Source organism: Pseudomonas sp. EA_15y_Pfl1_P101, assembly GCF_963970835.1.
GTDB classification, from domain to species: Bacteria; Pseudomonadota; Gammaproteobacteria; order Pseudomonadales; family Pseudomonadaceae; genus Aquipseudomonas; species Aquipseudomonas tritici.
The window spans coordinates 168,040-397,131 of sequence record NZ_CAXAPA010000003.1 but is presented as its reverse complement, the minus strand read 5'-3'; the positions used below and the strand labels follow the sequence as shown (position 1 = coordinate 397,131).

Genomic DNA, 229,092 nt, shown 5'->3' with positions numbered 1-229,092 from the left:
CACTGGATGCCGAGCGTTACCTGGACGGCCTGCAGAACGCTTCGTTCTGACCCCGTTGAACTAAAAAACCGGCTGTGAGGCCGGTTTTTTATGTCCGCGATTCAACTAACACCCAGGTCATGAAGTGTTAACCCAGTCCTTGTGGGAGCTGGCTTGCCTGCGATAGCGGCGTATCAGTCACCATCGCCATCGCGGGCAAGCCCGGCTCCCCCAGTGAACGGGTTTCTAGATTGAATCAGCGGCGTGTCAGGGGTTGTGCGGTGAACTTCACGCCGGCCAGGCCATGCGCGATCAGTGCGCGGATGTTGCCGTGGTCGCTGCCCTCAGGCGTCGCCACCACCGAACGGTAATGCTCGCCAAAAGCCAGCAGCGCTTCCTGATCGCTCAGACTTTCCAGCAGGGCCAAACCCAGTGTCTTGCACGAACCCTCATTCTGCCCGGCCGCATTTTCTACATGGCCGTTGGTGAAGGCCTGCGGCTGGTAGTCGTAACCAGCAGCAACAAACGCCAAGGTATCGGCAAACACATGTTCGCCACTGTTGAGGCTAACGCGCAGGGTGTTCAAATCAGTCATGGCATATGGCTCCTTATTAACTGTTACATGTAATAATCACTAAAGTATTCAAGCACTTATAGATCGTAACTGTTTTTGTATTTTTTTAGGTCATTGCGAGCCACATGCAGGCTGGGTAATCGCATGGGCTTGACACTTGTAGTCGAACTGACCTGACATTTGAGTTGTACTTGAACAAGATACGTCGTTGCTATGGCAGGCCTAATCCAACCCGGCCTGTGTAAAAAAGCACGTGTAATGGCAAAAATGCCACAACTTTAGGCCGAGTCCGGAGGCTTCAGCACAACCTCAAATGGGCATTTCGAGTGCGCTCAGATCTAAGAGGACTTATTCGTCAAGCCTGTGGAACGCCCCGGAGATGCTCAATAGCGAATAGAGCTGTCCGGGATCATATATAACTTCAGATAAATTTTTTTTCTTTGATATCATAGTGCCCCTATGCATCCAGGGACCGCATGCCGGGGGGGAGCTTATGCCTGCAGTTTTTGTTCACGTGTCCGATATTCATTTCGGTCAAGAAAAAGATGACAAAGTTTACATTCATGCTGACGTGAAGCAGCAACTGATCACAGACGCCAAGGCCGTCGTCTCGAGTATCGCAGGTGGGGTCGCTCACGGCATTTTGGTAACAGGTGACATAGCACAGTCGGGAAAATGGGCTGAATATGAAGAAGCTGGTGTTTGGTTAGATCGGCTAGCCGAGAACATAGGCGTCGAGATCCATCGCGTACAAATGGTACCAGGTAACCATGATCTGGACCGTGAAAAGCTGTCGTATGCAGGAAAGCAGATCCTCGATCACATTCGTGCCGGCGGAGCGAAGGAGTACGAAGAGATCCTAAACAACGCTACGGACCGAGCGGCGCTATTTGTCCGGTTTGAAGACTACGACCGGTTCAGTTTTGGGTACGATTGCCCTCTCAATAACGAGGGGGCATATGCTTCAGAGATGGAGGTCAGCCTCGCCCCAGGGAGAGCGATACGCTTCATTAGGCTCAATTCCTCCCTTCTTTGCCATGGTAAAGAGCGCGATGAACATCCTGAGCTAATGATAGGCGAACGCCAGTTCACCATTCCTCGCACGGATGGCGTGGAAAATATTGTGTTGGTTCATCACCCTCTGAATTGGTACAAGGATCAAGAGCAAGTTCGAAATTACATACGCAGCCGAGCCAGAGTTTTCATTTCTGGCCATGAACACAACCCAAGAGTATCGATTGACAACGTCGAGTCGGGTAGTGACGTTATGATGCTCGCAGCTGGGGCTACCGTTCCCTTCAAGTCCAATGACGTCTACACCTTCACCTACAACATCATCGAGTTCGAATGGGATTCTGAGAACGATGGGCTGTTGGTAACCATGCATCCACGAGCATGGAATGCTCAGCGGACGTGCTTCGAGGCGGATCATAAGCGGCTGGGGGGAGAAAATCCGCAATTCCGGCTTGCCTGCCCATCTTTTCGAAAAGCAGCCCGCCCTGAGACTTCCCTATCGGCGCAATCCTGTGGTAGTCAGCCTGTAGCCGCGAGTGAATATACCGCTGGGCCTATCATCGAGATGATTCCAATGGAACCTTCAGGTGAGGAGCATCAGTCCATGGAGCCGATGGCAGAAGGTTATGAGACTGCTCGCCTCAGATTCTTTCGCGATCTGTTGGAAAGCGAACGATTGCGCATACTCGTTGAATTGGATGCACTCCAAAACAACTTCAATGAACCTATGTCCCAAGGGTTGGAACGAAAATTGTTCGACATGCTTGTACGCAAAGGAAAGCTGAACCGGGTGGAAATGATGATCGACCAATTGATTAGTGAGCGTAAGGACGGGCAAAAGTAATGGATAATATTGCACTACATATGCGAATTTCCGGAGTTTCCGTAAACGATGACGACGTGAACTCCCGGCGTTCAGCGGCGACCAGCCTTGCTACCAGTTGGAAGAAAGTAGATAACGTTTCGAAAATCATTGCCAAGGCGGCGGACGTAGCGAAGGCCCTTGGTGGTGACGGCTATCCTTCTTCAGAGCTCGGTACTGAAGTCCAAGGGGTAATCCAAAAAAAATCATCCTCGTATCTGTTTGATGAACGCCCACTGGATGTTGGTGTGTGTACGGGTATGGCTGTGGTATCCATGCTGAGTGGAAGCCCTAGCAACCATGGGTGGAGCATCCTTGATCTCTACGCTGCTGCGCTGCAGTCAGCATTAGCATATCAACCTGTTCTTGAGGATGTCCGACGCGAAAATCTCCGGCGCGAGGTTCTAACAGTTGCTACAGACTGGTGCAACGCCGCGAGCGAGAAGGCCCGAGAGCGTTCAAAAGTCCCCGATCCAGCTGAAGTGGAAATTGCTATTGAGGAAGGGGGCAAACCGACTCATAACGTTAAAGAGGCGATGGCCAGCACGGTAAACTCACTTCGCCGTAACTCTACGTTGGATCGAGAGGAGCTGGACTTTTTGTGGTGGGCGCAATTAAACCGCAGTCGGTTGCTCAAAAAGCAGCTTTCCAGCATCCCCGAACCGTTACGAATAGTGGCGACTGGGATTGAAGCAGCAACCCTGCTTCGCCGGTTTCCGTGTGAAGTGCATCGTGAGCTCGTTCTTAGAACATTGGATCTAGATCCAGAACTCAATGCTCAGGATCTACTCGAGGTCATCGGTGAGGAGCGTACGACTCTTAGCGAAGCACTCACGGTCACCCAAGTTGAAGCATATCCGACAGTTTTCCCGCTACTTTATGCATTGAGTAACAGTGACGCTTCTGACCCAGGTGCGGCCGTGAAACGACGTGTTTCTGAATGGGGGGAGCGTGCATTATCAGAGGCTGGGCTTGTCAAGATGATTATTCAAGGCGAAGCGAAGCTATGAGTCGATCTTGCGGATTCGAGGGATGCACTGTTGATGAAACGGGCGTATGCGCGCTCGAACGCGATCCAGCTACTTGCAGCAACCGTGCTACTAAGGATTCAGCTGAAACCGCACCTGATAATTTGCAAGATGATGAAAAAGCTGTATCGGCTGACAACGAGCGACTTGGCGCGCCGGTTCTCAACCAGCCAAAGAGTACTGCTGCATTTCCATCCAGCCGTGCACTTGGATTGGAAGATCTAAATGCAATGATGGCTACTAAGTATGTGAATGTGGTCGGTATTCTTGGTGACCCAGAGTCAGGGAAAACAGCTTGTTTGGCCAGCCTCTACTTACTCCTCTCGCACGCAAAGCTAGAAGGTTGGTCATTTGCAGATAGTAAAAGTTTGACTGCTTTCGACGAAATTGCACGCGGTGCACGTGACTGGAATAATGGCACTGCGCCTGAGCAAATGACTGTCCACACGGAATTGGCAGATGATCATGGTCCAGGTTTTTTGCACCTAAGGCTAATAAGGAGCATGGACGGAAGGCGTGTGGATTTCGCGCTCCCTGATATACCTGGTGAATGGACGCAAGCACTCGTCAGCTCGGCCCAAGCTGATAGATTGGAGTTCTTAAAGTCAGCAGAGATCATCTGGATTGTGCTCGATGGTCGATCTCTCGCGGATATCGAGAGGCGTCATGGAGTTATTGCCCGGGTGGGTCAGCTTACTGCCCGATTGAAAACCATGCTGGATGGTCAAGACCTTCGATTGATAATCGTTGTAACTCACCATGATTTACAACCGGTCGATGATAGTGTGGCGAAGCGTCTAAAAACAGAACTTGCACGGCGCGGCGCCGAGGCCAAAATTGTAGGGGTTGCTCCTTTCTCCGACCACCCAGACACTGTTCCGCCGGGATACGGCATAGCCGATCTGATTAACTTGACTGCTGGGCAAAAACTTGAACGCCCAATACTCTGGCGCTCGACTGAACCAGCCGAAGGCGATCGTGCCTACTTGAACTATAGGAGGCAGCGATGAGCAGATCAATCATACTACTTGGCGGTCCCGACTCGGGGAAAACCAATTACATCGCACCTTTATGGCGAGCACTCGATAGCAAGAGTGGTGTCTTGCATGCCGTTAAGCAGCCTGAAGACATCACGTTCGTCCTTGAGATCACAGATCATATATTTGCAGGCGGCTTTGTTCCTCGAACCGAGCACAGTGAGGCTCGTCGGGATTTTGAAGTTGTCGTAGCTGAGACTTCGGGTGGACCAGAAGCCAAGATCGTGATACCCGACATTTCGGGCGAGCTCTGGCGTAATGCTGTTGTGGAAAATGAAATAGATCTGGACTGGATGAAGGAACTCTGTGAAGCAGATGGCGCCTTACTCTTTATACGAGTGGGTTCTGATCAAGATGTTCGTCCCTTGGATTGGGTTACTTCACGACGCATGCTAGAAATGCTCGGTGACGAAGATGAGCAAGGCCTTCCTACCCAAGTGGTTCTGTGCGAACTGATTCGCTTCCTTGAAATTTCTCTTGCCAACCGTGACGATGGTGAGCGCCCAAGGCTGTCAGTGGTGGTCACTGCTTGGGATTTAGTGGATGCAGGTGTGTTTCAAAAAGGCCCCTTGGCCTATCTCGAACGCGAATATCCCCTTTTTGCCGGTAGGCTGATGGACATAGAGAATCTTGATATTCGAGTATTCGGCCTAAGCAGTGTTGGCGGAGACCTGAAAAATGACGCTCAGTTCCGGCAGATTTTCCTGACGGAAGGCCCAGACGGTCTTGGCTGGGTTGCAACGGACGATGGAAATGGTTGGAAGAAGGTTTTTGATATCACGACCCCCATCGCTTGGGCGGTAGGCCTGTCACCCTGTGATTAGTGCCGAAATCCAAATCCATGGTTATCGCAAGGGGCATCAGTTGCTTGCGTCTTCTGTGACGCTGGCCAAGGATGATCAAGCTGTAGTTGATCGCATGTCTGACATAGCTGGTCCTTTGCGTCCAAAGGAACAATTTGCGCCCTACCTTTCGGCATACCCGCTACCGAGCGGCAAGTACTATGTCGTTGCTAGAACTTGGCAAGACCTTACTGTACCCAGGGCAGGCTGTGTTATAACCAAAAGCATATTCATCGACGCGCAGACTTGGGCTTCAAGTCCGCTGATCATTCAAGTGCTAGAGCTTCTCAATGCGATCGAATTGCCGGGCGCAATAGATGCCGTAACTACCAAACTAAATGAATCACTTAACGTAGGAGGGGGGGCATCTTTTGGACTCAATGCGAAAGAGCTGTTAGAGGCGCTTTTTCTGGAGGATACCAAGCCGATAGTGGTATTTGATGCACCTAATCCCGAACTAACCTCCATGCGTTTAATCGCCGCTCTTTGGCCTGAAATTCGACGGCGATTCGCGCTATCAACGTTCGCCTTATCGCCGAGGAAGATAGGTGGGCGAGATATGGATCTCGTCTTCGCTCCGCTAAATGCTAAGTCTAAATTTTCAGATTGGCCCGGACGTCGTGTGGACGGGCGTTCACTTCAACCCGAACGGCACAAATGGACTAGTACTATCTTCAAGCGTGTTTTTGAAGAATCTGTACCAAAGCTCCTTTCGGAACAAGACATTCAGTTGTTAGGCAGCCATGCGGGGGATAGCTCATCAGCATTACGGATTACTTTGCTTTGGAATGAACTGCTTGAGAAGCTACTGCAGACACCGACTGCGGTTTTGGGGCTATTGGACATTGCCAACTCTGGAATGGTGAGTAACGCAGCAGCAATAAAACTTATTGAGCCTCACTTGACTGAGGCTGCGCTCCGCGCGAGGACGATTCCTTCAGACGATGCTTGGGATTTTACTGGCGCCATCGCACGAAAGATGCAGGGCCATGATATGCCTGCTAGCCAGAGTGCGATTAGACTGCTCGCGACCCATCTCGCGGAGCATGCACCCGACGGCGCGGTCAAACTCTTACAGCAAATAGACCCTAAGAAAGCACTCAGTGATTTAACCCCAAGTATTGTTTTAGGTCTAGAGAAAGGGGCAACGCCTTTAGTTGAGCAAGCACTTATTGCGGCGCCGGCAGATGTTATAGCTCGAATTTTATTGCAAAACAGTATGCTCAATCGCCGAATAGCAGCGAATGATGAGTTGATTAAAAAATTAGGAATGGCATTTGCAGGGCTAGATCAGAAACTTGCTCGGGCGGCAGGTAGGGCGCTCCTTCCTCATTTGGTTGAGGATCGTCACCTTCCAGTCGCGATACCTATATTCAAAGGTTTGGATGAGCAAGAGTTTATTGCAGCGTTACGGCAGTTGGGGGAGGCCAATGGTTACGAGGCGGAAAAACTAAGCTCAGTGCTTGTCGATTGTGCAAGCAATATTTGCGATCTTTCAGTAATTCGAGATGTATTAATTAATGTTGAGCCATCCATATCGCGAGACAAGCTGCTGGAGCTCATAGTTCGCCCAACTCGCGAAGACCTGACATGGTTGTTAACTGAGAAGCGTCTGTCGCAAACTGCGTCTAATAAGCTGATCAAAGCTGTATTGGGGCGCGCCAGTGCTCGTGACTTGGCAATACTAGTATCTGCACATGCCATCGCCAATAAAGTGATTGAGCTCCTCCCCAAAAATGCTTTAGAAAAATTGCTCAAAATAATATCGAGCGGTGGCCTTCCGATAAACACTCTTGTCAGAATTATCGGATCGATCTTTTCAATACTTGATTATGAACAAAAATCCTCTCTGGCCGAAGCTACGCTTGAAAAACTTCTCCAAAGTCGATTTGACGGTAACGAAGCTGAGACGCTGCGTATGCTTTTTGGCGAGATTGGAAATAAGATTGATGCGAAGTATTTAATTAGAACTGGTTTGGCTAGAGAATTAAATTTTGAAATAGCTAGTCGCAATTTAATCGCATTTGAAAATGCTCCGCTCGCTGTCCGTCAACAGATAGTTAAAGCCGCGAGAGATATAGCTTATGCGCTAATTGGACGGCATAATATCAATTTGACTGAAGCGGCATGTAATGCTTGTGCGAAACTAATGATGGATGCAGATAAAGTTTTAGGAAAGGAATTTGTTAATGTCTCCGGCGAACTAATGCCCACTTTGCTCCACTGTCGATATGAGCCGGTTTCTTCGATTGTTGCGGTGCTTTTTCCAATTGTTTATCGAGAGTTTGCAAAGGCCGATGATGTGCCCGATCTATTAAAGTTTGTACCTTTTGTAGATTGGGATCGTTGTAAAAGCGCACGTAATGAACTTGTAGACGTATTTATTTCATCTTCTTGGGCTCCTGTTGACTTGGCTATTACTGCATGTCGCTGCAGTGAGGTCGAAAGAATACTCAATCGAGTAGCCAAATCGAAAGACGGAGAAAACTACATAAAGAAAATTGAAAGTGATCTTGAGCGCCTAGATGATGAACAACGTCGATCAGTCAGATATACGATTTCTCAAATCAAACACAAAAGGTAATCGTTTATCATGCCGGCTACGCCAAGAAATCGCGTCCATTTACCATCTTGGGTTCTCCTCAAAAATTTTACACCAGTTACGGGTGTTATGTTGGCAAGCGTACTAATTCATGCATAATGAAAATTTCGAGGCATGCCAAGTAGTATCTGCTAGGCATTGAACTGCTCCAGTTTCTCGGTCCGCAACAACAATTTTAAGAACACAGTCCATCTCATGAGCCGATACCGATCACTCTAGGGGCGTTCTGCTTAGCTTTTAAAATTCGATTTTCGTTTGTCAGCACTTCGTTAAGAGAAGTAAGGCGGGCAACCTTGCTGCGCAGTTCCTCGATTTCCTGACGGAGTGCACGGCTCTTCTCTCGCTCTGCACACAGATCCTGGTGCTTAACGTCGCGCTGAGCGCGGCTAGAACGGCCTTGAACTTCACGGATGGTCTCGGCGATGTTCGGATAATGGTTATGGATCAGCGCCGCCGAAACGCCCGCCTCACGTGCTACCGCCGCGATGGTAACTTTCTTTTCATCTGTTTTTGCCCGACCACGTTCAATACGGTGGAGCGCGAGCATTAGCTCCTTTTCTCGGGCGTCGGCGGGCTTACGTTTAATTGTCACGCTACATCGCTCTCTGGGTCATAGCCAAGCCGCATGAATACATCGCGACACCGTTCTAGATCACGCAGAACTCGCACACGACCACTCTCGCCAATATCGTTGCACGTTAGCAATTCCTTGAGGTTGCTGTAGAGCTGGCGGTAGATGCCAAGATGGCCGCGCCCGATCACTGCATTGTTGCAGTCGCCGCAGCGCGTCGGCTCTAGTGTGTTGCCTATGCAACCATCATTGTCGGCCGTGCACCAGGCATGCCCGTTGCTGCGGATTGCAGTGCTTTCGGCAATCGAAATCACCATCGTCTGATGATCCTTGAAGAGGGCAAGGTTGGCCGGGTCTCGCTGCCATCGCTTGATCGAGCGGCCGTAACCGCCAGCCAACGGATAGTCGCTGAGCCAGCTATCTACCGTACAGAGCTTGATGTCTTCAAGCTCAGCCTGAATGTCATCGTACAGTTCCAAGTCAAGGTGACTGCCCCAGCCATCATCCATCGCATATCCGAGAGTCATATCCATACTCCAGTGCGCAAAATGCTCACGCAAGTAACGTAGATCGCCAAACTGGCTGTGTGCTACGTAGTTGGCGAACTTGCGACGGAACTGGTGGCTGGTAAGCGACCAACTCAGTCCTGCACTCTTGGCGAATGCCTTCAGGGAGTGACCCCATGCTTCATTCGAAAGAGTGCGAACTTGGTTGCTCTTCCTCGGGGTTACTCCGATAAACAGCGCATGACGATGTTTCTGCGCGCGGGCGATTTCCGTGTCGAGCGGATTGGTTTTGCGTCGCTCGACGATTTCGGCGGCGATCATGGCCTGATAAGGTTCGGCCCAACGCTCAATAAGACGAAGCGCCCGCACGGCTGCCTCAGGGATCATCCAGTCGTGTACCCCGGTATCGGTCTTTTCCGACTTGGAGCGCATCCAATGGAAGATGGTGCCTTCATCATCCTCGGTGCGGTGGTGCGCACCTAACTGGACGTTGGCCAACTCGTGGTTGCGGCAACCGGAGGTGCTTGCCAGTACGATATAACAGGCGGTGCGCAGATTTAGAAGTGTTTGGTTGAGCGCTGCCAAGCCGCCTTTCCAGCCAAGGGCGGCAAGCTTTTGGTTCTTGGCACCAACGACAGCCCAAGGCTTCTGTGCTCTCCGTTCCGCTACAACAGCTGTGACGGCATCGCGTAGATCGAGCAGGTGCTTACCGCATTGAACTTGCTCGTAGGCTTTCTCGAACAGAGTGCAGAACACCGTATCAGGCATCAGTGGCGTCTTGCCAGCCTGCTTACGGGGCGCACCGCTGCCAGTCATTCCGGCCATAGCCTTAGAAGATGTTCCATGCCAAGGATGTTGCGGTATTGGATCGTGGGTGTATTGACTCAAATCGTAGAGCGCTTCGACGGCCGAGAGGCGGTTCAAAAGGCCTCTCTGCGATAGCGGCTTGTCTTCACGTTGGTGAGGTTGGCGGTACTCCCGGCACTCAGCAGCATAATTTGTGCAGACAATGGGGGTGACCAATTCCAGGCGGTCGAGCGCGAGCGTGTCTAGGTAACGCAGGAAGACCGTTATATTTCTAAAAAGTTGGCTCAGCGTGCCCCCTTTCGGCCGTTGCTGGCCCTCCCGGCCGCGCCGCAAGTAACGGTACATCACCTCTTTCATCACTGCTCTGAACGAAGTCGGCACATGTTGGAAATTCAGGTGTTTTTGACTGTCACGCATGTTGCTTGGCATACCGTCTAGCTGCCAACAGTCGTCGCCATATTGACTGAGAATAACCCAGTGCCCCTCGACCTGAGTGGCGCTCACGATAAGGGTACTGCGCTGGCTCTCGGGTAGTTCACGTACATCCCCAGGCTGTGATTCGACACACGCCCAAGGCAGTGAGAACTCGGCATTGTTGCTCATGCGAAGACCTCTAAGTGCGACACTACATCGTACGACCAGAATGGGTGTGGCTCGATGCGAGCTCGCTCGCGTGCAGTTTCGACGGCCGCGAGTTTGAAGACTCCACGTCTTAGACTCTCAGCCACGATGTAGTGGTCAATCAGCCGTGGGATGTGCGCGTACTCTCGCGTCCAGCGCCGTTTGTCCATGTGCATGCGTTCGGCGAACACGCGGAAGTAGAAACTGAATAGCTTGTGCAGGTCATTGCCCGTCACCGCGTAATGCCGGCAGCGGAGACAGTTGAGGAAGTTGATGCATGTAGCACCTTCTCGCTTGGGGGCGTACTGGCCGTTTACGGGATCACTACAGTGCCCCATAGGCGTCTTATAGGTCGTGCCGATGGTGTAAGTCAGCAACTCCTCGACCATGACGTCGCCCATGAACCGCCAGTTGCGTTTGGCATCCTCGTCCGGCAGCAGATAGTTTCGTCCGGCTACCTGGGGCGTGTTGCCAAGGGCAATTGCTGTAGTCGCTAGGTCACCGTCCAGAATCTCGAAGATGCGGTTGGCAAAGGTCTTGCGGAGGCGTGAGATGTTGATGCGCAGCGGCTGTCCATCGCTGTCCGTGAGTCCGTATTTAGCCACAAGTTTCTGAGTGCCGTACTGCAAGGTACTGTCAGACAGTGCAGTGACTTGGCCCGTCCCTTCGTTGCCGCGTGATCGATACAGCCAGACACGTGCCTGAAGGTCGTCAGGAGCCTCTGCGCGTAGCGGCTCGGTGCGGGCGATCACGTGTCGGATCAGGCGCTCGACATTAATTTTGATGGTTGGTGTGGATTCCAGAAGGCGCTCATTCGTGCTTTCGCCCCGAAGTACTACTTTGCTGGTGTTGTGACCTCGCCGTTTCCACAGGATCAGGAAGGTGCTGTTGTCTTTGGGGTGGGCGCGTAGACAATCGCGCCCCATCTCCAGCAGCGGGGTAGTGTTGCGCCCCGTGTGTAATGCCACGATCAGCAGAGCATAGGTTAACAACTCGCCGGTCAGAGGCACGTCGTCGCGCCAGATCGGCATGACAGCCTGTTTGACCGCCGCCGCGAGCGCATGACGCTGAGCCTTCGGTAGTGGGGTCTCGCCCTTTACTTTTTGGTTGTTGTTTGGGAACGGGTTGCGAGGAAAGGTGGCCGCGTCACCTGCGGCGACCAAGGCAATCAGTCCACGCTGGCCGAGCGCCAGAAGCACGGACTTTGTACAGTCATAGAAGCGCTTCTGGGAAGTTGTAACCACTCCTTGGCCAACCAAGTGACCGAGATAGCCGTCGATCAGCGCGCGGTCAATGTCAGCTAGGGTCAGTTCGTATCCGAAAGCGATTGCACGCAGCAGCAGGTAGTCAAGGAAGTTGCGTAAGCCAGCACGGCAGTAATTGACCACTGTACTGACCTCGACCGTAGTATCCTGCCCGGCCAAGAATCGCTCAATTTGCCTCTGGCAGGCATAGGTGATCGGATCAATACCTGAACCGTACCAGGGGGCAAAATCGAAACTTCGGGAACCAGTAGCATTTCGTCCAAATGCGATCAGGGTTCTTGCGGGAGGAATGGCCTCAGGAAGCAAGACGACATTTCCTTGCTGATCGAGGCTGTGCTCAACTTGCGGAACGCTGAGATCGGTTCTGACATAGACCTTGCGCTTGCCCATCAGGCTGTCTCCAAACTGCCATTCAACTCGTCGTCGTAGGCCAGCACCGCGCTATCGGCCAATTCGTTGATCAAATGCAGATACACCATCGTTGTCTGGATCGAGCTATGGCCCAGCTGCCGTTGCACGAATACCAGCGGTTCTACGTCGCCACGATTACGCTGAAGGGCAACCAGGGTATGGGTGGCATAGGTGTGGCGGAGCATGTGGGGATAAACCCAGATGCCGACCTTCTTGCCGATATTGCGGACGATGCGCTCGATGCCCTTTCCATCATTGGAGAAGGGCTCCCCAAACTGGTTGAGGAACAGCGGCTTGTACTTTGCCGGGCTTAGAGAACTCCGCTCACCGCGAACTTGGATCACGTAACGGTGCAGATCGGAGAGGAAGCGGCGACTGACGTAGATGTCGCGTGCCTTGCTACCTTTCGTCAGCATGCCATGACCATCGTGCGGATCGAGACGAATCCGAATGTTGCGCTCGCGCCTGCCGGTTTTATCGGGATCGAAGATGTAGGCCAGTGGGAGCGTGGCGATTTCCTCCCGACGCAGACCGCTCTGAAGCCCGAGCCGGATCATCATTCGATGATGGGGATTCTCAGCGGCCCGCAAGAGCGCCCTGATCTCATCCATGCTCAAAAACTTCGGTAATGTTCTATGCGCGCGCGGCATCAGGTCGTTTGCCATGGCCTTGCCACCACTGGCATCGACGTGGGCCAGGAACCCGACCTCACGCTTAACCGTCCGCTCTTCATAGCTAAACGGTAGACGGCTCACCCATCCCTGTGTCTGGGCATATTCGTAGAGTTTGCAGATGTAGTGCAATCGTTGTCGTGTTGTTGAGCGAGCCAACTTGCACTCGACCAGGCAGTAGTCCCGGTAGGCAGCAACAGTACTCTTGGCCTCGCCACGGTCAACATCGCGCCAATCAAGGTCATGTGCCTGGAGGAAGCTGAAGAAGTCGTACAGCGCACGGCCAGTACTTGGCCAGGACTTCGTTGACCCTATGGCCCCGCGCAGAAGGTAGTAACGAAGGAAATCATTGGCGGGAACACAACTCTCCATCGTGTCCCAAAGCAGAATCGGAAAGCCGGTATACGGACGCCCAGCAATCACCAAATCTTCGGTAGCCCAAACAAGCTCCATCAGCCAGCCCCCACTCTGATGAATCGAAAATCCTTATCGAAAGGACTCAGAGTCAGAGGCTTGAGCCATAGCGTCTGAAGCTTTTTAACTCCTTGTTTGTAAAGCTAGCCTGTTGTTAACACTTAGCAAGCGCCTAATCATGGGTCTTTCCTTTCGCGAACGCTGCCTGTTGGTCGGCGCTGGCTTCTTTCTGGTAGGTGGCTTTCCACTCGGCGTATGGCATGCCGTACACCACCTCACGGGCGTCATCGAGGCTCAGCTCGATCTGACGCTCGTCAGCCTCGGCCTTGTACCACTTGGACAAGCAGTTGCGGCAGAAGCCCGAGAGGTTCATCAGGTCGATGTTCTGCACATCCTTGCGGCTGTCCAGGTGGGCTACCAGCCGGCGAAAGGCGGCGGCTTCGAGTTCGAGGCGTTGTTGATCGTTCATGGTGGTCTCTTCGAGACAGCTATCGGCGGGTAAGCTTCAAGCTGCAAGTTGGAATGAGGTTGGCTTTAACGTGTGGCTTGAAGCTTATCGCTTGAGGCTGAGCGGCTCGCCGCGAGCGTTATCGAAACCGATTCGGCAAAGCGCAACGCGTGGGGCTTGTCCACTTCGACTTCGGCGTACAGCACCGACTCATTGCTCATCACCAGGTCCAGCAATTCCTGGGTCAAGCGCTCCAGCAAGGCAAAGCGGTTGCCTTCCACATGGGCGATGATCGCCTTGGTGATGGTGCGGTAGTTCAGCGCATGGTCGATGTCATTGTCGCGCACGGCTTCCTGGGCGGCATACAGGATGGTCAGGTTGATCAGCACATCCTGCTTGTTGAGGATTTCCTCCTCGTTGATACCGATATAGGTGCGCAGGCACAGGTCCTTGACCCGGATACGCGCCATGCCTGGTTGAAGTTGTGGCATTGCTACTTGCTCCGTCCGATCAGTTGCAGGAACTCCATGCGCGTGGTGTTCGACTCGCGGAACGCGCCGAGCATCACCGAGGTGTTCATGGTTGAATTCTGTTTTTCCACGCCGCGCATCATCATGCACATATGCTTGGCTTCGATCACCACGGCCACGCCGGCCGCCTGGGTCACGTCCTGGATGGCGTCGGCAATTTGCCGCGTGAGGTTTTCCTGGATCTGCAGGCGCCGGGCGAACATGTCGACGATACGCGCCAGTTTCGACAGGCCCAGCACCTTGCCGGTCGGAATATAGGCCACATGGGCCTTGCCGATAAAGGGCAGCAGGTGGTGTTCGCACAGCGAGTACAACTCGATGTCCTTGAGGATCACCATCTCGTCATTGTCAGAGGCGAACAGCGCGCCGTTGACGATCTCCTCCAGGTTCTGCGCGTAGCCATGACACAGGTATTGCATGGCCTTGGCGGCGCGCTTGGGGGTATCGAGCAAGCCTTCGCGCTCGGGGTCTTCGCCCAGGCCTTTAAGGATCTCGCGGTAGTGTTGGGGCAGGGATAAGGTCATACAACATCCTCACAAACGGCTTACTTGATATGCCGCCCGCCGTTGACGGTCAGGGTGGTTCCGGTGACATAAGGGTTGTCCAGCAGGTAGCGCACGCTCTGGTAGATCACCTCGGGCCCAGGCTCGATGCCCAGTGCCGACTTGGCCAGTACCTTGGCGCGGTAGGCAGCATCGTCGCCGTCGTTGAACATCACCATCGCCGGTGCGATGCCGTTGACCTTGATCAGCGGCGCGAACTGCGCGGCAAATGACAGCGTAAGGCTGTCGAGCCCGGCCTTGGTGGCGCAGTAGGCGATGTGCTGGCGGCTGCCCTTGCGCACCACGTCATCGCTGATATGCACGATGTCGGCCGGTGTCGAGCGTTGCAGCAAGGGTGAACAATGCAGGTTGATCAGGTACGGCGCAAGCATGTGCACGCTGAACATGTCGGTAAAAGCGCGGCTTTCGTCGCCAGGCGTTTCCGCGACCCAGGCCGAGGCGTTATGGATGATCGCGCGCAGGCTCTGGGTGTGGGTGTGCAGCTCGGCGATAAACGCGAGAATTCCGGTTTCGTCAGAGAAATCGGCATATACACCGATGGCCCCACGCTCGCGCAACGCCTGCACGCCGGGCCGCTCGCTGCGGTAGCTGAAAATCACCGAGTGGCCTTCGTCCAGCAGGCGCTGGGCGCAATGCAGGCCGACACGCTGGCCGGCGCCGGTGATCAGAATCGGGGCGTTCGTTGCAGTCATGAGAGGCTCGGGTCGCTGGCAGATTGAAACTATACCAGCGACCGCCCGCCCCTGTACTCATGCGGCAGCTTCAGTCACCTTGCGCGGTGGGGAAGGATGTAGCCAATTCGCCAGCAGGTGGGTCGAGAGTGGGATAAACAGATAAACCATCAAGGGCGTGAGCGCCAGGGTGCTGACCAGCACACGTGGCACCAGCTCCAGTTCATTGAGCAGCGGGCCCAATACAAAGTTGAACAGCAGCGATACCGGGAAGAACGCCAGCCAGATCGCCACGGCCTGCTTCCAGCGTGGCGGGCGCGCACCCACCGCGCCGAACCAGCCGTCGATGCCGCGTACGCGGTGCTCGGACGGGTCGGCAAACAATTCGCTGCCACGGCTCAACCAGGCACTGCGGGAGGCAGAAAACTCCCAGGCATGCAGGGTGTGCTCATCGGCGAAGCGGAAAATGATCTGGAACTCATCATCATTGGGCGGCGGGGCAAGAACGCCTGAGCCCAGGTAGCCAGGAAAGTCGGTGGCCAATTGCTCGCCTTCGCGCAGCCAGGCCATCAGTTCTTCGTAGCGACCCTTGGCCACGCGGCGCGCAACCATCAGGGTGACGGGTGAGGTAGACATTGTGTATCTCCAAGTGTGCGGGTGCGCTGGGCCGGGTAGGCGGCACACAAACGAGGCTGCGGGGTGTGGCAGCGACGTAGAAAAAACAGGCAAGGATTATTCCTGTTTTATCGAAATACACCAGATACTTTGGTCGCGTCGCCCTGTAACTTGTATCGCGCCGCCGAATAAGCGTTAAATAGTGTTCAAATTGACACGGATGTTTTTCATCTCTGATGCCCGAAATTACTGCTCCCCAGCGCGAAAAGACGCCTGACAATGTCACTGATTGCGACGACCTTTTCCCTATCCGTGAAGTCGCCCGGCTGACCGGCGTCAACCCGGTCACTCTGCGCGCCTGGGAGCGTCGCTACGGCCTGATCCAGCCAACGCGCACCGAAAGCGGGCATCGGTTGTATTCGCGCAACGATATCGACACCGTGCACCGGGTACTGGACTGGATCGAACGTGGCGTCGCGGTCAGCAAGGTAGGCAAACTCCTCGCACGAGACGAGCCGCTCGGCGAACCTGGCACCGCGCCTGAAACGCAGGTGGAGTGGGTTCAGTGGCAGGGACGCCTGCGCCTTGCAATCAGCGCATTCGATGACCGTGAGTTGGACCGACTGTACGACCAGATCTTTTCCGCCTACCCGATTGCCGTCGTGTTTCAAGACATTCTCATGCCGCTGTGGCAGGCATTGCTGCGCCACCAAGGGCGCTTCGGCCAAGCCAGCGAGTGGCTGTTCTTCGACAATCACCTGCGCTCGCGCACCGCGCAACGTCTGCAAGTGACAGCGGCCGCGTCGGTGCCTCGGGTATTACTGGCGGCCGTTGCCGGGGAATGCCGCGAGTTGGAGTTGCTGGTCGCGGGCCTGCTGATGTCGGGGGAAACGCTCGCGGTGAAGGTCATGGGCGTAGGCCAGCCATTCGATGAATTGACGCTGATCTGCGAAAAGACCCAGCCGCAAGCCTTGGTACTGTTCTCCAATCGCGCACCCGGCAGCGAACTGCCGCTGCGACTCAAGCGCCTGGCGCTGACCCTGAATTGCCCGTTGCTGCTGGCAGGTGATGCCGCCGACCTGGCGCAGGAAAGCCTTAAGGGCTCGCCAATCGGTTGCCTGGGTAACGAGGGGCGGCTGATGCAGCGCCGCTTACAGCAATTCCTGGCGGGTGGCCTGGATACCTGAGCTCAGGCATGAACCTCTGGATGGGCCAAGCGGTGCTGGTGCAGGATGAACTGGCGCAGGCGCTCGATTTCTTCGGCGTCGCTCTGGTTCAGTCGATAGGCGAACAACCCGCGCGCGGTTTCTCGTTCGAACGTTCCGCGCAACGCAATGCGCTCATAGCCCGATGGGCTGAACCACAGTGAAAAAGTTTTGGGTGGCTTGATCCGGCTCCGAATCTCCACCAGTACGCCTTTGAACGACACCTCATGCACCCACATCGCGCCCGGGTTGCCCTTGATATTTTCCAGCGCCACTGGGGTTTCAAGCGTCAGGCGCCACGGCCGGATCATTGGCCCGTCTTCGAAAATACTCGGCACACCCAAGCGCAGGTGAACCGCGTGAAACTCATCTTCGACCAAGTGCAGCGGGAAGGTGAGTTGCTGGTTGTCGAACTGCGCCTGGATGGTGAGATGGTCGTGGGCGGCCAGGCGAGTGAGCAGGTCGCGAATTTGCGCACCCCCGTTAACCGTCAGGCTCGACGACGCATCCCGCAGGTTCAACTGTGGGTTGTGCTGCATGGTCTGGATAAAATCCAGTTCGTCCTGCGTCAGGAGTGCGTCGCGTTGCATGAGGCCTGCTCAACAGGTAGGGGTTAAAACGCCATTATCCTCTTAATCACCGTTTTATCTAATCTTTGTTAGATTCGATCGTCGTCTTGAGTGCGGCTAGCTCTGCCTTGAGTTCGGCGACTTGCGCTTCCAATTGGGCCACGCGCTGCTGGGCTTTGACTTGAACGGTGACGTCCTTTTGAACGCCGATGAAGTAAGTCTGTTTGTCTGCCGCGTTGTAAAGGGTGGATATCGACAGCTCATTCCAGAAGTGCGTGCCGTCCTTGCGGTAATTGCGCAGGGTTTCGCGACAATTGCCATCATTGCCCAGCGCTTCTCGAATGGCGATAAGGCCCGGTTGGTCCCGGTCTCCCGATTGCAGGAAACGGCAATCCTGGTAGAGGATTTCATCGCTGGCGTAGCCGGTCAGCCGCTCGAAAGCCGGGTTGACGTAGATCAGTGGCAAGTCCTTGCCTTCCCGTTCAGCGATAACAATGCCGTCATTCGAGGCGTCAATGACCATTTGCATCAATTGAGCGTTAATCATGCGGGGTTTCATCCAGGTGAGGTGTCGCAAGTCTAAGACACCCCGGCATTCTTTCCATCCGGGCGCGACGTTTTTTTGAAGGGGTCGGTTGAGCTGCTAATATCCCACGCTTTCGCTCAACTACAGGATTAGATTGATGAAAGTCGCCATCCTTTCCGGCTCGGTCTACGGCACTGCTGAAGAAGTCGCTCGCCATGCTGGCAGTATCCTCAATGCCGCAGGTTTCGAGGCCTGGCACAACCCCCGCGCCAGTCTGGCGCAGGTGCAGGCATTTGCGCCGGACGCTTTTCTGGCGGTGACGTCCACCACCGGCATGGGCGAGTTGCCCGACAATCTGCAACCCCTGTATTCGACGATTCGCGACCAACTGCCCGCCGCCTGGCGTGGCCTGCCCGGTGCAGTCATCGGCCTGGGCGACGCCAGCTATGGCGATACTTTCTGCGGTGGCGGCGAGCAAATGCGCGAGCTGTTTGCTGAGTTGGGCGTGCGCGAAGTGCTGCCGATGCTGCGCTTGGACGCCAGCGAAAGTGTCACCCCGGAAACTGACGCCGAACCGTGGCTGGCCGAATTGGTCACTGCGCTGCGCGGTTGAGCGCTCATTCGCGCACCAATGCCTGTGCCGCCCCTTTATTGGCGGCACTTCTCTGACGTTGTCCACACGAATTTAAACTATCCTCAAGACTGACTCGTACGGTCATCAAGCTGGCTGCCAAGGCAACTACGGCGGCCACGACGTCTGACTAGACTGGCCCATCACTCAAAAAAACAATAAGAAAGTGCGCCAAGGAGGTCGTTACCGTGAGCCTAGCCCCCGTTCTATTGCCACAGAATGTCAAAGACCAGGTCAGCGCTGCCGAGTGGCAAACCCGCGTCGACCTGGCAGCCTGTTATCGCCTGGTGGCGCTGCATGGTTGGGATGACCTGATCTTTACGCATATCTCGGCCAAGGTGCCGGGCACCGATGATTTCCTGATCAACCCTTATGGGTTGATGTTTGACGAGATCACCGCGTCGAGCCTGGTCAAGGTCGATCAGGCCGGCAACAAGCTGATGGAGAGCCCCTACGAGATCAACCCCGCGGGCTACACCATCCACAGCGCCATCCATGAAGGTCGCCACGACGTGACCTGTGTGCTGCACACCCACACCGCTTCGGGTGTTGCGGTGGCTGCGCAGAAACAAGGCGTGTTGCCGATAAGCCAGCAGTCCCTGTTCGTGCTGTCGAGCCTGGCGTATCACGCCTACGAAGGGGTGGCGTTGAACCATGAAGAGAAGGCCCGCTTGCAGGCCGATCTTGGCGAAAACAATTTTCTGATGCTGCACAACCATGGTCTTCTGACTTGCGGCAGCACCATCGCCGACACTTTTTTGATGATGTTTACCTTCCAGCGCGCCTGCGATATCCAGGTGCTGGCGCAAAATGGCGGCGCTGAATTGATCGCCATCGGGCCACAGATACTCGCCGGTGCCAAGGCAATGGTGGCGGCGGTCACAAAGAGCGCACAAGGTATGGGGGGCGCGCTGGCCTGGCCCGCGTTGCTGCGCAAGTTGGACCGCGTCGATCCTGGGTATAAAACCTGATGCCACTCGCCGAGATTCCGCTCAGTGTCTGGCGCAAACGCAGTCAGACATTCGAATTCCACGGCCGCACCATCCGTTACTGGGTGGCGGGGCAGGGCGAGCCGTTGCTGCTGATCCATGGCTTTCCCACTGCCAGTTGGGACTGGCACTACTTGTGGCAGCCCCTGGCCCAGCGCAACTTGGTGATCGCCTGCGACATGCTCGGTTTTGGCGACTCGGCCAAGCCGCTGGACCACGGTTATTGCCTACTGGAACAGGCGGACTTGCAGCAGGCACTGCTGGAACACCTGCGAGTCGAGCAGCCGGTGCATGTGCTGGCCCATGACTACGGCGACAGCGTCGCCCAGGAATTGCTGGCGCGGCACTATGAAGGTCGCTTTCAGATGGCCAGTTGTGTGTTTCTCAACGGGGGGTTGTTTCCTGAGACCCATCGCCCGGCGCTGGTACAAAAGCTCTTGCTCAGCCCCCTGGGCTGGATGATCGGCCGTGCGTTTGGGCGCAATGCCCTGGCGAACAGCTTCAGCCAGATATTCGGCCTCAATACCCGCCCCAGCGAAAGCGCCCTGGATGATTTCTGGAGCCTGATCGAGTGCCACGAAGGCACGCGCATCCTGCACAAGCTCGTCGCCTACATTCCTCAGCGTCGGCGCCTGCGTGATCGTTGGGTCGCGGCAATGCAGCAGGCTGAAGTCCCACTGCGGGTGATTGATGGCGAGATAGACCCGATCTCCGGCGCCCACATGGTTGAGCGTTACCACGAGTTGGTGCCCCACGCCGACACGGTCTTGCTGGCCAATATCGGCCACTATCCGCAGATCGAGGCGCCGGTGCAGGTGCTCAAGCACTACCTGGCGTTTCGCGAGCGAATTGCTGGCCCAGTGGGGGAGCTGGCTTGCCTGCGATAGCCATAGTTATCTACACACAATTAGATTTTCGTTAGCCCATCATAATCATCCCCCTACCTTATCGAGCACCATTCAGCCCCTGGCGTATCTATTGTGACCAGAGCCCCGGTGCCTGACACTCGACCCATTCCCATTGTCGCCATTGGAGTTCGGTATGAGTGAGTCAGTGCAGTTCCAGGATAAGGTCGTGATCGTCACCGGTGCCGGCGGCGGATTGGGCCGGGCCCATGCGCTGTTGTTCGCTAAACATGGCGCCAAAGTGTTGGTCAACGATCTCGGTGGTTCTACCCAGGGTGAAGGCGCGAATGCCTCGGCCGCCGACCGGGTCGTGGCCGAGATCCGTGAAGCGGGCGGTATTGCCGAGGCCAACCATGACTCTGTCACCGACGGTGACAAGATCGTGCAGAACGCCCTCGATGCCTTCGGCCGTATCGATGTGGTGGTCAATAACGCTGGCATTCTGCGTGACAAGACCTTCCACAAAATGGACGACAGCGATTGGGACCTGGTTTACCGGGTGCATGTCGAAGGCGCCTACAAAGTCACCCGCGCTGCTTGGCCCCATCTGCGCGAGCAAGCTTACGGTCGGGTGATTTTCACGGCGTCCACCTCGGGCATCTATGGCAACTTTGGCCAGTCCAACTACGGCATGGCCAAGCTTGGCCTCTATGGGCTGACCCGCACGCTGGCGCTGGAAGGGCGCAAGAACAACATTCTGGTGAACGCCATTGCCCCCACCGGCGGCACGCGCATGACCGAAGGCTTGATCCCGCCGCAAGTGTTCGAGCGCCTCAAGCCGGAGCTGGTCAGCCCGCTGGTGGTGTACCTGGGCAGCGAGGCGTGTCAGGAAACCTCGGGGCTGTTTGAAGTAGGCGGCGGCTGGATCGGCAAGACCCGTTGGGAGCGTAGCCTGGGCGTGGGCTTTGACCCGGAAGCCGGCTTCTCGCCCGACGATGTGGCCGCACACTGGCAGCAGATCTGCGACTTCGACGGTGCAGCCCACCCCAAGGACAATATCGAGGCATTGAAGGAGATGATGGCCAATCTGCAGAAATACAGCCTGTGATCGTTGCTTGAAAAAGATTGAATCCTGCGGGGCGCTGATGGCGCCCCGTTTTATTTAAGGCATAAAAAAGGCCGCTGCATAGGCAGCGGCCGAAGTAAGACGTTGGATCAAGGAGCGACAAATCAACGTCAGTGAACACCGGTAACGGATTGAAAATAATCATCAATCCATTTGAATCTGGCTTTTCTTCCGGTTAGGAAAGCGAGCCGTTGGCTCTGAAAGCCCGGCAAGAATAGCCGTTAGTAACAAAATGAGTAATGGCGATTCATGACAAGGACTGTTGCTGAATCAGCAACAGTTATGACCTGCTCCATCCATCTTCCTGATAACCCGCCATCCACACGGTGCATGCCCGCGCGCAGACCCAGGCCAGAGCGCCCGGTAATCCTTTCGAGCGACAACACGAATCCCTCCTTGGTGCGCTTATCCCTCCTGATGGTCGGCAGTAGGGTGGGGCCTTCTGTCACTCATCGGGGAAGACGCATGACAAGAACAACAATGCGCGCCATCTTCAGGCCACAGGCGCTGGCCGCTGCGGTTGCGTTGGGTTGCTGTGCGCAGGCACAGGCTGTTTCATTCAACATTGGCGAGATCGAAGGGCAATTCGATTCCTCACTGTCGGTGGGCGCAAGTTGGGGCATGCGCGATGCGGACAAAAAACTGGTGGGCACCGTCAATGGCGGTAGCGGCCAGGCTTCCACCGGGGATGACGGGCGCCTGAATTTCAAGAAGGGCGAAACCTTCTCGAAAATTTTCAAAGGTTTGCACGACCTTGAATTGAAGTACGGCGACACGGGCGTGTTTGTCCGTGGCAAATACTGGTACGACTTCGAACTCAAGGACGAAGATCGCGAGTTCAAGCAGATCAGCGACCACAACCGCAAGGAAGGCGCCAAGTCCAGCGGTGCGCAGATCCTCGATGCCTTCGTTTATCACAACTACTCACTGGGCAATCTGCCGGGCACCGTGCGTGCGGGTAAACAGGTGGTGAGTTGGGGGGAAAGTACCTTCATCGGCAACTCCATCAACAGCATCAACCCGATTGACGTGTCTGCCTTTCGTAGACCGGGTGCCGAGATCAAGGAAGGGCTGATCCCGGTCAACATGCTGTTCGCTTCACAAAGCCTGACCAACCAACTGACCGTAGAAGGGTTCTACCAGTTGGAATGGGACCAGACGGTACTGGATAACTGCGGCACGTTTTTTGGCAGCGATGTGGCGGCGGATGGTTGCACCAACAACTACACCGTGGGTAACCCTGCGATCGCGCCGCTGCAACCGGTGGCCGCAGCGTTCGGCCAAGGATTTGGCGCGACCAATGAAGGCGTGATTGTACGTCGCGCCGGCGACCGCGATGCGCGGGATTCCGGCCAGTTCGGTACGGCCTTGCGTTGGCTGGGGGACGACACGGAGTACGGCCTGTACTTCATGAACTACCACAGCCGTTCGCCGAACGTGGGCACCATCACCAACAATACCAACTTGGCGACACTCGGCGCGATCTCCGGCACCGCCAACGCCATAGCGCCTGGCTCTGGTGCGGGCCTGGTGCAGAGCCTGATGCTCGGCCGCGGCCAGTACTACCTCGACTACCCGGAAGATATTCGCCTGTTCGGCGCCAGTTTCTCCACCACCTTGCCCACCGGCACGGCGTGGACCGGAGAGATCAGCTACCGTCCAAATGCCCCGGTGCAACTCAACACCACCGACCTGACCCTGGCCCTGATCAATCCTGTCGCTGGCCAGCTCGCCTCACCTATCCGCAGCAACTTCGGTTCTGACAACAAAGGCTACCGCCGCAAGGAAATCACCCAGATCCAAAGCAGCATGACCCAGTTCTTCGACCAAGTGCTGGGCGCTGAACGCCTGACGCTGGTGGGCGAAGCGGCCATCGTGCACGTCGGCGGCCTGGAGGATAAATCCAAGCTGCGTTACGGCCGCGACTCGGTGTACGGCGCTTATGGTTTCCAAGGCGACACCGATGGTTTTGTCACGTCCACCTCCTGGGGTTATCGCGCGCGGGCGATCCTTGACTACAACAACGTGATCGCCGGGATCAACCTCAAGCCGAACCTGTCCTGGTCCCACGACGTTGCCGGCTACGGCCCCAACGGCCTGTTCAACAAAGGCGCCAAGGCGATCAGTGCAGGGGTCGATGCGGACTACCGCAACACCTACACCGCCAGCCTCAGCTACACCGACTTCTTTGGTGGCGACTACAACACCCTGACCGACCGTGACTTCCTCGCCCTCAGCTTCGGCGTGAACTTCTGATTTGGCTTAAAGAAGGACAAGACTCTATGTGTAAGATAATTGCGGTAATGGCCCTCAGCCTGTTGGCCGCCAACGTGATGGCGGCGGTGTCGCCGGAAGAGGCGGCCAAGCTGGGCACCACCCTGACCCCGGTGGGCGCCGAAAAAGCCGGCAACGCCGATGGCTCGATCCCGGCCTGGACTGGCGGTATTCCCAAAAACGCCGGTGCGGTGGACAGCAAGGGCTTCCTCGCCGACCCGTTCGCCAGTGAAAAACCGTTGTTCGTGATCACCGCCGCCACTGTCGACAAATATAAAGACAAGCTGTCTGACGGCCAGGTAGCGATGTTCAAGCGCTATCCCGAGACCTATAAAATTCCCGTGTATCCAAGCCACCGCACGGTCAACCTGCCGCCGGACATCTACGAGTCGATCAAGCGCAGCGCGCTGAACGTCAAGGCCATCAACGACGGTAATGGCCTGGAAAATTTCACCGGCAACCGCTACTACGCGTTCCCGATTCCCAAGAATGGCGTGGAGGTGCTGTGGAACCACATCACCCGTTACCACGGTGGCAACCTGCGCCGCATCATCATCCAGGCCACCCCGCAGACCAACGGCGGTTACACGCCGATCCGCTTCGAAGAAGAAGTGGCGGTGCCGCAAGCGATCCCGGACATGGACCAGGCCAAGGCCGCCAACGTACTGAGCTTTTTCAAGCAATCGGTGACGGCGCCGGCGCGGCTGGCGGGCAACGTGCTATTGGTGCACGAAACCCTCGACCAGGTGAAGGAGCCGCGCCTGGCCTGGATCTACAACGCTGGCCAGCGCCGCGTGCGTCGCGCGCCGCAGGTGTCGTATGACGGTCCGGGTACTGCATCCGATGGGCTGCGCACCACGGATAACTTCGATATGTTCTCCGGCGCGCCTGACCGTTATGACTGGAAGCTGGTGGGCAAGAAGGAGATGTACATCCCCTACAACAGCTACAAGCTGGACCAGCCGACGCTCAAGTACGACGACATCATCAAGGCCGGCCACATCAATCAGGACCTGACCCGCTATGAGCTGCACCGCGTGTGGGAAGTGGTTGGCACGGTCAAGCCGAGCGAGCGGCACATCTACGCCAAGCGCCACATGTACATCGATGAAGACAGCTGGCAGGTGGCATTGGTGGATCACTACGACGGCCGTGGCCAACTGTGGCGGGTTGCCGAGGGGCATGCGCAGTTCTACTACAACCACCAGGTGCCGGCCTACACGGTGGAGACGCTGTACGACATCATCGCTGGGCGCTACATCGCCCTGGGGATGAAGAACGAGGAGAAGAGCAGTTTTGTGTTTGGGTTCAAAGCCAAGGCTGCGGATTACACACCGGCGGCGTTGAGGACTGAAGGCGTTCGCTGATGTTGGTGTGAAAATGCAATCCAACTGTGGGAGCGGGCTTGCTCGCGAATGCGGAGTATCAGTCACCGAATTCTTAGGCTGATCCACCGCATTCGCGAGCAAGCCCGCGCCCACATTGGGTTTTGTGCATGTCTTACAATCATTGTGCTGAATCTTTCTTCAACAACCGCCGACCACAGGACTAGGGTAGTCGCCACGTTGCATAACAATAAAAACGCAGGATGCAGCAATGACCGCCATGACACGCTGCCTGGACCGTCCTGGATTCATGCCTCGGCTGTCCGGCCACCATCTGCTGCGCCCGCGCTTGGCGGGCCCTTTGCTGGTGGCTTCGGCGCGGGTGAAGCTGTTGTGCGCGCCGGGTGGCAGTGGCAAGAGTGCGTTGCTCGCCGAGTGCGCATTGCAGGCACCCAAGGATTGCCAAGTGTATTGGTTGCCGCTCAATGGTGTTGCCCTCAGCCCTCTTGATCTGTGCCTGCGCCTGGCGCAAAGCCTCGGCTTGCCATTCACCGATGAAGCCACGCTGCTGCTGGACCTTGGCCGCTGGCACACCTCGGCGTGGGTGTTCCTCGATGACTTCTGCCGCTTGCCCGCGCCCGACACCGACGCCTTGCTCGACCGCCTGCTCACTGCCAGCAGCCCGGCGTTGAGCTGGTGGCTTGGGGCGCGGCGCCGGCCGGCGTGCAACTGGCCGCGGCTGTTGCTCGACGATGAGTTGCTGGAGTGTGGCGCCGAGTTGGCGTTTGATGCTGAGGAAATCAAGCAACTGCTCAGCCATGCGCCAGGGCAGTCCGTCGACCGTGTGTTGCAGTTCAGCGCCGGCTGGTGCGCCGGTGTGCGCATCGCGCTGCTCGGCGATGGTCACCCGGACAAAACCTTGCTCGACTACTTGCAACACGAGCTGTTCAGTACCTTGCCGACCGAGCTGGCTGAAGCCTGGCGCGTACTGGCCCATCTGCCGCGTTTCAATACGGGGTTGTGCGAGCACCTGTTCGGCGTTGGCGACGGTGTCCAATACCTGCGGGGCTTGCAGGCCCTCGGTGCGTTTATCCAGCCTTGGGAAGACACGGGCTGGCAACAGGTTTTCCCGCCGCTGGCACAGCTGATGCGTGATGAGCCCTGGCCGGCCAAGCGCTCCTGGCACCGGCGCGCCTGCCAATGGTTCACCGCCGAACAGGACTGGCAGGCAGCATTTGAACAAGCCTTGCTGGCCGAAGAATATGAAGCCGCGGTGAGCTTGCTGAAGTACTTCAGTTTCGAGGACCTGTTCCGCCAGCAGAACGCGGTGTTGCTGTTGCGTCTGCATGAACAGCATGGCGATGAATTGATGCTCGGCTCGGCGCAACTGGTCGGGCTGGTGACGGCGGCATTGCTGTTCGCCGGGCGTTTTGACCAGGCCGCGCAATGCATCGACCAGCTTGCGCGGTTCGCCCCGCAACCGACGGCGGCGCAACAACGCTATCTGCTGGCGCGCTGGCAGGCGCAATGGGGCTGGCTGCTGCATTTGGGCGGCGATGCCGAGCGCTCTCGCGAACATTTCCTTGAGGCACTGCAAGCCTTGCCCGACAGTGCCTGGACGTCGCGGCTGATGTGCCTGTCGGGCCTGACCCAGCAAGCCTTGCTGCGTGGCGAGTTGGACGTGGCCCAGAGCCTGAGCCGTGAGGCGTTGTGCCTGGCCCGGGCCCACGGTTCGTTGCTGCTCGAGGCCTTGCTCGAACTGGATCACGCGCAATTACTGGAGCAGCGCGGCGCGCCGTATCGGGCGCAAAGCCTGCTGGAAAATGTGCAGGCGATGTTGCTCGAACAGCGGCTCAAGGCCGGGCCCTTGGTTGGGCGCATTGCCCTGCGGCGCGGGCATCTGGCGTTGCGCCAGGGGCAAGACAGCCTGGCCGCCGAATGCTTCGAAACAGGCTTGAAGGTGTGCCTGCACAGCCAGGACAAGCGCGTGCTCTACGGGTTTCTCGGCTTGGCGCTGATGGCAGCCAATCGTGGCGATTACGCCCAAGCCTTTGACCAACTGCGCGAAGCCGAACGGCTGATGCAACAACGCCAGGTGCCCGACAGGGTGTATCGCGCGGTGCTGCTGTTGGTCAGCGGGCATTTCTGGTTGCAACAGGGGCGCGCTGACCTGACGGTGGAAGCGGTGCGCCGCGTACTGCGACACTTCCGGGGGCCCCAGGCCAAACAGGCGCCGCCGGCCACCCTGGAACTGATCCCGCGCCTGGAATACCTGCTGGTGCTGGCGGAGGTGAAACTGGGCTGTGCCGAGCACCCCGTAGCACGGCTTACGGCCTTGCTGGGCAGCGCCCACCAACGCGGCATGCTCTGTCTGGAAACCGAGCTGTACCTGGTGCTCGGCGAAGTGGCCTGGCAGGTCGGCGACGCCTCCCTGGCGCGCCGTTCGCTGCAAACCGGGTTGGAGCTGGCGGAGCGTTGCCAGGTGCAGCAGGCTATTCGCGAGCTGCGGCTGCGCTCGCCGGGGGTGTTGAGCGAGCTGGGCATGGAGCCCCAAGCCTCAACGTCAGGCGCGGTCGAGAACCCACTCAGCCAGCGCGAGCTGGAAGTGCTGCAGTTGATCGCCCTGGGTAACTCCAACCTGGAAATCGCCGACCGCCTGTTTATCTCCCTGCACACCGTCAAGACCCACGCGCGGCGCATCCACAGCAAACTCGGCGTGGAGCGGCGTACGCAAGCGGTGGCCAAGGCCAAGACACTGGGGTTGATGATCTAGCTGCAGAACGCCTGGCGATACTCGCCGGGTGTGGCGCCCATGGCCTGGCGAAAGCGATGGGTGAAGTGGCTGGCGCTGGAGAAACCGCACATCAAGGCGATCTCGCCCAGGGGCAGGGCGCCGCTGCGCAGCAGGGCCTGGGCACGGGTCAATCGCCGCGCCAACAAATATTGATGGGGCGGCAGGCCGAACGTCTGGCGGAACATCCTCGCGAAATGGTACTCCGACAGCGCACACATCCCGGCCAATTGACCCAGGCTGATCGGGTCTTCCAGGTATTGGTCGATGTAGTCGACCAACAGTCGTCGCTGGTACGCCGCCAACCCGCCTTTCAGACGGAGCCCTTCGCGCGCGCCCACCTGGCTGAGCAGGGTGTGGCTGAGCATTTCATGGGCCAGGCTGCTGGTCAGCAAGCGCTCTGCGGGTTCGTGCCAGTTCAGCGCGATCAATTGATGAAAGCGCCGGGCCTGGCTGGCGTCTTCCAGGAAGGTGCTTTCGCGCAGGTGCAAGGTGCGGGGCTCGCGGTCGAGCAGGGTGATGCAGCCCAAGGCAAACTGCTCCGGGCTGAAATACACGTGGGCCAGGCGAATCTCGCCGTTGATCACCCATGCCGACTGATGCTCGGCGGGCAGGATGCACAGCTTGTCGGGCCCGCCCTTGGTGCCCGGCTGGTCACGCCGAAAGGTGCCGGTGCCGCCGCCGATGTAGCACGACAGCGTGTGATGGCTCGGCGCTTGATAATCCTGCGAGTCGTGGTGGTTGCTCCACAAAGCCGCAGACAAGCCGTCACCGAGCTCGGCGCAGGCCTCAAGGCGTGCGTTGGGCGAGCGATTAAGGGCTTGAAAGACTTGCAGGGATTCCAGATCAGGCATGGTGAGTACTCTCCGACGCTTTGCATCCTACTCCCCGCGGTTGGCGCTGTGATCCCGTCGCCCAACAAAAGCGCAAGATTGTGCAAGAGCGCGCCACGGAGGGAGGGCCAGACTGTGGCTCAACCGATGGAGCCCGCTATGAACCTTTCCCTGTATTTACTCACCGTGCTGATTTGGGGCACCACCTGGATCGCCCTCAAGTGGCAGCTGGGCGTGGTGGCAATCCCTGTGTCCATCGTTTATCGCTTTGGCTTGGCGGCGCTGGTGTTGTTTGCGCTGTTGTTGCTCAGCCGCACGTTGCAGGTGATGAACAGGCGTGGGCACTTGATCTGCCTGGCCCAAGGGCTGTGCCTGTTCTGCGTCAACTTCATGTGCTTTCTTACGGCCAGCCAGTGGATTCCCAGTGGGTTGGTGGCGGTGGTGTTCTCCACGGCTACGCTGTGGAACGCGCTGAATGCCCGGGTGTTTTTCGGCCAGCGGGTGGCGCGTAATGTGTTGATGGGCGGCGGCCTTGGCTTGCTGGGACTGGGCTTGCTGTTCTGGCCGGAACTGGTGGGGCATACCGCCAGCCCGCAGACCTGGCTCGGCTTGGGGTTGGCGTTGCTCGGGACGATGTGTTTCTCGGCGGGCAATATGTTGTCGAGCCTGCAGCAGAAGGCCGGGCTCAGGCCGCTGACCACCAATGCCTGGGGCATGGCGTATGGTTCGGCGATGTTGGCAACGTATTGCGTGGTGCGCGGGATTCCGTTCGAGATGGACTGGAGCGCGCGGTATGTCGGCGCGTTGTGGTACCTGGTGATTCCGGGGTCGGTGATTGGGTTTACGGCTTATCTGACGTTGGTGGGTCGGATGGGGCCGGAGCGTGCGGCGTATTGCACGGTGTTGTTTCCGGTGGTGGCGCTGAATGTGTCGACGTTTGTTGAGGGGTATCAGTGGACTGCACCGGCGTTGGTGGGGTTGGTGCTGGTGATGGTGGGGAATGTGTTGGTGTTTCGGAAGGTGAAGCGTGTGAACCCTGTCTTCAAGGCACAACAAACCTAAATGTGGGAGCGAGTTGTTTGGGCTATTTGAGGCCTAGGCGCTTGGCCATTCGGCCTAGGTTGGCGCGGTCCAGGCCGAGTTCGCGGGCGGCGCTGGCCCAGTTGTGCTGGTGGCGTTCCAGGCAGGCGCTGATGATTTGGCGCTGGTAGTGCTCTGTGGCCTGGCGCAGGTCGCCGGTGACGGCGGTCACCATGTCAGTCTGTTCTTCGATCAGCGGCGCGCTGACATCGGGCAGGTCGAGGTCCCGGGCACTCAAGCTTAAAATCCTCGGACGTTCGCGACAGTTCCCCAAGGCTTTCAGCGCGCTGCGTCCGATCAAATGTTCCAGCTCTCGCACGTTGCCCGGCCAGTTATAGGCCAGCATCGCCGCCTGGGCATCGCTGGTCAGGCGCAAGCTGCCCAGGCCCATGCGTGAGCGGTTCTGTTCGAGGAAGTAGCCGGCCAGCAGCAGCACATCGCGCCCGCGTTCGCGCAGCGCCGGTACTTGCAGGGGGTACACGCTGAGTCGGTGGTAAAAGTCGGCGCGGTAGCGGCCGTTGCGCACCTCAAAGGCCAGGTCGCGGTTGGTGGCGGCGATCAGGCGCACGTCCACTTGGTGTTCCTTGTCCGAGCCCAGCCGCTGCAACTGGCCGCTTTGCAGTACCCGCAGCAGCTTGGCTTGCACCGTCAGTGACAGTTCGCCCACTTCATCCAGGAACAACGTACCGCCATTGGCCAGCTCGAATTTGCCGCGGCGCTCATTCAACGCACCGGTGAAGGCGCCGCGCACATGGCCGAACAGCTCGCTTTCCACCAGGGTTTCCGGCAGGGCGGCGCAATTGAGGCTGATCAGCGGTTTGTCCGCGCGTGTTGATGCGGCGTGGATGGCGTGGGCTACCAGTTCCTTGCCCACTCCGGTTTCGCCAGTGATCAGTACGGTCAGGTCGCTGCCACCGACCCATTTGGTCTCCTCGACCAGGCGCTTGTGGCTTTTACTTTGGCCGATCATTTCCTTGTGCTGCTGGCCGCTGGCCTGGCGGTAAATCTCGGCACGCTGGTGTTCGTCTTCGGCGCGCAAGGCCAGGCGCTCGATGCGCTCGGCTACGTTGACGGTGGCGGCGGCGAGGCTGGCGAAGGCTTGCAGGGCATCGAGCTCCACGCGTTCGAAGCGCTCGGTGTCGAGGGCATCCAGGGTCAGCAGGCCCCAGGGCTGGTCGTCGACGAACAGCGGGCAGCCCATGCAGTCGTGTACTTCCAGGTGTCCATGCAGGCCATCCACCAAGCCGTCATAGGGGTCGGGCAATTCGCTGTCACTGTCAAAGCGCGTGGGGCCGGGGCTGCTCAGCAGCACGGCAAAGCGCGGATGCTCACTGACCTTGAAGCGTCGACCCAAGGTGTCGTCGCTCAAGCCATCGACGGCCAGTGGCACCAGCCATTCGCCTTCCAGGCGCAACAACGCGGCGGCATCGCAAGGGAGCAGGGCGCGCATCGCTTGCAGCAGGCGGCGGTAACGCTCGCCTTCAGGCAGTTCGCGAGACAGGTCGGCGACCAGAGGCAGCAGGGTGGTGAGCAATGAGTGCGCAGTCATAAAGACTCCTTGTAGTCCTTATGACTATAAGGTGTAGGAGGTCATACTGACTACATGTAATTTAAGTGGTTGAAAAATAACGATTAATAAGTTGGCACGAATACTGAGTAATTCAGGGTAATCAGTGAAGAAGCCCAGGAGGCTCCCATGCTTAGCGCCCAAGACCGTGCCATCGTCAAATCTACCGTGCCCCTGCTGGAAAGCGGCGGCGAAGCGTTGATCACCCATTTCTACCGCATGATGCTCTCCGAGTACCCAGAGGTTCGTCCGCTGTTCAATCAGGCGCACCAGGCCAGCGGCGACCAGCCCCGCGCTCTGGCCAAGGGTGTGTTGATGTACGCGCGGCATATCGACCAGTTGGATCAACTGGGTGATTTGGTGGCCAAGATCATCAACAAGCACGTCGCCCTGCAGATCCTGCCGGAGCATTACCCGATCGTCGGTGCCTGCCTGCTGCGGGCGATTTCCGAAGTGCTGGGCAGCCAGATCGCGACCCCCGAAGTGATGAGTGCCTGGGGCGCGGCGTACGGCCAGCTGGCGGATATCCTGATCGGTGCTGAGGCGGCGATCTATGAAGAGAAAGCCCAGGCACCCGGTGGCTGGCGTGGTGCGCGGCCGTTCCTGCTGGTCAAGCGGGTGGAGGAGAGCGACGAGATCATCTCCTTCTACTTTGCCCCGGTGGACAACGGCCCGATCCTCAATGCCGCGCCGGGCCAGTACATCGGCATGAAACTGGTACTGGATGGCGAGGAAGTGCGCCGCAACTATTCCCTGTCGGCCCTGACTGACGTGGGCCTGTACCGTATCAGCGTCAAGCGCGAAGCCGGCGGGCGGGTGTCCAACTACCTGCATGACCAGTTGCACGTCGGCGCGACCATCGACCTGTTCCCGCCGTCGGGTGCGTTCACCCTGGCGGCCAGCGATAAACCGCTGGTGCTGATCAGCGGCGGGGTCGGCATCACGCCCACCTTGCCGATGCTCGAAGCCGCCCTGGCCACCGAGCGTCCGGTGCATTTCATTCACTGCGCGCGCAATGGCGGCGTGCATGCATTCCGTGACTGGGTGGATGCCCTGGCCGCCAAGCACCCGCAGCTCAAGCGCTTCTATTGCTACGCCGAAGACGATGGTGTGAGCCCGGTGGCGGACAAGGTCGGACTGCTCAGCCAGGAACAACTGGCCGCCTGGTTGCCCGAGCAGCGCGATGTGGATGCGTACTTCCTCGGCCCCAAAGGCTTCATGGCCGCGATCAAGCGCCACCTCAAAGCCTTGGGTGTCCCCGAAAAACAAAGCCGCTACGAATTCTTCGGCCCGGCTGCCACCTTGGAATAACCCCTTCGGGGTAGTTGCAAGCTTTAAGCTGCAAGCGACAAGTAAAAGCCGGATCGAAGCCCGCTCTCACTTGAAGCTTGAAGCTTGCCACTTGTCGTTACCCCCACCATTAATCCCCCGTTAACCCCTCTCTGTTTAAACCACTCCCTGTGTGTAAACTTGCGGCCATTGGCATAACCAAACAAAGGGAACCGGAAATGAGTGACGAATTGCGTTTAGGCAGGGAGCGGCGCTTTCTGGTGTTGCTGGGGATCATCTGCCTGGCGCTGATCGGCGGTGCGCTCTACATGCAGGTGGTGCTTGGCGAGGCGCCATGCCCGCTGTGCATTCTGCAACGCTATGCTTTATTGCTGATCGCGATCTTCGCGTTCATCGGCGCGGCCATGCGCACCAAAGGGGCGCTCACCTTTTTCGAAGGGCTGGTGATCCTCTGCGCCCTCGGTGGTGTGGCCGCAGCCGGTCACCATGTGTACACCCAGTTCTATCCACAGGTCAGCTGCGGCATTGATGTGCTGCAACCGATTGTCGATGACCTGCCCCTGGCCAAGGTGTTCCCCCTGGGCTTCCAGGTCGATGGCTTCTGCAGCACTCCGTATCCGCCTGTGCTGGGCCTGTCCCTGGCGCAGTGGGCGCTGGTCGCGTTTGTGCTGACCGTGATCCTGGTGCCGTTGGGCATTTACCGGAATCGCCAGCGCAAAGCCTGAGCCCATCCTTGAAACACCCCGGTCCTTCTTGAGGGAGGGCCGGGGTGTTTATTGCTTGTGGGATTTGTGAGCGGAGCGTGACGCAGGACAATGGCGAGTGCGCGCAGCATGCGACATGTTGTCACACGGAAGCGGCCGCAGGACGTTTCTGACCCGCCAAACGGTCGCTTAAATTTGCATCATGCGGCCAAGATGTGCTGTCACTTCGTGGCTCTGACAGTGGCGTTCACCTCACGCCGCTCCCGCGATTTCGTGATGTCTGAATGCCTTGTTTTATGGGGGCTTGCATCGGTTTTGCGTGCCCTTACAGACCGTAAGGACTGCCGCATATCGCCCTATAACACAGCATTTTTTGTGGTTTTTGTGAAGAATCGAACACGGTAAGATCGCGAACCTTTGCAATAAAGGTGAAGGATTATTGCTGTAATCGATAAAAATTATTTCTTTATCAGACATGGTTTATACATCGCTAGCTAACTACAATCGCCCGCACTGAATGTCCGGTGCTGTTCAATCTTTGAGCACTGGAGCGGTCGAGGGGCAGATGGATGGCTCTGTGCGACCCCAAGGTTCCGGCAGCCTTTCAACTACCCGCACCAAATGGAATTGGTCTGTAACAAGGCCTTTAGCCACGAAGTCGAATAAGAACTCACCGCAGGTCCGTGAAACGTAGATTTATGGCGTGACGGGCAGGCTCTTATTCAATCGAAGAGAAATGCCAACCCTTGGCAGGGTGAAGTGTTGGCGATCAAAACCCAACTGCATTGCGCAAGCTGCTTTAGAGGTCGTGAGATGAGTAAAAACAGGTACCCCCGATTACTAGGCTTTTTGCCGCTGCTTGGCATGATGTTAATGCTGGGAGGCTGTAAGTGGACCTTGATGGACCCAAAAGGACAGATCGGTCTGGATCAACGAAACCTGATCATCACCGCCACCCTGCTGATGCTGCTGGTCGTGGTCCCTGTGATCATCATGACCTTCGCCTTCGCCTGGAAATACCGCGCGTCGAACACCAGCGCGACCTACGCGCCGAAGTGGTCGCACTCCACTAAGATCGAAATCGCGGTGTGGCTGGTTCCGATCCTCATCATCATCGCCCTGGGTTACATCACCTATAAGTCGACCCACGAGCTGGACCCGTACCGTCCGCTGGAATCCGACGTCAAGCCGATCAATATCGAAGTGGTTGCGCTGGACTGGAAGTGGCTGTTCATCTACCCGGACCTGGGTATCGCCACTGTCAACGAGATCCAGTTCCCGGAGAACACTCCGCTTAATTTCCGGATTACCTCAGACGCCGTGATGAACTCGTTCTTCATCCCAGCCCTGGGCGGTCAGATCTACGCGATGGCAGGCATGCAGACCCGACTGCACCTGATCGCCAACGAAAAAGCTGAAATGGAAGGCATCTCCGCTAACTACAGCGGCGCTGGCTTCACCGGCATGAAATTCAAAGCGATCTCGACGAGCCAGGAAGATTTCAACGCCTGGGTCGCCAAAGTCAAGGCCGCACCTAAACAGCTTGATCAAGCTGAATACGATGCCCTGACCAAACCAAGCCAGAACAACCCAGTCGCGCTGTATTCCGCGTTTGAGCCGAACCTGTTTCAGAAAATCGTCGACAAGTACGAAGGTATGAAGCCAGGCAAGCCGGTCAAGCACGAGAAGAAAGAAGTGGCCGCGGTTGAAGGTTCTGACGCGGGCTCGCATTCAACTGCTGGGGCAGAGGAGTAAACGATGTTTGGTAAATTAAGTTGGGATGCGGTCCCGTTCCACGAGCCGATTGTGATGATTACCATCGCCATGATCGCGCTGGGTGGTCTGGCACTGTTTGCGGCAATCACTTATTTCAAGAAGTGGACCTACTTGTGGACCGAGTGGCTGACGTCGGTCGACCACAAGAAAATCGGCGTGATGTACATCATCGTCGCCATGGTCATGTTGCTGCGTGGTTTTGCCGACGCCATCATGATGCGTACCCAGTTGGCCATGGCCACCGAGGGTTCGCCTGGCTACCTGCCGCCTGAACACTATGACCAGATCTTCACCGCCCACGGTGTGATCATGATCATCTTCATGGCGATGCCTTTCTTCACTGGCCTGATGAACCTTGCAGTGCCGCTGCAGATCGGCGCGCGTGACGTGGCTTACCCGTTCCTGAACTCCCTGAGCTTCTGGCTGCTGGTTTCCGGCGTCGTGCTGATCAACCTTTCCCTGGGCGTCGGCGAATTTGCCAAGACCGGTTGGGTTGCGTATCCGCCATTGTCGGGCCTGCAATACAGCCCTGGCGTGGGTGTGGACTACTACATCTGGGCGCTACAGTTATCAGGGCTCGGGACGACGCTGACGGGGGTCAACTTCTTGGCCACCGTGCTGAAAATGCGCGCCCCTGGCATGAAGCTGATGGACATGCCGATCTTCACCTGGACCTGCACCTGGGCCAACGTCCTGATCGTGGCTTCGTTCCCGATCCTGGCCGCTACCATGGCGCTGCTGTCGCTTGACCGTTACCTGGATTTCCACATTTTCACCAATGAACTTGGTGGCAATCCAATGATGTACGTGAACCTGTTCTGGGCATGGGGTCACCCTGAGGTGTACATCCTGATCCTGCCAGCGTTCGGTATCTTCTCCGAAGTGATCTCGACCTTTACCGGCAAGCGCCTGTTCGGTCACCACTCGATGGTTTACGCATCGGGCGCGATCTCTGTACTGGGCTTCATGGTTTGGCTGCACCACTTCTTCACCATGGGGTCGGGGGCCAGCGTCAACGCCTTCTTCGGCCTGGCAACGATGCTGATTTCCATCCCGACGGGGGTGAAGCTATTCAACTGGCTGTTCACCATCTACCACGGTCGTTTGCGCATGACCAGCCAGGTCCTGTGGACCCTGGGCTTCATGGTGACCTTCGCCATTGGCGGCATGACCGGCGTACTGCTGGCCATCCCGGGTGCTGACTTCGTCCTGCACAACAGCCTGTTCGTGATCGCTCACTTCCACAACGTGATCATCGGTGGTGCTGTATTCGGCTACATCGCTGGTTTCAGCTTCTACTTCCCGAAAGCGTTCGGCTTCAAGCTGCACGAAGGCTGGGGCAAGGCTGCATTCTGGTTCTGGATCTCGGGCTTCTTCGTCGCGTTCATGCCGCTCTATGCACTGGGCTTCATGGGCATGACCCGTCGTCTGAACGCTACCACCAACCCTGAGTGGGTACCGTACCTGTACGTTGCCATGTTCGGTGCAATCATGATCGCTGTGGGTATTGCCTGCCAGTTGATCCAGCTGTACGTGAGCATCCGTGACCGTAAGCAGAACGCTTGCGACTCCGGCGACCCATGGAACGGCCACACCCTGGAATGGTCGACTTCCTCGCCACCTCCGTTCTACAACTTCGCCGTGATTCCTACTGCGAACACCATTGATGCGTTCACCGAAGCCAAGGAAGACGGTACTGCGTACCAGAAGCCTAAGCACTACGAACCGATCCACATGCCGAGCAACACCGCCACTGGCGTGGTGATGGGTGCGCTGTTGACCGTGTTCGGTTTCGCGATGATCTGGCACATCTGGTGGCTGGCAATCGTTGGCCTGGTGGGCACCATCGGCTACTTCATTGTCCACGCTGCACGTGATGATCAAGGCTACATGGTGCCGGTCGAAACGATCGAGCGCATCGAAGCCGAGCAGCACGCTCGCCTGGTCGCCGAGAAGAAAATCCCGGCCAACCGTGTAGAAACCTCGTTGGAACAGGCTTAAACCATGTCGAACTTAGTGACCAATGCTGGACACGCCCATGTCGATGACCATGGGCACGATGACCATCACCACGACTCGGGGCCGATGACCGTTTTCGGTTTCTGGCTCTACCTGATGACCGACTGCATCTTGTTTGCGTCGATCTTCGCGGTGTACGCGGTACTGGTAAACAACGTAGCGGGTGGCCCGTCGGGCCACGACATCTTCGAACTGCCTTACGTGCTCGGCGAAACCGCCTTGCTGTTGTTCAGTTCGATTACCTACGGCTTCGCCATGTTGGCCTTCTACAAGGGCAACAAGAAGGGCGTACTGAGCTGGTTGGGTCTGACCTTCCTGTTCGGCCTGGGCTTCATCGGCATGGAGATCAACGAGTTCCATCTGCTGATCTCCGAAGGCTACGGCCCGCACCGTTCCGGCTTCCTGTCCGCGTTCTTCACGCTGGTAGGCACTCACGGTCTGCACGTGACGGCAGGCCTGCTGTGGATGGCGGTGATGATGTATCAGGTCAATAAACACGGCCTGACCAACACCAACAAGACTCGCCTGAGCTGCCTGAGCCTGTTCTGGCACTTCCTGGACGTGGTCTGGATCTGCGTCTTCACCGTTGTTTACCTGATGGGGACTCTGTAATGGCTAATGCACACTCCCATGACCATGACAGCCATGATGCGAGCCACGGCAGCGTTAAGTCGTACGCCATCGGCTTCATCCTGTCGGTAATCCTTACCCTGATCCCGTTCGGCCTGGTGATGTACCCAACCCTGCCGAAATCGATCACGTTGATGATCGTGCTGGCGTTCGCGGTGATTCAGGTGCTGGTTCACCTGGTGTACTTCCTGCACTTGGATCGCTCGAAAGAGCAGCGCGATAACGTGATTGCGTTCGTGTTCGCAGGCTTAGTAATCCTGCTGCTGGTTGGCCTGTCGATATGGATCATGTTCAGCATCCATACGTTCATGATGGCGAAGTGAGGTAAGACCCGATGTCGCTTAAGCACTTTATCCAAATCACCAAACCGGGGATCATTTTCGGTAACGTGCTTTCTGTGGCGGGCGGTTTCTTCCTGGCCTCCAAGGGACATGTCGATCTGGCCATCTTCCTGGCTGCAATGATTGGCACATCCCTGGTGGTAGCTTCCGGATGTGTGTTCAACAACTGCATCGACCGCGACATCGACATCAAGATGGAGCGCACCAAGAACCGCGCGTTGGTCCAGGGTCTGGTTTCCCTGAAGCTGGCGCTGCTGTTCGCGACCGTCCTGGGTGTTGCCGGTGTGGTGCTGTTGTACAAGGTGGCTAACCCGCTGGCGGCGCTGTTTGCCGTGATCGGCTTTGTCATCTACGTCGGCCTCTACAGCCTGTACCTCAAGCGCAAGTCGGTTCACGGCACGCTGGTGGGCAGTCTGTCGGGGGCGATGCCTCCGGTAATTGGTTATGTGGCTGTGACCAATAGCTTCGACATGGCCGCGCTGGTGCTACTGGTGATGTTCAGCCTGTGGCAGATGCCGCATTCCTACGCCATCGCGATTTTCCGCTTCAATGACTACCTGGCTGCGTCGATTCCGGTTTTGCCGGTTAAACGTGGCATCCAGGTCGCCAAGAAACACATCCTGCTGTACATCCTGGCCTTCCTTGTGGCGACCTTGATGTTGACCTTCAGTGGCTACGCCGGCATGAGCTACCTTGCCGTCGCCGCCGCCATGGGCATGTACTGGTTGTACATGGCCTGGACCGGCTACAAGGCGGTGGATGACACCGTCTGGGCGCGCAAGCTGTTCGTGTTCTCGATCTTCACCATCACCGCGCTTAGCGTGATGATGTCCCTGGATTTCCAAGTGCCGAAAGAGCTGTTGCTGACCTACGCTCACTGAAGAGTCCCGCAGTGAAAAAGCCCCGCCTTCGAGAGAAGCGCGGGGCTTTTTCTTGGGCGTTCGGTTAAATCGGCCAATGCCTTTTCCGTCATACACTTTTGTACGAGCTGTGCGAATCCATCACCCGCCCTACAACAAGGAGTTGTCACATGGTCAGCGTTAGTCGTCGGTCCCTTCTCGCCGTAGGCGCCGCCCTGCCGTTGCTGGGGCGCCTGGATTGGGCGGTTGCGGCGTCGTCGCCGGCAACGTCTGACAAGGTAAGGCTCAACTACAACGAAAGCCCCTACGGCCCTTCAGGCGCTGCGCGGGAGGCGATGCAGCGGGGCATCGCCAACTCCGGACGTTATCCTTACGGCCATATGTATGCTTTAGCCGGGCTGTTTGCCCAACAGCAAGAAATTGCCGAGGAACAGGTGGCGGTATTTGCAGGCTCGATGGCGGCCTTGCGCTATGCCGTATTGGCATTCACCAGTGAAACCCGTGGCCTGGTGATGGCCGCGCCGTCCTACGAGGTGCCGCGCCAGGCGGCCGAGTCGAACAAGGCGCCGGTGAAGGAAGTCAGTCTGAGCGCCGACCACGCCCACGACATCCTGGCCATGCTCGCCGCCGATCCCCAGGCGGGCATGCTCTACCTGTGCAATCCCAATAACCCCACTGGCACTGTCACGTCTACCGAGGCCATCCGCCAGGCACTGGCAAACAAACCCAAAGGCAGTGTGCTGGTGGTGGACGAGGCCTATATCGACTTCGCCGACGTCCCCAGCGTTGTCAGTTGGGTCAAGGACCATGACGACCTGCTGGTGCTGCGCACGTTCTCGAAAATCTACGGCATGGCCGGCGCCCGTCTGGGCCTGGCAATCGGCCACCCTGCGTTGCTGGAGCGGCTGGCCGTGTTTGGCGGCGACAACGTACCGGCAGGTTCCACACTGCTCGGCGGCATTGCCAGCCTGGAAGACGTGAAACTGCTGCCGCAACGCAAGGCGCTCAATAACCAGCTGCGTGACGAGACCGTGGCCTGGCTGAAAGGCCGTGGTTTCACCTGCACCGCCTCCCAGGCCAACTGCTTCATGATCGACGTGAAGCAACCGGCGGAGCAGGTGATCGAGCAGTTGGCGGCGCAGGGTGTGCTGATCGGCCGGGTGTTTAAAAGCTGGCCGCAGTGGGTGCGTGTGACGGTGGGAGACAAGCGGGAGATGGCACGGTTTCGGGAAGTGTTTGCAGCACAGGTGAGTTGACACCACGCAGAACAAATGTGGGCGGGCTTGCTCGCGAATACGGTGTATCAGTCAGCGAATATGCCACTGATACACCGCACCTGCGAGCAATCCCGCTTCCACAAGGGGGCCCGCAGTGTTGCTGATTATGGGTTACTGCTGAGCGATGCTGTACCCCTCAAACGCAGTCTGCTGTTGCAACGCAGTAATGACGCTTTTGCGGCTCAACGGCTGTTCTGCACCGGCGTTGTCCACAAAGCTCTCAACCGTAAGCTCCGCTTCATCGCCTTCACCCACAAAGCTGAAACCCAAAAACTCAAACGCCTCACGGTCAACGTTCAGCTTCGAGCGCGGCGTGCGCAGTGGCAGGGTGACGCTGATGCCATCTTTGCTGATCACAAACACTTCGGCTTCTTTCTTGGGCCGTGAAGCCTTGCTCTTGCCGGCGCTTGGGTTGCTGATGGCCTGGTGGCTCTGGTTCAGTACTTTCAAGGCCAGGCCGTAGACCAGCTCCTGGAACTCGGGGTCGTCCTTGAAACTCGACAGGATACGGCTGATCGAGAACTGGCTGCTCAGGTCTTCCAGGGCAGCATTGTCGGCCGCCTCGGCGTCTTTCAATTGCTTGAGCTGGCCCATCAAATCGTAGGCTTTGTCGTCGTCGAAGGCATCGTGGGCCTGGCGGATGGCCACGCGCAGTTCGCGGATCTGGTCGCTTTCCTTGGACGTATGGAACGCGTCCAGCACCATCTCGCTGATGATCTTGGCTGCTGGCACATGCTGTGAAAGATTGATGGCGTTTTCGTATTCGGCTTTGGCGCGCAAGGCGGCTACGGATTCTTCGGCGGATTCTTCGATGGTGTAGGAATCGGGCATTGAAATTTCACTACTTCAGTAAACGAGGACAAAAAAGCGTCGGGCATTTTCAGGGGGGAGGGGGATCAGGTCAAGGCAGCACAATGCCCTTATCACGACGTAACGCCGGCAGCGCCCATTGCAGCCGGACTGCCCACCTGCAAAACAGACCTACGAAAAACCCCGGCCTTCCTTACTGGGACAAGTGCCTCAGGCACGCTTCGAGGATATCCAAGCCCTCCTCCAGCACCGCCGGCTCAGTCGTCAGCGGTGCCAGTAAACGGATGATATGCCGCGACTTGCCGCTGGGCATTAGCAGCAACCCGGCATCCCGTGCCAGGCCCAACAGTTGAGCAAGCTGTTTCGGTGCGGGGGTGCCATCGGCGTTCGCCAGCTCAATGCCGCGCATGGCGCCGACGCCGGTCAGGCGGCCGAGGTAGGGCGTGAGGCCTTGTGCGCACCAGGCTTCATAGCGGCTGACGATGGCTTCTTGCTGTTGCGCTCCCCAAGTGTTCAGGTGCTCATCTGTCATTGCGTCAAGGGTGGCTAATGCTGCGGCACACGCAATAGGGTTGCCGGAATACGTGCCGCCCAGGCCGCCCTTCGGCAGGTTGTCCATCAACGCCTTGCGCCCCACTACGGCGCCCAGCGGGACACCCCCGGCGATGCTTTTACCCAGCAGGATCAAGTCCGGTTCGATCCCCAGGCGTGAGAACGCAAAACGCTGGCCGGTACGGCCAAAGCCGGATTGGATTTCATCGGCAATCAGCAGGATGTTCTTCTCATCGCAAAAGCGCCGAAGAGCCTGGGCGAACTGCATATCTAGCGCCAGGAACCCCCCTTCGCCCTGCACCGGTTCGATAATGAAACAGGCCACATCGTTGACGTCGATTTCTACGCTGAATAGGCGGTCCATGGCTTTCAGTGCCTCAGCGCAGGTCACGTCGTTATCAGCACTGGGGTAGGGCTGGTGGAACACCGGGCCGGGCAGTACACCGACCTTTTGTTTGTAGGGCGCGACCTTGCCGTTGAGGTTGAGCGTGGCCAGGGTGCGGCCGTGGAAGGCACCGTCAAATGCAATCACCGCCGTACGGCCGGTGGCGCCGCGCACGATCTTCAGCGCATTTTCCGCCGCCTCCGCGCCGCTGTTGGTGAGCATGCCGCTGACTGGGTAGTCCACCGGGATAAACGCGCTGAGGCGCTCCATCAGTTCGATGTAGGGCGCGTGCGGGGCGGCGTTGAACGCGTAGTGGGTCAGTTTGGTCGCTTGTTCACGAATCGCCTCGACCACGCCCGGGTGGCAATGGCCGAGGTTGAGCACACCGATGCCGCCAACAAAATCGATATAGCGTTTGCCCGAGGTATCCCAGACTTCGGCGTTTTTCCCGTGGCTGAGGCTGATGGGATGAACGATGGAAATCGACTGGCTGATGGTTTCGTGGCTCATGAATCGGTGACTCGGCAGTGACGGGCGTCTTTTTATCTAAGCTGGGCGCCCGCCCTTGTCGCAAACGAAATAAAGTCGCCGGGTCATTATTAAAAGTCGGGATGTGAGCGGACGTAGTTCACCATCCAGTTCAGGAAGGCCTTCACCTTGGGGACCTCGCCGGCATGCTCGGCATGGGCGATAAAGTGCGCGCCGCTGCTGGGCATTGCGTAGTCCCACGCAATCATCAGGCTGCCCTGGGCCAACTCTTCGGCCACCAGATACTGCGGCACCAACGCTACGCCGTAGCCCGATTGTGCTGCGCGAATGCACATGTAGAACGTGTCGAAACGCGGCCCGTGATAGCTGTTCTGCGAGTGCAGCCCCTGTTCGAGGAACCATTCGTGCCAGGCTTCCGGGCGCGAGGTGCATTGCAGCAACGTGTGGCGCGACGAAGCATCGCTGCCTTCGGCAACAAAGCCCGGTGCGCACACCGGCACCACCGCTTCACGGAACAGCTCGATGCACGTCGCGCCCGGCCATGAGCCCTGCCCATAGAAAAACGCGATATCGGCCTTGGCCTGCAACACATCGAAAGGCTCCAGCTCGTTGCGCACATCCAGGTGGATATTCGGGTGTTTCACCGCGAAATCCTTGAGCTTGGGCACCAGCCAGCGATCGCCGAAGGTCGGCTGGGTGGCGATGCGCAGCACTTCGGTCTCGCCGCCGTAGGTGAGGATGTAGCGGCTGGAGATGTCCACCTGGGTCAGGATTTTGTGCACTTCGGCCAGGTACAGCGACCCCGCTGGCGACAGGTGCAAGCGCTGGCGGACCCGTTCGAACAGGTTGTGGCAGAGCATTTCTTCCAACTGCGCCACCTGCTTGCTGACGGCACTCTGGGTCAGGTGCAGCTCTTCGGCGGCACGGGTGAAACTCAAGTGGCGGGCGGCGGCTTCGAAGCATTGCAAGGCCGTCATCGAAGGGGTCAAGCGTTTTGAAATCATGCAGTTCATTCCAAATCGGAAGGAGCCTTTGCCTAAAGGTCGTTTGTGGCAGCGGCGTAAAGCCGTGGATACTGCCCGGCAGCACTATAAACCGGCGCGGGCGATACGGCGCCGAATAATAAGGAATGACAGGGAGAGCCTTGCATGAACTCATTCAAAATTACGTTGGCCGCGATTGGCGCCAGCGCCGTGCTTGGCCTGGCAGGCACCGCCCACGCGGGCGCAACCCTGGACGCCATCCAGAAAAAAGGCTTTATCCAATGTGGTGTCAGCGATGGGCTACCGGGCTTCGGCGTGCCCAACAGCCAGGGCAAGATGACCGGTATCGATGTGGACGTATGCCACGCGGTGGCGGCAGCCGTATTCGGCGACGCGTCGAAAGTGAAGTTCACGCAGTTGACCGCCAAGGAGCGTTTCACGGCGCTGCAGTCCGGTGAGATCGACCTGATCTCACGTAACACCACCTGGACCAGCTCCCGTGATTCGGGCATGGGCTTAGTGTTCACCGGCGTGACCTACTACGACGGCATTGGCTTTCTGGTGAACAACAAGCTGGGCGTTACTGGCGCCAAGCAATTGGACGGCGCCACCGTGTGCATCCAGGCCGGTACTACGACTGAACTCAATGTTTCCGATTACTTCCGCACCAATGGGATGAAGTACATACCGATCACCTTTGACACCGCCGACGAAAGCGCCAAGGCCCTGGAAGCCGGGCGTTGCGATGTACTCACCACCGACCAATCGGGCTTGTATGCCCAGCGAATCAAGATGGCCCACCCGGACGAGTTTGTGGTGTTGCCGGAAGTGATTTCCAAGGAACCCTTGGGGCCGCTGGTGCGTAAAGGCGATGACGAGTGGTTCAGTATCGTCAAATGGACCTTGTTCGCGATGCTCAACGCCGAGGAAATGGGCATCACCTCGCAGAATGTCGAAGAGCAGGCCAAGACCACCAAGAATCCGGACATTGCGCGGTTGCTGGGGGTTGATGGCGAATACGGCAAGGACTTGAAACTGCGCAAGGATTGGGTGGTTCAGATCGTCAAGCAAGTGGGCAACTATGGCGAAGTATTCGAGCGCAACATCGGCCAGGGCAGCGTGCTGAAAATCAAGCGCGGGCTCAATGCGCTGTGGAACAACGGCGGCATCCAATACGCGCCGCCAGTCAGATAAACGCGGTCCCGCTGTAGGCGCTGGCAAGCCTGCGCCTACAGTGAACATTGCTCATTCGGACACGCCGTCCTTCCCCGCCGCCTTGGCGCGATACAACGCCTGATCAGCGCGCGCCATCAGGGCCGCGGGGGGCTCATCCCTTAGATGCACAGCAACACCCAGGCTCAGGGTTACCTTGAAATCATCCCTTTGCGGGCGATTCCTGAACGTCTGGCGGATGTTTTCTGCCTGCGCCTTTGCGATGTCCAGCGAGGTTTTGGGCAGGACCAGCACAAACTCATCGCCGCCCCATCGGGCCAGCAGGTCATTAGGGCGGATACAACTTTCCAGGCATCCCACCACCCGCACCAAGGTCTGGTCGCCCACACCATGACCGTAGCGGTCATTGATCAGCTTGAAGTTATCGATGTCTATGGCAATCAATGCCAGCGGCAGGCGAAAGCGCTGGGCACGGTCGCATTCTTCGAGTAGCACTTTCTCCAGGCGATAGCGATTGGCGACCAGGGTCAGCGCATCCCTTTCGGCCAAGGTGCGATTTTCATCCAATTGCAGCTGCAGCTGCTGATTGACCCGCGACAGCTCGCACGTACGTTCGGCCACCAGTGCCTCAAGCGATTGATTGCGCTTTTCCAGCTGTTCGACGGAGCATTTGCGCAGATGAATATCGCGATGGGCGCCCACCATTCGCGCCACCGAGCCGTCGGCGTTACGTGCAATCACGTAGCCGCGGTCTTCGATCCACAGGTAGCTGCCATCTTTTTTGCGGCAGCGATATTCGACTTGGTAGTGGGGGGCGCGACGGTGGATGTAGTCGTCGAACAGCTTCATCACCTGGGGGTAGTCGTCCGGGTGAATCACGTTCTCCCAGATGAACACAGTGTTCTCTAGTGCATGGCGGTGATAGCCAAGCATTTCGTACCAGCCTGGATTGCGGTAGACGAAACCTGTGTTGGCATTCCAATCCCAGATCCCGTCACTGACCAGCTCCAAAACGGTGTGTAGCATGTCGGCGTTGAAGTGAGAGAAATCTTGCTTTAACGGATTAGTGTCGGAGGTATCGTTCATCTGTGCATTCCTTGCGAGGGCCGGCATTCAACGCCTACCCCTGTTGTCGCCGATACTCCGTGGCTGGAGCTACTGTACAACGGAGCCTGGATGCTTTGAATAGGGAAGGTGTACGGCGAAAGATTGATGGAAGATAGCTATTGCTTCGGCGCCACCATCCTCGTCTGCTCCTTCCCATCTGCGTTGTGCTGATAAATCGCGTCGGGCTGACCCTGCTCATTGAAAAACACTTGGCCAATCCCCGCCGAATTCCATAACCGCTCGCCCGCTTCGGCGTGCTCCGGAATATGGGGCACCACCTGCATGGTGCGGCGGCGGGTGAACCAGTTGAGCGGCGAGCGCGGCGAGTATAGCCAGCGATTAAGGCGGTCGAACCACTCCAGCAGGCGGGGTGGGAATTCGTTCTTGATACCGCTGCTGGTGATCTGCCAGATCCTGGGGCCGGCGTTGCGATGGCGGATCAGCACTTCGTAGACGAACGAGTAGTGCACGTCACCGGAGAGGATCACGTAGTTACCCGGCGTGCGGGAATGACGGAAGATATTGAGGATTACTTGGGCGGCTCCGCGATGGGCCATCCAGTTTTCAGCATCCACCAGCAAGGGGTGGCCGCACCAACTGAACACCTTCTGCACTGTCTCGATCAACTTGACGCCGAAGATTGGCGCGGGCGAGACGATGATGACCGAGGGGTGATCCAGCAGTTCCTGTTGCAGCTCGCTCAAGGCCTCCCAGTCCAGCAGCCCGGAAGGTTGTTTGAGGGTGAACTCGCTGCGCCAACGGCGAGTGCGGGTGTCGAGCACCACCAGGGCGGGGGTGGTGGGCAGTACGTAATGCCAGCGCTGGAATTTCAGCAACGTTTCGAGCAGTTCATCCTGCGCGCCCGCGTCCAAATGATTGGCTTTGGGCTGAGCCGTGAGGGCTTGGGTTTGGCTGACCAGTTCGCCAAACGCGTCCGGTTGGTTGCCCCAGCCCTGGCACAGCAAATAGGCAAGCAGGGCGTTGCCGATGATGCGCTTGGAGAAAGGGTGGCCGTAGGCAGTCTCCTCCCATTGGGCGCTAAGGTTCCAGTCGTCGGTGATGTCGTGATCGTCAAAAATCATCAAGGTCGACAGGTGGGCGAATACCCGCGCGACGCCCTGTAGGCCGTCGCGAAATTTATTGATCTGTACCTGTTCGCGCGCGTAGCGCTGGTGTCTTTCTACGTTCAGTTGCGCAGGTTGAGGTGCAATCAACGTCCAGGGCGTGGGCGACCATACCAGCAAGTACATTGCGATGACTTCAGCGAATGTCACCAGATGATTGTCGGCGGTGCTGCTGGTGAAGATGGGCTTTTTTACACCACCAAAGAAGCGTTCGCGCAGGGTTTCGTTGCTGTCCAGTGCGGGCAGCAAGTCGGCGCGATGGTAGTAGCTGGCGCTGTGCCTGTAGAGGCTGGCGCTGTCATCGACCACGGCGCCCTCCAGGTATTCATCGAACAGGCCCAGGCGTGCGATCAATGAATGTATCGCCCGCAGCATCGGCCCGGCCACATCATCGGCGTAGACCTGATCGCCGCTCATCATCAGCAAGGCTGGGCGATCGGTTGGGGTGTGGGCGTCTGCCAGCAGGCGGTCGACACACAGCAAACCCTCGTCGGCACTGTGATGGGGTTTGCGGCATGAGCCGTGCACCAACTGGTGGATACGGCTGTGCAACACGAAACTCGGAAGGTGGGCGTTGGCGTACAGCAGGTGCGGTGCCCAGTCAGCAATGCCGGTGCTGTCGAACAACAGGTCGTAGTCGATCGCCACGTCCAGGGGCAGTGCATCGTCCAGTGACACGTCGATCAAATGGATAAATGCCTGGCGCCCTACTGCCACAACCTGGCACTGGTTCAGGGTGATCTCCAGTGTCTGAGTTGGCAGATGCAATTTCAGCGTCAATTCAAGTGCGCGGCTTCCCACCAGCCACAACACCAGGCGACGAGGTTCGAGACGCCGCAGCAGTGGGCCGGCCAGTACGGCGGGCAGTGTGTCGGGATGCGGCATGCAGGCAAGAATTCCATGCAGGGTGAGCCGGCAAGATTAACCCAGTGAATGTCATCGTTTTGTTAAGGGAGAGCGTACGGAGGGCCGTGCACTGCCCTCCGTGTAAGACCGGTTAAAGCAGGCGACCTTGCCCCAGGCTGTCTATCCCACCGCCGTTTTTGCGTCGACGGTCATTGGCTGTCGTACTTGCAGGGTCAGCGGCATGCAGTTGCGTTTGTGTGTCGTCAATACTGCGCTTCCTGCGTTGGGCCTCTGCATCATCCTTCTGCAGCGGTGGGTAGTGAAAGTGGCCCATTGAGTGGTTGATAGCGTTAAGCATGGATGTTTCCTTCTATTGGGTAGAGGATTCTCCGCTTGTGAGAGCGAAGTGAGACCAACCTTATAGAGGGCGAAACGGGCCAGCTATAAACGCGCTGATGCAAGATATGACTGACGTGGGTAAACGCGCTTCAGACGTCATCAGAGGCGCACCGCCGCTCTCACGGTTTTACCGTGTCAGGTTGGCGAGACTTCAATTAACTTCGGCACCGTGAATCGGAACTCACTGCCACGACCCAATTCACTTTCTGCAACGATCCTGCCGCCATGGGCCTGCACGATACCTTGCGTGATGTACAGTCCCAGGCCGCTTCCGGTCGGGTTGTTCTCCGCCTGGGTCCAGTAGCGATCGAACACGTGAGGCAAGTGCTCGGGTGCAATGCCTTCACCGGAGTCGCGCACCGAGAAGACGATGGCGTCGTCGGTGCTCATGGCGCTGATACCGATGTTGCCCTGGCGCGGGGTAAACTTGATGGCGTTGCCGATCAGGTTCGACAGCACCTGAAACAGGCGCTCGGGGTCGCCGTTGATCAGTAGGCCAGACTCGGCGTTGAACGACAGGTCGATGCCTTTTTCCATCGCCAGCGGTGCGAGCAGGGCGTAGGCCTCTTCAAACATCTGGCTCACGTCGAGCACCACCAGCTTGACCACATAGCGTCCGGCCTCGATTTTCGAGGTGTCGAGCAAATCTTCCAGCAGCACATTCATGCGCGCGGTCGCCTGTTGCATGGTGTCGATGGCCGAGGAAATCCGCCGTGAGGTGTGGGGACCATCGGAGCTGAAGGCGTTCTGCATCATGCCGCAGAGCATGGAGATAACCGTCATCGGGTTACGCAAGTCGTGTGACACCACTGCCACCAGCTCATCGCGGGCGCGCACGGCTTGTTGTTCGCGCAGTACCTGGCGAGCCAGGTCGTTTTCCAGGGCCGAGCGACGCAGGTCGTTGGCGGCGAAAAGGTCGCCATGGCTCCATTTGGAGGAGATGCCAGCCATCTCGACTTTCCAGATTTCAAACGAGGTACGTGGGCGAAGGCGTAGGCCTGCGTCGGAATTTTCCAGGTTCAGTGGCTTTTTTGGGTCGCCGCTCCAGTGGATGTTCTCTTTGACTTCCGGGCGAAACCACAGCAAACCGTTGTCCACCGGCTTCGGCAGGCTCAAGGCCAGGACACCGCTGGCCACCTGCTGGTACTCGGAGGCCGGCGGATACACCGACGCCAGGTGATGACTGGCGAACACCGGCTCGCTGCTCATCTGCAACCATTTGTGCAACGCACGGATCTGCGCTGGTTCCGGGCAATTGCCATAGCAGCGCAGTTGCTTGTCTTCGATGATCGCGACGCCGCCGGACACGGTCAGGTCCATCAGCAAGCGCGGTTGCTGGGCCAGGCCCCCGAACACGCTTTCTTGCGACGCTTTCATGGCTTGATCCAGCAGCGTCAGGGTCTCGACTTTCTCTTCACGCTGACGTGTCAGGTCCAAGGCCTCCATGGCGCTGATCTGCAACGACAAGACCTGGCCGATAGTCTGGCAGGCGGTGCGCAGGTCATTCGGCACCATCAGCGGTTCGCGGTTGCCGCAGCTGATCAGCCCCCAAAGCTTGTCGCCTTTCATCAGCGAGATGCTCATGGACGACAGCACGCCCATGTTCTGCATGTACTGGCAGTGAATTGGAGACACGCTGCGCAGGGTGGCGAAACTCAGGTCCAAGGGCTGGTCGGAGTCAGGGCGCAACTTGGGCAACAGCGGCACCGGCTCGTAGGCGGCGTTCGGGATGATGCGCAACCAATTGGTGCGATACAGCTCACGGGCCTGCTCCGGGATGTCGGACGCGGGGAAGAACAGCCCGTTGAACAGCTCCATGGACGGTGCCGACGCTTCGGCGATCACCTGGCCGTGACCTTCGTCTTCGAAGCGGTAGATCAGCACGCGGTCGTAGCCGGTCATGGCCTGGATTTCAGTCACGCTGATTTCGTACAGCGCTTGCAGGGTTTTCGCCGACTGCAAACGCTGCAGCATTTTGCCCAGGTCACTGGTGCGGCCGCTCAGTGCCCGTGGGCGGAAGTCCTTGACCCGTGGTTCGAACTCCAGCACCAGCACATTCTGATGGCGGTGCAGCAGGCCTTCGAACTCCGCGCCGTTGAGCGTGACGTGCAGAGGTGCAGCGTCGAAAAACGTATTGTTTTCGGCCATGGCGCCGACGGCGTTGGCGTGCTCGGTGCCTATCAGCGTGTGCAGCGGCTGGCCCAGCAGCGCTTCGGGTGCGTGCCCGAACAACGTGTCGACGTTGGCACTGACCTGGATGATATTCATCTCCGGCTCGGATAACGTCAGCAGCGCACCGTGGGGTTGGATCGCACCCGGAAAGCGGATGGGCTCGTCGGCACAGTTGGTAAGCAGCTCTTCAAAATCTTCGGTTTTCATAGCAGTACCTCCTGGCTGTCGAGCCATTGCTCAAAGCAGCTGAATGTCGAACGGGCAGCATCCACCGCGCGCTGTTTGGCGCGGGCATCCAGCGGCAGGCGTCCCAGGTAATCGAGAAAGTCTTTCCAGCGCCGACCTGTCTCGGCACCGTATACATCGAGAAACGCGCCACCGTTGTCGGCATTGACGTGCAGACGCTGGGCCATTTCCCGGCGCAGCACTTGGCCGCCGAGGGTCGCGCCTTCCAGCACGTACAGGGCACCGAGGCAGGCGGCGGGGGTGTCGAGGGTCGGGAGTTTGGCGCAGCGGGGCAAGGCGTCAATAGCCTGCTCATCCAAGCCCAGAGCGTTGAGGTCATTCAGTAGCGTCGGCGTTTTCGTACGCAACCCCTGGTCGAAGCCTTCAGGGATCAAATCGCATTCGTACAGCGCCGCTTCCATTGGCCCATAAAACCCGTAATACGCCTGCAATAAGCGCTGATACCAATCGGCATCCATGCGCTCGGAGAAAAATGGCAGGCGCTTTTCCAACGTCATATGCAGCAGGGCTGTACCTGTGCGCAACGTTTCCAGCAAAGAGGGCGCGCCAACGTCATGGGCCTGTGAATGCATTCAGTGAGCTCGAACTGTGGGCCTCTCGGCCATGAATGACGCATTTAAATGGGCGACAATTCTACACAACTAATGGCGGGCAGATTTACGCGCAAAGCGAACAGGCTGACCAGCGGATCAGAAAAGTCACTGCTTGTTTATTCAGAGACCACAGTGCATACGGTGAAGTTCGGCTGAAATGATGTCGCGACGCCATCAATGCATGGGCAGCCCCTGCTGGGTCAGCGCCGCTTGCACACAGTCGATCAGGTGCTCAGTGCTCCAGGGTTTGGGCAAGAAGCGGACCGACCCACCTAGCTGTGCTGCAATACTGGTGTTTCCGGACGTCAACACCACCGGCACCGTTGGCCACCGATGCGCGACCACTCGGCTCAAGTCATAACCGTTGAGCAAACCTGGCATCTGCACATCGCTGACGATCAGGTGCACCGGGTCATCCTCGCGCTCCAAATAAATCATTCCCTCATCCGCCGAAGGAAATGACGTCACGACCGCCCCAAAATCTTCCAGTACATCCACCATCAACGTCCGAATGATTTCGTCGTCTTCCAATACTAATATCGATGGCTGAGCCATGATCGTTACTCCACCATCAGGGTTCATAAGGTGGAGTGGGTCAGGAATGTAAGAGTTTCGATGCAAAGGTTTTTTGCCGATGGATGGTCATGTTGTGGCACGGTTTGGTGCACTGGGCTGGCTAGCAGGCATAATTGCACCACCGTTGCTGCCAGCAGCACTCGATGTGGAGCACCCTATGAAATATACCGCCTCACTGGCGCTGATTCTTGCCGCTGGTATGTCCAGCCCCCTGACCTATGCTGCGGGCGACGCCGAAGCTGGCGGCAAACTTTTCACCAAGACCTGCGGCGGCTGCCACAGTGTCGGCGAGGGCGCACGCGGTGGTTTCGGCCCTGAACTCAACGGCATCATCGGCCGACCTGCGGGGATTACCACTGACTATCAGTATTCCGATGCGATGAAAAACTCCGGTGTGGTCTGGACCCGGGACAAACTCGCCGCCTACATCGAGGCGCCGAAGAAGGTGGTAAGTGGTACGCGGATGATCTTCTGGGGCATTAGTGATCAGGAAAAAATCGAGAACATCCTGGCGTACCTGGAAACCTTCCAGCCCAAGTGATCGAAGCCTACGGGCGCCACCTTACAAAACCCAGAGGCACGCTGATGGACCGGCAACTGCTCAAGCTCGCCCGCAACAAACAGCTGGCGCACCCCGCGATGCTCGACGAGTTCGACATCAACGATTGGATTGCAAAGTATCAGGCGCTTTATCCAGGGCACAGCCTCGAAAGAGGCTTTCTGGAAGGTGCACGCTGGTTGAACAGCCAATTTAAACGGGTGCAGAGCAGCCGTCTGCACTATTCGTTCAGTACAAATGAGCCGCTGACATATGACGCGCTGATCAGCGCACATATCGGGGCGGCCAATCACTTCTTCTGCGCAATGGCCGCCGAGGCGCTGCAGGCCGTCAAGGCCAACCCGGTAGCGTCCCTTGAAGAGCACCTTTCATTCCGATCTTCGTTGACTAACGGTGAGTCCGGCCTGCCACCGGATCATCTCAATATGTTGCGCCTGGATTCGCTCTGCGGGCCGATCTGGGATCTGTATCAAAACCGCCATGACTTGCGTGTGCTGTTCCCCGACAATTGCCCGCATATGCTCAGTGCTATCAACTTTTTTGCCTATGAAAGCGATTTGGTGCAACTGACCCATAGTTTCAAAAAAATCTGGCAGGAGTTGTTGTACGGCGGCATGGAGTTTTTTGCCGATTCCAAAGGCGTTCTACTCTCGTCTGCGTCGGAGCATCTGGATCTGGTCAAAGTGATTTATGAATACCGCCGTGATCACCACAACGGTACCAACGGTCTGAGAATTTCCGGTGAAATTCAGCAGGGCCGCCAAACCTATGCGCCTCAGCTTGGGGGGCAGCGCTATATCAAATGCGCCGGCACTGGCGCGTTGTCGATCGGCAAGTGGTCTGAATTAAGCGACAGCGTCCAGACAGCCGCGCTTTATGCGTACCTGTCGCCGTATTACATGATCGACGAGTACCTGCATCCTTTGTTCGATGCTTCTCCCGAGCCCGCTATAAAAAGTATCGAGTGCCAGAACCTGCTGCATATCTGGCTGCACCTTTCGGTGATCGCGGCTCAACTTAAAGAACACTATGCTCAGATGTCTGCGCCGCAGCAGTGGGAAGATCTGCTCAAGCTGTGTCCGCGGTTCTCCCGTGAAACGCTTGCGGCGCGGCTTGCAGAGTGCACTGGGCTCGCGTCTGAACAGGTCGATGCGGCCATTGATCTGCTCATTTATGAGGCCAAGAGCCTGCAGCATGACCTGTGGTCGCGACCGTTGGTGAAGGTGGATGACGACGTGCTGATTCCGATCAGTGCGCCGTTGACGGCCAGCATCTCCAGGAATTTTGATATCTGGCTCAACATCATCGACCCCAAAGGCAAGCAGCGCGGACGATTGTTTGAACGTTACCTGCTCGCGGTGTTGGAAGATTGTCGCAGAACCAACCCGATCATGGCGGACTTGAAGTGGTTGGGGGCGGTTAAGTTCAGAGGAACGTCCAACGTTGTCGAGGAGATCGACCTGGTGTTCTCGTTTGGCAGGCTGCTGGTGGTGTGCGAACTGCGCAGTCGGCGAGCACCGATAACGCCGCTGGATTACCACAATGATTTTTCCGATAACAATGGCATCACCCATAAAACCCGCCAGGCGCGCCGAAAAGCCCAACATATTCAGCAAGCACTGGGGGCATTTTGCAGCCAGTATTTTCCTCACCTCAGCGACGCGTCCGCAGTCACTGTGCTGCCGCTGGTGATCGTCAGTGGTCCTTACCACGCCGGTTTTGCATGTGACGACGTGCCCATTCTGGACGCCCACTTGCTCAGGCATTTTCTCAAGGATGGCGAAGTTCGGTTTGGAGGGCGTGCGGACTCCGATACCGCGTACGACTACGGGTATGCCCTGTATAACGATGTCGAAGGCGCACAGCGTGAGTTCGCAGGTTATGCTGCGAGCCCGGCCTTGATCAGGATTTACCGAGCCATGGCCCAGCCCCGTCTGCACCGGTACCCCCTGCGGGGCGAGCAGGCTCAGCCGGTGCGGAGTCTGTTCTACGAGCTTTCAGGTTTCAGCTTCGAGGAACAATTGGCTGTAGCGCAGTCGGTTTCAGGCGGCAAGCTGCGCAAAATTTAAGGTGACAAAGTGTGGAACATTCCCAGTGAACCCTAGTCTCTTCATCACCCTCATTCGATAAGGACATCCCCCGTGAAGCGAGTCGCGCTGCTCTCCATCGCCCTGGCCCTGGGCGCCTGCCAATCCAACCAACGCGACTCATCGCCCAGCCTGCTCAAGGACGGCATTCAGTTTCGCCAGAAAACCGTGGCTGTGGATGCGGAACACGCCAAGGTCATCATGAAGTCCAGTGGCGGCACTCCCGCCGTCGACTTCTCGATCAGCCGCGAAGGCGACCCCGACTCACGCATGGAAGCCCTCGGCAAGGTGATGGACACCGGCGAAGGCAAGGTCTTCAACTGGATCGCCAAGCTCAACCAAACCGTCGCCAGCGCCACGCTCAAGCGTTTTCCACAACTGGAAATCCAGGCCGACCCCGGCAAGAAACTCACTGTATCGGGTTACGCGAACGACACCCGCACCGGTTACTACTACACCTGCGGGCCGGAGATAAATACGTTCCGCCCGGAGAAGGCAAAAGTGTATCTGGTGGAATTCCAATTCAAGGGCTCGGGGTGTGAGCAGCATGTGTATGACGTGACGGATCCGGCGAATCGGGTACCGGTGGCTGAGGCGGGGAGTGGGGTTAAGTCGGGTTGAGGGTTAGCCGTGGTGCGGTAGACCCTGCGGGCATACCACACCGTTGAGGGTGTGGGTGCAGCAGTTGCAGAAGGAGGGCATCTGCTCGGGCGTCAGCTGTGGGTTGACCTTTTGCAGCAGGCCGTCCTCGTCGATATACAAGCCGCTGTAGTAGCTATTCTCATCCGTTCTGACGTAGTCCTGCTTGTCGCTTTCATGTAGCGCGACCATCCAGAACACCGGATCCGGACGATCCAGGCGGGCGTTGGCTTCGCTGAACACCTGATCCCATGGGTGGCCGACTTTGGAGAGGAGAAAGCGGTATAGCGGGGTGTAATCAAAGCCGTGTCGTTGATGGCTGTGCATCGAACCGCGATTTGATGGTTTGTTTTTTTCGCTTTTGGTGTGCCGCTCATACCGGTAGGCGCGACAACTGCCGTGGCGCACGCCATGGGTTCGGGTGTTGACCGAGCGATAGAGGAGGGGCTTTTGCATGGATGGCCTCATTGTTTTCTTTCACTGCCTTAAAGGTTGACCTTTGGAACGGACGGCGGTTAACGGATTGGTTGAGCTATCCGCGTATTCAACTAGGGTTTTCGATTGAAGGGACGTTTTCGGATTATAACGAGTCCAGGGAGATATGGTTTTGGAAGGTCGCCTGAAGGTGGTTAAGGCGTTGATGTTTGTTGTGCTGGTGGTTGCGGTGGCGCTTGGGGTGTTTAACGGGGTGGTAGTGGCTATATCGGCGTATTTTGGGCCGTTTTATGACGGGGATGCGGACCAGAATCGGAATTTTGGAACCTGGTTGGTGGGGAATGGCGTAGTGGTTGTCGGGGCGGTGGTGGGTGGGGTCGGTTGGTATCGCAGGAGACGGGGTGATGAGCTGACTAAGCGGAAGTAGAGGCTGAGTCGGAATCGGTCGATGGCAGTGTTTCGAATATTTCGATTTTCGTTTGTTTCGATCATGTCCTGCCTCGTGGGTGTATGCCGTTTTGCTCGCGGATCTGTATCTAACGCGCGCATTTTGAACGCCCTACCATGGGGGCCAAGCCGACAACCTTGGCCAAATGTTTCGCGTCGACAAACGAACACCCCAGGAGCCCAACAATGCCTGAACTGTCCAGTTGGCTGGCCTATGCGCTGATTTCACTCGGCATGGTGCTCACGCCCGGTCCGAACATGATTTACCTCATTTCCCGTTCGATCTGCCAGGGCCGCACGGCCGGGTTGATTTCCCTCGGCGGCGTGGCGTTGGGGTTTCTGGTTTATATGTTGTGCGCCGCCTTGGGCATCACGGCCCTGGTCATGGCAGTGCCGTTTGCCTATGACGCGCTGCGCTTTGGCGGGGCGTTGTACCTGGCCTACATGGCCTGGCAGGCGATCCGGCCGGGTGGGCGTTCGCCGTTCCAGGTGCGGGATCTGCCCAAGGACAGCCCGCGCAAGCTGTTCACCATGGGCCTGGTGACCAACCTGCTCAACCCCAAGGTGGCGGTGATGTATTTGTCGTTGCTGCCGCAGTTCATCGACCCGAACGGTCATGGCAGCGTGTTGATGCAATCCCTGGTACTGGGCTTTACGCAGATTTTTATCAGCGTGAGCGTCAATGCGGCGATTGCGGCCATGGCGGGTTCGATCGCGGTGTTTTTCGTTGCCCGGCCGGGTTGGCAGGTGGTGCAGCGCTGGCTGATGGGATCTGTGCTGATGGGGCTGGCGGTGCGGATGGCGGTTGAAGGGCGGCGGTAGGGTGCCTCACTGGATGTCTTTGAGGTAATCCTGCAGGTGGGTCAGTGGCCCGCGCAGTTCATCCAACTGAGCCGCGTTTTGCACATCACTCGCCAACCGTTGCAGCTCGCGACCCATCACCGTATCGGTCCCGCCCAATGCCTCAAGTGCTTGATCAACACATTCCGCGAGTTTGGATTGAATAACGACCAGATCCCCCTGCCGCACCAACAACCCGAACACTTCCCGGTCATACCGATCCATCACCGGATCATCCCGCAAAACCGGGCTGCCACCGTCCGTCTCGTGCACCAGCTTCAGTGCAAAAAGCGCAACCGCTTCCAGCGTCAATTCCATGGTTTCGGTTCCTCGGTGTTTTTTTGGGGGGAAGTGGGGGAGGGCGATGATCACTGTTCTGCGCATGAAAAAAAAGACCCCATGCCGCGAACGGGTCAGGACCCGCCAACGCAATGTCATCCGCCCGAGCAACGATACTAAATGGCTATGTTGCAACTCGCCGTGCCAAATGCACCCGGCCACCAGACGGAGGCGGTGCAAGGCTCAACCCATTACAAGGACGCAAACACGCATGCAGTCACTTCTCACCCGAGCATCCACAGAAACGCGAGCTGGCTTAAGCCGGCCTATGGATCGATGATTTATCGTGGCGCAGGCTGGCTGACGTTGTTTACACCGGTGTCGATGGTGCTGCTATTGATGTGGCTGTGGCCCGACCCCAGCGTCAAACCCGGCAACACATCGCTGATGCAGGTGTTGATCGGCTTCGGGGCGGGGTCGGCGATCAACGCCGTGCTCGGCTTTGCACTGAACCGACAGCCGCACGCCGATGGCGTCCGCCACCACTTCTTTTTCATGCCGATGCAGTGGCCGGCGCTGGTGATCATGGTGGCCTGCACACTGATTGCCTTGCTGAAATAACCCAACCGGCCGCTCGGCCAGGGCGGCCGCGTCTCGACCTGTTCAAGGCGGCCACGGTAAGTGGTGTGAGCGAGCGGGCGAGGCCAGCCTCAGATCCACTGGTCATTCACAGCCGTACGCTCCCCACCTTCATGCCCGGTATTCAAGATGCCCCGTGGCTCGATCATCATCAGCTTGGCCTCGCCTTCGGCGGCGGTGCGGTGCTCTACGCCACGAGGGACCACGTACAGCTCACCTGGTGCGACATAGACCGGGCCGTCTGGCAGGTCGATACGCAGGGTGCCTTCGAGTACCAGAAAGGCTTCGTCGGTTTCGGGGTGGGAGTGCCAGATGAACTCGCCTTCGATGCGTACTACTTTGAACTGGTAGTCGTTCATTTCGGCGACGACGCGTGGGCTCCATTGCTGGTCGATCAGGTCGGCTTTTTGGGTGAGATTTATAGGTTTTGTCGGGGGCTGCGGCTGAGGCATGACGGATACTCTGCTGGATAAGAGTCGTCAGGTTAGCGAACGAGGGGGCGAGGGCGCTTGTACGATTCTGCAAGCAGTCTGAGCGTGTCGGCTGGCGTCGCCTACACTTAACGTCCTGCTCAGTCACACATCGGTCATAAACCAGACGGAAGGCATACACCAGACCTAAAGTTGCGGCGTAAAGAGCGGATAAACTCTATGTCGTTTACAGCCGCAACACTGTTCAAGGATCGAACTCATGCCCCAGCGCTCATCCAGCCGTATGCACCTTCCCGCTTATCCTCGTTTCCGTTGGTTCGCCTTGATCCCAGTCTTGCCGGCCGTTTTGTGGATACTCGTGCAATCCACCTCGACAGCCAATCTGCTGGCCTGCGCGGCACTGGTGATGATGGGCTTGGGGGCCTGTGCGTGGAGCGCGGCTTCACAGCGCAACGCAATGGAGCGCGCGATTGCGCAGGGGCAGGCAGGCCAGCCAAGTTCGGACGCGCCTAACGGCATGGCCTCCCGTGCACAGCTCGATGAGGTGTTGCTGGGCGCCATGCCGATCTGGGCCAAGCAGGTGGAAAGCTCGCGCCATCAGACCGAAGAAGCGATTGTGAGCCTGGCGAATCGTTTCACCGGGATCGCCACGCGCTTGCAAGAAACGGTACAAGCGTCGCAGCACGCGGCCGGTGAGCTGGACGGGCAGGCCGCCGACGGCGCGCTAGAGGTGCTGGCGCGCAGTGACAGCGAGTTGAGCCAGGTGATCAATTCGCTCAAGGCCACTCAAACCAGCCGTGATCAGACCCTGGCTCAGGTGCGCAGCCTGACCGCCTACACGGGCGAACTGCGCACCATGGCCGCTGATGTGGCGGCGATTGCCGCACAAACCAACCTGCTGGCCCTCAACGCGGCCATCGAAGCGGCGCGTGCCGGTGAGGCCGGTCGCGGCTTCGCGGTGGTGGCCGATGCGGTGCGCAGCCTGTCGAGCAAGTCCAGTGAAACGGGCCAGCAGATGTCGGCCAAGGTCGACATCATCAATAACGCCATTACTCAATTGGTGCAGGCAGCGTCCAGCAGCGCCGACCAGGACAGCCATTCTGTGGCCGAGTCCGAAAACAGTATTCAAGTGGTGCTCACACGTTTTCAGAGCATCACTGGGCGCCTGGCCGAATCTGCCGACCTGCTCAAGCAGGAAAGCTACGGCATTCGGGATGAGATGACCGAGGTGTTGGTCAACTTGCAATTCCAGGACCGGGTCAGCCAGATCCTCAGTCACGTGCGCGACAACATGCACGCCCTGCATGACCATCTCGTGCAGGCCAACCAGACCCCGGACCAGCCGCTGGCCATCGACGCCCGCCAATGGCTGGCGCGCATGGAAACCACCTACGCCACCGATGAGCAACGGCGCCTCCATCATGGCGAGGCGGCTGTGCAACAGAATTCTCAAGACATCACTTTCTTTTAGGAGCGCATCATGGCGAAGAATGTATTAGTGGTCGACGACTCCAGCAGCGTGCGGCAAGTGGTTGGCATCGCCTTGAAAAGCGCCGGTTACGACGTGATCGAGGCCAGTGACGGCAAGGACGCCCTGAACAAGCTGACCGGGCAAAAAGTGCACCTGATCATCAGCGACGTGAACATGCCTAACATGGATGGCATCACCTTCGTCAAGGAGGTCAAGAAGCTGGCCAACTACAAGTTCACCCCGATCATCATGCTGACCACCGAGTCTCAGGAATCGAAGAAGGCCGAAGGCCAGGCCGCGGGCGCCAAGGCGTGGGTGGTCAAGCCGTTCCAGCCGGCGCAGATGCTGGCGGCGGTCTCTAAATTGATCTTGCCCTGACACCCGGCGCCAGGGAGGCCTACATGCCGATCACTCACGAAACCATCGACGACACCGCCCACGTGGGCATCGACGGCGAACTCACGATCTACACCGTCGCTGAGCTGGCGGGCGCGTTGTTGCCGCAGATGGGCGCCGCGCCGCGCCTGGACCTGGACCTGTCGCAGGTCACGGAGGTGGACGGTGCCGGCCTGCAGTTGCTGGCAGTCATCCAGCGTGAAGCCGGCATTGCCGGCACCGCCTTGAGTGTGACCGGCCAGAGCCAGGCGGTCATGCAGGCGCTCCAACTGTGTCGCAGCGCCGCGCTTTAATCGGCACTGTCCCGTTCATTGATCGACAAGGAAAGTCCAGGTGAGCATCAATCTCGATCAGGCACTGCAGACCTTCATCGTCGAGGCCCGCGAACTGCTGCAGGCCATGGAGCAATCCCTGCTGCAGTTGGAAAGCGACCCCGGCGACCAGGATGCCATCGGCGCGATTTTCCGCGCCGCGCACACCATCAAGGGTTCCGCCGGATTGTTCGGCCTCGCGCCGATCGTGGGGTTCACGCATATCGTCGAAGACGTGCTCGACCGCCTACGCGACGGCAGTGTGGCAGTGGACGCTGCCTTAATCGCGCTGCTGCTCAAGTGCGGCGACCATATGCTTGAACTGATCGACGTGATTGCCAGCCGCGGTGAGGCGCCGACCCCAGCCGCGCTGGAGCGCGGTGAGACCTTGCGCGAGGCGCTGAGCGACTATCAGCCGCTGCGCACCGCCACTGCCGACGTCGTACCTGCTGCGGTGGACGACGACCCGGGGGCCGAAGTGCTTTGGCATATTTCTCTGCGCTTTGGCGTGGAGGTGTTCCGTAATGGCATGGACCCGCTGTCGTTCCTGCGTTACCTCGATACGCTGGGGCACATGGTGCAGGTCACCACCCTGACCGACAACATCCCTGCCCTGGAGAGCTGGGACCCGGAAAGCTGCTACCTGGGCTTCGAGATCGACCTGCGGTCGACGGCCAGCCATGCCACGCTCAACGAAGTGTTCGACTTCGTGCGCGACGACTGTGACGTGCACATCCGCGCGGTCGACGAAACGCCGGAAAGCAGCGTCGCCATCGGCATTGACTTGATCGCACAAGCCGAGCAAGGTCCGGCTCCCGCCTCGCCCCAGCGCCTGCCGGCGAACAGCGAGGCGAAAACCCGCGACGGCAGTTATGTGCGGGTCAACGCCGACAAGCTCGACGAGTTGATCAACCTGGTCGGCGAATTGGTGATCGCCAGCGCCGGCGCAAGCCTGTTGGCGCGTTCCTGTAACAACGACCCGCTGCAGGAGGCCACCTCGACGGTGTCGGGGCTGGTGGAAGAGATCCTCGATGGCGCCCTGCACCTGCGCATGATACCCATCGGCGACACGTTCAACCGCTTCCGCCGCGTGGTGCGCGATGTCAGCCAGGAACTGGGTAAGGACATCGAGCTGATCATCAGCGGCGCGGAAACCGAGCTGGACAAGACCGTGGTAGAGAAGATCGGCGACCCGCTGATGCACCTGCTGCGCAACGCCATGGACCACGGTATCGAAAGCGCCGATGTGCGACGTTCGGCGGGCAAGTCGAGCAAGGGCCATCTGAGCCTCAATGCTTACCACGACTCCGGAAGCATCGTCATCGAAATCGCCGATGACGGCGCCGGGCTCAACCGCGACCGCATTCTGGAAAAAGCCCAGGAACGCGGGCTGGTGGCCAGCGGCGCTGTGCTCACCGACCAGGAGATCTACAACCTGATCTTCGAAGCGGGGTTCTCCACCGCCGAGGCCGTGACCAACCTGTCCGGGCGCGGCGTCGGCATGGACGTGGTCAAGCGCAATATCACCTTGTTGCGCGGCACCGTCGACCTCGACAGCCGTCCCGGCCAGGGCACCGTGGTGCGCATTCGCTTGCCGCTGACCCTGGCGATCATCAATGGGTTCCTGGTCGGCATCGACCAATCCACCTACGTGATTCCCCTGGACATGGTCCAGGAATGTATCGAGCTGGATGAACACCAGCGCCAGTCCAGCCGCGACACGGGCTATCTGGACCTGCGTGGCGAGGTGTTGCCGTTGGTGCACCTGCGTGACCACTTCAGCCATGAAGGCCCCGTTGCCCGACGCCAGAATGTGGTGGTGGTGCGCTACGCCGAGCATAAGGCCGGGCTGGTGGTGGATGACCTGCTCGGTGAGTTTCAGACCGTGATCAAACCCCTGGGCAAGCTATTCGGCGCACTGCGCGGTATCAGTGGCTCGACCATCCTGGGCAGCGGCGCGGTGGCCCTGATCCTGGATGTACCGGCACTGCTCAATCAAATCGTACAAGTGGAAGCCCGCACGTCCCTGGCGCCTCAGTCGCCACCGGTCGTCGCCCGCTGATGTCTTTGCAATTCCATGGAGGTTCTCCGATGAAATGGTTCTACGATCTTAAAATTTCCACCAAGCTGATCAGTTCGTTCCTGGTGGTACTGGCGCTCACCGGGGCCATGGGCGGCTTCGCTATCCTTCAACTCGGTGCCGTCAACCATGCCGCCCAGGACATCAAGAGCAACTGGATGCCCTCCATGCGCGCAGCGGCAGGCATGCGTTTTTATGCCGCCAACTATCGCTTGAAAGAATACCGCCACATCGGTAACGAGATGGCCGAAGAAAAGGCCCAGGCCGAACGCGAAGCCAGCGAGGCGCGCCAGCAGTTCGAAACCCGCATGCAGACCTACGAGCAATTGGTGTCGAACGATAACGATCGTCAACTGCTGCTCAGCGTGAAAAGCGCATGGGACACCTACATTGCGACCAGCAAGCAGGTCCTGGAGTTTTCCCGCCAGAACCAGGAGGCTCAGGCGCGCAGTTTGCTCATGGGGGAATCCAAAGGGCATTTCGATGAGGTGACCAACCGCCTGCAGAAAATGGTCGAGCTCAATGACGCCGGCGCGACTGCCGCGGGTGATACGGGCACGGTGCTGTATGAAAGCTCACGCGTGTCGATCATCGCGGTACTGGTCGCGTCCCTGTTGATCGGTCTGGGCCTGGCGATATTCATCGCGCGGATCATTTCCCGCCCATTGCGCCAGGCGGCGAGTGCCGCCGAGCAATTGGCCGAAGGCAACCTTAACGCGCACATCGAGCCAGGTGGCAAAGATGAAACCGGCATGGTGCTCAACGCCATGCGCAACATGGTCGGCAAGCTGGCACATATCATCGGCGAAGTGCGTAACGCCTCCGATAACCTCGCCAGCGCCTCCGAGCAGGTCAGCGCCACCGCGCAATCGATGAGCCAGGCCACCAGTGAGCAGGCCGCCAGTGTCGAGGAAACCAGTGCGTCGGTCGAGCAGATGAGCGCCAGCATCAACCAAAACACCGAAAACGCCAAGGTCACCGATGGCATGGCCAGCAAAGCTGCCAAGGAAGCCACCGAGGGCGGCGAATCGGTACAGCAGACGGTGGTGGCGATGAAGAAAATCGCCCAGCGCATCAGCATCATCGATGACATCGCCTACCAGACCAATCTGCTCGCGCTCAATGCCGCCATCGAGGCCGCCCGCGCCGGCGAGCACGGCAAGGGGTTCGCCGTGGTAGCCGCCGAAGTGCGCAAGCTGGCCGAACGCAGCCAGGTGGCCGCCCAGGAAATCGGGGAACTGTCTTCCAGCAGCGTGGACATGGCCGAGAAAGCCGGCAAGTTGCTCGACGAAATGGTGCCTTCCATCAACAAGACGTCCGACCTTGTGCAGGAAATCAGTGCGGCGTCCGAAGAGCAGGCCGCCGGTGTCGCCCAGATCAACACGGCGATGACCCAGCTCAACCAAGTGACCCAGCAAAACGCCTCGAGCAGCGAGGAACTGGCGGCCACGGCCGAAGAAATGAGCAGCCAGGCCGAGCAACTGCAACAGGCCATGAGTTTCTTCGTGCTGGATTCAGCGTCCAAGGCCGCGGTGCAAAGCAACAGCGTGGACGGCCCCGGCAGCACGCCCAACCGTCAGCCGCCACGCACTAAACCAACGGCGCCGCGCAAGGCCTTCGCCTACACCATGGCCAGTGCCCCGGACGAATCGGATTTCACCCGCTTCTGATCGCACGATCGATGCGGGCCTACAAGGGAGAGTAGTGACATGGGCGCAGTAATGACGACTCGGCAGACCGCGGTGGCGGTCGATGAGGATGCGCAGTACCTGACCTTCATGCTGGGCGGCGAAATGTTCGCCATCGGCATCCTGGGGATCAAGGAAATTATCGAATACGGTAGCCTGACCGTGGTGCCGATGATGCCCGCTTTCGTGCGCGGGGTAATCAACCTGCGCGGCGCAGTGGTGCCGGTGGTGGACTTGTCGGCGCGCTTTGGTCGGGCCAACTCAGCGATCACCCGGCGCTCCTGCGTGATCATCATCGAGGCGAGTACCGAGGACGGCCAGCCACAGGACATCGGGCTGCTGGTCGATACGGTGTCTGCCGTGCAGGAGATCCCGACCACGCAGATCGAACCGCCACCGAGCTTCGGTGCGCGAATTCGCGCGGATTTCATCAGTGGCATGGCCAAGGTCGACGGCAAATTCGTGATCGTGCTGGAAGTGGACAAGGTGCTGTCCATCGACGAGATGTCCAGCCTCGCCGAGGCCGGCCAGGCGCCAGCCCCTGACCTCGACCCGCGTTGAGGCTCGATCATGTCAGACACCGTCTCCATCGACGATCGTGAATTCGGTCAGTTCCAGACCTGGCTGTACCGCGCGGCCGGCATCAACCTGTCGCCGGCCAAGAAAGCCTTGGTGGCCGGTCGCCTGTTCAAGCGCCTCAAGCACTATGAGCTGCAGAGCTATGGTGAGTATTTCAAGCTGATCATGAATGACCAGCGCAAGGGCGAACTGCAGGTTGCGCTGGATTTGCTGACCACCAACGAAACCTATTTTTTTCGCGAGCCCAAGCACTTCGACTTCCTGCGTCAGCACGTGCTACCCCAGGCCACGCCGGGCCGGATGTTTCGCGTGTGGAGCGCGGCCAGTTCCACAGGTGAAGAGCCCTACAGCCTGGCGATGACCCTGGCCGAAAGTCTCGGCACCACGCCCTGGGAAGTGATCGGCTCGGACATCAGCTCCCAGGTGCTGGCCAAGGCCCGCACAGGGCATTACTCAATGGAGCGCATCGAGACCTTGCCCCAGCCGCTGCTGGTCAAGTACTGCCTCAAGGGCATGGGGCGCCAGGAGGGCACCGTCTTGATCGACAAGGCCTTGCGCAGCCGCGTCAATTTTGTCCAGGTCAACCTTAACGAAGCGCTGCCGGCCCTGGGGGAGTTCGAGGTGATCTTCCTGCGCAACGTGATGATTTATTTCGATCAGCAGACCAAGCGCCAGGTGGTCGCGCGCCTGCTGCCGCTGCTCAAATCCGGTGGTTACTTGATCATCAGTCACTCCGAAAGCCTCCACGGTGTCAATGACACCTTGAAGCTGGTGGCGCCATCGATTTACCGCAAGCCATGAAAAAGCCTGTCGGTACGACCGAAGTGGTATTGGCACCTGGCCAAGTCAGCTTTGCGACGCAGCCGACGCGCCTGCGTACCTTGCTCGGCTCCTGCGTGGCGATCACCTTTTGGCATCCGCAACTGCGGATCGGCGGCATGTGTCACTTCATGCTGCCGGGGCGCCTGCGCAATCATCAGCCCCTGGATGGCAGGTACGCCGACGAAGCCTTGGAACTGCTGCTGCGCCACGCAAAGATCAATGGCACGCATGCACGTGATTACCAGGTCAAGTTGTTCGGCGGCGGCGAGATGTTTCCTGATTTGCAGCGCCGCCTGCCGACGCAGGACGTGGCCAGCCTGAATGTTCGCGCGGCACTGGCCCTGGCCGAGCGCTATCACCTGCACCTGACCGCCCAGGACATGGGCAGTACCGGTTACCGCACGATCATGTTCGACCTGTGGAACGGCAACGTCTGGGTTCGGCACCAACCAATGGGAATAGTTAAAGAAGATGCCTACCAAAAAAATCAGTGTGTTGCTGGTCGATGATTCGGCCGTGGTGCGCCAGGTACTGCTGGCGATTCTCAGCGACACGCCGGATATCCACGTCATGGGGGCGGCTTCCGACCCGATTTTCGCCATGGACAAACTCGCCCGGGAATGGCCGGATGTGATCGTGCTGGACGTCGAAATGCCGCGCATGGACGGCATCACGTTTCTCAAGAAAATCATGAGCGAGCGGCCGACGCCGGTGGTGATCTGTTCGTCGCTGACCCAGAAAGGCGCGGAAACCTCCCTGCAGGCGCTGTCGGCGGGTGCGGTGGAAATCATCACCAAGCCCTCAACCGGCTTAAAGAGTTTCCTGATTGAGTCGGCGGCCGAGTTGGTGGCAGCGATCCGGGCCGCAGCGAACTCCAACGTCAGGAACCTGGGAAAGCGCAGCGTCAGTCCGCCAATGACCCCACCCAGCAAGCTCAGTGCCGATGCGATCCTGCCCGCCGCCAATGGCCATGCCATGGCCCAGACCACCGAGCGTATCGTCGCCATCGGCACCTCCACCGGCGGCACTCAAGCGCTGGAAGCCGTGCTGACGGCACTGCCGCGAGTGTGCCCGGGTATGGTGATCGTGCAGCACATGCCCGAGAAGTTCACCGCTTCGTTCGCCGAGCGTCTCAACAGCGTGTGCGAGATCGAGGTGCGCGAAGCGCGCAACAACGACCGTATCCTGCCTGGCCTGGCCCTGATCGCCCCTGGCGGCAAGCACCTGATGGTCACCCGCAGCGGTGCCTATTATCACGCTCAGGTTATCGATGGACCGCTGGTCAACCGCCATCGGCCTTCCGTGGATGTGCTATTTCGTTCAGTGGCCCGGTTCGCCGGCAGGAATGCCACCGGCATCATCATGACGGGCATGGGCGACGACGGCGCGCGCGGGCTCAAGGAAATGCTCGAGGCCGGGGCCGCCACGGTCGCCCAGGATGAAGCCAGTTGCGTGGTGTTCGGCATGCCCAAGGAAGCCATCAAGCTCAACGCCGCTCAGCGCATCATGGCGCTGGAGGATATTTATCGGGCGATCCTGCATAAGTGAGGGGGCAGGGTTACGTGGCGGGTGTGTAGGCAGGTGGTTTGAGGATGTTGGCGCTATCGCTATCGCAGGCAAGCCAGCGCCCACAGTGGACCGTGTTTCAGGTGTGGGATGGGAGGTGAGTCGTTATTCCGCCGACAAGCCACTTTTCTACAGGCGAAAAAAAAGACCTTGAATTTCAAGGTCTTTTTTTAAGATGGTGCCCCGAGGGAGAATCGAACTCCCACTTCTTTCGAAAACGGATTTTGAATCCGCCGCGTCTACCAATTCCGCCATCAGGGCTCAATGGCGGCGAAGTATAGAGATGAGATTACCGTTGGTCAATCACGTTTCATGGTCAATTTTCACTATTTCCGCTAGACTTCCCGGCCCTGCTAGACGAACCCCATCATGCGCGTTGCTGACTTTACTTTTGAGCTCCCTGATTCGCTGATCGCTCGCCACCCTTTGGCCGAGCGTCGCGCCAGTCGACTGCTGACCCTGGACGGGGTGAGCGGTGCCCTCGCACACCGTCAATTCACTGATTTGCTTGAGCATTTGCGCCCAGGCGATCTGATGGTGTTCAACAATACCCGGGTAATTCCGGCGCGGCTGTTTGGCCAGAAAGCTTCCGGCGGCAAGCTGGAAATTCTGGTGGAGCGGGTGCTGGACAGCCATCGTGTGCTGGCCCATGTGCGCTCCAGCAAGTCGCCGAAACCGGGCTCGGTCATCTTGATCGATGGCGGTGGCGAAGCCGAGATGGTGGCGCGTCATGATGCGCTGTTCGAGCTCAGGTTTGCCGAAGAAGTGTTGCCATTGCTGGAGCGCGTCGGCCATATGCCGTTGCCGCCTTATATAGATCGCCCCGACGAAGACGCGGACCGCGAGCGCTATCAGACGGTGTACTCCCAACGCCCTGGCGCCGTGGCTGCGCCGACGGCCGGGCTGCATTTCGACCAGCCGCTGCTGGATGCGATTGCCGCCAAGGGCGTCGAGACGGCTTATGTGACCCTGCACGTGGGGGCCGGTACGTTTCAGCCGGTGCGTGTGGATAACATCGAAGACCACCATATGCACAGCGAGTGGCTGGAAGTCAGCCAAGGCGTCGTCGACGCGGTTAACGCGTGCAAGGCGCGCGGCGGGCGAGTGGTGGCGGTGGGTACCACCAGCGTGCGTTCGCTGGAGAGTGCGGCGCGTGGTGGCGTGCTCAAGCCGTTCAGTGGCGACACCGATATCTTTATTTACCCAGGCCGGCCGTTCCATGTGGTCGATTGCCTGGTGACCAACTTTCATTTGCCGGAATCCACGCTGTTGATGCTGGTGTCGGCATTTGCCGGTTACCCGGAAGCCATGGCCGCTTATCAAGCCGCCATCGCTAACGAGTACCGTTTTTTCAGCTACGGTGATGCGATGTTTATCACCCGCAATCCGGCGCCGCGCGGCCCAGAGGAACAATCATGAGTCGTATGTCGTTTGAATTGTTGGCCACCGATGGCAAGGCCCGTCGTGGTCGCCTGACCTTCCCGCGTGGCACCGTGGAGACCCCAGCTTTCATGCCGGTTGGTACCTACGGCACCGTTAAAGGCATGATGCCGCGCGACATCGTCGCCACCGGCGCCGAGATCATCCTCGGCAACACCTTTCACCTGTGGCTGCGCCCGGGCACGGAAGTGATCAAGAAGCATGGCGACCTGCATGACTTCATGAAGTGGCAAGGCCCGATCCTCACTGACTCCGGTGGTTTCCAGGTGTTCAGCCTGGGCGCCATGCGCAAGATCAAGGAGGAGGGTGTGACCTTCGCCTCGCCGGTGGACGGTTCCAAGGTGTTCATGGGGCCGGAAGAGTCGATGCAGGTGCAGCGCGACCTGGGCTCCGACATCGTGATGATTTTTGACGAGTGCACGCCGTACCCGGCTGATGAAGACGTCGCGCGGACCTCCATGGAGTTGTCGTTGCGTTGGGCCCAGCGTTCGAAGAATGCCCACGGCGACAACACGGCGGCGCTGTTCGGTATCGTCCAGGGCGGTATGCATGAAAGCTTGCGCAAACGCTCGCTGGAAGGCCTCGACAAGATCGGCTTTGACGGCCTGGCAATCGGCGGTTTGTCGGTGGGCGAGCCCAAGCACGAGATGATCAAGGTACTGGATTACCTGCCGGGCCTGATGCCCGCTGAAAAACCTCGTTACCTTATGGGCGTTGGCAAACCGGAAGATCTCGTAGAGGGTGTGCGCCGCGGTGTGGACATGTTCGATTGCGTGATGCCAACCCGAAATGCCCGCAATGGGCATCTGTTCATTGATACAGGCGTGCTGAAGATCCGTAACGCGTTCCATCGCCATGATGATTCGCCGCTGGATCCCACCTGTGATTGCTACACCTGCCAGAACTTCTCCCGGGCTTATCTGCACCATCTGGACAAGTGCGGGGAAATGCTGGGTAGCATGTTGAATACCATCCACAATTTGCGTCACTACCAAGTCCTGATGGCTGGTTTGCGCGAGGCTATTCAACAGGGTACATTGGCCGCCTTCGTCGATGCCTTCTATGCCAAGCGCGGGCTCCCTGTGCCGCCTTTGGACTGAGTTTTCCGATCCTAAGATTCACTATTTGCAACTGGAGTGCTAAATGAGCTTTTTTATCTCTAACGCCATGGCTGACGCCGCTGCGCCTGCTGCTGCCGGCCCTATGGGCGGTGGTTTCGAGTGGATTTTCCTGGTCGGCTTCCTGGTCATCTTCTACCTGATGATCTGGCGTCCACAGGCCAAGCGCGCCAAAGAGCAGAAGAACCTGCTGGGCAGCCTGCAGAAAGGTGACGAAGTTGTGACCACCGGCGGCATCGCTGGCAAGATCACCAAGGTTTCCGATGCTTTCGTGGTTCTGGAAGTCTCCGACACCGTAGAAATGAAGTTCCAGAAGGGCGCCATCGCTGCCACGCTGCCAAAAGGCACGCTCAAAGCGATCTAAGTAACAACCTTTACCAATCGACGGGGCGCGCAAGGCGCCCCGCGTTATAAGCGGGCGGCGTGATGCTGAACAAATACCCTCTGTGGAAATACGTACTGATCCTGGCGGTGCTGGCGATCGGGTTTATTTATTCCGCTCCCAATCTCTATCCTGATGACCCTGCGATCCAGATCTCTGGCGCCAGCACTTCGCTGCAGGTCAATCAGGCTGATCTGGACCGTGCGAGCAAAGCGCTGACTGACGCGGGCATTCAGGTTAAAGCGGCAACTTTGGCGGCTGGTTCGAAAGGCGGCTTGTTGCGCCTGACCAAGCAAGAAGACCAATTGCCGGCTAAAGATGTCGTGCGCAAGGCCATGGGTGACGACTACGTCGTTGCACTAAACCTGGCACAGACCACGCCACAATGGCTGCGCAGCATTGGCGCGCACCCGATGAAGCTGGGTCTGGACTTGTCCGGTGGTGTGCACTTCCTGCTGGAAGTCGACATGGACAAAGCCCTCGACGCCCGCCTGAAAGTCTACGAAGGCGACGTGAAGAGCCTGCTGCGTAAAGAGCGCCTGCGTTATCGCAGCCTGCCGCAGCTCAACGGTGCCATCCAGCTGGGCTTCTCTGACGAGGCTTCCCGTGAACAGGCCCGTGCGCTGATCCGCAAGAACTTCAACGATTTCGATATCGTACCGGCTGACCTCAATGGCCAGGCTGTACTGCGTCTGGCGATGAGCCCGGCCAAGATCGCGGAAATCCGCGAATACTCCATCAAACAGAACTTGACCACGGTACGTAACCGCGTCAACGAGCTGGGTGTGGCTGAGCCGATCGTTCAGCGCCAGGGTGCCAACCGCATTGTGGTTGAGCTGCCCGGCGTGCAGGACACCGCTGAAGCCAAGCGTATCCTGGGTAAAACCGCCAACCTGGAGTTCCGCCTCGCGGCTGAGTCGGGTGCTACCCGCGCCACTTCCGAAGAGTTCGAGTTCCGCGAAGGCAATCGTCCTCCAGCGCTGATCGAGCGTGGCTTGATCATCACCGGTGATCAGGTGACCGACGCCAAGGCGGGTTTTGGCGAGCACGGTACCCCTGAAGTGAATATCCACCTGGATGGCCACGGCGGCGAACTGATGAGCCGCGCCACGCGCAGCAACGTCGGTCGCAGCATGGCGGTGATCTTCATCGAGCAACGCCCGGTTACCACCTATACCAAGCAAATGGTCAACGGCGTCGAGAAAGACGTGCCGGTACAGACCTTCAAGGAAGAAAAGAAGATCATCAGCCTGGCGACCATCCAGTCGCCGCTGGGTGCTCAATTCCGCATCACCGGCCTGAACGGTCAGGGTGAATCCTCGGAACTGGCCCTGTTGCTGCGTGCCGGTGGCCTGGCTGCGCCGATGTACTTCGCTGAAGAACGTACCATCGGCCCGAGCCTGGGTGCCGACAACATCGCCAAGGGTGTCGACGCGGCGTTGTGGGGCATGCTGTTTGTCTCGCTGTTCATCATCGCCATCTACCGTTTCTTCGGCGTCATCGCCACGGTGGCCCTGGCGGGCAACATGGTCATGCTGCTGGCGCTGATGTCGCTGCTGGGTGCTACGCTGACCTTGCCAGGTATCGCCGGTATCGTGCTCACCATGGGTATGGCGGTAGACGCCAACGTGCTGATCTTCTCGCGGATTCGTGAAGAGATCGCCAATGGCATGACCGTACAGCGTGCAATCAACGAAGGCTTCGGCCGGGCATTTACCGCGATTCTCGACTCCAACCTGACCACATTGTTGGTAGGTGGGATTCTCTTTGCCATGGGTACCGGCCCGGTCAAGGGTTTTGCGGTGACCATGTCCCTCGGTATCTTTACCTCGATGTTCACGGCCATCATGGTGACCCGCGCAATGGTCAACCTGATCTATGGCGGGCGTGACTTCAAGAAGTTGTGGATTTAAGGGGCTGCCATGTTACGTACAATCAACTTCATGGGCGTTCGCAAGATTGCGTTCGGCGCCACTGTGCTCCTTACCGTTCTGGCGCTGTTCAGCTGGTTCCACAAGGGCCTCAACTACGGTCTGGACTTCACCGGCGGTACGCTCATTGAGCTGACCTACGAGAAGCCGGCCGACGTTACCGTGGTGCGCAACGAGCTGGTCAAGGCCGGCTATCACGAAGCCGTCGTGCAAAGCTTCGGTGCCACCACCGATCTGCTGGTGCGTATGCCAGGCGAAGACCCGCAACTGGGTCACCAGGTAGCTGAAGCCTTGCAGAAGGTCGGCGGCGATAACCCGGCATCGGTCAAGCGCGTCGAATTCGTCGGCCCACAAGTCGGTGAAGAGCTGCGTGACCAGGGCGGCCTCGGCATGCTGATGGCGCTGGCGGGTATCATGATTTACCTGGCGTTCCGCTTTCAGTGGAAGTTCGGTGTCGGCGCCATTGTGTCGCTGATCCACGACGTGATCGTGACCGTGGGTATCCTGGCGTACTTCCAGATCACCTTCGACCTGACCGTTCTGGCGGCCGTGCTGGCGATCATTGGTTACTCGCTCAACGACACCATCGTGGTATTCGACCGGGTTCGTGAGAACTTCCGCGTACTGCGCAAAGCGACGTTGATCGAGAACATCAATATCTCCACCACGCAGACCCTGCTGCGGACCATGGCGACGTCGATCTCCACCTTGCTGGCGATTGGCGCGCTGATGATCTTTGGCGGCGACAACCTGTGGGGCTTCTCCCTGGCGCTGTTCATCGGCGTGCTGGCGGGTACCTACTCGTCGATCTACATCGCCAACGTGGTGCTGATCTGGCTGAACCTCAACAGCGAAGACTTGATCCCTCCTGCCGCTACCGGCAAGGAGGTCGACGACCGCCCTTGATGGGGTGTCGTTGACTTGCTGTTAGAAAGAAGGCACGAGTATTGAACTCGTGCCTTTTTTTTTGCTCCAAGGCTGGGTGTAGCGCGGATCGTTCGGTCCGTTTGTGATGGTCAGGAGGTTCAACGTGAACAAGTCGTTACTGGTTGGTGCGGTATTGGGTGCTGTCGGTGTGACTGCCGGGGGTGCTGTCGCCACCTACAGCCTGGTAAAAAGCGGCCCTGAGTATGCGCAAGTGCTGGCGGTGCAGCCGGTGAAAACCCAGATCAAAACCCCGCGTGAGGTCTGCAAGGACGTCGCGGTAACCCGGCAGAAGCCGGTGCAGGATCAGCATCAGGTCGTCGGTACCGTGGTCGGTGCGCTCGCTGGTGGCCTGCTGGGCAATCAGGTCGGTGGCGGCAATGGTAAGAAGCTGGCTACCGTAGCCGGCGCGGTCGGCGGTGGTTATGCCGGTAACAAGGTTCAGGAAGGCATGCAGAGCCGCGATACCTACACCACTACCCAGACTCGCTGTAACACTGTCAACGATATCAGCGACAAGGTTGTCGGCTATGACGTGCGTTACACCTTGGATGGCAAGGAAGGCTCGGTGCGTATGGATCGTGATCCAGGCGGCCAGATTCCAGTCGACAAGGAAGGGCGTTTGGTGCTGGGCCAGAACCAGCAGTAATGCCAAGCCTGGTACAGATGCAAAAATGTGTGTGGGTTCAAAAATGTGGGAAGGGGCTTGCCTCCCGATAGCGGTGGTTCAGTCAGCTTATTAGGTGCTGGCCCCTGCAATTGGGGTCAGACCCCCTCCCACAATTGATTTGTGTTGTTGCTGTAGTTACGGCAAGCCTCAAATCCCAGGCATAAAAAAGCACCCATAAGGGTGCTTTTTTGTGTGCGCCAGGCATGGCGCGTTGCGCGCAAGCGCAACCAGTTTGGCTGTGGTGGCCACGCTGGTGACTTGGAGGTGAAAGTCCTCTACACACCCGGCAAGGGGAAGTGTTAGCCAGAGGCAAGGGTGTCGCGGGCGACTGCGAATCTGAAGGAAGCCCGAGGCAAAATGCTGGCCTGACGAACAGGAAGCGGATAGAGGCGGCGCAGCGGGGCAAGGCGGCACAAATCGTCAAAGCCCTATACTTGCACGGAACGCTGTGACGTATATCCGACAGGCATAAGCAGGAAGGTCGCGCGGATTACCCTGGGAGATCTGTGGGTTTGCCACTGTGCTACCGAGCGTCGAGAGGCGACGGGATGAACCTGCAGAAGTCAGCCGAAGCCGTAGTAAGTGACGAATAACCACGTTACCAAGGGCCGAACAGGTTATGCCGCCAGTAGGCGTCGGAGTCTCGTCGGATGCTGAAATGCAGAATATTCTCCAAGAGAAGACTGTTTCCCCATGTCCCGGACGGTATCCGAGGATGACGGCTGACAGGGCAAAAGCACCGGCGGCGTCTGCGACGTGGACGAACGCGGAGCTGGACACGCTGATGGAGCGGGTGCTTGCACCCCCCAACCTGCGGCGTGCTTATCAGCGTGTGGTCAGCAACAAGGGCGTACCGGGTGCCGATGGCATGACGGTCGATCAACTGGCGGACTACACGAAACGGTATTGGCCGATCATCAAAGCTCGGTTGCTGGCCGGCGAGTATCACCCGCAAGGTGTACGCGCCGTTGAAATCCCTAAACCCAAAGGTGGAACGCGGCAACTGGGTATCCCCAATGTCGTGGATCGCCTGATCCAACAAGCGTTGCTACAACAGCTCACGCCGATCTTCGACCCTCTGTTTTCGGACTACAGCTACGGCTTTCGTCCGGGCAGAAGCGCTCATCAAGCCATCGAAACAGCTCGTGATCACGTGGCAGCGGGTCATCGCTGGTGCGTGGAGCTTGATCTTGAGAAATTCTTTGATCGAGTGAATCACGACGTGTTGATGGCCTGCGTCGAGCGTCAAATCGAAGACAAGCGGGTGCTCAGGCTGATCCGCCGCTACCTCGAAGCGGGAACGATGTCGGGTGGAATCGTCAGCCAACGGCAGGAAGGGACGCCGCAAGGCGGCCCGCTCTCGCCGTTGCTGTCGAATATCCTGCTCAACGAACTTGATCGCGAACTGGAACGGCGGGGTCATCGCTTCGTGCGTTATGCCGATGACGCGAACATTTATGTGCGTAGTCGCCGTGCTGGCGAACGAGTAATGGCCAGCGTTGAGCGTTTCCTGAGGCAGCGCCTGAAACTGGCGCTGAACCGGGAAAAGAGCCGGGTGGCAAGGCCGTGGGTCTGCGATTATCTGGGTTATGGGATGAGCTGGCATCAACAGCCGAGACTGAGAGTGGCGACGATGAGTTTGGGTCGCCTGCGCGACCGACTCAGAGATCTGCTGCGCGGAGCGCGAGGCCATAAGATGGCGTATGTCATCGAGCGGATGAACCCCGTCCTGCGCGGTTGGGCGAGTTACTTCAAACTCAGTCAGAGCAAGCGATCACTTGAGGAGCTGGACGGTTGGGTGCGTCATAAGCTTCGTTGTGTCATCTGGCGCCAATGGAAACGGCCCTCTACGAGGGCGCGCAACCTAATGCGCTTGGGGCTCGACGAAGGGCGCGCCTGTAAATCAGCGGTCAACGGTCGCGGTCCATGGTGGAACTCGGGAGCGTCACATATGAATCGCGCTCTGCCGAAGAAGCTGTGGGACAGCCTTGGACTGGTCTCAATACTGGATACGATAAACCGGCTTAATCGCATAACTTGAACCGCCGTATACGGAACCGTACGTACGGTGGTGTGAGAGGACGGCGGCTGCAAAGCCGCCTCCTACTCGATGCCTGCTCGCTTAACGCTTCAGCGAAGCCGGCAGGTGCGGCTGGATCGCGGTCAGCACTGCCTTGAAGCATTTGGTGTTGCCGGCAACCACGTGGCCTTTCTCCAGGAAGTCGTGACCACCGGTGAAGTCGCTCACCAGGCCGCCAGCTTCTTGAATCAGCAGGGCGCCTGCCGCCATGTCCCATTCGGACAGGCCCGACTCCCAGAACGCATCAAAACGACCGGCGGCCACATAAGCCAAGTCCAGGCTAGCTGCGCCAGCGCGACGGATACCAGCGGTCTGGCCAACCAGGGCGCGGAACATGCCCAGGTAGTTTTCCAGGTTGTCCATCTGGTCGTCACGGAACGGGAAGCCGGTACCCAGCAGGGCGCCGTCGAGGCTGGTGCGACCGCTGACGCGCAGGCGACGACCGTTCAGTTGGGCGCCACGGCCACGGCTGGCGGTGAATTCTTCCTGGCGGACCGGGTCCAGCACAACAGCGTGTTCCAGGCGGCCACGGTATTTGCACGCGATGCTCACGGCAAAGTGCGGGATGCCACGCAGGAAGTTCGTGGTGCCATCCAGTGGGTCGATGATCCACAGGTAGTCTTCGCCTTCGCCGCTACCTTTGTGCAGGCCGGTTTCTTCACCGAGAATGCCGTGGGTAGGGTAGGCCTTGCGCAGAGCGTCGATGATTTTCTGTTCGGCGGCGCGATCCACCTCGGATACATAATCCTTGGCGTCTTTTTCGTCGACCTTGATGGTATCCAGGCGCTCGATGGAGCGGAAGATCAATTCACTGGCGCTGCGGGCGGCGCGCAGCGCGATATTCAGCATGGGCTGCATGGATAGGTCACCTAAGGTTGTTAAAGAAAGCCGGGCAGTTTAGCAGAAACTTTCTTCAGGTGAAGGACGACGTTAGCTTTCATGGCATAACCTTAGGCTGTTCTGTAAGATTTGCTTCCCTTTCCCGTGTCCGAGAGCGCCTCCCTTGCTGCAAAACATTCGTGTCGTCTTGGTCAATACCAGTCATCCCGGCAACATCGGTGGGGTGGCGCGAGCCATGAAAAACATGGGGCTGACGCGCCTGGTGCTGGTCGAGCCGCGCCTGTTCCCGCACCACGAGGCCGATGCTCGCGCGTCCGGCGCCAATGATCTCCTGGAAAAAGCCCAGGTCGTTGCCACCTTGGAAGACGCCTTGGTTGGCTGCAACCTGGTGCTCGGCACCAGCGCCCGCGACCGTCGCATCCCTTGGCCGCTGCTGGATCCACGCGAGTGCGGCACCAAAGTGGTGGAAGAGGCCGCTGGCGGCGCTGAAATCGCCTTGGTATTCGGGCGTGAAGATTCCGGCCTGACCAATGAAGAGCTGCAGCGATGTCATTACCATGTGCACATTCCATCAGATCCTGAGTTCAGCTCGCTGAATCTCGGGGCAGCGGTGCAGGTGTTAACTTACGAAGTGCGCATGGCCTGGCTGGCTGCTGAGGGGCAGCCGAGCAAAGTGGAAAAGGATGAAGTCGCATCGACCAAAAGTGGCGAGTTGGCCACCATGGACGAGTTGGAGCGATTCTATGAGCACCTGGAGCAAACCCTGGTGGCCATCGAATTTCTCGATCCGGACAAGCCCCGGCACTTGATGGCGCGCCTGCGTCGCCTGTACGGACGCAGTTCCGTGAGTCGAGCCGAAATGAATATATTGCGTGGCATCCTCACGGAAACCCAGAAAGCGGCCCGTGGCGAGCTTCTTAAGCGGAAGGATTAAAAATGTTCGAGCGTTTGCGAGAAGATATCCAGAGTGTTTTCCATCGTGACCCGGCGGCGCGCAACGCCTTTGAAGTGCTGACCTGCTACCCCGGCATGCACGCGATTTGGATTCACCGCCTGTCCGGCGCGTTGTGGGGCATGGGCTGGAAATGGCTGGCGCGGTTGGTGTCGAACTTTGGGCGCTGGCTGACCGGGATTGAGATTCATCCGGGTGCCAAAGTGGGCCGCCGCTTCTTCATCGACCATGGCATGGGCATCGTGATTGGCGAGACTGCCGAGATCGGCGATGACGTGACGCTCTATCAAGGCGTGACCTTGGGTGGCACAAGCTGGAACAAAGGCAAGCGCCACCCGACACTGGGTGATGGCGTGGTGGTAGGGGCGGGCGCCAAGGTACTCGGCCCGTTCACCGTCGGCGCCGGTGCCAAGGTGGGTTCCAATGCTGTGGTGACCAAGGCCGTGCCGCCTGGCGCGACCGTTGTTGGCATTCCTGGTCGCATCATCGTCAAGCTGGAAGTCGGCGACGAGCAGGAAGCCAAGCGCAAGGCCATGGCCGAGAAGATCGGTTTCGATGCCTATGGTGTCAGCGAAGACATGCCCGACCCGGTGGCGCGCGCCATTGGCCAGTTGCTTGACCACCTACAAGCGGTGGACGGCAAGCTGGAGGGTATGTGCGGTGCGTTGAAGGATCTGGGTAGCCCTTACTGCGCGAAGGATCTGCCTGAGTTGCGCGAGGAAGACTTTGCCGAGATCAAGGACGAAACCGCCGCCACCAAGGCTGGCTGAACGCGTTCCCCTGTGGGGCCTGGCTTGCCTGCGATAGCGGTATGCCAGCTACCCCATGTGGTGCTGATACACCGCTATCGCAGTCAAGCTAGCTCCCCTATTTGATATCCTCTGGCCTTGCAATTTCCGTTCGACCTTGTTGCTGCTGTTCGTCCCCACCCCATCCTGCTATGATTCGCGCGCCGTTTTTACGGCTAATCCTGACTAAAGTACTAGGTCTTATAGTTGACTTAAATACTCGGGAATCGCATACTTGCCCCCATTCTGAAACACCTTGGTACTTGTCCATGAGACTGACTACAAAAGGCCGATACGCGGTGACCGCCATGCTTGACTTGGCCTTGCACGCGCAAACTGGGCCTGTGTCCCTGGCCGATATCTCCGAGCGACAAGGCATTTCCCTGTCCTACCTCGAGCAGCTGTTCGCCAAGTTGCGCCGTAGCAATCTGGTTTCCAGTGTGCGTGGTCCGGGTGGCGGCTATCAACTGTCCCGCGACATGCAGGGCATCCAGGTGGCTCAGGTGATCGACGCGGTCAACGAATCCGTCGACGCGACCAAATGCCAGGGCCAGGGTGATTGCCACGCCGGCGACACCTGTCTGACGCACCACTTGTGGTGCGATCTGAGCCTGCAGATCCATGAGTTTTTGAGTGGTATCAGCTTGGCTGATCTTGTGACTCGCCGTGAGGTGCAAGAAGTAGCCCAGCGTCAGGACCAGCGCCGTTGCAACACCAAGGCGCCGCGTCTGGACAAGATTGAAGCGTCCGCCGTCGAGTGACAGCCGAAGAGCTAACGGCACGCCAGCCAGCCTGATTAGGAGAAAGTCCATGAAATTGCCGATTTACCTTGATTACTCAGCGACCACCCCGGTTGACCCGCGTGTCGCGCAAAAGATGAGCGAGTGCCTGCTGGTTGACGGAAACTTCGGCAACCCTGCCTCCCGTTCCCACGTATTCGGCTGGAAAGCTGAGGAAGCGGTCGAGAACGCCCGTCGCCAGGTCGCCGACCTAGTTGGCGCAGACCCGCGTGAAATCGTCTGGACCTCCGGTGCCACCGAGTCCGACAACCTGGCAATCAAGGGTGCGGCGCATTTCTACGCGACCAAAGGCAAGCACCTGATCACCACCAAGATTGAGCACAAGGCTGTCCTCGACACCATGCGCCAACTGGAGCGTGAAGGTTTCGAGGTGACCTACCTTGAGCCAACCACCGACGGTATCGTCACCCCAGCGATGATCGACGCCGCGATGCGTGAAGACACCATCCTGGTTTCCGTGATCCACGTGAACAACGAAATCGGCACCATCAACGACATCGCGGCCATCGGCGAGTTGACCCGTTCCAAGGGCATCCTGCTGCACGTCGACGCTGCTCAGTCCACCGGCAAGGTCGACATCGATCTGTCGAAACTGAAAGTCGACTTGATGTCGTTCTCTGCCCACAAGACCTACGGCCCGAAAGGCATCGGCGCCCTGTACGTGAGCCGTAAGCCACGTGTGCGCATCGAAGCCGCCATGCACGGCGGCGGTCACGAGCGCGGCATGCGTTCTGGCACTTTGGCGACCCACCAGATCGTTGGCATGGGCGAAGCCTTTCGCGTAGCCAAGGAAGACATGGCTGCCGAAAACGTGCGCATCAAGGCACTCAGCGATCGCTTCTATAAGCAGGTCGAGAACCTTGAAGAGCTGTACGTCAACGGCAGCATGACCGCCCGCGTACCGCACAACCTGAATTTGAGCTTCAACTATGTCGAAGGCGAGTCGCTGATCATGGCGCTCAAGGACCTGGCGGTTTCGTCCGGTTCGGCCTGCACCTCGGCCTCGCTTGAGCCTTCGTATGTTTTGCGCGCCCTGGGCCGCAACGACGAACTGGCGCACAGCTCTATCCGCTTTACGTTCGGCCGCTTCACCACCGAAGAGCAAATCGACTACGCCGCGCAGAAAGTTTGCGAAGCCGTCAACAAGCTGCGCGTTCTGTCGCCGCTGTGGGACATGTACAAAGACGGTGTCGATATTTCCAAGATCGAGTGGGCGGCACACTAACTATAGAAGCCGCCACCCCAGCTCTGTAGGAACGTGGCGGAAAACGCAGGCGTTTCTACAGGGTTCCAGAGCGGCCCTGATGAGTGAGGATTCAGTACCATGGCTTACAGCGAAAAGGTCATCGACCACTACGAAAACCCGCGCAACGTCGGCAAGATGAACGCGGAAGACCCTGATGTCGGCACCGGCATGGTTGGCGCTCCGGCGTGCGGCGATGTGATGCGCCTGCAAATCAAGGTTAACGACGCTGGCGTTATCGAAGACGCTAAGTTCAAGACTTACGGCTGCGGTTCGGCCATCGCCTCCAGCTCCCTGGCGACCGAATGGATGAAAGGCAAGACCCTGGATGAGGCTGTCACTATCAGCAACACCCAACTGGCCGAAGAACTGGCGTTGCCGCCCGTGAAAATCCACTGCTCGGTACTCGCAGAAGACGCCATCAAGGCGGCCGTTCGCGACTACAAGCAGAAGAAAGGCTTGATCTAAGCATTTGGCGACAGGTAAGGAGTCAACGATGGCTATCAGCATGACAGAAGCGGCTGCGCAGCACATTCGCCGCTCCCTGAATGGGCGCGGTAAAGGTGAGGGGATTCGTCTGGGTGTTCGCACCACGGGCTGTTCCGGCCTTGCCTACGTGCTGGAGTTTGTCGACGAGGTGGTTGCGGAAGACCAGGTGTTCGAAAGTCACGGCGAGAAAGTGATCATCGACCCTAAAAGCCTGACCTACCTGGACGGCACCGAGCTCGATTTCGTCAAGGAAGGGTTGAACGAAGGCTTCAAGTTCAACAACCCCAACGTACGCGGTGAATGTGGCTGCGGCGAAAGCTTCAACATCTGAGGCTATTCGTGGGCACTCCTTGTCATTTCGCTTTATTCGAGCTGCAGCCGAGCTTTCGGCTGGACCTTGAGCAGCTTGCTACGCGCTACCGCGAATTGGCGCGTAGCGTGCATCCGGACCGCTTCGCTGACGCTTCCGAGCGTGAGCAACGCCTGGCGCTGGAGCAATCGGCCAGCCTCAACGAAGCCTATCAGACGCTGAAAAACCCACCCAAGCGCGCGCGTTACCTGCTCGCGATGAACGGTGGCGAGTTGCCGCTTGAAGTCACTGTGCACGACCCCGACTTCCTGATGCAGCAGATGCAGTGGCGCGAAGAGCTCGAAGACTTGCAGGACGAAGCCGATGTGGCTGGCGTCGCGGTCTTCAAGCGTCGTCTGAAAGTGGCCCAGGATGAGCTCAACGAAAGCTTCGCAGCTTGTTGGAATGATGCAGCGCAACGTGAACAGGCCGAACGCCTGATGCGGCGCATGCAGTTCCTCGACAAGCTCACCTACGAAGTGCGCCAGCTAGAAGAGCGCCTCGACGATTAACCCAGTGCTGCCCGTGATGCACGCCTGATAGACAGATAAGACCTGATTACCATGGCCCTACTGCAAATCGCCGAACCCGGCCAAAGCCCCCAACCGCACCAGCGTCGCCTGGCGGTCGGGATTGACCTGGGCACCACCAATTCCCTGGTTGCTGCCTTGCGCAGCGGCCTGTCCGAACCGCTACCCGACGCCGATGGCCAGGTTATCTTGCCGTCCGCCGTGCGCTATCACGCTGATCGCACCGAAGTCGGTGAGTCGGCTAAGTTGGCAGCGTCTACCGATCCGTTGAACACCGTGCTATCGGTCAAGCGCTTGATGGGGCGTGGTCTGTCCGACGTCAAGCAATTGGGCGACCAGCTGCCGTATCGCTTTGTCGGCGGCGAATCCCACATGCCGTTTATCGACACCGTCCAGGGCCTGAAAAGCCCGGTGGAAGTGTCGGCCGATATCCTCAAGGTGCTGCGCCAGCGTGCAGAAACCACCTTGGGCGGCGAACTCGTAGGGGCGGTGATCACCGTGCCGGCCTATTTCGATGACGCCCAGCGCCAAGCCACCAAGGACGCGGCGAAACTTGCCGGCCTAAACGTGCTGCGCCTGCTCAATGAGCCCACCGCAGCCGCTGTGGCCTACGGTTTGGACCAGCATGCCGAAGGCCTGGTTGCCATTTACGACCTGGGCGGCGGCACCTTTGATATCTCGATCCTGCGCCTGACTGGCGGTGTCTTCGAAGTCCTGGCCACCGGTGGTGATACCGCCTTGGGCGGAGATGACTTCGATCACGCCATCGCGGGCTGGATCATCACCAGCGCCGGCTTGTCTGCCGACCTCGACCCGGGCGAGCAGCGCAACCTGCTGCAAACCGCCTGCGCCGCCAAGGAAGCGCTGACGGAGGCTGCATTTGTTGAAGTGTCCTACGGCACTTGGTCGGCCCAACTGACGCGCGAAGCCTTCGATGCGTTGATCGAGCCGATGGTCGCCCGCAGCCTGAAAGCCTGCCGCCGCGCCGTGCGTGATTCCGGTATCGAGCTGGAAGATGTCGGTGCCGTGGTCATGGTCGGTGGTTCCACCCGTGTGCCGCGCGTTCGTGACGCTGTCGCTGAAGCCTTTGGTCGCCAGCCGCTGACTGAAATCGACCCGGATCAAGTGGTCGCCATTGGTGCCGCGATCCAGGCCGATACCCTGGCCGGCAACAAGCGCGATGGCGGCGAGCTGCTGCTGCTTGACGTGATTCCGTTGTCCCTGGGGCTGGAAACCATGGGCGGTTTGATGGAGAAGGTGATTCCACGTAACACCACCATTCCTGTCGCCCGCGCCCAAGACTTTACTACTTACAAAGATGGCCAGACGGCCATGATGATCCATGTGTTGCAAGGCGAGCGCGAGCTGATCAGCGATTGCCGCTCCCTGGCGCGTTTTGAATTGCGCGGTATTCCGGCGATGGTGGCGGGTGCGGCGAAGATTCGCGTCACGTACCAGGTGGATGCTGACGGCCTGCTCAGCGTGGCCGCCCGTGAACTGGCGTCCGGCGTTGAAGCCAGCATCCAGGTAAAGCCGTCCTACGGCCTCACCGATGGCGAAATCGCAAAGATGCTCAAGGACTCGTTCCAGTATGCCGGTGACGACAAGGTCGCCCGCGTGTTGCGCGAGCAACAGGTCGACGCCCAGCGTCTGCTCGAAGCGGTGCAGGGTGCCCTGGATGCTGACGGCGAGCGCCTGTTGGACGCCGAAGAGCGCATGGTCATCGACCTGCAGATGCAGGAGTTGGCCGAACTGATGAAAGGCACCGATGGTTACGCCATCGAGCAGCAGACCAAGCGTCTGTCACAAGTGACCGATGCCTTTGCCGCCCGCCGCATGGACCAGTCGGTAAAAGCTGCCCTGGCGGGACGCAACCTGAATGAAATCGAGGAATAATTAATGCCGCAGGTCATTTTTCTGCCACACGCCGAGCACTGTCCGGACGGTATGGTCGTGGAGGCTGAGACCGGCAAGTCCATCCTCGAAGTTGCCCATGACAACCACATCGAGATCGAAAGCGCCTGCGGCGGTGTGTGCGCCTGCACCACGTGCCACTGCGTGATCCGCGAGGGCTTCAACAGCCTTGAAGAGGCTGATGAGCTGGAAGAGGACTTTCTTGACCGCGCGTGGGGCCTGGAAGCGACTTCGCGTCTAAGCTGTCAGGCAAAGGTCGGGACGGAAGACATTACCGTCGAAATTCCGAAATATTCCCTCAACCATGCAGCCGAAGCGCCGCATTGATTCAAGGAAATGTCATGAGCCTGAAATGGGTTGATGTACAAGAAATCGCTATACAACTTGCTGAAGCTCATCCTGAGGTCAATCCTCTTACGGTCAACTTCGTCAAGCTGCGCAATCTGGTAATGGCGCTGCCGGACTTCGACGACATCCCTGACCGGGGTGGCGAAAAGGTCCTGGAGGCGATTCAAGGCCTGTGGATCGAAGAAGCAGACTGAACCGCCTTTTTACGCAGTTAGGCAATACCCAATAACCCGCGTATAATTCGCGGGTTTAATTTTTCGTAAATTACCGTTTCTGGAGTTACACCATGGCTGTTCAACGTACTTTCTCCATCATCAAGCCTGACGCTGTTGCAAAAAACGTCATCGGCGAGATCACCACTCGTTTCGAAAAAGCCGGCCTGAAGGTTGTAGCTTCGAAACTCAAGCAACTGTCCAAAGCTGAAGCTGAAGGCTTCTACGCTGAGCACAGCGCTCGTGGCTTCTTCGGCGACCTGGTCGCCTTCATGATCTCCGGTCCTGTTGTTGTTCAGGTTCTGGAAGGCGAAAATGCTATCGCTCTGAACCGTGAGCTGATGGGCGCTACCAACCCTAAAGAAGCAGCTGCCGGCACTATCCGTGCTGACTTCGCTGAATCCATCGACGCCAACGCTGTACACGGTTCGGACTCCGAAGCCGCTGCTGCTCGCGAAATCTCGTACTTTTTCGCTGCTACTGAAGTAACCGCTCGCTAAGCATTGGCTTAAAGAGTGAGGGTGAATCCATGACTACATCGACTGTGAAAACCAACCTGCTGGGTCTGACTCAGCCGGAAATGGAGAAATTCTTCGACTCAATCGGGGAGAAGCGCTTCCGTGCCGGTCAGGTAATGAAATGGATTCACCACTTTGGCGTCGACGATTTCGACGCCATGACGAACGTCAGCAAGGCCCTGCGCGACAAGCTCAAGGCCATTGCTGAGGTCCGTGGTCCCGAGGTTGTCAGCGAGGACATCTCCACCGACGGCACCCGTAAATGGGTGGTGCGTGTGGCGTCCGGCAGTTGCGTCGAGACCGTTTACATTCCCCAGGGCAAACGTGGCACTTTGTGCGTTTCGTCCCAGGCAGGCTGTGCCCTGGACTGCAGTTTCTGCTCCACCGGCAAGCAAGGCTTCAATAGCAACCTCACCGCCGCTGAAGTCATCGGCCAGGTGTGGATTGCCAACAAATCCTTTGGCAGCGTCCCGGCGACCGTCGACCGTGCCATCACCAATGTGGTGATGATGGGCATGGGTGAGCCGCTGCTGAACTTCGACAACGTGATCGCGGCCATGCACCTGATGATGGACGACCTGGGCTACGGCATCTCCAAGCGCCGTGTGACCCTGTCGACCTCTGGCGTGGTGCCGATGATCGATGAGCTGGCCAAGCACATCGACGTCTCCCTGGCGTTGTCGCTGCACGCACCGAATGACGCATTGCGTAACCAATTGGTGCCAATCAACAAGAAGTATCCGCTTAAGATGCTGCTCGAATCTTGCCAGCGCTACATGGCAACGTTGGGCGAGAAGCGCGTCTTGACCATTGAGTACACCATGCTCAAGGACATCAATGACAAGGTCGAGCACGCGGTCGAGATGATCGAACTGCTCAAGAACACCCCGTGCAAGATCAACCTGATTCCGTTTAACCCGTTTCCTCATTCTGGCTACGAGCGGCCGAGCAACAACGCCATCCGTCGTTTCCAGGATCAACTGCACCAGGCCGGTTACAACGTCACCGTGCGCACCACCCGTGGTGAAGACATCGACGCCGCCTGTGGCCAATTAGTAGGGCAGGTGATGGACCGCACCCGCCGCAGCGAACGTTATATCGCCGGACGCGAACTGAACGCCGCCGACGATTTGCCGCTGATTGCTGTGAATCGAATCTGAGAGAGGATCTCTATGCCCTTGCGCCTTGCGCTGCTTTTGCTTGTTACCGGTCTCGCGGCCGGTTGTGTTTCATCGGGTTATGACAGCCCTATGCACACGGGTAAAGGCCGTGATGAGGCGCGAGTTGCCTATGTGCAATTGGGCATGGGTTACCTGCAGCAAGGCATGAACGAGCAGGCCAAGGTGCCTTTGAAGAAGGCCCTTGAGCTGGACAGCGACGATGCTGACGCCAATGGCGCGTTGGCACTGGTGTTCCAGGCCCAGGCCGAGCCTGAACTGGCTGAGCAGTATTTCCTCAAGGCACTCGCCTCAAAACCCGAAGGCCCGCGGCTGCTGAACAATTACGGCAGCTTCCTGTTTGCGCAGAAACGTTATGACCAGGCCGCTCGTTATTTCCAGCAAGCCAGCGCCGATACCCTTTATCCTGAGCGTTCGCGGGTGTTCGAGAACCTTGGGGTGACTTCCATGCGTCTCGGCCAACGCGACAGCGCCCGCCAACAACTTGAAAAAGCCCTGCATTTGAATGGTCGCCAGCCTCGAGCATTGCTCGAAATGGCTGAGTTGTCCTACGAAGACAGGCATTATGTGCCGGCACGTGACTATTACGAGCGTTTTAGCCTGCTCAGCGGGCAAAATGCACGTAGTCTATTGCTCGGTGTGCGCTTGGCGACGGTTCATGAAGAACGCGACACAGCCGCACGTTTTGGCCAGCAACTCGAACGACTCTATCCCGGTACGCCGGAATATCAGCAATACCTGTCGGAGCAATGATGAAAGCGTCGCACCCGGAAGTTGTAGCAGCTAATCGCGTAAACCCAGGCGACACCTTGCGTCAGGCCCGCGAAAGCAATGGTTGGTCGCTGGCGGAAGTGGCCCTCAAGCTCAATTTGACCACGACGTCCCTGGGCAATCTGGAAGCCGGCGCCTTCGATAAGCTGCCTGGGCATACCTTTGCCCGTGGCTATATCCGTGCCTATGCCAAATTGCTGGGTATTGACCAGGCCATATTGGTCCAGCAATTCGATCAATTCACCGGTACCGACTCCCAAGGCAGCAATGTGCATGGCTTGGGTCGAATCGAAGAGCCGGTGCGGGTTTCCCACACTATTTTGCGAATTGTCAGCCTGTTGTTGCTGATTGCTGTCATTGGCGGCGGTTTCTTCTGGTGGCAAGACCAGGCCGCCCAGCGCACCAAGGACATGACCAGCAACGCCATGGAGCACGTCGAAGTCGAAAGCGCCGACGGCACCACTCAGATTCATCCGTTGGATGAGCCCGAAGACCAGGCTGTTGCCGAGGGCCAGGCCGCGCCTGAAGCACCCGTCGCCGCGCAACCCGTACCGGAAGCCGCGCCAGCCGCGACCGCCGACGTACCTGCGACGCCAGATGCGCCGGCTCACACTACGGCTGCCCAGCCCCATACATCGACCGCCCCAGTGCAAGCGCCAGCGACTACCACACCAGCTGCCCCTGCGATTTCGCCGCCCACCACCCCAGCGCTGATCGCCGGTGATGGCCGCGTGCAGATCACCTTCGTCGCTGATTGCTGGACGCAACTCACCGATGGCAATGGCAAAGTGCTGTTCAGCGGTCTGAAGCGTAAGGGAGATACCCTTGATCAGGGCGGCAAGCCTCCTTTGACGCTGCGTCTGGGCTTCGCCCGGGGCGCGCAGGTGGTCTATAACGGCCAGCCTGTAGACGTGGCGCCGTTCACCAGTGGCGAGACAGCTCGCCTGAAGTTGGGACAATAGTCATGCACGGCGAATCTCCAATCAAACGTCGCGTATCGCGCAAGATCTGGGTCGGCTCGGTGCCGGTGGGTGGCGATGCCCCCATCGCAGTACAAAGCATGACCAACAGCGACACCAATGACGTGGCCGCCACCGTTGCACAGATCAACCGTCTGGAAGCAGCCGGTGTGGACATCGTGCGCGTATCCGTGCCGGACATGGACGCTGCCGAAGCTTTCGGGCGCATCAAGCAACTGGTCAAGGTGCCGTTGGTTGCCGACATTCACTTCGACTACAAGATCGCCCTGCGCGTAGCCGAACTGGGTGTGGATTGCCTGCGTATCAACCCGGGCAACATTGGTCGCGAAGACCGTGTGCGCGCCGTGGTGGACGCTGCCCGTGATCGCGGGATTCCAATCCGTATCGGCGTCAACGCCGGCTCCCTGGAAAAAGACCTGCAAAAGAAGTACGGCGAGCCGACCCCGGCGGCGCTGGTTGAGTCGGCACTGCGCCACGTTGAGCACCTTGAGCGCCTGAATTTTCAGGACTTCAAGGTCAGCGTAAAGGCCTCCGACGTGTTCATGGCGGTCGAAGCCTATCGCCTGCTGGCCAAGGAAATCGTACAGCCACTGCACTTGGGTATCACTGAAGCGGGTGGTTTACGCTCAGGCACAGTGAAATCTGCGGTGGGTCTCGGTATGCTGCTCGCCGAAGGGATTGGCGATACTATCCGCATCTCGCTGGCGGCAGACCCCGTAGAGGAAGTGAAAGTCGGTTACGACATTCTCAAATCCCTGCGTTTGCGTTCCCGTGGCATCAATTTCATTGCCTGCCCGAGCTGCTCGCGGCAGAACTTCGACGTGGTGAAAACCATGAACGATCTGGAATTGCGCCTCGAAGACCTGCTGGTGCCGCTGGATGTTGCAGTGATCGGTTGCGTGGTCAACGGGCCGGGCGAAGCCAAGGAAGCCCATGTGGGCCTGACTGGCGGTACCCCTAACCTGATCTACATCGACGGCAAGCCGGCGCAGAAGTTAACGAATGACAATCTGGTGGATGAGCTCGAAAGACTGATCCGCGAGAAAGCGGCCGAAAAGGTCGCCGCTGACGCAGCGCTGATCGCGCGCGGCTGATTGAACGAATTTAAGGATTTGATGTGAGCAAGTCTCTGCAAGCCATTCGTGGCATGAACGACATCCTGCCGGAGCAGACGCCGCTGTGGCGCTACTTCGAGAGCACTGTCGCGCGCCTGCTGGATAACTACGGTTACAAGCAGATCCGCATGCCGATCGTCGAGTTCACCGAGCTGTTCAAACGCTCCATCGGTGAAGTGACCGACATCGTCGAAAAAGAGATGTACACCTTTGAAGACCGCAACGGCGACTCCCTGACCCTGCGTCCCGAAGGCACTGCTGCATGCGTGCGTGCCGTGCTTGAGCATGGTCTCACCGGTGCTGGCCAGCCTCAGAAGTTGTGGTACATCGGCCCGATGTTCCGCCACGAACGTCCGCAAAAAGGTCGTTATCGCCAGTTCCACCAGATTGGCCTGGAAGTGTTCAACATCGATGGCCCAGACATTGATGCCGAGCTGATCGTATTGACCTGGCGCCTGTGGGGCCTGCTGGGCATCCGCGACGCGGTCAAGCTTGAGCTCAACAGCCTGGGCACCAGCGAATCCCGCGGCCTCTACAAGGTCGCCTTGGTCGAGTACCTGTCGGCCCACCTGGACAAGTTGGACGAAGACAGCCAGCGCCGCCTGAAGACCAACCCGCTGCGCGTGCTGGACACCAAGAACGCCGATACCCAGGCTGTATTGGTCAATGCGCCGAAAATGGCCGATTACCTGGACGACGAATCCCGTATCCACTTCGAGGGCCTCAAGGCTCGCCTGGATGCGGCCGGTATTCCGTTCGTGATCAACACCAAGCTGGTGCGTGGCCTCGATTACTACAGTAAGACCGTGTTCGAGTGGGTCACCGACAAACTCGGCGCCCAGGGCACTGTGTGTGCCGGTGGCCGCTACGACGGCCTGGTCGAGCAGATGGGCGGCAAGCCGACCACGGGTGTGGGCTTCGCCATGGGCATCGAGCGGCTGATCCTGCTGCTGGAAACGCTGGAGCAAGTCCCTGAAGAGATTTCCCGTCAGGTGGACGTGTACCTCTGCGCCTTTGGCGAGGCTGCCGAACTGGCGGCCCTGGCCCTGAGCGAAAAAGTGCGCGACCAACTGCCGAACCTGCGCCTGCAGGTTAATGCCGGCGCCGGCAGCTTCAAGAGCCAGTTCAAGAAGGCCGACAAGAGCGGTGCGCTGTATGCATTGATCCTCGGCGATGATGAGTTGGCGCAGCAAGTGATAGGTTTTAAACCCCTGCGTGGCCAGGGCGAGCAACAGAACATTGCCTTTGATGCGCTCGCTGCGCACTTGGCCACCTGCGTCGTGCAGGGTTGAAGCTGTCGAACAGCCGAATTTAGCGATTAAGGAGTACTGGGGTGTCGAGTTCTGATGATGATCAACTGGCCGATTTCAAGGACTGGTGGCAGCGTAATGGCAAGCCCCTGGTTACTGGCGGTCTGCTGGCTTTAGTGGTGGTGTTCGGCTGGCAAGCCTGGACCAAATATCAGGCCAACCAGTCCCAAGGCGCCTCGATCCTCTATCAGCAGTTGCTGGAAACCACGCTGACGCCGGACGGCAAGCCTGACCCGGCGCAGGTCGCCGATTTGGCCGGCAAGCTGAAGAGCGAATTCGGCGGTAGCACCTACGCCCAATACGGCAGCCTGTTCGTCGCGAAAGTCGCAGTCGACACTGGCAAGCTGGACGACGCCGCCGCAGAGCTGAAGGCTGTCGCTGACAAGCCGACCAACCCGACCCTGGGTGAAATCGCACGTCAGCGTCTGGCTCAGGTTCTCGCGGCACAGAACAAGGCTGACGAAGCACTCAAACTGCTCGACGGCGATGCTGACAAGGCATTTGTAGCCACTCGCGAAGAGCTCAAGGGCGACCTGTTGGTCCAATTGGGTCGTACCGACGAAGCCAATGCTGCGTACAAAAAAGCCAAGGCGGCGCTGTCTGATGAAGCAGCGGTCGGTGGCTTACAAATCAAGCTGGACGACTTGGCCAAAGGGGATGCGTGACGTGATCCGTTGGAAACATGCAGCATTGCTGGCTCTGGCCGTTCTGGCCGCGGGTTGCAGCAGCAACAGTAAAAAAGAACTGCCTCCTGCCGAGCTGACCAGCTTCAAGGAAGAAGTGGTCCTGCAAAAGCAGTGGAGCCGCTCCATTGGTGATGGTCAGGGCGACACCTACAACATGTTGGTACCGGCAATCGACGGTGACAACATTGTGGCCGCTGACGTGACCGGCGTTGTGACCTCCATGGACCGCATGAACGGCGACGTGAAGTGGTCCAAGGATCTCGAATTGCCTGTCTCCGGCGCCGTTGGCGTGGGTTATGGCATGGTGTTGCTCGGCACGCTCAAGGGCGAAGTCGTGGCGCTGGATTCCAGCACCGGTGAAGAGAAGTGGCGCGCTCGCGTGAGCAGTGAAGTACTCGCACCGCCTGCTACCAACGGCGATATCGTCGTGGTACAGACGCAGGAGGACCGCCTCATCGGCCTCGACGCCAGCACTGGCGAACAGCGCTGGTTGTATGACAGCACCCCTGCGGTGCTGACGTTGCGTGGTACCAGTGGTCCGATTGTGACCAACAATCTGGCCGTTGCGGGCCTGTCGACCGGTAAAGTGGTCGCCCTGAACACTCAGAACGGCGTGCCGGTCTGGGAAACCCGTGTGGCCATTCCGCAAGGTCGTTCCGAGCTGGAGCGCGTAGTGGACATCGACGGCGGCTTACTGCTGTCCGGTGAAACCCTCTATGTCGCCACTTACCAGGGCCGTGTTGCCGCACTGGACCTGCAGAGCGGCCGCGTTAACTGGCAGCGTGATGCTTCCAGCTACGCAGGTGTCGCCCAAGGGTTTGGCAGCGTCTACGTAAGCCTTGCGTCCGGCACCGTTGAAAGTGTCGACGAGCGTTCCACCACCTCACTGTGGAGCAACGACTCCCTGGCTCGCCGCCAACTGTCGGCACCGGAAGTGTTCTCCAGCTACGTCGCGGTCGGTGACTTCGAAGGCTACCTGCACCTGCTGAGCCAGGTAGACGGTCGCTTCGTGGGTCGCGAGCGTATCGACAGCGACGGCCTGCGTGCGCGTCCGCTGGTGGTGGGTAACATGCTTTATGTGTATGGCAACAGCGGCAAGCTGGAAGCCCTGACCATCAAGTAAGAACTATGCTTGGGGTAACACCCAGGCGGCCCCGCTTCGGCGGGGCATGCGGCATTTTATTATGCTGCCCCGAGCACCAGCCGCTGCCTTGCAGCGGCTTTTGTATTTTCTGAAATAACGAAGTGGAGAGCCGCATGGTTCCCGTAATCGCCCTGGTGGGCCGACCTAACGTCGGCAAGTCCACCTTGTTCAACCGCCTGACCAGGACTCGCGACGCCATCGTCGGCGACTTGTCCGGTCTGACCCGTGATCGCCAATACGGTGAGGCAAAGTGGCAAGGGCGCTCCTACATTATTGTCGACACCGGTGGTATCTCCGGTGACGAGCATGGCATGGACGAAAAGATGGCCGAGCAGTCGCTGCTGGCCATTGAAGAAGCCGATGTTGTGTTGTTCCTGGTGGATGCCCGCGCGGGCTATACCGCTGCCGACCAAATGATTGGCGAGCACCTGCGCAAGCGTAACAAGCGTTCCTATTTGGTCGCCAACAAGATCGACAACATCGATCCTGAGCAGGCCCGTGCCGAATTCAGCCCGATGGGCCTGGGCGACGCGATCCCGGTCGCCGGTGCCCACGGTCGCGGCATCACCCAGATGCTGGAAATTGCTCTCAGCACCTTCCCCAAGGATGACGCTGAGGAAGAAGAGGGTGAAGAAGAGATCGTCGCCGAAGGTGAGGAAGCCAAGCGCATTCCTGGCCCGAGTGAAAAAGACGGTATCAAGATCGCCATCATCGGTCGCCCTAACGTCGGCAAGTCGACCCTGGTCAACCGCATGCTCGGTGAAGACCGGGTAATCGTCTATGACGAGCCCGGCACCACCCGCGACAGTATCTACATCCCGTTCGAACGTAACGAAGAAAAGTACACGCTGATCGACACCGCCGGTGTGCGCAAGCGCGGCAAGATCCACGAGGAAGTTGAAAAGTTCTCGGTGGTGAAAACCCTGCAGGCGATCAAAGACGCCAACGTTGTGATCTTCGTGATGGACGCCCGCGAAGGCGTGGTCGACCACGACCTGAACTTGCTGGGCTTTGCCCTGGAAGCCGGTCGGGCACTGGTGATCGCGATCAACAAGTGGGACGGCATGACGCCGAGCGAGCGCGACTTCGTCAAGATCGAGCTGCAGCGTCGCTTGTTCTTCGTCGAGTTCGCCGATATCCACTTTATCTCGGCACTGCACGGCACCGGCGTAGGCAACCTCTACGCTTCCGTACAGAACTCGTTCAAGTCCGCGGTCACCCGCTGGCCGACCAACCGCCTCACCCAGATCCTGGAAGATGCCGTTGGCGAGCACGCGCCGCCGATGGTTAACAACCGCCGGATCAAGCTGCGTTACGCCCACTTGGGTGGTGCCAACCCGCCGATTATCGTGATTCACGGTAACCAGATCGAGAAGGTGCCGAAGTCCTACGTGCGTTACCTGGAAAACACTTACCGCCGCGTCTTGAAGCTGGTCGGTACGCCGATCCGTATCGAGTTCAAGGGTGGCGAGAACCCGTACGAAGGTAACAAGAACAGCCTCACCGACCGCCAAGTGAATAAAAAACGCCGGATGATGACGCACCACAAGAAAACCGACAAAAAGCGTCGCGACAAACGCTGATATCGACGTGTCAAAAAAGGGCTCATTGCGAGCCCTTTTTTGTGTGCGGCGGTTTGTGCCTTGACCCGCTGCAATTGGCAGCTTAAAACTTGGGCTCACCTGCAGGGGGCTCCGATGATCACCAGCAAGCTGCCGAATGTCGGCACCACCATTTTTACCACCATGTCGCAACTCGCTGCCGAAACCGGTGCGCTCAACCTGTCCCAGGGCTTCCCGGACTTCAATGGCCCCCAAGGTTTGCTCGATGCCGTGGGCAAGCACGTTGCCAGCGGACACAACCAATATTCACCGATGACTGGCCTGCCAGCCCTGCGCCAGCAAGTGGCGGCCAAGATCGCTCGCAGTTATGGCGCCACGGTGGATGCCGACAGCGAAGTGACCATTACCCCTGGGGCTACTGCTGCGATCTTCTGCGCGATCCAGGCGGTGATTCGCAGTGGCGATGAAGTCATTGTGTTCGACCCTTGCTATGACAGCTATGAGCCCGCGGTCGAACTGGCAGGTGGCCGTTGCGTGCATGTGCAACTGAGCCTGCAAGGCTTTGCTCTCGACTTCGAAAAGATCAAGGCCGCGCTGTCGCCGCGCACGCGCATGATCATCCTCAACACGCCGCACAATCCCACTGGCGCCTTGGTCTGCCGCGCCGAGTTGGACCAGTTGGCGGAGTTGATCCGCGACCGCGATATCTACCTGGTCAGCGACGAGGTCTACGAACACCTGGTATTCGACGGTGTGCCCCATGTCAGCGTGCTGGCCCACGAAGAACTGTATCAGCGCGCGTTCGTGGTCAGTTCCTTCGGCAAGACCTACCATGTCACCGGCTGGAAAACCGGCTACGTCATCGCGCCATCGGCCCTCACGGCCGAACTGCGCAAGGTGCACCAGTACGTTAATTTTTGCGGCGTGACGCCGCTCCAGTTCGCATTGGCCGATTTTATGGCCGAACACCCAGAGCACGTCGATGAGCTGCCGGCGTTCTACCAGGCCAAGCGCGACCTGTTCTGTAACCTGCTGGCTCCGTCACGTTTCAGCTTTACCCGCGTCACCGGCACCTACTTTCAGTTGGTCGATTACTCACAGATCCGCCCGGACCTGGACGACGTCGCCATGTCCCTGTGGATGACCCGCGAACACGGCGTGGCAACCATCCCGGTCTCGGTGTTCTACCAGACCCCACCCCAAAGCCAGCGCCTGGTGCGCCTGTGCTTTGCCAAGCGCGAGGAAACGCTGCAACAAGCAGCCGAGAAACTATGCGTGATTTGACTGCGTTACCGAACCTGAACCTCGCCCTGGTCCAGACCACCCTGGCCTGGCATGACCGCCAGGCCAACCTGGAACATTTCGAACTGCTGCTCGACCAGGCCAGGGGCGCCGATCTGATCGTGCTGCCGGAGATGTTCACCACCGGTTTCTCCATGGAGTCAGGCTCCTTGGCCGAACCGGAGAGCGGCCCGACCCGTCGATGGCTCCAGGCCCAGGCAGCGAAGTACAACGCGGTGATCACCGGCAGCGTGATCATCCAGGCCGCCGACGGCAGCCACCGCAACCGCCTGCTCTGGGCGCGGCCGGATGGCGATGTGCTGCATTACGACAAGCGCCACCTGTTCCGCATGGCCGGCGAGCACGATCACTACACCCCCGGCGAGCGGCAGGTGCAATTTGAGTTGAAGGGCTGGCGTATCCGCCCGTTGATTTGCTACGACCTGCGCTTTCCGGTGTGGAGCCGCGATGCTCAGGACACCGACCTGCTGCTGTACACGGCCAACTGGCCGGGCGCTCGGCGCCAGCATTGGAATCGGCTGCTGCCGGCGCGGGCGATTGAAAACCTGTGCTATGTGGCGGCCGTGAATCGGGTGGGGACGGACGGGAAGGGGTTTGCCTACACCGGTGATAGTCAGGTGTTGGACTTCCAGGGTGAGACCTTGCTGAGTGCGGGGGAGGCGGATGGGGTGTTTCAGGTGTGCCTGGAGGCAGCTGAGCTGGCGGCGTATCGCACCCGGTTTCCGGCGAACCTGGATGCCGATAGCTTTCAGTTTGTCTGACGGGTTTGCGGTGTCTGGGAGATTGTATTCGCGAGCAAGCCCGCTCCCACATTTCGAGCGCATTCATACAGGAAACACGCGGTTCAATGTGTGCGGGCTTGCTCGCGAAGAGGTCCTCACCGACACCACAAATCTCAAGCCTAACAAAAAGGCCCCTGGATTCTCATCCAAGGGCCTTTTGTACTGCAGCGATAAAACTTACGCCGCTTTCGCTTCCATCTGACTCAACGAGCGGTTCAACGCACTGAACAACGCCTTGAAGCTCGCAGTGGTGATGTTTTCATCAATACCCACACCATGCACCGGACGCTCACCGTTCACACGCAACTCGATGTAGGCCGCCGCCTTGGCATTGGTTCCTGCACCGATTGCATGTTCGTTGTAGTCCATGATTTCCACGGCAATCGGCAGGCCGGCTACCAGTGCTTCCAGCGCACCGTTGCCCTTGCCTTTCCAGTGCAGGTTGGTTTCACCCTGGCCCTTGCCCGAGACTTCCACCTCGACATAGCTGTTGCCGTTCTCTTCCTGCAGGCGATGGCTGACCAGCGCGTACGGGGTGTTGGCTTGCAGGTATTCACGCTGCAGCAACGCGTAGATCTGCGGTGCGGTCATCTCGAGGCCGACGCGGTCGGTCTCGGCCTGTACCACTTGGCTGAACTCGATCTGCATGCGACGCGGCAAGCTGATGTCGTATTCCTGCTCCAGCAAGTAGGCGATGCCGCCTTTGCCCGACTGGCTGTTTACACGGATCACCGCTTCGTAGCTGCGGCCAATGTCCGCTGGGTCGATCGGCAAATACGGCACTTCCCAGAGCGCATCGTCTTTCTGCTGGGAGAAACCTTTGCGGATCGCATCCTGGTGAGAGCCGGAGAACGCGGTGTGCACCAGGTCGCCAACGTACGGGTGACGTGGGTGCACCTGGATCTGGTTGCACTCTTCGACGACTTTGCGCACACCGTCGATGTCGGAGAAATCCAGCTGCGGGTCGAGGCCCTGGGTGTACATGTTCAGTGCCACGGTGACGAGGTCGACGTTACCGGTACGCTCGCCGTTGCCGAACAGGCAGCCTTCGACACGATCGGCGCCGGCCATCAGGCCCAGCTCAGTGGCGGCCACGCCGGTGCCACGGTCGTTGTGGGTGTGCAGGCTGATGATCACGCTGTCACGACGGTTGATATGGCGACCGAACCACTCGATCTGGTCGGCATAAATGTTTGGCGTGGCGCATTCCACGGTGGCCGGCAGGTTGAGGATCATCTTGTGCTCAGGCGTCGGGTTCCACACTTCGATCACCGCGTCACACACTTCCTTGGCGAACTCCAGCTCAGTCGCGCTGAAGGTCTCCGGGGAGTATTCGAAGGTCCACTGGGTCTCCGGCTGCAGCGCGGCGTATTTGACGAACAGCTTGGCCGCGTTGACCGCGATTGCCTTGATGCCGTCCTTGTCCTGGTTGAACACGATGCGGCGGAACGACGGCGACGTAGCGTTGTACAAGTGCACGATGGCTTTCTTGGCGCCGCGCAGGGATTCGAACGTGCGCGCGATCAAGTCTTCACGGCCCTGGGTCAGCACCTGGATGGTGGTGTCCTCGGGGATGTGGTTGTCTTCGATCAGGGTGCGTACGAAGTCGAAGTCGGTTTGCGACGCAGCCGGGAACGAGGCTTCGATTTCTTTAACGCCTACCGCTACCAGGGTCTTCCAGAAGCGCAGCTTTTTTGCGGCGTCCATTGGTTCGATCAGCGACTGGTTGCCATCACGCAGGTCCGAGCTGCACCAGATCGGCGCTTCGGTGATGGTCTTCGATGGCCAGGTGCGGTCCGGGATATCGATGGTCGGAAACGCGCGGTACTTCGAAGACGGGTCTTTGAGCATGCTCATCGGGAAATCCTTTGTAGTAGGGGCCGAGAAAAGGCGGCCTGCCGTAGAACTGTTTTTAGGGATAAAACGTATAGACGAGGCAGATCGATTCAGCTTGGCAGTCGTGCGCTGACGAGGCACAAACTGCGGTGCTGGCGGAGCTGAATGAGGGTGTGAGAGGTTTTCATAAGCTCAACCCTAACCGCCGGGGTGAAAGATGGCAAGCAGTCGAGAAAAATTGAGATAAGTTCTGTTATCTGCGTAGGAAGCGAGATTTTATGCTTGTTTATAAGGTGAAGGCTGGTTTTAATTGCGCACCCATTATCGAGTGCGCAATCGGACGTTTCAGGGTTGGAACGCGCCGATAAAGATCGCCGGGTCTACCCTTGCATCGTTAAGGCTGACATTCCAGTGCATGTGCGGTCCGGTCGCACGGCCCGTTGAACCGACCTTGCCGACCACTGCGCCGCGCTTGAGTTGATCGCCCACTTTTACGTCGATCTTCGACATGTGGCAGAACATGCTGATAAAGCCCTGGCCGTGGTCGACGAACACCGTGTTGCCGTTGAAAAAGTAGTTACCGATGAGAATCACCTTGCCGTTCGCCGGGGTCTTGATCGGCGTGCCCGCGGGCACGGCGAAATCCAGGCCCGAATGCGGATTGCGTTCTTCACCGTTGAAGAAGCGGCGTACGCCAAACTTACTCGACAGCGGCCCGTTCACCGGTTTATCCAGCACCAGGTTGCTCGGCAGGTTCGGGCTGAAATTGCGGTAGGCCTTGAGCTGCACCGCCAGTTCGCCTTCGATGCGCTTGAGTTGCGCCGGCTTAGGGTTTACCTGGCTTTTGTTTTTCAGGGTGATGCGCTGTTCTGGGTACTTCTTGTAACCGACGATAAACGGCAGGCTGCGCCCGCCGCTGCTGAGGCGCTCGTTGCCGGGTTTAACGGTCAATGGGATGCCGACAATCGCCAGCCAGTTGTCCGCCTCCTTCACCACCAGCACCGGTTTGCCTTGGTAGGTGGCTTTCGGTGCTGCCGCCGAGGGGCCGAGTTCTACGACTGCAACGCCACCCGGCACGGGTTTGTTCAGGGTGCGCGTTATATAGCTGTCGGCATGGGCATTAACGGCGAGGCACAGCAGCATCAACAGACTAAAGAGACGTGGCATTAATCAATCCAATAACGAAAGGGTGACGGGTGTCAGGTGGTTGTCTTCCACCCGCACTTGTAATTTGCCTTCACCGAGACGCGCGGTGAGGCGCTGGCCGGTGTGGGTTTGAGCGGCGTCGCGAATGGCCTGGCCGCGTTCGTCCAGCAGGATGCTGTAGCCACGGCCCAGGGTCGCCAGCGGGCTGACCACCTGCAGCGTCTGCACCTGGCTTTGCAGTTGCAGGCGCCGAGCCTTGAGGCCTTCACGCATGGCGCGGGGCAGGCGTTCGGCAAGGCTGTCCAAGCGCTGACGCAGCAGGGCCAGTTGCCGGCCGGGGTGTTGGCCGGCAAGACGGGTTTCCAGGCGGATCAGGCGTTCGCGCCGGGTATTGAGGCTGCGCTCGAACGCACGGCGCAGGCGCATGTCCAGGTCATCCAGGCGCTGGGCCTGTTGGCGCAGACGCTCGCCAGGGTGCCGCAGACGTCGGGCCATGCCTTCCAGGCGCAGGCGGTCATGGCTCAGGCGATTGCGCATCAGCATCACCAGGCGACGGTGCAGGTTTTCGACTTGGCGTACCAGGTGGCTGGCGTCCGGCGCGAGCAATTCCGCCGCAGCGGATGGGGTAGGGGCGCGGACATCGGCGACGAAATCGCTGATGGACACATCGGTCTCATGGCCAACGGCGCTGACGATTGGTGTGACGCAGGCTTCTACCGCGCGTGCTACGGCCTCTTCGTTAAAGCACCAGAGGTCTTCCAGCGAACCGCCACCACGCGCCAGGATCAGCGCATCAAAGCCCCGGGCGTCGGCCAGTTTCAGCGCACGTACAAGCTGCGGGATGGCTTCGCGGCCTTGCACGGCTGTCGGGATCAATGTCAGCTCAACGTTCGGTGCCCTGCGGCGGAACACGCTGATGATGTCGCGGATCACTGCGCCGGTTGGCGAGCTGATAATGCCGATGCGCCGAGGATGCGCCGGCAGCGGCACTTTACGTTCAGCGCTGAATAGACCTTCGGCGCTGAGCTTTTCTTTCAGCGCATCGAACGCCAGGCGCAGCGCGCCATCACCGGCCGGTTCCACGGTATCGAGGATCAGTTGGTAATCACCCCGGCCTTCGAACAGCGAGACCTTGCCGCGCACTTTCACCGCCAGGCCATCCTTCAGCGCCTGGCGAACCCGCGCGGCGTTATTGCGAAACAGCGCGCAACGCACCTGGGCGCCGCTGTCCTTGAGGGTGAAATACACATGGCCGGAGGCCGGGCGGGCGAGGTTGGAGATCTCGCCTTCGACCCAGATATTGGTGAACACGTCTTCCAGCAACACCCGCGCGCGGCCGTTGAGCTGGCTGACAGTCAGGACTTCGCGGTCCAGGCCCAGTCGGGCAAAAGGATCTTTAATCATGGGCGGCAGTTTATAGGCATTCGCGCAGTGTTTGACAGAATTGCTCCACCAGCGCACTTGGCGCCTGCGCGCAGGCGAGGGCCACGGTGCTGAGGCAGTCCGGCTCGGCCAGGGGCAGAAAGTGCAGGTTAGCCGGGGCGATGTCCTGCATGGATTTTGGTAACAAGGCAATACCGAAGCCGGCCTGGATCAGCTGCAACTGGGTGGTCTTAGGGGACATCACCCGCGCGGCCTTGGGGAAAAATCCCGCACGCATGCGCAACTCGGCTGACAGATAACTCAGGCCGCCGCGTTGCGGATGGGGGATCGAGATAAACGCTTCGTCCTTCAATTGCGCCAGTTCGATAGGCGCATCGCTCACCGATGGCTAAAGTGATCTCTCTCTCGTAAGGAATTTTCCATGAGCCCGGTTGAGCTGATGAGCCAGTGGTCGTTTGTTGGTGTGGATTGGCTGGTCATCGGCCTGGGCATCGTTGTGGCCTATATCGTGTTTGGCATCGCCGGCTTTGGAACGGCGTTGGTGGCGGGGCCACTGCTGATTATGTTTATGCCTCTGTCGAAAATCATCCCGCTGCTGGTGCTGCTGGATTTTGTCGCGGCCTTTGGCAACCTGCTGCAAGCGCGGCGTGATGTGAACAAGCCGGAACTGCTGCGGTTGCTGCCGTGCATGGCGATAGGTTGCACGCTTGGCGTGGTGTTTTTGCTCAACTTGCATTCCGACCTGTTGCTGTTGTTGATGGGCCTGTTTATCAGCGCCTACGCGATCTACAGCCTGACGGTAAAGGCGCGGCCGACACAGCTGGCGGCGGGCTGGTCGATTCCCGTGGGTACGGTTGGCGGGCTGTTTGGTGCGCTGTTTGGCAGTGGTGGCTTTTTATATGCGATCTACCTGAACAGCCGCCTGCCCAAGGATGCGGCGCGCGCGACGCAGAGCGCGTTGATCAGTTGCAGCACGGTGGTGCGCTTGAGCCTGTTCCTGGTCGCCGGGGTGTATGCAGATTTGCCGTTGTTGATGTTGGCGCTGTGCCTGCTGCCAGCGATGGCCCTGGGGCTGTGGTGTGGGCGCAGGCTGACGATGCGTATGTCGCGTGAGGCGTTTGTGCGGTTGGTGACCTGGTTGGTGCTGGCCAGCGGGATGGCGTTGATTGGGCGGTACTTGAGTACTTGACCTGAGTGGGGCAGGGATTAAGCTGCCAGCCTTCAGGGCGTCATCGCGGGCAAGCCCGGCTCCCACAGTTGATCGCGTTCCAATGTGGGAGCCGGGCTTGCCCGCGATGGCGCCAGTAGCCACACCGCAGGACTCTCAGGTCTCATGAACTCCCAAAGCATCCTTGTCCCCAAAATCTCCACCTTGCCCGTCCACGAACCCCGCGCCCGGGCGATCGTGCGCTGGCTGGTGCGCAAGAACATTATCAAGGAAGAGCTGACCACCTGTGGCCGCACCGGCAACCGCATGGCCTACGCCCTGGCCGATGGGGCCCGCGCCGTGGTGCTGCACCCCCAGGCGCTTCCGTTCAACGAGCCGATCAACGGCCTGGAAATCATCTACAAACGCTGCATCTACACGCCGGCCAAGGGCTTTCTCGAAGAAGCCGGCTGCCCGGAATGCCGCAAGGAAGTCGGCGAAGCATTGTTCGACAGCCTGGAAGACTGGATGCCCGGCCACACGGATAACTTCACCTGCCCGCTGTGTGGGCATGAAGACGACATCAATGGGTTCCTGTTCCTACAGGAATGCGGGTTTTCCAACCTGGGGTTCATTTTCAACAACTGGGCGGAGGCGGGGTTCAAGCAGAGCTTTATCGACGAATTTGCCGATTGGTTGGACCAGAAGATGAGTTGGGTCAAAGTCGAGCTTTAACCCTTCTATCAGTATTACCAAGTTTGTCAGAGTTTTACATTGAGCCCGACAGGGTGCATGTATATAATGGCGCGCTTCCATTTTCCCGCTCGGGAGCCCCCGCGATGCTGCGTATCAGCCAAGAAGCTCTGACATTCGACGACATTCTCCTAGTGCCCGGTTATTCCGAGGTACTTCCTAACGAAGTCAGTCTCAAGACCCGCCTAACCCGTGGCATCGAGCTGAATATTCCCCTGGTTTCCGCTGCCATGGACACCGTCACCGAAGCCCGTTTGGCAATCGCCATGGCTCAGGAAGGCGGCATCGGCATCATCCACAAGAACATGACCATCGAGCAGCAAGCTGCCGAAGTGCGCAAGGTCAAGCGTTACGAAGCCGGTGTGGTGAAAGATCCCATTACCATCGAAGCCGACGCTACCGTGCGTGAACTGTTCGAACTGACCCGCCTGCACAACATCTCCGGCGTTCCGGTGTTGCACGATGGCGACCTGGTCGGCATCGTCACTTCCCGCGACGTGCGTTTTGAAAACCGTATGGAAGTCACCGTCCGCGACGTGATGACGCCTAAAGAGCGCCTGGTCACTGTCCGCGAAGGTGCCGACAAGAATGATGTGCGCGAACTGCTGCATAAAAACCGCATCGAGCGCGTGCTGATCGTCGACGACAAATTCGCCCTCAAGGGCATGATGACCGTCAACGACATCGAAAAAGCCAAGGCTTACCCGCTGGCCAGCAAGGATGATCAAGGTCGTCTGCGCGTTGGCGCCGCCGTCGGTACCGGTAAAGACACCGGTGACCGCGTTTCGGCCTTGGTCGCTGCCGGCGTTGACGTGGTGGTGGTCGACACCGCCCACGGTCACTCCAAAGGCGTGATCGACCGCGTGCGTTGGGTCAAACAGAACTTCCCTGATGTGCAAGTGATCGGCGGCAACATCGCCACCGGCGCAGCGGCCAAGGCCCTGGCTGAAGCGGGCGCCGATGCAGTCAAGGTCGGTATCGGCCCTGGCTCGATCTGCACCACCCGTATCGTTGCCGGTGTGGGCGTGCCGCAAATCAGCGCCATCGCCAACGTCGCCGCTGCCCTTGAAGGCACCGGCGTTCCGTTGATCGCCGACGGCGGCATCCGTTTCTCCGGTGACCTGTCCAAGGCCATTGTTGCCGGTGCTTCCTGCGTGATGATGGGCTCGATGTTCGCCGGCACTGAAGAAGCGCCAGGCGAGATCGAACTGTTCCAGGGCCGTTCCTACAAGGCTTACCGCGGCATGGGTTCGCTGGGCGCCATGTCCCAGGCGCAAGGTTCTTCCGACCGTTACTTCCAGGACTCCTCGGCAGGCGCCGAGAAACTCGTCCCGGAAGGCATCGAAGGCCGTGTGCCGTACAAAGGCACACTGAGCGCGATCATCCATCAACTGATGGGCGGCCTGCGTTCTTCGATGGGCTACACCGGCAGCGCCGACATCGAAGAAATGCGCACCAAGCCAGAGTTCGTGCGGATCACCGGCGCCGGCATGGCTGAATCCCATGTCCACGACGTGCAGATCACCAAGGAAGCGCCAAACTACCGCGTAGGTTGATGCTTCCAGCAAAATGTTAAGTAACCGGGGCTGTTCTTTCAGCCCCGAGTTGTTTCTGATTCATTAGACGAGACTGACTTCATGGCCCTCGACATTCACGCCCACCGCATCCTGATCCTCGACTTCGGTTCCCAGTACACCCAACTGATCGCCCGCCGCGTGCGTGAAATCGGCGTGTACTGCGAACTGCATCCGTTCGACATGGACGACGAAGCGATCCGCGAATTCGCCCCTAAAGGCGTCATCCTCGCCGGTGGCCCCGAGTCCGTGCACGAAGCCAACAGCCCGCGTTGCCCGCAGGCCGTATTCGATCTGGGCGTGCCGGTCTTCGGTATTTGCTACGGCATGCAGACCATGGCCGAGCAATTGGGCGGCAAGGTTGAAGGTTCCGAGTTGCGTGAATTCGGTTATGCCCGTGTCGACGTGGTCGGCAAGAGCCGCCTGCTGGACGGTATCGAAGACCACATCGACGCCGACGGCCTGTTCGGCCTCGACGTGTGGATGAGCCACGGTGACAAAGTCACCAAGATGCCGGAAGACTTCCACATCCTGGCCAGCACCCCGAGCTGCCCGGTCGCCGGCATGTTCAGCGACGAGCGCCGTTACTACGGCGTGCAGTTCCACCCGGAAGTGACCCACACCAAGCAAGGCGGCCGCATCCTGTCGCGTTTCATCCTCGACATCTGCGAGTGTGAAGCCCTGTGGACGCCGTCGAAGATCGCTGAAGACGCCATCGCCAACGTGCGTGCCCAAGTCGGCACCGACAACGTGCTGCTCGGCCTGTCCGGTGGCGTTGACTCCTCCGTGGTTGCTGCGCTGCTGCACAAAGCCATCGGCGACCAACTGACCTGCGTCTTCGTCGACAACGGCCTGCTGCGATTGCACGAAGGCGAGCAAGTGATGGCCATGTTCGCCGAGAACATGGGCGTCAAAGTGATTCGCGCCAACGCCGAGGAGCAGTTCCTCAACAACCTGGCCGGCGAGTCCGACCCAGAGAAAAAGCGCAAGATCATCGGTCGCACCTTCATCGACGTCTTCGATGCCCAGGCCAAACACCTGGACAACATCAAGTACCTCGCCCAGGGCACCATCTACCCCGACGTGATCGAGTCGGCCGGCGCCAAGAGCGGCAAGGCCCACGTGATCAAGTCCCACCACAACGTGGGTGGGCTGCCTGAGGAAATGAACCTCAAGCTCGTAGAACCGCTGCGCGAACTGTTCAAGGACGAAGTCCGCCGTCTGGGCCTGGAACTCGGCCTGCCGTACGACATGGTCTACCGCCACCCATTCCCAGGCCCGGGCCTGGGCGTGCGTATCCTGGGTGAAGTGAAAAAGGAATACGCCGACCTGCTGCGTCGCGCCGACCACATCTTCATCGAAGAACTGCGCAAGGCCGACTGGTACCACAAAGTCAGCCAGGCCTTCGTGGTGTTCCAGCCAGTTAAGTCGGTTGGCGTGGTAGGCGATGGCCGTCGCTACGCGTGGGTAGTTGCGCTGCGTGCCGTAGAAACCATCGACTTCATGACCGCCCGTTGGGCGCACCTGCCGTACGAACTGCTGGAGACTGTCAGCGGCCGTATCATCAATGAGATCGAAGGTATTTCGCGCGTTACGTATGACGTGTCGAGCAAACCGCCGGCGACGATTGAGTGGGAGTAGGGTTGATTCGCAACTATATGATTTTTATCAAAAAAAATAAAAACAGAAAGCGATGTTTGCTACGACGTCAATGGCGTTCTTAATGGCGCGCATCGTACGCATGTGAGAGAGCTACATCGATACCATGGCCTGGATAAGGAATGCCGACATGGTATCGAGAACGCTTGGCTGCGCAGATGTCAGCAGTAACTGTTTGCCAGTCTCCACTTAAAGTAACTCTGCGCCCGGAAGCCTTGTCCGGCTGTGTATTCAGCGCTGCCGTACGGGCCAAGGCCGAAAAGCAGACGGCGGTAATTGGCGTAGTCGGAATTTTTTCGACTGGAAAAATCACGCCGAGTCGGTCATCAGCAGCGTGCGTCTGAGCGACGAAGAACGCGCGCGAAGCCGAGTGATGATAATCGACGCCAACCACAGGATCATTGCTAGCTCGGACGCCCGGGATCACTTGGGCGAAGGCATGGAATTGCGAGCTAAGGCCGGGCAGCCGAGTGGTTACAGCATGTTGAGCGGCAACAGTCGAGGATTACCTGGTGGAGCTGCGCACCTTGCAGTCGGAATTGGAAGCGCGGCGTAATTCTGCGCAATCGGCGGAAGAGTCGGCGTCGGTCAGCCGCGACCAATATGAAGCCGGGGCCATCGACTACCTCGATGTTGCCACTACCCAGTCCACTAGCCTGAGTGAGCGCCAGACCTTGCTCAGTCTGGGTGTCTACGCAGTTGGTGACCAGCGTCCAGTTACAAGTCGCCTTGGGCGGCTCCTGTACTGGGGGCACTGATCATCCCCCGGAGTAACCTGGCACCTGCGCTGCGCTGGTAAGTCGAATGCTGCAAAGCCGGTGCACCGGATGCTGCAATTGGCCAATTATTGTCATGCTAGTATCCGCGTGCCCCTGGGAACGGACCGTTCCTGCGTATGGGCGGTCCATAATGTTTGAGTATTTCGTCCAGTAGGAGGTTTTGCGTGCTCAGGAAGTCAAGTTTCGCACTGCTCGCCCTGTCTGCCGCCGCTTTTTCGGCGCAGGCTCAATCCGATCGTCAAGTGGTCGAGGACATGGTGACCCGCTCGGCCAATGTCTGCCCGGGCCACAGTACCGAGCGCACCACGCCCACCGTGAAGGCGGTGCCCGTCGGCGCGTTGCGGGTCATGCTCGATCGTGGCCTGGTCATGTGCCCCGATCGGCGCCTCGATGCCGACGCGCCGGCCGTGTTCTACGGCAGAGTCGGCGTTTTTGAATGGAACCCCGAAGTATCGGCAGGCTCGGCGGTGATCGTCAATCAGATCGACGCCATGACCCGTAAGGACGATTACCCATCGGACACCCTGGTGTGGGACGCCGAGGGTAGCCTCGAGCAGCGTACCGTGCCGGCTTTTGAAGCCAAGCCAGGGGCTGCGGTGCTGTACAAGGTCCGCTAGGCCCTGAAGACTTGGCGTAAAGCGTTAGATTGATTTCCAGGTGCATGGCTTCCTAGGACAGTCTGACGCGTACCGGCGCAGGTCAGCAGCTTCTGTTGTTGGTTGCGAGCTGGTGCCATTCAAAGGCGGGGCCGCTGCCCTCGTACTTAACAAAACCGCAGTTTCATCGACGCCAGTCGTTCCCTCGGCGTCGGTGAGCTGGCCCCTCTGCCACGGGTTGTTGCCGCTGATGCAGAGTTGACCCTGCTGCCGACTTGGCGTTGTCCCATAAGTATTAAGCCCAAAGTCAGATCGGCTAACGCTTTACGAAGTAGAAGCATGGGGCAGCGAAGTTTCGGCAGTTGGGTCAACTCTGCATCAGTGGCAACAGGCCAAGCTCAGCGTCACGTTTCCTGAGAAATCGACATTTTCAACAGAATTAGCCAAAAGCTGACATTCGGTTAATTGCGACTACCGGCCAAAAAGTAGCGGCCACGCTAACTAGAAAACCACGGGCGGTTCAGTTATGCCGTTTCATTACCAGATTTTGATAACGATCCCAGCATCTCCCTTAGGCGCGTTTCCGAAAGCGGTTCACTGAACAGAAACCCTTGTGCCATGGCACAGCCTGCTTCACTCAGCCATTGCGCTTGGCAGCGCGTTTCAACCCCCTCCGCAAGAGTTGTCAGGCTCAGTCCTTTACTTAGAGAAAGGACGGCTCGGACGATGCGGGCATTCTTGTCGTTTTCAAGAACCGTGCTGATGAAAGTGCGATCTATTTTAAGTTTGTCAAAATTGAACTGAGCCAGTTGAGCCAAGCTGGAGTAGCCTGTCCCAAAATCGTCCATGGCGATACGGATGCCCATTTCATGCAGCGCTTCTATGTGCTTGCTTGCCATTCCAAAATCGCTCACTACGGAGGTTTCGGTCACTTCCAATTCAAGCCTATTCGGTGGGAAGCCGGTTCGCTGTAATGCACCCTTCACTCGGTTGACGAGATTTTCGTCACGAAGGTCCAATGCGCTCAGGTTGAATGCTAGCAATAGGTGCTCAGGCCAAACTGCTGCCTCCCGGCAGGCTCGTTCCAGCAATAACGTGGTGAGCTCGCGCATCAGGCCGGATCGCTCAGCAGCAGGGATGAAATGTAAGGGGGAAATCGGCCCATGCAAGGGATGGTTCAGGCGGGCCAAGGCCTCGAAGCCAACAATACGCTCATCCTCCAGAGCAACAATTGGCTGATATGCCAAGCTCAGATAGCCATTATCGAGTGCTTCGCGCAGCAACTGCACTACTTGGGATTGCTTTTCCAGATGCACATCCCGACTCGGATCGAAAAACCGAACTGTATTCTTGCCGTCATGCTTACCTTGGTACAGCGCAAGATCGGCCCGCCGCAGCAAGCTGCTAAGGTCCCTCCCGTCTTGTGGAAACTGTGCAACACCATAGGTGCCCGCTGTGCAGAGACATACGGAGTCAAATACCATAGGGCTTGAAATCAAAGAGGCGAGTTGATCTAGGAAAAGACGAGCTGACTCGGCTGTTTTTGCAGACCGAATGATGAGCGCAAACTCATCTCCGCCCAGACGGCAGGCGAAATCACCATCTGGTAGGCTTGTACTGATACGGCTTGCCAATTCCCGCAACAGCCGATCGCCATAGCTATGACCATAAACATCGTTTACTGATTTAAAGCCATCTAAGTCAAACAGTACAAGAAAGAACGGATCATTAGGACACAGTCTGCGTGAATGGAACTCCAAGTCCAGCCCTCTACGGTTGGGCAACCGCGTCAAGGTGTCATGGATGGCCATATCGATGGCCGCTTTTTCAGCCAGACGTCGACCGACAATTTCCTTGCGAAGCTCGTAGACCCTTCGAATACCAAAGGCAAAGCCACACCAGCCCATGACGATGAGGCCTAAAAAGAACTCGTCTGCCTGCCAGCTCTCGTGCCGGATATTGAAGCGAGTAAGTGCTTCATAAAGGTCAAGGTGAAGGCCAGCCCAAAGCACGCAAGTGCCCAAACAGGCGACGACGATGAAGTCTAACCACGCTTGGTGGAGTCTCAAGAAGCGACGTAATAAACGGTCGGCCATGGAAATGCCATCATTTTAGGGTTCTCATCTTTAGCTATCGACCCATTTAAAACTTCCTTGAGTCCATCCATCATTCAGGACCCCTTACCGCCAACCACCTTTTTCGGCCCGCTTAACTTGTAATGACGTCCAGACGCTATTAATTTCGCATCATTTAGATGCGTGGGTCAGCGAAATTTCGGCAACTGGGTCAACTCTGCATTGCTGTTTACACCGTCCTGGCTATGGTCCGGTGTTGTGCTCCTGGTAGGTCGTTACGAGCAAGGATATCTGGAGCATTGCCGTCGCTGCGCGCTGGACCACTGATAGTCTGTCCACGCTTAGCCGCAAAGGCTAACTGGCATCAGCTTCGTTAAACGGATGCCGGTTTTCCCCCGCGTAGCTAGGGCGTGCCGCGGCTCAATCCACCTAGACGGGTTGAGATCGACTGCATGCCTTTGCCCAGTTCCCGAAGGGTGCTCGCATCTCGGGCGCCTTCTTCGCTGGCCGCATGGATACGTACCGCCAGCTCGTTGATTTCCTGAGTCACGTGGCTCTGCTCTTGGGCGGCAACGGCGATCTGCTGGGCGCGCTGGACGATGTCATCGAAACTGCCCACCGTAGTGCCCAATGTGGCGGACACGCCGACTGCCTGTTGCACTGACTCGCGAGTGCGTTGAGCGCCGTTTTGCATGGTTGTGACGGCAGAATTTGATGCCTGGCGCAGCTGGGTGATCATCTCCTGAATTTCGTTGGCAGACGTTTGTGTGCGGCCTGCGAGTGTGCGCACTTCATCTGCCACCACCGCAAAGCCACGTCCTTGCTCTCCGGCTCTAGCGGCCTCGATAGCAGCGTTGAGCGCCAATAGATTCGTCTGCTGAGAGATCGATTTGATTACCTCCAGCACGCTGCCAACTCGCTCGATGTCTTCACCTAACTGAGTCATGGCGGTGGCCGCGCCTGAGATGTCGGTCGCCAGGCTTTCGATGGACTCACCGTTGCGGTTGACTTGGTCCTGACTCTTTTGCGCTTCTACCAGTGAGCTGCGGGCCGTGTCCGAGCAGTCTGTGGTGTTGCGTGCGACCTCGTTGGCGCTGGCCGACATTTCAGTAATGGCGGTGGCGAGCAGGGTGTTGTCCATGCGTTGAGTCTCTGCCCGTTCAGCCAGGCCATTGGACAGTTGCGCCAGTTCGTTGGCCTGGGTTTCCAGTGACACCGACTCATCGGCAATGCGTCGCAGCATGGCCTGCAGAGAGCCAGCGTAATGGTTGACCGCAATGCGCAACGCGCCGAGTTCATCTGACCGCAGAATCTCTAGCTGAGCGCCTGCCTGACCGCCTTGGCCCAGACGTTCGATTTGCGCAGTGGTCTCCTCAAGCTGAGTCAGCAGCCGTTTGCCGGCCAGCCATGCCAGCCCCAGCAGGATGCCCAACAGCGGTAGCAAGAACAGCAAGATCTGCCCGGTCAGCTTGTTCGCGAGTCCGACCACGCGGGCCTCTGGCGTGACCAGCCCAATGCGCCAGCCGGTGCCTTCCATGGTTTCCAATGTGATGTAAGCCGGTCCATCCAAGCGCGCATCGTGTTCCAGATACAGCGTTGTCGTGCCGGCCGGCTTGCTCGACAGGCTTTCGGCGACCGGCTTCAACCACGTTTGTTCCTGGCTCAACCCGGCAATGGTCGGCAGGCCCTTGGTGCTCTTTGCATCGGGGAAAAACAGCAGGTTCCCTGAAGGATCGACCGCAAAAGCGTAGCCGCCGGTGACATTGCCCTTGGCCTTGAGAAACGCTGCGAGGCCGTCAAGTTTGAGATCGATAGTGGCGACACCGGCAAACGCGCCCTTTGCGAGGTAGGGCACGCTACAGGTCGTCATTGCCACGCCACTGACCGGGTCCTGGTAAGCATCTGACCAGACGCAACGTCCCGATGGCGCGGATTTCGCTCCCGTGTACCAGGACTCAGCCTGATACGGCGGGGTTTGCGCGGCGTTGTACTCGTCCGAGTAATCCAACCCATTGCTGACGTTGCGTGCCCAGAAAAAACTTCGGCGATCAGTACCGGCAGTAAAACTGTTGGGTTCTGGCCACAGACCGCCGCCTGCAATGGCTGCATCGCCTTGGCTGTCGATTACATTAGGCAGATTAGCCTTGAGCAGGGTTTCATCGTGGGGCAGGGTTTCAGCCAGGTGCGCCATCGCTGTAGCGGTGCCTTCAATGCGATTCACTTGCAGGGCTAACTGGCGTGTAATCGCACGGGCCGATTGTTCCGCTGCCTCGGTTCCTGCTGCCACTAACTGAGGCTTGCCGCCCAAGGTCATGACTGAGTAAATCGCCAATGCCGTGAGAACCAGCAGCGTCAGGATCCCCAGAGTCATTCGCCCTGCGATGCGGTTGGGAAGTAGCGACATGCTGAAACTCCACAAAATTAAGGTTGGCTTTAGTTAATAGCGGCAGCCAAGCCCGGTAGTTGAGGCGCTACATGATATTTTGAGTGATTAGGCGACCGGTGGCTGTCAACGGCAATGCAGAATTGATACAGCTGCCCACATTTCGCTGACCCAGGCTTCTACTTCGTAAAGCGTTAGCAGGTCTGACGTTGGACTGAGTACTTATGGCGCAACGCCAAGTCGGCAGTAGGGTCAATTCGTATCAGCGATAATAAAGAAATCGAAGGTTGTTTATTAATCATAGTATTTCCATAGGTTTGGCTTTTTTTTATTATGGCCTCTATTTAAAGTGTGGAATTGTCTAGTTGATAATTGCGTGTGAGTAAGCGCCTATAGTAACTAGTTGATTTTGTGTAAAAAATTATAATGGTTACGATATTTTCTATGTGATTAATGGCGCTGGCCATGGTGCTCAGTGCAACAATCACTATAAAAAGACATCGATACCATGTTCAGTTGGACAATGCTGCTATGGTATCGAGTGTGCTTATCAGAGGAAGTAATGGCTGGCGGGAGTCTGACTCAGCAACAAATGTGGTACAGCTCATGGCTCACACAATGATTGCCGACTCTGCAAAACGAATAATCATTTGATGCTTTGCGGTTATTCTTTGGCTGGAATTGATAACGTAGCCCTCAAACCTCCCTCGGCCCGGTTTACCAGTGCGATACGCCCGTTCAAACGCAGGGCTATTGTGTTGACGATGGTTAGCCCCAAACCGGCGCCTTGCGCCGTTCCACGGCTATAGAAACGCTCAAACAATCGCTCTCTAGATGACTCATCAATTCCCGGCCCCTGGTCGTCGACGGTCAAATGACAGAAGCCATCAGCCTGGTTCAGTTGCACAGCGATTACCCCGTGTTCGGGAGAGAAATTGGCTGCGTTGGTGATCAGGTTGCCCAGCGCGATGTCGATGGCGGAGGGGTTGGCGAATACATAAAATGGCTGGTCGCTGACATCGAATATCAGTTCAAGGTTTTTGCTCAACAACCACGGTGTCAGTTGCACGAGACTATTACGCACGGTTTCGCTGAGGTCGATGCGCTGTAGCGGTGGCGGATTGGGTTGGGGCTCCAGTCGCGCCATGGTCAGTAACTGGTTGACCAGTCGGCTGGTGCGATCAACGCCTGAGATAAGGAATTCCAGCGATTCTCGACGTTCCTGTTCTGTGCCTGCCTCCAGCAGGTTTTGCGCGTGCACTCGCAGCACGGCGAGTGGCGTACGCATTTCGTGGGCTGCGTCGGCAATGAAGCGTCGTTCACGGCCAAGCACTTCTTGAATCTGCGCGAGCATGCGGTTGAGCGCCGCCTGCATGGGCTCAAGTTCGCTGGGCAACGGTGCCAGTTGCAACGGCTCAAGTGAGCCGCTGTTGCGGGCACGTAGGGTCTCGGCCATGTTTGCCAAAGGCTTCAAGCCCCAGCCTATAGCGAGCCAGACCATCGCCGCGAGCAGTAAACTGCCGACGATGTTCGGCCATAGCGTATGACGCACGATGCGGTCGACCAGATCAGCGCGCACATCATCGAGCTCGCCAACCCAGATGCGCATGCCGTTTTGTGGGTCTTCAAGGAGAAAGGCGCGCCAATGACGATGGTTCACATCCACCACAGCACTGAAACCCGGTTGCGTCGGCGGTGAACTGAAGGACGGCGCGCTGGCGGTGTGCACCAACACCTCCCCGCCAGCGCTCCATACCTGAAAAGCAATTTTCCGTTCGTATGGATGACCATCGCCGCGCGGCAGCGCTTCGCCCAGTGCGCTATTGAAGGCCCGGTACAGTTCGGCGTGTTGCTTGCTCCCCAGCGGCATGCGCATCACGCCTTGCAATAAGCGCGCGTTCTGCGCCAGTTGAGCATCGTAAACCTCGGCGATTTCATGATTACTATCGTGCAGATTGAAGAGGCTGAGCACCGCCAGACCGGCCAGCAGCAGGCCAATGATCAGCGTCAATGTACGGCGACGGATCGAAGTCATCAGCGTTCCTCCACCAGATAGCCCACACCCCGAATGGTACGGATCAGCTCAGTAGAGAACTTTTTGCGCAGGTGATAGATGTGCACTTCCAGAGTGTTACTTTCCGCTTCTTCACTCCAGCCATAGAGCAGTTGAATCAGTTGATCTCGAGTCATCACCCGGCCCGGAGGTGAGAGCAGTTCATGCAGCAACTGATACTCCTTGGGCGTCAGTGCTACGGGATGGCCCTGGTAGCTGACCTGCTGGGTGCCGGGGTTGAGGATGATGCCGGCATGTTCGATCAGCGCTTGCGCGCGTCCGGCACTGCGCCGCAACAGCGCTCGCAATCGCGCCTTGAGTTCGGCCAGGTCGAACGGTTTGATCAGGTAGTCGTCGGCACCGGCATCCAGCCCCGCAATGCGATCTTCGGTTGCATCGCGGGCGGTGAGAATCAACACCGGCAGGTTCGAGCCGCTGTCGCGCAGGCGCCGCAGCACTTCGAGACCGTCCATGCGTGGCAAACCGAGATCCAGCACAGCGACATCGAACGTTTCGCTGAGCAGGGCATGCAGCGCGCTGCTGCCGTCCTTGAGCCAATCGACGGTGTAGCCTTCGCGCCCCAGCGCTTGATGGATGCCTTCACCTAGCGCCGCATCATCCTCAATCAGTAATAAACGCACGCGGACTCCTGTCAGTCGAGTTTCTTGTTGACGTCCACCAGCAGAGTGGCGATCTCTTTGCGGCGTCCCGCATCTGCCGTTTCACGGCCGGGACGCGGCGCCGCTTGCAGGGCTTTTTGCAGCGCCGCTTTTGCTTCAGCGTAGTGTTTCTGACGGTAGAGGTGATCGCCCCAGAAGTATAGGCTGTCGATGCCATCGGGGTTGAGTTGCAGCGCCTGCTTGAGCAGCTGTTCAGATTTGTCGCTGTCGCCAAAACCGATAGGCCAGCCGGGCACACGATCATACAGCGCCGCCAGGCTGGTATAGGCCGAGCCTTGCAGAGCCTTGGGGTCGAGGGTCAGGGACTTCTCCAGGTCGGCCTTAGCGTCCTTGGCTTTGCCCAGCGCTCCGAGTCCGCCTTCGGCACCGGCCCAGCTGCTGGTGACAATGCCTTTCCAGATCCAGGCTTCGGCCACCGCCGGGCGCTGCGCAGTGAACGCCTGGGTTTCGCTGGACAACTGCTCGAACGCGGCGGCGCGCTGTTTCTCCGCCACTTCATATTGGATGTGCGCCCAGGTTTGTTGAATGCTGCTCAGGCGCTGCTGGTCGGCGGCCTCCAGGGCCCAAACGCTTTGGCTGAGGGTTGCTATCAACAGGCACGCGAAGATTTTTTTCATGGCTTGAGGGTCTCGTTTTCGGGTTTTTCGCTGAAGCGACGGATCAGGGGCAACTGCTTGCGCAGCCCTCGATCGACCAGTTGCGGCAGTAGATTGTTGAGGCGCACGAAGAAGCGTTCGGGCCATCCCAGATACAGGTCGCGGCGGTCACCGGCAATCGCGTGGATCACCGCCGAGGCCACGGTTTGCGGATCATCAACGTTGGCCTTGAGCGCGTCGTTCAGGGCTTGCGCCGTCGCGCTGTTCATCGACGTGCGGGTGGCCCGCGGTGCGACGTAGAGCACGCTGACCCGGGTGTCGGCCAGCTCTCGGCGCAACGCTTCGGAAAACCCGCGCAGGGCAAACTTGGTCGCGCAATAGCTGGCGTAACCGGCATAGCCGATCGAGCCATAGGTCGAGCCGACGTTAACTACCATGGCGCTATCGGCCTGCTTGAGTAGCGGCAGCAATAGCTTGGTCAGGCAGATCGGCGCGTTGATGTTCACCGCGAGCATCGCATTGATATCACTGTCTTCTAGCTGTTCGAGCATGGCGAAGTGGCTCACCCCGGCGGCGTTGATCAACAGATTGACTCCGCCCATTTCTTCGGCGGCGGCGAGTACTTTGCGTTTGTCGCTTGGGAGTGTCAGGTCAGCCGCGACCCAGCACAGGGCGTCAGGGTAGCGTTTGAGCAGTGGAGCCAAGGCTTCCTGATGCCGTGCCACGGCCAATACTCGAGCACCGGCGGCGCACAAGGCTTCGGCGATAGCCATGCCGATACCGCCACTAGCACCGGTCAAGACGACGCGCGCGTTACGCAGCTGCATGTTCGGTCTCCGCGTCACGCGGCAGGCCACGAAACATGTCGGTGTACAGTCGGTACACGACTTTTGAAGCATGAATCACTGCTGCTTGATCCTCAGGATCTTCCAATTGGTTCATCAGGCGGCGATAGGTTTGCATGTGTTCGATGTCTAGAGAACCGTGAGAGCTCAGGTAACTGAAGGCGGTTTCCGGCAACGCCAGGCGCTCCTGAATGCTCCCTGCCGCGTGTGTGGCCAGGGCGATACTCGTGCCTTCGAGGACATTGACCATGCCAAATAGACCCACCGGGTTGCCTCGGGCAATCAGGTCATAAAGGAAGCTCACCATCAGCTCAATCGGCAGCGAAGGCTGGCCATCATGCACGGCCTTGCGATCACCTCCGCAGGCCGCAATGTCGTTGAGTACCCATTGTTCGTGGCCGTATTCGTCTTCGATGTACTCGCACACGGCTTTGCGCAACCATTCCAGACGCGTCGGCAAACGTGCGCCGCATGCCATCATCAATGGCACGGTGTGGCGCACGTGATAGTAAGCCTGTGCGAGAAAAGCCCGATAGCTATCGAGGCTAACCTTACCGTGCAACGCATCGTGGATAATCGGCAGGTTGAACAGCTCGTCGCGTTCACGCTGTGTGGCTGCTTGCAGGGTGTCGAAAAAAGTCATGATGCGGATTCCTCTCGGACAACGGATTCGGTCAATTGGGCGTGGTACTGCGTGACGATGGCGTCGCGGCGGGGGCGGCCATTGGCGGTTAGAAAGCCATTGGCTGCAGTGAAGGGTTGTGGCAGACGCGTCCACTGATGCACCTGTGCGTAATCGGGCAATGCCTCGTTGGCTTCGGCGACGGCAGCGGCTAGTTCGGCATCGGTGCAGTCCGGGCGATGCGGCCAGAGCAGGGCGTGATTGCGCGGCAAGGACTCACCGTAAACGAACGCCTGGGCGATGTGGCGGCGCTGGGTCAGCTCGGACTCGACCCATTCCGGGTTGACGTTACGCCCGTAACTGGTGACGAACTGATGCTTCTTGCGCCCCTTGAGATAAAGAAAACCTTCCGGGTCGAACTCGCCCAGGTCGCCGCTCGGCCACCACTCATCGGCGTACGATGTGTCCCCTAGATAGCCGAGCAGCGTCGAGCCCTTGATTAGCACTTCACCGTCTTCGGCCAACCGCACTTCGACATGGGGCAGCGGTCGACCGACGCTGCCGGGTCTGAGTGCGCCGGGGCGGTTGAGGCACACCACTGACGCGCATTCGGATAAACCGTAACCTTCAAAAACCGGTAGGCCGACCCGTTGCGCACGGTCCAGCAAATCTTTGGAAACTCTTGCACCACCGACCGCCGCAAAGCGCAGAGTTTGCGGGGCGAAGGCTTTCTGTTCGGCGGCGCTGACTAGCATCAGCAACAGCTGTGGCACCAGGATAAGACTCTCCGGCGCACGCCCGGCGAGATAACCCAACAGGTGCGGCACATCGACGCCACTGGCGCCCTGAATACCGAGGGTTTTCTGGCTCGGCAAACTGAGCATCGCACCGGCATACAGCGCGGCATAACAGCCTAGGTTCTCCAGTAGTATCGCCAATGGCAGCAGCGCCAAGTGATGTTGCGGGCCGGTGGTTTCGCTCGCCTGATCCAGCTCTCGTGCGACCCGCAGCAAGCTGTCGGCACTCAGGCAAACACCTTTCGGCGTGCCGGTGGTGCCGGACGTGAAGGTCAGTTTGGCGGTGCCAATCGGCATGTGTCTTTGGCTGCTAAAGGCGCGGCACCAGAACTCGCCGCGTTGCTCATAGCCGGCAGCGCGCAGTTCGGGGTCCAACTCCGGTTCGGCAATCACGCGTTCGGCCTGACTCTGCTCCAGACAATGGGTGCGTTGTGCCGCGCTGAAAAACGGCGGCAGCGTTACGCAGGTCAACCCTTCGAACAACACCGCCAGATCCCAGAGCATTGCGTTGACGCCGTTGTCCAGCGCCAGGGCGACGACTTGCACCTGCTCATCGCGCAGCCGCTCCTGGCGATACAGCACTTCTGCATAGACGGTGGCGTAATCGAGTTTCAGCGTGTCGCCCCACAGAGCGGTCGCGTTGTTATTACGCTGGGCGTGCTTGCGCAATGTTTCCTGAAAGCGTTGCAGTTCAAGCGACATGACAGGCCCCTTCAATTGAGGTCGGCAAACCTAGGCGGCTGAACAGGCCGATATTGCGTAGGTGGACGAACCCGGCGCGGATGTTGCCGACGTGCACCCAGGGTTTGCTCTCGTAATAACTGCCCCAATGTTGGCGCTCGTCGCCCAGTCGATCTGGATCAGCGGCGCACAAGGTCACGGGTTTCAGTCCGAGACGATGGAAGCTGTTGACCAGTCCGATATTGCCAGTGAACGTCACCCATTCCAGGCCACCCATGGCCAGCAAATAGGTGATGGCGATGATGCTCAGGCGCGCGCTGCCGGTGTCGCTGGCCGCCAGATTGCCAACCTCGACAATGGCATTTCGGTCTACCGAGTGATCAGCCGCCGCGCTGATCAAAGGCTCAATTGGTTTATCCAGATACCGCTCCAGAAACAGCGGCTCAAGGTGCGCGCGACGCACGCCGGCCACTGCGCACAACTGGCCCTCACCGTTGTGCATACCGAACAGCTCGGGCATGAAGTGGCGGATGTCGGCGCCGTGGGCCTTGCGAAAACGCTGCTGGATAAAGTCTTCGAATGTCGCTCGCAAAGCGTCGTTCGGCAAAGCACCAGCCAGGGTTAACGGTGACGTTTCAGCCTGGCCGAAATGCAAGGGCAGGGGGATGTTCCAGTCGAGATCGAGCATGGGCCGAACGCCTTCCTCAATGAGATTGAGCGAAGTATCCAAGCCATTTCTTAACGAAGTCTGAAGGTGAAAGAGGAATAACCTTTGGGTCGATCTTCAGACTCTCTTAAGGCAGGACGAGCAGGGTGACGCAGCCGGTTCAAGGAAACCGGATCAACGGTCCCTCACAACAATCAACAGGCGCTTCTTATGACCAGCGACACCGCCGTAACCCGATATGGAAAACTTTCAATAGCCCTGCACTGGCTGATGCTCGCCCTGTTCGTCGGGGTATATGCCTGTGTTGAAATCAAGGGTTATCTGCCCAAAGGCAGCGAAGCGCGGGGTTTGCTCATGGGCTTTCACGGCTTGTTTGGTACAAGCATCTTCGCCCTGGTGTGGGTTCGCCTGGTCGGGCGCCTGAGCCCACGACCACCGATCATCCCAAGACCACCGGCTTGGCAGACCGCTATCGCGCATCTGACACACCTTGCGCTTTACGGGCTGATGATCGCAACGCCCATCCTCGCCTGGCTGATGCTCGCAGCTGGCGATAAGCCGTTCCCTTACTTTGGCTTTCACGTGCCGGCACCGGTAGCCATTGCCCCGGACTTCGCCAAACAGCTGAAGTACTGGCATGAGCTGGTTGGCACTGCAGGATATTGGTTGATTGGTTTGCACGCGGTGGCGGGTCTGTTTCATCACTATTGGATGAAGGACAATACGCTGGAAAGGATGGTGTTTGAGCGAAATTCATGAAGGACAGCTATTGGCCGAAGGCGACGCGGTGAACTGCCCCGTCGCCGTTACCCGCTCATACTTCAGTCTGCTCAGCCATCTCAAGCGCGTCGTCCACTTCGACGCCAAGATATCTGACAGTGCTTTCTAGCTTGGTGTGACAGAGAAGTATCTGTACTGCTCTGATGTTTTTCGTTCATCGATAGATCTATGAAGCCTTGGTACGACGCATCGTATGAGTACCATATGGCACTGGGTCGAGGCCGATGGAGCTTACCCAGGCTTCCACTATGCGTGAGTATTGACGCGTGGATAGATGCTCGGAAGTTTTTAGCCAACTTGGAAACAGAAAGTCCCTATTTCTAAGTCGAGCCTGTTGTACCCATTCCTCCACAGCGAGTCGCGTCTTCGCAGTGATCTCGAATTGGACGGGCTGCAGTCGGCCAACCGAGGACAGTGACCGAACCGTTGCAAGCAGCCCATCGCCGCTCAAGGTCGCGCGCTCGCTGGTGGACCTTGAACAAGCCGACGGGATCAGACGCGAACACATGGCCGAGGGGCTGCAATATCGGGCGACAATGCTCCAGCCCCTGTCACCCCTTGGTAAGATCAACCAACGGCGTCTGCCGCACCTCAGTCTCCCGCCCATCCTGAATCTCGCTAACCTGCTTCAAGGCTCTATCTACCGCCGCCTTATCCGCCAACAAGCTATAGCTGATGCGGAACTGCTTGTGTTCCTTGGGCCCAATTGTCGGTACCAGATTCAGTGGTCGCTGATAACGGCGGTTGTAGGAAAAACTTGTCCCCGGCTCCAGCCCCGTGACATAGCCCTGGCCTTGGGTGTCGGTGTTTTTCCACAGGGAAAACACGGGCAGTGTCTGGGTATTGAAGCCGACCGAAACGCCCAGGCTACCGGCCTTGTTATGCAACACGGTCAACGTATCGCCCTTGGCATCGGCATACGGCACCACGTTGTACACCGTTTCGTCGTAGTCCTTGGTCGGTGCGCGGTAGGTTTGCCAGTCGGGCAGATCGTCCTTGGCCTTGTCGTTGAACGGCGACACCTGTTTCACCGGCGCGGCGAAACGAGCGCCCTGCTCCAGGAAAGGGGTGCTGAAGTTGCTGTGATAAAGCGCCTGGTATTCCTTCGGATAGTCGCCGTTGTTGGTCAGGGTGTCGTTGAGGGCGAACACGACGCTGCCGGGTTCGGTGACCAGTTCGGTCGCGACCGAGAAGTCGACCTTCTTGAACGCCTGCTCTTTCAGCTCGCCGCGCAGGGTAATGGCGTACGGTGGTTTTTCATCGATATGCAGCGTGACTTTATTCGCAGGAATGTTGGCGGCCCGACCGTGCAGGGTGAGCAGTTCGCCGTTGTCGACGCCGGGGTGGCCGACCCATTCGTATCCGCAGCGGGTGACCAGCTCATTGAAACCTTCCAGCCAGCCCAGACCACCGCGGCCATTGAGTTCGATGAAAGACGGATTGACCACTTCCTTGACCGGCGAATCCCAGCCCATGCGTACATTGCCAACCGAGGCCTGCAAGACGTTCATTCCGCGAGTCGGCACTACCGAGAGTTTCATCGTGCCGTTATCGATGTCGACGATGCTGACGCCCTCCTGCCGACCGCCGTGCAAGGTGCGCAAGGTAACGCTGAAGGGTTTGTCGGTTTTTATTCCGAGTTGCTGACTGGTGATCTGCCAGCTCTGGGCGGCTTTGTCAGTGTCGAGCAGAACGTAATCCCAGGCCATGGCGTGGGAGGCAGCGGACAGTGCGCTGAGGGCAACAAAAAGTTTGAGCGGGGTCATGGCGGCAGCCTTTCTTGGAGTTGTGCCATTTTTATAAACGTGATGAAACGTTTCAGCAAGCTAAAAGATCGACACGGTGATGTCGCTGATAGCTCATTTCTCCCTTCTGTTGCCGGCTAAAGACCCTAAGATGCACTTCGCGAATAGCGGCAATCGACCCAGGCTGTGTGAAGACGTTTTGGAGCAGATTTTTCAGTCAGGACTGGAACGAACATCGCGCTCTCACGCAAATTTTCGGGCCGCTGATTAACAAAACGCTCGCAGATTTTACGTAGCAACGAGACTTCAATACGGCGCATGCGTTTTCACACAGTCTGGCCCCTAAGCCGACGCTCATCTAAAATTCCCTATCGGTTTTGCTCCAAATGTGGTGCTCATAAGGCCAACTCCCTCGACCATTCCCTCAACACCGAAGACATCAAAACCCGCAACTGGGCCCGAGCACGATGTATGCGGTTAACCCGGATTCGACACCGAAAGCTTGCTGGTTCACGCCTGTGGATCCTTGGCGTCGCCAATGTAATGGCCTGCGACTTGGCGGAGACGTTTCAGTGGCCGAGTCGTAATGCGTTGTTGGGAATTGCACAGATCATCATGCTCGGTGAGCTGGCGCTGGATCGGTTGGACCGCCTGCGTAATCCCGACACCGGGCGGCGAGGGCGTGGGTGCCCTTGCCACTGGGCTCATGAGATATCGATCTGGTACCTGAACCCCTCGGCCGCCGCGCGGGAAATTCGGTATTCGAGCGGGGAGCTGTCATAGCCGAGGGCGGTGCGCTCGATGGTGACGACCGGGGCGCCTTCTTTGATCGAAAGGATTTTGGCGATGCCCCGGTCGGCTTGCTGCACGGTGAGGGTCTCGGTCGCCGAGCCGATACATTGGCCGCACTGGGTTTCATAAAACGGGTAGAGCAGTTTGCCGAAGCTTTCGGAATTAATGTCCAGCAATACGCCGAATCGTGTGACGGGGAGCCAGATATCCTCGTGAAACAGTGTGCGGCTTTCAACCATCCGCAGCCGCTCCAGGTGCACGACGTCTTCGTCGTCCGCCAACTTCAGTGCTGTTGCCACCGGCTGTGAGGGTTTTTGCCGGTCCTTTGCCAGGATGCTGCTGGTCGGTATTTCTCGCCCACCCGCGGCATTCACTTGCCTGAAGAATCGCGCCAGTGAGGCATCGAAGTTGGGGCGGCGCACGTAGGTGCCACGGCCCCGCCTGCCTTCACCGGTGTGGACACGCACGCCCACGTCTTCCGCCAGGATCTGCCGATGGTTGCCAACCGTCGCTACAGCCCGGGTTACAACGCTTTGGTGGAGCAATACCTGGATCACCTGGATCGCCACGGTTTTTCACACGGCGTGTTGATTCAGCCGAGCTTTCTGGGCACCGACAATCACTTCATGCTCGACGCGTTGCGCCGTTATCCGCAGCGCTTGCGTGGGGTGGCGGTGGTGGATGTCGCCGTCAGCGAAACCCAGTTGGACGAATTGGCAGAAGCCGGTGTGGTCGGCATCCGTTTGAATCTCATTGGTAAGGCGCTGGCGGATTACAGCGGCCCAGCCTGGACCGCTCTATTCCAGCAATTAGCGCTGCGGGGATGGCAAGTGGAAATTCAGCGCGGCATCGATGACCTGGCGCTGATCGTATCGGCCATCAGAGCCTGCGGTGTGACCGTGGTCATCGATCATTTCGGCCTGCCGACGGGGGGCATCAATGCAGGGAACCCCAACCATCAGGCGTTTCTAGAGTTGCTGAAGGATGACGGGGTGTGGCTCAAGCTGTCCGCCGCGTACCGCAGTCAATCCGATCTGGCCCAGGCGTCGCATGCGCTGGCTCTGGTGCGCGACGCGAGTGGCGGTCTCCAGCGACTCGTCTGGGGCAGCGATTGGCCCAACACTCAGTTTGAACAGCAGACGGACTATGCCCGGCAAGTCGCTTTCCTCGAGGGCTTGCTGCCGGACGCGGCCGAGCGGGCGCATGTGCTCAAGGACAACCCAGCGAAGCTGTTTGGCTTCGACATTTCCCGCTAAACCAGTGTCAATAACAACAATAGGACTTCCATCATGATGAGCCTGCTCGTCGTCGCGGCAATCGTTGTCGCCGTCGCCCTCGGTTACAAAACCAAGATCAACATAGGCCTGTTTGCCATCGCTTTTGCTTACCTGATCGGCTGTTACGGTATGGGGTTGAGCCCGTCCGAAGTCATCAGCCTGTGGCCGCTGAAGATTTTCTTCATCATCTTCTCGGTTTGTCTGTTCTATAGTTTTGCCACCGTCAATGGCACGCTTGAAAAGCTGGCGGAGCATCTGATTTATCGATGCCGGTCGATGCCTCAACTGTTGCCGTTCGCGGTCTTCTTCACGGCAACCGCCATCTCGGCGATGGGGGCAGGCTACTACACAGTGCTGGCGTTCATGGCGCCCATCACGTTGCTGCTGTGTGAGCGCACCGGGATGAGCCTGATCACGGGCGGCATGGCGGTCAACTATGGCGCCTTGAGCGGAGCCAACTTCGTCTCCAGCCAGAGTGGTATCATTTTTCGTGGCTTGATGGTCAATGCCGGCATCCCGGAAAACGAGGCTTTCATCAACGCCGCAGCGATTTTCGCCAGTACCTTGGTGATACCGCTGGCGGTGATTTCGGTATTGGTGTTTCTCACCGGCCATGGCAAGGCGATGAAGGCGTCCGCTTATGCGGTCGCCGTGCCGACGCCGCTGAACCGCGAGCAGACAATCACCCTGTGGCTGACGTTGGCCATGATGGTGATCGTGCTGGCGGCGCCCATCGCGCAAATTGTCTTCCCGGACAACTCCACGGTGAGCTTCATCAATTCGAAGATGGACATCGGTTTGATCGCCAGCCTGTTCTCGGTGATCGCGCTCTTGCTGAAACTGGGCGACGAACGCAAGGCCATGGCGTCCGTGCCCTGGGGCACGCTGATCATGATCTGCGGTGTGGGCATGCTGATTTCGGTCGCGATCAAGGCCGGGACCATCGGCTTGCTGGCATCGTGGATGGGCAATAGCATTGCGCCGATCATGGTACCGATTGTCTTCGGTGTGGTGGCGGCGTTCATGTCACTGTTCTCCAGCACACTGGGGGTGGTGACGCCGGCGCTGTTCCCATTGGTGCCACCGCTTGCCACGGCACTGGAGCTCGATCCGATGATCCTGTTCGTGGCCATCGTCGTGGGCGCTCAAGCCACCTCCATCTCGCCGTTCTCCTCTGGTGGCAGCTTGATATTAGGCTCATGTACCACGGAGCATAGCCGCAGCTCATTGTTCCAGCAGCTCCTGTTTCGCGCAGCGCCTCTTGGCTTTGTCGCGGCACTGGTGTTCAACGCTGTCCTGACGTTCGTTTAAGCACGGCTCTTCACGGCTCGGCGCCTTTGCCGAGCCGTTGCGTTTGGCACGTCGATCAACCAATAGGGAAAAATGACCCTCATTGATGAGCCGGGAAGGGTGCAGGCCATCCGATATCGGTCAAATCGAATGGGATTGCTTGCCGTCACCCATCCCGTTAAGGCTTTGATCGCGCTATCTGCGTTAACGTAGCGAGGAAAAATACTGTGTAGGCGGTTTACCCAAGGCTTTCTTGAACATGGTGATGAAGGCATTAACAGAGTCATATCCCAGAATGCCCGCCACACGCTGCACGGAGACACCCTCCGCCAAATGACTCAGTGCGATCATCAAATGCAACTGTTGGCGCCAGCGTCCGAAGCTCAGCCCAGTCGTGCTTTCCACCAGTCTGGCCAGTGATCGTTCGCTGGTTGCAAGCCGAGTGGCCCACTCGCGCAAAGTGGTTCGGTCGCCGGGGTCTGCAAAAAGCGTATCTGCGATTTTTTTGATCTTAGGGTGGTCTGATATCGGCAAGTGCAGCTCTTTCAGCGGGGCATCGCAAAGCTGCTCAAGCAGTACTGCAACCAGTCGCGCTGTCTTGCCCTCGGACAGATAAGAAGGTTCCTGTTCAGCGAGATGCAGGATCAACTCCCGGACAAGGGGCGTGATTGCAACCGTACAGCACGCTTCAGGCATAGCTGCTGCACCGGGCTCAACAAACAGAAAGCAGGTACGAGCGTTTTCGGTCACTCGGCAACTGTGAGGAGTACCGCCCGGGATCCATACCGCGTGCTGGGGAGGGACAAGCCAGAGTGCATTTTGTACCTCACAACTCACTGCACCTTGCAAAGACAGGATCAGTTGCCCCTTACGATGATCATGCGGGCTGACACTCGAATGATTGAGTTCGGGCGCAACCTTGAGGGCGATCGCTGCCTCAGCGAAAAGATCTGAATCGAAATCTTCCGGGGAGGAAACGCCATTTTTTGAACTTGGCATAATTTAGGTATCAGGTGTCTTGATATCTATATTAGATAATTTTGGGACTCTCTACAGTTGTTCTCTTTTCCGAGGACAGATAGAGAATATGTCAGACACAAAAAACAAGTGGCGGGCTATTGCGCTCGTGGCAGGCATTCTACTTATTGCCGTAAACCTGCGCGTTCCCTTTACCAGCATCGCGCCCGTTTTGCCGCTGATCCAGAATGATTTTGGCTTGAGCGCCTCAGCTCTAGGCCTGCTTACTTCACTGCCATTACTTGCCTTTGCAGCCTTCTCCCCGCTCAGCGCATCGGTCGCCCGCAGGTTCGGCATCGAGCGCACGCTTTTCGGTGCACTGGTGGTCATTTCATCGGGCATCCTGCTCCGCTCCGCAGGCAGCGTATGCGCGTTGTACGCCGGTACGATACTGATAGGCGCAGGGATCGCCCTGGGCAACGTGCTGCTGCCCGGCCTGATCAAACGCGACTTCTCGACAAAAATGGCTTCCATGACCGGCGCATACTCCATCACGATGGGCGCAGCGGGCGCTGTCGGTTCAGCCGTAATAGTTCCGCTGACCCAATCATGGGGGTGGCCGATTGCCCTGAGTTTGTTGGTCGCAGCCCCGTTGTTGGCGCTGGTGGTGTGGCTGCCGCAGTTGAAAAAACACGAGCACGTAAAGCTGTCCGGTCCGAAACAAGCGCCAACCGTGGCCGTCTGGCGTTCGCCGCTGGCATGGCAGGTCACACTGTTCATGGGGCTGAACGCGATGCCTTTTTATGTTGCCGTCGGCTGGCTGCCGACCATTCTGATGGATCATGGCATATCCCCTGAGCAAGCAGGCACGGTACACGGCACGCTTCAACTGACCACGGCAATACCCGGCTTGATTCTAGCGGCCACGCTTCGCCGTCTCAAAGACCAGAAACTGGCAGCCGCTACCGTCAGCCTGTTAACCGCCTCATCCCTGATCGGGCTCATTTACGCGCCAGACTACGCCATGTTGTGGGCCGCGGTCCTGGGCTTCGGCTCTGGTGCCAGCATGATGCTCGGCCTGACCTTCATCGGCTTGCGCACAAAAAATGCCGGTGACACGGCGGCACTGTCAGGCATGGCGCAGTGCGTCGGCTACCTGATGGCAGCCGCAGGCCCCTTGCTGCTGGGCCAACTGCACGACTGGACCGGGGGCTGGACAGCACCGCTGCTGATCACAGCCGCAATCTCCGTAGCCGGCGCATTCACCGGCATGCTGGCCGGGCGCAATGTTCAACTTGAACCTGCTGACTCATCGTCGCGAACAAGCCCAGCAATCCAGTCAGCGAATGCGCTCACAGCTGGCGATAGAAAGCGCTGATGCGGGTATAGCAGGTGCACAGGAACCGATGCGGGCTGCCAGTCAGCAAGCACTTCAACCAGCCGCCCTTCTCGCAGATGCTCGCTGACCACGTTCTCAGCGAGCTGCACTAGCCCGAAGCCTTCAAGGCACATTTTGATATAGAGCCCAGTCTCGTTGACAGCCGCTTTGCCGTTCACAGGGACTGAGATCTTGTCGGTGCCATGGGCGAAGCGCATTTCGCTTGCTTGCCGTGCGCGGCCCGAGAAGTAATGGATGGCCCGGTGGTGAGACAAGTCTTGCGGAGTTTGCGGAGTACCGTTTTCTTCGAGATAGGCGACAGACGCACAGGTCACCCAGCGAAACCGGCCGAGTGGGCGCGCAACGAGCGTTGAGTCATCGAGCTCGCCTGTACGAATAACGCAATCGACACCCTCTTGAACCAGATCAACCTGCCGATCGTTCACGCCTATCATCAGGTAGATATCCGGGTAGCGCCTGTAAAAGTCTTGCAGGTTTGGCATGACGATGAAGTGTGCAATGCCACCCGGCATATCGACACGCAAACGCCCCTGTGGCCGCTTTACGGAATCCGTCAGGCTGGTCTCTGTGTGTTCGATCAGCTCCAATATTTCCCGGCATTGCGCCAGATATTGAGCGCCCTCAGGCGTCAGGCTGACTCGCCGTGTGGTTCTGTTCAGCAAGCGCACTTGCAGGTACTTCTCAAGATTTTTAACGCTGCTGGTGACCGTCGAGGCTGGCAAAGAGAGCGTCTGTGCCGCCTGGATAAAGCTTCCTGCCTCAGCCACGCGGACGAAAACCTGCATCGCTTGAATACGGTCCATGACTGTTAGCAGCCTCAAAGCAGTGATCGGGAAAGGCCTTATTATTCGTGGAAATTGAATAATTAAAACAGTTTTACCATCTTTTTCCCGCAGTATCGCCTTGCGTACATTGCTTCCAACGAAATGTGAAGAGGTGTACAGAAAATGGCCGAATATAACCGCAGCATCGTGCTGGCCCCGGCCGCTCCCGCCGCCTGCACCCTTATCCGCGGCGCCACTGTGCTGAGCATGGACGGCGATATCGGTAATCTGGCGCGCGGCGATATCTTTATCGAGGGCAGCACCATCACGGCCATCGGTGAAAACATCGAGGCCGGCGACGCCGTTGTTCTCGAGGCATCCGGCATGATTGCCATGCCCGGCATGGTCGATACGCATCGTCACTCCTGGGAGGGCCAACTGCGTCGAATCAATCCGAATGCCCAAACCCTGGAAGACTACTGCAACGCAACGCACTTCTCGTTCGCCAAATACTATCGCCCGGCTGACATGTATATCGGCAATCTGCTGACTGCATTGGGCTGCATCGATGCGGGCATCACGACCATGGTCGATAACTCGCACAACAGCCGCACCGGCGCGCACTCCGACGCCGCGGTCGAGGCGCTGCTCGATGCTGGTATCCGGTCTGTACACGCCTCCGGTGCGCCGGTTTCTGGTGAATGGGACAAAGCCCATTGGCCCGGCAACCTAGAGCGCCTGCAGGAAAAATACGTCAGGAACGGTGACAACCCGCTGCTCTCGCTGGCGGTGATGGCGCAGCTGGAACCTGAACTGTGGGCTGAAGCCCGGCGTCTGGGGCTGCCGATCATCACTGAGTTTTTTGGTGGGGACATGGCAGCTGAGTTGGAGGGTTTGCATCGCGAGGGCCTGCTGCGCACCGATAACATCTTCAACCACTGCACCTCGCTGCCGGACGCCGGCTGGAAAATCCTTCGCGAGGCTGGCGTGCGGGTCAACGTATGCCCGCGTTCAGATGCCCACTACGGCATCGAAGATGGAATGTTCGCCATGCAGTCGGCCCAGCGTCACGGCATCAGTCCGGGGCTGAGTGTCGATAACGAAACCTCCTACAGCGGTGACATGTTCATGGAGATGCGGGTGGCGTTCTATCTGCAGCGCGTCATGGGCATGCATCAGCAGCGCTGCTGCGGCGCAGCACATCATCCGGTGACCCTGCCTGCTCATGGCCTGCTCAAAGCCGCCACTCTCGACGGCGCTACCTGTGCCGGATTGCAGGACAAAGTCGGCAGCCTGGCCCCCGGCAAACAGGCCGACCTGATCCTTATCAACGCGCAGGACATCAACCTTTACCCGTCAGGCAACGCATTCGGCACCGTGGTACACGCGGCCGAACGCAGCAATGTCGACACGGTCATGATTGGCGGGCGCATCGTCAAGCGCGGCGGCAAGGTGCTGGGCGTGGACAGCGAAAGGCTGCGTGCAGCAATCGACGAATCCCGTGAGCATCTGTTTGCTGCCGCAGGCTACCAGCCGGATATTTTTGCCGAGACATTTATGCCGCTTGAGTCAGCCAAGTAAGGAGACGCGAGATGAACGCAGCCTACTACCTGCTGGCCATCGCCGCAGGGCTTGGCATAACCCTGCAGACCACGCTGAATGGTCAACTCGCTAAAGGTGTGGGTGGAGATTCCGTAGCGGCGGCGCTGTTCTCATTTACTGCCGGAGCGGTATGCCTGGGCGTCTTTTCATTGATGCGTGGCGGGATAGTGGCCTCACTGGCGGCTATACCTGCCCAGCCCTGGTGGAGCCTGCTGGGCGGTCTGCTGGGTGCCGGTGCCTTGCTTAGTTATGTGGTGCTTGCGCCAAAAATCGGCCTGTCAGCCCTGCTGGGCCTCGCTATCGCAGGTCAGATTATCTCTTCACTGGTTATCGATCATTTCGGATTGATGGGGGCATCGGAAAGGCCGGTGTCTCTCGTCAAGTTGGCCGGGTCGATGGTGATGCTCGCAGGCTTGGCCATCGCCCTGTTCGGTGACAGGTGGTCAGCGCTTTTCTCCAACTGACTGCCTTGTTTACCCCATCCTGTTTCGTAGGACGCAACCATGTTTAAAACCCTAACCGACACCGCCAGTCTTCTTGGCGAATGCCCTGTCTGGTGCGAAAGAACGGAGGGGCTTTCACAGAGCCAGCTTGCGCACCGTCATGGCATGAGCCGCTCCACCATTTCGCGGGGCGAGAACAACACGATCTCCGAAGTTCGCGGCGGTAGGAGAGAAGATGACTGCTGCATGGACGGCAGGGCTGGCAAAAAGTATCGCAGTGCAATGATCTTCCCGGGTGATGCTTACCTGCGCGCAATATCCGAAAAGTAAAACTTGTCCAACGTATGCCGCGACTCGGTGTACTCGAACTGCCGCCCGTCCTGCAAAAACGTCTGGTTGCTCACCACGATCACATGGCTCTGCCCTTCGAGGTCAAGGTGTGCCTGGTCGTCCTTGCCGCGTGGCAGGGCTTCGATAGTGCGTTGGGCGTAGGCGATCTGCAGTTGCAAGGTCTGTTCAATGAACGCGTAGATCGACTGTTCGGCGATGTCGCGGTCCAAACCCGGGATCACATCAGCGACGAAGTGGTTGATGTCCAGGATCACGCGTTTACCGCCGATGCGCCTTACCCGCTTGATGCGGGTGATCAGCGTACCGGGCTCTGCTTCGATGTGCTGCAGCAGTGAACCCTCCAGTGGGCATTGGGTGAACTCGACCACTTCAGTGTGTACGTCGTCGCCCAGGTCGGCGTGGGTTTCGTGGAAGCTGACGATGCCGCCGAGTTGGAACTCGATCGGGTTGGGCGACAACACGAACGTGCCTTTGCCATGGATTTTTTGCGCGAACCCACGCTCCTGCAACTGCTCGATGGCGCGACGCACGGTGCCTCGGCTGGCCTGGTAGCTGTCCATCAGTTCGGTTTCGGAGGGAAGGCGCGTGCCGCGCTGCAGGCGTTCGGTGGTGATGCTGGCAAGCAGATCCGTGTAGATCTGGTTGTATTTGCTCATGGGGATGGCTCTTTGCCGGGGTTGCGGTCAAGGCAGGAACCTTAGTGGCAGAGAGGGGGTTTGTCCATTAGGCCCTTGGATTTATGCGGCTTGCAGCGATGCGGCGGCCTACAGGAAATAAACAAAATCAGACTCGTACAGACGAGCTGTTGCTTTAACTCGTACAGACGAGTACTTTTGCCCTCGGCGTGCTGCCAATGACTGCCCCTCAAATAAAAAAATCAAAGTGGAAAACAAGCATGAGCCACGACTATTCGAACATTGCCCGCGAGATCCTCGAAAACCTCGGGGGCCGCGACAACCTTGAGCAAGCTGCCCACTGCGTGACCCGCCTGCGCCTGGCGCTCAAGGACCCGAGCCTGGTCAATGGCAGCGCGCTGAGCCAGGTCGATCTGGTCAAGGGTTCGTTCTTCACCGGCGGCCTGTTCCAAGTGGTGATCGGTCCCGGCGAAGTGGAAAGGGTCTACGCCGCCCTGCGCGAACAGACCGGTCTCGCCGCCGCCACCATCGCCGATGTGAAGAAGAAGGGCGCCGACAAGACCAACGCAATGCAGCGCCTGGTGCGGGTGTTTTCCGATGTGTTCATGCCGATCCTGCCCGCGCTGATCATCGCCGGCCTGTTGATGGGCGTGAACAACCTGATGGGCGCCAAGGGCATGTTCATCGAGGGCAAGACGCTGCTCGAGGCCTATCCAAACCTGGATGGGCTGTGGAGCCTGATCAACCTGATGGCCAACACCTCGTTCGTGTTCCTGCCGGCGCTGGTCGGCTGGTCGGCGGCCAAGCGCTTCGGCGGCAGTGAAATCCTTGGCATCGTGCTGGGCCTGATGCTGGTGCACCCGGACCTGCTCAACGCTTGGAACTACGGCAAAGCCGTGGCCGGGCTCGACGGCCAGAGCCTGCCGTACTTCGATATTTTTGGCTGGTTCCAGATCGAAAAAGTCGGCTACCAGGGGCAGATCCTGCCGATCCTGATGGCGGCGTATGTGATGAGCGTGATCGAGAAATGGTTGCGGGCGCGGGTGCCCAATGCGATTCAACTGCTCGTCGTGCCGATTACCACCATCGTCGTTACCGGTGTGCTGGCCCTGGCGATTATCGGCCCGGTGACCCGTCACCTCGGCATCCTGATCACCGAAGGCGTGGTCACCCTGTTTGACCTGGCGCCGATGGTCGGCGGGGCGATTTTCGGCCTGCTGTATGCGCCGCTGGTGATCACCGGCATGCACCACATGTTCCTTGCCGTGGACCTGCAACTGATCTCCACCCAGGGCGGCACCTTTATCTGGCCGATGATCGTCATGTCCAACCTGGCCCAGGGCAGCGCCGCGCTCGCGGTGTTCTACATGAGCCGCAATGCGCGGGACAAAAGCATGGCTTCGACTTCGGCAATTTCGGCGTATTTCGGCATCACTGAACCGGCGATGTTCGGGGTGAATTTGCGCTTCAAGTTTCCGTTTTATGCGGCCCTTGTTGGCTCGGCGCTGGGCAGCATTTTCCTCGCGCTGAACAAGGTGCAGGCTTCGGCCATTGGGGTGGGGGGCTTGCCTGGATTTATCTCGATCGTGCCGCAATCCATCGCGGTGTTTGTGATCGGCATGGTCATCGCGATGGTGGTGCCGTTTGTTTTGACCTGTGCGTTGAGCATGAAGATTGTTCGGCCCGGATACAGGGTCGCCTGATCTGGCGCCTTCGCCAGCACACAACTCTACTGAAGGAACCCACCATGCAAAACTGGCAACACTCGGTGATCTACCAGATCTACCCCAAAAGCTTCCACAGCCACGCGGGTAACGCCACCGGTGACCTGCTGGGCATCGTGGACAAACTCGATTACCTGAAATGGCTGGGCGTGGACTGCCTGTGGATCACCCCGTTCTTGCGCTCGCCGCAACGGGACAACGGCTATGACATCAGCGACTACTACGCCATCGACCCGAGCTACGGGACCATGGCCGACTGCGACCTGCTGATCAGCGAAGCGGCCAAACGTGGCATTAAGCTGATGCTGGATATCGTGGTCAACCACACCTCCATCGAGCACGAGTGGTTCCAGCAGGCGCGCAGCAGCCTCGATAACCCGTACCGCGACTTCTACATCTGGCGCGACCAGCCGAACAACTGGGAATCCAAGTTCGGCGGCTCGGCCTGGGAATACGAGGCGCAAACCGGCCAGTACTTCCTGCACCTGTTCGACCACACCCAGGCCGACCTCAATTGGGACAACCCCCAGGTGCGCGCCGAAGTGTTCAAGCTGATGCGCTTCTGGCGCGACAAGGGCGTGGGCGGTTTCCGCCTGGACGTGATCAACCTGATCTCCAAGCCCGCCGACTTTCCCGAAGACAACAGCGACGGCCGCCGCTTTTACACCGACGGCCCGAATGTGCACGAATACCTGCAGGAAATGCACCGCGAAGTCTTCGAAGGGCATGACCTGATCAATGTCGGCGAGATGTCATCCACCAGCCTCGAACACTGCATTCGCTACTCGCGGCCGGAGTCGAAAGAGCTGTCGATGACCTTTAACTTTCATCACCTGAAAGTGGACTACCCGAACCTGCAGAAGTGGGTGAAAGCTGACTTCGATTTCCTGCAACTCAAGCAGATCCTCTCCGACTGGCAAATGGGCATGCAAGCCGGTGGCGGCTGGAACGCGCTGTTCTGGTGTAACCACGACCAGCCACGGGTGGTCTCGCGTTTTGGCGATGACGGCGAGCACCGCGTGGTCTCGGCCAAGATGCTCGCCACCGCGCTGCACTTCCTCCAGGGCACGCCGTTCGTGTACCAGGGCGAAGAGCTGGGCATGACCAATCCGGGCTTCGACAGGATCGAGCAGTACCGTGATGTGGAGACGCTGAATATCTTCCGCCTCAAGCGCGATGCCGGCGAGTCCGAGACGTCGAGCATGGCGGCGATCATGCAGAAGTCGCGGGACAACGGTCGCACGCCGATGCAGTGGAATGCGGCGGAAAATGCGGGTTTCAGCGCCGGCGAGCCCTGGATCGGTATTCCGGAAAATGCTTCAACGATCAATGTCGAAAGCCAGCTGGATGACCCGGATTCAGTGCTGCATCACTACCGTGTGCTGATTGCCTTGCGCCGGCATGAGCCTCTGATCCAAGAAGGTGTGTACCGTCAACTGCTGCAAGACCACTTACAGGTCTGGGCGTACCTGCGCGAAGGCCATGGCGAGCGCCTGTTGGTGCTGAACAACTTCTACGGCACGCCCTGCGACATCCAACTGCCGGACACCGTGATCAACCCTGCAAGTGAACAACGCCTGCTGATCAGCAACTACCCCGACTGCCCGCAACGTACCGCCACGGTGGCGCTGCGTCCTTACGAATCGTTTGTGCTGCACCTCAAGGACTGAGACTCGTTGTAACCCCGTGTGGGAGCACGGGGCGCTTTGAAAAAACATAATAAAAATATCGGAGTGCTTTATGAAAACAACAATAAAGCTGGGCCTCGTTGCGTCTTGTTTAAGCCTGCCTATTGGCGCTCAAGCCTTGGAATTTGCCGGTTACGTGCGCAGTGGCGCGGGGACTTCAACGGGCAGCGGCCCACAGCAATGTTTCCAACTGCCGGGGGCGCAAACCAAATACCGCCTGGGTAACGAATGCGAGCAGTACGGCGAACTGGAGTTGCGCCAGGACCTGGTTACCCTCGACGACGGCTCGGTGCTCAGCGTCGATGCCATGGCGTCGCTCTACAACAAGTACGACCGTGAACTGAAGTTCCAGGGCGAGAACAACGGCACCGCGCGCATGCCGCAGATGTATGCGCAGTGGTCCAACCTGCCCAGCCTCAATGGCGGCTCGCTGTGGGCCGGTCGGCGTTACTACAAGCGTAACGACATCCATATCTCCGACTTCTACTACTGGAACCAGAGCGCCACGGGCGGGGGGATCGAGGACGTACTGATCGGCGACCTCAAGTACAGCTACGCGATTTCCCGCAAGGACAACCTGTACCAGAAGGAATACGCCACCCGTCACGACTTCAACGTCGCGGGCTTCAAGACTAACCCTGGCGGCGAGCTGGAGCTGGGCTTGAGCTACATCGAAAAAACGGGCGGGCGTGACACCAACAGCGGCTGGGCGATCACCGCGCAGCACGTGCAAAAACCTTTCCTGGGCGGCAAGAACAAGTTTGCCTTGCAGTATGGCGAAGGCCCAGGCACTGGCCTGGGTTACACCGGCAATACCTTCCTGGATAACAGCAGCAAAAGTTACCGCGCCGTGGAGTTTTTCGACTGGCAGGTGACTCCGCGTTTCGGTGGGCAGATCGAGGCGGTGTACCAGAAGGACATTCGTCCCGGCAGCCAGGATCAGACCTGGATGTCCCTCGGTGTGCGCCCGGCGTACGCCATCAGCGAGCAGTTCAAGCTGGTCACCGAGCTTGGGCATGATCAGGTCGACGCCAGCGGCGGCACGCGCAAGCTGAGCAAATTTACCTTCGCCCCAACCTGGTCGCCCAAAGGCCCGGATTTCTGGGCGCGGCCGCAAGTGCGCTTGTACTACACCTATGCAACGTGGAACGAAGCGGCCAAGCGCGCGGCGAATGAATTGGCGGCGGGGTCGGCGTTGTCAGACACCGGCTCCTACGGCACGGCGCGGCATGGGGCGAACGTTGGTGTGCAAGTTGAATATTGGTGGAAATAACTAGACGGGTGTACACGGACTAAACATGTGGGAGGCAAGTCGAATCGTCATACCGCCGCTCCCACATTTTGATCGTCGTTACTCCAAATTTTTGCATCCAGCCAATGATATTTACAGAACAAAACAGCAGGTGAAGCCATGACCACAACTCAACCCCTGGAACTGCTGGCGCCCTTGTCGGGTGTGCTGCTGGCGTTGGACAAGGTGCCCGACCCGGTATTCTCCAGCCGCTTGATCGGCGACGGCCTGTGCATCGACCCCACGTCGCAGACCCTCTGCGCGCCACTGGCCGGGGTGATCAGTAATATCCAGGACAGTGGGCATGCCGTCAGCATCACCGACGACAACGGCGTCCAGGTGCTGATGCATATCGGCCTGGACACCGTGAACCTGGCAGGCCAGGGCTTCACTCGGCAGGTGCAGGAAGGCCAGCGGGTGGAGGCCGGGCAAGCGCTGATCGAATTCGATGCCGATTATGTGGCGCTCAATGCGCGCAGTTTGCTGACCTTGATGCTGGTGGTCAGCGGCGAGCCGTTTACCCTGTTGGCGAACGGTCTTGTGGCGGTCGGCCAGCCGTTGTTGCAGTTATCCCCACGTGAAACTGTTGAAACGCTGGACGAGGAGGACGGCGATGCGCTGTTCTCCAAACCGCTGACCTTGCCTAACCCCAACGGTTTGCACGCCCGCCCTGCGGCGGTGCTCGCCCAGGCGGCGAAGGGTTTCAATGCGAGCATCTACCTGCACAAGCAAACCCAGAGCGCCAATGCGAAGTCGCTAGTAGCGATCATGGCGTTGCAAACCGTGCAGGGCGACACCGTGCAAGTGAGCGCGGCAGGGGAGGAGGCCGAGGCGGCGATCAACGCGCTGGTGGCCTTGTTGGCTGAAGGCTGTGGCGAGGCGGTTGCGACCGTTGCTGAACCGGTCGCGGCGGTATTGTCGGCAACGCTGCTGCGGGGTGTGTGTGCGTCACCGGGTTCGGCGTTTGGCCAGGTCGTTCAAGTGACCGAGCCTGAGCTGGCTATCATTGAACACGGCACGGGTGAAACCGCTGAACGTGCTGCCCTGGCGCGTGGCCTGCTGGCTGCAACCGAAGCGCTGCAAGCTCTGCAAGACAAGGCCGCCGGCAGTGCCCAGGCAGAGATCTTCCGGGCACATCAGGAACTGCTCGAAGACCCAACCTTGCTGGAACAAGCCCACAGCCTGCTGGCTGACGGCAAGAGCGCCGTATTTGCCTGGAACAGTGCCACAGTCGCGACGGCCAGCGTGTTCCAGGGCTCAGGCAATGCTCTGCTTGCCGAACGTGCGGCAGACCTGGCCGACGTCGGCCAGCGCGTGCTGAAACTGATCCTCGGCATTCAAGACAGCGCCTGGGACTTGCCGGAACGCGCGATCCTGATCGCTGAACAACTGACGCCGTCGCAGACCGCCAGCCTGGATACACGCAAGGTGCTGGGTTTCGTCACGGTGGGCGGCGGCGCAACCAGTCACGTCGCGATCCTCGCCCGCGCCCTGGGTTTACCAGCGATTTGCGGTGTGTCGGCCCAAGTGCTGGCGTTGGCCAATGGCAAACAGGTCCTGCTCGACGCCGACAAAGGCGAGCTGCACCTTGAGCCGAACCTGGCCGAGATCGAACAGTTGGAGGCGGCGCGCATGCAACAGGCGCTGTGCCATCAGCGCGACGTGGCGCACGCGTCTCTACCGGCAACCACCCGCGATGGCCATCACGTCGAAGTCACCGCCAACGTGGCTTCGTTGACGCAGGTGGAACAGTCCTTGAACCTCGGCGGGGAAGGCGTCGGCCTGTTGCGCTCGGAATTTCTCTACCTGGACCGCAACCGCGCGCCGAGCCCCGACGAGCAAGCGGCGACCTACACCGCGATCGCCCGTGCCCTGGGCTCCGAGCGCAACCTTGTGGTGCGCACCCTCGACGTTGGTGGCGACAAACCGTTGACCTATGTGCCCATGGACGCCGAGACCAACCCATTCCTCGGTTTGCGCGGCATCCGCCTGTGCCTGGAGCGCCCGGAGTTGCTGCGCGAACAGTTCCGCGCGATCCTCGCCAGTGCCGGTTTTGCGCGGTTGCATATCATGTTGCCGATGGTCAGCCTGCTGTCGGAGTTGCGCCTAGCCCGTAAGATCCTCGAAGAGGAAGCGCTGGCGCTGGGGCTCAGCGAGTTGCCGAAGCTGGGGATCATGATTGAAGTACCGTCTGCCGCCTTGATGGCGGACGTGTTCGCGCCCCATGTGGATTTCTTTTCTATCGGCACCAACGATTTGACCCAATACACCCTCGCCATGGACCGCGACCATCCGCGCCTGGCCGGCCAGGCCGACAGCTTCCACCCGGCGGTGTTGCGCTTGATCGCCACCACGGTCAAGGCCGCGCATGCTCATGGCAAGTGGGTCGGCGTGTGCGGTGCACTGGCGTCCGAAGCGCTGGCGGTGCCGGTGCTGATCGGGCTGGGTGTGGATGAGTTGTCGGTCAGCGTGCCGTTGATCCCCACCATCAAGGCCACCGTGCGCGAGCTGGACCTGGCTGGCTGCCAGATCATTGCCCGCCAGGTGCTCGGCCTGGAAGAAGCCGGTCAGGTGCGTGAGGCATTGCGCCAATATCACGCGGCTACCGTTGAAACCTCACCTGTTGTGGAGCTTTGAGCATGTTCGAGAAATTGCAGCAGGCGTTCTGGAAGGCCCTCACGCCGGATTTGATTGCCGAGACGGTAGCGGCGCCGGGTTTGTTGTCGGCTGATGTGCTACGGGCGTTGGGCGGCGCGGATAATCTCAAGTCGCAGCAGCGGGTGGCGCTGACGCGGGTGCGGGTGCAGCTGCAGGATGCTGCGAAGGTGGATGCTGCAGCGTTAAAGGCTGCGGGTGTGCCTGGGGTGATGGTGTTGGCGGGTGGGGTCGTGCACCTGCTTACCGGGCTGGGCTCGGTCTAGAGATCAACGCAGATCAATGTGGGAGCCGGGCTTGCCCGCGATAGCGGTGTGTCAGGCTGCGGGTATTTCGACTGCCAGGCCGCCATCGCGGGCAAGTCGCACCGCCGCTCCCGCAGGGTTTTGCAGCGTGTTGAATAGCGTGTCTTACAGCTGCGAGTTATCTTCCGGCGGCTTGGTCTTATCCACACCCGGCACGTGCAGGTTGCCCTCAACCACCTGGTTACCTTCCAACTGCGGCTGCGTCACCCAAGTCAGAATGTCGTAATACCGCCGGATGTTCGCCACAAAATGCACCGGCTCACCACCGCGCGCATAACCGTAGCGCGTCTTGCTGTACCACTGCTTTTGCGACAGGCGCGGCAGCATCTTCTTCACATCCAGCCACTTGTTCGGGTTCAAACCTTCGCGCTTGGCCAGCGTGCGCGCATCTTCCAGATGGCCGCTGCCCACGTTGTAGGCGGCGAGGGCAAACCAGGTGCGATCCGGCTCGGCGATGCTGTTGTCCAGTTCATCCTTGATCTTGGCCAGGTACTTGGCGCCGCCCATGATGCTTTGCTTGGGGTCCAGGCGGTTGGACACGCCCATCGCCTGGGCGGTGTTCTGGGTCAGCATCATCAGGCCGCGCACGCCGGTCTTGGAGGTGACGGTCGGTTGCCACAGCGATTCTTGATAGCCAATGGCTGCCAACAGGCGCCAATCGACCTTCTCTTTCTTGGCATAGGCCCGGAAGTTTTTCTCATACTTGGGCAACCGCTGCTGCAGATGCTGGGCAAAGGTGTAGGCGCCTACGTAGCCGAGTACATCGACGTGCCCGTAATAGCGGTCTTTGAGACGCTGCAGGGTGCCGTTCTTCTCGACCTTGTCCAGGTAACTGTTGATCTCGTTGAGCAGGCTGTTGTCTTCACCCGCCGCCACGGCCCAGCTCTGATTGCTGGGATCGCCCAGGTCGAAGGCCACGCGCACTTTGGGGAAGTACACCTGGTTCATGGCGACTTCGTTGGAGTCCACCAGGGTCAGGTCGATTTGCCCCTCGTCCACCATGCGCAGCAGGTCGACGACTTCAACGGCGTCGGACTCTTCGTATTCAATCGCAGGATTCTGCTTCTTGAGCGCCGCCAGTTGTTCGGCGTGGGTGCTGCCCTTGAGCACCATGATCTTCTTGCCCACCAGGTCTGCCGCGTTCGTCGGGCGGGACTGGCCATTGCGATAGATGATCTGTGGGGTGACTTCTAAATAAGGGTGGGAGAAACGCACCTGCGTCCGGCGCTGTTCGCTGCTGACCAGGCCTGCGGCAGCGAGGACCGGGCCGTTGGGCTTGCCCAACTGGCCAAACAGGTCATCCAGGTTGTCGGCGGTCTCGATCTCCAGCTTTACCCCCAGGTCGTCGGCAAAGCGTTTGACCAGTTCGTATTCGAAACCGGTTTCACCGTTGCGGTCCTGGAAATACGTGGCCGGACTGTTTCGGGTGATCACCCGCAATACGCCATCCTCCTTGATTCGCTCGAGCGTGCTGGGCTTATCAACACAGGCGCTGAGCATCAGGAAGAGTCCGGTTGCGATAAGCCATTTGGCGCATCGCGGGCGCAAAGCAGTTGGGGAGAACATCTGCGCAGTATACGCAAACGGCCCACGGCGCCATATCTCGACAGCGCGGGACTTGTCTGCTAGCGCTTGCAAAACTGTGCTGCAGCCCGCAGAAACGGGGCTTGGCGAGGGATTGTGACGGTTAAAATAACTGCGCGGAATACCCCGGACGCCCCCTCAAAAGCGGTGCAATCCGGCCAACTGACGTCTGGCAGTCGCCACCGGTAGCGTTTCGGGTGCCGTTGGCGGCGGTTTACGCTAGAATGCACGGCCTCAAAGCACACCCCTTCCCGAGGCTGTCCCGAAGATGTTGATCCTGCGCGGCGCTCCTGCCCTTTCTGCCTTTCGCCACAGCAAACTCCTTGAGCAACTGAGCCAGAAGGTTCCAGCGGTTACAGGCCTGTATGCTGAATTTGCTCACTTCGCCGACGTTACCGGCGTGTTGGCCGCCGACGAACAGCAAGTGCTCGCACGCCTTCTGAAGTACGGCCCGAGCGTTCCCGTTCAAGAGCCCAATGGCCGCTTGTTTCTGGTTCTGCCACGGTTCGGCACCATTTCGCCCTGGTCGAGCAAGGCCAGCGATATCGCCCGTAACTGTGGCCTGGAAAAAATCCAGCGCCTGGAGCGTGGTATTGCCTTCTATGTCGCGGGCCAGTTCAGCGATGCCGACGCCGAGTTGATCGCCAGCAGCCTGCACGACCGCATGACCCAGATCATCGTCAGCCAGATGGAACAGGCTGCCGGCCTGTTCAGCCACGCCGAGCCCAAGCCGCTGACCGCGATTGACGTGCTCGGCGGTGGCCGCGCCGCCCTTGAGAAGGCCAACACCGAGTTGGGCCTGGCCCTGGCCGAAGACGAGATCGACTACCTGGTCAACGCTTTCAACGGCTTGAAGCGCAACCCGCACGACATCGAACTGATGATGTTTGCCCAGGCCAACTCCGAGCACTGCCGTCACAAGATCTTCAACGCCAGTTGGGACATCGACGGCGAGAGCCAGGAAAAAAGCCTGTTCGGCATGATCAAGAACACCTACGTGATGCACAGCGAAGGCGTTCTGTCGGCTTATAAGGACAACGCCTCGGTCATCGTCGGCTCTGTTGCCGGCCGTTTCTTCCCGGACCCTGAGACCCGCCAGTACGGCGCGGTGCAGGAGCCGGTGCACATCCTGATGAAGGTTGAAACCCACAACCACCCGACCGCGATTGCCCCGTTCCCGGGCGCAGCCACCGGTTCCGGTGGCGAAATCCGCGACGAAGGTGCTACCGGTCGTGGCGCCAAGCCCAAGGCTGGCCTCACCGGTTTCACCGTGTCCAACCTGCAGATCCCCGGCTTCGAACAGCCGTGGGAAGTGCCGTACGGCAAGCCTGAGCGCATCGTGACCGCACTCGACATCATGATCGAAGGCCCGCTGGGCGGCGCCGCGTTCAACAACGAATTCGGTCGTCCGGCGTTGACCGGTTATTTCCGTACCTTCGAACAGTCCATCACCACCCCGCGTGGCGATGAAGTGCGCGGCTACCACAAGCCGATCATGTTGGCCGGCGGCATGGGCAACATCCGTGAAGAACACGTCAAGAAAGGCGAGATCCTGGTCGGCTCCAAGCTGATCGTCCTCGGCGGCCCGGCGATGTTGATCGGCCTGGGCGGCGGCGCAGCGTCCTCCATGGCCACCGGCACCAGCTCGGCGGACCTGGACTTCGCTTCGGTACAGCGCGAGAACCCAGAGATGGAGCGCCGGTGCCAGGAAGTCATCGACCGTTGCTGGCAGTTAGGTGACAAGAACCCGATCAGCTTCATCCACGACGTCGGCGCCGGTGGTTTGTCCAACGCCTTCCCCGAACTGGTCAACGATGGCGACCGTGGCGGCCGTTTCGAACTGCGCAACATTCCAAACGACGAACCGGGCATGGCCCCGCACGAAATCTGGAGCAACGAATCCCAGGAACGCTACGTTCTGGCCGTTGGCCCTGAAGACTTCGCGCGCTTCCAGGCCATCTGCGAACGCGAGCGTTGCCCGTTTGCCGTGGTCGGCGAAGCCACGGCCGAGCCGCAACTGACCGTCACCGACAGCCACTTCGGCAACAGCCCGGTGGACATGCCACTCGAAGTGCTGCTGGGCAAAGCCCCGCGCATGCACCGTTCGGCCGTGCGTGAAGCCGAGCTGGGCGATGATTTCGACCCAAGCACCCTGGAGCTGGCCGACAGTATCGAACGCGTGCTGCACCACCCAGCCGTAGCGAGCAAAAGCTTCCTGATCACCATCGGCGACCGCACCATCACTGGCCTGGTTGCCCGTGACCAAATGGTCGGCCCGTGGCAGGTTCCGGTGGCAGACGTTGCCGTCACCGCCACCAGCTTCGACGTCTACACCGGTGAAGCCATGGCCATGGGCGAGCGTACGCCGCTGGCCCTGCTGGACGCTCCGGCGTCGGGCCGCATGGCGATTGGTGAAACCCTCACCAACATCGCGGCTTCGCGTATCGGTAAATTGTCCGACATCAAACTGTCGGCCAACTGGATGTCCGCTGCCGGTCACCCGGGTGAAGATGCACGCCTGTATGACACGGTTAAAGCAGTCGGCATGGAGCTGTGCCCGGAGCTGGGCATCACCATTCCGGTAGGCAAGGACTCCATGTCCATGGCCACCCGCTGGAACGAAGACGGCACCGACAAGAGCGTCACCTCGCCGCTGTCGCTGATCGTTACCGGTTTTGCACCGGTCACCGACATCCGCCAGACCCTGACCCCGCAACTGCGCATGGACAAGGGCACCACCGACCTGATCCTGATCGACCTCGGCCGTGGCCAGAACCGCATGGGCGCGTCGATCCTGGCACAGACCCATGGCAAGCTCGGCAAGCACGCGCCGGACGTCGACGACGCCGAAGACCTCAAAGCCTTCTTCGCCGTGATCCAGGGCCTGAATGCCGACGGCCACCTGCTGGCCTACCACGACCGTTCCGATGGCGGCTTGCTGACCAGCGTCGTGGAAATGGCTTTCGCCGGTCACTGCGGCCTGAACATCGTGCTCGACAGCGTTGCCGAGGATGCGTCTGAAATCAACGGCATCCTGTTCAACGAAGAGCTGGGCGCCGTGATCCAGGTGCGCCAGGACGCGACCCCGGACGTACTCGCCCAATTCAGCGCCGCCGGCCTGGACGACTGCGTGGCGGTGATCGGCCAGCCGATCAACAACGGCGAGATCAACATCTCCTTCAATGGCGACACCGTGTTTGCCGGCCAGCGCCGCTTGCTGCAACGCCAGTGGGCCGAGACCAGCTTCCAGATCCAGCGTCTGCGTGACAACGTCGAGTGCGCTGAGCAGGAGTTCGACCTGATCCTGGAAGAAGACAACCCGGGCCTGAGCACCAAGCTCAGCTTCGACGTCAACCAGGACATCGCAGCGCCTTACATCAAGAAAGGCATTCGTCCACACGTTGCGGTTCTGCGTGAGCAGGGCGTCAACGGCCAGGTGGAAATGGCGGCCGCGTTCGACCGCGCCGGCTTCAATGCGATCGACGTGCACATGAGCGACATTCTCGCCGGTCGCGTTGATCTCAATGAGTTCAAAGGCCTCGTCGCCTGCGGCGGCTTCTCCTACGGCGACGTGCTGGGTGCCGGTGAAGGCTGGGCCAAATCGGCCCTGTTCAACAGCCGTGCCCGCGACGCGTTCCAGGGTTTCTTCGAGCGCAACGACAGCTTCACCCTGGGTGTGTGCAACGGTTGCCAGATGATGTCCAACCTCAGCGAACTGATTCCGGGCAGCGAGTTCTGGCCGCACTTTGTGCGCAACCGTTCCGAGCAGTTCGAAGCCCGTGTTGCCATGGTGCAGGTGCAGGAATCCAACTCGATCTTCCTGCAAGGCATGGCCGGTTCGCGCATGCCCATCGCCATCGCCCACGGTGAAGGCCATGCCGAGTTCGCCAGCGAAGAAGCCCTGCTCGAAGCCGACCTGTCCGGCACCGTGGCGCTGCGTTTCGTCGACAACCACGGCAAGGTCACCGAAACCTACCCGGCCAACCCGAACGGCTCGCCGCGCGGGATCACCGGCCTCACCAGCCGCGACGGTCGCGTGACCATCATGATGCCGCACCCGGAGCGTGTCTTCCGCGCCGTGCAAAACTCGTGGCGCCCGGAGGAGTGGAGCGAAGACGGCGCCTGGATGCGCATGTTCCGCAACGCACGCGCGTGGGTGAACTAAGACGGTGTACAAGCTCGCCTTCTTCGTGCCCGACAGCCATGTGGAGACGGTGAAAGCCGCCGTCTTCGCCGCTGGCGGCGGGCGCATCGGCAGCTACGACAGCTGCGCCTGGCAAGTGCTGGGCCAGGGTCAATTTCGCGCAATGGACGGCAGCCAGCCGTTTATTGGGCAGGTGGGCCAGGTTGAAGTGGTTGAGGAATGGAAGGTTGAGCTCGTGGTGGCGGACGAATTGATTGCGGCGGTTGTGGCTGCGCTCAAGCTTAGCCACCCGTATGAGACACCGGCGTATGAGGTGTGGCAGTTGGCGGATTTTTAACTCGCACGCTGCAAAAACAAGAAACCCGCTGGGCCAGTTTGGTCAGCGGGTTTCTTGTTGTCTGTGGGGCCTCATCGCAGGCGCCTCAGATCTTTCCCACAAGCCTTTCAGGTTGTCCCTCGGAACTCCTCTCCCTAGCCTCCCTGCTTTGCATTTTCTCAGTGGTGGAATGTTATGAGTCTGACGACCAGAACTGATATGCGGCTATTGCCGGGCGTGATGTATAACGTCACAATCGCGCCATGATCGTTAGTTGGAAACATAAAGGCCTTCGCATCTTTTATGAAACGGGCTCAACGAAAGGGATCAATGCCAACCACGTGAATCGCTTGCGCCGTGTCTTGCTGATTTTAGATAGCGCGATTCATTGGAGTGATCTGGAACTGCCAGGTTGGCGCTTCCATCGCTTGAAGGGAGATCTTGTCGACTACTGGTCAGTGAGCATCAGTGGTAACTGGCGCATCATTTTTCGTATGTATGACGATCAAGTCGAGCTGGTCGACTATCTGGATTACCACTGAGAAGGGGTCTGTTTATGGGTATGCACAATCCTCCTCACCCAGGGGAAATACTGCTTGAGGATGTCATTCCCGGGCTTGGAATGACGATCACTGAAGTTGCTCGACGCCTGGGTTTCGCTAGGGAAACCTTTTCAAGAATTCTTCATGGGCATGCGCCTGTTAGCCCTGATCTAGCTGTGCGGCTTGAGCGCGCAGGCATCAGCAAGGCCCAGATGTGGCTCTCAATGCAGAGCAGTTATGACCTGTGGCAGGCAGAGCATAGAGAACAGCCTGTTATTGAGCGGTTTGCTCGGATTGAGTAACCGAGATTAAAGAGTCCGCCGATAATTTGTTAGTGCTGAACAGCGCACCTATAATCATGCCGCTTTCATACAGCGGTTATTGAGTCATGGTGGCTGTGTGCGGGAGACCCTCGGGTCTGCCGAAGTTCCTAACAACTGAGAGTGTTGGACCTACAGGAAGTACCGATCAGCAACTGACCCCACCAACTCTGTGGCGAGGGAGCAAGCTCCCTCGCCACAGAGTGGTCAGGCGTTGATTGGACGGGTAACCAACCGCTCCAATGCCTCGCCCAACCCTAAAGCCTTGTCACCAATCAACAGGTGCCAAACACCGCTTTCCAGCTGGCTGACGCCTTGGCAACCTAGCGCAGTGAGATCAGCTTCAGACAACCCCGAATCATCCCCCAACTCCACCCGCAACCGGGTCATCGCCACCGCTTCCAACTCCCGCACATTCCCGCGGCCACCCAACGCGCTCAGCCATTTCTCGGCCTCCTGCACATTCACCGTCACCGGCTTATCCACAGGCGCAGCCGACAACGGTGCACTGGCAACAAACGACGGCATCGCCAAGCGAATCTCATCAGCAATGCTATCCGCCATCGGCCCGACCACCACCTGCAAACTCCCGCCGTTCCCCGGCCGAACTACGGCCATGGCGCCCAGTGCTTTGAGCTCCGAGTCCACCGCCTTGGTGCGATCAACCATGTCCAAACGCAGGCGCGTCGTACAGGCGCCGACACTCAACAGATTGGCCGAACCGCCCAACGCACGGATGTAGGCACTGGCCCGCAGGTTATCCGTCATTACCTCAGCCTGCACCACCTGGACATCTTCCCGGCCCGGTGTCTTCAGGTTGAAGCGACGAATGCAGTAGTTGAACACGCTGTAGTAAATCACCGCATAAGCCAGCCCAACCGGGAACACCAACCAACCATTGGTGGACTTGCCCCAACCCAGCACCATGTCGATAAACCCACCGGAGAAGGTAAACCCCAGGTGGATATTCAGCATATTGGTGACAGCCATCGACAGGCCCGTCAGCACGGCGTGAATCAGGTACAGAAACGGCGCAAGAAACATGAACGCAAATTCAATCGGCTCGGTCACCCCGGTCAAGAACGAGGTCAGCGCCATCGACAGGAAAATCCCGCCCATCACTTTGCGGCGCTCAGGCAGCGCATTCCGATACATCGCCAAGCACGCAGCGGGCAGGCCGAACAGCATCACCGGGAACATGCCGGTCATGAACTGGCCGCCTTTCGGGTCGCCCGCGAAGTAGCGGGTGAGGTCGCCGGTCACTACCGCACCGGTCGCCGGATCGGTAAAGGTGCCAAACACAAACCACGCCATATTGTTGAGGATATGGTGCAGGCCAGTGACGATCAGCAGGCGGTTAAACACGCCAAACACGAAGGCGCCAATGCTGCCGCTTTCCATCAGCAGCACGCCAAAGCTGTTGATGCCTTGCTGGATGGGCGGCCAGATCAAACCAAAGATTACCCCCAGCCCGACCGCGCTGAACCCGGTAACAATCGGCACAAACCGTCGCCCACCAAAGAACGCCAGGTACTCCGGCAGCTTGATGTCCTTGAAGCGGTTATACAGCCCGCCCGCCATCAAGCCGCTGGCGATACCGGCGAGCATGCCCATGTTGATGGACGTGTCCATCACCTTGAGCGTGGAGACCATCACCAAGTAACCAATCGCCCCGGCCAAGCCCGCTGTGCCGTTGTTGTCGCGGGCGAAACCCACGGCGATGCCGATGGCGAAGATCAGTGCCAGGTTGGCGAAGATCGCCTGCCCGGCGTCGTGCATCACCGCGATGTTCAGCAGGTCGGTGTCGCCCAGGCGCAGCAGCAGGCCGGCAATCGGCAGGATCGCAATCGGCAACATGAGTGCACGGCCCAGGCGTTGCAGGCCTTCGATGAAATGTTGGTACATGGCGTGTCTCCTTTTGTTGTTGTTATCAGCTCAACGGCCAGTGGTGTTGACAGGCTTGGCGAACGGCCTTTGCGCAGCTCAGGTCGAGCAGGCCTTGGCTTAATTGCCGGCATTGCGCCGCGTCCAGGTGGCGGACGCGGTCCTTGATTTCGCCGATCTGCGGCGGGCTCACCGACAGTTCGCTGACACCCAGGCCGATCAGCACCGGCGTAGCCAGCGGGTCGGAGGCGAGGGCGCCACATACACCCACCCAGCGCCCGTGTTTCGCAGCCCCTGCACAGGTCTGGGCGATCAGCCGCAACAGCGCCGGGTGCAACGCGTCGACCCGCGCGGCGAGGCCGGCGTGGTCGCGGTCCATCGCCAGGGTGTACTGGGACAGGTCATTGGTGCCGATGGACAGGAAGTCTGCGTGCTTGGCCAACTGGTCGGCCATCAGTGCGGCGGCGGGCACTTCGATCATCACACCGAGTTCGGGGCGTTGGGTCAGTTCCAGCTCTACGCACAGTTGATCCAGGCGCTGGCGGATGTGCAGCAGCTCATCCACTTCGCTGACCATCGGCAGCAGGATGCGGCACCGCGCCAGCGGGCTTACTTGCAGCAGGGCACGCAATTGCTGGTCGAGCACGTCGGGGCGGACCTGAGCCAGGCGAATACCGCGCAGGCCCAGCACCGGGTTAGCTTCGACAGGTAGTGGCAAGTAGTCGAGCTGCTTGTCGCCACCCACATCGATGGTGCGGATGATCACGGACTTGTCGCCCATGGCATCCAGCACAGCCTGATAGGCGTGACGTTGTTCCTGCTCATCCGGCGCGGTGCGGCGGTCGACGAAGAGAAATTCGGTGCGCAGCAGGCCGACGCCATCAGCGCCGTTTTCAAAGGCCACCTGGGCTTCGGCACTGGAGGCGACATTGGCCGCGACTTCAATGGTCACGCCATCGCGGGTGCGCGCCGGCTCCTGGGCTTGGGCCTGTTGCTGTTGGCGACGCAGGTTCTGTGCGTTACGAATCTGGTGCACTTCGGCGTGACGCGCTTCGGTGGGCTCCAATTCCAGACGGCCATTGACGGCGTCGAGTACCACGCGTTGGCCTTGGGGCACGTCGAGCACGTCGGCGCCCAGCGCCACCACACACGGCAAGCCTTTGCCACGGGCCAGGATTGCTACATGGGACGTGGCGCCGCCTTCGGCCATGCAGATGCCGGCAGCCTCCTGGGCACTCAATTGCAGCAGATCAGACGGCGTCAATTCGTGGGCGCTGACGATCGCACCTGCAGGCAATTCGAAGTGCCAGGCTTCCCCCAGCAGTGCGCGCAATACGCGTTGTTGCAAATCCCGTAGATCATTTGAACGTTCGGCGAACAGGGGTTTGCCCAAGGCCAGCAACACCGCGCATTGCGCCTGGATCGCATTGCGCCAGGCGTGGGTAGCGGCGCTGCCGTTTTCGATGGCGCCGGTGGCCGCTTCCAGCAGTGTCGGGTCTTCCAGCAAGGCGAGATGCGCCGCGAAGATGTCCTCTTCCTCGACGTTCTTACGCTGGCGGGCGTGCTCCAGTGTCGTGCGGATTTCACTGCGCACTTGCTCCAGCGCAGCGTCCAGGCGTTGCAGTTGTTCGTCGGCAGAATGGTTGCCGGTGTCGGCTGGCAGTTCGATACCGGTCAGGCGGAACAGCGGCCCGCAGACCAATCCCGGCGCAGCGCACACACCTTGCAACACGCCAACTTCGGTATTTGCCCGGCGTGGCGCGACGATGGCAGGGGCGTGGTGTTCTTCTTTGATAGCAGCGGACAAGGCCGCGACCAACGCCTGCAACGCGGCCTCTGCATCCTTGCCGCGACAGCTCACACGGACTTCGTCACCCTCGCCAATGCCCAAACCCATCAAGCCAATCAGGCTGTCGCACGACGCCGACTTATCGCCGAACTGCAGCTGTGCCTGGCTGCTGAAACCCTGGGCGGCCTTGCGCACTAATGCCGCCGGGCGCGCATGCAATCCGCCCCGATGGGTGATGCGCACGTTAGCGCTGGCTTCAGCTTCCGAGTTATCCACAGGCGCTTGAGCCGACGCCGCCGAACGCGCCACGATCTGCACCAGCGGCTCGCCGACCTTGACCGTTTTCTCCACTACCGCGCGCAACTCGAAGCGCTCGCCATTGGTCAGGATGATCAGGCTGACCAGGCTCTTGCACTGGCGCGCAATGCGGTCCAGGTCAAACTGCACCAACGCCTGACCCTTGCTGACCCGCGCGCCGTCCTTCACCAACAAGGCAAAGCCTTCGCCCTTCAGTTCGACCGTGTCGATGCCCACATGCATCAACACTTCGGCGCCGTTATCGGCGCGAATGGTCAGCGCATGCCCGGTGCGGGCGACATGGATGATCACCCCGTCACACGGTGCGTGCAGGCAATCGTTCAGCGGGTCGATGGCAATGCCGTCGCCCATCGCGCCGCTGGCGAACACTTCGTCGGGAACGTTGCCCAGGGCCAGCACCGGCCCGGTGAGGGGAGCGCTGAGGGTCAGATCATTATTGTTCTTGGACATCGGCACGGTACTCATCAGGAAAACACGGCAATCGACTCAGTGAGTGCGAGTGACTTTGCTCAGGTGGCGTGGCTGGTCGGGATTCATGCCCCGGGCTTCGGCTAAACCCGCAGCCATGACGTAAAAGCTCTGGATCGCCAGGATCGGGTCCAGACTTGGGTGTTCGGCGCGGCTCAGGGGCAGGTCGCGCTCGGCGATATCGTCCGGCGCGGCCAGCAAAACGCGTGCACCGCGCTGGCGCATATCGGCGGCCAGGCTCAACAGGCCGGCTTGCTCGGCACCGCGTGGGGCAAAAACCAGCAATGGGTAGTTGTCGCCAATCAGGGCCATCGGGCCGTGACGCACCTCGGCGCTGCTGAAGGCTTCGGCCTGGATCGCCGAGGTTTCCTTGAGCTTGAGCGCGGCTTCCTGGGCGATGGCAAAACCGGCGCCTCGGCCGATGACCATCAGTTGCTGGCAGTCGCGCAGGGCATCGATGGCGATGCTCCAGTCCTGTTGGGCGGCGGCGCGCAGGTCATCGGGCAGGGCGCGACAGGCTTGCAGCAGCTCGGCGTCGCCGTTCCAGTGGCCGATCAATTGCGCAATGGCGCTGAGGGTGGCGATAAAACTCTTGGTCGCGGCCACGCTCTGTTCCGGGCCTGCACACAGCGGTATATGAAACTCGCAGGCGGCTTCCAGCGGCGAGTCTTCGGCGTTGACCAGCGAAATGCTCAAGGCGCCGCGCTTGCGCAGCAGGCGCAGGCTGTTGACCAGGTCCGGGCTCTGGCCCGACTGGGAGAAACCAAACACCACCTGGCCGCTGACTTTCATCGGCGCCTGCAGCAAGGTCACCACCGACATGGGCAATGACGCCACCGGAATGCCCACATGCTGCATGGCCAAGTAGGCGAAGTAGCTGGCGGCATGGTCCGAGCTGCCACGCGCGATGGTCATCGCCACGTGTGGCGGCTGACGGCGCAGGCGGCCGGCGATTTCCTCCAGCGCCGGGTCCAGGCGTTGCAGTTGGGCGGCGACGGCGTCGCAGGAGGCCAGGGCCTCTTCAAGCATTTTTGAAGTCAATGGTTTCTCCTTCGACCATTACGTCGGTGAGTATCAGGGAGCGGTCCAGGCGTACGCAGTCGGCAAAGCTGCCGGTTTGCAGGCGACCGCGTTCTTCCAGGCCCAGGTAGTCCGCAGGAAATTGCGACAGGCGTTGTGAGGCTTCGCTGATGGGCAGGCCGATTTTCACCAGGTTGCGCAGCGCCTGGTCCATGGTCAGCGTGCTGCCGGCCAGGGTGCCGTCGGCCAGGCGCACGCCACCCAGGCATTTGGTCACGGTGTGGCTGCCCAGCTTGTACTCGCCATCGGGCATGCCGGCGGCGGCGGTGGAATCGGTGACGCAATACAGGCACGGGATCGAACGCAGCGCCACGCGCATGGCGCCGGGGTGCACGTGGAGCAGGTCCGGGATCAGTTCTGCATATTTCGCGTGAGCCAGGGCCGCGCCGACGATGCCGGGCTCGCGGTGATGCAGCGGGCTCATGGCGTTGTACAAATGGGTGAAGCTGGTGGCACCGGCGGCAAGGGCTGCAACACCTTCTTCATAGCTGCCGAGTGTGTGGCCGATCTGCATGCGCACACCGCGTTCGCTGAGGGCGCGGATCAGAGCGTCGTGCCCGGCGATTTCCGGGGCGATGGTGATCACGCGGATCGGCGCCAGGCGCAGGTAGGCTTCCACTTCGGCCATCAACGCAGTGTGGGCGAAATTGGGTTGGGCGCCGAGTTTTCCCGGATTGATGTAGGGCCCTTCCAAATGCACACCGAGTACGCGGGCGCTGCCTGTCGGGCGCTGCTCGCAGAAGCTGCCGAGTTGGCCGAGCACGCTGGAAATCTCGTCGACCGGTGCAGTCATGGTGGTAGCCAGCAGCGAGGTCGTACCAAAACGCACGTGTGTGCGGGTAATCGTCTCGAAGGCCTCCAAGCCTTCCATGATGTCTTTGCCGCCACCGCCGTGCACGTGCAGGTCGATAAAGCCTGGCAGCAGGTAAGGCAAATCGTTTTCCGCCGGGTCGCAGGGAACACCGTCAATGGCGGTTACCTTGCCGTGTTCGTGCACCAGCCGGCCGCGAATCCAGCCGGCGGGCGTGAGGATATTGTCTTCGGACATGGGCAGTTCTCTAGAGTCGCAGTTCAGCGGAGTAATCATGGCGGCGCAGCTCTGCGACGAAGTCGTAGTAGTCGTTGCGGCAGTAGGTGTCGGTAATTTCGATGGGCGTGTTGTCGGCGGTGTAGCCCACCCGGGTCATCAGCAGCATGGCGGTGCCGGGGGCGATGCCCACCAGCTTGGCGAACTCATCCGAGGCGTTGATTGCCTGGATGTGCTGCAGGGCACGCACCACAGGTTTGCCGATGCCTTCCAGGTATTCGTACAGCGAATTGCCAATGGCTTGCGGATGCGGCAGCACCGAGGCGGGCAGGGTGGTCATTTCAATTGCCATCACCGTGTCGTCGGCCTTACGTAAACGCTTGAGGCGCGCCACTTTGTCGGCGGGCGACAACCCCAGGCGAATCAGTTCTTCGTGGGTCGGCTGGGTAATTTCGCGCTCCAGCCATTGGGAAGTGGGCACAAAGCCCTTGAGCCGCAACATCTCGCTGAACCCCGACAAGCGTGACAGCGGCTGTTCCAAGCGTGGCGAAATAAAGGTGCCGGAGCCTTGATTGCGGCGGATCAGCCCTTGGGCAAACAACACTTCCAGCGCTTTGCGAGCGGTCACTCGCGAGATGCTCAGTTGCTCGCTGAGCACGCGTTCCGACGGCAGTGCCTGTTCGGACGTCCACTGGCCGGCATGGATCGCCGCTTCCAGTTTGCGCGCCAATTGCAGGTACAGCGGCGTGGATTGTTTATCGTCAGGGCGCAGGGCCAGGATGGGATTCATCTGTCAGGTTTCCGATGCGTTATTGGAGTGTTGTCGCCCGGTAATGGCCGAAAATTAATACCACTTAAATACCATGTCAATGCAGCCAAAACGGTGCAAGCAATGGTTTAAGGGCCCTGCAATGGGGCTTGGTATCAAGTGGTATTAGAGAGGTCTGTATCGCGCGCAGAACTGTGCAGCCCGGCCTGGTGAACTGGTATTCACCGGCAGGCGCCGCCTGGCGCAGGAATTTTTTTTGAATTATTTTACGAACGGTACGAGATTACGGACGAATCTCGATCAGGGTGCCGTCTTTGACCAGGTTCCACACTTCACGCATATCCACGTTGCGCATGCCGATGCAGCCGTCGGTCCAGTCCAGGGTGTGAAACCACTGTTCCGGGTAATCCTCGGTGTCGGGGGTGCCGTGGATCATGATCATGCTGCCCGGCTTCACGCCTTCGCGGCGAGCGCGGGCGGCGTCGCTGATATTCGGGTAGGAGATGTGCATGGCCAGGTTGAAGCGGTCGCTGGTCTTGCGCCAGTCGAGCCAGTAGAGGCCCTCTGGTGTGCGGCGGTCGCCCTCGATCAGCTTGTGGCCCTTGGGGTTCTTGCCCAAGGAAATGCGGTAGGTCTTGATGGGCTTGCCGTCGTTGATCAGTTGCAACTGATGGGCGGACTTGAGCACCAGGACTTTTTCGACGGTTTTGCCGCCCAGGGTTTCTACGGTGGCGGCCGACGACAGGTTCGCGAACGACAGGCAGATAAGAGCAAGCAACCAACGCATTGAAACGGGTATCCCTAGTGTCATGGGGCGGACTTGCCCAGCGGCGGTACAGCCTCGCTGCGCACCGGGAAGGATTGCTGTCGGCGGTCAGCGAAAAAGTATTCCAGGGTCCGCCCGACCGTGCGGAAAGCCAGCTCGGACCAAGGGATGTCGGCTTCGTCGAACAACTGCACTTCCAGGCTTTCGGGGCCTGCGGCAAAGTCCAGGTCGAGCAGGTCGGCGCGGTAGAAGATATGCACCTGGTTGATATGCGGCACGTCAATCAGCGTGTAAATGGCCATGTTGTGCACGCGTGCGCAGGCTTCTTCCAGGGTTTCGCGGGCGGCGGCCTGTTCGACGGTCTCGCCGTTTTCCATGAAACCGGCGGGCAGGGTCCAGTAACCCAGGCGCGGCTCGATGGCGCGGCGGCACAGCAGCACTTTTTCGCCCCACACCGGCACCGTGCCGGCAACGATGTTGGGGTTCTGATAGTGAATGGTTTGGCAGTGATCACACACAAAGCGCAGGCGGCCGTCGCCTTCGGGGATGCGCTGGGAAACCGGTTTACCGCACTGGCTGCAGAAATTCATGCTGGGGTTCCTGGAAAGTGCGTCTATCTTGGCGTGACGGGCAGGGCGCTGCAACAAGTTGTCGTTTAGCGACACCACGCGGGTTTTGGGCTTGGGCACCCGCGAGCTTTGGTGCATGATGCAAGGTAGCCAACAGACCGAGATGACTCATGCTGGACGAGCTACTTCGCCGGGTAAGCAATCACACCCCCCACATGCTGGAAACTGACGGGCGTTTCCCCGAGGCCGCGGTGCTGGTGCCGATTACCCGCAGTGACGAACCTGAGCTGATCCTGACCCTGCGCGCCAGTGGCCTGTCGACCCATGGTGGCGAAGTGGCCTTTCCCGGCGGGCGCCGCGACCCCGAAGACCCGGACCTGATCTTCACCGCGCTGCGCGAGGCCGAAGAAGAAATCGGCCTGCCGCCTGGTCTGGTCGAAGTGATCGGCCCGCTGAGCCCTTTGATCTCCCTGCACGGCATTCGGGTCACGCCTTATGTAGGCGTCGTCCCCGATTACGTCGAATACCTGGCCAATGATGCCGAGATTGCCTCTGTTTTCAGCGTGCCTTTGGACTTTTTCCGACAGGACCCGCGCGAACATACCCACCGAATCGATTACCAGGGCCGCAGTTGGTACGTGCCCAGCTATCGGTTTGGCGAATACAAGATCTGGGGGCTGACGGCGATTATGATCGTCGAGCTGATCAATTTGCTCTATGACGACGCCGACATCAGCCTGCACCAGCCACCCAAGAGCTTCATCAATATCTAAGCCATCGTTTGAATGGCAACGCCGTGAGGGAAAATCATGAAACATCGCCTGGGCGACGCCCGCGTCGAGACTCATCCACAGAGCTGGGTGGCACCGAATGCCACGCTGGTGGGCAAGGTCAAGCTGGAGGAGGGCGCCAACGTCTGGTTCAACGCGGTGTTGCGCGGCGACAACGAACTGATCCTGATCGGCAAGAACAGCAATGTGCAGGATGGCAGCGTAATGCACACCGACATGGGCTACCCGCTGACCCTGGGCACCGGCGTGACCATTGGTCATAACGCCATGCTGCACGGTTGCACGGTGGATGATTACAGCCTGATCGGCATTAACGCGGTGATCCTCAACGGCGCGAAGATCGGCAAGCACTGCATCATCGGCGCCAACTCGCTGATCGGCGAGGGCAAGGAAATTCCTGATGGTTCGCTGGTGATGGGGTCGCCAGGCAAGGTGGTGCGGGCGTTGACCGACGCACAAAAACGCATGCTTGAAGCCAGCGCTGCGCACTATGTGCATAACTCGCAGCGTTATGCGCGTGACTTGGTTGAGCAGGAAGAATGAACCCGAGTGAACGGCCCGTCGCGTCGCCGTGCGTGAGCATTTGCGCGCTGGATGATGATGATATTTGCACCGGCTGTCAGCGCACCGTGGATGAGATTACGCGTTGGAGTCGCATGGACAATGCCGAGCGCCGGGTGGTGTTGGGGTTGTGCCATGAGCGGGCGGTGGCGAGTGGGTTGGTGTTTATGGTTTCCGGCAAATCCGGCGGCTGATTTGCAGTGAGTGGGGCAAGCCCGCTCACTGCAGTCGCCCGCTCGCCACAATGGTTACTGTGAAGTACCCTGTGCGGCATCACCCACAGGCCCACCCCCATGCTCTTCCTGATCGCCTATATCAGCAGCGTCGTGCTGATCAACTTCGCCTTTTCCAACGCCCCGCACCTGGATGTCATCTGGTCCGCCTGGGGTGGCTTGGTGTTTATCCTGCGCGACATGGTGCAGACCCGCTTCGGTCACGGCGCAATCCTCGCCATGCTGGCGGCGCTGGTGCTGTCGTATATCACCTCCGACCCTTCTATCGCACTGGCCAGTGCCACAGCGTTTGCGGTCTCCGAGTGCATCGACTGGCTGGTGTTCAGCATCACCAAGCGCCCGCTCCACGACCGCCTGTGGATCAGTTCGGCGCTGAGCATTCCCCTCGATACCTTTATCTTTTTCGGCCTGATCGGCGCGCTCACTCCCGCGGTAGTGGGCACCGCACTGGTGTCGAAATTTGCCGGCGTCACGGTGGTGTGGCTGATCATGGCGTGGCGGATCCGCAAGCGTGCCGTCGCCAACTGAGGCCAATTTTTACAGTTCATGTAAAATGCCGGCCTTTCTCCCCATGATCCGCTCCCCCTGAGGACCTGAGATGACCCGAATCGGAACTCCATTGTCGCCAACCGCGACCCGCGTTTTGCTGTGTGGCTGCGGTGAGCTGGGCAAGGAAGTGGTAATCGAACTGCAGCGCCTGGGCGTTGAAGTGATTGCCGTGGATCGCTACGCCAACGCGCCGGCCATGCAGGTGGCGCACCGTAGCCACGTCATCAACATGCTCGACGGTGCCGCCCTGCGTGCCGTGATCGAAGCCGAGAAGCCGCACTTCATCGTGCCGGAAATCGAAGCCATCGCCACTGCCACCTTGGTCGAGCTGGAAGCCGAAGGCTTCACCGTGATCCCGACCGCGCGCGCTACCTCGCTGACCATGAACCGCGAAGGCATTCGTCGCCTGGCCGCCGAAGAGCTGGACCTGCCGACCTCGCCGTACCACTTCGCCGATACCTTCGAAGACTACAGCAAGGCCGTGCAAGACCTGGGCTTCCCGTGTGTGGTCAAGCCGGTGATGAGTTCGTCGGGCAAGGGCCAGAGCCTGTTGCGCAGCGCTGACGACGTGCAGAAAGCCTGGGATTACGCCCAAGAAGGCGGGCGCGCCGGTAAAGGCCGGGTGATCATCGAAGGCTTTATCGACTTTGACTACGAAATCACCTTGCTGACGGTGCGTCACGTCGGTGGCACCACGTTCTGCGCACCGGTTGGCCATCGTCAGGAGAAGGGCGACTACCAGGAATCCTGGCAGCCACAGGCCATGAGCCCGATTGCGCTGGCCGAATCCGAGCGCGTTGCAAAGGCCGTGACCGAGTCCCTGGGTGGCCGTGGCCTGTTTGGCGTGGAGTTGTTCATCAAGGGTGATCAGGTGTGGTTCAGCGAAGTATCGCCGCGTCCGCATGACACGGGCTTGGTAACCCTGATTTCCCAGGACTTGTCGCAGTTCGCGCTGCACGCTCGCGCAATCCTGGGGTTGCCGATACCGTTGATCCGTCAGTTCGGGCCTTCGGCTTCGGCGGTGATCCTGGTGGAAGGGCAGTCGACCCAGACGGCGTTCGCCAACCTTGGCGCTGCGTTGAGCGAACCGGACACGGCGTTGCGCCTGTTTGGCAAACCGGAAGTGAAGGGTCAGCGTCGGATGGGTGTGGCGTTGGCGCGGGATGAGTCGATTGAAGCGGCTCGGGCGAAGGCTACCCGTGCTTCCAAAGCCGTTGTAGTCGAGCTGTAATCGAGGCGCGCCTTTCGCGAGCAAGCCCGCTCCTGCATTCGACCGCGTTCCTATTGGATAAATGCGGTCTAACTGTGGGAGCGGGCTTGCTCGCGAAGGCGGTCTATCAGGCGACCTTGTTCAAGTCATTATCCCGCGTCTCTTTCAGGCACAGCACAGCAATCAAACTGAGCAGCGCTGCCGCCGACACATACCCACCGACATAACTCAGCCCACCCATCGCCACCAGCTTGGTCGCGAAGAACGGTGCCGCTGAAGCCCCCACGATCCCACCCAGGTTATACGCCGCCGACGCGCCGGTATAACGCACGCGCGTTGGGAACAACTCCGGCAGCATGGCGCCCATCGGCGCGAAGGTCACGCCCATCAGGAACAGCTCCAAGGCCAGGAACAGCGCCACCGCCCAGGTCGAGCCGTGGGTCAGCAGCGGCTCCATGGTGAAGCCCGACAGGATCGCCAGGATCGCACCGACGATCAGCACCGGCCTGCGCCCGTAACGATCACTCGCCAGGGCTGCCAGCGGCGTGGCCAGGCCCATGAACAGCACTGCGAAGCACAGCAAGCCAAGGAAGGTCTCGCGGCTGTAGCCCAGGGTCGAAACGCCGTAGCTTAGGGAAAACGCCGTGGTGATATAGAACAGCGCATAGCACACCACCATGGACATGGCGCCCAGCAGTACGGGCAGCCAATGCTGGCTGAACAGTTCCACCAGCGGCACTTTTATTGGTGCTTCTTTGGCCACGGCGTTGGCGAATACCGGGGTTTCATGCAGCTTCAGCCGTGCGTACAGGCCAACCATCACTAACGCGGCGCTGAGGATGAACGGAATGCGCCAGCCCCAGCTGCGGAACTGCTCGTCGTTCAAGCTCATGGCCAGGATCAGGAACAAGCCGTTGGCCGCCAGGAACCCGATGGATGGACCAAGCTGCGGAAACATGCCGAACCATGCGCGCTTGCCCTTGGGCGCATTCTCGGTCGCCAGCAGTGCCGCGCCGCCCCATTCCCCGCCCAGGCCAAGGCCCTGGCCGAAACGCAGTACGCATAACAGGATCGGTGCCCAGGCTCCGATGCTGTCATAGCCGGGCAATAAGCCGATCAGCGTGGTGCACACGCCCATCAGCAACAGCGATGCGACCAGTGTCGATTTACGCCCGATACGGTCGCCGAAGTGGCCGAACAGCGCCGAGCCCAGCGGACGGGCGATAAAGGCGATGCCAAAAGTCAGGAACGACGCCAGCATCTGCGCGGTGCCGGAGGTCTGTGGGAAGAACACCGGGCCGATCACCAGCGCAGCAGCCGTGGCGTAGATATAGAAGTCGTAGAACTCGATGGCGGTGCCGACAATGCTCGCGGTGGCAACCCGTGCAGTCGAGTTGGTCGGGGCGGCGGGCGCGGCCTCGTTGTAGGTTGTGCTCATGGCAGTATCCCAGATGGTCGTTGCGCGTTTGGACGCGGATTATTATTGGTCAAACACCCATGGATCAGGGTTGTGCGCGGGGCGGCTCGGGATGGGAGCGAACACCGGTCAGACAGGATGAAGCGGTGCCTGGACGCGTTGGGTGCGGGTAGCACACGGTCTGGCGGGGCTTTGGTAAGCCGCAGGGATTATAGGAAGGGGTTTGCGCATACAACAAGGGTGTTGGCGAGGATCTAAGGTTTGGAGCCAGCTCCCACAGGGAACGAGTTGATTCAGGCAGCCACCGGCATCCTACTGGTATGCCAGATCAGCACCTTGCTCACGCGGTTGTCCTCGGTCTCGAGGATTTCCAGGCGATAGCGCCCGATTTTCAGGCACACCGCGCAGTCTGGGATGGTTTCCAGTGCTTCGGTCACCAGGCCATTCAGCGTCTTGGGGCCGTCGCTGGGCAGGTGCCAGTTCAGGCTTTTGTTCAGTTCGCGGATCGAGGCGGCGCCATCGATGATATAGCGGCCATCCGGTTGCGCTTCGATATGCGGGTTGTCCGCACTCTGCTCGCTTTCGAATTCGCCGACGATTTCTTCGAGGATATCTTCCAGGGTGACAATGCCCAGCACTTCGCCGTACTCGTCCACCACCATGCCCAGGCGTCGCTGCTGCTTGTGAAAGTTCAGCAGTTGCAGTTGCAGCGGCGTACTTTCGGGAACGAAATAGGGTTCGTGGCAGGCGGCGAGCAACGCTTCCTTGGTCAGGCTGGCGTCGGGCAGCAGGTGCTGGATCTGCCGCGTGTTGAGCACCGCCTGGACCTGGTTGATATCACTGTGAAACACCGGCAGGCGTGTGCGCTCGGAGGTGCGCAGTTGCTCGATGATTTCTTCGACCGAGTCATCCAGGTTGATGCCGTCCACTTCGCTGCGCGGTACCAGGATGTCGTTGACCGTGATGTTGTCCAGGGCGTGGATGCCGGGCATGCCGGGGCGGTGGTCTTCGTCGGCTTCCGGTTCCGTTTCGTCGTGGTCGTGGTCGGGCAGCGGTTCATCGCTCTTTTTCACCACGCCGGATTGACGTGCGAATGGACGCAACAGCAACAGGCTGATGCCATTGAGCAGCCAGGCAAGGGGGTAAAGGATTTTCAGCGGTACGCCCAGCAGCGTGTTTCCAAAGCCCAGCACCGCTTGCGGATAACGAACGGCGAGGGCACGGGGCAGGTAGTCGGCGAGTATCAGCAGGATCGCGCAGGAGATCAGCCAGCCGAGCCAGGGGCCGTTCTGCGCCCAGGCATAGATCGCCAGCAGCGTGCAGAGGATCACCACGGCGGCGCGACACAGGCTGTTGCACAGGATCAGGCTGTTACGCGGGAAGCTCAGGCGGGCGGCAGCCTTGTCACCCTGGCGTGTACCAGGGCGCAAGGCCAGCAAGTGTTGTTGCGCAGCTTCGATGGCGGTAAACAGCGCGGCCCATAACACCAGCAAGGCGATTACTGCGAGCATCGGCTCCAGCGGCAAGTTGTCCATGATCGCGGCCCGTCAGATGTGCAGGATGTATTCGCGAACCAGCTTGCTGCCGAAATAGGCCAGCATCAGCAGGCAGAAACCAGCCAGGGTCCAGCGGATCGCCTTGTGTCCGCGCCAACCGAGGCGGTTGCGGCCCCACAGCAACACGCTGAACACCACCCACGCCAGGCACGCCAGCAGGGTCTTGTGCACCAAGTGCTGGGCGAACAGGTTTTCGACGAACAGCCAGCCGGAAATCAGCGACAGCGACAACAGCGTCCAGCCGGCCCAGAGGAAGCCGAACAGCAGGCTTTCCATGGTTTGCAGCGGCGGGAAGTTCTTGATCAGCCCCGAGGGGTGCTTGTGCTTGAGCTGGTGGTCCTGCAGCAGCAGGAGCAGGGATTGGAAGACGGCAATGGTGAACATACCGTAGGCCAGGATGGAAAGCAGGATGTGCGCGAGGATGCCCGGCTCTTCATCAATCACCTGCACCGTGCCAGTGGGCGCGAATTGCGCCAGCAACACGGTCAGCATGCCCAGTGGGAATAGCAGCACCAGCAGGTTTTCGACGGGAATCCGATAACAGGCCAGCAAGGTCAGTGCGATGACGGCCGCCGCAATCAGGCTGGCGGCGCTGAAAAAATCCAGGCCCAGGCCGACTGGGGTCATCAGGTGGCTAAAAAGACTGGCAGCGTGAGCCAGCAGGGCTAGGACGCCAAGGCCGACCAGCAGGCGTTTATCAGCCTTGGTGCCTTGGGCCAGACGAGTGCCCTGATAAAGAGTCGCAGCGGCATACAAAATGGCGGCGGCGAGGCTGGGTAGCAAACTGGGTGGCAAAGGGAGCATAAATCCTGATAGGCAAGCCCGAAAGGCGCTGAGTTTGGCATACCCCTGCGTAACACGAAAGACTCTCAGGCCAGACAGCGGGTGTGCATGGCGGCAGTCTTCGCTATAATCCGCGACCTGCCCACGCCGCAGGCTCGCCGAGCGCTGTTTCAAATAGCGATTTACCGCAGCCTGGGCCGCCATTACCTCGGTCTACCGATGCACTTCGTTGAATAGGGCCTGAAAGGATCGCGCATGTTTGAAAACCTGACTGACCGTCTCTCGCAGACGCTGCGCCATGTCACCGGCAAGGCCAAGCTGACCGAGGACAATATTAAAGACACCCTGCGTGAAGTGCGCATGGCGTTGCTGGAAGCCGACGTGGCTTTGCCGGTGGTGAAGGACTTCGTCAACTCGGTCAAAGAGCGCGCGGTAGGTACCGAAGTGTCCCGCAGCCTCACGCCGGGTCAGGCCTTTGTGAAGGTCGTCCAGGCCGAGCTCGAAAGCCTGATGGGCGCGGCCAACGAAGACTTGAACCTCAGCGCTGTGCCGCCGGCCGTCGTATTGATGGCCGGTCTGCAGGGTGCGGGTAAAACCACCACCGCCGGCAAGCTGGCGCGCTTCCTTAAAGAGCGCAAGAAAAAGTCCGTCATGGTGGTGTCGGCCGACGTGTACCGTCCGGCGGCCATCAAGCAGCTGGAAATGCTTGCCAGCGAAGTAGGCGTGACCTTCTTTCCGTCTGACCTGAGCCAGAAGCCGGTCGACATCGCCAACGCAGCTATTAAAGAAGCCAAGCTGAAATTCATCGACGTGGTCATCGTCGATACCGCCGGTCGCCTGCACATCGATGAAGAGATGATGGGCGAGATCAAAGCGTTGCACGCTGCGATCAACCCGGTCGAGACGCTGTTCGTGGTCGATGCCATGACCGGCCAGGATGCGGCCAACACCGCCAAGGCTTTTGGTGACGCACTGCCGTTGACCGGCGTGATCCTGACCAAGGTCGACGGTGACGCGCGTGGCGGTGCCGCGTTGTCGGTACGTGCCATCACCGGCAAGCCGATCAAGTTCATCGGTATGGGCGAGAAGAGCGAAGCGCTCGAGCCGTTCCACCCCGAGCGTATTGCCTCGCGAATCCTCGGCATGGGCGACGTGCTCAGCCTGATCGAGCAGGCCGAAGCCACGCTCGACAAGGACAAGGCCGATAAACTGGCCAAGAAGCTGAAGAAGGGCAAGGGCTTCGACCTCGAAGACTTCCGCGACCAGCTGCAACAGATGAAGAACATGGGCGGCCTTGGCGGCCTGATGGACAAGCTGCCGAACATCGGCGGTGTCAACCTGGCGCAAATGGGCAATGCCCAGGGTGCGGCAGAGAAGCAGTTCAAGCAGATGGAAGCCATCATCAACTCCATGACCCCGGCCGAGCGCCGCGACCCTGAGCTGATCAGCGGTTCGCGCAAGCGTCGGATCGCCATGGGTTCCGGTACCCAGGTGCAGGACATCGGTCGCTTGATCAAGCAACACAAGCAGATGCAGAAGATGATGAAGAAATTCTCCGCCAAGGGCGGTATGGCCAAGATGATGCGCGGCATGGGCGGTATGTTGCCCGGCGGCGGTATGCCGAAAATGTAAAGTATTCGAGCGCAAGCCCGGCTTGCGCTCCGACCCACAGGGATGTGGGATCTCCAGCAAACCCGCCGTTGGCGGGGGCTGACCTGCCGTTTTAACCGACGGCTCTATAGCAGATCTGAATGGCACGCTGATAGGCGCCAGAAAAAGACATTTGCAAAAGTCCGGATATTCCTTAGAATATGCGGCCTTTCGGGCACCTATGCCCGCTGTGCATTTAGATTTGCAGCACCGACTACAGGAACGATGTTCACATGCTAACAATCCGTCTTGCCCTTGGCGGCTCCAAAAAGCGCCCGTTTTACCACTTGACCGTAACCGACAGCCGCAACCCGCGCGACGGTTCGCACAAGGAACAGGTTGGTTTCTTCAACCCTGTTGCTCGTGGCCAAGAAGTTCGTCTGTCCGTGAACCAAGAGCGCGTAGCCTACTGGCTGAGCGTTGGTGCACAGCCATCCGAGCGCGTTGCAAAGTTGTTGAAGGACTCGGCTAAGGCCGCAGCCTGAGCAATATGAGCGCGACGCCAGCTGTTGCTGATGATTTGATCGTTATCGGCAAGATTTACTCTGTTCATGGCGTTCGCGGCGAAGTGAAGGTGTATTCCTTTACTGATCCGACTGAAAACCTGTTGCAGTACAAAACCTGGACGCTCAAGCGCGAAGGTAGTGTGAAACAGGTCGAGCTGGTCAGTGGACGCGGGAGCGATAAGTTCCTGGTCGCAAAGCTCAAGGGTCTTGATGATCGTGAAGAAGCTCGTCTTCTGGCCGGTTACGAGATCTGCGTGCCGCGCAACCTGTTCCCTGAATTGACCGACGGCGAGTACTACTGGTACCAGCTGGAAGGTCTGAAGGTTATTGATCAACTCGGGCAATTGTTCGGGAAAATCGATCATCTTCTGGAAACCGGCGCCAATGATGTAATGGTGGTCAAGCCTTGCGCTGGCAGCCTGGATGATCGCGAACGCTTGTTGCCCTATACAGAGCAATGCGTGTTGGCCATTGACCTAGCGGCGGGCGAGATGAAGGTGGAATGGGATGCGGACTTCTAAGCGTGGCTAATCTGCGCATTGAAGTGATCAGTTTGTTTCCCGAGATGTTTTCCGCTATCAGCGAGTACGGCATCACCAGTCGGGCGGTGAAACAGGGGCTGTTGCAGCTTACCTGTTGGAACCCGCGAGACTACACGACGGATCGACATCACACTGTGGATGACCGCCCATTTGGCGGTGGCCCAGGCATGGTGATGAAGATCAAGCCCCTGGAAGACGCGTTGGCTCAGGCCAAGGCCGCCGCCGGGGAGAAGGCGAAGGTAATTTACCTGTCCCCTCAAGGCCGTCAGCTGAAACAGGCTGGGGTCCGCGAACTGGCGAATGAGGAAGCACTGATCCTGATTGCCGGTCGCTATGAAGGCATTGACGAGCGTTTTATTGACGCTCATGTCGATGAAGAGTGGTCGATTGGGGACTATGTCCTGTCTGGCGGCGAGCTGCCGGCGATGGTCCTGATAGATGCGGTTACACGACTGCTGCCTGGAGCTTTAGGGCATGCGGACTCCGCGGAGGAAGATTCCTTCACGGACGGTTTGCTGGATTGCCCGCACTACACCCGCCCGGAGGTGTATGCGGATCAGCGTGTTCCCGACGTATTGCTAAGTGGCAATCACGCACACATCCGGCGTTGGCGTTTACAGCAGTCCCTTGGTCGGACCTATGAACGACGCGCCGATCTTCTGGATAGCCGCTCGCTTTCTGGAGAAGAGAAGAAGCTGCTCGAGGAATACATCCTCGCGCGGGACGATAGTTAACAACGTATCGATGGTAGGTCCATTGACTTACCTTAGGAGCACAGCATGACTAACAAAATCATCCTTGCACTCGAAGCAGAGCAGATGACCAAAGAGATCCCTACCTTTGCCCCGGGCGACACTATTGTCGTTCAGGTGAAAGTGAAGGAAGGCGACCGTTCGCGTCTGCAAGCGTTCGAAGGCGTGGTAATCGCCAAGCGTAACCGTGGTGTTAACAGTGCTTTCACTGTTCGTAAAATCTCCAACGGTGTTGGCGTAGAGCGTACTTTCCAGACCTACAGCCCGCAAATCGACAGCATGGCCGTCAAGCGTCGCGGTGACGTACGTAAAGCCAAGCTGTACTACCTGCGTGACTTGTCCGGTAAAGCAGCTCGCATCAAGGAAAAACTGGCTTAAGTCCAGCTTCCCGATGCAGAAAAAAGCAGCCTACGGGCTGCTTTTTTGTGCCTGCGATTTGTGCGTATCGCAGGGTGGCAGTTGAGGCTAGGACTGCCCTGGCTGGATGACTGCCAATAACGCCCATCCCGCCACTGGTTTCAAACCGCTCTCTGGTGTTACCACATGCACCCAGCCACTGTTGTCACGGGCAAACAACAGGATCGCCCGTTCACCATGCAGTGCCTGGTAGTCGTTCCATCCAAACCCATCGGTCAGGTGGGTGGTGTACAGCTCGGCGCCTTGCCCCAGCAGGCTGGCGAGCTTGGTATAGCTCAAGGGTTGGCTGCCCAGCAGGTGCCCGCGGTGTTCATGACTGGCCCGGTGCTTGTCCGTGCGACGGCTCTCCTGGCTGCTGGTCAGGGTGAACAGGCGATGCCCGAAGTCGTGGCGAAAGCGCATGGCGGCCAAGGTATTCAGTTCACCCGAGGGCGAAAGTGCCAGCAAATGTCCGAGCCCCACAAGGTCCAGGTGCGATTCGGCATGCTGCGAGGCCGGGTTGCCGAAGTAGGTCGGTAGCCCCTCCATGCGACTGGCGCGGATGTTTTCCCAGCTGGAGTCGGTCAACAGCACGCGGCTGCCCAATTGCTGTAGAGCCTTGCCCAGGATGCGCGCCGGGCCATTTGCACCGACGATCAGAAAGCCACTGGGCGCAGGCTCGGCGACTTTCAGCAGGCGGGCCAGGGGGCGGGCGGTGGCGCTTTGCAGTACCACGGTGCCGATGATCACCGCAAAGGTCAGCGGCACCAGCAGCAATGCACCTTCGTGACCGGCTTCATCCAGGCGAATCGCAAATATCGCCGACACCGCTGCGGCCACAATCCCACGGGGGGCAATCCAAGCCAGCAGTGCGCGTTCCCGCCAGTTCAGCTTCGAACCGGCGGTCGACAGCGCGACATTGAGGGGGCGTGCAATAAACTGAATGATCAGCAACAGGATCAGGACGAAGGGCCCCAGGGCAATCAATGCATTCAGGTCCAGGCGCGCCGCCAGCAGGATAAACAAACCGGAGATCAGCAGTACGCTGAGGTTTTCCTTGAAGTGCAGGATGTGTCGCACATCCACGCCTTTCATGTTGGCCATCCACATGCCCATCAGCGTTACCGCCAACAGGCCAGACTCGTGCATGACTTCATTGGCGGCGATGAATACGCCCAGCACCCCGGCCAGGGTCGCCAGGTTGTGCAGGTATTCCGGCAACCACTGTCGACGCATGATCTGCCCCAGCAGCCAGCCGCCGGCAACCCCGAACAGGCTACCGCAGGCAATCACGCCGCCGAAAGTCAGCAGACTATGGCTCAAGCCATCACCGGAAGCGCGGCTGATGATGAAGCTGTAGACCACCACGGCCAGCAGTGCACCAATCGGGTCGATGACGATACCTTCCCAGCGCAGGATGTTGGCGATGGAGGCTTTGGGGCGCACCACGCGTAGCATCGGGACGATCACCGTCGGGCCCGTCACCAACGTCAGCGTGCCGAACAGCAGCGCCAGCATCCAGTCGAAACCCAGCAGCCAGTGGGTTGCCAGCGTGATTACCGCCCAAGTCGAAAGCGCGCCGAGGGTCACCAGGCGGTGGACGACGCTGCCAATCTCCTTCCATTCCGACAGGTGCAGCGTCAGGCTGCCCTCAAACAGGATCAGCGCCACTGCCAACGACACCAGTGGCATCAGCAAGGGGCCGAACATTTCCTGCGGGTCGAGCCAGCCCAGTACCGGCCCGGCCAGAATCCCGCTCAGCAAGAGGAACAGAATTGCCGGCAGTTTCAGGCGCCAGGCCAGCCACTGGCAGCCGAGTGCGGCCACGCCAATGCCGCCAAAGGCCAACAAAATCTGTTGTTCGTTCATTAAAGCTCCCTGTTCCTTGAAGTAGCGGGCTATGAAAGACTAGTGACCCTAATCACAGTTCACTAATTAATTGCCGCAAAGCCCCGTGCCGCGTCACTTGAGTGCCCATGCCCGCCATTGATCATCCTCTTATCGACCGTTTCCTCGACGCCCTTTGGCTGGAAAAAGGCTTGTCGGACAACACACGCCAGGCTTACCGCAGTGACCTGGCCCTGTTCAACGGCTGGTTGCAGGAGAAAAACCTCGAGCTGACCAATGCCGGACGCGAGCTGATCCTCGATCACTTAGCCTGGCGTCTGGAGCAACACTACAAGCCGCGTTCTACTGCGAGATTTCTCTCGGGTGTGCGTGGCTTTTATCGCTATTTACTGCGCGAAAAGCTGATCGCAGTCGATCCGACTCTACAAGTCGACATGCCACAATTAGGTAGGCCGCTTCCTAAGTCTTTGTCGGAAAATGACGTGGAGGCCTTGCTCGCTGCCCCCGACCTCAGCGAAGCCATCGGCCAGCGCGACCGCGCCATGCTCGAGGTTTTGTACGCTTGCGGCCTGCGGGTAACCGAGCTGATCAGCCTGACCCTGGAACAAGTGAACCTGCGCCAGGGGGTATTGCGGGTGATGGGCAAGGGCAGCAAGGAGCGGTTGGTACCAATGGGGGAGGAGGCGATAGTGTGGGTCGAGCGCTATATGCGTGATGCCCGCAGCGAACTGCTTGGCGGACGCCCCAGTGATGTGTTGTTCCCCAGCCTGCGCGGTGAACAGATGACCCGCCAGACCTTCTGGCACCGCATCAAGCATCAGGCCAAGGTCGCCGGGATCAGCAAGTCCCTGTCGCCCCACACGTTGCGCCATGCCTTCGCCACCCATTTGCTCAACCACGGTGCGGATTTGCGCGTGGTGCAAATGCTGCTCGGCCACAGCGACTTATCCACCACCCAGATCTACACCCACGTGGCGCGCGCACGTTTGCAGGAAATGCACGCCAAGCACCACCCGAGAGGCTGAAAACCGCCAATTTATCCCGCCACGGGCTGCCCTGCGGCCCAACTGTGGTAGGCTTTGCCGGTTAGCAAAGGGGACGGCTCAGACCTGTATTAACAGACCCATGTCTTGCGCCCGTCCCTGCATCTGCCTTCAGGAGTTCCCATGCGCTTGACCCAGATTATTGCCGCCGCAGCCATTGCGTTGGTTTCCACCTTTGTTGTCGCCGATGACGCTGCCGAGCAGGCCATCCGCAAGAGCCTGGCCAACCTGCAGCTCGACACTCCGATCGAAAGCATCAGTGCCAGCCCGATGGCCGGCCTTTACGAAGTCAAGCTCAAGGGCAGCCGCGTGCTGTACGCCAGTGCCGACGGCCAGTACATCGTCCAGGGTTACCTGTTCCAATTGAAGGACGGCAAACCGGTCAACCTGACCGAGAAAGCCGAGCGCCTGGGCGTGTCCAAGCTGATCAATGGCATCCCTGTGGCTGAAACCGTGGTCTACCCGGCGATCGGCGAGACCAAGACTCACATCACGGTGTTCACCGATACCACGTGCCCGTACTGCCACAAGCTGCACGCCGAAGTGCCCGCGCTCAACAAGCTGGGCGTGGAAGTGCGCTATGTAGCGTTCCCGCGCCAAGGCCTGGGCTCGCCGGGTGACGAGCAACTGCAAGCCGTATGGTGCTCGGCCGACAAAAAAGCGGCCATGGACAAGATGGTCGACGGCAAGGAAATCAAGGCCGCCAAGTGCGCCAACCCGGTTTCCAAGCAGTTCGCGCTGGGCCAGTCCATTGGCGTGAACGGTACACCGGCCATCGTTTTGGCTGACGGCCAAGTGATTCCGGGCTACCAGCCGGCGCCACAAGTTGCCAAACTGGCGCTGAGTGCCAAATAAACCAGCATCGTCGAACCTTTGACGATCATGGCCCGTGGATAAGTCCACGGGCCATTAATTGAAAGCCGCAGTTATGCGGCTGTTTTCCACGGCCGACCTCGCGTCGGCCGTTTCATGGGGAGTTCTTCAGTGAAACCGGTCAAAGTAGGCATCTGTGGGTTAGGGACCGTCGGTGGCGGCACCTTCAACGTACTTCAGCGTAACGCTGAGGAAATTTCCCGCCGCGCAGGCCGTGGGATTGAAGTGGCGCAAATTGCCACGCGTTCGCCAAAGCCACAGTTCGAAACGACCGGTATTGCGATTACCAACGATGTCTTCGCCGTTGCCACCAACCCTGAAATCGATATTGTCATCGAACTGGTCGGCGGCTACACCGTGGCCCGCGAGCTGGTGCTCAAGGCCATCGAGAACGGCAAGCACGTGGTCACCGCCAACAAGGCGCTGATCGCCGTGCACGGCAACGAAATCTTCGCCAAGGCGCGTGAAAAGGGCGTGATCGTTGCGTTCGAAGCCGCTGTCGCTGGTGGCATCCCGGTGATCAAGGCGATCCGTGAAGGCCTGTCCGCCAACCGTATCAACTGGGTCGCCGGCATCATCAACGGTACCGGTAACTTCATCCTCACCGAAATGCGCGAGAAGGGGCGTACCTTCGAAGACGTGCTGGCCGAGGCACAGGCCCTGGGTTACGCCGAAGCCGACCCGACCTTTGATGTGGAAGGTATCGACGCGGCGCACAAGCTGACCATCCTGGCGTCCATCGCCTTTGGTATCCCGCTACAGTTCGACAAGGCTTACACCGAAGGCATCACCCAGCTGACCACTGCTGACGTGAACTACGCCGAAGCCCTGGGCTACCGCATCAAGCACCTGGGCGTAGCGCGCAGCACGCCGGCCGGTATCGAGCTGCGTGTGCACCCGACGCTGATCCCGGCCGATCGCTTGATCGCTAACGTCAATGGCGTGATGAACGCCGTGATGGTCAACGGTGACGCCGCCGGTTCGACCCTGTTCTACGGCGCCGGCGCCGGCATGGAGCCAACGGCTTCGTCGGTGATCGCTGACCTGGTGGACGTGGTCCGCGCCATGACCAGCGACCCGGAGAACCGCGTGCCGCACCTGGCGTTCCAGCCGGACTCGCTGTCGGCCCACCCGATCCTACCGATCGAAGCCTGCGAAAGTGCCTACTACCTGCGTATCCAGGCCCAGGACCATCCGGGCGTGTTGGCCCAGGTCGCCAGCATCCTGTCGGAGCGCGGGATCAACATCGAGTCGATCATGCAGAAGGAAGTCGAGGAGCAAAACGGCCAGGTGCCGATGATCCTGCTGACCCACCGTGTGCTCGAACAACACATGAATGACGCCATCCGAGCGCTCGAAGCTCTCCAGGGCGTGGTTGGGCCGGTAGTCCGTATCCGTGTCGAACATTTGAATTAATTCAGCTGCAAGCGCCAAGCTACAAGCTTCAAGTAGAAGCAGATCTGCTTTAACTTGAAGCTTGTCACTTGAAGCTTGAAGCCCAAACCGAAGGTTTGCCCCTATGCGCTACATCAGCACCCGCGGCCAGGCACCGGCCCTGAATTTCGAAGACGTTTTGCTGGCAGGTCTTGCCACTGACGGCGGCCTGTACGTGCCGGAAAACCTGCCACGCTTCACCCAGGAAGAAATCGCTTCCTGGGCCGGCCTGCCGTACCACGAGCTGGCCTTCCGGGTGATGCGCCCGTTTGTCACCGGCAGCATTCCGGATGCGGAATTTAAGAAGATTCTGGAAGAGACGTACGGCGTGTTTTCCCACAGCGCCATCGCCCCGTTGCGTCAATTGAACGGCAACGAATGGGTACTGGAGCTGTTCCACGGCCCGACGCTGGCGTTCAAGGACTTTGCCCTGCAACTGCTGGGTCGCCTGCTCGATTACGTGCTGGAGAAGCGCGGCGAACGCGTGGTGATCATCGGCGCTACCTCCGGTGATACCGGCTCGGCTGCCATCGAAGGCTGCAAACACTGCGAAAACGTCGACATCTTCATCCTGCACCCGCACAAGCGCGTGTCGGAAGTGCAGCGTCGCCAGATGACCACCATTTTTGGTGAGAACATCCATAACATCGCCATTGAAGGCAACTTCGATGACTGCCAGGAAATGGTCAAGAACAGCTTTGCTGACCAGAGCTTCCTGAAAGGCACGCGCCTGGTGGCGGTGAACTCGATCAACTGGGCGCGGATCATGGCCCAGATCGTCTACTACTTCCACGCGTCCCTGCAACTGGGCGGGCCTGCACGTTCGGTGTCGTTCTCGGTGCCGACCGGCAACTTCGGCGACATTTTTGCCGGTTACCTGGCACGCAACATGGGCCTGCCGATCAACCAGTTGATCGTCGCCACCAACCGCAACGACATCCTGCACCGTTTCATGAGCGGCAATCAGTACGTCAAGGAAACCCTGCACGCCACGCTGTCGCCGTCGATGGACATCATGGTGTCGTCGAACTTCGAACGCCTGCTGTTTGACATGCACGGTCGCAACGGCGCGGCCATCGCGGGTTTGATGGACACCTTCAAGAGCGGTGGCGGTTTCAGCGTTGACGAAGAGCGTTGGACCGAAACCCGCAAGCTCTTCGACTCCCTGGCTGTGGACGATGCGCAGACCTGCGAAACCATCGCACAAGTCTATGCCCAGACCGGCGAGCTGTTGGACCCGCACACTGCCATTGGTGTGAAGGCCGCCCGCGAATGCCGCCGCAGCCTGGATATCCCGATGGTGATCCTGGGCACCGCGCACCCGGTGAAATTCCCGGAAGCGGTGGAGAAGGCGGGCGTTGGCAAGGCGCTGGAATTACCGGCGCACTTGGCTGACCTGTTCGAGCGTGAAGAGCGTTGCACTGTATTGGCCAATGACCTCAAGGCTGTGCAGGCGTTTGTCAGCCAGCATGGCAACCGTGGTAAGCCGCTGTAAGGCAAACCGTGCAGGCAAAAACGCCGCTTTCCCTTCCTTGGGTCAGCGGCGTTTTTTATGGCTTGCAGGTTCGGTAGGTACGGCCGTTTTTTCGTTGTCATGTTGCGAGCGCATGCTGGAATCCGTCAGCCCCTGACGGCCCCAAAACACGAAAAAGCGAACTTTCCTACGTCACAACCAGTCACTTAGGATAGATGCAGCTCTCCCGTTGAAACGATTGTTCCCGAACTATTGAGTGGTGATCGAGATGGAAAGTATCAGCCTATTGCTAGAAGAAGCGCTGAGCCCTTATCAGGTTTCGCTGACCACCGCCGGTGTGCAGGGCGAGTGCCTGGTGACCGTGAAGAATCCTGCTGGCGCGATCGTGGTCGAGCGTGAAGTTGATCGCGCACAATTGATGGATAAACGCGTGATGGTGGATGTGGTGGACTGCCTCTTGCGCGATCTCAAGATTGCCGAAGGGCGCTTGGAACCGTCGGTCATCGCGGCCTTGCGCAACGCCGCCCAGGCTCGTGGCGCTGCCGTTGCATGAAGAATTGTTTAAGTGTGGAAACTTCCTACAAGGCGGCCGGTCAGATTTCGTAACAGCAAGAGCAGACATTGTGCTCCGGTGTTTGTGCCTTGCTGTACGGGTCTTTGTAGGCCACGTTTAACCCCGAAGTGTATCCCCACGCTCCGGGGTTTCTTTTTGCCTGCGATTTGTCAGGGTTCAGGTGAATCCAGGAAAAAGCTCGGGTTGTCCTGCAGATAGTGTTCACGCATGACCGGGTCCAGCCATTCGGCGTAGGAAGCCTGTAGCTGTTCCTGTGGGATATGGCGCAAGGCCCGATCAATTCGCTGTATGGCCTGGCGACCTTCAGGTGTGGCCGAACAACCGATATGCGTACGCTGGTAGGGCGCTGACCCCTTGATGGGGTAGAACATCAGGTCTTCAGGGGCAATGCCTTGTTGCATGGCGTGATAGCGGATCTCCGGCGCGTAACCCAGAACGGCTTCCAGTCGGCCCAGGCGCTGCATTTGCAGCAGGCTGCCCAGGGCGTCATTGCCGTAATGGAGTGCCAGTGTGTGAGGGGCGGCACCCTTGAGTTGCGCATCGATCAACGGACCGTAGCTGCGTTCGGCGGTTGCGCCAATGCGTGCGGTAGGGGAGCCGAGGAAGGCTTGCAGGTCAAATTGGTCCTCATCAATGAACGCTGCCAACTCGCTCTGAGCAGGGTAAACCATCAAATCGCGCCATCCTCACGCAAGCGAGTAATGGCAGCGCTGTCGTATCCCAGTTTATTGAGTAGCACGTTGTTATGTTCACCCAGCTGCGGCCCGACCCATTCGCAGCTGCCTGGCGTGTCCGACAACTTGGGCACGATGCCAGGCATCTTGAAGTCCTTGCCGTCGGGAAGCTGGGCCTTGAGGAACATCTCCCGGGCGAGGAATTGCGGATCGCCGAGCATGTCCTCGGCACTGTAGATGCGACTGGCAGGCACTTCGGCTTTATTCAATATCGCGACCACTTCATCCAGTGGCAGCGAATTCACCCAGCGATCGATTACGCCATACAGCTCATCACGACGGCCATCGCGTCCGTCATTGCTGGTTAACTCTGGATCGTTGGCCAAATCTTCACGGCCAATGGCCGACATAAAGCGCTTGAAGATCGCATCGCCGTTGGCGCCGATCTGTACATGCTTGCCGTCGGCGCTGGTGTGGATGGAGGACGGCGTGATACCGGGCATGATGTTGCCGGTGCGTTCGCGAATAAAACCGAATACATCGAACTCCGGGATCATGCTTTCCATCATGGCGAAGATGGCTTCATACAGCGCTACATCGACCACCTGGCCCACGCCGCCGTTGACTTCGCGATGACGCAGCGCCATCAGCGCGCCGATCACCGCCCACAGCGCGGCAATCGAGTCGCCGATGGAAATGCCGGTGCGCACCGGTGGGCGGTCTTCGAAGCCGGTGATATAGCGCAGGCCGCCCATGGATTCGCCCACCGCGCCAAACCCTGGCTGGTCTTTCATCGGGCCGGTCTGGCCAAAGCCGGAGAGACGCACCATCACCAGCTTGGGGTTGAGTGCGTGCAGGGTTTCCCAGCTCAGGCCGAGCTTCTCCAGCACGCCGGGGCGGAAGTTCTCGATCAGGATGTCGGCGTCCGCCAGCAACTGCTTGAGGATGGCCAGGCCGTCCGGGTGCTTGAGGTTCAGCGTCAGCGACTGCTTGTTGCGCGCCTGCACAAACCACCACAACGACGTGCCCTCGTACAGCTTGCGCCACTTGCGTAGCGGGTCGCCGCCGTCCGGCGATTCGACCTTGATCACCTCGGCGCCGAATTCGGCGCAGATACGTGAGGCGAACGGGCCGGCGATCAGGGTACCGAGTTCGATAACTTTCAGGCCGGCAAGCGGTTTGGCATTAAACGACATGATGATCCTTGTCTGCGCAGTGCGGTGGTGTGATGCCTTTTAACATAGGCGGACAGCCCAGGGATAAGGATGATGCAGCGCAGGATTCGTTGAATGGCCCCGCCATCGGTTAGACTGGCCGCCTTTCCCTGTCTCTAGAAGTCCGTTCATGGCCCAGCCGTCCACGACCTACAAATTCGAACTCAACCTTACTGACCTCGATCGCTCGGTGTACGAGAGCGTCAAACAGACCATCGCCCGCCACCCTTCGGAAACCGAAGAGCGCATGACCGTGCGTCTGTTGGCCTACGCCCTGTTTTACAACGAGCAACTGGCGTTTGGTCGTGGACTGTCAGATGTAGACGAACCAGCCCTGTGGGAAAAAAGTTTGGATGATCGGGTTTTGCACTGGATCGAAGTCGGCCAACCCGATGCCGACCGCCTGACCTGGTGCTCGCGCCGCACCGAACGCACCAGTCTGCTGGCCTACGGTAGCCTGCGTGTATGGGAAGGCAAGGTGGTGCCGGTGGCGACCAACCTGAAAAACGTACACATCGCCGCCGTGCCCCAGGAGATCCTGGAGGTTCTGGCCAAAGACATGCCCCGCGTGATCAAGTGGGATGTGATGATCAGCGAAGGCACCATCTTCGTGACCGACGACCGTGGCCAGCATGAAGTGCAATTGCAGTGGCTGGTCGGCGGACGCGATTAAAATGTGGCAAGCGGCTTGTGTGGGAGCGGGCTTGCCCGCGATTGTATCGCCGCGGTGTAACTGTTTCACCGAGCCGTCCGCATCGCAGGCAAGCCAGCTCCCACATCAGGTTTGTACCGTTTGCAGGATTGTTGTTTAACCGTTGTATCAGTAGAGAAGTTTCCGTTACCTCATGCGTATCGATCCCCGCCCGTTGCCCGCCGTCCTGCCGTTTCTTGGTGAATTGCCACCGCTGTTGACCCGTCTTTATGCCGCGCGCGGTGTGCAATCGGAGGCTGAGCTGGATAAAAGCCTGGCGCGGTTGATTCCCTATCAGCAGCTCAAGGGAATCGACGCGGCGGTGGACTTGCTGGTGACGGCGCTGGAGCAACGCCAGCGCATCCTGATCGTCGGTGACTTCGACGCCGATGGCGCCACTGCCAGCACCGTGGGTACCTTGGGCCTGCGTTTGCTCGGAGCGGCGCATGTCGACTATCTGGTGCCCAATCGCTTCGAGTACGGCTACGGCCTGACCCCGGAAATTGTCGCCGTGGCCCTGCAGCGTGAGCCGCAGTTGTTGATTACCGTGGACAACGGCATTTCCAGCGTCGAAGGCGTGGCGGCCGCCAAAGCCGCGGGGTTGAAGGTGCTGGTGACCGACCACCATTTGCCCGGCGATGAATTGCCGGCGGCCGATGCGATCGTCAACCCGAATCAGCCGGGCTGCGAGTTTCCGAGCAAGGCCCTGGCCGGCGTCGGCGTGATTTTCTACGTGCTGATGGCCTTGCGTGCGCGCCTGCGCAGCTTGGGCTGGTACGCGAACATACCTCAGCCGAACATCGGTGAACTGCTCGACCTGGTCGCGCTGGGCAGCGTTGCCGATGTGGTGCCCCTGGATGCCAACAACCGCATCCTGGTGCATCAGGGCCTGGAGCGTATCCGTGCAGGTCGCGCACGGCCGGGGATCAAGGCGATCCTGGAGGTGGCCAAGCGCGACGCTGCACGCATCACCTCGACCGACCTGGGCTTTATCCTCGGGCCGCGCCTGAATGCCGCTGGGCGCCTGGATGACATGAGCCTGGGGATTGAATGCCTGCTCACCACCGACGTCGCCGCCGCGCGGGAGATGGCTGCGCAGTTGGACGGCATGAACCAGGACCGTAAATCCATCGAGCAGGGCATGCAGCGCGAAGCCCTGGCCCAGCTCAAGGACTTGCCGGTGGAGTCGATGCCCTACGGGCTCTGCCTGTTCGACCCGGAATGGCACCAGGGCGTGATCGGCATTCTGGCGTCACGCATGAAAGAGCGCTATTTCCGCCCGACCATCGCCTTTGCCGACGCCGGTGACGGCCTGCTCAAGGGCTCAGGGCGCTCCGTGCCGGGTTTTCACATCCGTGATGCCCTGGCAGTGGTCGCAAGCCAGCATCCCAATCTGATCGCCAAATACGGCGGCCACGCCATGGCGGCGGGGCTCACATTGCCCGAGTCGAATTTCCCACTGTTTGCCGAAGCATTTGATGCTGAAGTGCGTCGGCAACTGTGTGAGGAGGACCTGACCGGCAGGTTGTTGACCGACGGTACTCTGGCAGTGGAAGAGTTTCACCTGGAGCTGGCGCGGGCCTTGCGGCATGCCGGCCCGTGGGGGCAACACTTTCCCGAGCCGTTGTTCCACGGCGTGTTTCAGTTGGTGGAGCAGCGTGTCGTGGGGGAGCGGCACCTGAAAGTGGTGCTCAAGAGCGAATGCGGCTCGGTGAAACTCGATGGCATTGCGTTTGGGGTGGACCGTGACGTTTGGCCTAACCCTACCGTGCGTTGGGTCGAGCTGGCCTATAAGCTGGATGTGAACGAGTTTCGTGGGAATGAAACCGTGCAGCTGATGATTGCGCACATCGAACCGCGCTAAATATCGGTCACACCCTAAAGCAAATGTGGGAGCGGCGGTTCGACGCTTCGACTTGCTCGCGAATACGGAGTGTCAGTCAATGTTGCTGTGACTGATCCACCGCTTTCGCGAGCAAGCCCGCTCCCACATTTTTAATCCGTGTACAGCCTGAAGTTACTCGGCTTTATCCTTGGCCTGATGCTTCACAATGATATCCACCAACCGCTTGGCCAGCGCCGGGTAGTTCTCATCGAAGTGATGCCCACCTGGCAACTTCAGCGCTTCACCCACGGCAGTCTTGTCCGTGCAGCCGCTCTCGTCGACTTCTTCTGCACCGTAGATGCACACCACTTTCTCAGGCGGCAGCTTGGCCATTTCCGGGCCCGTGGCGGCTTCTTTGCCGGCGTTACCCAGCCAGCCTTCCACTTCGATTTCAAAGCTGCCAGTGCGCGCGAACGCCAGCAGGATGATTGCGTCCACGCGTTGCTGCTCGTTTGCCGGCAAGCGGTTGTAAATGGCCGGCAATACATCGGCACCGAACGAGTAACCGGTCAGCACGAAGCGCTTGGTGCCCCACTTCTGACGGTAGTGTTGCATCAGCTCGGTGAGGTCCTTGGCGCTTTGTTCCGGGGTCTTGTGCTGCCAGTAGTAGCGCAGGGTGTCGATGCCGACGACGGGGTAGCCGATCTTGGCCATTTCGCCGGCCACGTCGCGGTCCAGGTCACGCCAGCCGCCATCACCAGAGAGGAACAGGGTGACGGTGTCCTTGGCCTGGCCGGCCGGCACTTCAACCACTGGAATCGCCAGGCCGCCGTTGTCCGAACCTACCAGTTGCTTGCGCAGCTCGTTGTTCAGCACTTGCGGGTAGTGAATGTCGTAGTCGCTGATGCTGGTGGTGGCGCGTGGTGTATCGCGCACGAAACTGGCGCTTTCATCGTCAGGGTTGTCGTTCCAGGCCACCAGCCAATTGCCGTGCGCGGCGGTTTTCGGCAGTGGGTCCTTGCAGCCTTCCTGCACCAGGGCGAAGCCGACGGAGATGGCATTGGCCTTGTCGTCATCCTGTGTTGCCAGCCAGCGCCAGGCGAGCGCTGCGCCTGGGCCGATGCCGCTGACCAGGGTGGCCGGGCCCTTGAGCTGGACCAAGGCGCTTTGCAGCGCTTGTTCCTGCAGCTTGCAATCGTCCTTGGGCAGGATCACTTGGACAATCTGCGCCTTGCCGCCTTGGCTCAGAGCGATCAGTTGGCTGTCGGTCAGGATTTCGTCGGCCATTACGGCCACGGCCACAAGGGCTTTCGGCGTGCCATTGGGCGTCACGCGGGTCATCACCGAGCCATCGGCCTGGGGCAATTGCTCCAGGGTCGGCTGTGGGGCAGGGCGGTTCCAGTACCAAAAGCCGCCGCCTGCGATCAAGGCGAGCAGCACTACAGAGGCCAATACATACCGCCAGGAACGTCGAATCATCAGCGTTTCACCAATCCAGTCAAGCCGCCCGCGATCAGGGCGGCGGTATCGGCCAGTGCCACCAGCGGATCAAGTCCCGCAGGCACGGCCATGTAACGGGGTTCCCAGTCAGGCTGGAACTTGTCTTTGAAGCGGCGCAAACCTTGGAAGTTATACAGTTGTTCGCCACGGCGGAACACCATCGAACCCAGACGTTGGGTCAACGGCGCGCCGCGGCGTGGTTGCAGGCCCGACAACGGCACCATGCCGAGGCTGAAGCGGGCGTAGCCGTGACTCTTATAATGTTGAATCAGGCCGACCATCATGAATTCCATGGTCAGCTTGGGCGCGTCAGGGTGGGCGCGCATCAGGTCGAGACTGGCCAAGTCGTGGCTGTAGGTCTCGAGCAAGTTGGCGAAGGCCACCGGGTTCCCTTCGAAGCGAATGATCGCAATGCGAAAGTGCTTGAGGTAGTCGTCGCTGAAGCGTCCCAGGGAAAAGCCTTTTTCCCTCACGTTTTTGCCGGTCAGCCAGGCATCCGAGATCACTTTGAGCGCGTCCATCGGTGCCGTGCCCGGTTCAAAGATCTCCAGGGACAAGCCATCGCGGGTGCCACGGTTCCAGGTATAGCGCAGGTCCTTCATCTCTTTGCCCTTGGCTTCCAGGTCAAAGCGTTTCAGGTCGACGCGGGCTTCTTCACCCAGTTTGATCGCGGTGAGGCCGATGTCCATGTAGTACGGCAGGTTCTCTGCGCGCACTTGATAGAACACCGGGCGCGCGTGGTGGATGTCGCACAAGTCGCGGAACTGCCAGATCATCTCGGCGCGTGGCTGGGTCGGGCCAATCGGGTCGTACAAGGCTACCAGGCTGCGCCCGCGACGGGCGTACATGAGGAAAGCTTCATCATTGGGGTGAAACAGCAGCGCCTTGTCGCCGGTGAGCGCCAGGCCGCCGTCGGGTTGGGACGAGGCCATCAGGATCTTGCTGGCACGCTCGAGTTCGTCGGGCGTCGGCAGGTGGATCACCGGGCGCGCGGTGCGCAACAGCCAGGTCAGGGAGACGATCACCAGCAGGACGGCGGCGCCCAGCAGCGAGCGCAAACCACGGGGCGCGTTGGCGTCCAGGGTGAACTGCCACCACAGCTGGTGGCTGTAAGGCACGTCTTGATAAGCGAACAGCAGCAGCCAGATCGAAGCCCCCAGCACGCACACGCTTGCCACCAGGTACAGCGGTGAGAAGGGCAGCTCGGTGAGGCGGCTGGCGCGGTAGAACGAGCGTCGGAAGATCGCCAGCAGGATCGCGGTCATGGTCATCAAGCAGGCTTCTTCCCAGTCGAAACCCTTGAGCAGCGAGAGCAACGCACCGGTCAGCAGCAGCACCATGGTCAGCATCCAGGCGGCCGACAAGCGTCGACGCAGGCCCTGGGCCAGCAACAAGCACAGCACGCCGATCAGGCTGGCGCCAAAGTGCGAGGCGTCAATCAGGCGGTGGGGAATCAAGAAGCCGATGTTTTCCAGGCGTGAGTCGATTTCGGGCGTGGCGCCAGAAAACAGCAGGACCACGCCGGACAAAAAAACCAGTACGGCCAGTACTGGCGCTGCCAGCCCCGAGGCGACCCGCAGGCTTTGCTGGGTCTGGAACAGACGCTGCGCTTCGTTGATCAGCAGGAACACACAGGCGATCAATAGGGGCAGCACCACGTAGATCATGCGGTACAGCAGCAGGGCAGCGGCCAGTGGCGCGGCGCCCAGTTTGTCGGCGAAGGCTGCGAGCAGAATTGCTTCGAATACGCCAACCCCGCCCGGTACATGGCTGAGCACGCCAGCGGCCAGCGCCAGCAGGTACACCAACAGGAAGGGGCCGAAGGGCGGCGCTTCTGGCAGCAACAGATAAAGGACGGTCGCAGCGGCGGCGACGTCCAGCGCGGTGATGATCAGTTGCAGGAAGGTCAAACGCCGGCCCGGCAGACGCAGGGTACGGCGGCCAGCTTTTACCAGCAGGTTATCCGGGTAGGGTTGCTCCGGCAGGCGACGACGATAAATGCCGATGCACAGCGCGGCCGACAACAGCAGCACGGCGCAGGCAATGCCGCCCAGCAAACCTTGCGACAGATGCAGATAAGTGGACGCCGCCGGCAAGTTACTCAAGGTGGCCAATGCCGCCAGCGGCGGCAGGGCGCAGCCCAGGGCCAGGCTGGCGAACACGGTCATGTGCGCCACTTCTGAAGCCCCGATGCCATGGCGTGCATATAAACGGTAACGCACCGAACCGCCCGAGAGCATCGACAAGCCAATCGCATTGCCGATGGCAAACGCGGTAAAGCCACCCATGGCCAGGGTCTTGGCGGGCAGTTGTACCCCCGCGTAGCGCGCGCCGGAAAATTCGTAGCCTAATAGAATGACGAAGCCGGCCACACCTGCGGCAAACGCACCGAGTAGGGCGGGCCTGGGTACTTCCAGAATCGAATCGTGGAGGGCGTAGAGATCCAGCTCCAGCAGCAGGTGTCGGCAGGCGATCAACGCGATGGCGAACAGCAATAGTGTGACGGCCAGCCCGATGGGTTGCCGGTATTTGCTCACCCGATCCAGCCAACGCAAACGAGCGGGAGGGATCGGTTGTTCTGCTGTAACGGTGTCTTGTGGTTCAGACGAGTTGGCGCGCATCAATCACCTCGTGGATTGTGCGCGACAGGATGGAGGTATCCAGCCAAGTTACCAATCCCTATGGGCAAAATTATTACAAATATTAACGCGTATCACCGGGGGCGGCGACAGCGGCCATTGGTCGTAGAGGGAAGCGCTGAGCATTGAGCATAGCTTGCAATGAGATGGACTCTGCAAACCGTGTACGGTTTCATGAAAGATGCCATGCCATTGTTTCAGAAGAACTTTTTTACCGGATACAAAAAAGGCCACTCTTTCGAGTAGCCTTTTTTGATGTTTGGTTGCGGGAGCCGGATTTGAACCGACGACCTTCGGGTTATGAGCCCGACGAGCTACCAGACTGCTCCATCCCGCGTCTGTGGGCGGAATTCTACAGCCCAACGGCGGGGTGTCAACCGTTAATGGATGTATCGGTCAAATAAGTGTGAATTAACCCACTGAGTGGTCACCGATAACGGTAAGTGCGCGATAGGCTTGGATTTTTGTCAGACAATCAAAAAACTGACAGGCACAAAAAAGGCCACTCTTTCGAGTAGCCTTTTTTGATGTTTGGTTGCGGGAGCCGGATTTGAACCGACGACCTTCGGGTTATGAGCCCGACGAGCTACCAGACTGCTCCATCCCGCGTCTGTGTGTCGGCATTCTACAGAGGATCGCGAGTGTGTCAACCCGTGTTCTGAAGAAAAGCGCTTGTGGTTCAATTGGTTAGCTCTCCACCGCTGTACGTGGAAGCGCTGCAAGCCAGTCCGGCCAAGGGTTTCAGCTCTATCGGAATGCCAGATTCGATTGAGAAAATAAATTCATGTACGAATTTTCCTACCGTTCAAACGGAAGAATCAAACTACTGGTGCTATGTACAGGTGTGAGTGCGATACTGGCCACCCGTAGTTTCACATCCTGTTTATATGACGCAGCGCAAAATCATCCACGTTGACTGTGATTGCTTCTACGCCGCCATCGAGATGCGCGATGACCCGAGCCTGGCGCAAAAGCCGCTGGCGGTGGGTGGCTCGGCGGACCGGCGCGGGGTGATCGCTACCTGCAACTATGAGGCGCGGGCCTATGGCGTGCGCTCGGCCATGTCGTCACGCCACGCCTTGAAGCTGTGTCCGGACCTGACCATCGTCAAGCCGCGCATGGACGCCTATAAGGAAGCGTCGAAGGAAATCCAGACCATCTTTCGCGACTACACCGACCTGATCGAACCGCTGTCGCTGGATGAAGCCTATCTGGACGTGTCTGACTGTACGCATTTTGGTGGCAGTGCCACGCGCATCGCCCAGGACATTCGCCGCCGCGTCTCCAACCAGTTGCACATCACCGTGTCCGCTGGTGTCGCGCCGAATAAATTCCTGGCCAAGATCGCCAGCGACTGGAAGAAACCCAATGGATTGTTTGTGATTACCCCGGACCAGGTCGAAGACTTTGTCTCGCAGTTGCGTGTGAGCAAATTGCACGGTGTGGGCAAAGTCACGGCAGAAAAGCTGGCGCGCCTGGGAATTGAAGACTGCCTGCAACTGCGTGAGTGGAACAAGCTGGCGCTGGTGCGGGAATTTGGCAGCTTTGGCGAGCGACTGTGGAGCCTGGCGCGTGGGATTGATGACCGCGCAGTGCACAACGATAGCCGTCGGCAATCCATCAGTGTGGAAAATACCTACGATGTGGACCTGCCGGATCTTTCAAGCTGTCTGGCAAAGCTTCCCGAACTGATGGAAACCCTGGCCGGGCGTATGGCGCGTATAGACAGCAGTTACCGGGCGGGCAAGCCGTTCGTTAAAGTGAAGTTTCATGACTTTACCCAGACGACACTGGAGCAGGCGGGGGCGGGGAGGGATTTGGAGAGTTATCAACAGCTGCTGACCCAGGCGTTTAAACGGGGTGCGAAGCCGGTTCGGTTGTTGGGGATTGGGGTGCGGTTGCTGGATTTAAGCAGCGGCAACGAGCAGCTCGAGTTCTCCTGGTAGAAACCGAGAGCCCTATGTGGGGGCGGGCTTGCTCGCGAATGCGGTAGATCAGTCAATGCATCTGGTGGCTGACACTCCTTATTCGCGAGCAAGACCGCACACATTTAGATCTACGATATTCTTGAAGTCTTAGCGCGCGCCAGGATCCGCCACCAACCGCCCCGCATCCTTGGTCAGCGCCTGCAGGAATTCCTGCTGCAACTCGGGATCATTGCGGGTCAGTTCGATCAGGCTTTGTTCCAGTTCGCTGGCTTCTTCTTCCAGGCCCAGCTCTGAGAGACGCTTGACCCGGTGCACCCACTGGCTGACTTCGTCGTCTTCCAGGTCGTCGTAGATCAGGCCGTGGGCTTCCAGCAACTTGCCGCGCAGCGTGTTGCTGATCGCCAGTGTCGAGTCCGAATGCACGTCGTCCTGGCCATCTTCCACGCTGATCTTCAAGGTCGTGATGCGGTTAAGGTCCTGCTCGGCAAACGGGCTGTCCAACAGGTTCAGGCGCAAGACGCCGTTGCGGTCGGTGGTCAACTCATGCACGTGCTTGCCCGCAGTAACCTGCACCGGGCGTTCGCTCCAGGGCAGGCTCGAATACTCCACACGCTTGTCGCGCTGGACTTCATCGATACCTGCCAGGTTCTGTTGCGCACGGCCATGGGATTGCACGTTCATGAACGGGTTGAGGCCGTCCACGCCGTAGGTCAGCCAGTCGTGGGTCATGCTGGTAGGCAGGTTGCCGAGGGCGAAGATATTCGCCACGTTAGCCCCCGCACCCGCGACCAGGGCGACCGTACCCAAAGGCACTTCATAGAGTTCGCGCCAGGGTTGGTAGGGGGTGTAGCGGTCGTAACGACGGGTGACTTCGAACTCGGTGACCTCGAAGGTCTTTTGCTCGTGAATGCGCACTCGGCGTTGAGGCAGCTCCAGCACTTTGGGGTCGCCTACATCGATCTGCAGGCTGTGGTCGAGCAACTTACGCTCGACCCGCTCCTCGTGCTCACTGCGTTGCGACATCTGGTTGGCGCAGCCGCTGACCAGCAGGGCGCCGCACAAGGCGGCGCCCCCCAGGGCTCTGGTGTTTCGCTTGAACATGACTTCTCTTGATCTGGTTTTCAGCGACGAATACGCGCCTGAAGGAAAGACAGCACGTCAGCCACCGGCAACGGTTGTGCTTGGGCTTCGGTCCGGCTCTTGTATTCCAGATTGCCATCCGCCAGGCCGCGGTCGCTGACCACGATCCGGTGCGGGATGCCAATCAGTTCCATGTCGGCGAACTTGATGCCCGGGCTGGTTTTCTTGTCGCGGTCATCCAGCAACACTTCAAAACCAGCGGCCGTCAGTTCGGCATACAGTTTGTCGGTGGCTTCGCGTACTTGCTCGGTTTCATAGCGCAGCGGTACCAGGGCGACCTGGAACGGCGCCAGGGCGTCACTCCAGATGATGCCTTTCTCGTCGTTGTTCTGCTCGATGGCAGCTGCAACCACGCGCGAAACGCCAATGCCGTAGCAGCCCATTTCCAGGGTGATCGGCTTGCCGTTCTCGCCCAGCACTTCGCACTTCATCGCCTTGCTGTACTTATTGCCCAGCTGGAAGATGTGCCCGACTTCGATGCCGCGCTTGATCTCCAGGGTACCTTTGCCATCCGGGCTCGGGTCACCAGCGACCACGTTACGCAGGTCGGCCACGGTCGGAACCGGCAGGTCACGCTCCCAGTTCACGCCGAAGTAATGCTTGTCGTCGATGTTCGCGCCAATACCGAAGTCGCTCATCAGCTCGACCGAACGGTCGATGATAATTGGCAGCGGCAGGTTCAGTGGGCCCAGGGAACCCGCACCGGCGCCAATGGCGTCGCGCAGTTCGGCATCACTGGCCATGACCAGTGGGTTGGCGACGCCAGGTTGCTGGGCGGCTTTGATTTCGTTGAGTTCGTGGTCGCCACGGATCACCAGGGCGATCAGCTTGCCTTCTTCTTCGGCGTGCACGATCAGGGTCTTGATGGTCTTTTCAATCGGCAGATTGAATTTTTCCACCAGGGCCGCGATGGTCTTGGTCTCTGGTGTATCCACCAAGCGCAGCTCTTCAGCCGGTGCAGGGCGGGACGTTTCCCGTGGCACGGCTTCAGCTTTCTCGATGTTTGCTGCGTAGTCCGAACCGTTGCTGAACACGATATCGTCTTCGCCGGATTCGGCCAGTACATGGAATTCGTGGGAGCCGGCACCGCCGATGGAACCGTTGTCCGCTTCAACCGCTCGGAACTTCAGGCCCAGGCGGGTGAACACGTTGCAGTAGGCCTGGTGCATGCGGTCGTAAGTGACCTGCAGCGACGCCTGGTCGGCGTGGAACGAATACGCGTCTTTCATGATGAATTCACGACCGCGCATCAAGCCGAAGCGTGGGCGGATTTCATCACGGAATTTGGTCTGGATCTGATACAGGTTCAGCGGCAGCTGTTTATAGCTGCTCAGCTCGTTGCGCATCAGGTCGGTGATCACTTCTTCATGGGTCGGGCCGGCGCAGAAGTCGCGGCCATGACGGTCCTTGAAGCGCAGCAACTCAGGGCCGTACTCTTCCCAGCGCCCGGATTCCTGCCACAGTTCAGCCGGTTGGGTGCTCGGCATCAACACTTCCAGAGAGCCGGCAGCGTTCATTTCTTCACGAACGATGGCTTCGACCTTGCGCATCACCTTCAAGCCCATGGGCAGCCAGGTGTACAGGCCCGAGGCCAGTTTGCGGATCATGCCGGCGCGCAGCATCAGCTGATGGCTGATCACGACCGCATCGGAAGGCGTTTCTTTCTGTGTGGCGAGCAAATATTGACTGGTGCGCATGGTAGGCCGTTGTCGGTTGCTTGGACTTGAAATGACGCTGGATTGTACGGGCGGTTGCCGCCGGAGTACAGGCATCAGGTTGCGGGGTGTTTCTGTCGGAACCGTGCTTGTGTGGGCGCTGGCTTGCCTGCGATGGGAGCGGCGCGGTGTATCTGTTGCACCCTGGTGATGCTATTGCAGGCAAGCCAGCGCCCATATTGACTGAGGTGTGTCAGTCGTCAGCGGGTGGATTCAACCGAATCCGCCGATTCTCCTGGTACCAATGCAGTGCAATCAGCAGCAATGTCGGTACACCCAGCATGCAGGTGATCAGGAAGAAATTATGGTAGCCGAACTTCTCCACCATCACCCCCGAATACCCGCCGATCAGGCGCGGCAGCAACAGCATGATTGAGCTGAGCAGCGCGTATTGGGTGGCGGAGAACTTGAGGTTGGTCAGGCTCGACAAGTAGGCCACAAATGCCGATGTGGCCATGCCCGAGCTGAAGTTATCCAGGGAAATCGTGAAAATCAGCATCTGCAGGTCCGGGCCCCTGTCGGCGAGCGCCACGAACAGCAGGTTGGTGCCGGCAGAGAACACGCCGCCGATAAACAGGATCGGCAGGATGCCGAAGCGCACAATCAGCAGGCCGCCCATGCCGGCGCCGACCAGGGTCATGATCAGGCCGAAGATCTTGCTGACCCCGGCGATCTGGTCCTTGGTAAAGCCTTGGTCGATGTAGAACACGTTGGCCATCACGCCCATCACGGTGTCAGACATCCGATAGGTGGCGATCAGCCCCAGCAGCAGTAAAGCTTGCCAGCGGTAGCGCAGGATGAAGTCGTTGACCGGCGTCAGCACCGGCGCCAGGCCCCGGCGACCCATGGCCGAGAGGCACAGTGCGGTGAGCGTGATATAGAGAATGGCGCGCAGGAAGGCACGGTCGTCCATCAGCAGGTCCCACAGGCTCATACCGTGGAACAGCACGCTTGCGAAATCAGTATTGAACAGCTGGGTGAACATCGCGGGCACCGACACCAGCAATACGATCAGCACAAATACCGAGACCAGTTGATGCACGAAACTGTAGCGCCCGGCCTGCAACTGGGTGCGCAGTGGCACATTTGGTTCGCGCATGAACAGCGTGGTCAGCAACGCAGGAACCATCAATACGCCGAACAGCACATAGGTGCCGGTCCAGGCCGAGTGTTTATAGTTGAAACCGGTGGAGCCGAAACCTTCAGCAAAAAACAGTGCACCTGCCGTGGCCAGCAGGGCGGCGATGCGATAGCCGGACATATAGCTGGCGGCCAACGCGGCCTGGCGGCTGTCATCGGCGATTTCCAGGCGGTAGGCGTCTACCGCGATATCCTGGGTGGCGGACGCGAAGGCAACGACGACGGCGATAGCGATCAGCCAGGACAAATGTTTCTGCGGGTCGCAAAAGCCCATGCCGATCAATCCGAGGATCACCAGCGACTGGGCAAGGACCAGCCAGGAACGGCGTCGCCCGAGTTTACCGAGCAACGGCAGGCGCCATTGGTCGAGCAGCGGCGACCAGACCCACTTAAAGGCATACGCCAAACCAATCAGGCTTGCATAGCCGATGGTCTCGCGGGCCACACCGGCCTCCCGCAACCACACCGAAAGCGTCGAGAACACCAACATGTAAGGCAAGCCGGCGGCAAAGCCGAGCAACAACAGCACTAACGTCGAGGGGCTGGCATAGGCAGCGAGCGCGGCGCGCCAGGTTTTACGGGGCATGGGCTGGAGTCTGCCTCAGGTTTGCGGAAACAAAGCGCGCACTCTAACCGCTGTGCTCTACCGGGCGCCAGCCATGGCGCTGAATATCCACGCGATTATTGCGGACCGTGACGCCTTCTTCGCGCAAACGCGCGCGTTGCTCGTCACCCGAGGCACTGCCCACTGGCAGACTTATCCGACCACCGGCACCCAGCACGCGATGCCAGGGAAGTTTGGTGTCTGCAGGCAGTTGACTCAGGGTGCGGCCTACCCAGCGCGCCGCACGCCCCAGCCCAGCCAGGTGGGCCAGCTCGCCGTAGCTGACCACGCACCCTGCGGGCACTTGCGCCAGGGTCAGGTACAGCGCAGTGCGGCGCATTTGGGCAGGGCTTTGCGGGGGCTCGGCGGGTGGATTCACTGTGGGCATATCCGTTGAGATCGGCTGACTTATTGTAAGAAACGTCTGTAAGCATGGCATCGAGGATTGAACTGAATATAAATCCTTGAGTCAGTCGTATCTAACACGATAATGCCCTCTTTTCGCCAACCTCGAGCCCTGAATCCGCTTATGTTGTCCAGAACTCTGCTGTGCCTCGCTGTTTTCAGCGCCTCCACGCCCCTAATGGCCGATACCGTCTGGTTGAAGAACGGTGACCGTCTGACGGGCAAGATCAAGGTCTTCGACGGCGGCAAGTTGCTGATCCAGACCGATTACGCGGGCGCCATTCCTGTGGACTGGAAACAGGTGAAAACCCTGGAAAGCGACCAGGAACTGCTGGTCAAGCAAGATGCCTACACCGGCGAAAAGGCCAAGTCCCTGAAGCCGGCGGATGAAGGCAAGGTGGTGCTGGCCAATGGCGAGGCGCCAAAGACCGTCGAGCTGGCAAGCATCCAGCAGATCCTCAAGCCCAAGCCTGTGATCGAAGACTTGGTGTGGAAGGGCAATGTCGACATGGCGCTGGACTACAAGCGCGCCGAAAAAGATACCAACGACTACGACATCGACTTCAAGACCACCGCGCGGCATGGCCAATGGCGCCACACCGGGCAGGGCGAGTACAACCGCGAGTTCCAGGACGACGTGACCACCACCGACAACTGGGCGTTGGAATATGACCTGGACCGCTTCCTGACCGAGCATTGGTTCTGGCAGGGACGCTTGACTTACAAGCGTGACAAGGTTGAAGACTTGGCTCGCCAGCGTACCGTCGGTACCGGCCCGGGCTACCAGTTCTGGGATGATGAGCTGGGCGCATTCTCCCTGGGGTCGCTCGTCAACCGCACCGATTACGAATACGTCGAAGGCGGCAAGGACAACTTCTATTCCCTGGCCATGAAGTGGAACTACAACCGCTACCTGGTGGGCAAGACCGTTGAATTCTTTACCAATGGCGAAGTGGGCAAACCTATCGATGGCCCAGCGGAATACTCCCTGGATGCGGAAATGGGCCTGCGCTACAAAGTCACCGAGTGGGCTTCGCTTAACCTCAAGGCTGAACGCGACGTCATCAGTGGCGACTCGGAAAGCAGCCTGAGCAAAACCCGCTATACCGCAGGGTTCGGCGTGGCCTGGTAACCCCCTTCGACAAATCCCGGCAGGGGCGCCTCTGGCAACCGGCGCGTAGATTGATTACCTTGTGTTGAGATCCATTCCCATGAGTCATGGGCGGCTGAATACCCGAGGAGTCAACGTTGAGCGCACAGGTTGCCAAGAACGCCCGAGAGCTGTTGCTCAAGGAATACCGTGGGGCTCTCGCCACACAGTCCAAAGCCATGCCGGGTTTCCCTTTCGGTTCGGTCGTGCCGTATTGCCTGGACGAGCAGGGCCGTCCGCTGATCCTCATCAGCCGTATTGCCCAGCACACCCACAACCTGCAAAAAGACCCTAAGTGTTCGTTGCTGGTGGGTGAGCGTGAGGCGGATGACGTGCAGTCCGTCGGGCGCCTGACCTACCTGGCTGAGGCCGTAAAACTCGGGGAGGGCGCTGCCATAGAGGCAGCGGCCGAGCGTTATTACCGCTACTTCCCCGATTCGGCCAACTACCACAAAGCCCACGACTTCGACTTCTGGGTGCTCAAGCCGGTGCGCCACCGTTACATCGGCGGCTTTGGGGCGATTCACTGGGTCGACCAGTTGACACTGGCCAACCCGTTCTCGGGCACGGCTGAGCGCAGCATGATCGAACACATGAACAGCGATCACACCAACGCCATTGCCCACTACGTCGACTTGGCCGGTTTGCCGACCTCCGAGCCTGCGCAGTTGGCCGGTATCGACAGCGAAGGCATGCACCTGCGTATCGGCCAGTCCTTATATTGGTTACCGTTCGCGGAGCCTTGCAACACTCCGACACAAGTGCGCGAAGCCCTGGTTTCACTGGCTCACGCTGACGACTGGCCGAAAAAAGAAGCCGCTGACGCTTGAATTCACGAAATGGCGACGTCATTTAAGGTGGACTGGCAAGGCATTCTTGCGTTGAGGAACCATTTGATGCGCCCTTTTTTATTGCTCTTTCTGCTGTTCCCGGTGTTGGAGCTGTTCGTATTCGTTCAAGTCAGCAGTGCGATCGGGTTTTTCCCGGCCCTGCTGTTGATCATTCTCGGCTCGATGCTCGGCGTATTGGTGCTGCGCGTCGCCGGCCTGGCCACGGCACTGCGTGCGCGTGAAAGCCTGAATCGTGGCGAGCTGCCCGCACAGACCATGCTTGAAGGCCTGATGATGGCCCTGGCCGGTGGCCTGTTGATCCTGCCGGGCTTTATCAGCGATGTGGTCGGCCTGGTGATGTTGCTGCCAGTCACTCGCAAGCTGCTGGCCGGCAAGATGCGCCAGCGTGCCGAAGAGGCGGCGATTCGCCAGCGTGCGTTCGCCGATGACCTGCAACCCCGTGGCGGTCCGGCTCCGCGCCAGCCACTGGGGCGTGAAGGTGATGTGATCGAAGGCGAATTCGAACAGCGCGACAGCAAATAACCGCTTCACTGGCACGGCACCTCAGGGTGCCGTGTTGCTTTGAGCCGTCGACATACACAAAAAATTTCCGTCGCGGCCCCTTGTAATAAGCTTATGCGCCCTTATGTAACGGTCACCGCAAGGTTTCTGGTGGTGACACCAGACAGACTTCTGCGTCTTGCTTGGCGAGGCGCGACCGGCACTGCCGGAATACAACCTGCCGGTACTGATACCGGCCGATGAAAAACACAATTAGGAGAGATCGACAATGAGCAAGCTTCGTCCTCTGCACGACCGCGTCGTAATCCGTCGCAGCGAAGAAGAAAAGAAAACCGCTGGCGGTATCGTTCTGCCAGGTTCGGCTGCTGAAAAAGCCAACCACGGTGTGATCGTCGCTGCAGGCCCAGGCAAAACCCTGGAAAACGGTGACGTGCGTGCGCTGGCCGTTAAAGTCGGTGACAAGGTTGTATTTGGTCCTTACTCCGGCAGCAACACTGTGAAAGTCGACGGCGAAGACCTGCTGGTTATGGCTGAGAACGAGATTCTCGCTGTTCTGGAAGACTGATTTCCCCGCTCATTTTCCCGTTACTCCAAAGTATTTAAGGAATATCGATCATGGCTGCTAAAGAAGTTAAATTCGGCGATTCCGCCCGCAAAAAAATGCTCACCGGTGTCAACATCCTGGCTGACGCAGTAAAAGCGACCTTGGGCCCTAAAGGCCGTAACGTGATCATCGAGAAGAGCTTCGGCGCTCCGACCATCACCAAGGACGGCGTTTCGGTAGCAAAAGAAATCGAACTCGAAGACCGTTTCGAAAACATGGGCGCGCAGCTGGTCAAAGACGTTGCCTCCCGTGCCAACGATGACGCAGGCGACGGCACCACCACCGCTACCGTTCTGGCTCAGGCAATTGTCAACGAAGGCTACAAAGCCGTCGCTGCCGGCATGAACCCGATGGACCTCAAGCGCGGCATCGACAAGGCGACCATCGCCATCGTTGCTGAGCTGAAAAACCTGTCCAAGCCATGCGCTGACACCAAGGCTATTGCCCAGGTAGGTACCATCTCCGCCAACTCCGACAGCTCCATCGGCGACATCATTGCCGAAGCCATGGAAAAAGTCGGCAAAGAAGGCGTGATCACCGTTGAAGAAGGCTCTGGCCTGGAAAACGAACTGTCGGTTGTAGAAGGTATGCAGTTCGACCGTGGCTACCTGTCCCCGTACTTCGTCAACAAGCCTGAAACCATGGTTGCCGAGCTGGACAGCCCGCTGATCCTGCTGGTCGACAAAAAGATTTCTAACATCCGCGAAATGCTGCCAGTACTGGAAGCCGTTGCCAAAGCCGGCCGCCCACTGCTGATCGTTTCCGAAGACGTTGAAGGCGAAGCCCTGGCGACGCTGGTAGTGAACAACATGCGTGGCATCGTTAAAGTCGCAGCCGTCAAGGCTCCAGGCTTCGGCGACCGTCGCAAGGCAATGCTGCAGGACATCGCCGTTCTGACCGGCGGTACCGTCATCTCCGAAGAGATCGGCCTGAGCCTGGAAAGCGCCACCCTGGAAAACCTGGGCAGTGCCAAGCGCGTGACCATCTCCAAAGAAAACACCATCATCGTTGACGGTGCTGGCGTTGAAGGCGACATCCAATCGCGCATCACTCAGATCCGCGCCCAGGTTGCCGAGACTTCGTCCGACTACGACCGTGAAAAACTGCAAGAACGTCTGGCCAAGCTGTCCGGCGGCGTTGCCGTGATCAAGGTTGGCGCGGGTTCCGAAGTTGAAATGAAAGAGAAGAAAGCCCGCGTTGAAGACGCCCTGCACGCAACCCGCGCAGCCGTCGAAGAAGGCGTGGTACCTGGCGGTGGCGTTGCGCTGATCCGTGCGCTGGAAGCCCTGACTAACCTGACCGGCGACAACGCTGACCAGAACGTCGGTATCGCTGTACTGCGTCGTGCTGTTGAAGCACCACTGCGCCAGATCGCTGCCAACTCCGGCGACGAGCCAAGCGTTGTGGTCAACGAAGTCAAGAACGGCAAAGGTAACTACGGTTACAACGCTGCGACTGGCGTCTACGGCGACATGATCGAAATGGGCATCCTGGACCCTACCAAGGTGACTCGTTCGGCATTGCAAGCTGCAGCCTCCATCGGTGGCCTGATCCTGACCACCGAAGCTGCCATTGCTGACAAGCCTAAGGCTGAAGGCGCTGGCGGTGGCGGTATGCCAGACATGGGCGGCATGGGTGGCATGGGCGGCATGATGTAAGCCAGCCTTACCCCCGTACTGAAAAAGCCCCGCCTGCAGTGATGCAGGCGGGGCTTTTTTATTGTTTGAATTTGAAATGCAGCCAACTGTGGGCGCTGGCGTGCTTGCGATAGTGCCCTGCGAACCGATGAGGCGTTGAATTAACCGCAAATTTTCGCCCTGGCACTGTCTCCATTGTGTGAAGCCATAGTGAAAATCTCGTTCAATATGAATGTTGGTTGAAAACCTTTATCAGCGTGCCCTCAAGGCCTATCCCTGTGCCACACTTGGCCTTAAGCTGCGCGAGCCAACACGGCCGCTACCGCGTACGGAGACACTCCCATGCGAATTTTATTGGTTGAAGACAACCGCGATATCCTCGCCAACCTGGCGGATTACCTGGGGTTAAAGGGTTATACCGTGGACTGTGCGCAGGACGGTTTGTCGGGCCTGCACCTGGCTGCCACTGAACATTACGATTTGATCGTGCTCGATATCATGCTGCCCGGCATCGATGGCTACACCCTGTGCAAGCGCCTGCGCGAAGACGCGCGCCGTGACACGCCGGTGATCATGCTCACCGCCCGCGATCAACTGGATGACCGGCTGCAAGGCTTCAAGTCTGGTGCCGACGATTACCTGCTCAAACCTTTTGCCTTGTCGGAATTGGCGGCGCGGATTGAAGCCGTGCTGCGCCGTGCACAGGGTGGCGGTCGCCGCACACTGCAGGTGGCTGACCTGAGCTACGACCTCGACACCCTGGAAGTCACTCGCGAAGGTCGTCTGCTCAAGCTCAACCCGGTCGGCCTGAAGCTGCTGGCGGTGCTGATGCAGAAGAGCCCGCACGTGCTACGCCGCGAAATTCTCGAAGAAGCCCTGTGGGGCGATGACTGCCCGGACAGCGACAGTCTGCGCAGCCACGTCCACCAATTGCGCCAAGTGATCGATAAACCGTTCGCCAAGCCATTGCTGCAAACGGTGCACGGCGTCGGTTATCGCTTGGCCGAGGGGCGTGATGGAGTTTAAGCAAAGCCTTGCCCAACGCATCATCATCGCCTTTGCGTTGATGAGTGCATTGGTGGCGGGCGCCTTCGCCATGGGCATCGTCGCCACCGTGCACCTGGTGGAAGAAAAACTGATCTCGGCGGGCCTGGGCGGTGACCTGCAGCGCCTGTTGCTGATGGACACCGTCGAGGACTGGCGCCACCGGCCCGAGCCGGACCAGCTGTTTTACTTCAGCGGTGGCCCCGGCGATTTTGAATTGCCCAAGGATCTGCGTCACCTCGAACCCGGTTTCCACGAAGTGTTCCGAGAGTCGCTGTCTTACCACGCCATGGTGGAAGTGGTCGACGGCCGGCGCTATGTGCTGCTGCAAGATCAAAGCGATTTTGAAGAGCGCGAGCGCGTGCTGTTTGCCGTGGTGCTGGTGGGTTTTGTACTCAGCCTGGCACTGGCGGTATTCCTCGGCTGGGTGCTCGCCCGCAAAGTGATGGCGCCGGTCGTACGCCTGGCCCGCCAGGTGCGTCACCGTGACCAATTGCTGGGCCTGGCACCACCGCTGGCGCCGGATTACGCGGCGGATGAAGTGGGTGAGCTGGCCGTGGCCTTCGATGCCACGCTGGGGCGGTTGCGCCAGGCGCTGTCTCGTGAGCAGTTGTTTACCAGTGACGTGAGCCACGAATTGCGCACCCCCTTGATGGTATTGGCGAGTTCTTGCGAACTGTTGCTGGAAAACCCGGCCATCGATCAGCGAGGGCGTAACCAGGTCGAGCGGATCGCCCGTGCTTGCGAAGAAATGCGTGAGCTGGTGCAGACCTTTCTCATGCTGGCCCGTGCCCAGCATGACGATGGCAGCATGTCACCGCAGGTCAGCCTGGAACAGGTGGCCGATGATCTGCTCGGCATCTGGCGCGAGCCCATTGAGCGCAAGGGCCTGGAGCTGATCTACCAGCCTGGTAACCCGCTGGACACCCGCTACAATGCCACCTTTCTGCAAGCGGTGATGGGCAATCTGTTGCGCAATGCCTTGCACTACACCGAGCAGGGCTTTATCCGCTTGACCCTCGAGCCGAGTGGCTTTGTGGTGGAAGACTCCGGCGTGGGGATTCCCGAAGACAAGCGCGAAGCGATGTTCGAGCCTTTCGTGCGCGGCAGCGAAAAACGCGGTGACGGCCTGGGCCTTGGTTTGTCACTGGTCCAGCGTATCTGTGAGAACCAGGGCTGGAGCGTGAGGCTCAGCACCATGGAGCCGAATGGCTGCCGTTTTCATGTGCAACTGAGTCAGGTCTAAGCCTGGCTCCATCTCCTGCCGCTATCCTGCCAGAGTTCCCCGTAATTCGGCGAACATGGCCCCATGCTATTGCTTGTGTCTGTAAAGTCTTGAAATGTATGAGATCGGGCAGGACAAGTTTTTCACAACGGGTTGACCTGTTGATCACAGACTGCTGCTTAAGGTTGTAGGCATCAGCAACTGGAGATCCGTAGATGTCTACCCCGATAAAGCTCGAATTTTCGAAAAAGTACGACGACGAGCACGCCCACGACTATTTGCTCAAGCATCAGGACAATCTGGCACGCCGGCTGTCCCATAAACGCGACGAGCAATTGGCCCGTGGCGCGTTGGCGATGGCCGGTGAGCCTGGTTTGGTGCTGGACTTGCCCTGCGGTGCAGGGCGCTTCTGGCCGCTGCTGGCCGAAAAACCCAACCGTGTGATCATCGGCGCTGACAACTCTGCCTCGATGTTGACGGTGGCGACAGCTGCTCAACCCGCCGATGTGGTGAAACGGGTACGGCCCTTGCAGACATCTGCGTTTGATATCGATCTGCCGGATAACGCTGTGGATAGCATTTTTTGTATGCGCCTGTTGCACCACATTGGTGATCCGGCGCATCGGGCGGCGGTATTGCGGGAGTTTCAGCGCGTTACCCGTGACAGCGTGATCATTTCGCTGTGGGTCGATGGCAACTTCAAAGCCTGGAAACGCAAGCGTCTCGAAGGGCAGCGTCGCAAAAACGGTGAGCAGGAAGGTTACCAAAACAGATTTGTGTTACCGGCTGCTACTGTCGAAGCGGAATTCGAGGAAGCCGGCTTTCGTGTTCAGGAATCCCTGGACTTCATACCGCTCTACGCCATGTGGCGGGTGTACGTATTACGCAAGAGGTAACAGGATGGCAGTTGAGTGCGTAGCAGGCAGTCACGTAGCGCCCGAAGAGCGATTCGATTATTTCTGGCGCCAGCAGGGTGAGTGGGTCGAGGAGCCCAACCGCCGGCGCGGCGGTGAAAGTGGCGTGCAGCGCGTGATAAGTCCCAATGGACGTTTGCTCTACTGCAAGCGCCAGACCGGGCATATTTACCGCAGTTGGCTGCACCCCTTCGGCCGTCCCACCGTGCTGCGTGAACGCGATGCCATCAAAGGCCTGCGCCTGTTGGACGTACGCGTTCCGGAAATGGTCTTTTGCGAGGCACGCCGCGACCCCGAGCACCGTTGGCAGGCACTGCTGGTGACCGCAGCCCTTGATGGCTTTGACGAAATTGAAAACTGGTACGCCGCCGGTGGCCGCGAGCAATACGGCGAGCAGGTGCATGAACGCGTGCTCAAGGAATTGGCCGGCACCCTGGCGCGCATGCACAAGGGGCGTTGGCAGCATGGCTGTCTGTACATCAAGCATATTTTTGTGCGGGTGACAGGCGAAGGTGATTCGGCCAATGTCGAAGTGGCGCTGCTGGATTTCGAGAAATGCCGCCAGCGCTTGACCGCTTATCGGGCGGCCTCCCATGACATGCTGCAATTGCGCCGCCATTCGTCGTGGAACGATACCGATTGGAAAAAACTCAGCTACTTTTACGAGACGGCGTTTGGCAGCGCTATCAAGGGTTTAACCAGATGAAGCTAGAAATAGCACGAGGTTTGTTTTTGGTCGGGGCGCTGGGCGTTGCAGCCTTGGCGCTGGCGGCGTGGGAGCAGCCTCGCACACAGGTGCTCAGCGCAACGCAGAGTGGCGGGCAATGCCTGTTGCCGCGCGTGGCCAAGGCGAGCACAGCGGTCAAGCCTGATCATGAGTTACTGCTCTTTATGTTCGGCATGTCTCAAGGGATGAGGCCACAGAGTTGAAACGATTCAAACCAACATTAAAAGACCTCGCAGTGCGAGGTCTTTTTTTGCAAAGTAGGTCGGTGTCTACCTGTTTAACCCGCTAACGCGTTGTAGCCGCTATTGCTAAAGTTGATAAGCGCGCTTGCCTCAGTGTCTGGGTTAGCGCCATCACTTGTGAAGCCCGTCAGATGGCCAGGACCGATGTCGTCAAACCCCTCGTCAAGCCTATAAAAGGTGGGGTTTGCGTCGAGGTAGTTTGCAACTTTAGCGATGTTGTACGCTGCGTTGGCACGCGACTCGGCATTTGTGTTGTTCTCGCTCCAGTCGCCTGTCAGTGCCTTCAGTTTCTCGAGAATCCTGGCACCACCTTGAATTTCAGCCAAGGACTCTTCCAGCCTGCCAATGATTGGATTAGCGTTGAGGATTTGATCAGCTGTGCGCTTATCACCTTCAGGCCGCCCGGAAGGGGACGGGGGGATTTTCTGAGGGCGTTTTTCATTGTCTGAGGCAAGCGGAGTGCCGTGATTGCCCAAGGCTGCGTAACCTTCCTCGCTGAATTTTTTCACGAGGTCGGCCTCAGAGCCTTTCACAATCGTGACTTCATCGAAGGGCGGTGGGAGTGGGCCCTGATGTTCACCCGTGATCTCGCCGTCACCTTGCTTGCTCGGTTTTCTAGCGGACTCCTTTACGTCGAGGCCATCGATGTAATTGAACAGGCGTGCAGCATTAAAGACTGCATCTGCACGTTTTTCCGGATCCGGATTGCTGCCGGTCCAGTCACCCAGATGCTTGAACAGCGATTCTTTCGTAATAGACGAGGGCAAGTTGTTCAAGATGGGATTGTCCTTGATGATCTGTTCTGCTGTGCGACGGTCCCCTTTTGGTCTTCCGGTGGCGCCGTTAGGGGCGTAGTCAATATTGTTTTCAGCCCTTGAGGTTTCATCGCTCTTGGTGGTGTCCGTTTGCGAGGCGTTCTGCTGGTCTTTTATCCTGGCTTTTTCGGCTTCTATGGCTGCGTTTTCCGCCTTTTGTGATTCTGCCTCTGGATCTATCAATGCCGAGTAGCCGTTTTGCAGGAAGTTCTCCATTAGTTCCGCATTACTGGCTTCAAGGGGTGGGTAACCAGGGCACTGAAGGCCATCAGTCGCCTCACTGTTGGGTCTGCTATTGGCCGTTCTGCTGTCTTTCCCGGATTCGATGTAATTGAACACTCGGGCAGCGTTGTACGCAGCCTCGGCCCTCCACTTGGGATCGGGGTTGTTCGACGTCCAATCACCCACCCGCTTGTAGAGTCGCTCTTTGTAACCTTTCGGGTAGTCGATCTTGTCGAAGATATCCAATGAGGGATTGGCCTGGAGAATTTCCTCGGCGCTTCGATTATCGCCGTACGGCCTGCCAGTGGCGTGGGACGGGGGGGCGGCGTTGTCTTTTTCAGTGGCCAAGACACCGCTTGTCTGGCTGGTTGATGGCGTCTGGCTTTTTACGCAAGTGTTCAGGGGGACGGCATAGTTTGATGGTTTGAGTTCCATTTCTTCTTTTTACCTGGAGGTTAGATCGTGCGCCTGTAGTGGCGGTCGATAGGACCTTGGTTCCGAAGTCTGTAAAAAGTCGAGTTAGCGGCATTCTTTAGGCGTTGCAGGGCTTAGCCGTCGTTTAGATCGTTCGATCCTGTTTGGCAAGCAACGTATAGACACAGGGCAATACAAACAGCGTAAACAAAGTGCCAATCGACATCCCTGTCGCAATCACCATTCCGATATCAAACCGGCTCACCGCGCCTGCCCCTGTCGCGAAAATCAACGGCACCATGCCGAATACCATTGCCGCGGTGGTCATCAACACCGGTCGCAAGCGAATCGCCGCCGCTTCTTCCACTGCCTGGCGCGGTGTCAGGCCCTTGTCTTTACGCAGTTGGTTGGCGAATTCCACGATCAGGATGCCGTGTTTGCTGATCAAACCGATCAGCGTCACCAGGCCGACCTGGGTGTAGATGTTCATGCTCGACCAGCCCAGGAATAGCGGAATCAGCGCTCCGCAGATCGACAACGGCACTGTCACCAGGATCACCAGAGGATCACGAAAGCTCTCGAATTGCGCCGCCAGCACCAGGAAGATGATTGCCAAGGCGAGGCCAAACGTGACCCACAGCGCCGTGCCTTCCTGGATGAATTGCCGCGATGCGCCGCTGTAGTCGAACGCATAGCCGGGTGGGGTTTCTTCAACGGCGATCTGGCGCACGGTGTCAATGGCCTCGCCCATGCTCACGATGGGAAACCCCGAGATCAGTGCCGAGTTGAGTTGTTGGAACTGGTTCAACTGCCGAGGACGAGCACGGTCGGTGAGGGTGATCAGGGTCGACAACGGCAGCAGTTCGCCCTGGTTATTCTTTACGTAGTAGTTGTTCAGCCAGCCGGGGTTGTCGCGGTAGGCGCGTTCTACTTGCGCGATCACTTTGTAGCTGCGTCCATCAAGGGTGAATCGGTTGATTTCCGCTTCGGCCAATAGCGTCGCCAGGGTGCCGCCGAGGTCTTGCATCGACACGCCCATCTGCGCCGCCTTGGCGCGGTCGATATCCACCACCACTTCGGGTTTGTCGAATGCCAAGTCGATATCGACGAAGGCAAACTTGCCGGATTCCATCGCGCGTTTCTTCACGCGGTTGGCCACTTCGAGCAACGAGGCATAATCGTTGGCCGTGTTGATCACAAACCCAAACGGCAATCCTTCGCCCGTGCCCGGCAGGGAGGGCAGGTTGAAGCCGAATACTTGCAGGCCCGGAATCTGCTCCAGACGGCTTTGCACCTCGGGAAGTATCTGCATCTGGGTGCGGTCGCGCTCGTTCCACGGTTTGAGCAGGAAGCCACCGATGCCCGATTGCACACCGTTGAAGCCGTTGATCTGGAACGACGAGTAGTACTCCGGGAACGCCTTGAAGATCTTGATGAATTCGTCGGTGTAGGTGTTGAGGTATTCCAGGTTGGTCGGCTGCGGTGCGCTGGCTATCATGAAAATGATGCCCTGGTCTTCGTCGGGAGCCAGTTGCGACTGGGTAAACTTGAGGAACACCGGGATCAGGCACAGTACGATCAACGCAAACACGATCACCACCGGCCTTGTGTTCAGGGTGCCATGCAGCATGCTCTGGTAGCGGCGCTTGAGGCTGTCGAAAATCCGGTCGAGGCGATGGGCCAGGCCCGAAGGGTTTTCATCATGGCGCAACAGCAGCGCGCACATCATCGGCGACAAGGTCAGGGCAACAATGCCGGAGATGATCACCGCTCCCGCCAGGGTCAGGGCGAACTCCTTGAACAGTGCGCCGGTGAGCCCTTCGAGAAAACCAATGGGCGCATACACCGCCGCCAGGGTGACGGTCATCGACACCACCGGCAGGGCAATCTCCCGCGCGCCTTCCAGTGCCGCATCCAGCGGTGTCTTGCCGTCCTCGATATGCCGGTGAATGTTTTCTACCACCACGATGGCATCGTCCACCACCAGGCCGATGGCCAACACCATGGCCAACAGGGTTAGCAGGTTGATCGAGTAGCCCATCAATTGCATGAAAAACAGCACACCGATCATCGACAACGGGATGGTGATCACCGGGATCACCACTGAACGCAGGGCGCCCAGAAACAGGAATACCACGACGATCACGATCAATATGGCTTCAAACAGGGTCTTGACCACCTCGTTGATGGACGCCTGGATAAACAGCGTGGCGTCGTAGGCAATTTCCGCCTTGAGGTTGGGTGGGAGCTGCGATTCCAACTCCGGCATGATCTTGCGCACTTCCTTGATCACATCCAGCGGGTTGGCGCTGGGCGTGGCCTTGATGCCGATGTACACCGACGGCGTTCCGCCAAACGAGCTGATGGCGTTGTAGTTCTCCGCGCCCATTTCCACCCGGGCCACGTCGCGCAACAGGACGCGGCTGTCGCCGTCGGTTTTGACGGTGATCGCACCAAAGGCGTCGGCGGACTTGAGGTCGGTGTTGGCGTTGATGCTGGTGACCACGAACTCGCCCTTCACCTCGCCGGCGGCGGACAGGAAGTTGTAGCGGCGCACGGCGTCGGTGATGTCGCTGGCGCTTAGGCCAAAGCCTGCCAGTTTCACCGGGTCGAGCCAGATGCGCATGGCGAACACCTGGTTGCCCAGAATCTCCGCCTCGGCCATGCCCGGCAGGGTGGCGAGCTTGGGCTGGATCACCCGTGACAGGTAATCGGTGATCTGCGGGTTGCTCAGTTGCTGGCTGGAGAAGCTGATGTACATCAGTGCCGAGGCGTCAGCGGCCTCTTTGCTTAACACTGGGTCTTCGGCGTCTTGCGGCAGTTTATTCTTCACCTCGTTGGCCTTGGCCAGCAATTCGGTGAACAGGCGGTCGCTGTTGGAGCCGATGCGCGCGTAGATCGAGATCACCGAAAAGTTCTGGCGACTCACCGAGGTCATGTAGTCGATGCCTTCGGCGCTGGCCAGGCTTTGCTGCAGCGGTTGGGTGATATAGCCCTGGATGGTCTCGGCGTTCGCACCGGGGTAGGCGGTGGTCACCGTGATCAGGGCGTTTTCCATACGCGGGTACTGGCGCAGCGGCAGCTTGCTGTAGGCCTGCAAACCCAGCAGCACAATCAGCAGGCTGACCACCATGGCCAGCACCGGACGACGGATAAAGGCGTCTGTGAACTTCATGGCTTAGTGCCCTGCCGGCAGGTTTTTGTCCGGGCTGATGGCGATGGGCGTGCCGTTGTCCAGTTTTAACTGGCCGGCGCTGACCACCTGCTCACCGGCTTTCAGGCCTTTGCTCACCAGCACCAGGCCGCCGCGCCGCTCACCGGTCTCGACGAACCGCCGTTCGGCGATCAGCAGCGGCTTGCCATTGGTGTCTTTTTCGACCTCACCACGCTCGGTTTTTTTCTCGGCCACGGCGTACACCGAGTTGCCGTAGAGGGTGTAGGTGATCGCGCCTTCCGGTACCACGATTTGCAGGGCGGGATTGGGCAGCATCACGTCCAGGCGGGTGAACATGCCGGGCAGCAGCTTGCCGGCAGGATTGGCCAAGGTGGCGCGCACCAACACGTTGCGCGTGCTGTTCTCGACCTTGGGGTTGATTGCACTGACCTTGCCGGAGAATTGCTGGCCCGGGTAAGCCGACACTTGCACCTGCACGGCTTGCCCGAGGGCGACCTTGGGCACGGCATGTTCGGGGATATAGAAGTCGACGTAGAGGCTGCTGATGTCTTGCAAGGTAGCGATCACCGTGCCACTGGCCAGGTAGTCACCCACATCCACCTGGCGAATGCCGATGGTGCCGCTGAAGGGCGCGACAATGTGTTTTTTCGCCAGCGAAGCCTTGAATTGATTGACTGTGGCCTTGTTCTTTTGCCGTTGCGCGAAGAGGCGGTCGAACTCGCCTTTGGAGATGGCCTGGCTGCCCACCAGTTGGCTGCCGCGACCGTAATCCAGCTGGGCCAGCCCGAGGTCCGCCTGGGCGGTTTCCAGCAGGGCCCTTTCCACTGCGCTGTCGAGTTGCACCAGCGGTTGTCCGGCCTTGACCTTCTGCCCGGACTCGAAGTGCACGTCCTTGACCGTGCCAGCCACCTCCAGGCTCAGGTTCACACCTTGTAAGGCTTTGAGTGAGCCGACGGATGGAAGGCGCTGTTGCCAGGATTGTTCGACCACCGTCGCGACCGCCACGCTGACCGCCGGTTTTGGCTTGGAAAAGACCTGGATCTGCTGGTAGATGGAAAAGGCTTTGTAGCCCCCCAGCAGCAGGACGATTAACAGGACAATACCCAACATGATCAGCATGCGACGGCGCAGCATATTCCGATTCCCTGGAAAACATTGGCAGGCGATTTTTTGTAGAAGTGTAGTGGGTATTCCAGACGGTGTTTATCACCGGGAACAGGGCCAGGACTGGCCCTGTTCAGAGGGGCGCGTCAGATCAGATGCAGATGGTTATCCCAGAGCCCTGCCGGCAATTCCAACGGTTTTGCTGCCAACTGTTTCTGACGGCAATCGTAGAACCGGCAACGGCCTTGGCCCGAGGTCACGACAAAACCATCCTCGACGGCACCGACACCGGCACAGTCGGGTAATGGTCCATCCAGGCGCAGTTCGCCACTGTCCATGTCCCAGATAAAGAAGCGGTTGCCCCGTGGGGCGGTCAACGCCACCAAGCGCAATTCGCTGTGCACCGCGACGCTGGCGGTGTAGTGCCCCATCGACTGCAACTGCTCATCGGCCACCGGGAACGCGACGAAAGGCTGGCCCGGTCGCTTGATCGCCAACAATTCGGAACGCTCCTGGGACGGCCCCATGAACTGCTGCCCGGTAAGGATGGTGCCATCGCTGGCGATCCCCATATGGCGCACGCTGTTCATCTGCTGGCCGAGGGTTTCCTTACTGATCAGCGTACCGTCGCGGTGCATCAGCACGAGACTCGGTTCCATGGCGTTGAGGTTCATCTCCACGCGGCTTTCGGCTTCGGTGCGAATGCCGCCGTTGGCCACCACCAGGGTTTCGCCGTCGGGCATCCACGACACCTGATGTGGGCCGATCCCATGGGTGGAAATCTCGCCACTGTGCACCAGCCGCTCGCCTTCGAACCTGTACACACCGAGCAGGCCACGGCCGGGGTCGGACGTGTCGTTTTCGGTGGCGTACAGCCAGTCGCCGCTTTTGTGAATGACCGCATGGCCATAGAAGTGGCGATTGGCATGGGAGGTGATGGTTTGCAGCAGCGCACCACTGCGCAGGTCGATCAGATAACTCTCAGTGCCTGGGCGACGGGCAACAAACAGCGCAATGGGCAGCGTCGGGTGGTTGATGATGTCGTGACAGCGCTGGCCGACCTGGGTGGCAAACACTTGCTTGCCGTCCAGGCGATAGCCCACAGCGTAGTGCTTGCCGTCCGCATCATCGCGCGCCGAGAGCAGCAGCGGGCTTTTGTCTTTGCTTTTGAACAGCGTCCAGCCACCCAAGGTGAGCGCACTGAGCAGCATGCTGCCAACCGCCAAAGCCTGTCGCCTGAGCATCATCAGTCACCGTCGTTGGCATTGAAGCCCAGTTGGATGCCCAGCGCTTTGGCCAGCTCGCCTTCGTGCAGGCGGTGGACAACGTTGAGGCTGTCATAAATGTCGTTGAGCTGCTGGCGTCCGGCGTCGTCGGCCAGCAGTTCGTTGAAGGTACGCTGGTTGCTGTCGAACAGCTTCAGCGACGCGGCATAGGCGGCATCGATCTTGTCGGCCAACGGCTTCTGCTCGGCAGGCAACAGGCCGCGTAGGCCTTTGTTGTCGACGCCGACCCACACAGTCTGGGCCGCCGCGAGGCTGGCCTCGAGGCTTTGCAGGGACGACTGGCTGCGCCACGCATCGGCCTGGAATGGCTGCGGGATACCCTTGGTCTGGCGGCCCATCGGCGTGCCGAGTTTTTTCTTCAGGGTGTCCAGTGCGGTCACCTGGACGCGCAGCAGGTCAGCGATGGCCTCGTGGGAGTCCGCGTAGCGCTGGTTAGGAAACTTGGTCATCTGCGCAAGCATGCCGTCGGTGCTGTTCCAGCTGGCCAGGATTTCTTCGGCCAGGGCCTTCTGACGGTCGCCGATAGCCACCAGCAGCGGGCAGTAACGGGCTTTCTGAGCGTCGTCGGCGATGTCGGTCTTGGCGTCGTAGAGGATGTATTCGTAGGCCGACAGGCCTTGCACGACCACGCTGGACTTGGCCAGGGCCGCGACGTCGATCTGTGGCTGGCTGGCGACCAGTTGTTCGACTTGGCGGCCGACCAGGTTCTTCTTGTCCGGCCAGAACTGCACCTGCCAAGCACGGTTGCCCTCGGCCATCGGGCCGATCAGCAGCGGTTGCAACTCGGCCCAGGCCTTTTGCGCATGCAGGAAGTCGGCGCGGGCGGTGTCCAGGCTTTCCTTGCCTTGGCAGTAAGCCAGCGCGCTGACGGCCAGTTGGCGGTCTGCTTCAACCCAACGGCTGTACGTCGGCAAAATCACTTGCTTGGCGATAGCCGCCGAGGTCACTGCTTGCGGGTCTTGCGGTGAGCAAGCGCCGAGGGCGAGTGCGGCAAGGCTGGTGAACAACAACTTGGGACGGAACATGTCGAGCTCCCTTCTGTAATTGGGGCAAAGCTTATAGAGAATTCAGGAACGCCAGCAACGCAGCGCGCTGCTCGGCATTGAAAGACAACACATGCTGCTGCGCCGCTTGTGCTTCGCCGCCGTGCCACAGCACGGCTTCGAGCAGGTTGCGCGCGCGGCCGTCATGCAAGAACTGGGTGTGGCCACTCACGGTCTCCGTCAGGCCAATGCCCCACAACGGCGGCGTGCGCCAGTCGCGGCCACCGGCCTTGAATTCGCTACGGTTGTCGGTCAATCCGTCGCCCATATCGTGCAACAGCAGGTCGCTGTAAGGGCGGATCACTTGGCTGGCCAGCTCAGGTTCGGCGGCATTGGCAGCCGTGGTGAACGCGGGTGTGTGACAACCCTGGCAGCCGGCTTGATAGAACAGGTTTTTACCGGCCAGCACTTGCGGCGAGTTGACGTCGCGGCGCACTGGCACCGCCAGGTTGCGGGTGTAAAACAGCACCAGGCGCAGAATGTTGTCGCTGACTTCAGGCTCGCCGTCGGGGCCATTGCCGTTGGGCGCCTGCTTGCAGGCGACTTGAGCCTCGGTGCAGTCATCGAACGGTCTCAGGGACGTGGTGAGGCCCATATCACCAGAAAACGCGTGAATATTTTGTTGATTGAGGTTGGGTTGCCCGGCTTTCCAGCCGAAACGCCCCAGCACGGTTTTTTGCTGGGCGTCGTCCCAGACCCAATTGGCGCGGCCGACGATGGCTTCTTTGTCGGCGGTCTTGGGGTCAGTGTTGCGCAGGATATCGGCGTCGCTGATGGCTTCCAGCAGGCCCAGGCCGATCATCGGCGGGGCGATGCGCGCGGAGAAGCGTGTATCCGGATGCATCGGGCCGTAGCCAAGCTGGGTGAATTGCAGGGCCGGCTTGCGCAGTTCGACTACCGTGCCGTCCTTGAAGGTAACGTTGACCGGCGTGTAGTCGACCCGCACCTTGCCTTCGGGCGCAACGCCGGGCACGGCCATGTCTTGCAGTTGCCCGCCGTAGACCGGTTCGGGCACTACGCCGATCTGTTCGATCAGCTTGGCATACGCAGGGCTACTTGGAATGGACAGGCGCACCAGCATCGACACCGCATTCGGTGCGTCGGGCAACGGTGGGTGCCCACGGCCGTCTTTTATATGGCAGTTCTGGCAGGCATTCGTATTGAACAACGGGCCCAGGCCATCACGCGCCGTGGTGGTGGACGGCGCGATCACCCATGGGCTGCGAAAGAAGCTGTTGCCCACGCTGAAATCCAGGCGCCGTGTGGCTGACAAGTTGGCCGAAGGCAGGGAAAACGCGTTCTGGTCGCGCTTGTTCACCGTCGCTGCGCCGCCCGCCCGTGATTCACCGGGCTCGGCCTTGGTGAACCTGGGTGCGTCATCGCAGGCCGTCAGGCTCAAGGACAGCAGTACTGCGGACAGGCGAAAAAACGGACGGAACATCGAAAGCCCTAAGCGAATGCGCAAATTATGGGCGCAAAGTCTAACAGGGCAGGGCGCAATGAATAAGAGCAATTATCGTTTAGTGGCATCCCGATTCATTCCCGCTAGAATGACCGCACATTTTTCTCTGGAGGTGGCCAATGCAGGCTCTCGACGCTTTGCTCAACCGTGTTTCCGTGCCGCGCTTGCTGGAACCGGCCCCGACCCAGGAGCAGCGCGACGTGCTGTTCGCCGCCGCCATGCGGGCGCCCGACCACGGGCAGTTGCGCCCTTGGCGTTTCCTGACGGTGGAAGGCGCCGCCCGCGAGCAAATGGGCACGTTGCTGGCTGAGGCGGCGCGCCTGCAAGACGCTGAAGCGCCGCAAGCCGCCATCGACAAAGCCCAGAATGGCCCGCTGCGTGCGCCGTTGGTGGTGGTGGTGATTGCCCACTTGCAGGAACATTTCAAGGTGCCGAAGTCCGAGCAACTGCTGGCTGCGGCCTGCGCTGCCCATGGGATCCTGTTGGCGGCCTACGCCCAGGGAATTGGTGCGGTGTGGCGCACTGGCGAATTGTCCTACTCGGCGCACGTTGCTAAAGGCCTGGGGCTGACGGCGGATGAGGAAGTGATTGGTTTCCTGTATCTGGGTACGCCGCAAAATCCGCCGCGTACTGCGCCGAAAGAGGATGTGGCGGCGTTTGTTCAAGCCTGGCCCGGTCGTTAAGTCGCTGCGAATCTGCTTTATGTGGGAGCTGGCTTGCCTGCGATGGCGGTGGGTCAGTCAATGATGTGTTGCTGATGCACCGCCATCGCGGGCAAGCCCGCTCCCACAGAGGGCGTCTTTGAATTTGGCTCGAATGCAGGGGCGCCACTCAGCGCTATGTTCGAAACATCGGCGTCATAAATCAATTCATGCGCGGTAGGTGAATGCCTACAGGCAGCGTTATGTGGGGGGGGTAAGCCGTTCCGGGCGTGACCAGATCCACAGGTTGCCCAGGCTCATGCCGGCAATCGCCAGGTAGATCGGCCAGCCGTGGTCGAGTATCGCCAGCATCAGAATCGCGCAGAGCAGCATGCTCACGGTGGCGCTGACCTTGGCCCGCCGCGTGATGATCTTGCCGTTGCGCCAGTTGGACAGGATCGGCCCGAACAGCCGGTGGTTTTCCAGCCAGGCGCTAAGGCGCGGTGAACTTTTGGTGGCGGCCCAGGCGGCCAACAGGATGAACTCGGTGGTGGGCAAACCCGGGATGACGATCGCCACCAATCCGATGCCCAGGCTGACGTAGGCCAGCAGGCCAAAGAGGATCTGCGCGATTTTCGAGGTGGATTGGGGTTTGCGGGTCATGGATTCGTGCAAGTGAGGGCAGCAAAAAAATCAGATTTGAACTGGGCCAAAATGTGGGAGCGGGCTTGCTCGCGAAAGCAGAGTGACAGTCACCTGATACGTGGCTGATACACCGTATTCGCGAGTAAGCCCGCTCCCTCAATCCAGGAATCAGGCCAGTTCAGGGGCGCTAGCGTACGCCTGTTCCAGCAAGATGGTGAAGCGTACAAACGCGTCGACCGCGCCTTTTTCCACTGCGGCTTCCTCTTCGGCGCTGAACTCCAAGGCGTCGAGGGTGCGGGTGAAGCGCTTCCAGCCTTCGGCACGACCGCCGGCCGGTTCACCCAAGTGGCGGGCACCGAAGGTTCCGCTCAGGCCCAGGCCCACGGCGCGCTTGATCAGGAACGCAGCGCCCAGCTTGGAGCCCTCGGAAACGAACAGCCAGCCGAGGGCTTCGGCCTTGCTCGGGTTCTTCACGGCGCCAGCCACCGGCGCAGGCACTTCGGTGTCCAGGTCGGCCAGGTCCTGCTTGGCGGCGTCGGCACGGCAGCGCTCCGCCAGGTCCGGCACGATCTTGATCAGTTCGGCATCGTTGTAGAGGGCCATCAGTTCCGACTGGAACAGATACTGCGCCACCACGAAACGCGCGAAGTTGGTCTGGGTCTCGAACGGCGCGTGGGCTTTGACCAATGCGTCGAGCTTGGTGTGCGGCTCGTTCGTGATCTGGTTCAGGCGCTGGGAGCGCAGGCTTGGACGTTCTGCGGTAGGAGAAGCGGTCATGAATAAGTCCTTGAGAAGGGGAGCGCCTTATTGCTCTTAAAGAGAGCGGTTATCAACTAGACGAACAAGAAGACGCGGCACAGTAAAAAATCCTCACCCCGGCGATGAAATTTCGACGAGGTGAGTGGTGCGGGTCAGATGTCCCAGACCACGTTGATCGCAACGTTGCGACCCGGCTGGGTCAGGCGGTCGAGGTTGGCGGGCGAGGTCACACCGGCCTCGCCGACGCCGTCGTAGCTGCGCACGTCATCCCAGTTCCAGTACTTCTTGTCGGTCAGGTTGTAAAGACCACCGTTGAGGGTCACGTCGTGGGTGACCTTATAGAAGGCGGTCAGGTCGACAATGCCGAAGCCTGGGGTCTTGAAGGGGCCAGTGGTGCTGCCGTCAGGCGCATGGAAGGTGGTGCTGTCGACGCGATTCTGTTTTTTCACCAGGGTCCAGCTCAGCAGGCCACCGTAGTTGTCCTGGTCGTAGCCTAGGCCGAATACGCCCTTGAGCGGGTTGACGCTGTTGAGCGCCTCGCCATTATCGTCGTTGCGGCCATAGGTGTAGCCCACCGAACCCTGGGTGTACATGCCTTGCGGTGCGCCAAACGCGTCAAGGTTCAGGCGCCCTTTGGCTTCGATCCCCTTGATGGTGGCGTGCTTGATGTTGTTGGCTTCGAATTGCTGTGAGGTGCTGCCGGCGACGGAGGCGTCCTCGTCGATAAAATCGCGGTATTTGTTGTAGAACACGGCGATATCAAACGAACCGGAATCGAAGTTGCCACGAATCCCGGTTTCCACGCCCTTGCTGCTTTCCGGCTTGAGGTCCGGGTTGGGCTCGACGGTGTAGCCCTGCTGCAGGTTTTCGAAGCGGCCGTACAAGGCTTTGGCAGACGGTGTGCGGAAGCCTTCAGCGTATTGACCAAACCAGGTGTAGTGATCGGTCAGCGCGTAGGTCAGGCCGAATTTGGGCGTCACACGGTGCCAGGTTTTTTCCTTGTCACTGTGGGCGTAGATCCGCGTCGGGTCGACGGTGTTGAGGAACGCTTCAGTTAACTTGGGCTTGAGTTGGGTGTAGTCATAGCGCACCGCGGGCAGGAAGGTCCACTTGTCCCAAGTGATCTGGTCCTGCGCGAACAGCGAGTAAGTGTTGATAGTCGGGTCCGGGAAGTCGCTGGCTTTTTTCACGCTGTCGCTGGCCATCGGGCTGGGTGCGCCGATGGCCGTGCAACCGCTGCCGACCGCCAGGCAGGTGGCGGCGCCTTCGCGGGAGCCGGTGACTTTCTGTTGTTTGAGGGTGGTGCCATAGGTGAGTTGGTGATCGGTTTCACCCAGGCTGAAGGTCTTATCCAGCTGTGCGTCGAACACCCACTGTTTTTCTTCATAAAGGGTTTCGCGGGTGCGCAATACACGCCGTGATGGCTGGTAGATCTCGGCGGTGGTCTGGTCGGTCTTGGCGATCTGGTAGTTGAGGCTGGTCTTGATGTGATCGGCAATCGGCGATTCGAGGGCGAAGCGGTTTTCGATACCGAAACGTTCACGGGTGATGGTGTCGTTGCCCGACCGCGCCCGGTAGAAGTTGAAGCCGCGCCCGCCTGTGAACGGGCCGCCCACGGCATTCTTGAGGTTGACGTCGCGATCGTCCTTGAACTTCTCGTAAGTCAGGTCCAGTCGGTTGTCATCGCCATAATTCCAACCCAGCTTGGCCAGCACGTTAGTGGTGCGCGCATCCTCGGGGTTGGCACCGGTACGCGCCAGGCCCGTGGCGTTGTTGCCGTCGTAGGATTCCATTTCGTGACCATTACGCTGGCTCAGGTGCAGCAAGCCGTCGAAGTCCTGTACGCGCCCGGCGACGGTGGCGGAGGTCAAGCAGCTCTCGTCGGCGGAGCTGTAGCCGGTCTTCAGGCGGGCGCCGACGTCCTGGCCGGGCTTGATGATGTCATCCGGGTCGAGGGTGAAATAGCTGACGGCGCCACCAATGGCGCTGCTGCCATACAGGGCCGAGGCCGGGCCGCGCAGGATTTCCACGCGCTTGACGATTTCCGGGTCCACGTAATTGCGGCGGGTCTTGGCGTAAGGGCCGTTGAAGAAATTGTCCGGCACTTCCACGCCATCCACCTGTGTGAGGATGCGGTCGCCGTCAATGCCACGAATGTTGTAGCCCGAGTTGCTCGCCCGGCCGCCGGCGCCGCCCACTGAGACGTTGGGCTCGTAACGCACCAGCTCGCGAAGGGTGTTCACGTTCTGGCGGTCCAGCTCCTCACGTTCATACACGCTGACGCTGCTCGGCACGCTATTTACATCCTGCTCGTTACGGGTGGCGCTGATAGTCACCTGCTGCAGGTTGAGGGTGCTCCCCGCTGCGCGCTTTTCCAGGCCGATGTTGTTGTTGCCCAGTTTGCGGTAGCTCAAGTTGGTCCCCACCAACAGCCGATCCAGGGCTTTTTCCGGCGACAACGGGCCGCGTGCGCCAGGGGACGATACGCCCTGGCCGAGTTCCGCTGGCAGGCCGACTTGCCAACCGGTTACGGCGGTAAAGGCGTTGAGTGCCGAGACCAGCGGCTGCTGCTCGATGCTGAAGGTGTAGTTGCCATGGCTGCGCGGCGCAGGTTCGGCAGCAGCGGCCGTCATCACTGGCGCAGCGGCCAGTAGGATAGCCGCTGTCAGCAAGGACAGGACGGGCGAGGAGGACCGGCGGTTGAAACAAGAGGACATCGAGAGCGCTCCGGGATACGAATCTTATAGTTGCGAACTGAGACAAATAGGAATCAGTTGCATTGGCTAAGACGAGACGTACCACCGACAGCTATCGAGTAAAAATAATTCTCATTTAGTTCAAGATCACCAGCGCCGGGTATTCCGACAGCTTGGCCGAGGTGATGTGAGCCAGTGAACGCACGACGTCCAGGGGCTGGTCGAGGCGGTAATTGCCGGTGACGGCGACGCTGGCGAGCCGGTCGTTGGTGTTGACGATCCAGCCGGGGTAATAGCGGCGCAGTTCGGCGAGCACTTCGCTCATCGGACAGTTTTCGAAGATCAGCCGGCCTTGTACCCAGGCCAGGTCTTTGTTGGCGTCCAGCTTGGCAGGCTGGCCGAAGCCGTTGGGCCCGATGCGGATACTTTCACCGGCGCTCAGGCGCACGCGGGCATCGTCGAAGGTATTGCTCAGGTCGACATCGCCGCGCTGCACTTGCACTTGGGCTTCACCGTTGAGGTAGCGCACGGCGAAAGTGGTGTCGCGTACGCTGGCACGTACGGGGCCGGCGTCGATTTCCAGGGGCAGGCCATGACTGGGCACGACGTCGAAAAACGCCTCGCCCTGATACAGGCGGGCGATGCGCTGGTGGCCCTTGATGCTGCTGGAAAACGCCGAGTTGGTGTTGAGCAACACCTTCGAACCGTCGTCCAATTGCAGGCGCTGGCGTTCGCCCACCACGGTGAGGTGGTCAGCTTGCAGACGTACCGGCAGGTCGCTGAAGCTGAACAGGCCGATCAACAGCACGGCGGCGGTGGCCAACGGTTTCCAATGCGGTTTGACCCGGCGCCAGGCGCTGGGCTTGCGTGGCACGGCCAGGGCAACGGCGGCGCTGTGTACCGGCGCGCCACCCCAGGCTGCCTGGGCCTTACCGAAGGCGCGGACGTGAGCCGGGTCACGCGTCAGCCAGGCTTCAAATTCGGCCTGCTGCCCGGGCTGCGGGCACTGCAAGGCGATCAGCCAGTCGAGGGCTTGGTCCATAGCCGTGTCTTGCAACACCTCATGAGCCAGCTCATGTGGCCGCAGTTTATTCGGGTCCGTCACGGTGTTCCTCGGGTCTTCGCCACGTTCTATTCAACTTTCGTACAGCCTGTGCCGACGCTTCTGTCGGGTGAAGCTTAAGGCCGATCCAGCCGTTCAGCCACACCTACACAGATGGCCATGATCAATTTCAGTTCCTTTTGCACGGTGCTCAAGGACACGTGCAACTGATCAGCAATCTGCTGGTAGCTGCAACCATGCAGGCGGCTGAGGATGAAAATCTGCTGCTGACGGGCGCTCAACTGGCCCAGGCTGACGCTCAGGGCCTCAAGCATTTGCTCGGCCTGGGTGGCGTCCTCGGGTGTACTGATAGGGGCGGCGACGCTTTGCAGAACGTCCAGCGGGACATCTTCCTGCAACGTGCGGGCCTGGATCCGACGCGCGCGCAGGTGATCCAGCGCCAGGTTGCGCGCCGTCTGATAGACAAAAGGTTCAAGGTGATCGATCGGCCGCTCGCTCAGGGCCCGGGTGACGCGCAGGTAGGTTTCCTGCAACAGGTCCTCGGCGGTGCTGTGGTTATTCACCATCCGCTGCAAGGTGCGAAGCAGAATCACCCGTTGGGTGAGAAAGACTTGGTTGAAGCGAGATTGGCTCACAGTGATACCAGACCGATATTCAGTTAATGATAATGCTTATCATCAACTTAAATGGCAAGGGGCACTTTGAGCGGTTTGGCACAGGAAAGTTGTGGGAGCGAGCAAGCCCGCTCCTACTGGATTACTCGGCGTTGCACAGCGCCAGGCAGTTATCCAGCATACGGTTGGAGAAGCCCCACTCGTTGTCGTACCACGCCAGCACTTTCAGCAACTTGCCACTGACCTTGGTGTGATTGGCATCGAAGATCGACGACAGCGGGTTGTGGTTGAAGTCACTGGAAACCAGCGGCAGGGTGTTGTAGCCGAGGATCTTCGAGTGCTGGCTGGCTTCTTTGAGCAGCGCGTTGACCTGTTCGGCAGTGGCTTCTTTCTTCAGCTGTACGGTGAGGTCCACCAGCGACACGTTGATCACCGGCACCCGCACGGCCATGCCGGTCAGTTTGCCCGCCAGTTCCGGCAGCACCAGGCCGACCGCTTCAGCCGCGCCGGTCTTGCTCGGGATCATGTTCTGAGTGGCCGACCGCGCGCGGTACGGGTCGGTGTGGTAGACGTCGGTGAGGTTCTGGTCGTTGGTGTAGGCGTGAATCGTGGTCATCAGGCCGCTTTCGATACCCAGCTCGCGGTGCAGTACTTGGGCCACAGGCGCCAGGCAGTTGGTGGTGCACGAGGCGTTGGAGATGATCTGGTGGGATTGACGCAAAATGTCATGGTTCACGCCGTAGACCACAGTGGCGTCCGCGCCCTTGGCCGGTGCAGAGATGATCACCTTGCGCGCGCCAGCGGTAATATGGGCGGCAGCCTTGTCACGGTCAGTGAATAGACCGGTGCATTCGAACACCACGTCGATCTTGTGTGCAGCCCATGGCAGGTCGGCCGGGTTGCGAATGGCACTGACGGCAATCCGGTCACCATTGACGGTCAGGCTTTCCTGATCGTGTGCGACCTCTGCTTCGAAAGTGCCATGCACTGTGTCGTATTTGAGCAGGTGGGCGTTGATCGAACTGTCGCCCAGATCGTTGATGGCGACGATCTGCAAATCCTGGCGGTAGCCTTGGGTATACAGTGCGCGCAGGACATTACGGCCGATACGGCCAAAACCATTGATTGCGATACGAAGAGTCATTGGAGAGTGCCTGTCGTCGATTTGTTGTAAGAATTACAAGATTATTCGCATAAAAATAGAAAACAAGCCTTTTTAGTGGCAATATTTTGTTCAATCTACAACGAGTGACCTGAATCAACTGGTCCGATGATCCAAATGCCTACCTGCCATCCCATGCGCTGCGGGCGTTTGATCAACCCAGGAACGAGGGTCGCCATATCCGTTAGCCTGGAGTTCTACACATGCATCCCCGCGTTCTTGAGGTCACCGAACGGCTTATCGCCCGCAGCCGCGCCACTCGCGAGGCTTACCTTGCGCTCATTCGCGGTGCAGCCATCGACGGTCCGATGCGCGGTAAGCTGCAATGCGCCAACTTCGCCCACGGCGTGGCCGGTTGCGGCACTGAAGATAAAAATAGCCTGCGTATGATGAATGCCGCCAACGTGGCAATTGTTTCGGCATATAACGACATGCTCTCGGCGCATCAGCCGTACGAACACTTCCCGGAACAGATCAAGAAAGCCCTGCGCGAAGTCGGTTCGGTCGGCCAGTTCGCCGGTGGCACCCCCGCCATGTGCGACGGCGTGACCCAAGGCGAGCCCGGTATGGAGCTGAGCCTGCTCAGCCGTGAAGTGATTGCCATGTCCACGGCGGTAGCGCTGTCCCACAACATGTTTGACGCGGCGCTGATGCTCGGCATCTGCGACAAGATCGTCCCCGGCTTGATGATGGGCGCACTGCGCTACGGCCACCTGCCGATGATCTTCGTCCCGGGCGGCCCGATGCCGTCGGGCATCTCCAACAAACAGAAAGCCGATGTTCGCCAGCGCTATGCCGAAGGCAAGGCGACCCGCGAAGAGCTGCTGGAGTCGGAGATGAAGTCCTACCACAGCCCTGGCACCTGCACCTTCTACGGCACTGCCAACACCAACCAATTGCTGATGGAAGTGATGGGCCTGCACTTGCCGGGCGCCTCGTTCGTCAACCCGTACACGCCGCTGCGTGACGCCCTGACCCGCGAAGCCGCGCACCAGGTCACGCGCCTGACCAAGGCCAACGGTAGCTTCACGCCGATCGGCGAGATCGTCGACGAGAAGTCCATCGTCAACTCCATCGTTGCCCTCAACGCCACCGGCGGTTCCACCAACCACACGCTGCACATGCCGGCTATCGCCATGTCGGCGGGCATTATTCTCACCTGGCAGGACATGGCCGACCTCTCCGAGGTGGTGCCGACCCTGTCTCACGTGTATCCGAACGGCAAGGCGGACATCAACCACTTCCAGGCGGCGGGCGGCATGTCGTTCCTGATCCGTGAACTGCTTGAAGCCGGCCTGCTCCATGAAGACGTCAACACCGTGGCTGGCAAGGGCCTGAGCCGTTATATCCAGGAACCGTTCCTGGTGGATGGCGAGCTGGTCTGGCGCGACGGTCCGATCGAAAGCCTCGACGAAACCATCCTGCGCCCCGTGGCCCGTGCATTCTCGCCGGAAGGTGGTTTGCGTGTGATGGAAGGCAACCTCGGCCGCGGTGTGATGAAAGTCTCTGCTGTAGCCCCAGAGCACCAGATCGTCGAAGCGCCGGCGGTGGTGTTCCAGGATCAGCAGGACCTGGCCGATGCGTTCAAGGCCGGTCAGTTGGAAAAAGATTTCGTCGCGGTAATGCGCTTCCAGGGCCCGCGCTCCAACGGCATGCCCGAGCTGCACAAGATGACGCCGTTCCTGGGTGTACTGCAGGACCGTGGTTTCAAGGTGGCATTGGTGACAGACGGGCGTATGTCCGGCGCGTCGGGTAAGATTCCCGCCGCGATTCACGTCAACCCCGAAGCCCAGAGCGGCGGGCCACTGGCGCGGGTGCGCGATGGCGATATCATTCGTGTGGATGGCGTTACCGGCACCTTGGAGCTTAAGGTGGACGCCGAAGCATTTGCAGCGCGCACGCCTGCCACGGGCCTTCTGGGCAATAACGTGGGGGCCGGTCGTGAGCTGTTTGCATTTATGCGCTTGGCCGCAAGCTCCGCAGAGCAGGGCGCCAGCGCCTTTACCTCTGCCCTGGAGACGCTTAAGTGAAGCTAGCGCTGGTCGGTGATATCGGTGGAACCAACGCGCGTTTCGCGTTGTGGCGGGACCAGGCGTTGCATTCGATCCGCGTGCATGCCACGGCGGATCATTCCAGTCCCGAAGAGGCGATCAAGGTTTATCTCAAGGAAGAAGGCCTGGAAATCGGTGACATCGGTGCGGTGTGCCTGTCGGTGGCCGGGCCGGTGAGTGGGGATGAATTTAAATTCACCAACAATCACTGGCGCCTGAGCAAGACCGCTTTCTGTAAAGCCTTGCAGGTGGATGAGCTGCTACTGGTCAACGACTTCTCGGCCATGGCCTTGGGCATGACGCGCTTGCAGCCCGACGAGTTTCGTGTGGTCTGCGAAGGCACGCCGGAGCCGTTGCGCCCGGCGGTGGTGATTGGTCCTGGCACCGGCCTGGGTGTTGGCACATTGCTGGATTTGGGCGGCGGGCGTTTCGCCGCATTGCCGGGCGAGGGCGGCCATGTCGACCTGCCTTTGAGCAGCCCGCGGGAAACCCAGTTGTGGCAGCACATCTACAACGAGATCGGCCACGTCAGCGCCGAAACCGCCTTGAGCGGAGGCGGCTTGCCGCGCCTGTATCGAGCGATTTGTGCAGTGGACGGGCACCCTCCGGTGCTGGACACGCCCGAAGCCATCACGGCGGCGGGCCTGGCCGGCGACCCGGTGGCGATGGAAGTGTTAGACCAGTTCAGCATCTGGCTGGGCCGAGTAGCCGGCAACAACGTGCTGACCACCGGCGGGCGCGGTGGCGTGTACATCGTGGGCGGCGTGATACCGAGGTTTGCCGACTTCTTTATCAGCAGCGGTTTCGCCAAGAGCTTCGCGGACAAAGGCTGCATGAGCGACTACTTCAAGGGCATTCCGGTGTGGTTGGTGACAGCCCCGTATTCTGGATTGACCGGGGCTGGCGTGGCTTTGGAGCAGGCGTTTGCGTAGGCCGTGATGGCCTCATTGCGAGCAAGTCGAAGGGGCCCTTGAGAGCAACAAATGACTTAAGCTTGGCCATAACAACAAGGAGGACCCCGTGAGCGTAATCAGTAAATCCATTCTCCTCGTCGACGACGACCAGGAAATCCGCGAGTTGCTGCAGACCTACCTCAGTCGCGCCGGTTTCCAGGTGCGTGGCGTGCCGGATGGCGCGGGGTTCCGCCAGGCGATGAACGAGGCGCCGTGCGACCTGGTCATCCTTGATGTGATGTTGCCGGACGAAGACGGTTTCAGCCTCTGCCGCTGGATCCGCCAGCACCCGCGCCAGGCGCAGGTGCCGATCATCATGCTCACTGCCAGCTCTGACGAAGCCGACCGCGTGATCGGCCTGGAGCTGGGAGCCGATGACTACATCGGCAAACCCTTCAGCCCCCGTGAGCTGCAGGCGCGGATCAAAGCGCTATTGCGCCGTTGCCAGTTTGGCCAGGAACGCAGCGTAGGCGGCGATGTGCTGGTGTTTGATGAGTGGCGCCTGGACATGATCAGCCACCGGCTGTTTCATGTGGATGGCGAAGAAGTGATCCTCTCCGGTGCCGACTTTGCCCTGCTCAAATTGTTTCTCGACCACCCCCAACAGATCCTCGACCGTGACACCATCGGCAACGCCACCCGTGGTCGCGACTTGATGCCGCTGGACCGTATCGTCGACATGGCTGTCAGCCGCCTGCGCCAACGCCTGCGCGATACCGAAAAACCCCCGAGGCTGATCCGCACCGTGCGCGGCAGCGGTTATCAACTGGCAGCCAGCGTGGTTGCCGGCAATGCCCACTGAGCATGTGACCGAGCGCCGCCGCCGTTTCCCGGTGCCGCGCTCGCTGCTGGGGCGCATGCTGCTACTGACGCTGCTGGCAGTGTTGTTTGCCCAGGCGCTGTCCAGCGTTATCTGGGTGTCGCAGTTGCGTGCCACCCAGCTCGAGGGCCTAGTCACCAGTGCCCGCAGCCTGGCGCATTCGATGACCGCCAGCGTGAGCTACTTCCGTTCGTTGCCGGTGGCGTACCGCCCGTTGGTCCTGGATCAATTGCGCAGCATGGGCGGCACCCGTTTCGTGGTCACCCTCAACGACCGACCGCTGGACATGGAGGTCTTGCCGCAGACCCCGCGCAAGGAGGCCGTGCTGGTGGCCGTGGATGAAGTGCTGCGCCAGACCCTCGGTGCCGACGTGCACATCTCGGTGGAGTTCGTCAGCACCGAAGACCTGCGCATCTTCAACGCCGGCCTGAAACTCGACGAATTGCCGCGCTCCTGGGCGCATTACGCGTTGACCCTGGAACCGGTGAATCCGCCCGTGTTGGTGACCCAGATCCAACTCGCCCCGGGCGAATGGCTGTACATCGCTTCGCTGCTGCCCGAGCCCTACACCAGCCTTGAAGAACAAGGCCTGCCGTCCCAGCAAGTGTGGTTTATCGTGCTGACCAGCGGTTTCCTGCTGCTGTTTATCGGCTTGTTGGTGCACTGGCAGAGTCGGCCCCTCAAACGCCTGGCGAGGGCGGCGCGGGATATGTCCTTGGGGGCTGACGTAGAGCCGGTAGCCGAAGGCGGCGGCAGCGAAGTGGTGGAAGTGGGCCGTGCGTTCAACGCGATGCGCGAACGTATCAGCCGCTACCTGACCGAGCGCAGCCAGTTGTTCAGCGCCATTTCCCATGATTTGCGCACACCGATTACCCGTCTGCGCCTGCGCGTGGAACTGCTTGAGGACGAAAACCTGCAAACCAAATTCGGCCGCGATCTTGATGAATTAGAGTTGCTGGTGAAAGGCGCGCTGCAATGCGTGAAAGACACCGATATTCACGAAAATATCGAGCCGGTGGACCTGAACCACGTGCTCGACTGCCTGGTGGAACCGTACCTCGCGCCGAACGGCAATGGCCGCGTCACCCAGCATGGCCGCGCACTCACCCCTTATCCCGGCAAGCCGCTGGCGCTCAAACGTTGCATCGGCAACCTGATCGACAACGCGTTGAAATACGGGCAGAACGCGCATTTGCACATCGAGGATGATGGCTCGGAGTTCGTCCTGCACGTGGATGACGAGGGGCCAGGGGTTCCGGAGCAGCGGCTGGAGCAAGTGTTTGAACCGCACTTTCGTCTGGCCGGGCACCAGCAGGGTTATGGCTTGGGATTAGGGATTGCGCGCAATATTGCCCACAGCCATGGCGGTGAAGTCAGTTTGCAGAACCTGCGTGAGGGCGGGTTGCGCGTGACTCTTCAACTGCCTCGCGGCCTCGACTGAATAAACGCGGATCCCACACGTTGATCTCCATCCGGTCAGATGCTTTGGCGCAATCTAGCCAAATCCCTCAACGGCGGCGCCCCAAACAACCGGCTGTATTCGCGGCTGAACTGTGACGCGCTCTCATACCCCACGCGATATCCCGCCGCCGACGCCTCGAGCCCCTCGGCAATCATCAACCGCCGCGCTTCCTGCAAGCGCAACTGTTTCTGGTATTGCAACGGGCTCATGGCTGTAATTGCCTTGAAGCGGTGGTGCAAGGTCGAGACGCTCAGGTTCACTTCCCTGGCCAAGTCATCGATGCGCAGCGGTTGCTCGTAGTTGCTGTTCAACCACTTGATCGCCTGGCTCACTCGGTGGCTCTGGCTGTTGGCCACGGCAATTTCATACAACCGATAGCCCTGCGGACCCCGTAACAGGCGATAAAGAATTTCCCGATTGATCAGCGGCGCAAGCATGGCGATGTCTTTGGGCGTATCCAGCAACCGCGCCAGGCGCAGCACCGCGTCGAGTAACTGGTTGTCGATGCGGTCGACGTACATGCCGCGGGAGGTCGGGCGCGACGGCACACCCATCGGGCCGGCTTGCGCGATCAGCGCAGTGAGTTGGGCCGGGTCGATGTTGATCCTGATCGACAGGTTGGGGTCTTGCGGCGTGGCCTCCATGATCCGGCCAGCCACCGGCATCGCTACCGAGAACACCAGGTAATTGAGCGGGTCGTAGGCGAACACTTCATCCGCGAGGCGTACTTCCTTGCTGCCGCTGGCCAGAATGCACAGGGCCGGCTCCACCAGTACCGGCATGAAGTCGCGCGGTGCATTGTGGCGGTTCAGGTACAGCGAGGTGATTGCCGTACCGTATGAGCCGTCTTCCCAGGTATGCCGCTGCACAATGCTCGCCAGTTCGGCGCGCTGCTTTTCCATCTCGGCATCGAGGGGGAGGGATCGGGGTTCGGGCGACGGCATGGGGCGTCCTCTACAGGCTACTTCGATGGGATCAGCTTAGCGGCGGCTGTGCAAACAGTGTTACGTCGATTCTGCACAATCCTTGCCTGATCCTGCGACACACCGTGAATCAGGCAATCGTGGGGACTGTCATCTCCCTGAAACAAGGCGGTTGCCCTTGGAATAAATGCCGGGGCCAAACGTCCTATCTGCGCTTCTCGCAGGATTGTGCAATAAGCCAGCAGGAATCGACTAACCGCGCCCGCACCTGCGCCGTTATCGTTGATCCTGTGGCAACACGCCCCCACAGTGCTTGCCGAGCATCACTTCTCAACGGGAGAGTCGAACATGTCCACCCCCATTCCCGCGAGCCATATGGCCTTTATCCGCGCCCGCACCGGGTGCAGCACCGAACTCGGTGCACGCTTGAGCAGTTTGATCGAACCGGGCCGCCAGGCTCAGGGTTGCCTGCAATTCTCGTTGCAGCGTTCCCAGGTCGACCCCGATGTCTGGCTGGTCTCGGGCTTCTGGAGCAGCGAGCAGGCGATGAGCGCCTACTTCAATTCTCCGGCCCTGATGATTTTTACCGAGTTGTTGAACGACAGGGTGGTTCGCAGCATGGACTTCCAGACCTTTACCGATGCCTCAGCCGCCAATGCCTATGGCGAGTACCTGCAACTCGCCGGTTAGGGTTTAGAATGGCCGACTTTCCATTGGCCAGGACCTGCAACATGGCACGTAAACAATTTGCTCACCACGAAGCCGTTTCCGCCGTCGTACCCGGAGAAGGTGGCTACAGCGCCGCCGTTGCCGTCAAGGCACTCGATGGCATGGGCGCACCTCGGTTTCACAAGATCCTTGATGGACAGACGTTCAAGACGGCTTCCGATGCTGATGATGCGGCCACTGTGCAATTGGAGCGATTGGTCGATGTCGATGAAGACGGTCAGCTGAGTTGGGCAACTGCCGAAAACTAGAGCGCGCTGCCGCTCCCACATTTAGACCGCAGTCCAATCAGGGTTTTGTGGCACCAGGGCGATACATCTTGAACAGCGCCTCCGGCCCTAGCTGGAAGTAATCTGCCGGCCCGCCGCCACGCAAAATCGGCTCGGCGGCGGCGGTGTCATAGATGCCATCCTTGAGCAGCCACTTGGCGATATGCACCGCGACCACCTCGCCCAGCACCAGCCAGCTCGGCACCAGCGCCTTGTCGGCACGTTGCAGTTGGATGATTTGCGTCACCTTGCACTCGAACGACACCGGGCTCTCGCCCACCCGTGGTACGCCAACGATCTTCGAAGCCACCGGCGTCAAGCCGGACAACTCGAATTCGTTTACCTCTGGCGATACGGCGGCGCAGCTCTGGTTCATCTGCTCGGCCAACGGGCGGGTCGCCAGGTTCCACACAAACTCGCCGGTCTGCTCGATGTTGTTCAGGCTGTCTTTGCGCCCGACGCTGGAAAACCCAATGATCGGCGGAATGTAGTTGAACGCATTGAAGAAGCTGTAGGGCGCCAGGTTCAGGCGGCCTGCGCTGTCGTGCGACGAGATCCAGCCGATTGGCCGTGGACCAACGATGGCATTGAACGGATCATGGGGCAGGCCGTGGCCGTTGGCGGGTTCGTAGAAATGGATATCGTCGGACATGGCCGGTTCCAAGCTCAGTTCTGGGGCACGCATCATAACCAATTGTGCGGGCTTGCTCGCGAATGCAGTGGATCAGTCGCTCTATTCGGTGACTGACACTCCGCATTCGCGAGCAAGCCCGCACACATTCTTTACCGAGTCAGACCCTTAATCCGTGGTGATGCGCGAGTGTTTGCGGGTGTCTCTCATGGTCAAGTAGACCACCAGCGACACTGCAATACACGCTGTCACATACCAGTAGTAACCGGTTTCCATGCCGATGCTCTTGAACCACAGTGCGATGTATTCAGCGGTACCGCCGAAGATCGACACGGTCAGTGCATAAGGCAGGCCCACACCCAGTGCGCGGATTTCAGTCGGGAACAGCTCGGCCTTCACCACGGCGTTGATCGAGGTGTAACCGCTGACGATGATCAGTGCTGCCATGATCAGGAAGAACGCGCCCCACCAGCTCTGGATGGTGTGCAGGGTGGTGAGGATCGGCACGGTGAACAGGGTGCCGAGAATACCGAAGGCGATCAGGATTGGCCGACGGCCGACTTTATCCGACAGCCCGCCGACGATCGGTTGCAGGCACATGAACAGAAACAGCGTCGCCGCCGAGATGGTGGTGGAGTCGGAAATGCTCATGCCGACGGTGTTCACCAGGTATTTCTGCATGTAGGTGGTGTAGGTGTAGAAGGCCAGGGTGCCGCCCATGGTCAGGCCGACCACGGTCATCAGTTCCTTGGGGTGGCGCATCAAGGTGCGCATCGCGCTTTCCTTGGCTTTTTCCTTCTTGGTGAACGACTCGGTTTCTTCCATGCCGCGACGCAGGTACAGCGCGACGACTGCACACAGGGCGCCGATGGCGAACGGGATACGCCAGCCCCACGCGTACAACTGCTCGGTGGTCAGCACTTGTTGCAGCACGATCAGTACCGCCAGGGCGATGAGCTGGCCCGAGATCAGGGTTACGTACTGGAAGCTGGAGTAGAAACCACGACGTTCCTTGGTCGCCATCTCGCTGAGGTAAGTGGCGGAGGTACCGTATTCACCCCCGACCGACAGCCCCTGCAGCAAGCGGGCAAACACCAGCAGGATCGGCGCACCGATACCAATCATTTCATAACCCGGGCTCAGGGCAATCAGCAGCGAGCCGAAGCACATCAAGTAGACCGAGGCCATCAGGGCCTTTTTACGCCCGACTTTGTCGGCGTACAGGCCCATCAGCCAGCCACCGATCGGGCGCATCAGGAAGCCGACGGCGAAGATCGCGGCGGTGTTGAGCAGTTGGGCGGTGGTGTCGCCTTTCGGGAAGAAGGCTTTGGCGAAGTACAGCGAGAAAGCGGCGTAGACGTACCAGTCGTACCACTCGACCATGTTGCCGACCGATCCGCTGAAAATCGATTTGATCCGGCTGGAAGTGGTGCGTGCTTTTGCCGGCGCAGCCGCCGAGCCCAGAGGCAGGGAGTTGGAGTTATCCATTGAAGGATCCTTCATCTAATTGTTTTTGTGGAGCGTGCTTGAGCACTGCCTGGCTTGGGCTATAGCAGGAGCTGTGCCAGGTAGATGAAGGCCCGGAATAGAAGGGTTACAGGTTTTTTTTGAGCGGAAAGTCGCTGATAATTTGCAGGTGATGAGCGGAAATCCGCTTATGGACACCGGCGTCGTCGCAGGCCAGCTCCCCTATTTTGAATGGTGAACACCGTCAACTGTGGGCGCTGGCCTGCCAGCGATGGCGATCAGAAGGTCGCTAGAGAAACATCTCTCGCACCAACCCATGCCGCTGCATCTTCTCATTCAAGGTTCGCCGGGGCAGTTGCAGCTCGGCCAGCACGGCCTTGATATCGCCCTTGTGCCGCGTCAGCGCAGCCTTCAGGCAATGCGCTTCAAACGCCTCCTGCTGCGCCGCCAACGATTGTCCGGCCTCGACGCCTTCCGGCTCCGGCTCGCCAAGGCCCAGTACCTGGCGCTCGGCAACGTTGGCCAATTCACGCACATTGCCCGGCCAGTCATGGCTGAGCAGGCGCCCCAGTTGCGCACCGCTCAGCGGTTCAACGCGGCGGCCCAGGCGTTCGGCGGCACTCTGTGCAAAGTGGTCGAACAGTAACGGGATATCTTCACGGCGCTCACGCAAGGGCGGTAGGCGCAATTGCGCGACGTTCAATCGGTAGGCCAAGTCTTCGCGAAAGCGCCCGGCGCGGGCCTCTTCCAGCAGGTCCGGCTTGGTGGCGGCGATGATGCGCAGATCCACGTGGATACTTTGGTTGGAGCCCAGTCGCTCGAGCTTCTGTTCCTGCAATACGCGCAGCAGTTTCACCTGCTGGGCCAGCGGCATGCTTTCGATTTCATCGAGGAACAGCGTGCCGCCGTGGGCGTATTCCAGTTTGCCGATGCGCTTGCCCTGGGCGCCGGTGAATGCGCCGCTTTCGTGGCCGAACAGCTCGGCCTCGAACAACTGCTCGGGGATCGCCGCGCAGTTGAGTGCCACAAAGGGTTTTTTCGCCCGGGGGCCGAAGTCATGCAGGCAACGGGCAACCCGCTCCTTGCCACTGCCGGTCTCGCCACGGATCAGCACATTGACCGGCAGGCTCGCCAAGTCCAGCACCTGGCGGCGTAGGGTTTGCAAACCTCTAGACACGCCTAAAAGGGTCGACTCCAACTGTGCGCGATGATCGGCCTGTTGATGCAGGCGACGGTTTTCCAGGATCAATCCACGCTTGTCCAAGGCGCGGCGCAGGCTGTTGAGCAGGGCGTCGGGGCTGAAGGGTTTTTCCAGGAAGTCGTAGGCACCGTCGCGCATGGCGTCGACGGCCATCGGCACATCGCCGTGGCCGGTCAGCAATATCACCGGCAAATCCGCATCACGGCGCTGCACTTCGGCCAACAGTTCCAGGCCGCTGAGCCCCGGCATACTTACGTCGCTCAGGATCACCCCGGGAAAGTCCTTGGGCAGTTTCGCCAGGCATTCCTCGGCGCGGCTGAACAACTGCACCTCAAACCCAGACAGGCTCAACCACTGCTCGACCGCCTTACGGATACTGGCTTCGTCGTCGACCACAATCACCGCGTTCAACATAGGTCGGGCGTCTCCAGCGCGATAGGCAGGGTCAGGGTGAAAGCCGCGCCGTCGCCACGGTTGGCGGCGATCAGGCGGCCGCCCAGTTCGTGCACGATAGCGTAGGACACTGCCAGCCCCAGGCCGAGCCCGTCACCCACTGGCTTGGTGGTGAAGAACGGGTCGAACACGTTGTTCAGGTGTTCTTCGGCAATCCCGCCGCCGCTGTCGCTGACGGTGAGTTGCCACAGTTGTTCATCGGCGTGCAGGCGGATTTCCAGGCGTTTACGTGGCTTGTCGGCCATGGCGTCGAGCGCGTTGCGCAGCAGGTTGATCAGTACCTGTTCCAGGCGGATTGCATCGCCACGGACCCAGGCGGGGCGTGTCAGGTCCAGCACGACGCCGATGGCTTCATCGCGCAAGCGTGCGTCGAGCAGGTGCAAGGACTGATCGACCACGCTGGCCAAGTCCAGGCGTTCACGCAGGCCGCTCGGGCTTTTGCGCGCGAAGGTCTTGAGGTGGCCGGTGAGCGCGGCCATGCGCGTGAGCATGTCGTCCAGCGGCGTAAGCGCCTTGTAGGCGTCGTCGACGCGGCCGTGATCCAGCAGCAGGCGCAAGGTGGCCAACTGCATGCGCTGGGCGGTCAGCGGCTGATTGATTTCATGGGCGAGGGCGGCGGACATTTGCCCCAGTGCCGCCAATTTGGCCGACTGCACCAGGCCATCCTGGGCAGTGCGTAGCGCCTGGGTGCGTTCTTCCACCAGTTGCTCAAGCTCTTCGCGGCTGCGCTGGCGCAGGCGGGCCAGGCGCCAGCGCTGGGTCAGGAACAGCACCAGGAACACCAGCGCCAGCCAGGAACCGGCGGCGGCGAGGCCGGCGTTGCGCTGGTCCTCAAAAGCGAACTGCGGTTTACGCAGCAGGTGCAGGGTCCAGCCTTCGGCCTTCAGCGGCAGGGATTCCCAGATGTAATTGGCGTTACCGTCCGGACCATTGACGCGCATCAAATGGCTGTTTTCGTCAAAGCGTTGCAGCGTCTGGGTGTCCAGCGGCTGCAGGTGTTTTTTGTCGTATTGGCGGGTGGCCTTGAGTTCGGCGAGATCGCTGGCCGACAGCGGCCGCAGGTTGCGATAACGCCAGCCCGGTTGATTGGCGATAAACACGATGCCACGCGCGTCGCTGACCAGCAGCAGGTCATTGCCCTGGGCCCACTCGCGCTCAAGTTCGGGGAACTCAAGCTTGACCACCATGGCGCCGAGAAACTGTTCGTGCTCGTCCACCACGGCGCTGGAGAGAAAGTAACCCGGTATGCCAGTGGTCACGCCGACCGCGTAAAAACGCCCGGTGCCCTGGCTCAGGGTCTGGCTGAAATACGGCCGGAAGGCGTAGTTATGGCCGACATAGCTGCTCGGCAGGCTCCAGTTGCTGGCGGCAACGGCGAGGCCGGTGCGGTCCATCAATTCCAGGGTGGACGATTGCGCGGCACCGTTTATGCGTTCGAGCTTGCGGTTCAGTACGTCCTGAGTTTGAGCATCCACCGGCCTTTTCAAGGCATTGATCATCTCCGAATCCAGCGCCAGCACAGCCGGCAGCGCTCGGTAGCGATCGATCAGGGTATGCAGTGAGTTGGCATACAGCGCGAGTTGCTGGTTGGCACGGGCCGCATCCTCCCCCAGAGCCTGGTGTTCGGCATGGCGCGTGGCCAAGGCCGCGGCCAGCACCGCACCGGCGATGATCAGCAAGGAATAGAAGGTCAGGCGCAGGGGGCGAGGGGTCACGATCATACGGTGATGAGCAGGCGCAGAAAGGGAAGTGCACCATAGCATGCGCGACGTTAATGTTGTGGCGAGCGGGGCCGGCTCACGGCAGAGAAATCAGCAGGCAATAAAAAGGCGACTGGGCCATGAGCCGCAGTCGCCTTTGTCCCCGCGAAAGAAGCGCTTACTGCACTTCTACCGCCAGGCTTTCACTGATCTTTTTCTGCCAGATGGCAGGACCGGTGATGTGCACGGATTCGCCCTTGCTGTCCACCGCAACGGTGACCGGCATGTCTTTCACGTCGAACTCGTAGATCGCTTCCATGCCCAGTTCGGCGAAGGCGACAACGCGCGACTTCTTGATGGCTTGCGCCACCAGGTAAGCAGCACCGCCAACGGCCATCAGGTACACGGCTTTGTGGTCCTTGATCGCTTCGATGGCGGTCGGGCCGCGCTCGGATTTGCCGATCATGCCCAGCAGGCCGGTTTGCTCGAGGATCTGACGCGTGAACTTGTCCATCCGCGTCGCGGTGGTCGGGCCAGCCGGGCCAACCACTTCTTCGCGCACCGGATCAACCGGGCCAACGTAGTAGATGAAGCGACCCTTGAGGTCCACTGGCAGGGTTTCGCCCTTGTTCAGCATCTCGACCATGCGCTTGTGCGCCGCATCGCGACCGGTGAGCATCTTACCGTTGAGCAACACGGTCTCGCCCGGCTTCCAGCTCTGCACTTCTTCTGGGGTCAGGGTGTCGAGGTTGACGCGACGGGCCGATGGGCCGGCTTCCCAGACGATTTCCGGGTAGGCGTCCAGCGGTGGCGCTTCCAGCGACGCCGGGCCCGAACCGTCGAGCACAAAGTGTGCGTGACGGGTGGCGGCGCAGTTGGGGATCATGCACACCGGCAGCGAGGCGGCGTGGGTCGGGTAGTCCATGATCTTGACGTCGAGCACCGTGGTCAGGCCACCCAGGCCCTGGGCGCCGATGCCCAGTTGGTTGACCTTCTCGAACAGCTCCAGGCGCATCTCTTCGATACGGTTCTGCGGGCCGCGCTTTTTCAGCTCGTGGATGTCGATGGATTCCATCAACACTTCCTTGGCCATCACGGCGGCTTTTTCGGCGGTACCGCCGATGCCAATGCCGAGCATGCCCGGTGGGCACCAGCCGGCACCCATGGTCGGAACGGTCTTCAAGACCCAGTCGACGATCGAGTCGGACGGGTTGAGCATGGCCATTTTCGACTTGTTCTCGGAACCGCCACCCTTGGCCGCTACGTCCACTTCCACGGTGTTACCCGGGACGATGGAGTAGTGGATGACCGCCGGGGTGTTGTCCTTGGTGTTCTTACGCGCGCCTGCCGGGTCGGCCAGGATGGATGCACGCAGGACGTTTTCCGGCAGGTTGTAGGCGCGACGCACGCCCTCGTTGATCATGTCGTCCAGGCCCATGGTGGCGCCATCCCAACGTACGTCCATGCCCACGCGCACGAACACGGTAACGATACCGGTGTCCTGGCAGATCGGGCGATGGCCGGTGGCGCACATGCGCGAGTTGATCAGGATCTGGGCGATGGAGTCACGGGCCGCTGGCGATTCTTCGCGCAGGTAGGCTTCGTGCATGGCCTGGATGAAATCAACCGGATGGTAGTAGGAAATGAATTGCAGGGCGTCAGCAACGCTCTGAATCAGGTCGTCTTGCTTGATCACGGTCATGAGTCGCGCTCCTCTATAAGGGAACATTCAATAAGGTGGCTTCAGTGGGGTGCATCGGTCGGCTGAAACCACCTTTCCAAGGCACGCCACTGGTGCAGGCGCGACGCTAAAAAGGCGCGGCAGTATAACCCGACACGGTGGCCGATACACCCGACTATGGTCAAACTGTCGCAGGCATGATTCCCTGTGCGCGCCTCTTATGATGGAGTCCTTATATGCCTGAACTGTACGTCGGCGAACGCCATTGGTCGGTATCCACCGGCAGCAACCTGCTGGATGCCCTGAACCAGGCAGGTGTGGCTGTGCCTTACAGTTGCCGCGCTGGGAGTTGCCATGCCTGCCTGGTGCGTTGCCAAGGTGATGTCGAGGACAAGCAGCCCGAGGCCTTGAGCCCGGCGCGACGCCAGGATGGCTGGCGGTTGGCCTGTCAGTGCCAGGTCAGCGGGGATGTGCGGGTCGAGGCGTTTGACCCGACGCGTGAGGGTTTGCCGGCGCAGGTAGTGGGTGCTGATTGGCTGAATCCGAGCGTGCTGCGCCTGCGCCTGCAGTCGGAGCGTGGCCTGCGTTACCGGGCCGGGCAGCACCTGGTGTTGTGGGTGGGGCAGGTGGCACGTCCGTATTCCCTGGCGAGCCTGCCACAGGAAGATCCCTTTCTGGAGTTTCACCTTGACTGCCGCCACCCCGGCGAATTCAGCGATCTTGCCCGGCAGTTGCAGGTTGGCGATCACCTGCGCCTGGGCGAACTGCGTGGCGGTGCGCTGCAATACGACCCCGACTGGCAATCCCGACCGCTGTGGCTGCTGGCCTCCGGCACAGGGTTAGGGCCGTTGTGGGGCGTGTTGCGCGAGGCGCTGCGCCAGGATCACCAGGGCGCCATCCGCGTGATTCACCTGGCCCATGATGCTCAAGGCCATTATCTCGCCGAACCCTTGGCGGCGTTGGCTGCGCAGCATCCCAATCTCACGGTGGAGCTGTGGACGGCGGCCGGGTCGGCACAGGCATTGGCGCAACTGCGGCTTGTTTCGCGGCAAACGCTGGCTCTACTCTGCGGTCACCCCGTCAGCGTCGAGGCCTTTTCCAAGCGCCTGTTCCTGGCGGGACTGCCGCGTAATCAACTGCTGGCCGATGTGTTCCTGCCCCGTGGTTGAGCGCTGAACTCCACCGCCGCGAGATCTGCCATGACTGACGCCCTCCTGCAGCACCGCGAACGCGGGCTGCTGATCCTGCAGCTCAATCGTCCCGAGAAGAAAAATGCGCTGACTCGGGCCATGTATACCCAATTGGCCGAGGCGCTCGAGCAGGCCGATGCGGATGTGGATATCCGCTGCGTGCTGATCCAGGGCAGCAGTGAGTGTTTCACTGCGGGCAACGACATCGGCGACTTTCTCGAACAGCCGCCCAGCGACCTCGACAGCCCACCGTTTCATTTCATGAAGAGCCTGCTCAACTGCCGCAAGCCGGTGATCGCCGCGGTAGCAGGTGCAGCGGTGGGTATCGGTACAACCCTGCTGCTGCATTGCGACCTTGTGTATGTCAGCCGTGATGCACGATTGCGGATGCCGTTCGTCAACCTGGGGCTGTGTCCGGAGTTTGGTTCGAGCCTGATCCTGCCGAGGTTGTTGGGTCACGCCAAGGCGGCTGAGTTATTGCTGCTGGGCGAGGGCTTCAGCGGCCAACAGGCGGCGGCGTGGGGGATTGCCACCGAGGCGTTGGGTAGCGGCGAGGTGACGTTGGCCAGGGCGCGGGAAATGGCC

Annotated in this window: 207 protein-coding genes, 3 tRNA genes and 7 pseudogenes (2 of these 217 cut by a window edge); 129 read left to right on the top strand and 88 right to left on the bottom strand. The window is 59.3% G+C overall.

Translation table 11 applies throughout. The annotated features are described in order from the left end of the window. On the top strand, positions 1-50 hold the 3' portion of the coding sequence (trxB, locus tag AACY36_RS06580) for a thioredoxin-disulfide reductase (RefSeq protein ID WP_003176041.1). The gene continues 913 nt to the left of window position 1, outside the view; the window shows 50 of its 963 coding nt (coding positions 914-963); its start codon lies off the left edge, out of view; the stop codon is at positions 48-50. Between the two features lie 185 nt (positions 51-235). Here trxB and AACY36_RS06575 read toward each other — a convergent pair whose 3' ends face one another. Continuing rightward, the gene (locus AACY36_RS06575; RefSeq protein WP_339438148.1) at positions 236-574 is read right to left on the bottom strand and encodes a HopJ type III effector protein; all 339 of its coding nucleotides are present in this window, start codon (positions 572-574) and stop codon (positions 236-238) included. Between the two features lie 472 nt (positions 575-1,046). On the opposite strand from AACY36_RS06575, the gene AACY36_RS06570 reads away from it, so the two are divergent. The 5 genes from AACY36_RS06570 to AACY36_RS06550 are packed head-to-tail and all read left to right on the top strand — an operon-like array spanning position 1,047 to position 7,920. Continuing rightward, entirely contained in the window at positions 1,047-2,411 is a 1,365-nt protein-coding gene (locus tag AACY36_RS06570) for a metallophosphoesterase (protein ID WP_339456598.1), read from the top strand. Then, on the top strand, positions 2,411-3,439 hold the full coding sequence (locus AACY36_RS06565; RefSeq protein WP_339456600.1) for a GTPase-associated system all-helical protein GASH: 1,029 nt from the start codon (positions 2,411-2,413) through the stop codon (positions 3,437-3,439). The genes AACY36_RS06570 and AACY36_RS06565 overlap by 1 nt, the downstream gene beginning before the upstream one ends. Next, positions 3,436-4,467 carry a TRAFAC clade GTPase domain-containing protein gene (locus AACY36_RS06560; protein WP_339456602.1) on the top strand — a complete coding sequence of 344 codons (1,032 nt, stop codon included), beginning with the start codon at positions 3,436-3,438 and terminating at the stop codon, positions 4,465-4,467. The genes AACY36_RS06565 and AACY36_RS06560 overlap by 4 nt, the downstream gene beginning before the upstream one ends. Then, complete coding sequence (locus AACY36_RS06555) at positions 4,464-5,318, top strand: TRAFAC clade GTPase domain-containing protein (protein ID WP_339456604.1); 855 nt, start codon at positions 4,464-4,466, stop codon at positions 5,316-5,318. The genes AACY36_RS06560 and AACY36_RS06555 overlap by 4 nt, the downstream gene beginning before the upstream one ends. Further along, a complete protein-coding gene (locus AACY36_RS06550) occupies positions 5,311-7,920 on the top strand; it encodes a GAP1-N1 domain-containing protein (protein ID WP_339496834.1) in 2,610 nt (869 codons plus the stop codon). Before AACY36_RS06555 ends, AACY36_RS06550 begins: the two co-directional genes overlap by 8 nt. A 211-nt stretch (positions 7,921-8,131) precedes the next feature. On the opposite strand, the gene AACY36_RS06545 is transcribed toward AACY36_RS06550, so the two are convergent. From AACY36_RS06545 to AACY36_RS06505, 9 genes are all read right to left on the bottom strand, one after another. Next, complete coding sequence (locus AACY36_RS06545; RefSeq protein ID WP_339456634.1) at positions 8,132-8,485, bottom strand: TetR family transcriptional regulator; 354 nt, start codon at positions 8,483-8,485, stop codon at positions 8,132-8,134. A gap of 41 nt (positions 8,486-8,526) precedes the next feature. Next, entirely contained in the window at positions 8,527-10,425 is a 1,899-nt protein-coding gene (locus AACY36_RS06540) for a tyrosine-type recombinase/integrase (protein WP_339456607.1), read from the bottom strand. Beyond that, on the bottom strand, positions 10,422-12,098 hold the full coding sequence (locus AACY36_RS06535) for a hypothetical protein (protein ID WP_339496832.1): 1,677 nt from the start codon (positions 12,096-12,098) through the stop codon (positions 10,422-10,424). Before AACY36_RS06535 ends, AACY36_RS06540 begins: the two co-directional genes overlap by 4 nt. Further along, positions 12,098-13,243, bottom strand: coding sequence for a tyrosine-type recombinase/integrase (locus tag AACY36_RS06530; protein ID WP_339456609.1), 1,146 nt, complete (start codon positions 13,241-13,243; stop codon positions 12,098-12,100). Before AACY36_RS06530 ends, AACY36_RS06535 begins: the two co-directional genes overlap by 1 nt. Before the next feature lie 133 nt (positions 13,244-13,376). Continuing rightward, positions 13,377-13,673: a DUF1244 domain-containing protein gene (locus AACY36_RS06525; protein WP_339420692.1), complete on the bottom strand. Its 297-nt coding sequence runs from the start codon at positions 13,671-13,673 to the stop codon at positions 13,377-13,379. Between the two features lie 65 nt (positions 13,674-13,738). Then, complete coding sequence (gene folX, locus AACY36_RS06520) at positions 13,739-14,143, bottom strand: dihydroneopterin triphosphate 2'-epimerase (protein WP_339420691.1); 405 nt, start codon at positions 14,141-14,143, stop codon at positions 13,739-13,741. Positions 14,144-14,145: 2 nt separating this feature from the next. Then, the gene (folE, locus tag AACY36_RS06515) at positions 14,146-14,706 is read right to left on the bottom strand and encodes a GTP cyclohydrolase I FolE (RefSeq protein ID WP_049711572.1); all 561 of its coding nucleotides are present in this window, start codon (positions 14,704-14,706) and stop codon (positions 14,146-14,148) included. A 20-nt stretch (positions 14,707-14,726) separates the two neighbouring features. After that, positions 14,727-15,437 (bottom strand): dihydromonapterin reductase, encoded by a 711-nt coding sequence (gene folM, locus AACY36_RS06510; protein ID WP_339420690.1) that lies wholly within the window; start codon positions 15,435-15,437, stop codon positions 14,727-14,729. 57 nt (positions 15,438-15,494) lie between these two features. Then, the gene (locus tag AACY36_RS06505; RefSeq protein WP_065874470.1) at positions 15,495-16,052 is read right to left on the bottom strand and encodes an antibiotic biosynthesis monooxygenase; all 558 of its coding nucleotides are present in this window, start codon (positions 16,050-16,052) and stop codon (positions 15,495-15,497) included. Positions 16,053-16,267: 215 nt separating this feature from the next. On the opposite strand from AACY36_RS06505, the gene AACY36_RS06500 reads away from it, so the two are divergent. Continuing rightward, entirely contained in the window at positions 16,268-17,218 is a 951-nt protein-coding gene (locus AACY36_RS06500; RefSeq protein WP_339420689.1) for a MerR family transcriptional regulator, read from the top strand. 2 nt (positions 17,219-17,220) lie between these two features. On the opposite strand, the gene AACY36_RS06495 is transcribed toward AACY36_RS06500, so the two are convergent. Together AACY36_RS06495 and AACY36_RS06490 are read right to left on the bottom strand one after the other, a co-directional pair. Continuing rightward, positions 17,221-17,826 carry a hypothetical protein gene (locus AACY36_RS06495; RefSeq protein ID WP_339420688.1) on the bottom strand — a complete coding sequence of 202 codons (606 nt, stop codon included), beginning with the start codon at positions 17,824-17,826 and terminating at the stop codon, positions 17,221-17,223. Between the two features lie 58 nt (positions 17,827-17,884). Further along, positions 17,885-18,352, bottom strand: coding sequence for a PAS domain-containing protein (locus tag AACY36_RS06490; RefSeq protein ID WP_339427496.1), 468 nt, complete (start codon positions 18,350-18,352; stop codon positions 17,885-17,887). 136 nt (positions 18,353-18,488) lie between these two features. Here AACY36_RS06490 and AACY36_RS06485 point away from each other — a divergent pair, with 136 nt between their 5' ends. The 7 genes from AACY36_RS06485 to AACY36_RS06455 all read left to right on the top strand — a co-directional run bounded on the left by AACY36_RS06485 (position 18,489) and on the right by AACY36_RS06455 (position 28,294). Continuing rightward, positions 18,489-18,944 carry a flavodoxin gene (locus tag AACY36_RS06485; protein ID WP_339420686.1) on the top strand — a complete coding sequence of 152 codons (456 nt, stop codon included), beginning with the start codon at positions 18,489-18,491 and terminating at the stop codon, positions 18,942-18,944. A 206-nt stretch (positions 18,945-19,150) separates the two neighbouring features. Further along, a complete protein-coding gene (locus AACY36_RS06480; RefSeq protein WP_339427495.1) occupies positions 19,151-19,933 on the top strand; it encodes a class II aldolase/adducin family protein in 783 nt (260 codons plus the stop codon). Next, complete coding sequence (locus AACY36_RS06475; RefSeq protein ID WP_339420684.1) at positions 19,933-20,838, top strand: alpha/beta fold hydrolase; 906 nt, start codon at positions 19,933-19,935, stop codon at positions 20,836-20,838. Before AACY36_RS06480 ends, AACY36_RS06475 begins: the two co-directional genes overlap by 1 nt. Before the next feature lie 154 nt (positions 20,839-20,992). After that, the gene (locus tag AACY36_RS06470; RefSeq protein ID WP_049711581.1) at positions 20,993-21,904 is read left to right on the top strand and encodes an SDR family oxidoreductase; all 912 of its coding nucleotides are present in this window, start codon (positions 20,993-20,995) and stop codon (positions 21,902-21,904) included. 483 nt (positions 21,905-22,387) lie between these two features. Beyond that, positions 22,388-24,178 carry a DUF1302 domain-containing protein gene (locus AACY36_RS06465; protein ID WP_339456613.1) on the top strand — a complete coding sequence of 597 codons (1,791 nt, stop codon included), beginning with the start codon at positions 22,388-22,390 and terminating at the stop codon, positions 24,176-24,178. A gap of 26 nt (positions 24,179-24,204) precedes the next feature. Next, positions 24,205-25,563, top strand: a complete 1,359-nt coding sequence (locus AACY36_RS06460; protein WP_339420682.1) for a DUF1329 domain-containing protein — start codon at positions 24,205-24,207, stop codon at positions 25,561-25,563. Positions 25,564-25,792: 229 nt separating this feature from the next. Next, entirely contained in the window at positions 25,793-28,294 is a 2,502-nt protein-coding gene (locus AACY36_RS06455; protein ID WP_339496830.1) for a helix-turn-helix transcriptional regulator, read from the top strand. Here AACY36_RS06455 and AACY36_RS06450 read toward each other — a convergent pair. Continuing rightward, entirely contained in the window at positions 28,291-29,166 is an 876-nt protein-coding gene (locus tag AACY36_RS06450) for a helix-turn-helix transcriptional regulator (RefSeq protein ID WP_339420680.1), read from the bottom strand. The two genes, AACY36_RS06455 and AACY36_RS06450, sit on opposite strands and share 4 nt — an antisense overlap. Positions 29,167-29,304: 138 nt before the next feature. Here AACY36_RS06450 and AACY36_RS06445 point away from each other — a divergent pair, with 138 nt between their 5' ends. Then, complete coding sequence (locus AACY36_RS06445) at positions 29,305-30,207, top strand: DMT family transporter (RefSeq protein WP_339420679.1); 903 nt, start codon at positions 29,305-29,307, stop codon at positions 30,205-30,207. A gap of 22 nt (positions 30,208-30,229) precedes the next feature. Here AACY36_RS06445 and norR read toward each other — a convergent pair whose 3' ends face one another. Beyond that, a complete protein-coding gene (gene norR, locus AACY36_RS06440) occupies positions 30,230-31,774 on the bottom strand; it encodes a nitric oxide reductase transcriptional regulator NorR (protein WP_339420678.1) in 1,545 nt (514 codons plus the stop codon). Between the two features lie 147 nt (positions 31,775-31,921). Here norR and hmpA point away from each other — a divergent pair, with 147 nt between their 5' ends. The 8 genes from hmpA (at position 31,922) to ptaA (ending at position 40,668) form a co-directional block, all read left to right on the top strand. Further along, complete coding sequence (hmpA, locus tag AACY36_RS06435; protein WP_339420677.1) at positions 31,922-33,103, top strand: NO-inducible flavohemoprotein; 1,182 nt, start codon at positions 31,922-31,924, stop codon at positions 33,101-33,103. Positions 33,104-33,300: 197 nt separating this feature from the next. After that, positions 33,301-33,807: a disulfide bond formation protein B gene (locus AACY36_RS06430; RefSeq protein WP_339420676.1), complete on the top strand. Its 507-nt coding sequence runs from the start codon at positions 33,301-33,303 to the stop codon at positions 33,805-33,807. Between the two features lie 792 nt (positions 33,808-34,599). Then, the gene (gene cyoA / locus AACY36_RS06420; RefSeq protein WP_049711590.1) at positions 34,600-35,541 is read left to right on the top strand and encodes a ubiquinol oxidase subunit II; all 942 of its coding nucleotides are present in this window, start codon (positions 34,600-34,602) and stop codon (positions 35,539-35,541) included. A gap of 3 nt (positions 35,542-35,544) precedes the next feature. Next, positions 35,545-37,563: a cytochrome o ubiquinol oxidase subunit I gene (gene cyoB, locus AACY36_RS06415; protein ID WP_339420675.1), complete on the top strand. Its 2,019-nt coding sequence runs from the start codon at positions 35,545-35,547 to the stop codon at positions 37,561-37,563. Positions 37,564-37,566: 3 nt separating this feature from the next. Then, on the top strand, positions 37,567-38,193 hold the full coding sequence (locus tag AACY36_RS06410) for a cytochrome o ubiquinol oxidase subunit III (protein WP_017734786.1): 627 nt from the start codon (positions 37,567-37,569) through the stop codon (positions 38,191-38,193). Next, complete coding sequence (gene cyoD / locus AACY36_RS06405; protein WP_010206434.1) at positions 38,193-38,534, top strand: cytochrome o ubiquinol oxidase subunit IV; 342 nt, start codon at positions 38,193-38,195, stop codon at positions 38,532-38,534. Before AACY36_RS06410 ends, cyoD begins: the two co-directional genes overlap by 1 nt. Before the next feature lie 11 nt (positions 38,535-38,545). Then, positions 38,546-39,433 (top strand): heme o synthase, encoded by an 888-nt coding sequence (gene cyoE, locus AACY36_RS06400; protein WP_049711593.1) that lies wholly within the window; start codon positions 38,546-38,548, stop codon positions 39,431-39,433. 149 nt (positions 39,434-39,582) lie between these two features. Continuing rightward, the gene (gene ptaA / locus AACY36_RS06395) at positions 39,583-40,668 is read left to right on the top strand and encodes a pyoverdine biosynthesis transaminase PtaA (RefSeq protein WP_339420674.1); all 1,086 of its coding nucleotides are present in this window, start codon (positions 39,583-39,585) and stop codon (positions 40,666-40,668) included. A gap of 132 nt (positions 40,669-40,800) precedes the next feature. Here the strand turns inward: ptaA and AACY36_RS06390 are convergent, their stop codons facing one another. The 3 genes from AACY36_RS06390 to AACY36_RS06380 form a co-directional block, all read right to left on the bottom strand. Then, positions 40,801-41,520, bottom strand: a complete 720-nt coding sequence (locus AACY36_RS06390; RefSeq protein ID WP_339420673.1) for a hypothetical protein — start codon at positions 41,518-41,520, stop codon at positions 40,801-40,803. A gap of 172 nt (positions 41,521-41,692) precedes the next feature. Further along, positions 41,693-42,946 (bottom strand): 2-aminoadipate transaminase, encoded by a 1,254-nt coding sequence (locus tag AACY36_RS06385; RefSeq protein ID WP_339496829.1) that lies wholly within the window; start codon positions 42,944-42,946, stop codon positions 41,693-41,695. Between the two features lie 89 nt (positions 42,947-43,035). Beyond that, a complete protein-coding gene (locus AACY36_RS06380) occupies positions 43,036-43,929 on the bottom strand; it encodes a LysR substrate-binding domain-containing protein (protein WP_339420671.1) in 894 nt (297 codons plus the stop codon). 144 nt (positions 43,930-44,073) lie between these two features. Here AACY36_RS06380 and AACY36_RS06375 point away from each other — a divergent pair, with 144 nt between their 5' ends. Continuing rightward, entirely contained in the window at positions 44,074-45,102 is a 1,029-nt protein-coding gene (locus tag AACY36_RS06375) for an amino acid ABC transporter substrate-binding protein (RefSeq protein ID WP_339435960.1), read from the top strand. Positions 45,103-45,153: 51 nt separating this feature from the next. Here AACY36_RS06375 and AACY36_RS06370 read toward each other — a convergent pair whose 3' ends face one another. From AACY36_RS06370 to AACY36_RS06345, 6 genes are all read right to left on the bottom strand, one after another. Next, positions 45,154-46,167, bottom strand: coding sequence for a diguanylate cyclase domain-containing protein (locus AACY36_RS06370; RefSeq protein WP_339496827.1), 1,014 nt, complete (start codon positions 46,165-46,167; stop codon positions 45,154-45,156). A 137-nt stretch (positions 46,168-46,304) separates the two neighbouring features. Continuing rightward, the gene (locus AACY36_RS06365; RefSeq protein WP_339496826.1) at positions 46,305-48,197 is read right to left on the bottom strand and encodes an alkaline phosphatase family protein; all 1,893 of its coding nucleotides are present in this window, start codon (positions 48,195-48,197) and stop codon (positions 46,305-46,307) included. A gap of 112 nt (positions 48,198-48,309) precedes the next feature. Then, positions 48,310-48,516: a hypothetical protein gene (locus AACY36_RS06360; protein ID WP_339420667.1), complete on the bottom strand. Its 207-nt coding sequence runs from the start codon at positions 48,514-48,516 to the stop codon at positions 48,310-48,312. Positions 48,517-48,692: 176 nt separating this feature from the next. Then, positions 48,693-50,936: an ATP-binding protein gene (locus tag AACY36_RS06355; protein ID WP_339420666.1), complete on the bottom strand. Its 2,244-nt coding sequence runs from the start codon at positions 50,934-50,936 to the stop codon at positions 48,693-48,695. After that, complete coding sequence (locus AACY36_RS06350; RefSeq protein ID WP_339420665.1) at positions 50,933-51,547, bottom strand: biliverdin-producing heme oxygenase; 615 nt, start codon at positions 51,545-51,547, stop codon at positions 50,933-50,935. The genes AACY36_RS06355 and AACY36_RS06350 overlap by 4 nt, the downstream gene beginning before the upstream one ends. Before the next feature lie 195 nt (positions 51,548-51,742). Then, entirely contained in the window at positions 51,743-52,123 is a 381-nt protein-coding gene (locus AACY36_RS06345; RefSeq protein ID WP_339420664.1) for a response regulator, read from the bottom strand. A 178-nt stretch (positions 52,124-52,301) separates the two neighbouring features. Here AACY36_RS06345 and AACY36_RS06340 point away from each other — a divergent pair, with 178 nt between their 5' ends. The 3 genes from AACY36_RS06340 to AACY36_RS06330 all read left to right on the top strand — a co-directional run bounded on the left by AACY36_RS06340 (position 52,302) and on the right by AACY36_RS06330 (position 55,411). Then, positions 52,302-52,685: a c-type cytochrome gene (locus AACY36_RS06340; protein WP_339420663.1), complete on the top strand. Its 384-nt coding sequence runs from the start codon at positions 52,302-52,304 to the stop codon at positions 52,683-52,685. Further along, positions 52,682-54,772 (top strand): hypothetical protein, encoded by a 2,091-nt coding sequence (locus AACY36_RS06335; RefSeq protein WP_339496824.1) that lies wholly within the window; start codon positions 52,682-52,684, stop codon positions 54,770-54,772. The genes AACY36_RS06340 and AACY36_RS06335 overlap by 4 nt, the downstream gene beginning before the upstream one ends. 72 nt (positions 54,773-54,844) lie before the next feature. Continuing rightward, on the top strand, positions 54,845-55,411 hold the full coding sequence (locus tag AACY36_RS06330; protein ID WP_339420661.1) for a hypothetical protein: 567 nt from the start codon (positions 54,845-54,847) through the stop codon (positions 55,409-55,411). Between the two features lie 3 nt (positions 55,412-55,414). On the opposite strand, the gene AACY36_RS06325 is transcribed toward AACY36_RS06330, so the two are convergent. Beyond that, positions 55,415-55,885 carry a hypothetical protein gene (locus AACY36_RS06325; protein ID WP_339420660.1) on the bottom strand — a complete coding sequence of 157 codons (471 nt, stop codon included), beginning with the start codon at positions 55,883-55,885 and terminating at the stop codon, positions 55,415-55,417. Positions 55,886-56,030: 145 nt separating this feature from the next. Between AACY36_RS06325 and AACY36_RS06320 the strand changes: the two genes are divergently transcribed. Both AACY36_RS06320 and AACY36_RS06315 read left to right on the top strand, forming a co-directional pair. Next, the gene (locus AACY36_RS06320; RefSeq protein ID WP_339420659.1) at positions 56,031-56,291 is read left to right on the top strand and encodes a hypothetical protein; all 261 of its coding nucleotides are present in this window, start codon (positions 56,031-56,033) and stop codon (positions 56,289-56,291) included. Between the two features lie 206 nt (positions 56,292-56,497). Further along, positions 56,498-57,133: a LysE family translocator gene (locus AACY36_RS06315; protein ID WP_339420658.1), complete on the top strand. Its 636-nt coding sequence runs from the start codon at positions 56,498-56,500 to the stop codon at positions 57,131-57,133. Between the two features lie 6 nt (positions 57,134-57,139). Here AACY36_RS06315 and AACY36_RS06310 read toward each other — a convergent pair whose 3' ends face one another. Beyond that, positions 57,140-57,469, bottom strand: a complete 330-nt coding sequence (locus AACY36_RS06310) for a hypothetical protein (protein ID WP_339435966.1) — start codon at positions 57,467-57,469, stop codon at positions 57,140-57,142. A 147-nt stretch (positions 57,470-57,616) separates the two neighbouring features. Between AACY36_RS06310 and AACY36_RS06305 the strand changes: the two genes are divergently transcribed. Continuing rightward, a complete protein-coding gene (locus AACY36_RS06305) occupies positions 57,617-58,051 on the top strand; it encodes a hypothetical protein (protein WP_339420656.1) in 435 nt (144 codons plus the stop codon). Between the two features lie 89 nt (positions 58,052-58,140). Here the strand turns inward: AACY36_RS06305 and AACY36_RS06300 are convergent, their stop codons facing one another. Next, positions 58,141-58,521 (bottom strand): cupin domain-containing protein, encoded by a 381-nt coding sequence (locus AACY36_RS06300; RefSeq protein WP_339420655.1) that lies wholly within the window; start codon positions 58,519-58,521, stop codon positions 58,141-58,143. Positions 58,522-58,759: 238 nt separating this feature from the next. Between AACY36_RS06300 and AACY36_RS06295 the strand changes: the two genes are divergently transcribed. The 9 genes from AACY36_RS06295 to AACY36_RS06255 are packed head-to-tail and all read left to right on the top strand — an operon-like array spanning position 58,760 to position 67,395. Then, positions 58,760-59,971, top strand: a complete 1,212-nt coding sequence (locus AACY36_RS06295; protein ID WP_339420653.1) for a methyl-accepting chemotaxis protein — start codon at positions 58,760-58,762, stop codon at positions 59,969-59,971. A 9-nt stretch (positions 59,972-59,980) separates the two neighbouring features. Beyond that, positions 59,981-60,349: a response regulator gene (locus AACY36_RS06290; RefSeq protein WP_058423391.1), complete on the top strand. Its 369-nt coding sequence runs from the start codon at positions 59,981-59,983 to the stop codon at positions 60,347-60,349. Between the two features lie 23 nt (positions 60,350-60,372). Then, entirely contained in the window at positions 60,373-60,660 is a 288-nt protein-coding gene (locus tag AACY36_RS06285) for an STAS domain-containing protein (RefSeq protein WP_339420652.1), read from the top strand. Positions 60,661-60,700: 40 nt separating this feature from the next. Then, positions 60,701-62,740, top strand: a complete 2,040-nt coding sequence (locus tag AACY36_RS06280; RefSeq protein WP_339427493.1) for a chemotaxis protein CheA — start codon at positions 60,701-60,703, stop codon at positions 62,738-62,740. A 29-nt stretch (positions 62,741-62,769) separates the two neighbouring features. Beyond that, entirely contained in the window at positions 62,770-64,428 is a 1,659-nt protein-coding gene (locus tag AACY36_RS06275) for a methyl-accepting chemotaxis protein (protein ID WP_339420650.1), read from the top strand. A gap of 39 nt (positions 64,429-64,467) precedes the next feature. Continuing rightward, on the top strand, positions 64,468-65,007 hold the full coding sequence (locus tag AACY36_RS06270; RefSeq protein ID WP_339420649.1) for a chemotaxis protein CheW: 540 nt from the start codon (positions 64,468-64,470) through the stop codon (positions 65,005-65,007). 9 nt (positions 65,008-65,016) lie between these two features. Then, positions 65,017-65,826, top strand: a complete 810-nt coding sequence (locus AACY36_RS06265) for a CheR family methyltransferase (protein ID WP_339420648.1) — start codon at positions 65,017-65,019, stop codon at positions 65,824-65,826. After that, complete coding sequence (cheD, locus tag AACY36_RS06260) at positions 65,823-66,356, top strand: chemoreceptor glutamine deamidase CheD (protein WP_339420647.1); 534 nt, start codon at positions 65,823-65,825, stop codon at positions 66,354-66,356. Before AACY36_RS06265 ends, cheD begins: the two co-directional genes overlap by 4 nt. Then, positions 66,319-67,395 (top strand): protein-glutamate methylesterase/protein-glutamine glutaminase, encoded by a 1,077-nt coding sequence (locus AACY36_RS06255; protein WP_339420646.1) that lies wholly within the window; start codon positions 66,319-66,321, stop codon positions 67,393-67,395. The genes cheD and AACY36_RS06255 overlap by 38 nt, the downstream gene beginning before the upstream one ends. A gap of 194 nt (positions 67,396-67,589) precedes the next feature. Here AACY36_RS06255 and AACY36_RS06250 read toward each other — a convergent pair. Then, positions 67,590-67,674 (bottom strand) — tRNA-Leu (locus AACY36_RS06250). A 108-nt stretch (positions 67,675-67,782) separates the two neighbouring features. Here AACY36_RS06250 and queA point away from each other — a divergent pair. The 7 genes from queA (at position 67,783) to ltrA (ending at position 75,919) form a co-directional block, all read left to right on the top strand. Beyond that, entirely contained in the window at positions 67,783-68,832 is a 1,050-nt protein-coding gene (gene queA, locus AACY36_RS06245) for a tRNA preQ1(34) S-adenosylmethionine ribosyltransferase-isomerase QueA (RefSeq protein WP_339496822.1), read from the top strand. Between the two features lie 5 nt (positions 68,833-68,837). Then, positions 68,838-69,953: a tRNA guanosine(34) transglycosylase Tgt gene (gene tgt / locus AACY36_RS06240; RefSeq protein WP_339420694.1), complete on the top strand. Its 1,116-nt coding sequence runs from the start codon at positions 68,838-68,840 to the stop codon at positions 69,951-69,953. Positions 69,954-69,996: 43 nt separating this feature from the next. Then, on the top strand, positions 69,997-70,335 hold the full coding sequence (gene yajC, locus AACY36_RS06235) for a preprotein translocase subunit YajC (RefSeq protein ID WP_003175975.1): 339 nt from the start codon (positions 69,997-69,999) through the stop codon (positions 70,333-70,335). A 62-nt stretch (positions 70,336-70,397) separates the two neighbouring features. Further along, positions 70,398-72,266 (top strand): protein translocase subunit SecD, encoded by a 1,869-nt coding sequence (gene secD / locus AACY36_RS06230; RefSeq protein WP_339420644.1) that lies wholly within the window; start codon positions 70,398-70,400, stop codon positions 72,264-72,266. A gap of 9 nt (positions 72,267-72,275) precedes the next feature. Then, on the top strand, positions 72,276-73,190 hold the full coding sequence (gene secF / locus AACY36_RS06225; RefSeq protein WP_339420643.1) for a protein translocase subunit SecF: 915 nt from the start codon (positions 72,276-72,278) through the stop codon (positions 73,188-73,190). 124 nt (positions 73,191-73,314) lie between these two features. Continuing rightward, a complete protein-coding gene (locus AACY36_RS06220; protein ID WP_339420642.1) occupies positions 73,315-73,857 on the top strand; it encodes a glycine zipper 2TM domain-containing protein in 543 nt (180 codons plus the stop codon). Between the two features lie 640 nt (positions 73,858-74,497). After that, positions 74,498-75,919, top strand: coding sequence for a group II intron reverse transcriptase/maturase (gene ltrA, locus AACY36_RS06215; protein WP_339421384.1), 1,422 nt, complete (start codon positions 74,498-74,500; stop codon positions 75,917-75,919). A gap of 81 nt (positions 75,920-76,000) precedes the next feature. On the opposite strand, the gene suhB is transcribed toward ltrA, so the two are convergent. Then, the gene (gene suhB / locus AACY36_RS06210) at positions 76,001-76,816 is read right to left on the bottom strand and encodes a type III secretion system regulator SuhB (protein WP_003175971.1); all 816 of its coding nucleotides are present in this window, start codon (positions 76,814-76,816) and stop codon (positions 76,001-76,003) included. A 145-nt stretch (positions 76,817-76,961) separates the two neighbouring features. Here suhB and trmJ point away from each other — a divergent pair, with 145 nt between their 5' ends. The 21 genes from trmJ to AACY36_RS06105 all read left to right on the top strand — a co-directional run bounded on the left by trmJ (position 76,962) and on the right by AACY36_RS06105 (position 95,750). Continuing rightward, positions 76,962-77,732: a tRNA (cytosine(32)/uridine(32)-2'-O)-methyltransferase TrmJ gene (gene trmJ, locus AACY36_RS06205; protein WP_065874520.1), complete on the top strand. Its 771-nt coding sequence runs from the start codon at positions 76,962-76,964 to the stop codon at positions 77,730-77,732. Positions 77,733-77,734: 2 nt separating this feature from the next. Continuing rightward, positions 77,735-78,520, top strand: coding sequence for a serine O-acetyltransferase (cysE, locus tag AACY36_RS06200; protein ID WP_339420552.1), 786 nt, complete (start codon positions 77,735-77,737; stop codon positions 78,518-78,520). Between the two features lie 287 nt (positions 78,521-78,807). Beyond that, on the top strand, positions 78,808-79,299 hold the full coding sequence (gene iscR / locus AACY36_RS06195) for a Fe-S cluster assembly transcriptional regulator IscR (RefSeq protein ID WP_065874522.1): 492 nt from the start codon (positions 78,808-78,810) through the stop codon (positions 79,297-79,299). Between the two features lie 49 nt (positions 79,300-79,348). Continuing rightward, a complete protein-coding gene (locus tag AACY36_RS06190; protein ID WP_339420553.1) occupies positions 79,349-80,563 on the top strand; it encodes an IscS subfamily cysteine desulfurase in 1,215 nt (404 codons plus the stop codon). 99 nt (positions 80,564-80,662) lie between these two features. Beyond that, positions 80,663-81,049, top strand: coding sequence for a Fe-S cluster assembly scaffold IscU (iscU, locus tag AACY36_RS06185; protein ID WP_003175965.1), 387 nt, complete (start codon positions 80,663-80,665; stop codon positions 81,047-81,049). Between the two features lie 28 nt (positions 81,050-81,077). After that, positions 81,078-81,401, top strand: coding sequence for an iron-sulfur cluster assembly protein IscA (gene iscA / locus AACY36_RS06180; protein WP_003175963.1), 324 nt, complete (start codon positions 81,078-81,080; stop codon positions 81,399-81,401). Between the two features lie 8 nt (positions 81,402-81,409). Next, complete coding sequence (gene hscB, locus AACY36_RS06175) at positions 81,410-81,931, top strand: co-chaperone HscB (RefSeq protein WP_049711633.1); 522 nt, start codon at positions 81,410-81,412, stop codon at positions 81,929-81,931. A 51-nt stretch (positions 81,932-81,982) separates the two neighbouring features. Continuing rightward, positions 81,983-83,845, top strand: a complete 1,863-nt coding sequence (gene hscA / locus AACY36_RS06170; RefSeq protein WP_339420554.1) for a Fe-S protein assembly chaperone HscA — start codon at positions 81,983-81,985, stop codon at positions 83,843-83,845. A gap of 3 nt (positions 83,846-83,848) precedes the next feature. Continuing rightward, a complete protein-coding gene (gene fdx, locus AACY36_RS06165) occupies positions 83,849-84,190 on the top strand; it encodes an ISC system 2Fe-2S type ferredoxin (protein ID WP_015885743.1) in 342 nt (113 codons plus the stop codon). 14 nt (positions 84,191-84,204) lie between these two features. After that, on the top strand, positions 84,205-84,405 hold the full coding sequence (gene iscX, locus AACY36_RS06160; RefSeq protein ID WP_032879605.1) for a Fe-S cluster assembly protein IscX: 201 nt from the start codon (positions 84,205-84,207) through the stop codon (positions 84,403-84,405). Positions 84,406-84,497: 92 nt separating this feature from the next. After that, positions 84,498-84,923, top strand: a complete 426-nt coding sequence (gene ndk, locus AACY36_RS06155; protein WP_003175956.1) for a nucleoside-diphosphate kinase — start codon at positions 84,498-84,500, stop codon at positions 84,921-84,923. A gap of 29 nt (positions 84,924-84,952) precedes the next feature. Beyond that, the gene (gene rlmN / locus AACY36_RS06150; RefSeq protein WP_049711635.1) at positions 84,953-86,101 is read left to right on the top strand and encodes a 23S rRNA (adenine(2503)-C(2))-methyltransferase RlmN; all 1,149 of its coding nucleotides are present in this window, start codon (positions 84,953-84,955) and stop codon (positions 86,099-86,101) included. 12 nt (positions 86,102-86,113) lie between these two features. Beyond that, a complete protein-coding gene (gene pilW / locus AACY36_RS06145) occupies positions 86,114-86,872 on the top strand; it encodes a type IV pilus biogenesis/stability protein PilW (RefSeq protein ID WP_339420555.1) in 759 nt (252 codons plus the stop codon). Further along, positions 86,872-87,852 (top strand): RodZ family helix-turn-helix domain-containing protein, encoded by a 981-nt coding sequence (locus tag AACY36_RS06140; protein ID WP_339420556.1) that lies wholly within the window; start codon positions 86,872-86,874, stop codon positions 87,850-87,852. The genes pilW and AACY36_RS06140 overlap by 1 nt, the downstream gene beginning before the upstream one ends. A gap of 2 nt (positions 87,853-87,854) precedes the next feature. After that, on the top strand, positions 87,855-88,964 hold the full coding sequence (ispG, locus tag AACY36_RS06135) for a flavodoxin-dependent (E)-4-hydroxy-3-methylbut-2-enyl-diphosphate synthase (RefSeq protein WP_099585613.1): 1,110 nt from the start codon (positions 87,855-87,857) through the stop codon (positions 88,962-88,964). Positions 88,965-88,987: 23 nt separating this feature from the next. Next, the gene (hisS, locus tag AACY36_RS06130) at positions 88,988-90,277 is read left to right on the top strand and encodes a histidine--tRNA ligase (RefSeq protein WP_339420558.1); all 1,290 of its coding nucleotides are present in this window, start codon (positions 88,988-88,990) and stop codon (positions 90,275-90,277) included. Positions 90,278-90,318: 41 nt separating this feature from the next. Next, positions 90,319-90,960, top strand: coding sequence for a YfgM family protein (locus tag AACY36_RS06125; RefSeq protein ID WP_339420559.1), 642 nt, complete (start codon positions 90,319-90,321; stop codon positions 90,958-90,960). Continuing rightward, on the top strand, positions 90,953-92,104 hold the full coding sequence (gene bamB, locus AACY36_RS06120; RefSeq protein ID WP_339420560.1) for an outer membrane protein assembly factor BamB: 1,152 nt from the start codon (positions 90,953-90,955) through the stop codon (positions 92,102-92,104). Before AACY36_RS06125 ends, bamB begins: the two co-directional genes overlap by 8 nt. 134 nt (positions 92,105-92,238) lie before the next feature. After that, the gene (gene der / locus AACY36_RS06115; protein WP_339496821.1) at positions 92,239-93,708 is read left to right on the top strand and encodes a ribosome biogenesis GTPase Der; all 1,470 of its coding nucleotides are present in this window, start codon (positions 92,239-92,241) and stop codon (positions 93,706-93,708) included. A 114-nt stretch (positions 93,709-93,822) separates the two neighbouring features. Then, a complete protein-coding gene (locus AACY36_RS06110; RefSeq protein ID WP_339420561.1) occupies positions 93,823-94,971 on the top strand; it encodes a pyridoxal phosphate-dependent aminotransferase in 1,149 nt (382 codons plus the stop codon). Beyond that, positions 94,959-95,750 carry an amidohydrolase gene (locus AACY36_RS06105; protein ID WP_339420562.1) on the top strand — a complete coding sequence of 264 codons (792 nt, stop codon included), beginning with the start codon at positions 94,959-94,961 and terminating at the stop codon, positions 95,748-95,750. Before AACY36_RS06110 ends, AACY36_RS06105 begins: the two co-directional genes overlap by 13 nt. A 198-nt stretch (positions 95,751-95,948) precedes the next feature. On the opposite strand, the gene leuA is transcribed toward AACY36_RS06105, so the two are convergent. From leuA to AACY36_RS06085, 4 genes and pseudogenes are all read right to left on the bottom strand, one after another. Further along, a complete protein-coding gene (gene leuA, locus AACY36_RS06100) occupies positions 95,949-97,628 on the bottom strand; it encodes a 2-isopropylmalate synthase (protein WP_339427489.1) in 1,680 nt (559 codons plus the stop codon). A 324-nt stretch (positions 97,629-97,952) separates the two neighbouring features. Continuing rightward, a complete protein-coding gene (locus tag AACY36_RS06095; protein ID WP_339420564.1) occupies positions 97,953-98,774 on the bottom strand; it encodes a peptidoglycan DD-metalloendopeptidase family protein in 822 nt (273 codons plus the stop codon). A gap of 3 nt (positions 98,775-98,777) precedes the next feature. Beyond that, the gene (xseA, locus tag AACY36_RS06090; protein ID WP_339420565.1) at positions 98,778-100,157 is read right to left on the bottom strand and encodes an exodeoxyribonuclease VII large subunit; all 1,380 of its coding nucleotides are present in this window, start codon (positions 100,155-100,157) and stop codon (positions 98,778-98,780) included. Between the two features lie 10 nt (positions 100,158-100,167). Further along, positions 100,168-100,515, bottom strand: a pseudogene (locus tag AACY36_RS06085) (LysR substrate-binding domain-containing protein); the annotation flags it as partial. A gap of 42 nt (positions 100,516-100,557) precedes the next feature. On the opposite strand from AACY36_RS06085, the gene AACY36_RS06080 reads away from it, so the two are divergent. From AACY36_RS06080 to AACY36_RS06055, 6 genes are all read left to right on the top strand, one after another. Continuing rightward, on the top strand, positions 100,558-101,325 hold the full coding sequence (locus tag AACY36_RS06080) for a sulfite exporter TauE/SafE family protein (protein WP_339420566.1): 768 nt from the start codon (positions 100,558-100,560) through the stop codon (positions 101,323-101,325). Positions 101,326-101,469: 144 nt separating this feature from the next. Then, positions 101,470-102,018: a sugar ABC transporter ATPase gene (locus tag AACY36_RS06075; protein WP_339420567.1), complete on the top strand. Its 549-nt coding sequence runs from the start codon at positions 101,470-101,472 to the stop codon at positions 102,016-102,018. A gap of 104 nt (positions 102,019-102,122) precedes the next feature. Beyond that, the gene (gene guaB / locus AACY36_RS06070) at positions 102,123-103,592 is read left to right on the top strand and encodes an IMP dehydrogenase (protein ID WP_339420568.1); all 1,470 of its coding nucleotides are present in this window, start codon (positions 102,123-102,125) and stop codon (positions 103,590-103,592) included. A gap of 81 nt (positions 103,593-103,673) precedes the next feature. Continuing rightward, positions 103,674-105,251: a glutamine-hydrolyzing GMP synthase gene (gene guaA / locus AACY36_RS06065; RefSeq protein ID WP_339420569.1), complete on the top strand. Its 1,578-nt coding sequence runs from the start codon at positions 103,674-103,676 to the stop codon at positions 105,249-105,251. A 530-nt stretch (positions 105,252-105,781) separates the two neighbouring features. Further along, positions 105,782-106,027 carry a TolC family protein gene (locus tag AACY36_RS06060; RefSeq protein WP_339420570.1) on the top strand — a complete coding sequence of 82 codons (246 nt, stop codon included), beginning with the start codon at positions 105,782-105,784 and terminating at the stop codon, positions 106,025-106,027. Positions 106,028-106,212: 185 nt separating this feature from the next. Continuing rightward, on the top strand, positions 106,213-106,665 hold the full coding sequence (locus tag AACY36_RS06055) for a hypothetical protein (protein ID WP_339420571.1): 453 nt from the start codon (positions 106,213-106,215) through the stop codon (positions 106,663-106,665). 503 nt (positions 106,666-107,168) lie between these two features. Here AACY36_RS06055 and AACY36_RS06050 read toward each other — a convergent pair. Then, on the bottom strand, positions 107,169-108,740 hold the full coding sequence (locus tag AACY36_RS06050) for a putative bifunctional diguanylate cyclase/phosphodiesterase (RefSeq protein ID WP_339420572.1): 1,572 nt from the start codon (positions 108,738-108,740) through the stop codon (positions 107,169-107,171). Positions 108,741-108,935: 195 nt separating this feature from the next. Between AACY36_RS06050 and AACY36_RS28210 the strand changes: the two are divergent. Then, a pseudogene (locus AACY36_RS28210) lies at positions 108,936-109,046 on the top strand (DUF2252 domain-containing protein); the annotation flags it as partial. Positions 109,047-109,122: 76 nt separating this feature from the next. On the opposite strand, the gene AACY36_RS28205 reads toward AACY36_RS28210, so the two are convergent. The 9 genes and pseudogenes from AACY36_RS28205 to AACY36_RS06010 form a co-directional block, all read right to left on the bottom strand. Then, the gene (locus AACY36_RS28205) at positions 109,123-109,824 is read right to left on the bottom strand and encodes a methyl-accepting chemotaxis protein (protein ID WP_370468000.1); all 702 of its coding nucleotides are present in this window, start codon (positions 109,822-109,824) and stop codon (positions 109,123-109,125) included. A gap of 417 nt (positions 109,825-110,241) precedes the next feature. Then, positions 110,242-111,033, bottom strand: a pseudogene (locus tag AACY36_RS28200) (cache domain-containing protein); the annotation flags it as partial. A 733-nt stretch (positions 111,034-111,766) separates the two neighbouring features. Next, on the bottom strand, positions 111,767-113,137 hold the full coding sequence (locus AACY36_RS06040; RefSeq protein WP_339420574.1) for an ATP-binding protein: 1,371 nt from the start codon (positions 113,135-113,137) through the stop codon (positions 111,767-111,769). After that, positions 113,137-113,796, bottom strand: a complete 660-nt coding sequence (locus tag AACY36_RS06035; protein WP_339435990.1) for a response regulator — start codon at positions 113,794-113,796, stop codon at positions 113,137-113,139. The genes AACY36_RS06040 and AACY36_RS06035 overlap by 1 nt, the downstream gene beginning before the upstream one ends. An 11-nt stretch (positions 113,797-113,807) precedes the next feature. Next, a complete protein-coding gene (locus AACY36_RS06030) occupies positions 113,808-114,452 on the bottom strand; it encodes a tetratricopeptide repeat protein (protein ID WP_339420576.1) in 645 nt (214 codons plus the stop codon). Continuing rightward, positions 114,449-115,258 carry an SDR family oxidoreductase gene (locus tag AACY36_RS06025; RefSeq protein WP_339438131.1) on the bottom strand — a complete coding sequence of 270 codons (810 nt, stop codon included), beginning with the start codon at positions 115,256-115,258 and terminating at the stop codon, positions 114,449-114,451. The genes AACY36_RS06030 and AACY36_RS06025 overlap by 4 nt, the downstream gene beginning before the upstream one ends. Then, entirely contained in the window at positions 115,245-115,919 is a 675-nt protein-coding gene (locus AACY36_RS06020) for a TenA family transcriptional regulator (protein WP_339420578.1), read from the bottom strand. The genes AACY36_RS06025 and AACY36_RS06020 overlap by 14 nt, the downstream gene beginning before the upstream one ends. Then, the gene (locus tag AACY36_RS06015) at positions 115,916-117,397 is read right to left on the bottom strand and encodes an AMP-binding protein (RefSeq protein WP_339420579.1); all 1,482 of its coding nucleotides are present in this window, start codon (positions 117,395-117,397) and stop codon (positions 115,916-115,918) included. Before AACY36_RS06015 ends, AACY36_RS06020 begins: the two co-directional genes overlap by 4 nt. After that, on the bottom strand, positions 117,387-118,064 hold the full coding sequence (locus tag AACY36_RS06010; protein WP_339420581.1) for a thermostable hemolysin: 678 nt from the start codon (positions 118,062-118,064) through the stop codon (positions 117,387-117,389). Before AACY36_RS06010 ends, AACY36_RS06015 begins: the two co-directional genes overlap by 11 nt. A gap of 189 nt (positions 118,065-118,253) precedes the next feature. On the opposite strand from AACY36_RS06010, the gene AACY36_RS06005 reads away from it, so the two are divergent. Next, positions 118,254-118,802 (top strand): cytochrome b, encoded by a 549-nt coding sequence (locus AACY36_RS06005; protein ID WP_339420582.1) that lies wholly within the window; start codon positions 118,254-118,256, stop codon positions 118,800-118,802. Between the two features lie 55 nt (positions 118,803-118,857). Here the strand turns inward: AACY36_RS06005 and AACY36_RS06000 are convergent. After that, a pseudogene (locus AACY36_RS06000) lies at positions 118,858-119,217 on the bottom strand (tyrosine-type recombinase/integrase); the annotation flags it as partial. Between the two features lie 32 nt (positions 119,218-119,249). On the opposite strand from AACY36_RS06000, the pseudogene AACY36_RS28195 reads away from it, so the two are divergent. After that, a pseudogene (locus AACY36_RS28195) lies at positions 119,250-119,356 on the top strand (Mg chelatase-like protein); the annotation flags it as partial. An 18-nt stretch (positions 119,357-119,374) separates the two neighbouring features. On the opposite strand, the gene AACY36_RS05995 reads toward AACY36_RS28195, so the two are convergent. After that, positions 119,375-120,589: an aldose 1-epimerase family protein gene (locus AACY36_RS05995; protein WP_339420583.1), complete on the bottom strand. Its 1,215-nt coding sequence runs from the start codon at positions 120,587-120,589 to the stop codon at positions 119,375-119,377. Between the two features lie 437 nt (positions 120,590-121,026). Here AACY36_RS05995 and AACY36_RS28190 point away from each other — a divergent pair. After that, positions 121,027-121,231: pseudogene (locus AACY36_RS28190) on the top strand (DUF6124 family protein); the annotation flags it as partial. Between the two features lie 41 nt (positions 121,232-121,272). On the opposite strand, the gene AACY36_RS05990 reads toward AACY36_RS28190, so the two are convergent. Then, positions 121,273-121,833: a GntR family transcriptional regulator gene (locus AACY36_RS05990; RefSeq protein ID WP_339420584.1), complete on the bottom strand. Its 561-nt coding sequence runs from the start codon at positions 121,831-121,833 to the stop codon at positions 121,273-121,275. A gap of 21 nt (positions 121,834-121,854) precedes the next feature. Between AACY36_RS05990 and AACY36_RS05985 the strand changes: the two genes are divergently transcribed. Then, entirely contained in the window at positions 121,855-122,616 is a 762-nt protein-coding gene (locus tag AACY36_RS05985) for an amidohydrolase family protein (RefSeq protein ID WP_339420585.1), read from the top strand. 33 nt (positions 122,617-122,649) lie between these two features. Then, positions 122,650-123,948 (top strand): SLC13 family permease, encoded by a 1,299-nt coding sequence (locus tag AACY36_RS05980; protein WP_339420586.1) that lies wholly within the window; start codon positions 122,650-122,652, stop codon positions 123,946-123,948. 183 nt (positions 123,949-124,131) lie between these two features. Here AACY36_RS05980 and AACY36_RS05975 read toward each other — a convergent pair whose 3' ends face one another. Further along, the gene (locus AACY36_RS05975; RefSeq protein ID WP_339420587.1) at positions 124,132-124,926 is read right to left on the bottom strand and encodes an AraC family transcriptional regulator; all 795 of its coding nucleotides are present in this window, start codon (positions 124,924-124,926) and stop codon (positions 124,132-124,134) included. An 88-nt stretch (positions 124,927-125,014) separates the two neighbouring features. Between AACY36_RS05975 and AACY36_RS05970 the strand changes: the two genes are divergently transcribed. Next, positions 125,015-126,262: an MFS transporter gene (locus AACY36_RS05970; protein WP_339420588.1), complete on the top strand. Its 1,248-nt coding sequence runs from the start codon at positions 125,015-125,017 to the stop codon at positions 126,260-126,262. Here the strand turns inward: AACY36_RS05970 and AACY36_RS05965 are convergent. Continuing rightward, positions 126,175-127,086, bottom strand: a complete 912-nt coding sequence (locus tag AACY36_RS05965; RefSeq protein ID WP_339420589.1) for a LysR family transcriptional regulator — start codon at positions 127,084-127,086, stop codon at positions 126,175-126,177. The two genes, AACY36_RS05970 and AACY36_RS05965, sit on opposite strands and share 88 nt — an antisense overlap. 144 nt (positions 127,087-127,230) lie before the next feature. On the opposite strand from AACY36_RS05965, the gene AACY36_RS05960 reads away from it, so the two are divergent. The 3 genes from AACY36_RS05960 to AACY36_RS05950 are packed head-to-tail and all read left to right on the top strand — an operon-like array spanning position 127,231 to position 129,422. Beyond that, entirely contained in the window at positions 127,231-128,628 is a 1,398-nt protein-coding gene (locus tag AACY36_RS05960; protein ID WP_339420590.1) for an amidohydrolase family protein, read from the top strand. A gap of 11 nt (positions 128,629-128,639) precedes the next feature. Then, positions 128,640-129,113 carry a DMT family transporter gene (locus tag AACY36_RS05955; RefSeq protein WP_236369883.1) on the top strand — a complete coding sequence of 158 codons (474 nt, stop codon included), beginning with the start codon at positions 128,640-128,642 and terminating at the stop codon, positions 129,111-129,113. 39 nt (positions 129,114-129,152) lie between these two features. Then, positions 129,153-129,422, top strand: a complete 270-nt coding sequence (locus AACY36_RS05950) for a helix-turn-helix transcriptional regulator (RefSeq protein ID WP_339420591.1) — start codon at positions 129,153-129,155, stop codon at positions 129,420-129,422. Here AACY36_RS05950 and treR read toward each other — a convergent pair. Next, the gene (gene treR / locus AACY36_RS05945; protein WP_339420592.1) at positions 129,395-130,099 is read right to left on the bottom strand and encodes a trehalose operon repressor; all 705 of its coding nucleotides are present in this window, start codon (positions 130,097-130,099) and stop codon (positions 129,395-129,397) included. The two genes, AACY36_RS05950 and treR, sit on opposite strands and share 28 nt — an antisense overlap. 239 nt (positions 130,100-130,338) lie before the next feature. On the opposite strand from treR, the gene treP reads away from it, so the two are divergent. From treP to AACY36_RS05920, 5 genes are all read left to right on the top strand, one after another. Then, the gene (gene treP, locus AACY36_RS05940) at positions 130,339-131,781 is read left to right on the top strand and encodes a PTS system trehalose-specific EIIBC component (protein ID WP_339420593.1); all 1,443 of its coding nucleotides are present in this window, start codon (positions 130,339-130,341) and stop codon (positions 131,779-131,781) included. Between the two features lie 44 nt (positions 131,782-131,825). After that, positions 131,826-133,472: an alpha,alpha-phosphotrehalase gene (gene treC / locus AACY36_RS05935; protein ID WP_339427486.1), complete on the top strand. Its 1,647-nt coding sequence runs from the start codon at positions 131,826-131,828 to the stop codon at positions 133,470-133,472. Between the two features lie 70 nt (positions 133,473-133,542). Beyond that, positions 133,543-134,763, top strand: a complete 1,221-nt coding sequence (locus AACY36_RS05930) for a maltoporin (RefSeq protein WP_339420595.1) — start codon at positions 133,543-133,545, stop codon at positions 134,761-134,763. Between the two features lie 138 nt (positions 134,764-134,901). Then, complete coding sequence (gene ptsP / locus AACY36_RS05925) at positions 134,902-137,418, top strand: phosphoenolpyruvate--protein phosphotransferase (protein ID WP_339427485.1); 2,517 nt, start codon at positions 134,902-134,904, stop codon at positions 137,416-137,418. A 2-nt stretch (positions 137,419-137,420) separates the two neighbouring features. Next, positions 137,421-137,702 carry a PTS transporter subunit EIIB gene (locus tag AACY36_RS05920; RefSeq protein ID WP_339420597.1) on the top strand — a complete coding sequence of 94 codons (282 nt, stop codon included), beginning with the start codon at positions 137,421-137,423 and terminating at the stop codon, positions 137,700-137,702. A 144-nt stretch (positions 137,703-137,846) separates the two neighbouring features. On the opposite strand, the gene mltF is transcribed toward AACY36_RS05920, so the two are convergent. After that, positions 137,847-139,307 carry a membrane-bound lytic murein transglycosylase MltF gene (gene mltF, locus AACY36_RS05915; RefSeq protein WP_339417328.1) on the bottom strand — a complete coding sequence of 487 codons (1,461 nt, stop codon included), beginning with the start codon at positions 139,305-139,307 and terminating at the stop codon, positions 137,847-137,849. Between the two features lie 286 nt (positions 139,308-139,593). Between mltF and purL the strand changes: the two genes are divergently transcribed. The 4 genes from purL to AACY36_RS05895 all read left to right on the top strand — a co-directional run bounded on the left by purL (position 139,594) and on the right by AACY36_RS05895 (position 144,629). Then, complete coding sequence (purL, locus tag AACY36_RS05910) at positions 139,594-143,490, top strand: phosphoribosylformylglycinamidine synthase (RefSeq protein WP_339427484.1); 3,897 nt, start codon at positions 139,594-139,596, stop codon at positions 143,488-143,490. A gap of 4 nt (positions 143,491-143,494) precedes the next feature. After that, on the top strand, positions 143,495-143,806 hold the full coding sequence (locus tag AACY36_RS05905) for an NGG1p interacting factor NIF3 (RefSeq protein WP_339417325.1): 312 nt from the start codon (positions 143,495-143,497) through the stop codon (positions 143,804-143,806). 242 nt (positions 143,807-144,048) lie between these two features. Then, the gene (locus AACY36_RS05900) at positions 144,049-144,327 is read left to right on the top strand and encodes a type II toxin-antitoxin system RelE/ParE family toxin (RefSeq protein WP_015885715.1); all 279 of its coding nucleotides are present in this window, start codon (positions 144,049-144,051) and stop codon (positions 144,325-144,327) included. A 14-nt stretch (positions 144,328-144,341) separates the two neighbouring features. Then, a complete protein-coding gene (locus AACY36_RS05895) occupies positions 144,342-144,629 on the top strand; it encodes a HigA family addiction module antitoxin (protein WP_010207958.1) in 288 nt (95 codons plus the stop codon). A gap of 225 nt (positions 144,630-144,854) precedes the next feature. On the opposite strand, the gene nagE is transcribed toward AACY36_RS05895, so the two are convergent. The 7 genes from nagE to AACY36_RS05860 form a co-directional block, all read right to left on the bottom strand. Further along, positions 144,855-146,552 carry an N-acetylglucosamine-specific PTS transporter subunit IIBC gene (nagE, locus tag AACY36_RS05890; RefSeq protein ID WP_339417324.1) on the bottom strand — a complete coding sequence of 566 codons (1,698 nt, stop codon included), beginning with the start codon at positions 146,550-146,552 and terminating at the stop codon, positions 144,855-144,857. Between the two features lie 25 nt (positions 146,553-146,577). Next, positions 146,578-149,088, bottom strand: coding sequence for a phosphoenolpyruvate--protein phosphotransferase (gene ptsP / locus AACY36_RS05885; protein WP_339427483.1), 2,511 nt, complete (start codon positions 149,086-149,088; stop codon positions 146,578-146,580). A gap of 36 nt (positions 149,089-149,124) precedes the next feature. Further along, complete coding sequence (locus AACY36_RS05880; RefSeq protein WP_339417322.1) at positions 149,125-150,147, bottom strand: SIS domain-containing protein; 1,023 nt, start codon at positions 150,145-150,147, stop codon at positions 149,125-149,127. Then, a complete protein-coding gene (gene nagA, locus AACY36_RS05875; protein ID WP_339417321.1) occupies positions 150,128-151,234 on the bottom strand; it encodes an N-acetylglucosamine-6-phosphate deacetylase in 1,107 nt (368 codons plus the stop codon). Before nagA ends, AACY36_RS05880 begins: the two co-directional genes overlap by 20 nt. Positions 151,235-151,244: 10 nt before the next feature. Then, positions 151,245-152,003, bottom strand: a complete 759-nt coding sequence (locus AACY36_RS05870; protein WP_339417320.1) for a GntR family transcriptional regulator — start codon at positions 152,001-152,003, stop codon at positions 151,245-151,247. 262 nt (positions 152,004-152,265) lie between these two features. Continuing rightward, on the bottom strand, positions 152,266-152,769 hold the full coding sequence (locus AACY36_RS05865; RefSeq protein WP_339417319.1) for a L,D-transpeptidase family protein: 504 nt from the start codon (positions 152,767-152,769) through the stop codon (positions 152,266-152,268). 20 nt (positions 152,770-152,789) lie between these two features. Beyond that, the gene (locus tag AACY36_RS05860) at positions 152,790-153,338 is read right to left on the bottom strand and encodes an NUDIX hydrolase (RefSeq protein ID WP_339417318.1); all 549 of its coding nucleotides are present in this window, start codon (positions 153,336-153,338) and stop codon (positions 152,790-152,792) included. A 149-nt stretch (positions 153,339-153,487) separates the two neighbouring features. Between AACY36_RS05860 and AACY36_RS05855 the strand changes: the two genes are divergently transcribed. From AACY36_RS05855 to purT, 5 genes are all read left to right on the top strand, one after another. After that, on the top strand, positions 153,488-154,090 hold the full coding sequence (locus AACY36_RS05855; protein WP_339496818.1) for a CoA pyrophosphatase: 603 nt from the start codon (positions 153,488-153,490) through the stop codon (positions 154,088-154,090). Positions 154,091-154,126: 36 nt separating this feature from the next. Further along, positions 154,127-154,651 carry a gamma carbonic anhydrase family protein gene (locus AACY36_RS05850; RefSeq protein WP_339496816.1) on the top strand — a complete coding sequence of 175 codons (525 nt, stop codon included), beginning with the start codon at positions 154,127-154,129 and terminating at the stop codon, positions 154,649-154,651. After that, complete coding sequence (locus tag AACY36_RS05845) at positions 154,648-154,863, top strand: DUF1289 domain-containing protein (protein ID WP_339417315.1); 216 nt, start codon at positions 154,648-154,650, stop codon at positions 154,861-154,863. The genes AACY36_RS05850 and AACY36_RS05845 overlap by 4 nt, the downstream gene beginning before the upstream one ends. A 99-nt stretch (positions 154,864-154,962) precedes the next feature. Next, positions 154,963-155,430, top strand: coding sequence for a preQ0 transporter (locus AACY36_RS05840; protein ID WP_339427482.1), 468 nt, complete (start codon positions 154,963-154,965; stop codon positions 155,428-155,430). A 70-nt stretch (positions 155,431-155,500) separates the two neighbouring features. Next, a complete protein-coding gene (purT, locus tag AACY36_RS05835) occupies positions 155,501-156,682 on the top strand; it encodes a formate-dependent phosphoribosylglycinamide formyltransferase (protein WP_314567802.1) in 1,182 nt (393 codons plus the stop codon). 106 nt (positions 156,683-156,788) lie between these two features. Here the strand turns inward: purT and AACY36_RS05830 are convergent, their stop codons facing one another. The 3 genes from AACY36_RS05830 to AACY36_RS05820 form a co-directional block, all read right to left on the bottom strand. After that, positions 156,789-158,099, bottom strand: coding sequence for an MFS transporter (locus AACY36_RS05830; RefSeq protein ID WP_339417313.1), 1,311 nt, complete (start codon positions 158,097-158,099; stop codon positions 156,789-156,791). A gap of 272 nt (positions 158,100-158,371) precedes the next feature. Beyond that, complete coding sequence (locus AACY36_RS05825; RefSeq protein ID WP_339417312.1) at positions 158,372-159,613, bottom strand: transporter associated domain-containing protein; 1,242 nt, start codon at positions 159,611-159,613, stop codon at positions 158,372-158,374. 12 nt (positions 159,614-159,625) lie between these two features. Beyond that, positions 159,626-160,438, bottom strand: coding sequence for a cytochrome C assembly family protein (locus AACY36_RS05820; protein WP_370467834.1), 813 nt, complete (start codon positions 160,436-160,438; stop codon positions 159,626-159,628). A 234-nt stretch (positions 160,439-160,672) separates the two neighbouring features. Here AACY36_RS05820 and ffh point away from each other — a divergent pair, with 234 nt between their 5' ends. From ffh to rplS, 5 genes are all read left to right on the top strand, one after another. After that, positions 160,673-162,049 carry a signal recognition particle protein gene (gene ffh / locus AACY36_RS05815; RefSeq protein ID WP_339417311.1) on the top strand — a complete coding sequence of 459 codons (1,377 nt, stop codon included), beginning with the start codon at positions 160,673-160,675 and terminating at the stop codon, positions 162,047-162,049. A gap of 251 nt (positions 162,050-162,300) precedes the next feature. Further along, positions 162,301-162,552 carry a 30S ribosomal protein S16 gene (rpsP, locus tag AACY36_RS05810; RefSeq protein ID WP_003175899.1) on the top strand — a complete coding sequence of 84 codons (252 nt, stop codon included), beginning with the start codon at positions 162,301-162,303 and terminating at the stop codon, positions 162,550-162,552. Positions 162,553-162,557: 5 nt separating this feature from the next. Continuing rightward, the gene (rimM, locus tag AACY36_RS05805) at positions 162,558-163,094 is read left to right on the top strand and encodes a ribosome maturation factor RimM (RefSeq protein WP_339417310.1); all 537 of its coding nucleotides are present in this window, start codon (positions 162,558-162,560) and stop codon (positions 163,092-163,094) included. After that, positions 163,076-163,849, top strand: a complete 774-nt coding sequence (trmD, locus tag AACY36_RS05800) for a tRNA (guanosine(37)-N1)-methyltransferase TrmD (RefSeq protein ID WP_339417309.1) — start codon at positions 163,076-163,078, stop codon at positions 163,847-163,849. The genes rimM and trmD overlap by 19 nt, the downstream gene beginning before the upstream one ends. A 45-nt stretch (positions 163,850-163,894) precedes the next feature. Beyond that, positions 163,895-164,245, top strand: a complete 351-nt coding sequence (gene rplS, locus AACY36_RS05795) for a 50S ribosomal protein L19 (RefSeq protein ID WP_003175895.1) — start codon at positions 163,895-163,897, stop codon at positions 164,243-164,245. 87 nt (positions 164,246-164,332) lie between these two features. Here the strand turns inward: rplS and AACY36_RS05790 are convergent, their stop codons facing one another. After that, the gene (locus tag AACY36_RS05790) at positions 164,333-166,132 is read right to left on the bottom strand and encodes a cation:proton antiporter (protein WP_339417308.1); all 1,800 of its coding nucleotides are present in this window, start codon (positions 166,130-166,132) and stop codon (positions 164,333-164,335) included. 107 nt (positions 166,133-166,239) lie between these two features. On the opposite strand from AACY36_RS05790, the gene xerD reads away from it, so the two are divergent. From xerD to AACY36_RS05765, 5 genes are all read left to right on the top strand, one after another. Continuing rightward, positions 166,240-167,136, top strand: coding sequence for a site-specific tyrosine recombinase XerD (xerD, locus tag AACY36_RS05785; protein ID WP_339417307.1), 897 nt, complete (start codon positions 166,240-166,242; stop codon positions 167,134-167,136). Positions 167,137-167,277: 141 nt separating this feature from the next. Continuing rightward, positions 167,278-168,009 carry a disulfide isomerase DsbC N-terminal domain-containing protein gene (locus AACY36_RS05780; RefSeq protein ID WP_339417305.1) on the top strand — a complete coding sequence of 244 codons (732 nt, stop codon included), beginning with the start codon at positions 167,278-167,280 and terminating at the stop codon, positions 168,007-168,009. A 129-nt stretch (positions 168,010-168,138) separates the two neighbouring features. Next, entirely contained in the window at positions 168,139-169,443 is a 1,305-nt protein-coding gene (locus tag AACY36_RS05775) for a homoserine dehydrogenase (RefSeq protein WP_339417303.1), read from the top strand. A gap of 103 nt (positions 169,444-169,546) precedes the next feature. Further along, positions 169,547-170,956 (top strand): threonine synthase, encoded by a 1,410-nt coding sequence (gene thrC / locus AACY36_RS05770; protein ID WP_339427481.1) that lies wholly within the window; start codon positions 169,547-169,549, stop codon positions 170,954-170,956. A gap of 247 nt (positions 170,957-171,203) precedes the next feature. Then, entirely contained in the window at positions 171,204-171,488 is a 285-nt protein-coding gene (locus AACY36_RS05765; protein ID WP_339417301.1) for a DUF3509 domain-containing protein, read from the top strand. A 170-nt stretch (positions 171,489-171,658) separates the two neighbouring features. Here the strand turns inward: AACY36_RS05765 and AACY36_RS05760 are convergent. Both AACY36_RS05760 and AACY36_RS05755 read right to left on the bottom strand, forming a co-directional pair. Next, positions 171,659-172,165, bottom strand: a pseudogene (locus tag AACY36_RS05760) (TIGR02285 family protein); the annotation flags it as partial. A gap of 14 nt (positions 172,166-172,179) precedes the next feature. Beyond that, positions 172,180-173,379 carry a CaiB/BaiF CoA transferase family protein gene (locus AACY36_RS05755; RefSeq protein WP_049711684.1) on the bottom strand — a complete coding sequence of 400 codons (1,200 nt, stop codon included), beginning with the start codon at positions 173,377-173,379 and terminating at the stop codon, positions 172,180-172,182. A gap of 148 nt (positions 173,380-173,527) precedes the next feature. Between AACY36_RS05755 and AACY36_RS05750 the strand changes: the two genes are divergently transcribed. Together AACY36_RS05750 and recJ are read left to right on the top strand one after the other, a co-directional pair. Beyond that, the gene (locus AACY36_RS05750) at positions 173,528-174,070 is read left to right on the top strand and encodes a YaeQ family protein (RefSeq protein WP_339417299.1); all 543 of its coding nucleotides are present in this window, start codon (positions 173,528-173,530) and stop codon (positions 174,068-174,070) included. Positions 174,071-174,242: 172 nt separating this feature from the next. Then, positions 174,243-175,952 carry a single-stranded-DNA-specific exonuclease RecJ gene (gene recJ / locus AACY36_RS05745; RefSeq protein ID WP_339417297.1) on the top strand — a complete coding sequence of 570 codons (1,710 nt, stop codon included), beginning with the start codon at positions 174,243-174,245 and terminating at the stop codon, positions 175,950-175,952. 153 nt (positions 175,953-176,105) lie between these two features. On the opposite strand, the gene AACY36_RS05740 is transcribed toward recJ, so the two are convergent. From AACY36_RS05740 to AACY36_RS05725, 4 genes are all read right to left on the bottom strand, one after another. After that, entirely contained in the window at positions 176,106-177,392 is a 1,287-nt protein-coding gene (locus tag AACY36_RS05740; protein ID WP_339417295.1) for a virulence factor family protein, read from the bottom strand. After that, positions 177,392-180,034, bottom strand: a complete 2,643-nt coding sequence (mprF, locus tag AACY36_RS05735; RefSeq protein ID WP_339417294.1) for a bifunctional lysylphosphatidylglycerol flippase/synthetase MprF — start codon at positions 180,032-180,034, stop codon at positions 177,392-177,394. The genes AACY36_RS05740 and mprF overlap by 1 nt, the downstream gene beginning before the upstream one ends. A gap of 278 nt (positions 180,035-180,312) precedes the next feature. Further along, positions 180,313-180,389 (bottom strand) — tRNA-Met (locus AACY36_RS05730). A gap of 195 nt (positions 180,390-180,584) precedes the next feature. Beyond that, positions 180,585-180,661, bottom strand: a tRNA-Met gene (locus AACY36_RS05725). Positions 180,662-180,939: 278 nt separating this feature from the next. Here AACY36_RS05725 and dinB point away from each other — a divergent pair. Then, positions 180,940-181,998 (top strand): DNA polymerase IV, encoded by a 1,059-nt coding sequence (gene dinB, locus AACY36_RS05720; RefSeq protein ID WP_339417293.1) that lies wholly within the window; start codon positions 180,940-180,942, stop codon positions 181,996-181,998. A gap of 129 nt (positions 181,999-182,127) precedes the next feature. On the opposite strand, the gene AACY36_RS05715 is transcribed toward dinB, so the two are convergent. The 4 genes from AACY36_RS05715 to AACY36_RS05700 all read right to left on the bottom strand — a co-directional run bounded on the left by AACY36_RS05715 (position 182,128) and on the right by AACY36_RS05700 (position 186,967). After that, entirely contained in the window at positions 182,128-183,081 is a 954-nt protein-coding gene (locus tag AACY36_RS05715) for a hypothetical protein (RefSeq protein WP_339417292.1), read from the bottom strand. Positions 183,082-183,101: 20 nt separating this feature from the next. Then, the gene (locus tag AACY36_RS05710) at positions 183,102-184,817 is read right to left on the bottom strand and encodes a proline--tRNA ligase (RefSeq protein ID WP_339417291.1); all 1,716 of its coding nucleotides are present in this window, start codon (positions 184,815-184,817) and stop codon (positions 183,102-183,104) included. A gap of 211 nt (positions 184,818-185,028) precedes the next feature. After that, positions 185,029-186,561, bottom strand: coding sequence for an AmpG family muropeptide MFS transporter (locus tag AACY36_RS05705; protein ID WP_339417289.1), 1,533 nt, complete (start codon positions 186,559-186,561; stop codon positions 185,029-185,031). A gap of 43 nt (positions 186,562-186,604) precedes the next feature. Further along, on the bottom strand, positions 186,605-186,967 hold the full coding sequence (locus tag AACY36_RS05700; RefSeq protein WP_339427480.1) for an MGMT family protein: 363 nt from the start codon (positions 186,965-186,967) through the stop codon (positions 186,605-186,607). Between the two features lie 141 nt (positions 186,968-187,108). Here AACY36_RS05700 and AACY36_RS05695 point away from each other — a divergent pair, with 141 nt between their 5' ends. The 10 genes from AACY36_RS05695 (at position 187,109) to AACY36_RS05650 (ending at position 195,840) form a co-directional block, all read left to right on the top strand. Next, the gene (locus tag AACY36_RS05695) at positions 187,109-188,116 is read left to right on the top strand and encodes a DUF481 domain-containing protein (protein ID WP_339417287.1); all 1,008 of its coding nucleotides are present in this window, start codon (positions 187,109-187,111) and stop codon (positions 188,114-188,116) included. 116 nt (positions 188,117-188,232) lie between these two features. After that, positions 188,233-188,964 (top strand): HugZ family pyridoxamine 5'-phosphate oxidase, encoded by a 732-nt coding sequence (locus tag AACY36_RS05690; protein ID WP_339417285.1) that lies wholly within the window; start codon positions 188,233-188,235, stop codon positions 188,962-188,964. A 66-nt stretch (positions 188,965-189,030) separates the two neighbouring features. Then, positions 189,031-189,507, top strand: a complete 477-nt coding sequence (locus AACY36_RS05685; RefSeq protein WP_339417283.1) for an FxsA family protein — start codon at positions 189,031-189,033, stop codon at positions 189,505-189,507. A gap of 247 nt (positions 189,508-189,754) precedes the next feature. Continuing rightward, entirely contained in the window at positions 189,755-190,051 is a 297-nt protein-coding gene (locus tag AACY36_RS05680; RefSeq protein WP_003175874.1) for a co-chaperone GroES, read from the top strand. A 50-nt stretch (positions 190,052-190,101) separates the two neighbouring features. After that, positions 190,102-191,748 carry a chaperonin GroEL gene (gene groL, locus AACY36_RS05675; protein WP_339417281.1) on the top strand — a complete coding sequence of 549 codons (1,647 nt, stop codon included), beginning with the start codon at positions 190,102-190,104 and terminating at the stop codon, positions 191,746-191,748. Positions 191,749-192,069: 321 nt separating this feature from the next. Then, on the top strand, positions 192,070-192,753 hold the full coding sequence (colR, locus tag AACY36_RS05670; protein WP_049711697.1) for a two-component system response regulator ColR: 684 nt from the start codon (positions 192,070-192,072) through the stop codon (positions 192,751-192,753). Next, the gene (locus tag AACY36_RS05665) at positions 192,743-194,017 is read left to right on the top strand and encodes a sensor histidine kinase (RefSeq protein WP_339417279.1); all 1,275 of its coding nucleotides are present in this window, start codon (positions 192,743-192,745) and stop codon (positions 194,015-194,017) included. Before colR ends, AACY36_RS05665 begins: the two co-directional genes overlap by 11 nt. A 194-nt stretch (positions 194,018-194,211) precedes the next feature. Continuing rightward, complete coding sequence (locus AACY36_RS05660) at positions 194,212-194,892, top strand: class I SAM-dependent methyltransferase (RefSeq protein ID WP_339427479.1); 681 nt, start codon at positions 194,212-194,214, stop codon at positions 194,890-194,892. Positions 194,893-194,896: 4 nt separating this feature from the next. After that, on the top strand, positions 194,897-195,616 hold the full coding sequence (locus AACY36_RS05655; RefSeq protein WP_339417277.1) for a lipopolysaccharide kinase InaA family protein: 720 nt from the start codon (positions 194,897-194,899) through the stop codon (positions 195,614-195,616). Continuing rightward, positions 195,613-195,840: a hypothetical protein gene (locus AACY36_RS05650; protein WP_339417275.1), complete on the top strand. Its 228-nt coding sequence runs from the start codon at positions 195,613-195,615 to the stop codon at positions 195,838-195,840. The genes AACY36_RS05655 and AACY36_RS05650 overlap by 4 nt, the downstream gene beginning before the upstream one ends. A 74-nt stretch (positions 195,841-195,914) precedes the next feature. Here AACY36_RS05650 and AACY36_RS05645 read toward each other — a convergent pair whose 3' ends face one another. The 6 genes from AACY36_RS05645 to AACY36_RS05620 all read right to left on the bottom strand — a co-directional run bounded on the left by AACY36_RS05645 (position 195,915) and on the right by AACY36_RS05620 (position 205,379). Then, the gene (locus AACY36_RS05645; RefSeq protein WP_339417273.1) at positions 195,915-197,351 is read right to left on the bottom strand and encodes a hypothetical protein; all 1,437 of its coding nucleotides are present in this window, start codon (positions 197,349-197,351) and stop codon (positions 195,915-195,917) included. A 124-nt stretch (positions 197,352-197,475) separates the two neighbouring features. After that, the gene (locus AACY36_RS05640; protein WP_339417271.1) at positions 197,476-200,505 is read right to left on the bottom strand and encodes a multidrug efflux RND transporter permease subunit; all 3,030 of its coding nucleotides are present in this window, start codon (positions 200,503-200,505) and stop codon (positions 197,476-197,478) included. A gap of 3 nt (positions 200,506-200,508) precedes the next feature. Then, the gene (locus tag AACY36_RS05635; RefSeq protein WP_339417269.1) at positions 200,509-201,639 is read right to left on the bottom strand and encodes an efflux RND transporter periplasmic adaptor subunit; all 1,131 of its coding nucleotides are present in this window, start codon (positions 201,637-201,639) and stop codon (positions 200,509-200,511) included. Positions 201,640-201,755: 116 nt separating this feature from the next. After that, on the bottom strand, positions 201,756-202,853 hold the full coding sequence (locus AACY36_RS05630) for a DUF1513 domain-containing protein (RefSeq protein WP_339417333.1): 1,098 nt from the start codon (positions 202,851-202,853) through the stop codon (positions 201,756-201,758). 2 nt (positions 202,854-202,855) lie between these two features. Beyond that, positions 202,856-203,920, bottom strand: coding sequence for an imelysin family protein (locus AACY36_RS05625; protein ID WP_339417268.1), 1,065 nt, complete (start codon positions 203,918-203,920; stop codon positions 202,856-202,858). 31 nt (positions 203,921-203,951) lie between these two features. Next, entirely contained in the window at positions 203,952-205,379 is a 1,428-nt protein-coding gene (locus AACY36_RS05620; RefSeq protein WP_339417267.1) for a di-heme oxidoreductase family protein, read from the bottom strand. Between the two features lie 140 nt (positions 205,380-205,519). Between AACY36_RS05620 and AACY36_RS05615 the strand changes: the two genes are divergently transcribed. Further along, entirely contained in the window at positions 205,520-206,083 is a 564-nt protein-coding gene (locus AACY36_RS05615) for an NAD(P)H nitroreductase (protein ID WP_339417265.1), read from the top strand. Between the two features lie 219 nt (positions 206,084-206,302). Here AACY36_RS05615 and AACY36_RS05610 read toward each other — a convergent pair whose 3' ends face one another. From AACY36_RS05610 to gap, 6 genes are all read right to left on the bottom strand, one after another. Continuing rightward, positions 206,303-206,704 carry a YbaN family protein gene (locus tag AACY36_RS05610; RefSeq protein ID WP_339417263.1) on the bottom strand — a complete coding sequence of 134 codons (402 nt, stop codon included), beginning with the start codon at positions 206,702-206,704 and terminating at the stop codon, positions 206,303-206,305. Between the two features lie 150 nt (positions 206,705-206,854). Next, on the bottom strand, positions 206,855-207,463 hold the full coding sequence (locus AACY36_RS05605; protein WP_339417261.1) for a biliverdin-producing heme oxygenase: 609 nt from the start codon (positions 207,461-207,463) through the stop codon (positions 206,855-206,857). A gap of 134 nt (positions 207,464-207,597) precedes the next feature. Beyond that, positions 207,598-210,162 (bottom strand): TonB-dependent receptor, encoded by a 2,565-nt coding sequence (locus AACY36_RS05600; protein ID WP_339496814.1) that lies wholly within the window; start codon positions 210,160-210,162, stop codon positions 207,598-207,600. A 115-nt stretch (positions 210,163-210,277) separates the two neighbouring features. Further along, positions 210,278-211,246, bottom strand: a complete 969-nt coding sequence (locus tag AACY36_RS05595; protein WP_339417258.1) for a FecR family protein — start codon at positions 211,244-211,246, stop codon at positions 210,278-210,280. 74 nt (positions 211,247-211,320) lie between these two features. Then, positions 211,321-211,839: an RNA polymerase sigma factor gene (locus AACY36_RS05590; RefSeq protein WP_339417256.1), complete on the bottom strand. Its 519-nt coding sequence runs from the start codon at positions 211,837-211,839 to the stop codon at positions 211,321-211,323. Between the two features lie 121 nt (positions 211,840-211,960). Continuing rightward, positions 211,961-212,962 carry a type I glyceraldehyde-3-phosphate dehydrogenase gene (gap, locus tag AACY36_RS05585; protein ID WP_049711713.1) on the bottom strand — a complete coding sequence of 334 codons (1,002 nt, stop codon included), beginning with the start codon at positions 212,960-212,962 and terminating at the stop codon, positions 211,961-211,963. Between the two features lie 221 nt (positions 212,963-213,183). On the opposite strand from gap, the gene edd reads away from it, so the two are divergent. The 4 genes from edd to AACY36_RS05565 all read left to right on the top strand — a co-directional run bounded on the left by edd (position 213,184) and on the right by AACY36_RS05565 (position 218,245). Beyond that, positions 213,184-215,010, top strand: coding sequence for a phosphogluconate dehydratase (gene edd / locus AACY36_RS05580; protein WP_339417254.1), 1,827 nt, complete (start codon positions 213,184-213,186; stop codon positions 215,008-215,010). Beyond that, entirely contained in the window at positions 215,007-215,963 is a 957-nt protein-coding gene (locus AACY36_RS05575) for a glucokinase (RefSeq protein ID WP_339417253.1), read from the top strand. Before edd ends, AACY36_RS05575 begins: the two co-directional genes overlap by 4 nt. 88 nt (positions 215,964-216,051) lie before the next feature. Continuing rightward, on the top strand, positions 216,052-216,786 hold the full coding sequence (locus AACY36_RS05570; protein WP_025854798.1) for a response regulator: 735 nt from the start codon (positions 216,052-216,054) through the stop codon (positions 216,784-216,786). Positions 216,787-216,817: 31 nt separating this feature from the next. Continuing rightward, positions 216,818-218,245 (top strand): ATP-binding protein, encoded by a 1,428-nt coding sequence (locus AACY36_RS05565; RefSeq protein ID WP_370467840.1) that lies wholly within the window; start codon positions 216,818-216,820, stop codon positions 218,243-218,245. A 35-nt stretch (positions 218,246-218,280) separates the two neighbouring features. On the opposite strand, the gene AACY36_RS05560 is transcribed toward AACY36_RS05565, so the two are convergent. Beyond that, positions 218,281-219,210, bottom strand: a complete 930-nt coding sequence (locus AACY36_RS05560; RefSeq protein WP_339417251.1) for an AraC family transcriptional regulator — start codon at positions 219,208-219,210, stop codon at positions 218,281-218,283. A gap of 327 nt (positions 219,211-219,537) precedes the next feature. Here AACY36_RS05560 and AACY36_RS05555 point away from each other — a divergent pair, with 327 nt between their 5' ends. Continuing rightward, positions 219,538-219,879, top strand: coding sequence for an antibiotic biosynthesis monooxygenase family protein (locus AACY36_RS05555; protein WP_339417250.1), 342 nt, complete (start codon positions 219,538-219,540; stop codon positions 219,877-219,879). Between the two features lie 41 nt (positions 219,880-219,920). Further along, the gene (locus AACY36_RS05550; protein WP_339417249.1) at positions 219,921-220,166 is read left to right on the top strand and encodes a hypothetical protein; all 246 of its coding nucleotides are present in this window, start codon (positions 219,921-219,923) and stop codon (positions 220,164-220,166) included. Between the two features lie 37 nt (positions 220,167-220,203). Here the strand turns inward: AACY36_RS05550 and AACY36_RS05545 are convergent, their stop codons facing one another. The 5 genes from AACY36_RS05545 to AACY36_RS05525 form a co-directional block, all read right to left on the bottom strand. Further along, a complete protein-coding gene (locus AACY36_RS05545) occupies positions 220,204-220,836 on the bottom strand; it encodes a flavin reductase family protein (RefSeq protein ID WP_339417248.1) in 633 nt (210 codons plus the stop codon). A 147-nt stretch (positions 220,837-220,983) separates the two neighbouring features. After that, entirely contained in the window at positions 220,984-222,303 is a 1,320-nt protein-coding gene (locus tag AACY36_RS05540; protein ID WP_339427478.1) for an MFS transporter, read from the bottom strand. A gap of 268 nt (positions 222,304-222,571) precedes the next feature. Continuing rightward, complete coding sequence (locus AACY36_RS05535) at positions 222,572-223,897, bottom strand: sigma-54-dependent transcriptional regulator (RefSeq protein ID WP_339417245.1); 1,326 nt, start codon at positions 223,895-223,897, stop codon at positions 222,572-222,574. Beyond that, positions 223,891-225,657, bottom strand: a complete 1,767-nt coding sequence (locus tag AACY36_RS05530) for an ATP-binding protein (RefSeq protein WP_339417243.1) — start codon at positions 225,655-225,657, stop codon at positions 223,891-223,893. The genes AACY36_RS05535 and AACY36_RS05530 overlap by 7 nt, the downstream gene beginning before the upstream one ends. 157 nt (positions 225,658-225,814) lie before the next feature. Further along, positions 225,815-227,338, bottom strand: a complete 1,524-nt coding sequence (locus AACY36_RS05525) for a fumarate hydratase (RefSeq protein WP_010208051.1) — start codon at positions 227,336-227,338, stop codon at positions 225,815-225,817. A gap of 215 nt (positions 227,339-227,553) precedes the next feature. On the opposite strand from AACY36_RS05525, the gene AACY36_RS05520 reads away from it, so the two are divergent. Both AACY36_RS05520 and AACY36_RS05515 read left to right on the top strand, forming a co-directional pair. Continuing rightward, the gene (locus tag AACY36_RS05520; protein ID WP_339417241.1) at positions 227,554-228,486 is read left to right on the top strand and encodes an iron-sulfur-binding ferredoxin reductase; all 933 of its coding nucleotides are present in this window, start codon (positions 227,554-227,556) and stop codon (positions 228,484-228,486) included. A gap of 30 nt (positions 228,487-228,516) precedes the next feature. Continuing rightward, positions 228,517-229,092, top strand: the 5' portion of a protein-coding gene (locus AACY36_RS05515) for an enoyl-CoA hydratase-related protein (RefSeq protein WP_339417240.1). It continues 174 nt past the right edge of the window; the window shows 576 of its 750 coding nt (coding positions 1-576); it begins with the start codon at positions 228,517-228,519; the stop codon falls past the right edge of the window.

What these genes read in the sequence shown, in the direction of transcription:
- AACY36_RS06575 (WP_339438148.1), bottom strand. Translation starts at nt 574, where the DNA reads ATGACTGATTTGAACACCCTGCGCGTTAGCCTCAACAGTGGCGAACAT.
- AACY36_RS06570 (WP_339456598.1), top strand. Translation starts at nt 1,047, where the DNA reads ATGCCTGCAGTTTTTGTTCACGTGTCCGATATTCATTTCGGTCAAGAA.
- AACY36_RS06565 (WP_339456600.1), top strand. Translation starts at nt 2,411, where the DNA reads ATGGATAATATTGCACTACATATGCGAATTTCCGGAGTTTCCGTAAAC.
- AACY36_RS06560 (WP_339456602.1), top strand. Translation starts at nt 3,436, where the DNA reads ATGAGTCGATCTTGCGGATTCGAGGGATGCACTGTTGATGAAACGGGC.
- AACY36_RS06555 (WP_339456604.1), top strand. Translation starts at nt 4,464, where the DNA reads ATGAGCAGATCAATCATACTACTTGGCGGTCCCGACTCGGGGAAAACC.
- AACY36_RS06545 (WP_339456634.1), bottom strand. Translation starts at nt 8,485, where the DNA reads ATGCTCGCGCTCCACCGTATTGAACGTGGTCGGGCAAAAACAGATGAA.
- AACY36_RS06540 (WP_339456607.1), bottom strand. Translation starts at nt 10,425, where the DNA reads ATGAGCAACAATGCCGAGTTCTCACTGCCTTGGGCGTGTGTCGAATCA.
- AACY36_RS06535 (WP_339496832.1), bottom strand. Translation starts at nt 12,098, where the DNA reads ATGGGCAAGCGCAAGGTCTATGTCAGAACCGATCTCAGCGTTCCGCAA.
- AACY36_RS06530 (WP_339456609.1), bottom strand. Translation starts at nt 13,243, where the DNA reads ATGGAGCTTGTTTGGGCTACCGAAGATTTGGTGATTGCTGGGCGTCCG.
- AACY36_RS06525 (WP_339420692.1), bottom strand. Translation starts at nt 13,673, where the DNA reads ATGAACGATCAACAACGCCTCGAACTCGAAGCCGCCGCCTTTCGCCGG.
- folX (WP_339420691.1), bottom strand. Translation starts at nt 14,143, where the DNA reads ATGCCACAACTTCAACCAGGCATGGCGCGTATCCGGGTCAAGGACCTG.
- folE (WP_049711572.1), bottom strand. Translation starts at nt 14,706, where the DNA reads ATGACCTTATCCCTGCCCCAACACTACCGCGAGATCCTTAAAGGCCTG.
- folM (WP_339420690.1), bottom strand. Translation starts at nt 15,437, where the DNA reads ATGACTGCAACGAACGCCCCGATTCTGATCACCGGCGCCGGCCAGCGT.
- AACY36_RS06505 (WP_065874470.1), bottom strand. Translation starts at nt 16,052, where the DNA reads ATGTCTACCTCACCCGTCACCCTGATGGTTGCGCGCCGCGTGGCCAAG.
- AACY36_RS06500 (WP_339420689.1), top strand. Translation starts at nt 16,268, where the DNA reads ATGCCCGAAATTACTGCTCCCCAGCGCGAAAAGACGCCTGACAATGTC.
- AACY36_RS06495 (WP_339420688.1), bottom strand. Translation starts at nt 17,826, where the DNA reads ATGCAACGCGACGCACTCCTGACGCAGGACGAACTGGATTTTATCCAG.
- AACY36_RS06490 (WP_339427496.1), bottom strand. Translation starts at nt 18,352, where the DNA reads ATGATTAACGCTCAATTGATGCAAATGGTCATTGACGCCTCGAATGAC.
- AACY36_RS06485 (WP_339420686.1), top strand. Translation starts at nt 18,489, where the DNA reads ATGAAAGTCGCCATCCTTTCCGGCTCGGTCTACGGCACTGCTGAAGAA.
- AACY36_RS06475 (WP_339420684.1), top strand. Translation starts at nt 19,933, where the DNA reads ATGCCACTCGCCGAGATTCCGCTCAGTGTCTGGCGCAAACGCAGTCAG.
- AACY36_RS06470 (WP_049711581.1), top strand. Translation starts at nt 20,993, where the DNA reads ATGAGTGAGTCAGTGCAGTTCCAGGATAAGGTCGTGATCGTCACCGGT.
- AACY36_RS06465 (WP_339456613.1), top strand. Translation starts at nt 22,388, where the DNA reads ATGACAAGAACAACAATGCGCGCCATCTTCAGGCCACAGGCGCTGGCC.
- AACY36_RS06460 (WP_339420682.1), top strand. Translation starts at nt 24,205, where the DNA reads ATGTGTAAGATAATTGCGGTAATGGCCCTCAGCCTGTTGGCCGCCAAC.
- AACY36_RS06455 (WP_339496830.1), top strand. Translation starts at nt 25,793, where the DNA reads ATGACCGCCATGACACGCTGCCTGGACCGTCCTGGATTCATGCCTCGG.
- AACY36_RS06450 (WP_339420680.1), bottom strand. Translation starts at nt 29,166, where the DNA reads ATGCCTGATCTGGAATCCCTGCAAGTCTTTCAAGCCCTTAATCGCTCG.
- AACY36_RS06445 (WP_339420679.1), top strand. Translation starts at nt 29,305, where the DNA reads ATGAACCTTTCCCTGTATTTACTCACCGTGCTGATTTGGGGCACCACC.
- norR (WP_339420678.1), bottom strand. Translation starts at nt 31,774, where the DNA reads ATGACTGCGCACTCATTGCTCACCACCCTGCTGCCTCTGGTCGCCGAC.
- hmpA (WP_339420677.1), top strand. Translation starts at nt 31,922, where the DNA reads ATGCTTAGCGCCCAAGACCGTGCCATCGTCAAATCTACCGTGCCCCTG.
- AACY36_RS06430 (WP_339420676.1), top strand. Translation starts at nt 33,301, where the DNA reads ATGAGTGACGAATTGCGTTTAGGCAGGGAGCGGCGCTTTCTGGTGTTG.
- cyoA (WP_049711590.1), top strand. Translation starts at nt 34,600, where the DNA reads ATGAGTAAAAACAGGTACCCCCGATTACTAGGCTTTTTGCCGCTGCTT.
- cyoB (WP_339420675.1), top strand. Translation starts at nt 35,545, where the DNA reads ATGTTTGGTAAATTAAGTTGGGATGCGGTCCCGTTCCACGAGCCGATT.
- AACY36_RS06410 (WP_017734786.1), top strand. Translation starts at nt 37,567, where the DNA reads ATGTCGAACTTAGTGACCAATGCTGGACACGCCCATGTCGATGACCAT.
- cyoD (WP_010206434.1), top strand. Translation starts at nt 38,193, where the DNA reads ATGGCTAATGCACACTCCCATGACCATGACAGCCATGATGCGAGCCAC.
- cyoE (WP_049711593.1), top strand. Translation starts at nt 38,546, where the DNA reads ATGTCGCTTAAGCACTTTATCCAAATCACCAAACCGGGGATCATTTTC.
- ptaA (WP_339420674.1), top strand. Translation starts at nt 39,583, where the DNA reads ATGGTCAGCGTTAGTCGTCGGTCCCTTCTCGCCGTAGGCGCCGCCCTG.
- AACY36_RS06390 (WP_339420673.1), bottom strand. Translation starts at nt 41,520, where the DNA reads ATGCCCGATTCCTACACCATCGAAGAATCCGCCGAAGAATCCGTAGCC.
- AACY36_RS06385 (WP_339496829.1), bottom strand. Translation starts at nt 42,946, where the DNA reads ATGAGCCACGAAACCATCAGCCAGTCGATTTCCATCGTTCATCCCATC.
- AACY36_RS06380 (WP_339420671.1), bottom strand. Translation starts at nt 43,929, where the DNA reads ATGATTTCAAAACGCTTGACCCCTTCGATGACGGCCTTGCAATGCTTC.
- AACY36_RS06375 (WP_339435960.1), top strand. Translation starts at nt 44,074, where the DNA reads ATGAACTCATTCAAAATTACGTTGGCCGCGATTGGCGCCAGCGCCGTG.
- AACY36_RS06370 (WP_339496827.1), bottom strand. Translation starts at nt 46,167, where the DNA reads ATGAACGATACCTCCGACACTAATCCGTTAAAGCAAGATTTCTCTCAC.
- AACY36_RS06365 (WP_339496826.1), bottom strand. Translation starts at nt 48,197, where the DNA reads ATGCCGCATCCCGACACACTGCCCGCCGTACTGGCCGGCCCACTGCTG.
- AACY36_RS06360 (WP_339420667.1), bottom strand. Translation starts at nt 48,516, where the DNA reads ATGCTTAACGCTATCAACCACTCAATGGGCCACTTTCACTACCCACCG.
- AACY36_RS06355 (WP_339420666.1), bottom strand. Translation starts at nt 50,936, where the DNA reads ATGAAAACCGAAGATTTTGAAGAGCTGCTTACCAACTGTGCCGACGAG.
- AACY36_RS06350 (WP_339420665.1), bottom strand. Translation starts at nt 51,547, where the DNA reads ATGCATTCACAGGCCCATGACGTTGGCGCGCCCTCTTTGCTGGAAACG.
- AACY36_RS06345 (WP_339420664.1), bottom strand. Translation starts at nt 52,123, where the DNA reads ATGGCTCAGCCATCGATATTAGTATTGGAAGACGACGAAATCATTCGG.
- AACY36_RS06340 (WP_339420663.1), top strand. Translation starts at nt 52,302, where the DNA reads ATGAAATATACCGCCTCACTGGCGCTGATTCTTGCCGCTGGTATGTCC.
- AACY36_RS06325 (WP_339420660.1), bottom strand. Translation starts at nt 55,885, where the DNA reads ATGCAAAAGCCCCTCCTCTATCGCTCGGTCAACACCCGAACCCATGGC.
- AACY36_RS06320 (WP_339420659.1), top strand. Translation starts at nt 56,031, where the DNA reads ATGGTTTTGGAAGGTCGCCTGAAGGTGGTTAAGGCGTTGATGTTTGTT.
- AACY36_RS06315 (WP_339420658.1), top strand. Translation starts at nt 56,498, where the DNA reads ATGCCTGAACTGTCCAGTTGGCTGGCCTATGCGCTGATTTCACTCGGC.
- AACY36_RS06310 (WP_339435966.1), bottom strand. Translation starts at nt 57,469, where the DNA reads ATGGAATTGACGCTGGAAGCGGTTGCGCTTTTTGCACTGAAGCTGGTG.
- AACY36_RS06305 (WP_339420656.1), top strand. Translation starts at nt 57,617, where the DNA reads ATGTTGCAACTCGCCGTGCCAAATGCACCCGGCCACCAGACGGAGGCG.
- AACY36_RS06300 (WP_339420655.1), bottom strand. Translation starts at nt 58,521, where the DNA reads ATGCCTCAGCCGCAGCCCCCGACAAAACCTATAAATCTCACCCAAAAA.
- AACY36_RS06295 (WP_339420653.1), top strand. Translation starts at nt 58,760, where the DNA reads ATGCCCCAGCGCTCATCCAGCCGTATGCACCTTCCCGCTTATCCTCGT.
- AACY36_RS06290 (WP_058423391.1), top strand. Translation starts at nt 59,981, where the DNA reads ATGGCGAAGAATGTATTAGTGGTCGACGACTCCAGCAGCGTGCGGCAA.
- AACY36_RS06285 (WP_339420652.1), top strand. Translation starts at nt 60,373, where the DNA reads ATGCCGATCACTCACGAAACCATCGACGACACCGCCCACGTGGGCATC.
- AACY36_RS06275 (WP_339420650.1), top strand. Translation starts at nt 62,770, where the DNA reads ATGAAATGGTTCTACGATCTTAAAATTTCCACCAAGCTGATCAGTTCG.
- AACY36_RS06270 (WP_339420649.1), top strand. Translation starts at nt 64,468, where the DNA reads ATGGGCGCAGTAATGACGACTCGGCAGACCGCGGTGGCGGTCGATGAG.
- AACY36_RS06265 (WP_339420648.1), top strand. Translation starts at nt 65,017, where the DNA reads ATGTCAGACACCGTCTCCATCGACGATCGTGAATTCGGTCAGTTCCAG.
- cheD (WP_339420647.1), top strand. Translation starts at nt 65,823, where the DNA reads ATGAAAAAGCCTGTCGGTACGACCGAAGTGGTATTGGCACCTGGCCAA.
- AACY36_RS06255 (WP_339420646.1), top strand. Translation starts at nt 66,319, where the DNA reads ATGCCTACCAAAAAAATCAGTGTGTTGCTGGTCGATGATTCGGCCGTG.
- queA (WP_339496822.1), top strand. Translation starts at nt 67,783, where the DNA reads ATGCGCGTTGCTGACTTTACTTTTGAGCTCCCTGATTCGCTGATCGCT.
- tgt (WP_339420694.1), top strand. Translation starts at nt 68,838, where the DNA reads ATGTCGTTTGAATTGTTGGCCACCGATGGCAAGGCCCGTCGTGGTCGC.
- yajC (WP_003175975.1), top strand. Translation starts at nt 69,997, where the DNA reads ATGAGCTTTTTTATCTCTAACGCCATGGCTGACGCCGCTGCGCCTGCT.
- secD (WP_339420644.1), top strand. Translation starts at nt 70,398, where the DNA reads ATGCTGAACAAATACCCTCTGTGGAAATACGTACTGATCCTGGCGGTG.
- secF (WP_339420643.1), top strand. Translation starts at nt 72,276, where the DNA reads ATGTTACGTACAATCAACTTCATGGGCGTTCGCAAGATTGCGTTCGGC.
- ltrA (WP_339421384.1), top strand. Translation starts at nt 74,498, where the DNA reads ATGCCGCCAGTAGGCGTCGGAGTCTCGTCGGATGCTGAAATGCAGAAT.
- suhB (WP_003175971.1), bottom strand. Translation starts at nt 76,816, where the DNA reads ATGCAGCCCATGCTGAATATCGCGCTGCGCGCCGCCCGCAGCGCCAGT.
- cysE (WP_339420552.1), top strand. Translation starts at nt 77,735, where the DNA reads ATGTTCGAGCGTTTGCGAGAAGATATCCAGAGTGTTTTCCATCGTGAC.
- iscR (WP_065874522.1), top strand. Translation starts at nt 78,808, where the DNA reads ATGAGACTGACTACAAAAGGCCGATACGCGGTGACCGCCATGCTTGAC.
- AACY36_RS06190 (WP_339420553.1), top strand. Translation starts at nt 79,349, where the DNA reads ATGAAATTGCCGATTTACCTTGATTACTCAGCGACCACCCCGGTTGAC.
- iscU (WP_003175965.1), top strand. Translation starts at nt 80,663, where the DNA reads ATGGCTTACAGCGAAAAGGTCATCGACCACTACGAAAACCCGCGCAAC.
- iscA (WP_003175963.1), top strand. Translation starts at nt 81,078, where the DNA reads ATGGCTATCAGCATGACAGAAGCGGCTGCGCAGCACATTCGCCGCTCC.
- hscA (WP_339420554.1), top strand. Translation starts at nt 81,983, where the DNA reads ATGGCCCTACTGCAAATCGCCGAACCCGGCCAAAGCCCCCAACCGCAC.
- fdx (WP_015885743.1), top strand. Translation starts at nt 83,849, where the DNA reads ATGCCGCAGGTCATTTTTCTGCCACACGCCGAGCACTGTCCGGACGGT.
- iscX (WP_032879605.1), top strand. Translation starts at nt 84,205, where the DNA reads ATGAGCCTGAAATGGGTTGATGTACAAGAAATCGCTATACAACTTGCT.
- ndk (WP_003175956.1), top strand. Translation starts at nt 84,498, where the DNA reads ATGGCTGTTCAACGTACTTTCTCCATCATCAAGCCTGACGCTGTTGCA.
- rlmN (WP_049711635.1), top strand. Translation starts at nt 84,953, where the DNA reads ATGACTACATCGACTGTGAAAACCAACCTGCTGGGTCTGACTCAGCCG.
- pilW (WP_339420555.1), top strand. Translation starts at nt 86,114, where the DNA reads ATGCCCTTGCGCCTTGCGCTGCTTTTGCTTGTTACCGGTCTCGCGGCC.
- AACY36_RS06140 (WP_339420556.1), top strand. Translation starts at nt 86,872, where the DNA reads ATGAAAGCGTCGCACCCGGAAGTTGTAGCAGCTAATCGCGTAAACCCA.
- ispG (WP_099585613.1), top strand. Translation starts at nt 87,855, where the DNA reads ATGCACGGCGAATCTCCAATCAAACGTCGCGTATCGCGCAAGATCTGG.
- bamB (WP_339420560.1), top strand. Translation starts at nt 90,953, where the DNA reads ATGCGTGACGTGATCCGTTGGAAACATGCAGCATTGCTGGCTCTGGCC.
- der (WP_339496821.1), top strand. Translation starts at nt 92,239, where the DNA reads ATGGTTCCCGTAATCGCCCTGGTGGGCCGACCTAACGTCGGCAAGTCC.
- AACY36_RS06110 (WP_339420561.1), top strand. Translation starts at nt 93,823, where the DNA reads ATGATCACCAGCAAGCTGCCGAATGTCGGCACCACCATTTTTACCACC.
- AACY36_RS06105 (WP_339420562.1), top strand. Translation starts at nt 94,959, where the DNA reads ATGCGTGATTTGACTGCGTTACCGAACCTGAACCTCGCCCTGGTCCAG.
- leuA (WP_339427489.1), bottom strand. Translation starts at nt 97,628, where the DNA reads ATGAGCATGCTCAAAGACCCGTCTTCGAAGTACCGCGCGTTTCCGACC.
- AACY36_RS06095 (WP_339420564.1), bottom strand. Translation starts at nt 98,774, where the DNA reads ATGCCACGTCTCTTTAGTCTGTTGATGCTGCTGTGCCTCGCCGTTAAT.
- xseA (WP_339420565.1), bottom strand. Translation starts at nt 100,157, where the DNA reads ATGATTAAAGATCCTTTTGCCCGACTGGGCCTGGACCGCGAAGTCCTG.
- AACY36_RS06080 (WP_339420566.1), top strand. Translation starts at nt 100,558, where the DNA reads ATGAGCCCGGTTGAGCTGATGAGCCAGTGGTCGTTTGTTGGTGTGGAT.
- AACY36_RS06075 (WP_339420567.1), top strand. Translation starts at nt 101,470, where the DNA reads ATGAACTCCCAAAGCATCCTTGTCCCCAAAATCTCCACCTTGCCCGTC.
- guaB (WP_339420568.1), top strand. Translation starts at nt 102,123, where the DNA reads ATGCTGCGTATCAGCCAAGAAGCTCTGACATTCGACGACATTCTCCTA.
- guaA (WP_339420569.1), top strand. Translation starts at nt 103,674, where the DNA reads ATGGCCCTCGACATTCACGCCCACCGCATCCTGATCCTCGACTTCGGT.
- AACY36_RS06050 (WP_339420572.1), bottom strand. Translation starts at nt 108,740, where the DNA reads ATGGCCGACCGTTTATTACGTCGCTTCTTGAGACTCCACCAAGCGTGG.
- AACY36_RS28205 (WP_370468000.1), bottom strand. Translation starts at nt 109,824, where the DNA reads ATGTCGGCCAGCGCCAACGAGGTCGCACGCAACACCACAGACTGCTCG.
- AACY36_RS06040 (WP_339420574.1), bottom strand. Translation starts at nt 113,137, where the DNA reads ATGACTTCGATCCGTCGCCGTACATTGACGCTGATCATTGGCCTGCTG.
- AACY36_RS06030 (WP_339420576.1), bottom strand. Translation starts at nt 114,452, where the DNA reads ATGAAAAAAATCTTCGCGTGCCTGTTGATAGCAACCCTCAGCCAAAGC.
- AACY36_RS06025 (WP_339438131.1), bottom strand. Translation starts at nt 115,258, where the DNA reads ATGCAGCTGCGTAACGCGCGCGTCGTCTTGACCGGTGCTAGTGGCGGT.
- AACY36_RS06020 (WP_339420578.1), bottom strand. Translation starts at nt 115,919, where the DNA reads ATGACTTTTTTCGACACCCTGCAAGCAGCCACACAGCGTGAACGCGAC.
- AACY36_RS06015 (WP_339420579.1), bottom strand. Translation starts at nt 117,397, where the DNA reads ATGTCGCTTGAACTGCAACGCTTTCAGGAAACATTGCGCAAGCACGCC.
- AACY36_RS06010 (WP_339420581.1), bottom strand. Translation starts at nt 118,064, where the DNA reads ATGCTCGATCTCGACTGGAACATCCCCCTGCCCTTGCATTTCGGCCAG.
- AACY36_RS06005 (WP_339420582.1), top strand. Translation starts at nt 118,254, where the DNA reads ATGACCAGCGACACCGCCGTAACCCGATATGGAAAACTTTCAATAGCC.
- AACY36_RS05995 (WP_339420583.1), bottom strand. Translation starts at nt 120,589, where the DNA reads ATGACCCCGCTCAAACTTTTTGTTGCCCTCAGCGCACTGTCCGCTGCC.
- AACY36_RS05985 (WP_339420585.1), top strand. Translation starts at nt 121,855, where the DNA reads ATGGTTGCCAACCGTCGCTACAGCCCGGGTTACAACGCTTTGGTGGAG.
- AACY36_RS05980 (WP_339420586.1), top strand. Translation starts at nt 122,650, where the DNA reads ATGATGAGCCTGCTCGTCGTCGCGGCAATCGTTGTCGCCGTCGCCCTC.
- AACY36_RS05975 (WP_339420587.1), bottom strand. Translation starts at nt 124,926, where the DNA reads ATGCCAAGTTCAAAAAATGGCGTTTCCTCCCCGGAAGATTTCGATTCA.
- AACY36_RS05970 (WP_339420588.1), top strand. Translation starts at nt 125,015, where the DNA reads ATGTCAGACACAAAAAACAAGTGGCGGGCTATTGCGCTCGTGGCAGGC.
- AACY36_RS05965 (WP_339420589.1), bottom strand. Translation starts at nt 127,086, where the DNA reads ATGGACCGTATTCAAGCGATGCAGGTTTTCGTCCGCGTGGCTGAGGCA.
- AACY36_RS05960 (WP_339420590.1), top strand. Translation starts at nt 127,231, where the DNA reads ATGGCCGAATATAACCGCAGCATCGTGCTGGCCCCGGCCGCTCCCGCC.
- AACY36_RS05955 (WP_236369883.1), top strand. Translation starts at nt 128,640, where the DNA reads ATGAACGCAGCCTACTACCTGCTGGCCATCGCCGCAGGGCTTGGCATA.
- AACY36_RS05950 (WP_339420591.1), top strand. Translation starts at nt 129,153, where the DNA reads ATGTTTAAAACCCTAACCGACACCGCCAGTCTTCTTGGCGAATGCCCT.
- treR (WP_339420592.1), bottom strand. Translation starts at nt 130,099, where the DNA reads ATGAGCAAATACAACCAGATCTACACGGATCTGCTTGCCAGCATCACC.
- treP (WP_339420593.1), top strand. Translation starts at nt 130,339, where the DNA reads ATGAGCCACGACTATTCGAACATTGCCCGCGAGATCCTCGAAAACCTC.
- treC (WP_339427486.1), top strand. Translation starts at nt 131,826, where the DNA reads ATGCAAAACTGGCAACACTCGGTGATCTACCAGATCTACCCCAAAAGC.
- AACY36_RS05930 (WP_339420595.1), top strand. Translation starts at nt 133,543, where the DNA reads ATGAAAACAACAATAAAGCTGGGCCTCGTTGCGTCTTGTTTAAGCCTG.
- ptsP (WP_339427485.1), top strand. Translation starts at nt 134,902, where the DNA reads ATGACCACAACTCAACCCCTGGAACTGCTGGCGCCCTTGTCGGGTGTG.
- AACY36_RS05920 (WP_339420597.1), top strand. Translation starts at nt 137,421, where the DNA reads ATGTTCGAGAAATTGCAGCAGGCGTTCTGGAAGGCCCTCACGCCGGAT.
- mltF (WP_339417328.1), bottom strand. Translation starts at nt 139,307, where the DNA reads ATGTTCTCCCCAACTGCTTTGCGCCCGCGATGCGCCAAATGGCTTATC.
- purL (WP_339427484.1), top strand. Translation starts at nt 139,594, where the DNA reads ATGTTGATCCTGCGCGGCGCTCCTGCCCTTTCTGCCTTTCGCCACAGC.
- AACY36_RS05900 (WP_015885715.1), top strand. Translation starts at nt 144,049, where the DNA reads ATGATCGTTAGTTGGAAACATAAAGGCCTTCGCATCTTTTATGAAACG.
- AACY36_RS05895 (WP_010207958.1), top strand. Translation starts at nt 144,342, where the DNA reads ATGGGTATGCACAATCCTCCTCACCCAGGGGAAATACTGCTTGAGGAT.
- nagE (WP_339417324.1), bottom strand. Translation starts at nt 146,552, where the DNA reads ATGTACCAACATTTCATCGAAGGCCTGCAACGCCTGGGCCGTGCACTC.
- ptsP (WP_339427483.1), bottom strand. Translation starts at nt 149,088, where the DNA reads ATGTCCAAGAACAATAATGATCTGACCCTCAGCGCTCCCCTCACCGGG.
- nagA (WP_339417321.1), bottom strand. Translation starts at nt 151,234, where the DNA reads ATGTCCGAAGACAATATCCTCACGCCCGCCGGCTGGATTCGCGGCCGG.
- AACY36_RS05870 (WP_339417320.1), bottom strand. Translation starts at nt 152,003, where the DNA reads ATGAATCCCATCCTGGCCCTGCGCCCTGACGATAAACAATCCACGCCG.
- AACY36_RS05865 (WP_339417319.1), bottom strand. Translation starts at nt 152,769, where the DNA reads ATGCGTTGGTTGCTTGCTCTTATCTGCCTGTCGTTCGCGAACCTGTCG.
- AACY36_RS05860 (WP_339417318.1), bottom strand. Translation starts at nt 153,338, where the DNA reads ATGAATTTCTGCAGCCAGTGCGGTAAACCGGTTTCCCAGCGCATCCCC.
- AACY36_RS05855 (WP_339496818.1), top strand. Translation starts at nt 153,488, where the DNA reads ATGCTGGACGAGCTACTTCGCCGGGTAAGCAATCACACCCCCCACATG.
- AACY36_RS05850 (WP_339496816.1), top strand. Translation starts at nt 154,127, where the DNA reads ATGAAACATCGCCTGGGCGACGCCCGCGTCGAGACTCATCCACAGAGC.
- AACY36_RS05845 (WP_339417315.1), top strand. Translation starts at nt 154,648, where the DNA reads ATGAACCCGAGTGAACGGCCCGTCGCGTCGCCGTGCGTGAGCATTTGC.
- AACY36_RS05840 (WP_339427482.1), top strand. Translation starts at nt 154,963, where the DNA reads ATGCTCTTCCTGATCGCCTATATCAGCAGCGTCGTGCTGATCAACTTC.
- purT (WP_314567802.1), top strand. Translation starts at nt 155,501, where the DNA reads ATGACCCGAATCGGAACTCCATTGTCGCCAACCGCGACCCGCGTTTTG.
- AACY36_RS05830 (WP_339417313.1), bottom strand. Translation starts at nt 158,099, where the DNA reads ATGAGCACAACCTACAACGAGGCCGCGCCCGCCGCCCCGACCAACTCG.
- AACY36_RS05825 (WP_339417312.1), bottom strand. Translation starts at nt 159,613, where the DNA reads ATGGACAACTTGCCGCTGGAGCCGATGCTCGCAGTAATCGCCTTGCTG.
- AACY36_RS05820 (WP_370467834.1), bottom strand. Translation starts at nt 160,438, where the DNA reads ATGCTCCCTTTGCCACCCAGTTTGCTACCCAGCCTCGCCGCCGCCATT.
- ffh (WP_339417311.1), top strand. Translation starts at nt 160,673, where the DNA reads ATGTTTGAAAACCTGACTGACCGTCTCTCGCAGACGCTGCGCCATGTC.
- rpsP (WP_003175899.1), top strand. Translation starts at nt 162,301, where the DNA reads ATGCTAACAATCCGTCTTGCCCTTGGCGGCTCCAAAAAGCGCCCGTTT.
- rimM (WP_339417310.1), top strand. Translation starts at nt 162,558, where the DNA reads ATGAGCGCGACGCCAGCTGTTGCTGATGATTTGATCGTTATCGGCAAG.
- trmD (WP_339417309.1), top strand. Translation starts at nt 163,076, where the DNA reads ATGGGATGCGGACTTCTAAGCGTGGCTAATCTGCGCATTGAAGTGATC.
- rplS (WP_003175895.1), top strand. Translation starts at nt 163,895, where the DNA reads ATGACTAACAAAATCATCCTTGCACTCGAAGCAGAGCAGATGACCAAA.
- AACY36_RS05790 (WP_339417308.1), bottom strand. Translation starts at nt 166,132, where the DNA reads ATGAACGAACAACAGATTTTGTTGGCCTTTGGCGGCATTGGCGTGGCC.
- xerD (WP_339417307.1), top strand. Translation starts at nt 166,240, where the DNA reads ATGCCCGCCATTGATCATCCTCTTATCGACCGTTTCCTCGACGCCCTT.
- AACY36_RS05780 (WP_339417305.1), top strand. Translation starts at nt 167,278, where the DNA reads ATGCGCTTGACCCAGATTATTGCCGCCGCAGCCATTGCGTTGGTTTCC.
- thrC (WP_339427481.1), top strand. Translation starts at nt 169,547, where the DNA reads ATGCGCTACATCAGCACCCGCGGCCAGGCACCGGCCCTGAATTTCGAA.
- AACY36_RS05765 (WP_339417301.1), top strand. Translation starts at nt 171,204, where the DNA reads ATGGAAAGTATCAGCCTATTGCTAGAAGAAGCGCTGAGCCCTTATCAG.
- AACY36_RS05755 (WP_049711684.1), bottom strand. Translation starts at nt 173,379, where the DNA reads ATGTCGTTTAATGCCAAACCGCTTGCCGGCCTGAAAGTTATCGAACTC.
- AACY36_RS05750 (WP_339417299.1), top strand. Translation starts at nt 173,528, where the DNA reads ATGGCCCAGCCGTCCACGACCTACAAATTCGAACTCAACCTTACTGAC.
- recJ (WP_339417297.1), top strand. Translation starts at nt 174,243, where the DNA reads ATGCGTATCGATCCCCGCCCGTTGCCCGCCGTCCTGCCGTTTCTTGGT.
- AACY36_RS05740 (WP_339417295.1), bottom strand. Translation starts at nt 177,392, where the DNA reads ATGATTCGACGTTCCTGGCGGTATGTATTGGCCTCTGTAGTGCTGCTC.
- mprF (WP_339417294.1), bottom strand. Translation starts at nt 180,034, where the DNA reads ATGCGCGCCAACTCGTCTGAACCACAAGACACCGTTACAGCAGAACAA.
- dinB (WP_339417293.1), top strand. Translation starts at nt 180,940, where the DNA reads ATGACGCAGCGCAAAATCATCCACGTTGACTGTGATTGCTTCTACGCC.
- AACY36_RS05715 (WP_339417292.1), bottom strand. Translation starts at nt 183,081, where the DNA reads ATGTTCAAGCGAAACACCAGAGCCCTGGGGGGCGCCGCCTTGTGCGGC.
- AACY36_RS05710 (WP_339417291.1), bottom strand. Translation starts at nt 184,817, where the DNA reads ATGCGCACCAGTCAATATTTGCTCGCCACACAGAAAGAAACGCCTTCC.
- AACY36_RS05705 (WP_339417289.1), bottom strand. Translation starts at nt 186,561, where the DNA reads ATGCCCCGTAAAACCTGGCGCGCCGCGCTCGCTGCCTATGCCAGCCCC.
- AACY36_RS05700 (WP_339427480.1), bottom strand. Translation starts at nt 186,967, where the DNA reads ATGCCCACAGTGAATCCACCCGCCGAGCCCCCGCAAAGCCCTGCCCAA.
- AACY36_RS05695 (WP_339417287.1), top strand. Translation starts at nt 187,109, where the DNA reads ATGTTGTCCAGAACTCTGCTGTGCCTCGCTGTTTTCAGCGCCTCCACG.
- AACY36_RS05685 (WP_339417283.1), top strand. Translation starts at nt 189,031, where the DNA reads ATGCGCCCTTTTTTATTGCTCTTTCTGCTGTTCCCGGTGTTGGAGCTG.
- AACY36_RS05680 (WP_003175874.1), top strand. Translation starts at nt 189,755, where the DNA reads ATGAGCAAGCTTCGTCCTCTGCACGACCGCGTCGTAATCCGTCGCAGC.
- groL (WP_339417281.1), top strand. Translation starts at nt 190,102, where the DNA reads ATGGCTGCTAAAGAAGTTAAATTCGGCGATTCCGCCCGCAAAAAAATG.
- colR (WP_049711697.1), top strand. Translation starts at nt 192,070, where the DNA reads ATGCGAATTTTATTGGTTGAAGACAACCGCGATATCCTCGCCAACCTG.
- AACY36_RS05665 (WP_339417279.1), top strand. Translation starts at nt 192,743, where the DNA reads ATGGAGTTTAAGCAAAGCCTTGCCCAACGCATCATCATCGCCTTTGCG.
- AACY36_RS05660 (WP_339427479.1), top strand. Translation starts at nt 194,212, where the DNA reads ATGTCTACCCCGATAAAGCTCGAATTTTCGAAAAAGTACGACGACGAG.
- AACY36_RS05655 (WP_339417277.1), top strand. Translation starts at nt 194,897, where the DNA reads ATGGCAGTTGAGTGCGTAGCAGGCAGTCACGTAGCGCCCGAAGAGCGA.
- AACY36_RS05650 (WP_339417275.1), top strand. Translation starts at nt 195,613, where the DNA reads ATGAAGCTAGAAATAGCACGAGGTTTGTTTTTGGTCGGGGCGCTGGGC.
- AACY36_RS05645 (WP_339417273.1), bottom strand. Translation starts at nt 197,351, where the DNA reads ATGGAACTCAAACCATCAAACTATGCCGTCCCCCTGAACACTTGCGTA.
- AACY36_RS05640 (WP_339417271.1), bottom strand. Translation starts at nt 200,505, where the DNA reads ATGAAGTTCACAGACGCCTTTATCCGTCGTCCGGTGCTGGCCATGGTG.
- AACY36_RS05635 (WP_339417269.1), bottom strand. Translation starts at nt 201,639, where the DNA reads ATGCTGCGCCGTCGCATGCTGATCATGTTGGGTATTGTCCTGTTAATC.
- AACY36_RS05630 (WP_339417333.1), bottom strand. Translation starts at nt 202,853, where the DNA reads ATGCTCAGGCGACAGGCTTTGGCGGTTGGCAGCATGCTGCTCAGTGCG.
- AACY36_RS05625 (WP_339417268.1), bottom strand. Translation starts at nt 203,920, where the DNA reads ATGTTCCGTCCCAAGTTGTTGTTCACCAGCCTTGCCGCACTCGCCCTC.
- AACY36_RS05620 (WP_339417267.1), bottom strand. Translation starts at nt 205,379, where the DNA reads ATGTTCCGTCCGTTTTTTCGCCTGTCCGCAGTACTGCTGTCCTTGAGC.
- AACY36_RS05615 (WP_339417265.1), top strand. Translation starts at nt 205,520, where the DNA reads ATGCAGGCTCTCGACGCTTTGCTCAACCGTGTTTCCGTGCCGCGCTTG.
- AACY36_RS05610 (WP_339417263.1), bottom strand. Translation starts at nt 206,704, where the DNA reads ATGACCCGCAAACCCCAATCCACCTCGAAAATCGCGCAGATCCTCTTT.
- AACY36_RS05605 (WP_339417261.1), bottom strand. Translation starts at nt 207,463, where the DNA reads ATGACCGCTTCTCCTACCGCAGAACGTCCAAGCCTGCGCTCCCAGCGC.
- AACY36_RS05600 (WP_339496814.1), bottom strand. Translation starts at nt 210,162, where the DNA reads ATGTCCTCTTGTTTCAACCGCCGGTCCTCCTCGCCCGTCCTGTCCTTG.
- gap (WP_049711713.1), bottom strand. Translation starts at nt 212,962, where the DNA reads ATGACTCTTCGTATCGCAATCAATGGTTTTGGCCGTATCGGCCGTAAT.
- edd (WP_339417254.1), top strand. Translation starts at nt 213,184, where the DNA reads ATGCATCCCCGCGTTCTTGAGGTCACCGAACGGCTTATCGCCCGCAGC.
- AACY36_RS05560 (WP_339417251.1), bottom strand. Translation starts at nt 219,210, where the DNA reads ATGCCGTCGCCCGAACCCCGATCCCTCCCCCTCGATGCCGAGATGGAA.
- AACY36_RS05555 (WP_339417250.1), top strand. Translation starts at nt 219,538, where the DNA reads ATGTCCACCCCCATTCCCGCGAGCCATATGGCCTTTATCCGCGCCCGC.
- AACY36_RS05550 (WP_339417249.1), top strand. Translation starts at nt 219,921, where the DNA reads ATGGCACGTAAACAATTTGCTCACCACGAAGCCGTTTCCGCCGTCGTA.
- AACY36_RS05545 (WP_339417248.1), bottom strand. Translation starts at nt 220,836, where the DNA reads ATGTCCGACGATATCCATTTCTACGAACCCGCCAACGGCCACGGCCTG.
- AACY36_RS05540 (WP_339427478.1), bottom strand. Translation starts at nt 222,303, where the DNA reads ATGGATAACTCCAACTCCCTGCCTCTGGGCTCGGCGGCTGCGCCGGCA.
- AACY36_RS05535 (WP_339417245.1), bottom strand. Translation starts at nt 223,897, where the DNA reads ATGTTGAACGCGGTGATTGTGGTCGACGACGAAGCCAGTATCCGTAAG.
- AACY36_RS05530 (WP_339417243.1), bottom strand. Translation starts at nt 225,657, where the DNA reads ATGATCGTGACCCCTCGCCCCCTGCGCCTGACCTTCTATTCCTTGCTG.
- AACY36_RS05525 (WP_010208051.1), bottom strand. Translation starts at nt 227,338, where the DNA reads ATGACCGTGATCAAGCAAGACGACCTGATTCAGAGCGTTGCTGACGCC.
- AACY36_RS05520 (WP_339417241.1), top strand. Translation starts at nt 227,554, where the DNA reads ATGCCTGAACTGTACGTCGGCGAACGCCATTGGTCGGTATCCACCGGC.